We start from the raw sequence: 219,320 nt of genomic DNA, 5'->3' as shown, positions 1-219,320 counted from the left end.
GTTCATCGCCCTGCGTCACTTGCGGCGGCATATGTTCGGCATATTAGCGCTGGCCCTGGGCGCGGTGGTCTTCACCACAGCCGTGGTCGCGGCGGTCGCGCACTGGCTGGTGCCCGGCCTCCCCTGGGCGGCATGCGCAGCCCTGGGCGCCATCGTCTCGCCGCCCGACGCCGTATCGGCCCGCGCGGTGTTGCAGCATGTCCACCTGCCCCGTCGCCTCTCCATCCTGTTGGAGGGGGAAAGCCTGTTCAACGACGCCACGGGGCTGGTGCTCTTTCGCTTCGCCATAGCGGCCGGCGTCACCGGCGCGTTCAGCATGGTCGACGCCTTGCAGAGCTTTGCCCTGCTGGCCGTGGGCGGGGCGCTGGTCGGGGCGGTCATCGGCGCGCTCTGGGTGCTGACGGTCAAGCGGCTCGACGACAAATATCTGATGATCGCCTCCTCCCTGCTGGCGCCATGGGCGTCCTATCTGCTGGCGGAATCCATCCATGCCTCCGGCGTGATCGCGACCGTCACCACCGGCCTTATCTGCGGCTGGTACCAGCATGTCGTCTTCCCCGCGATGGTGCGGATGAACGGCACGGCCTTCTGGGCGGTGATGATCTTCCTGATGGAGGCGTTCGTCTTCCTGCTGATCGGTTCGTCGCTGCGCGGCGTGATCGATCGCGTCGGCGGTTTCGGCGTCGTGCTGGACGAAATGGCGCTGCCGATATTGGCGATACTGGCCGCGCTCACCGCCGCACGCTTCATTTGGGTTTTCGGTTCCGACGCGGTGATCGCGGGGCTCAGGGCGACGGGTCTTTGCGGCTATCGCCCGCTGGGATTCCGGGCGGCGGCCATATTGGGCTGGGCCGGGATGCGCGGCGTGGTGACGTTGGCGGTCGCGCTCAGCGTGCCGGCCGATTTCCCCGGACGCGACTTCATCTTGACGGCCGCCTTCGCGGTCATCATCGGCACCGTATTGCTGCAAGGGACGACCCTGGGCGCCGTGATCCGGCTGGTGAAGCTGGAGGAACCGGAAAGCGACCGTCCGCGCATGACGATGAGCGAGGCGGAAGCCGCCATGGCGCAGGCGCAGGTCCGCGTCGTGGAGGTGCACGCCTATGATGCGCAAGGCAGGCTGCTCCACCCCCGGCTGCTGGAGCGCTATCAGCGCCATGCCGAACTTTCCGCCAATTATGCCGGGCAGGAGGCGCAGTTTTCGGAGACGCTCCACGCCCATTTCGACCTGGTGCTGAAGGCCATAGCCGCCGGGCGGGCGGAACTGCTGCGCCTCCACCGCACAGGAGAGATCGATGAACATACGTTGCAGGAACTGGAACGCGACCTCGATCTGGAGGAACTGAGCGCCCTGTCCGCCAAGGCATGACCGACCGACGTCACCCCAGGCGCCATGCCATCCCCGCCGCGCTGCGGCTGATCGAGGCGGCCGAGGCGCTGTTCGCGGAGCGGGGCATCGACGCCGTTTCGATGCGGGAGATCGCGGCCGCCGCCCGTTGCGGCGACACCAATGCGGTGACCTATTATTTCGGATCGAAGGAAGGGCTGCTCTCCGCCATCTTCGCGAGCCGTGCCGAGAAGATGGAGGGCGTGCGGGGCGGGATGCTGGACAGGCTGGAACGGCAGGGCAGGCTGGACGATCCGATGGCGCTGCTCGGCATATTGTTCCTGCCGCAGCTCCATCTGGCCGATGGCCGGGGACGCCATCCCTATGCGGCGTTCATGCTGCATTTCGCGACGCGCTACTGGTCGCTGAACGCCGGCCTGCTTGCACAGGTGCGGGACAAGGCGCCGAACCTGATGCGCCTGATGGGGCATTTGACGGCGCTGGTCGGGCATGTGCACCCGGACATCGCCCGCAATCGCATCCTGCTCTGCAACATGATGCTGCAATGCGTGCTGGTCCGCTGGGACCATGGCGAGCCGCAGGATAGCGCGGTGCCGTTGCAGGCGCATGTGCGCGACGTGATGCGAGCCGCCTGCGCCAGCCTGCTGGCGGGGCCGGAGGACAAGGGCGTGCCCGCCTCCGTAGAGGAATGGTTCGACGGCCTCGGCTGATACGGCCCTTCGGTTCCGGACGCGCCGATGAAGCCGAATCCCACCGTTGAAACCGCGCTCCCGCTAGCCGCTCGTCTCGTTCGGGTCCCTTTGCGGAGGCGCGGCGCCCGGCAGCTTATCTGATCGTCACCTCGACCCGGTCCAGCGGCCCGTTGAACCGGCTCGCCGCGCTGTCATAGGCCGCCGGGTCGACGGGGCTCACCAGGTCCATGCCGATGTCGAAGTCTTCCGTATGCGAAACCACCTGCGCGAAGGTCCGTTCGACCCGCCCTTGCGCCACCGCCTTGCCATCGACGGTCAGCGTGACGGTGGCGCCGCTGGTCGGGGCTGCCCTGTCCATCGCGAAGTCCAGCCCGACGACATGCGCGCCGGCCGCCAATGGCGCAGGCGCCACGATCCGCGTCATATGCGCGGGCGTCAGATTATAGGTGAAGGCAATCCTCCCCCGGTCGAAGAACAGGCTGTAGCCGCCGAAGCGTCCGCCCTGCGCGACGATGACGCCCTTGCCGCCCTCCGCCGCTATGCCGAGCTTCGCCGTGATCGCGAAGGATCGCCCGATCAGGGCCGGCGCGGCGCTTTCCGGAATATGGCTGACGGGCGCGCTGTAGACGAAGTTCGTCCGCCCCTCATTGGGGTCTGGCCTGCCCTTCTGCCCGCCCTCGCTGCCGTGGATGGGCAGAATGTTGGACAGCGCGGCCTCCGCCCAGAACGACTCCTTCAGCGCCTCCAGCTTCCGCGGATTGGCGGCGGCGACGTCATGGGCCTCGCTGAAGTCGCTGCGGGTGTCGTAAAGCTGCCAGGTCCGTTGATCCAGCGGCACCGGCGGGGGCGGCGTCCGCTCCCAGGGGGTCGCCATGGGCGCGGTCGCGGCCACCCAGCCATCCTTGTAGATGCTGAGATTCTGCGCCATGGCCGACACCTGCACGGTGCGGCGGGAGGGCGCGTCCCTGGCCCTGAAGCTGTAGGCCATGCTGATCCCGGTGATCGGCTGTTGCGGTACGCCGTCCAGTATCTCCGGCGCTTTCACCCCCGCCGCCTCCAATATGGTGGGCATGATGTCGCTGACATGGTGGAACTGGCTGCGCAGGCCGCCGGCATCCTCGATATGCCCCGGCCAGGCGATCACCATGCCGTTGCGCGTGCCGCCGAAATGCGATCCATAGCGCTTGGCCCAGGGGAAGGGCGCGTTCATCGCCCAGCCCCAGCCGCCCGGCATCAGATTATAGGCGTCCTTCGTCCCGATCTCATCGATATGGGCGAGGGCGTAGGACGGGTCTTCCCGGACCCCGCTCAGCGCCGACTGCTCGAACAGCTTGCCGTCGAAGCTGCCTTCCGCGCTCGCGCCATTGTCGCCCTGGATGTAGATGATCAGCGTATTGTCCAGTTCGCCATTGTCGCGCAGCTTCTGGATGACCCGCCCGATCTGCTCGTCGGCATAGGCGAGCGAAGCGGCATAGGCCTCCATATAGCGGGCATAGAGCCGCTTCCTGTCTGGCGTCAGACTGTCCCAGCGCGGCAGCGTGCCCGGATGCGGCGCATCGTCGGTGCCGGGCGGAATGACGCCCAGCTTCTTCTGCCGCGCCACGGTTTCGGCGCGCAGCACGTCCCAGCCCGCGTCGAACCTGCCCCGGAATTTCTTCAGCCAGTCGGCGGGCGGCTGATTGGGCGCGTGGGCCGTGCCGGTGGCATAATAGAGCAGGAAGGGCTTGTCGGGGGCGGCCGCATGCTGGCTGTCGATCCAGCCTATCGCATGGTCGGCCAGATCGCGCTCCAGATGATAGCGGGGATCGGCGGGCGGTGTGACCGGATTGATATTCTCGACCAGATTGGGTTCCGCCATGCTGCTGTCGGCGCCCAGAAAGCCGTAGAAATATTCGAAGCCCAGACCGGTCGGCCAGCGGTCGAACGGCCCGGCCCGGCTCATTTCCCATTCCGGGGTCACATGCCCCTTGCCGATCATGGCGGTGTTATAGCCATTTTCCTTCAATATCTGCGCCATCGTCCCGGCGCTTTTGGGGATGACGCTGTTATAGCCGTCATAGCCCGTCGCCCAATTGGCGACATAGCCCATGCCCACCGCCTGCGGATTGCGCCCCGTCAGCAGCGAGGCGCGCGTGGGGGAGCAGATGGCGGTGGTGTTGAACTGATTGTAACGCAGCCCTGCCTTCGCCAGCGCGTCGAAGGTCGGCGTAGGCACCGGTCCGCCGAAGGTGCTGCTGGACCCGAAACCGACATCGTCGGTCATGATCAGCAGGATATTGGGCGCGCCCCTGGCGGCGCGCACCGGTTGAGGCCAGGCGGGCGGAGAGGATTCGGCGGGCGTGCGGCCATAGACCTTTTGCGCGGGCGCGTCCTGCGCCGTGGCCGGCGGCATGGCGAGCGCCAGCAGGGGGAGGGCTGGCAGGCATTGCCGGCCGAGCTTGGCGCGAAGGGAGGACATGGGCTCTCCTGCTGCAATATTATTATCCTATGGTGCAGATTTCATATTAACGCAGTTGATTGAAGTCAAGCCGGAACCGCATCCTCCCTCCTCTTGTCCCGCCGCCCTCGTCGTCCCATATTGTGATGAGGTTCATGCAGAACGAGGCGCGCCATGGAAAACCGGCTGCTCCAGATCGAGAAAGCGTGGGAACAGGCGCTGGGCGATATTTTCCAGCCTTATGTCGATCTGAAACGCGAACCGACCGCCAGCGCCATGGAGGCCTTTCGCACCGTGCTCGGATCGACCGATCATGACATCCGCCGCCACATCGCGCGAACGGCGGCGCGGCAGGGATCGACATTCCTCAGCCGCTATCTGGTCGAGGAAGACTGGCGGCGGCCCAGCCCCTGAAGCCACGGGCATCTCCACGCCCCGTTCGCCCTGAACCTGTCGAACGGCTTCACTTCTCTTCAAGAAAAGAGCGGGGTGGTATGCGACCCGCCGCCACCGCTCTATCGCGCCGCAACCACCTTCGGCTGCGGCAAAGGCGGCGCCCCCGTCCCCAAGGTCGCCAGATATTTGATCACCGCCGCCCGATCCTCCGGCTTGCGCAGCCCGGCAAAGCTCATCTTCGTTCCCGGCACCTCGCGCCCCGGAGAGGCGAGGAAAGCGAACAGCGACTCATAGCTCCAACTGCCCTTATGTCCCTGCATGGCGGGCGAATAGGCAAAGCCCGCATGGCTCGCCACCGGCCGCCCGACCACGCCCCACAGATTAGGCCCGATGCGGTTGGGTCCGCCCTGGGTGAAGTCGTGACAACTCATGCAAAGCTGCACCTTCTGCTTCCCCACCCCCGCATCCGCGCTGGCGAGCAGGGTGCCCAGATCGACCGGAGGAGCAGCCGCCGCCCCGCCGCCGCCCGTCCCGGGCATCGGCGCTTTCCCCCGCATGTCCCGATGATAGGCGATCACCCGGCTGCCTTCCCCCGCCTCGCTGAAACTGGCGGGCCAGTCGCGCTGGATCGACGCCATGTCGACTCGCGGCGGCATCTCGTCCATCGGCTTATAGGCCAGCTCCCCCGGCCGCACCCGCGTATAGAGCTTGTCGCTGAACCATCCCAGCCCCAGCGCCGTCACCGCCGCTCCCGCAACGCACAGTCCCACCGCCATCCCATGCATCCGGCCCATGGCTCACCCCCCTCCGCCCATGAAGATGGCGCGGGTCCAGAAGGCGTAATTCGCCTCGATCGTCATGATCCGCACCAGCACCAGCAGCACCAGCGGCGGCACCAATATCGCATAGATCAGCGACAGCCGCTCCCACGCCAGATGCATGAAGATGGACAGGATCAGCCCCGCCTTCAGCAACATGAAGGTCACGATCAGCACCCAGCGCACGATCCCCTGCACATGCATATAGTCGACCAGATAGGACATGGCGCTGAGCAGGAACAGCAGGCCCCAGACCTTCAGATACAGGCTGATCGGATGTTGCTGGCCCTTATGGGTCGCTGAAGGATCATGCTGCATGGAGCCCCTCACCAGAGATAGAAGAAGGCGAAGATGAACACCCAGACGAGATCGACGAAGTGCCAGTACAGCCCGGCGATCTCGACCGCCGAATAATCGCCCGCCTTGTCATAATGTCCCCGCGCCACCTTGGACGCGATGATCAGCAGCAATATGACCCCGCAGGTCACATGTAGCCCGTGAAAGCCGGTGATCATGAAGAAGGTCGCGCCAAATTGCGGCGCGCCCATCGGATTATACCAGGGCCGCACGCCCTCTTCGAAGATCAGCTTGCTCCATTCGAACGCCTGCATGCCAAGGAAGACAAGCCCGAACAGGGCGGTGATCAGCATCAGCGCCGTCGTTTTCCGCCGGTCGCGCTGATAGCCGAAGTTCACGGCCATCGCCATGGTGCCGCTGGAACTGATCAGCGCAAAGGTCATGATCGCGATCAGGACGAGCGGTAGTTCCTGCCCGCCGATATTCAGGGCGAACACTTCCGCCGTATTGGGCCAGGGCAGTACAGCCGACGCCCGCATCGTCATGTAACCGGTCAGGAAGCAGGAAAAGATGAAGGTGTCGCTCAGCAGGAAGATCCACATCATCGCCTTGCCCCAATGGGTATGGCGGAAGACTTCCTGATCGGCTGACCAGTCGGACGCGATCTCCCTCAACGTGGGAGCGATGACTTCTCTATCTGGGACAGCCTGAGCCATGGCGGAACATCCTCAAGTCGACAGCAGCAAAGCGGCGAGAACCAGCCAGACGATCAACAGAAAATGCCAGTAGAGCGCGCAAAGGGCGACATTGCGCATATTGGCCGCCGCCAGCGCCCGTCCGGCGGCAAACAGCCCGCCGATGATGTGCAGACCATGCAGCGCCGTCAGCAGATAGAAAAAGGCATTGGCCGGATTGCTCGACAGCGTATAGCCCGCCCCCTGATAATGCCGCCAGAGCAACAACTGCCCGCCAAGGAACAGCACCCCCAGCGCCGATCCGACGATTGCCGCCCGAACCGCCCGTTCCCTCCGCGCCACTTCCCAGGCGACGCTGCTCGCCGCCAGCACCAGCGTATTGATCCACAGCAGCGGCGGATCGGGCATGGGCTTCCAGTCATGGACATGTTCCGTGCCTGCATGCAGCCCCATGCGCATCAGATAGGCCGCCAGCAGCAGCGAGAACATCACCATGGCCACGCCGAAATAGGCGACCATCCCCACCGCCCCCGCCGACGGCCGATCCCGCTCCACCGGCTGCGGGCCCGGCTCCCAGCTCTTTTCGGTGAGGCGCGCGAGGATGGTCATGCCCGCTGTTCCACTTGGGGTTCCGTCTGGGGAATGAAGTCCCGCGCCGCCCCCGGCACGCTATAATCATAGGCCCAGCGATAGACGACCGGCAGATGCGGCCCCCAATTGCCATGCGCCGGCGGCGTGTCGGGCGTCAGCCATTCCAGGCTGGCCGCGCCCCAGGGATTGGGATCGGCGCGAGGCCCCCGGAACAGGCTCCAGATCATGTTGAAGAAGAACAGCCCCTGCGCGCAGAAGACGACCAGCGCCGCAATGCTGATCCACGCATTGGCGAGATGCACCGATTGCGGGATGAAGGCCGTCTCGCCCAGAGCGTAATAACGGCGCGGAACCCCCAAAATCCCCAGATAATGCATCGGCAGGAAGATCGCATAGACGCCCAGGAAAGTGATCCAGAAATGGAGCTTCCCCAAAGTTTCGTTCCACATCCTGCCGAATATCTTGGGATACCAGTGATAGATGGCGCCGAATATCACCAGAACCGGAGACACGCCCATCACCATATGGAAATGCGCGACGACAAAGAAAGTGTCGGACAACGGCACATCGACACTGACATTGCCCAGAAACAGCCCCGACAGCCCGCCGTGGATGAAGGTGAAGATGAAGGCGATGGCGAACAGCATCGGCACCCGCAAATGGATGTCGCCGCGCCACAGGGTCAGCAGCCAGTTATAGACCTTGATCGCCGTCGGAATGGCGATGATCAAAGTCGACGTGGCGAAGAAGAACCCGAAATAGGGATTCATGCCGCTCACATACATATGATGCGCCCATACCAGGAAGCTCAGCGCCCCGATGATCACGATCGCCCACACCATCATGCGATAACCGAAGATATTCCGCCGCGCATGGACGCTGATCAGGTCCGACACGATGCCGAAGGCGGGCAGGGCGACGATATAGACTTCGGGATGGCCGAAGAACCAGAAGAGATGCTGGAAGAGGAGGGGGCTGCCGCCCTGCGTCGGGGTGATCGCACCCATCGACTGCATGGTGGGCATGAAGAAGCTGGTGCCCGCCAGATGATCGAACAGCATCATGATCGCCGCGACGAACAAGGCCGGAAAGGCCAGCAGGCCCATCACCGAAGCGGTGAAGATGCCCCACACCGACAGCGGCATCCGCATCAGCGTCATGCCCCTGGTCCGCGCCTGCAACACCGTGGTCACATAATTCAACCCGCCCATGGTGAAGGCCGCGACGAAGATGGCGAGGCTGACCAGCATGGTCACGATGCCCCATTGATGCCCCGGCGTCCCCTCGCTGATCGCCTGCGGCGGATAGAGCGTCCATCCCGCCCCGGTCGGCCCGCCCGGCACGAAGAATCCCGCCACCAGCACGATCACCGACAGCAGATAGAACCAGAAGCTCAGCATGTTGACGAAGGGGAACACCATGTCCCGCGCCCCGATCATCAGCGGGATCAGATAATTGCCGAAGCCGCCCAGCAGCAGCGCCGTCAGCAGATAGACCACCATGATCATGCCGTGCATCGACACGAATTGCAGATAATTATCAGGCTGGATCGCCGGAAAAGCCCCCGGAAACCCAAGCTGCAACCGCATCAGCGCCGACAGCACCAGCGCCACCAGCCCGATCCCGATGGCGGTGCAGCTATATTGGATGGCGATGACCTTGTGATCCTGGCTCCAGACATATTTGGTGACCCAGCTATGCGGATGATGCAGCGGGCGCAGGTCGTCGGCCAGGGTGGTAGCCATCAGCGAATGCTCCAGGAGGCAGGGACGATACAGGCATTGGCCTTGATCAGCAGGATCGACATGGCGGCCGGCGGCGCCTCCGCCAGAATCTGTCCGAAGCTGCTCTGCTGCGCCTGCCATTGCGCGAAGGCCTGGGGCGTCTCCACCACCACCTTGCCGCGCATCGCATGGTGGCCGGTGCCGCACAGTTCGGCGCAGAGGATGTCGAACGTGCCCGTCTTGGTCGGGGTCAGCCAGAAATAGGTGACGATGCCGGGTACGAGGTCCATCTTGGCCCGGAATTCCGGCACATAGAAGTCGTGCAGCACGTCCTTGGAGCGCAGCACGATCTTCACCGGCTTGCCGACCGGCAGATGAAGGTCGCCGCTTTCCACCAATATGTCATCCCGGCCGAACGGGTCGAGCGGATCGAGGCCCAGCCCATTGTCGGGGGTGATATATTTGACCCCCGCCGCACCCAGCACGCCATCCGGACCGGGATAGCGGAAGGACCATTGCCATTGCTGGCCGACCGCCTCGATGACGGTGGCTTCTTTCGGCACCGAGACATATTTGCCCCAGGCCGCGAGCCCCGGCGCCAGCATGCCGGCGATGCCGATGGCGGTCCAGAATGTCAGCCGCCTTTCCAGCGAAGGGTTTTCCGGCTCATAATGGGCGCGATGGCCGGGGCGATGGCGATATTTGACCAGCGCCCAGGCAAGGAACAGGTTCAGCCCGACAAAGGCCGCCCCGCATATCCAGAGCGTCACGTCGAGCGCGGAATCGATCGATCCCCAATTGGATGCGATGGGCGTGCGCCACCATGGACTGAACAGGTGAAAGGCGACCGAACCGACCACGAGCATGGCGATGGCTACCGCAACCGGCACAAGCCCTCTCCCACATTGGCAGGCGCTCGCAGCCTTTCAGTCCGGCATTTCGAGTCGCCTCGGTAACACCCGCCGCGACAACTTACAGAAAAAGCGCTGACGGGGGAAGCGTTTGGGAAATTGTGGGGTGCGAGCGTCGCCAGCGCCTTTTCCGGCTCGGGCCTTCACGGTCGATTGACAGCGCCTGTCATTGCGGCGAAAAGAACAAACAGGGAACGAATATATGGCTGAGTCGGTGAAGACCCTCGCCGCCCTCAGGCGGCATATCGCATCGCTGGAGGGCGTTCCAGCCTCCCAGCCCCATGCGCGGGTGGAAACCGGCTATGCGCCGCTCGACCTGGCGCTGGACGGCGGTCTGGCGCGGGGTCGGGTGCATGAATTCTTCGCCGCGACAGAGGAAGGGGGGGCGGGGGCTGGGCTGGCCCTGATCCTCGCGCGGCTGGCGGCGGGGGAGGCGCCCCTGCTCTGGCTGCGCACGATGGCGGCGGGCCGGGCGGGGGGCATGCCCTATGGCCCCGGACTGGCCGCATTGGGCATCGATCCCGCCCGGTTGCTGATCGGCGCGATGGCCGATGACGCCATGCTGCTGCGAGCGGCGGTCGACGCGCTGCGATGCCCCGCTTTGGGCGCACTTGTGGTGGAATTGCGCGGGCCGGCGCCCTTGCTCGACCTGACAGCCAGCCGGCGGCTGGCGCTGGCGGCGGAGTCGTCCGGCGTCACGGCTTTCCTGTTGCGGGTGGGCGGCGATCCGGTGCCTAGCGCGGCGGACACGCGCTGGCGCGTTGCGGCGGCGCCCTCTCTGCCCTTGCCGGGAAACGGGCCGGGCAGAAGCGCCTTCGACCTTGGCCTGTTGCGACGGCGGGCGGGACGGGACGGGCTCGGCTGGCGGCTGGTCTGGGACAATGGCCGGGGCATGTTTGAAGGAAGTGGAGGTGGGCGCGATGAACGCCATGGCCTTGGACAGGATGGCAGCGGACGGGAGGGCGGAGGACGCGATGGGCAAGCGCCGCTATCTGGCGCTGTGGTTTCCGTTCCTGCCGATCGACCGGCTTCGGATCGCGCGGCCTGATCTCTGGGCGCAGGGCGAAGGTCCCGCAGCCGTCGTCGAACAGGTGCGCGGCGCGATGCGGCTGGCCACGCTCGACGCCGACGCTCTCGCGCTGGGCCTGACGCCGGGCATGACGCTGGCCGATGCGCGTGCGCGGGAACCGGACCTGCGCGTGTTCGATGCCGATCCCCATGGCGATCAGGACTGGCTGGAGCGGCTCTGCGACGGTTGTTCCCGCTACACGCCGGTTGCGGCGCTGGATTCACCCTTCGGTCTGATGCTCGACATTACCGGCTGCGCGCATCTCTGGGGCGGGGAGGAGATGCTGGCGCGCGAGGCGGCCGAACGGCTGGAGCGTCATGGCATGCGGGTGCGCCATGCCCTTGCCGGAACGGCGGAGGGTGCGCATGCGCTGTGCCGTTTTCCGGTGGGCGCGGCGGCGGACGAGGATGCGGCGCTGCGCCGCCTGCCGGTCGAGGCGTTGCGGCTGGAGGATGAAAGCGCGGTGGCGTTGCGCCGCTCGGGACTGCGGACCGTGGGCGATCTGGCGGCGCGGCCGGCGGCGGTCCTGGCGTCGCGCTTCGGTGAGGCGGCGGTGGACGCGCTGCACGCTTTGCTGGGATTGGGGAGGCGGCCTCTTGCACCCCGGCGGTCGCGTCCCGCGATCCGGATCGAGCGGCGTTTTGCCGAGCCGATGGGCAGCACCGCCTTTGCCCTCCGGACGCTGGAGGAGATGGCGGCCGAGGTGGGGGAGCGGCTCAGCGAACGCGGGCAAGGCGGTCGACGGTTCGAGGCGCTGTTCTTCCGCAGCGACGGCCTTGCCTTTCCCTTGCGGGTGGAAACCAGCCTGCCGGTGCGGGACGCGCCCGCTATCATGCGGCTGGTGCAGGAACGGATCGATGCGCTGTCCGATCCGCTCGATCCCGGTTTCGGCTTCGACATGCTGCGCCTCACCGTGCCGCAGGCGGAGCCGATGGCGCCGACGCAACTGGCGCTGGAAGGGGGAGAGGCGCGTCGCGAGGAAAGCGTCGCGGCTCTGGTCGACCGGCTGTCGATCCGGGCAGGCCGGGCTCGCATCCAGCGGCTTCACCCGAAGGACAGCCATATCCCCGAACAGGCCCAGCTTGCCCTGCCCGCCGTGGAAAGCCGCGCCCCCATGAACTGGCCGCAAGAGGGGCAGGAGGGGGAGCCGCCCATGCGCCCGCTGCATCTGTTCGATCCGCCGCAGCCGATCGACGTGGTGGCCGAGGTGCCCGATGGTCCGCCCCATCGCTTCCGCTGGCGCAAGGCATTGCATGAAGTGACGCGCTATGAAGGCCCCGAACGCATCGCGCCCGAATGGTGGACGGCCAGGGACGGCGCGCTGGAGGGCGAGAGCGTGGGGCTGACCCGCGACTATTACCGGGTCGAGGATGCGCGCGGGCGGCGCTACTGGATATTCCGCAACGGGCTTTACGGCGCCGAAGCGGAACATCCCGGCTGGTACATCCATGGCCTGTTCGCATGAAGCGCCACGCCAAGGGTCCAGACCCGTCCAGGCCCAAATCCATCGACCGGCGTGAACTGAATGCGCTGGAGGCTGCGCGGGAAAAGGGGCGGCGCGGGTCGCACGGCGAATCTCCGCCGATCGGGCCGGCAGAGGCGCCTCCCTTTGCCGAGTTGGTGGCGGCGACCAATTTCTCCTTCCTGCGCGGCGCATCCCATCCGCAGGACATGGTGACGCGCGCCATCGCCCTGGGGCTTGTGGGGCTGGGCATAGCCGACCGCAATAGCGTCGCCGGGGTGGTCCGCGCCCATGTCGCGCGCAAGCGCTGGCCCGAACGGATGCGCGCCGCTTTGCTGGAGGCGCGCAAGGAAGCGGGGCAGCCGCTGGAACTCAGCGAAGAGGAGGAGCGCGCCTGCCGGACCGACCTGCGGCTGGTCGTCGGCGCAAGGCTGGTCTTCGTGGATGGAACGCCGGACATCGTCGCCTATCCCGCGACGCGGCGGGGTTGGGGCGAACTCACCAAATTGCTGACCGTCGGCAATCTCCGTTCGGTGAAGGGCGACTGTATCCTGCGCTATGAGGATCTGACCGCCTATCTGGACGATCTGCTGCTGATCGTGATGCCTGGCTCCACCGCCACCCAACAGACCGCGCATCGCAAGCCGGTGGACTATGATTATGACGACCGGCCCCCGAAGGAAGCGATCAGGCAGGGCCATCTCAGTCTTGTGCCGCCGCCGGCTCCGTCCGATCTGAAGGGATTGCTGGCGCGCTTGTCGCGTCTTGCGCCGCGCCGGGTCTGGCTGGCGGCGGCATTGGGGCGGGATGGGCGGGATGCGCGGCGGCTGGCGCAGTTCAAGGCCTTGTCCGTGGCGGCGGGCGTGCCTTTGCTGGCGACCATGGACGCGCTCTACGCCAGTCCGGCGCAGCGTCCCCTGCAGGATGTGCTGAGCTGCATTCGCGAAGGCACCGGCATCGCCAGGGCAGGGCGCCTGCTGGAGGCGAATGCGGAAAGGCATATCCATGACCCTGCCGAAATCGCCCATTTGTTCCGCGATTGCCCGGAGGCAGTGGCGGAAAGCGGACATTTGCTGAGCCGGGTGCATTTCACGCTCGACCAGCTTGCCTATGAATATCCCCATGAACCGGTGCCGGAAGGATGGACGGCGCAGCAATGGCTGGAGGAACTGACCTGGTCCGCCGCCCATGCCCGCTATGGCGCGCGTCTTCCCCTGAAGGCCCGCGAGACACTGGAAAAAGAATTCGAACTGATCGCCAAGCGCAACTATGCCTATTATTTCCTGACCGTGCATGACATCGTCGCCTTTGCCCGGACCAAGGGCATCCTTTGCCAGGGACGCGGATCGGCGGCGAACAGCATGGTCTGCTTCCTGTTGGGCGTGACATCCATCGATCCGCTCAAGCACGACCTGCTCTTTTCCCGCTTCGTATCCGAAGATCGCAACGAACCGCCCGACATCGACGTCGATTTCGAACATGAGCGGCGCGAGGAGGTGATGCAATATATCTACGAACGCTATGGCCGTCATCGCGCCGGGATCGCCGCGACCGTCATCCATTACCGTTCGCGCAGCGCCGTGCGGGAAGTGGCGAAGGCGCTGGGCCTTAGCGAGGATGTGTCGGCCCGCCTCTCCAGCACGGTGTGGGGCAGTTATTCGAGCGACATGAACGATGCGCGGATCGTGGAGGCGGGCTTCGCGCTCGACAATCCGCAGATCGCGCAGTTGAAGGCGATTGTCGACCAGTTGCTGTCAGAGCCCTTTCCGCGCCATCTTTCGCAGCATGTGGGGGGCTTTGTGCTGACGCAGAACCGGCTGGACGAGACGGTGCCGCTGCATCATGCGGCGATGGAGGATCGCAGCTTCATCGAATGGGACAAGGATGACATCGACGCGCTCGGCCTGATGAAGGTCGACGTGCTGGCGCTGGGGATGCTGAGCTGCATCCGCCGGGCGTTCGACCTGATGCGGGAACAGGGGCTGGGCGATCACCAGCTGACGGTCGATATGGAGGCGGCGGACGAAACCGTTTACGACATGCTGTGCAAGGGTGACAGCATCGGCGTTTTCCAGGTGGAAAGCCGGGCGCAGATCAACATGCTGCCCCGTCTGAAGCCACGCTCCATCTATGACCTGACCGTGCAGGTGGCGATCGTTCGTCCCGGGCCGATCGAGGGCAATATGGTCCATCCCTATCTGCGGCGGCGATGCGGGGATGAGAAGGTCGAATATCCCCGGCCGTCCCCCCATCATGGACCAGCCGATGAACTGGAGAAATTGCTGGGCGAGACTTATGGCGTGCCGCTGTTCCAGGAACAGGCGATGAAGCTTGCGATCACGGCGGCGGACTTCAAGCCGACGGAAGCGGATGCCCTGCGCCGCGCCATGGCGACCTTCCGCAATGTCGGCACGATCCATCATTTTCGCGAGAAGATGATCAGGGGCATGGTGAAGCGCGGCTATGAGGCGGAGTTTGCCGAACGCTGCTTCAAGCAGATCGAGGGTTTCGGCAGCTACGGTTTTCCCGAAAGCCATGCCCTGTCCTTCGCGCGGCTGGTCTATGTGTCGGCCTGGATCAAATGCCATCAGCCGGCGGTGTTCGCCTGCGCGCTCCTCAATTCGCAGCCCATGGGTTTCTACGCCCCGGCCCAGATCGTGCGCGATGCGCGGGAGCATGGCGTCACCGTGCATGATGTCGATGTGAATATGAGCGGGTGGGACAATGCGCTCGAACCGCTGCTGCGGTCGCGGGATGACGGTCGGGGCGAGGGGGCGGGGCGGGCCCTGGCGCTGCGCCTTGGACTGCGGCAGGTGGATGGTTTTCGCGAGGATTGGGCGAAGCAACTGGTCGCGGCGCGAAAGGAAGGGCTGTTTTCCACCATGGAGGATCTGGCGCGGCGGGCGGGATTGCCGGCGCGGGCCTTGCGGTTGCTGGCGGACGCCGATGCCTGCCGCTCGCTGGGGAAGGACCGGCGGGCTGCCCTGTGGGAAGCGCGACGGACGCCTTCGGATGAATTGCCGCTGTTCGCCGCCGCCAAGGCCCAGGAACTGGGGGAGGAGCCTGATGCGATGCTGCCTGCCATGGCTTTGTCCGAGCATGTCGAGGCCGATTATCTGGTGACGCGCCTGTCGCTCAAAGGGCATCCGATGCAATTCCTGCGCCCGGTCTTCGCGGCGGAGGGCGTGCTGAGCTGCAACCAGATTTCGGCGGCGAAGAACGGAGCCCTGGTGAAGACGGCCGGCGTGGTGCTGGTGCGGCAACGGCCGGGCAAGGGCAATGCGGTCTTCATCACTATCGAGGATGAGACGGGAATCACCAATATTCTTCTATGGGCGCGATTGTTCGAAATGCAGCGGCGTCCGGTCATGGCGTCGCGGCTGATGCTGGTCGAAGGGGAAGTGCAGCGCAGCAAGGAAGGCGTCGTCCACCTGATGGCTTCCCGCGTGCATGACAGGACCGCGGAATTGTCACGGCTTTCGCAAACGGATGTGCAGGAGTCTTCCCGCACGCGCCAGAGGCACGCTTCAGGACATCCGCGCAATGTGCGGATATTGCCGCAATCGCGGGATTTTCATTGAGACTGAAGGGTGGTTGAGCTTGTCGTCCCAGAGAGGAGGCAGGCAAGAAAATCTCAGTTATTTTCAAAAATATGTAGAAATATTTCATATTATAATATATTTATCGGGTATTATTTAGAATATAGATGCGAAAATAAATCAATTAATTTATCTCAATATTGATATAACTAAAGTTATATACTATTCAATATAACTAATTTATGTTAGAAAATCATATTTCATTAACCCATAATATTTAAAACCCCGACTGTGATCTGGAGCGATGCTCCACGCAGGAAGGGAATGGGAATGTTCGGCAGAGCGGTGGGGCGGTTGCTGCGGGACAGGACGGGCAATGTCCTGATGATGGCCGCAGCCTCCATGCCAGTACTGGTCGGCGCGGCGGGCCTGGCGACAGACACGGTGCAATGGACCCTCTGGAAACGACAGATCCAGCGCCAGGCGGACAGCGCCGCGCTGGCTGGAGCCTATGCGGTCGCGCAGGGTTTCAGCGCGTCGGACAGCGCGACATCGGACATCAACCGCATGTCATTGGTCAACCTGACGCAAACCCCGACGATCGAAAATGCGCCGACGACAGGTTCCTATGCCGGCAACAGCAAGGCGGTGCGCGTGGTGCTGCAAACCTCGGCGGAGTTGCCCTTTTCGAAGATATTGGGAGTGAAAGCGCCGGTCATCTATGGCGAAGCGACCGCAGCCGTGGTGGGCAGCGGCGACTATTGCGTCGTTGCGCTTGAAAAGACGAGTGCGGTCGGCATCACGCTCCAGGGCAATGCCACGGTCAATCTGGGCTGCGGCATCGCCACCAATTCGCGGGCATCCAACGCCGTCTATGCAGGCGGCAGCAGCACGGTGACGGCGACGCCGGTGGCGGCGGTGGGCGGGCTGACGTCCAGTTCCAACTATGTCTCGCCGACCACGCTGCTGCCCTACAGCATCCCGGTGCTAGACCCCTATGCATCGCTGCCAACGCCCACTGCGTCGGATTTGTCGGGCTGTGGGGGCAACGCCAATGTTCAACCCAATAACAGCAAATCCATCTCGCCAGGCTGCTATAAAAATTTCAACGTCAAGGGCACGCTCAACATGGCGCCAGGTGTATATTTTATCGACAGCACGACCTTCGACATCGGGTCGCAGGCAGTGGTCAACGGCACCGGCGTCACCATCATCCTGACCAGCAGTAACGCAGCCAATAACCCCAGTTCCATCGCCAACGTCAATATCAATGGCGGTGCGACGCTCAACCTGAAGGCGCCGACGGACCTCAGTGACCCTTATCATGGCGTCCTCTTCTATCAGGACCGGCGCGCGCTGGATTCGGGAACCAACACGATCAACGGCAATGCGAGTTCCGTCCTGCAAGGCGCTTTCTATTTTCCGGGCCAGGCGCTGTCCTTCAGCGGCACATCGGGCATGACCACCGACTGCGTGAAGATGGTGGGCAAGCGCGTCACTTTCATCGGGAACAGCAATATCGTCAATCAATGCAAAGATACGGGAGTCGATAAATTCACGGCCACGCTGGTGAAGCTGGTGGGATGATGAAGCGGCTTCTCTCCGACCGATACGGCAACAGCACCGTCGAACTGGCGATCATCATGCCGGTCCTGGTCCTGCTGACCTGCATGGCGGGGGATGTCGCCATGGCGTTCAAGGCGAAGATCGGGCTCCAGCGCGCGGCGGAGCGCACGGCGCAACTGGCGGCCGCGGGCGGCTACACCAACGACACCACAGACACTTCGAAGGCCTATAATAATCTGGCGGCAGACGCCGCTGCAGCAGCCGGCGTTCCGACCGGCAACGTCACCGTCACGCCCACGCTGCTCTGCGACGCAACCGTGCAGACCGCCAGCCCGGAGGTTCCTTGCCCCGACGGCCAGCAGACGAAGCGCTATGTCGCGATCAGCATTTCAGGAACCTATACGCCGATGTTCGCGAAACTTGCCCCCGGCAGCAGATGGTCGTCCCAGGGCATCGCGCTCACCGGCTCGGCCTCGGTGCGCCTGCAATGACGCGCTTGATACGCGACCAGCGCGGCGCCGCGGCGATCGAATTCGTCCTCGCCGTGCCGCCTTTCATCATGCTGCTGATGGGCGCGCTGCAACTCGGCATCATCGCCTGCGCGCGCACCGGCCTGCAACATGCGGTCGACGAAGGCGCGCGCTATGCCAGCATCTTTCCCAAGCCCACCGACGCTGAGATCATCGCCAAGGTGAAGAGCCGTGAATTCGGCCTCGACCCGACCTACACCAACGATCCGACGGTCGTGCAGGGCACGCAATATGGCGTTTCCTACAGGGAAATCACCATGACCTATTCCCGGCCATTGAATTTCATCCTTTACCAGACCCCGGCCATATCGATCAGCTATACCCGGCGAGCCTATTAACGCCTCAACTGGCCCCGGATACCGGACGGGCTGTCGCACCCTGCTTCTGCTTGGAGAGGGGGCTGTGCAGGGGATGCCATCCCGCTTCCCCTGCACAGATTGTCCGCCATTCGCATGAAACTGCCGCGCTTCTTTTCCTCTTCCGCCTGCGACATGGCCATCGACCTCGGCACCGTCAACACGGTCATCTATGTGCGCGACCGGGGTATCGTCCTCAACGAACCCTCCGTCATCGCGATCGAGACGCGCGACGGCATCCGCAAGGTCAAGGTGGTCGGCAACGAAGCCAAGCTGATGATGGGCAAGACGCCGGCCGGCATCCAGGCGATCCGGCCGCTGCGCGACGGCGTGATCGCGGACATCGACGTGGCCGAGCAGATGATCAAGCATTTCATCGACAAGGCGCTGAACGGCGCCAACCGCTTCGGCCGCCGCCATGAAGTGGTGATCTGCGTACCGACAGGTTCCACCATGGTTGAACGCCGCGCTCTGCGCGACGCCGCCTCCAACGCGGGGGCCTATCGGGTCCAGCTGATCGAGGAACCCATGGCTGCCGCGATCGGCGCCGACCTGCCCGTCACCGAGCCGCGCGGGGCGATGGTGGTCGACATTGGCGGCGGGACGACGGAGGTCGCCGTCCTGTCCCTGCGGGGCATCGCCTATAGCAGCTCGGCACGGGTCGGTGGCGACAGGCTGGACGATGCCATCGCTTCCCACATTCGCCGCACGCATAATCTGATGATCGGTGAAGCGACGTCCGAACGTGTGAAATGCGAACTGGGCGCCGCGACCTCACCCGATGGCGAAGGCCGCCGGATGACGGTGAAGGGCCGGGATCTGGTGAACGGCCGCCCCGCCGAAATGTCGATCAGCGAGGCGGAAATCGCGGATGCCCTGTCCGAACCGGTCGGCCAGATCAAGATGGCGGTGATGACCGCGCTGGAACAGACCGCGCCGGAACTGTCCGCCGACATCATCGAGGAAGGGATCACCCTGACCGGCGGCGGTGCGCTGCTCCGGCGTCTGGACGAAGCGTTGTCCGACGCGACGGGGCTGCCCGTCACGGTCGCGGACAAGCCGCTGATCTGCGTGGCCATGGGCGCTGGCCGGGCGCTGGAAGACCGCGCCTATGACGGTGTGCTGACGGTTTCCTGACATCCGCCTGCCGTAAGTGACGGCGGGAATGGGGTGGAATCAGGACATTCCCCCTCCCGCAGGCGGGAGGGGGCTAGGGGGTGGGCTGGCGCGGCATCTGCGCTGTTTTGCAACGGCTAAGTCAGAAGCTCGCTACGCTCGCGCCCACCCCTAACCCCTCCCGTTTACGGGAGGGGAATGTCTTGGATTGGCCAAAACAGGACATTCCTCAAGGCCGCGCCTGTGCGTCGGGATTCTATTCCTCGCGCCCATAGGCGACCACGGTTTCCACCTCGGCCTTGTCGCCCAGCACGACGCCGACGCGCTGGTGCAGTCCGGTCGCCTTGACGTCCATGATCCGCTGATAGCCGTTGCTGGCCGCGCCGCCCGCCTGCTCGACTAGGAAGGACATGGGGTTCGCCTCATACATCAGCCGCAGCCGGGCCTTGTCGGCGTAGCGGTGATCGGCGGGATAGAGGAAGATGCCGCCCCGTTTCAGGATGCGATGCACATCCGCCACCATCGAAGCGGTCCAGCGCATGTTGTAATCCTTGCCCAGCGGCCCTTCGGTGCCCTGGATGCGTTCCTCTATGTAGCGTGCGATGCCGGGCGACCATTGCCGCCGACGCGCCATGTTGATGGCGAATTCGGCATTGCCCTGCGGCATCCGCATCGGTCCATCCGTCATCCGCCAGGAGCCGATTTCCCGGTCCAACGTGAATTCATAGACGCCGGTTCCGATGGTCAGCACCAGCAGCGTCTGCGGTCCGTAGATCGCATAGCCCGCCGCCACCTGCTGCGTGCCCGGCTGAAGGAAATCCTGTTCCGTCACCTCACGGCCCGAACATTCCTCCGGCGCCTTCAGCACGGAGAAGATGGTGCCCACGCTCAGGTCGACATCGATATTGCTGGACCCGTCGATCGGATCGAACAGCAGCAGATATTCGCCCTTGGGGTAGCGATTGGGGATGCGATGGATCGTTTCCATCTCCTCCGAAGCCATGGCGGCCAGATGTCCGCCCCATTCATTGGCGTCCAGCAGCAGTTCGTTGGCGATGACGTCCAGCTTCTTCTGGACCTCGCCCTGCACATTCTCGCTACCCAGGCTGCCCAGCACTTCGCCCAGCGCACCCTTGGACACGCTGTGGCTGATCGTCTTGCAGGTGCGCGCAACGGTTTCGATCAGCAGGCGCAATTGCGGCGGGATGGCATTGGCCTCGCGCTGCTGCTCGATCAGGAAGCGGGTGAGGGTGACGGACTGCATAGGCGGTTTACTCGCTCAAGAGAATATGGCGCGCCGAACGCACGCCATGCATGGAACCAGGGAATGCCGTAGCGGCCATACAGGCGTCGGAAAAGCGCCAATTCGTGACGCCCCTGTGACGAAGGACGACCCGTTCACGCTTCGAGACTGGCCGCGACCTCTGGCCCATGCGCGAATAGCGTGGCATCCCGCACCTGTTCCGGCGTCGGCCGGATGCCGGTATAGAGCGCGAATTGCTCGACGGCCTGCAGCACAATGACCTCCCCGCCGGAGATGATCGCTTTCCCCGCCGCCCGTGCGGCGCGGACGAACGGCGTCTCCACCGGCTGTGCCACGACGTCGAAGGCGATGTCGCAGGCGGCGATGAAGTCGGCCGGAAAGGCCAGCGCCTCGCTATCCGGCCCCTCCATTCCAAGGGGAGTCACATTGACGAGCAGGGGCGCGCCCGTATCGGGCAGGGCCGGCTGCCATGCATAGCCATATTGTTCCGCCAGCGCCCGGCCCGCCGCCTCATTGCGGGCGACGATGGTGCCCTTGTCGAAGCCCGCGTCCCGCAGCGCCGCCGCAACGGCCTTCGCCATGCCACCGCTGCCGCGCAGCAGAAAGGGCTGGGGGCTTGCGATCCGCCGCTCCAGAAGGTCGCGGACCGCCACGAAATCCGTATTGTAGCCGGTGAGGACGCCCACGTCATTGACGATGGTGTTCACGCTGTCGATGATCCGCGCCGATTCCTCCAGCCGGTCGACAAGCGGGATCACGGCTTCCTTGAAGGGCATGGAGATGGCGCATCCCCGGATGCGCAATGCCCTGATGCCGCCGATGGCCGCGGGCAGGTCCGTCGTGCTGAAAGACTTGTAAACATAGTCCAGTCCCAGCAGTTCGTAGAGCCGGTTGTGCAGGCGCGATCCCGCATTGCCGGGCCGTCCGGACAGGGACATGCACAAGCGGGTATCCCGCCCAATGGGTGGTTTCATAAGCTGATGGTCTCCTCGCGCATGGCCTAGACAGCCACCGGCATGGGATCAATGACGAGAGCGACCATCCATGCCCTTTGTCCGCCGGATCGGCGCAGGAGCGCTTATCCTCCCAGCACCGCCGGCACCAGCGCCGCGACGCAGATGCCCAGGCTCCATTGCAGGGCGCGCCGCACGCGGTACCGCTCCGGCAAGGCGGTGCTCAGGACCACCAGCACCGCCAGCGAAAGCCAGAAGATCGTCTTGAACGGCGCCGCATTGCCGATCCACAGCCGTGCCAGCAGCGTCAGGGCCAGGGCCAGTCCCGAACCCCAGACGATCGCGTTCCACCCGTTGCGCAAGCGCGGTTGCCGGTAGCCGCGCCGCTCCCGCTTGCCGAGCCAGATCGAAGTGCCCGTCGCGATCACCACGCAAAGCGCTCCACCCAGCAGCAGATAGGCGATCTTCACCGGCAGTCCGCCATAATTGCCGAAATGCAGATTATAGGCCGACGCCGCCACCTGCTGTCCCGTCGCGCCGTCCGCCAGGCCGACCGTCCCCAGAAAGCGCCCGGCCTGATCGAAATTATAGGTTTCGCCATAGACCAGCCGTCGCTGCGGCAGGGCAAGCACCTGTAGCTGCTGCCCCGCGGTTCCCGGTTCGTGCATGAAGACGTAGATCGGACGCACCTCCGGAAAGCGGGCGGTCATCGTCTGCAACGCGGCGGCCACGTCCGCCAACGGGGCGGGCTTGGCATTCGGCTTGCCCTCAGCGCCGAAGATCGGCGCATAGGCCGCCTCCATATCGCCCTTGTAGAAGCCTTGCGCCAGTCCATAGACGTTGATCGATCCCAGGCCGATCATCGCGCCGGTCAGAGCGATCGCCAGCGCGAAAGGCAGGGTCCACACTCCCAGCCTGTTATGCCAGTCCGCCAACCCGAGGCCACCCCGGTCCCGCGCCCGCAGGCGGAAGGCATCGCGGAAGATGCGGGGATGGGCGATCAGGCCGGTCAATGACAGGGCGATGGTCATCACCCCCAGCCCGCCTACGATCGTCAGGCCGACCATGCCGGGAATGTTCAGCGTATAGTGCAGGTTCAGCAGGAATTCGGACCATCCGTTCAACTCCTTCGCGACGACCCGTCCCTGATCGTCGACATGCACCGCCTGATGGTCGGTGGTGACGGTCGTGCGCGGCAGCGCGTCGGTCGGCAGATGGACGTAGAGATGCTCGGTCGCTTTCCGGTCCTTCTCGCTTGCCAGCACGGAAGCCACGGCGCGTTGCACCGCATCGGGCGCGATCCGCTGCATTTCCGGAGCATCGGGCCGCTCGGCGCGTTGCCATTCCTCGTAGAACACCGTCACCGTGCCGGTCAGGCAGACGATATAGAGCAATGCGCTTGCCAGCAGGCCGATGGCGGCATGGGCGGACAGGCCCCGTTGGACCAGCGTTTTGGACAGGCCAAGGTTCATGGCCGGGCCATCCACAGCATGGCCAGACCCAGCAGGGCAGGGGCCGCCAGCAGTCCCACTTGCCGCCGCCGTTGCGGCCAGAGCAGGATCAGCATGGCCAGCACCGCCCAGAGCAGCGGCATCAGGAACAGCATCAGCACATTGCCGTCCGCCTCATGCGCGCCCAGCGCTCCGGCCGCGCCCCGCGCCGCCAGTCCCAGGATCAGCGCCACCAGCATCGCACCCGGCACGCTGAGCAGAAAACTGACCATCCGCCCGCCGATGCGCAACGGCTCCTGTCCTTCCGGCAGCATATGGGCGCGGCGGTTGGAGGCGCCGGTCTTGCCGGGCGGCGCGGTCGCGGCGGCAAGGGCCAGGCAGGAGAAGGCCATTGCCAGTGCGGCCAGCGTCACCATGGCAACGCCCCAGGCGCCGGCTCCCGCCATTCCCATCGCCAGGGCAAAGGCGAGCAGCCCCCAGGCAGCAGCGTTGAGCGGAGCCGATCGTAGCGCCTTGCCCCATGAGAAGCGCAGCAGGCACACCGCCGCCGCCGCCAAAAGCGCGCTGGTCCAGAGCAGAAGGGAAGGCTGGTTCACCATCATCCTCAATAATCGAAGCGCAAGGTGCCCATCACGCTGCGGGGGGCCGCGTAAAAGGCCTGCCCCCACATCAGGCTGCCCAGATATTTGCTGTCGGTCACATTGCGCACATTGATGCTGGCGGTCAGCCTGTCGATGGGCTTGATGCTGGCCATCAGGTCCAACACCGCATAATCCTTCTGCCGGATGTCGCGGCCGACCGTGCTGTCGAGGGTGCTGATGTCGCTCTGCCACCGGAACTGTGCGCCCAGCTTCAGGTCGCGCCACTCGGGAATATGATAGGTGCTGGCAAGCTTCAGCGACTGACGCGGCAGGTAGGTGCGGGCGCGGTTCCCGGCCTGATCCTCGATCCTGAGGCCCGTATAGCCGCCGCTTACCGACCAGTGGTCCGTCACGCGGCCGGTCAGCTCAATCTCGAAACCCTTGGCCGTGGTGTCGACGCCCGCATAATAGACGTCGCCCACCTGCCCCGGATCGCCCGCGCCGAACACGCCGGCCTGCTCCGCGAGGTTCTTCTGCTTCGCGCGGAAGAGTGAGGCGCTGGCATAGAGCCGCTTGTCGAACCATTCGCTCTTGATGCCGCCCTCCATGCTGCTGCCCTTGGCAGGATCGAGCCGGCGGTTGGTGATGTCGACCTTGTCCTGCGGATTGAAGATGTCGGTGTAGCTGGCATAGAAGCTGATGTTGGACGTGGCGTCGAACACCAGGCCCAGATAGGGGCTGACCGCGCTGTTCTTGCGATACTGGTCCGTGCCGTAGGATGCGCCGGTGGTCTTGAGCCAGAAGGCGCTGGCGCCGACGACCGCCTTCAGCCTGTCGGCCAGATTGGCGTGCAGCGCGCCATAGGCCCGCGTCAGCCGGTCCGTCACCTCTTCCTCCAGGCTTTCCTGCGTGAAGTCGGGTTCGATCAGCGTGGTGCGGTTGAACGCCCATTGGGCAACAGCCGGGTAGGCGACGGCAGCCAGCCCGCTTTGCTCATATTCGCGGCCGTCGGTCCTGCCGGTGGAGAGGCCGAAGGCGAGTTGATGCTCGCGCCCGAACAGCGTCACTGGGCCGGAAGCGTAGAAATCGCCCAGATACTGGTCGGAGGGGGAGCGATATTTGCCCGCCATCCCCGTCACGCCGACGCCCGTCGCCGCATCGGGATAGCCATAGGCGTAAAGCAGTTCCGCCCCCGAACTGCGATGATTATAGGTGAAGCGGCCGCGGGCGTTCCAGCCATTGCCGAAAACATAGGCCAGTTCCGCCCATGCGCTTTCGTCGCTGACGTTCCAATAGGTCCAGTCGGCTGAAGTGCTGGCCGAATGCGGATAGGCGATCCGATCGCCATTATCGTCGAGCAGCGGCAGCGCGCCCCACAACACGCCGTCCGCGTCATTGTCCTGCCGGGTATAGCCGGCCGACGCCCTTAATTGCGGCGTGATCTCCCAATCCAGGATCGCGCCATAGACGTTGCGGTCGACATGATTGTAGCGGAGGTGGCTGTCCCTGTCTTCATGGGCGAAGATCAGCCGTGCCGACAGCGTGCCCGACTCATTCAACGGGCCCGAAATATCGGCTTCCACGCGGCGGTTGTCCCAGCTTCCCAGCATGGCGGAAAGGGAGGCCTGCAATTCCCTGGTCGGCTTCTTGCGGACATAGTTGATCGTGGCGGACGGATTGCCGACCCCGGTCATGATTGCATTGGCGCCGCGAACCGCCTCGACATTCTCGAACAGGATGGTGTCGAGGTCCCCGAACTGGATGCCCCAGCGCAAGGGCAGGCCGATGCCGTCGACCTGGAAATTGGTGATGTCGAACCCCCGCGAATTATAATAGGTCCGGTCGGTCTCCACCCGCTCCACATTGATGCCGACCATCTGGGTCAGCAGGTCGTTCACATTGGTCAGCGCGAAATCCTGGATCCGTTCGCGGTCGACGACGGTGATCGACTGGGGCGTTTCGCGCAGCGTCAGGGCAAGGCCGGTGGCCGATGCGTTCTCATCCGTGACCGTGCCCGTGACGACGATATTGTCTGCCTCCGCCAGCACGTCGGCCTGGGCGGGCGACGCCCAGCAAGCGGCAAGGACAGGGGTGAGCAGAACGGAACGGAAAGCGATGGACATGCGGACGGACCCTTTTTCTTGCCGGGCGCAACCGGCAGAAAGGGCCTTATTGCTCATAATAATGCAAGTCAATCGCAATAAATATATGAATATAAGTCGTGCGTCTCTTTTTCAGACGACGCTTTGGGTGGAATGCCGTGCCTTGCTGCACGGCATTCCACCCGCACGATTCACTTCGCCCTGGCGGCGGTCACGATGATCTCGACCTTGTAATCGGGGCTGGCGAGCTTCGCCTCGCCCGTGGCGCGGGCGGGTGCTTCGGCATCCGCGATCCACGCATCCCACACCGCGTTCATCTCGGCAAAGTCGTTCATGTCCGCCAGCCAGATCTGCGCCCTCAGCATATGGTTCCTGCTGCTGCCCGTGCGTTCCAGCAGGGCGTCGATCTCGGCCAGCACGGCCCGGGTCTGCGCCGTGACGCTCTCGCCGGGGGCGCCGATCTGCCCCGCCAGATAGATGGTGTCGCCATGAATGACGGCCTCGCTCATGCGCGGGCCGCGATCAATGCGGGTGATGGTCATGCGGAAAGGCTCCTTTTCGGTTATGAATAGCGGCTGATCGCAAGATCGGCGGTTTCGATCCGGGGCCTGCCCCCGCCGATGATGTCCGCGATCACATGCCCCGACCCACAGGCCATGGTCCACCCCAATGTGCCATGCCCGGTGTTGAGGAAGAGGTTCGGGACTTTCGTCGCCCCGATGACCGGCGTGCTGTCCGGCGTCATCGGCCGCAGCCCGGACCAGAAGCTGGCGCCGCCCAGATCGCCTGCGCCCGGAAAGAGCGAACCCACCGAATATTCCAGCGTATCACGCCGCGCCCTGGGCAGCCCTTTGGAATAGCCCGACAGTTCCGCCATGCCGCCCACACGAATACGGTCGCCCAGCCGCGTGATCGCAACCTTGTAGCTTTCGTCGAGCAGGGTCGACACCGGCGCCCTTGCCTCATCGACGATCGGAACGGTGATCGAATAGCCCTTCACCGGATAGACCGGCAGCCTGATCCCCAGCGGGGCCAGCAGCAGCGGGGAATAGCTGCCCGTCGCAACAAGATAGGCGTCGGCCACGACATGGCCCCTGTCGGTTTCGACATGGCTGACCTTTCCATTGTCGACGGCGATCCTTCCGATAGTCCGTCCGTTGAGGAAGGTCACGCCCTTCGCCTTCGCCATGTCGGCCAGCGCGTTGGTGAATTTGAAGCAGTCGCCGGTTTCGTCATTGGGAAGCCGCAGGCCCCCGGCCACAGGCGCGCCGCTGCCTGCCAGCCCCGGTTCCGCCGCGATGCAGCCTGCCGCATCCAGCACTTCGAAAGGCACTCCGTCCGCCTTCAGCACGGCGATGTCCTTCGCGATGCCGTCAAGCTGCTTCTGCTCGCGGAAAAGCTGCAAGGTGCCTCGCGACCGCTCGTCATAGGCGATGCCGGTTTCGCGCCGCAGGTCGATCAGCCGGTCACGGCTATATTCGGCCAGGCGCACCATCCGGCTCTTGTTGATGGCATAGGCGCGTTCGTTGCAATTGCCCAGCATCGCCACCATCCAGCGTAGCATGGCCATGTCCATCCGCGGCCGCAGGATCAGCGGGGCGTGCTTCATGAACAGCCAGCGCAGCGCCTTCATCGGTATCCCCGGCGCAGCCCAGGGGGAGGCATAGCCGGGCGAGATTTCTCCAGCGTTGGCGAAGCTGGTTTCCAGCGCCGGCCCGTCCTGCCGGTCGATCACCGTCACTTCATGCCCGGCCTGTGCCAGATACCAGGCGGATGTGACGCCGATGACGCCGCTGCCCAGAATGGCGACCCTCATATGGCGACTTTCATGGCGTGATGCTCCGCTTGTGCCGGATCGCGGCCACCCCGTACGGAGCGGTGATAGCGATGCCCGAGCTGTGTCAGTATTTCATAGGCGATGGTGCCGGCGTCGGCGGCGACCTGATCCACGGTCTGATGAGGCCCCAGAAGTTCCACCAGGGCGCCAGGATAGAGGAGCACATCGGGCACGTCGGTCACGTCCAGCGTGATGCTGTCCATCGAAACCCGTCCCGCTATCGGCGCGCGATGGCCGTCGATATAGGCGGAGCCGCCGTTGCTCAGGTGGCGAGGCCAGCCATCGGCATAGCCCAAGGCGATCGTCGCGATCTGCGTCGGCCGCTCGCAACGGTGGGTGAGGCCATAGCCGACGGCAGCGCCCGCCGGGATGTTCCGCAACTGGATGATCCGCGCGTCCAGCGAGACCACCGGCCGCATCTCCCGGCGCTCGCCCTGCGGCGCTCCGCCATACAGGGCGATCCCGGCGCGGACGATGTCGAAATGATCGGCGGGCAGGAAGCTTCCGCCGCTATTATCCAGCGAGCGCGGCACGCCGGGGAAATTCATGCTGAACGCATCGAATTTCCGGCGTTGCATCGCGTTGGAGGGGGCATCGGGATCGTCGGCGCAGGCGAGGTGGCTCATCAGCAGGCGAAGGTCCACGCCCTCCAATCTTTCCCGCTGGGCAAGCAGAATGGCGACCTCCTCGGGCGGAAGACCGAGCCTGGACATGCCGCTGTCCACCTGCAACGCAGCGGGCAGGGTCCGCTCCAGCGTGCGTGCCGTCCTGGCCCAGCGCCCAATCTGGTCGAGCGAGTTCAGGACCGGAATGGCGCCGATGGCTGCGCACTCGCCTTCCGCGCCTGGTTGCAGGCCGTTGAGGATGAACAGCGCCATTCCATCGCTCAGAATGGGTCGGAGCGCCATGGCTTCGCTGAGATGCGCGACGAAGAAGTGTCGGCACCCGGCGCCGATCAAGCTGCGCGCGACGAGGTTCGCGCCCAGGCCGTAACCGTCCGCCTTGACCACGCCGGCGACGGTGGCGGGGGCGACCTGCCGCTGAATCGTGCGGTAGTTTTCGACCAGTGCATCAAGGTCGATGCGAAGCACGGCTCCGGCGGTATCGATGGACTGCATATCTGCCCCCTTTTGCAGGGAGGGTAACGCGGCGTTCGGTGAAAATGCTCCCAAATGATCGCAGGATCGTCTAATGTGACGGGATAATTGAACGATCCTTCGCAAGGAATGGAAAAAATGGCAGAATCGCTGGATGCCGTGGACCGCTCGATCATCCGTCTGCTGCGGCTCAATGCGCGGCGTCCCAATTCGGAGATTGCGGCGGAGATCGGCCTGTCCCCCTCGGCCTGTCACCGGCGCATCCGGATGTTGGAGGATGCCGGCGTGATCCGCGGTTATACCATCGTGACCGCACCGATGGAAAAAGAGGGCCGCGCCGTCGATGTCCTTGTGCAGGTGACGCTCGACCGGCAGACGGAGGATTATCTCGCCCGTTTCGAACATGCCGTGCGGCAATGTCCTGAAATCCGCGAATGTTTCCTGATGACCGGTGGCGTTGATTACTGGCTGCGCGTCGAGACCGAGAGCGTGGCCGCCTATGAAGCGATCCACAGCGAAATCCTCTCCCGCATGCCGGGCGTCACGCGGATCAACAGCAGCATCGCCATGCGCGATGCGCTGCGGCCCAGGAAAGCGGCGCGACGCTAAACCCGCCTGGCGATTGCGCCTGCTGCCCATCCCATGCCAACGGCCAGCATCATCGCGACCAGACCATAGGCGAAGGGCCATTGTTCCGCCGCGACGGCCATGAAGCGTTCGAAGCCCGACTTGCGGACGGTGATGTCGCGCACGGCGGCGGCCACCACGCGGCCATCCTGCACGAGGAAGGTTTCCGCCGTATAGTCACCGACGATCACACGCGCCGAAAGCGGCAGCCGCGCCCGGTAGAGCACGCCGTCGGTGATCTCCACCGTTCCCGGCCGCTCGACATAGAGCCCGGCCCGTTCCCTGAGGTCGATCAGCCCCTTCTGGAACCGGTCCAGCTCCGCGCTGTCGTTGAGCGAGGAAGGGGAGAGCTGGAGCTTGTCCACGCCCATTTCATAGATCGCCGCCGTTCGCTCATCGACCACCTTGTCGACCGGTCGGGACGATGCGATGGCGTAGAAACTGGGCGCAGACCGGAAGCGCGCGCTGTCGGCATTGACCCAGATGCCGGCCACCTTCTGCTTTTCGCGCATCGTGATCGACTGGTCCGGACCCTTCAGCACGACCATGATGTCCGGCGGCTTGCTGGGCCGACGCCCATCGGGATAGACGATGGCGCCGAACAGCAGCAGGTCAGCGCCGGTGAAGCTATATTGTATTTCCACCTCGCGCTGGGACACGTCAGGCACCAGCATCGGTTCGTCCGCCGCCGTCAGCAGCAGCAGGGCCGGCGGCAGGGCCAGAAGCGCCCGCCGCCTCACCGGATCTCCACCGTGTATATTTCGTCGGGCCGAAAGCCCAGCCCCAGCGCCATGCGTGCCGCCACCAGCAGCACGATCGCGGCAAGCAGGATGCGCAGATATTCCGGCCGGATCGTCATCGAAAGGCGCGTTCCCACCTGCGCTCCGGTGACGCTGCCGATCAGCAGCAGCAGGGCGAGCACCAGGTCGACCGCATGCGTCGTCATGGCGTGCATCATCGTCGTCGCCATGGTGACGAACAATATCTGGAACAGCGACGTGCCGACGACGGACTGGGTCGTCATGCCCAGCAGGTAGAGCATCGCCGGAACCAGGATGAAGCCGCCGCCCACCCCCAGCAACATGGTGAGGATGCCCGTCGCCATGCCCAGCAGCAGCGGCGCCAGCGGGGAAATATACAGCCCGGACCGATAGAAGCGCCACCGCATCGGCATGGCCGCCACCAGCGGATGGTGCCGTCTTTTACGGGCCTGAATCTTCCTCCCGGTCTTGAGCGCGATCAGCGCCTGGATGGACTCCTTCGCCATCAGCGATCCGATGCCGCCCAACATCAGCACGTAGAGGATGCCGATCACCGTGTCGATCTGGCCGATGGCCTGAAGCAGTCGGAAGATCAGCACGCCGAGGCCGGCGCCCACCACGCCGCCGGCGATCAGCACGCCGCCCATGCGGAAATCGACCGTTCCGCGCGACATATGGGTGACGACCCCCGATACGCTGGCGCCCGTCACCTGGCTCGCCGCCGAAGCGGCCGCGACGGTCGGCGGAATGCCGTAGAAGATCAGCAACGGCGTCGTCAGAAATCCGCCGCCTACCCCGAACATGCCGGAAAGCAGGCCCACCACGCCGCCCAGGGCGATGATGACCAGCGCATTCACCGACAGGTTGGCGATGGGCAGATAGAGATCCATGCGCTTCCTGGGTTAAGCGCAATATGCGGAGAGATAAAGGCGCTCCCGCTTAAAAATCAGCGCCCAGCGTAACGGCCGGGCCGGACGGCGGTGCCGCGCGCCCCGCAATCCGTTCCCGCCATTCGATGCTCAGCCTTGCGCTCACCGGCCTGAGCGGCAGGCGGACCTGCAGTTCCGGCCCGATGTCCAGCCGCTCGACCTGCGGCTGCGCGCCGCCGGAAAGGCTCGCGCCGATCCGCATGGGCGAATGGCCTAGCGGCGACAGCAGCGACATCTTGCCATCGACGAACAGGTCGTGAGAGCGGAAGCCGACAATGCCGCCCTGGGCATAGGCTTCGACTTCCAGCGAGGGCGCCACCGGCGCCGGCCCGAAACCGCCTGCCGCCAGCACGGCATGGGCGTTGCGCCCGCCCTTGCCCAGTGCAATCCGTCGTTCCGCCGCGAAGCTGACCGGAATGGTGCGCGCCGGTTGCCATGCAATGCCGAGCGCGCCTTCCGGAGATGCCGGTTCGTTCAGCGCGGCACTGGCTCGCGCATAGGCGGCCGCCCGGCTCGATGAGCGCGGGGTCAGGTCGAAATCGAGGCGTAGGCCCGCCTGCGATCCGCCCAGCCTGCCGCCCGTCACGGCATCGGCGCGGGTCGTGCTTCCGTCGCGCCAGAGCAGCCAGGCGCTGCCATGCCAGCGCGCGTCGCTTGCGGATGGCGTGGAAGCGAGGGGTAAGGCTGGCGCAGGATTGTTCGATGGAACGACGCGACCGCCACTCTGGTCCTGTGCAGCCGGCGCCGCCTTCTCTTCGACGGATAGGAAGGGGGCCGCGCTTGTCCTTCTCCCAAGGCGTCGAGAGTCCTTGAATATAGGACCCAGGATGGCGGCAGGCTGGCGCTTTTGCGGCATTTCACCGAACCAGGCCGGTGCGTCATGCCCCGTCGCGGCTGCGGAGCCCTTCTTCTTCGAATAGGCGGTGGGGTGAAAACGCCTCTCGCCGTCAATTCCCCTCGCCATTTGGGGAAGATCACCCTCTGGGCCTGCCAGACGGATCGCGACCCAACCCGCCATCACGAGGACGAAGAAGCGGAGCGGGCGCCCGGTGGCGGCTTCGCTCACCCCGGAAAATCCAGCTCGGGAAAGCGGTGATGCGTCTTGTCCCAGGTCAGCGGCTTGCCGAACAGCGACTGAAGATACAGGAACATGGCGCGACGGGCAGCCATCATCGCGATGATGTTGGCGATCAGCGTGCGCGGTATCGCCCCCAGCCCGAAGGCCCAGCCATAAGCCATGCCCGAGAAAATCGCGCGCATCGCCATCCGCCAGCTCATGAAGCCGAAGTTGAGCCACAGCAGGGCTTCGACCACTGGCGTGGGTCTGGGCACGGGAAAGGCGCTGAACAGGCTCCCGGCAAGCAGCACGCCCCAGAGCAGCAGCGCCAGATAGGCGGTGAACAGGACGAAGGCGGAAAGCGCCGCACCCCGGTCCCGCATCCGCATCCACCATTCGGCGGGGCCGCCCTGCCAGCCCATGCGATCCCATCCGGCAAGCGAGATGCCGACCGTCCAGCGCGCCTTCTGCTTGACGGCATCCGTCAGATTGTCCGGGAAATATTCCTTGGTCGCGACAAGCTGGCCCTCACCGTCGCGCATGCGGACGAACACGCCGCGCCCGCCCATATTGCTGATACGCAGGCCGACCTCATAATCCTCGGTCAGCGATTCCGGATCGAACGGTCCGCCATTGGCCGGATTCACAAGCCTTTCCAGCATTTGCCGCTCGAATGCGCAGGCCACCCCGGCCGAGGGCATGGACGCACCCATGGCCTCGCGCACGGTCAGGAACTTTCCATGGCTTTCCGCGAACTCATCACAGTAATGATTGGCTATGGCCCTCGACCACCAGCCGCCCTGGCCGGGCAGGGGCAGGACCGGGAGCTGAACGAGCTGGAACCGATCCGTCATCAGGTCGAACAGCCTGATCTCGTCGCGATGGACGACATCTTCCGCATCGTGCAGGGCGATCGCCTTGAACCGGACCCCCGTGCGCTCTTCCTCCCGCAGCATGGCGCGCCAGACCACATTCAGGCAATCGGCTTTCGTAGTTGGCCCATTTCGTTCGTTGATGCACAGGATCAACCGCGTTTCCCGACCGGCCAAGGGCGTGAGAATATCCAATGTCGCCCGGTCATTGGGATAGGCGCCCACGAAGATCCGATAGTCCTGGTCCCTCCAGTGGCTGAGCGCGTTACGGAGCATCGGGCCGATCACATCGGCTTCCTGCCAGGCTGGGATGAAGATGGCGATGCGGCCGGGTTGCGGGGAGGCGGGCAGGGTGAGGGTCGTCATTCGTCGATGACGGGAATAGACAATCAGCTTGCGCCACAGCCTTCGGCACAGGAAGACCAGGTCTATGATGAAATCGTCCATGCCGCCGATCGCCAGCGCCACCACCGCGAACAGCAGAATTTCATGATGAACCCCCGCCAGATAAGCGAAGATCATTGCCTCCACGGATCGAGCTCCCCCTGTTCCCGACGAACGGCTATGACAGCAAAGACTTGATTCTCAAACAAATAATCATTTCATAACCGTAATAATTTTTATTGATACATAGCCTTCCCCAACAGTGGCTTTCAGGCCCTCGCTGCTCTTCGAGCAGGCGAAGACCGCCATTCTGGCTGGCTTGCTGCTGCTTTGACCATTGTGGATTGCCTCCTTTTGGAAGGCGGCCCGCTTTTGAGGAGGAGGGTAATATCCGGCAGGCTGCTCTCCGCATGCGCCGGATGGAATCGCATGACCATCGGGCCGATGCTATCGTAAGCACGCCGTAGAGCGACTCGCACAGGATGCGAACCCCAGCCAATCTCTTTCAGCGATCAGGTAGGAGGGTGAATATGAATGGGGAGATGGATGTCAACTATCTGCTGCACAGACAGCAAGTTGCATTGATCCGCGCGCAGATGAGCCGGTCGGTGAAGGGCCGGGAGGCCTATGAAGGCCTTGCGCGCGGCTATACCGATCAGATCGACGCCTATCGCCGTGAGAATGAAAGGCTGGTCGACTTGGCGCATTAGCGGCGTTCGATCAGCCGTTCTATCGACTCGCGGTGCGTTTCATTGTCGCCGCATTCCTTTTCCAGCACCGTCTTGATCTTCTCCAGTTCCGCTTCAGTCAGATGTTCGATGCCGATGAACTCGTTCCGCGCCGTCGATACGGCGCGGATCAGTTCGTCCATTTTCGCCTGTATGGCGGAGCCGTCGCGATTTTGCGCATTCTGGATCAGGAAGACCATCAGGAAGGTGACGATCGTCGTGCCTGTATTGATGATGAGCTGCCAGGTGTCGGAATAATGGAAGATCGGGCCGGTCACGATCCAGCCCAGGATCACCAGCGCGGCCAGGATGAAGGCGGCCGGCTGGCCCGACCAGCTTGCGATCCGGTGGGCAAAGGCCGTGAAAATCCTGTCCATCTCTCTTTTTCTCCCTTGGGCGCGGCCAGCATTTAGCCTCTGTTCAGACCATGCTTGCCATGAAGGAGGGATTACAACCATCCCCCTCCGTTCGCTGGCCTGCGGGCTGGGCGCTTCGCTCCTCCTCCTGTCCTGCGCGACGGTCTCGCCCGAATCGCGCCTTCGCACCGGGCTGATCGATGCGGGCATATCGCCCCGCATGGCCGGCTGCATGGCCGAAAGGATGGTCGATCGGCTGAGTCTGATGCAGCTCCGCAGGCTTCAGTCGCTGGCATCGCTCCGCAAGTCTCACATGGGAGACATGACGGTGGACCGGTTCCTCTTCAAGGTCCGCGCGCTGGAGGATCCGGAGATCTTTGACGTGACCAGCAAGGCGGCGATCGTCTGCGCCATCGACGGCTGATTTCGCAATAAACAAGGCTTGCGCTTCGCAAAGGTTTTGCAATTTTGCAAAGTCATTTTGCGAAATTTGCTGGTGTTGCCCTTTTGCCTGTGCTTAGCCGCTGGACACAAGAGTTTCAGCGGAAAGGACGGGCGAGCCCCATGAACATCCACGAATATCAGGCGAAGGAACTGCTGGCGAAGTACGGCGCGCCGATCGCCGCCGGTTACGCCGCTTTCTCCGTCGATGAAGCGGTCGAAGCCGCCAAGAAGCTGCCCGGGCCGCTCTATGTCGTGAAGTCGCAGATCCACGCCGGTGGCCGCGGCAAGGGCAAGTTCAAGGAACTCGGTCCCGACGCGAAGGGCGGCGTCCGTCTGGCCTTCAACCTGGACGAGGTTAAGGCTCACGCCACCGACATGCTCGGCAACACGCTGGTGACGGTGCAGACCGGCGAAGCAGGCAAGCAGGTCAATCGCCTCTACATCACCGACGGGGCTGATATTGCGAAGGAATTCTACCTCGCCCTGCTCGTGGACCGTGCGACCGGCCGTGTGGCCTTCGTCGTGTCGACCGAAGGCGGCATGGACATCGAGGAAGTCGCGCATTCGACCCCGGAGAAGATCCACACCTTCGCCGTCGACCCGGCCACCGGCTTCATGCCGCACCATGGCCGGGCCGTTGCCGCCGCGCTGGAATTGACCGGTGACTTGGCCAAGCAGGCCGCCAAGGTCGCTTCGTCGCTTTACGACGCTTTCCTGGCGACCGACGCGTCGCAGATCGAAATCAACCCGCTCGCCGTCACCGAGCAGGGCAATCTCCTCGTCCTCGACGCCAAGGTCGGCTTCGACGGTAACGCATTGTTCCGTCACAAGGACATCGTCGAACTGCGCGACCTGACCGAGGAAGATGCGGCGGAAGTCGAGGCTTCGGAATATGACCTCGCCTATATCAAGCTGGACGGCAATATCGGCTGCATGGTGAATGGTGCGGGCCTTGCCATGGCGACCATGGACATCATCAAGCTGAATGGCGAATTCCCGGCCAACTTCCTGGACGTCGGCGGCGGCGCTTCCAAGGAAAAGGTGACGGCGGCCTTCAAGATCATCCTGAAGGACCCGGCGGTGAAGGGCATTCTGGTCAACATCTTCGGCGGCATCATGAAGTGCGACATCATTGCCGACGGCATCGTCGCCGCCGCCAAGGATGTGAACCTGTCGGTTCCGCTGGTCGTCCGCCTGGAAGGCACGAACGTCCAGCAGGGCAAGGACATATTGGCCAAGTCGGGCCTGGCCATCGTCCCGGCGGACGATCTGGGCGACGCGGCCAAGAAGATCGTGGCGGAAGTGAGGAAGGCAGCCTGACGCAGCTTTTCGCCTGAACAAGACACCAAAGGGTGCGGGTGGTCCGGAGACGGGCTGCCCGCGCCCCTGCTTGCATTTGCGGGCTTGGCGTGAATGAAGGAAGGATGTTGGAGATGAAGATCCTTGTGCCCGTGAAGCGGGTGATTGACTATAATGTGAAGCCTCGGGTGAAGGCGGACGGGACGGGCGTCGATCTGGCGAACGTGAAGATGTCGATGAACCCGTTCGACGAGATCGCGGTCGAGGAAGCCATTCGCCTGAAGGAGAAGGGCGTGGCGACCGAGGTGGTGGCGGTGTCGATCGGCGTTGCCAAGGCGCAGGAGACGCTGCGCACGGCGTTGGCCATGGGTGCCGACCGGGCGATCCTGATCCAGACCGACGATGAGGTCGAACCGCTGGGCGTGGCCAAGCTGCTCGCCAAGGTGCAGGAAGAGGAAGGCGCTGGCCTGATCATCCTGGGCAAGCAGGCGATCGATGACGACAGCAACCAGACCGGCCAGATGCTGGCGGCCCTGCTGGGTCTGCCGCAGGGCACCTTCGCCAGCAAGGTGGAGGTCGAAGGCGACAAGGTCAGCGTGACCCGCGAAGTCGACGGCGGTCTGGAGACGGTGAAGCTCGACGTCCCGGCCATCGTCACCACCGACCTGCGTCTCAACGAGCCGCGCTATGCCTCGCTGCCCAACATCATGAAGGCGAAGAGCAAGCCGCTCGCGACCAAGGCGCCTGCCGATTACGGCGTGGACATTGCGCCGCGTCTGGAGACGATCAAGGTGTCCGAACCGGCCAAGCGTTCGGCCGGCGTGAAGGTGGCCGATGTCGATGAACTGGTCGCGAAGCTCAAGGCTCTGGGAGTTGCAGCATGACGAAGACGCTCGTTTGGGTTGAACATGAGGGCGGCGCGGTCAAGGACGCGACGCTTTCCGCCGTCACCGCTGCGTCGAAGCTGGGTGAAGTGCATCTGCTGGTTGCGGGGCAGGACGTCGGCGGCGTTGCTGCGGAAGCCGCCAGCATCGCGGGCGTGGGCAAGGTCCATGTCGCCGACGACGCCGCCTTCGGTCATGCGCTGGCCGAGAATGTCGCGCCGCTGGTCGTTGAGCTGATGAGCCATCATGATGCGTTCGTCGCGCCCGCCACCAGCAATGGCAAGAATATCGCGCCGCGCGTGGCGGCTCTGCTGGACGTCATGCAGATCAGCGACATTCTGTCGGTCGAGAGCGAGGATATGTTCACCCGGCCCATCTATGCCGGCAACGCCATCGCGACGGTGAAGTCGAAGGATGCCAAGAAGGTCATCACCGTTCGCGGCACCGCTTTCGAGAAGGCGGCCAAGGAAGGCGGCAACGGGACTGTCGAGGCGGTGGCTTCGACGGGTGACAAGGGCATTTCCTCCTTCGTCGGGGCCGAGATCGCCAAGCTGGAGCGTCCGGAGCTGACTTCGGCCAAGGTGATCGTGTCGGGGGGCCGTGCGCTCAAGGACGGCGAGACGTTCGAGGCGACGATCTTCCCGCTGGCGGACAAGCTGGGCGCGGCGGTCGGCGCGAGCCGCGCGGCGGTCGACGCGGGTTATGTGCCGAACGATTATCAGGTCGGGCAGACCGGCAAGATCGTGGCGCCGGAAGTCTATATTGCCGTGGGCATCTCCGGGGCAATCCAGCATCTGGCGGGGATGAAGGATTCCAAGACCATCGTCGCCATCAACAAGGATGAGGACGCGCCGATCTTCCAGGTGGCGGACATCGGGCTGGTCGGCGACCTGTTCAAGGTCGTGCCGGAGCTGGTCGAAAAGCTGTAAGCCCTGTCGGGGTTCAGAAGGAAGGCGCGGGCCTTTGGGTCCGCGCCCTTTTTCGTTCTATTCGCAGCGGACGTCGTTCTTGTCGATGGCGCGGCCGGCGAGCGCGCCGCCAGCGCCGCCCAGGATGGTGCCGAGCGTCTTGGAGCCGCCGGGGGCGATGATGTTGCCCAATACGCCGCCCGCGATCGCGCCGACTATGGTGCCGGTGGTGCCGTCGTCGCGCTTGCAATAGTAGCGGCCGTCATTGTCGCGGTAGATATAGTCGTTGTCGCCGATGGGCCGGCCGCCGGGGCGGTGGCCGTAGCCGGGGCGGTCGTAGCCGTAGCGGCCACCGTCACCGTCCGAAACGCAGGCCGTCAACGGCATTGCAAGCAGCGCCGCTGCCAATAGGGGGGTGCGCATTGTCCTTTTCTCCTGTGCTTTCCCTGCTGGGATGACAACCCTTGGGAAGGGAGGAAGTTGCGCGAAATAGTCTGCCCGCCGCGGCACCAAAAGGGGGGAAAGGCAGCCGGGCGGGCAGTGATGCCAGCGGGGAGAGGGTGTTCACCGCTGGAAAGGAAAGGGTCGGGCCGTCAGGGCGTCACGGGCGCGGCGCCGGTGGTGCTGGCGGCGGGCGTGGCGAGGTTGGGACTGGTCACCGTGCTGTCGCTGTCGCGGCGCTGGTCGAGGTCCGACTTGGCCTGGTTGTAGCGGGCGACGAGGTCGTCCTTGAACTCTGTCAGCTTGCCTTCGTCATAGAGTTTCTTGCCGACATAGCCTGCGATCGCGCCGAAGATCAGGGTGCGGATCATGGGTGGGGGCTCCTTGTTCCGTGGGGAATTTGCAAGGATAACATTGGCGGCGCGGATCGGTTCCGGCGCGGTGCGGCAGGGCGAGCGGGGCCGGCGATGCGAAGAGTGGCAGGGCCGGCCGGGGCCGTTCAGTTGGTGGCGGCGGCGCGGCGGGCGCGGCTTTCGTCGACATATTCCTGTCGTCGGGCCATGACCAGAAAGGCGGCTTCGGAACGCCGGCAGCGCTGGCGGACATTGTCCAGGGTGGCGGCGTCGGCTTCGTTCCGGGCCTGACGGGCGAGGGCGCGGAAATCGGGGTTGGCCATGGGACGCTCCTTTCAAGAGTGGCGGGCGCCGCGTGGGCGGCGCCCGGCCTGTCAGCGGCGCATCATTGCGCGTGCTGGATATTCACCGCCGCCATCTTGCCGCGCTTGTCCTGCTCCAGATCGTAGGAGACGCGGTCCTTTTCGCGCAGGGTGGCGAGACCGCCGCGCTCCACCGCGGAGATGTGGACGAAGGCGTCCGGGCTGCCGTCATCGGGAGCGATGAAGCCATAGCCCTTGTCGGCGTTGAAGAATTTGACGGTTCCGATGATGCTCATGGGGTATTTCCTTCTTTACGTGGGCGCGTCCCGTGTGGACGGGCCTTGCGCTAGAGGGGCAGGGAAAGAAGGAAGTTTGGTGCCGCAAAGCGCCGAAAGACCGTCGATTTGCGACTATAGCCTTCCCCATATAGGGGCATGGGGGCGGAATAGCAAATCGGCGGGTGCGATCATCCTGCTCCCGCCAGCGCGGCGAAGCCGAAAAAGGCGTCGCGGGCGCGGGCGGCGGCATGTTCATAGGGGCGGCGCTCCGCCTCCGCGCGCAGGGCCAGCGCCTGTTCCTCCGCCATCGTCAGGTCGCGCTCATAGGCGTCGATGTCGTAGAGGGCGTCGCTTTCTTCGCCGTCGAAGCCGGGCGGCGCGGGATAGTCGGTGCGCCAGCCGTCCCTTTCCTCATCCCACCAGATGCCGCGCGGCCGGGCGGCGGCTTCCTCCGGCGGGAAGCTGGCGCGGTCGACCGGCGGAGCGGCCGGAATGGGCCGAAGTTCACACCGTCCATCGAGGGCGAAGAGCGGGGCCTTGCCGCCCTCGCCCAGCGCCAGGCGCGCGGCGACGAACAGCGCGGCGGAGGCGCCGGGGGACAAGGCGGCGGCGGCCTGTTCGATGGCCGGCGCATCTTCGGGGGCGGCGTGGTCAGGCAGGGCGGCGTGGTCCGCATCGGCGGCCATGGGCGGGGGCGCGGCGTCGGGGCGGTCGGGCTGCGCCTGATCCTCCGGACAGAGCATGTCGAGATAGGCGGCGAAATCCTGCGCCACCACGCGGGCGAGGGCGGCGTCGCTGCCCTGCGGCGGGCTGTCGGCCATGCGGTCGAGGCAGGAGAGCATCGACATGGCGAGGCGGTTGTCGTGGCGGTGGCGGGTGATTTCGCCTGCGTCCATGTCCTTGCGGATCACCTCCTCATGGCCGGTGAGGGCGCGGGCGAGCAGATCGTCGGCGAGGCGGGCGCGGGCGATGAGGATGGCGGCGTCCCAGCCGAGGCGAAAGGCCGCGCCGTCGCGGCGGATGCGCAGGGCATAGGCCGAGCGCGGGCTGATGCGGGCGGCTTCGCAGGCGGAGAGAATGATGCCGGTGGCCGCGAGGGTTTCAAGGAAGGCGCGTTGGCGAGCGGGGCTCCAGCCGTCGGCGCGGATCTGCTGCGCGGTGGTGGGGAGGGGAGGGAATTGGCAGGTCATGGCAAGGCCCTTTTCCGTTAGGTGCTTTGCCGGGAGGATATGTGAGGGGAGGGCGTGTAGGACAGAACAAAATGGGAACGAAGTCAAGGATATTGTTGGCGGGTGTGGAGGATGGCCAGTATTTCGATGACGTCTGCGCCTGCGCGGTAAACGAGAATATAGTTGGGGGTAACGATGGCTTCCCGCGTATCCGGGACGCGACCGGCGCGATGCATATAGGGATGGTCGGCCAGTCGCTCAGCGGCATATTCGAACAGATCGGCAAGGCGGGCGGCAGCGGCGGGATTGCGGTCGGAGATATAGTCGATGATGCGGTCGGCATCTTCGAGCGCCTTCGGGCGCCAGATGACGTGCGGCATCAGGCCTGCTTGGCTTTCTTGGCCTCAATGATGGCGCGCAGTTTCGCCATGACCTGATCGTGCGGGATGCCGGGTCGGGGATCGGCCAAGGCGGCTTCGACCTTGGCGCGGAACCAAGCGTCATAGGCCTCGGCGTCCTCGGTGGTCGCGAACTCGGACTCGATGGGAGTGAGTTTTGTCATGGATTGGAAAATATCAGTAGCCGCGGTCTGTGCCAATCATGGAACGGCTGAATTGGTCCGATTAGATGAGTCGGATTTACCAGTTGCCGCCTGCGTCCCTGATCGCTTTCAGGAGGGCCTTTTTGCTGGCTGTGCGGCGGGTGCCGCTGTTGCGGGGTATATCGGCGTCGGTGATACCGAGTTCGGCGCGGCGGCGCGCGAGATCGGCCGCAAAGCTTTTGAAGGCGATGCGGCGGCCGGGCCAATTCTCAGTTTTGTCGGTCAAGGACATCATCTGCTCCGAAATCACCGCCAGTTTCATGGCGGACGCGGCGTTCAAGATAATCCATGTCGGCTTCCGGGTGAAGGCGTAGCAGCGTTTTTGCTTGCGCCAGCATCTCGCGGGCGGTGCCGGAGGCATATTGGCCCATGCGGTCGGCTATCAGATCTTCCACAGAGATAATCGCAAAGGGCGGACCATTTTCAAAATCCTCGACAAGGGCGATATGGTCGCGTGTGACAGCGCCGTCGAGCGGCATGTCGCCAACGACTTCGAAACCGAGGCCGAGATCGGGATGAACCCACCCGCGTGTAGCACGGCCTGGTCCTGAGGGGCGGACGAACCCGTAGCGCTGAAATTCTTCTTCGAGGGCATCCTGCGCCGGTGAGCAGAGATCGAAGTCGCCCGTAGTAATAAATCCCATGCTGTAAAATTCTACTGCCGCGCCTCCCACCAGCACAGGTCGAGTGAAGCCTCGTGCGGCCATTGCATCACAAATCTGTGCGAAGATTTCCAGCGCGGCGGTGAATTCTAAGCGATATTGAGGCATGGTATGATTAGCTGTCAGGCCCGCTTTCTAAAGCCGTGATACGCGCTACGATTAACTCCTCAAGTTTGTATATGTCGGTGAGGGACGAAACGGCATGCCGCGTCTCTACTTTGTCAACGAACGTGCCAACATATCGTGTCGTTGGGCTATTGAAGTGGAGCCGGGCTAGAGATTTCCTATTGTTGTCATCTAGCAATATGGCGCAATATGATTTTGAATCCCGGATGACCACGCGACTAGGATCTACATGTCGTGCAGCTATGGCTTGTACGATACGAAACCCGTTAATCTCATCATCCGTCGTGATGATGCCTGCCGCATCGGACATGTCATCAGACCCACCCTCCTCAATGATTTCGGAAGCCGGATTGGCAACATTCAGTGCCGATGTTAAACGATCGTTGACCCGGTCTCTGATGATCGAGGCGATAGATGCCGTAAGAACAGCATGGTATTGCTCTTTGAGGGATGCTGTTACACGCCCTCCTTGCACCCTTGCAGCCATCATTTTGATGAAGTCATCCGAAGGGTCGGCAAATTCCTTTTCCAATTCAATGCGCATTTGTGATTCAAGCTTCAATCGACCAGCGGCTGCGACAATTGAGTCGATATCAAAATGCTGACGTGTAAATTTCTCTAAGATAGGCGGATCGGTCCGCTTTATCCCATCCATGGAAAAGATGTAAAATGGTTTTTCGTCCATTTTATTGGGTTGTTCTATATCAGAATAAAACTGATATTGAACGCCATTCGTTAGGACCGCGACGCGAGCGTCTGTTGTTGAGAAATAGCGAAATAGTTGAGAAGCATGTTTGAGATCGAGGTCAACAGAGGAAGGTTTGCATTCCATCAAAATTTTTAGCTGACCGTCAATGCAGATTGCGTAATCAACTTTCTCACCTTTCTTTATCCCTACGTCTGCCGTGAACTCGGGTATGACTTCTGCCGGATTGAAGACATCATATCCCAATGATTGGATAAACGGCATCACTAGCGCCGTTTTGGCTGCTTCCTCGGTTAGCAATAGCTCGCGATGTTGGGCTGTTCGTTTTTCGAGTTCGACCAGTTTAGTAGCCAGTTCCATTTAACCCCCCAATTATACCTGCACACCATCTTGCTGAAAAATATTAAAATTTCCAGTTAAGATCGTTCAAGTCAATCACTCCGCCGCCACAGCCTCCATCCCCAACAACGGCGCGAGATAGCGTCCGGTGAAGCTCCGGGCGTTCTTTGCGACCTTTTCGGGCGTGCCTTCGGCGACCACTTCGCCGCCTTTGACGCCCCCCTCTGGTCCCATGTCGATGATCCAATCAGCGGTCTTGATGACATCCAAATTGTGTTCGATCACGACCACGCTGTTGCCCTGTTCGACGAGGGCGTGGAGGACTTCCAGTAGCTTGCGGACGTCCTCGAAATGGAGGCCGGTGGTGGGTTCGTCCAAGATATAGAGCGTGTTGCCGGTGGCGCGGCGGCTGAGTTCCTTGGCGAGTTTGACGCGCTGGGCTTCGCCGCCGGACAGGGTGGTCGCCTGCTGGCCGACCTTGACATAGCCCAGGCCCACTTCGGCCAGCATCGCCATCTTGTCGCGGATCGGGGGGACGGCCTTGAAGAATTCCACCGCGTCCTCGACCGTCATGTCGAGGACGTCGGCGATGGACTTGCCCTTGAACTTCACCTCCAGCGTCTCGCGATTGTAGCGGGCGCCGTGGCAGACGTCGCAGGTGACGTAGACGTCGGGGAGGAAGTGCATCTCTATCTTGAGCACGCCGTCGCCCTGGCAGGCTTCGCAGCGGCCGCCCTTGACGTTGAAGCTGAAGCGGCCGGGCTTGTAGCCGCGCGCCTGCGCTTCGGGGAGGCCGGCGAACCAGTCGCGGATGTTGGTGAAGGCGCCGGTGTAGGTCGCCGGGTTGGAGCGGGGGGTGCGGCCGATGGGCGACTGGTCGATGTCGATCACCTTGTCGCAATGTTCGAGGCCCGTCACCTTGTCATGCGGGCCGGCGACGATGCGCGCGCCGTTGAGGGTGCGGGCGGACGCCGCATAGAGGGTGTCGATGGTGAAGCTGGACTTGCCCGAGCCCGATACGCCGGTGATGCAGGTGAAGGTGCCGAGCGGGATGCTGGCGGTGACATTTTGCAGGTTGTTGGCGCGGGCGTTGTGGACGGTGAGTTTCTTGCCCGATCCCTTGCGGCGGCGGGGCGGGACTTCGATGCGGCGGGTGCCGTTCAGATAGTCGGCGGTCAGGCTGTCCTTGTGCGCGAGCAGTTCGTTCAGGGTGCCCTGCGCGACGATGGTGCCGCCGTGGACGCCCGCGCCCGGCCCCATGTCGACGATATAGTCGGCGGTGCGGATCGCGTCTTCGTCATGTTCCACGACGATGACGGTGTTGCCGAGGTCGCGCAGGCGCTTGAGCGTGATGAGCAGGCGGTCATTGTCGCGCTGGTGCAGGCCGATGGAGGGTTCGTCGAGGACGTAGAGGACGCCCGACAGGCCGCTGCCGATCTGCGAGGCGAGGCGGATGCGCTGGGACTCGCCGCCGGACAGGGTGCCGCTGGTGCGGTCCAGGTTCAGATAGTCGAGGCCGACATTGTTGAGGAAGCCGAGGCGCTCCACGATTTCCTTGAGGATGGCGCGGGCGATCTGGTTCTGCTGATCGTTGAGGCGGCTGGGGAGGGTGGAGAAGAAACCGAGCGCGTCCACCACCGAGCGGCGGGTGGACATGGAGATGTCTTCCCCCGCGATCTTCACCGCCAGCGCCTCCGGCTTGAGGCGGGCGCCGTGGCAGGTCTCGCACGGCATGGCGGTCTGGTATTTGCTGAGTTCCTCCCGCATCCAGGCGGATTCGGTCTGGAGGAGGCGGCGGTTGAGATTGCCGATGACGCCTTCGAAGGGCTTTTTCACCTCATAGCTTTTCTTGCCGTCGACGAAGCGCAGGGTGACGGGCCGGCCGGCGGTGCCGTGGAGGATGATGAGCTTCACCTCCCCCGGCAGGTCGGCCCAGGGGGTGTCGAGGGAGAAGCCGAACTCCTTCGCGAGGGAGCCGAGGACCTGCATATAATAGGGGCTGGGCGGGTTGGACTTGGCCCAGGGGACGACCGCGCCCTTCTTGAGGCTGAGGGCTTCGTTGGGGACGACGAGTTCGGGGTCGAACTCCTGCCGTTCGCCCAGGCCGTCGCAGGCGGGGCAGGCGCCCTGCGGGGCGTTGAAGGAGAAGAGGCGCGGTTCGATCTCCGCTATGGTGAAGCCGCTGACGGGGCAGGCGAACTTCTCGCTGAAGACGATGCGGTTGGCGGGGATGCCTGCGCCCTTGAGGTTGCCGGTGGATTCCGCTTCGACCTCGCGGCCGGGGACGGCGCCGTCCGCGAGGTCGACATAGGCGAGGCCGTCGGCGAGTTTCAGGGCTTGTTCGAAGCTGTCGGCGAGGCGGGTGGCCATGTCGTCGCTGACGGCGAGGCGGTCGACCACCACTTCGATGTCATGCTTGTATTTCTTGTCGAGGGCGGGGGCGTCCTCTATCGCGTAGAGTTCGCCGTCGATGCGGACGCGGGTGAAGCCGGCCTTCTGCCACTCCGCCAGTTCCTTGCGATATTCGCCCTTGCGGCCGCGGACCACGGGGGCGAGGAGGTAGAAGCGCGTCCCTTCGGGCAGCTGCATCACGCGGTCGACCATCTGGCTGACCGTCTGGGCGCTGATGGGGAGGCCCGTGGCGGGCGAATAGGGGATGCCGACGCGCGCCCAGAGGAGGCGCATATAGTCGTAGATCTCCGTCACGGTGGCGACCGTGGAGCGCGGGTTGCGGCTGGTCGTCTTCTGCTCGATGGAGATGGCGGGGGAGAGGCCGTCTATATGTTCGACGTCCGGCTTCTGCATCATCTCCAGGAACTGGCGCGCATAGGCGGAGAGGGATTCGACATAGCGGCGCTGACCCTCGGCATAGATAGTGTCGAAGGCGAGGGAGGACTTGCCCGAGCCGGAAAGGCCGGTGATGACGATCAGGCTGTCGCGCGGAAGGTCGACGTCGACGCCCTTGAGATTATGCTCGCGTGCGCCGCGGACGCTTATGGTGGTCAGCATTCGGCAGACCTCTGCTGAGAAATTTGCGTGAGACTCATGGGGGCGTGTTGTTCCAGATTTGTTCTTGGGAGGCAAGGGCCGGTCGGGCGCAAGATAGGGACTGTGCGGCGAAAGGAAAAGGCGGCGGCTTTGCCCCCGCGCCGGGCTGGGGTAAAGGGCGGGGATGAGCGGGACTTTTGTTCGGATGCGGTTCGGCGCGCTGGGCGTCGCGATGGCGCTGGCGGCCTGTGGCGGGGGGGTGCGCTATCGGCCCGTGAGCGACGTGCCGGTGCGGGTGGGAAAGCCCTATAGCGTCAGGGGCGTGACCTATGTGCCTGCCGCCGATCCGGGCTATGATTATCTGGGCTATGCGAGCTGGTATGGCGGGGAGAGCGGGAACCGGACGGCCAATGGCGAGCGCTTTCGGCCGAAGGCGGTGACGGCGGCGCACGCGACGCTGCCCCTGCCGAGCTATGTCGAGGTGACGGCGCTGGAGACGGGGCGGACGATCCTGGTGCGGATCAACGATCGCGGGCCCTTCGCCGGGCGGGGGCGGATCATCGACCTGTCGCGCGGGGCGGCGGAGCAGCTGGGGATCAGGGCGACGGGCCATGCGCCGGTCAGGGTGCGCGTCGTGGAGCCGCCGGAGAAGGACCGCAGCAAGCTGCGCGAAGGGAAGGAGGCGCCGGAGCGGCCGGTCGTCGATGCGCGGACGCTCGCCAATTTGCGGGCGCAGCTCGCCGCGCAGGGGCGGTGATGTCGTTCGTGGAAGAATGTCGTCCGTTCGTCCACGGCTGATGTTGCCGGGCGTGATGGATGGGCGGATCATCGAATGGGGAAAACGGTCGTTGCGCACCCGCGCTATGATGCGGTTCGACATGGCGACGATCTGGCTATGGATCGACCGGCCCCGGGCCGTATCGCCGCAAGATGATTGAAAGAGATCCCGGAGAGCCCGACAGCTTCCTGGATGCACCCCCGGCCTTTCCCTTGCGCCGGGGGTGTTTTTATGTGCGCGAATTGTTGAACGATTGTAATTTTACGCTACGGAACGGTTGTTTTTCTGTCGTAAAATTGTCGTTCGTCCCCGTGAGACTGTATTTGGTCGACGGGAGCGCCGTTGGCCGACAGGGACAGGCGCCGGTCGAAAGCGAAAAGCGATGCATTTGCAATGCGCCTAAACAAAATGGGCGAAGACAGAGACGATGATCTGTTGAGGCCTTCTCTTCTCTTCGCTTGAGGTCTGCACTGCGCGCCACGCGGCCAGGCCGACAAAAGCATAGCGTTGAGGAGACAATTGCCATGATCGCCATCAAGTTCACCGCTGCTCTCGCCGCCATGGCCGCCATGGGCGCCGCTGGCACGGCTTCCGCCATCGAATTCGAGTCCAACGGAAAGAGTGTCGAGGTCAGCTATCATGATCTGGACCTGTCGAAGACGAGCGACCAACGCGTCCTGAATGCCCGTATACGGCGTGCCGCGGCAAAGGTCTGCCCGCTCAACGATACCACGGCCGCGATCGAGAAGTGCCAGCAGGTTGCAGCCGCGCATGTTCGCGGCGCTGTGGACCTTGCCGTCGCCAAGGCTCAGAATGGGGAGCGCTTTGCCGATCTGGGCAAGTAAAAGCCAGTCAGCGCAGGCGCCTGAGTTATTCAATCGGTTTTTAGAAAAGGGCCCGGAATTCACCGGGCCTTTCCTTTTGTGGGCGCGGAGCGTTGCGGCTGCCCTTGCGGCGTCCCGCGGGCGTTGCCCTCCATCGTCTTTGGCGGTTTCCCTTCCCATCTGCGACGGGAGGACTGAAGGGGTCAGCGGCCTGCCATGGCGCGGGCGTTGGTGAGATAGGTGCGGCCGATGCGGATTTCCGTGCCGTCCGCGAGGCAGGCTGACCAGACGCCGCTGCCGTCGTGGCGCAGCCGGGAGATATGGTCGCGGCGCACGATGTGGGAGCGGTGCAGGCGGACGAACTGCTGCGGGTCCAGCCGGTTTTCCAGCGAACTGATCGTCTGGTGCAGCAGATAGCTGTTGGCCCCCACATGCAGCCGCATATAGTCGCGTTCCGCCTCGATCCGGTCGATCTGGACCGCGCCGATGCGGATCAGTTCGGAACGGTGCGGCACCCAGAATTCCTCCGCCCATTCGGGTTCGTCCTGCGTGCTGGTGGCGGGGGAGGGGACGGTGCGGTTGCCCAGCGCCTGTTCGACGCGGTCGATGGCGCGGGACAGGCGTTCATGGGCCACCGGCTTCAGCAGATAGTCCACGGCGGCAAGGTCGAAGGCCTCCACCGCGAAACCTTCGAAAGCGGTGACGAAGATCACTGCCGGGCAGATGCCCATGCGCGAGGTCGCCCGCGCCACCCCGATGCCGTCGAGCAGCGGCATGGCGATGTCGAGCATCACCAGGTCCGGTTCCAGCCCCTCGATCAGGCGCAGCGCCGCCTCCCCGTCGCTGGCGGTGCCGACCAGCGCGATGCGCGGTTCGCGGGCGCACAGCATCTGGAGGCGTTCGACCGCCAATGGTTCGTCGTCGACGATCAGCGTTCGGATGGGCATGGGTTCGACCTTTCACGGATTGCGCCAAGGATGGGGAAATTCCGTACCCTAGAGCAGATTCCGATCCGATTGCATCGGCTCGACTGCTCTAGGTTTTTGTTTTCTCGCGTTTTCCGAGTCGGCAGATGATTCCATCTGCTTGGAAAACGCTCCAGGCTGCGGCGACAGCATCCATTGTGCCTCTACCCACCTGCGGTTGCTGGGGAGAAATGGATGCTGAAGCAAGTTCAGCATGACGTCGCTTATATTTTCAAGTTGAATGTCGATACGGCCTAGCTCCGGCGGATGATGGGGAGGGTGAGGTCCACCGCGAAGCCGCCGCCGGGGCGCGGGCCATAGTCGATCCGGCCCTGTTCGCCGAAGCGGGCGGTCAGGCGGTCGCGCACATTGGCGAGGCCGATGCCGCTGCCCGCGTCCGCTTCGCTGGGCGGCTTGTCGCCATTGTCGGTGACGCTGATGTGGAGCATGCCCTCCTCCTCCCGCGCTTCGATGGCGATGGTCACCGGGCTGGAGGTGCGCGACACGCCATATTTGATCGCATTTTCCACCAGCGGTTGCAGGATCAGGCCGGGAACGCAGGCATTGAGCAGGGTGTCCGGGATGCGGATGCTGGTCGACAGGCGATCCGGGAAGCGCACCGCTTCGATGTCCAGATAGAGTTTCTGGAGATGCACTTCCTCCTCCAGCGAGACGTCCTCCAGCGGGTCGCCGGTCAGGCTGGTGCGGTAGAAATTGGAGAGGGAGAGGATCATCTGTTCCGCCTCGTCGCGCCGGTCCTTCATGACCAGCGAAGAGAGCGAGTTCAGCGTGTTGAACAGGAAATGGGGGTTCACCTGATAGCGCAGGGAGCGCAGTTCGGCCTGCTGGGCGGCGCGTTCCAGCCGGTCGGCGCGGCGTTCGACGCGATGCGCCTCGCTGGCGTAGGAGAGGGCGAGGTACAGGCCGGCCCAGGCGGCGAGGAAGAAATAGCGGCTGATCGCGTCCTCCACGATCTGCATCAGGGCGAAGCCCTGTTCGCTCGCATATTTCTGATAATCGGCGTCAGGAAACAGTGAGGCCGGGTCGTAGATGTTGAAGACGTAGAAATTGGCCGCCGCCGTCGCCAGCGCGAAGGGCGCGGCGAGCGAGAAGGCGGCGACGATGCGCGTCGTCAGCGGCTGGCGGTCGAAGCGGCGCAGGCAGAGATAGAGGACCCAGGTGACGACGATGCCGATCACCGTCACCACCGCGCGGCGCGCGGCCATGGCCCCCTGCGCCTCGAACCCCATGACGGAGGCGCGCAGCGTCACCAGCACCGCGTAGAAGAACCAGAAACCCAATATCGAATACAGTGCGACCGTCGGCGGCACGCCAGGCTCGCCGTCCTCGTTTTTTATGCTCATGGGCGAAAGTCTAGGACAAGGCGCGGCGTCTGTCGCCCCTTGGCGGCGAAGCTGGTCGAAGGGTTCCATGCGTTGGTCGATAGGGGCGGCGGGCGGAACCCGCCCTTGCCGCCGTCCGTTTCATGGTTCGAGGCGCCGGCGCGCCAAAAAAGGAGAGCATGATGAGCGACAAGACCGATATTCGGCCCAACAGCCGCGAGGAAGCCGACGACAGGCGGCCTACCGACGCGCAGGACCATGCGGTGACGACGGAGGAGAAGCTGGACGAGGGATTGATGGACAGCATGGATGCGTCCGATCCGCCATCGGCGACCGCGCCGGGCGATCATGGCGATCCGGTGCCGTCTTCCGGTTTTCCGGAAGGCAGGGATCGGCCGGACGGCGAGGATCGGAAGGACGGGCGATAGACGATAGGGGAAATCGTGATATGATCGGTCGGGAGGGCAGCCGCGCGTTGCCCTCCGCAGGTGAGAGGAGCCACTTCATATGCCGACTTCCGCCACTCCCGTGATCGAACGCATTGCCCGCGTGCTGGCCGGGCGCCAGCTCAGCCTGAACGGCGAGGGCAACGATCCGCATGCGGCGAGCGCAGTCGATGCCAGTTGGCAGGACCATGTCGACGATGCCTATGCGATCCTGCACACGCTGCGGGAGCCCGATGCGCAAATGGCGCAGGCGGGCGACGTGGCCGTTTGGCGCAGCATGATCGGCGCGGTGTTGGAGCGCAGGGCCGGGTAGGGCATCGCGCAGAAACGCCTGTCCTGAGCCGGTCGTGGGTGGGTGTTTTGCGCTGAAAAGGATGCGGCTGAAAACGATGCGACAGCGGAAAATTCGAGCGCGCGCCCTGCATCCGGTTTAACGCGGCGCTCCATGGCGGCGGCCGGGTTTGGGTTGCCCTTGCCGATCGGCCTGTCCTGCTTGCAGGGATCGGGAGCCGGGCCTCCGCCCTGGCGGATTATCGGGCAGCTTGGTTGTGCGCGCATGAGCCATTCGCCGCATTCGAGCGCCTCGCAGGAATGAAGCCCGTTTGGAGGAAAGCGGCTGCCGCCGGACAATGCCGGCGGCGGCTGGGCGGCGAACCGGCTGATGCTACTCGATTGGGCGCATTCATAAAAATTACATGTTGCGCTGCACAAGGAAAAATGATTCCCTGTGTCTGTCGGCAGAACCGGCGCTTAAGCTTGCAGTAACCATCGGGGGCGCATGTTCTGCTTACGACTTGAAGTCGGAGGGCAAAAGCATGGGCACGAGTGCAAGACCTGCGGACGGGGCGATTACCCTGGCGGAGTTGCGTGAATTCGCCAGTTTCCCGGCCGCCACGCAGCGTTACATCCGAAGATCGCTGGACATCGGACTTCATCGGCGCGACGCCATGAAGCTGTGGTCGCGCGATATGGTGGAGGAAGCCAGCATTCGCGCGCAGGCGCGGATCTACGGGCGGCTGGAGGAGATCAAGGCGCGGGTGCCCGATGACAGCGGCCTGGACCAGATGGAGCCCTTCATGGCGCCGCTGGTGACGGTTTCCGCCTTCGACCTGGGGCAGGACCGGTTGTGCAGCTTTTCCGCCTATCGCTTCCTGTACGAGCGGCTGTTGGGTGCGGGATCGCGGCCATGGCTGCCGGGGGCCTTCTGCGCGGCGGCCAGCCTGCCGCACCTCCACCCCGAAAAGCGCCGGGCGCTGCTCCAGTCGATCAGCGAAGCGGCGGCGACGGCGGTCGGATGGTCGAACCGGGAGCCGACCTTCTATCCCGAATGGGTCGAGAAGGTGGATCTGAGCAAGGCGAACTGAGCGAGCGGTCCGGGCCCGTCCGGGGGGAGGGGCGCGAGGGACGCGGCGATGACGGCGCGGCGGGCCGGACCCGGCGCGCCGTTGCCTTTTTCCGCCGTCATGACCCTCCATGCGCTTGATCCAGGTCTAGATTATCGCAATCGACTTCCCGGCGGAACTATGTCCTATTGCCGTCCGCAGGCATTGGCCTGTGTGCGACCCAACTGAAGCCCCGCCTTCCTTCGCAAGGGGCGGGGCTCCTTTGCCTTTGGCGGAGGGGGATCGGCTCAGCGGCGGGTTTCGAAGGCGGAACTGGCCCGTGGTTGCCGGAGCCGGACGGGGGTTCCCAGTTCGCGCCCCAGCATCGCCAGCATCCAGTTCCGGTGGCGGTCGATGAATTCGGGGAAAGCGTCGGGGCTGGCGGGGTCGAACCTGGGCACGTCCCAGTCCGACGCGATTTCCTGATAGGGCTGGATGGTCTGGCCGGCGCCATCGTCCGGCAGGTCGATATGGCTGCCGAAATAGCTGTTCCGCCGGAAGCGGATCGATTCGGCCGGGGCGAAGCCGGCCCGGATCAGATAGTCGGGGCCGCTGCGCCCGCTCTCGCTGCCGTAGCGGGCGGTGCCCGCCACCTTGAAGACATTGCGCGCGAAGCGGACTCCGCGCGCCCAGCCCTGCCATTCGGTGGCGACGATCATCTGCACGTCCATCGCCGGGCCGACATGGATGACGTTCCTTTCGATCCGGGCGTCCGACACATTGCCGGAAAGCTGGAAGATGCGGGCGCCGTCGTTGCGGCTGACGTTGAAGCGCGCCAGCGTGCCGCGATTGCCCAGATTGTCCTTGTCGTTGCGGCGGGGCGAGCAGATCAGCAGGAAGCCGCCGGCATTGTCGTGGCTGTAATTGTAGAGGAAGGTCGTCCGGCGCGAGTTGAAGTCGGAATCGAAGCCCTGGCCATCATAGCGGGTGCGGGTATGGGCCGCCTCGTTGAGCTGGATCAGGCTGTTGTCGGTGCTCCACTGCCAGATGCCGGCATTGTAGCCGGGCGCGCGGCTGCCGGCGTGGAGGACGATATTATGTTCGATCAGGGCGCCGTCCGTGCCGCGGGGGACGATGCCGTCGCCGCCGATGTCCTCCAGATAATTGTCGCGGATCACCACCTTCCTGCTGGGGAACCAGTCGAGGAAGGACACCCGGTCGCTGATCCCGGCGATGCCGGAGCGGTCGACGCGCCACAGGATGTTCCGCTCGATCGCCAGGTCCTGGAAGCGGGTGGCGACCTGCCGGCCGGTGGCGCGGAACAGGATGCCGCCATTGTCCTTGCGGTCGTTGGTGCCGCGGACATCGTGGACATAATTGTCGCTGATGCGGATGCCCCGCGTCACCCCCCGGTTTTCGGCGCGCACCAATATGCCGATGCGCGGGGCCGGCGAGGGGGCGGCGTTGGTGACTTCCAGCCCGCTGATCGTGACGTGATCGGCGTCGATCACGCCGACGGCATATTCCGAAACGCCGCCCGCATCGATGCGCGGGCGCGGGCCGGAGCCGGTCGCGCCGACCGTGATGGGCGATCCCGCCCTGCCCGAGCGGGCGATCGTCAGCGGTTCCCGCCAGACCGATCCGGCGGCCAGCAGGACACGGTCGCCGGGCCGGAGCGGCCAGCCATTGACCCGCGCAAGCGAGCGCCAGGCCCGGTTGCCGGCCGTGCCGTCCGCATTGTCGTCGCCCTGGCGGGAATCGACATAATAGGTTTCGGCGTGGGCGGCGGTGACGAGGGGGGCGGGAAACAGGAGCGTCGGAAGAAGAAACGCCCAATATGGCTTCGGCACCTGTCGGTCTTTCACGGCGTTGCGATCTGGCCGTGAGATTGATGGAGGGGCGCTGAACGGTCAATGAAGATGTGGCGATTGCGGGGACGATGGCGTGTCGCGGGGAAAGGAGGGCCGGCAAGCCCTTGAATTGCCGGATGGGAGCCCTAGATTGATGTGGTCACTCTTCCCCCTTGGAGTGACACCTCCCTGAACCTTGGCCCCGCCGTGGAGCTTGCTCCGGCGGGGTTTCTTTTTGGAGAGGGCCGGGGCGGCGATCAGTGGCGGCGGTAGCGGAAGTACCAGACTTCATGGCCCAGGCTGCGCGCTTTCGCTTCGTAGCGGGTTTCGGGCCAGCCGCCGGGGCGGCGCTGGAAATCCGTGGGAGAGCCCGCCAGCCATTCGAAATCGGGATGGCCGTTCATCACCATCAGCGCCCAGCGCAGATAGACGGGATGGTCCGTGCCGAAGCGGAATTCGCCGCCCGGCTTCAGCTTGCGCGCGATCATCGCGACCGGGCCGGGGTTCATCATGCGGCGCTTGGCGTGGCGGGCCTTGGGCCAGGGGTCGGGGTGGAGCAGATAGACGAAGCTGAGCGAGCCGTCCGGAATCCGGCTGAGCACGGAGAGGGCGTCGCCCATGTGGAGGCGGACATTGCCCAGCGCCCTGTCGCGGATATGGCCGAGCGCGGTGACGACGCCGTTCAGGAACGGTTCGCAGCCGATGAAGCCGTGATCGGGCAGCAGGTCGGCGCGATAGGCGAGATGTTCGCCGCCGCCGAAGCCGATTTCGAAATGCAGGGGACGGTCGTAGCCGAACAGGCCCGCGGCGGTGACATCCCCTTCCTCAGGCACGGAGAGGGCGGGCAGCAGGGAATCGACCAGTTCCTGTTGCCCCTTGCGGAGCTTGTGCCCGGACTGGCGGCCGTAGAGGCGGTTGAGCGTGGTGGGATCGCCGGATTTATGCGCTGTCATGCGCGGGCGGATAGAGCATTTTCGGTGCGAGTGAAATCACCTGCCGGATCGAAAAATGCGGGAAGGGGATGGTAAGGAGGGAAGCGTCATGGGGCGCCTCCTGTCCCCGTTGTTGAGGAGATGATGCCGGGGACAGGAGGCTCAGGCCCGACGCCGTGGGCGGCGTCGGGCTTGTTCCTTTGGGAGGCGGTGGGTCAGGGCCGATGCGAACCCGTCAGGTCATTTGCACTTGGCGAAGCGGCCCTTGGCGTCCTTGCACGGTCCCTTCTTGGCGACCGGCTTGGGCGGACATTTGACGAACTTGCCCTTGGCGTCCTTGCATGGCGCGGCCAACGCTGGGGCTACGCTGCCGGTCATGAGGGCTAGGCCGAGGAGGGCGGAAGTCAGTGGCCTGGTCATCGCATTCCCCTTGGAAAGAGGTTGCCGGACCCGACAGGGGTGCGGGTCCGACGCCCTGCTTATGGGCGTTTTGCGGGCGGCATGCCAATGAACTTTTCGTCATGTTGCCGCCATGCGGGGGGCCTGTCAGGCCGCCGATTGCCGGTCCGTCAGGCCGATCCGTTCCTGCTGCATCATGGCCGCGGCGCGTTCGGTGGCGATGCGGGTGTCGTCGGCCAGTTTCTTGACCTCGCCCGCGACGACGGCGAAGCCGCGGCCGGCCTCCCCGGCGCGGGCCGCCTCTATCCGGGCGTTGAGGGCGAGCATGTTGGTCTGGGCGGCGATGCCGCGGATGGTCGAGACGATGTCGGCCAATTGGGTCATCGTCTTTTCCAGCGCATTCTTCTGTCGCTCCAGATCGTGCTGGAGGCGATGGCTGTCGGCCAGGCGATGACGCGCCTCCCGTTCCTGCCGGACCTGGCGGGTGATGTCGGTGGCGATCTTCACGACCTTGCGCAATGTGCCGTCGGCTTCGAAGACGGGATTATAGGTGGCCTGCAACCAGATTTCGCGGCCGTTGCGGTCGCGGCGCTCATAGGCGCCGGCGTCGAAGGCGCCGGAACCCAGCTTCTGCCAGAAATCGGCATATTCCTGGGATGCGGCATGGTCCGGCGTGCAGAAGATCCGGTGGTGCTTGCCCGCAATCTCTTCCAGCCCATAGCCCATCAGGGCCAGGAAATTGGCGTTGGCCGTCAGGATCGTGCCGTCCAGCGCGAATTCGATCACCGCCTGGCTGCGGTTGAGGGCTGTCCACGCGGCTTCGGCGCCGTGGGTGCCGTAAGAGAGGGAAGAGGCCAAACCATGTCTCCTTGATCCATCCGGCGCTAGGCGGAGCATGGTTAAGGAAGGGTAAGGGGCCATGGAAAAGGGGCTGCCGGGCGACCGGCAACCCCTGATGCGATTTGCTTTCCCGACCCGGATCGGGTGTGTGGGATTCAGCCCATGGCGGCTGCAAATGGCGGCTTTCCGCGCTTCCGGCGCTTACCTGCCGAACTGCGCTTCGAGCTTTTTTTCGCCTTGCCCTGAACGGAATCCCAGCGCGCCTTAAAGGGCGGCCTTGAGCTTTTCCACCAGGTCGGTGCGTTCCCAGGGGAAGAAGTCGCCCTCCGCCTTGCGTCCGAAATGGCCATAGGCGGCCGAGGGCTGGTAGATCGGCTTGTTGAGGCCGAGATGGGTGCGGATGCCGCGCGGGGTGAGGCCGCCCAGTTCCTTGATGTTCTTGATCGCCTGTTCGATCCTGTCGTCCCCGACCGTCCCGGTGCCGTGGGTGTCGACATAGAGCGACAGCGGTTCGGAAACGCCGATGGCGTAGGCGAGCTGGATCGTGCAGCGGCGGGCGAGGCCGGCGGCGACGATGTTCTTGGCGAGATAGCGGGTGATATAGGCGGCCGAGCGGTCGACCTTGGTCGGGTCCTTGCCGCTGAACGCGCCGCCGCCATGGGGCGAGGCGCCGCCATAGGTGTCGACGATGATCTTGCGGCCGGTAAGGCCGGCGTCGCCGTCCGGGCCGCCGATTTCGAAGCTGCCGGTCGGGTTGATGTGATAGACGGTCTCGTCCGAGAGCAGTTCGCCGGGCAGGATTTCCGCGACGACGCCCTTCACGTAATTTTTGAGTTCGGCTTCCTTTTCGCCCGCGTCATAGCCCGGCGCGTGCTGGGTCGAGACGACGATGGCGGTGGCGGCGGCGGGCTTGCCGTTTTCGAAGCGCAGCGTCACCTGGCTCTTCGCGTCCGGCTCCAGGAAGGGGGCGCGGCCGCTGTGGCGGTCTGCGGCCATCTTCGCCAGGATCTTGTGGCTGTAGTCCAGCGTGGCGGGCATGAGGTCGGGCGTTTCGTCGCAGGCGAAGCCGAACATGATGCCCTGGTCGCCCGCGCCTTCATCCTTGTTCCCGGCGGCGTCGACGCCCTGCGCGATGTGCGCCGACTGGGCGTGGAGGTTGTTTTCGAAGCGGAAAGTTTCCCAGTGGAAGCCGTCCTGTTCGTAGCCGATGCGCTTTACCGTGTCGCGGACGGTGCGTTCGATCTCTTCCTGCGCGCCCGGCGCCCATTCGCCATTTTCATAGACGCCTTTGCAGCGGATTTCCCCGGCGAGGACGACGAGCTGCGTCGTGGTCAGCGTCTCGCAGGCGATGCGGGCTTCGGAGTCCTTCGACAGGAAGAGGTCGACGATGGCGTCGGAAATCTGGTCCGCGACCTTGTCGGGATGGCCTTCGGAAACGGATTCCGAGGTGAAGAGGTAGTTCGAACGCATGGTTGCTCCAGTCTGATGCTGTGTCTGCGTATAAAGAAATCTTTATGTGCAGTGGATGCCTTAGCGGCTGCCGCGCAACCGGGCAAGTGGGATGCAGGCGAGGACGAGCAGCGCTGCAAAGGCGAAGGGGAGAAGATTGCCGAATCGCGCGAAGATCGTCGGCGGCAGCGCGGGGGGGAGCGCGGTGTCGAGAAAACCGGCGCGGTGGTGGCCGATGCTGCCGAGGATATGGCCGCGGGCGTCGACCACCGCGGAGATTCCGGTGGGGGTGGAGCGGATGATGGGGATGCCCTCCTCCAGCGCGCGGAGGCGGGCCTGCGCCAGATGCTGGACCGGGCCCCAACTGCCGAACCAGGCGTCGTTGGAGGGGTTGAACAGGAAGTTGGGGCGGTTGGCTTCGTCCACAACCTGGCCGGAGAAGATGATCTCGTAGCAGATCTGCACGCCCATCCTGAGCGGCGGGCGGCCCAGCGTGGCGGGCAGGGCCAGGCTTTGCGGGCCGGGGCCGGGCCAGAAGTCGACGGCGCCGGGGACGAGGCGGGACAGGCCGAGCGGCTGGAGAATCTGGCGCATCGGCAGATATTCGCCATAGGGGACGAGATGGGACTTGTCGTAGCGGCCGAGCAGGCGGGCCTGTGCGTTCACGACGAACAGGCTGTTGTTCGCGCCGGCCAGCGCGTTTTCCGGGACGCCTTCTTTCCCGACCTGTTTGAAATAGACCTTGGTCGCGCCGGTCATGAGGAGGTCGCCGGGGCCCAGCAATGCAGCGAGGCGGGCGCGCCAGTCGGGCTCCATGTCGAGATAGGCGGGGATGGCGGCTTCGGGCCAGAAGATCAGGCGCGGGGCCGGGCGCCGCGTGCCGGAGAGGGCGGCGAGGGTCTGGAAATGGGCCTGTTCGAGTTCGGGAGAATATTTTTCGTCCTGGCCAATATTGGGCTGGACCACGCGGATTTTGGGGGCGCCTGTGGGAGTGGGCGGGGCGGGGGAGAGATTGCCCCACAGGGTCAGGGCGATGAGGGGTGTAATGAGGGCGGCGGCGGGGCGGAACTGGCGGCGGAGGGCGAGGAGGAGCGCGCCCGACGCCAGTATGGCGAGCGCGCCGAGGCCGTAGGTGCCGATCAGGGTGGAGGCGATCGCCATGCCGGTGGGGAGGAGGGTGACGCCCAGCGGGTTCCAGGCGAAGCCGGTGAAGACGGTGGCGCGGAGATATTCCGAGGCCAGCCAGCAGGCGGCGAAGAGGAGGGTGAAAGGAAGTGTGGCGTGCTCCTGCGGAGGCAGGAGTCCAGTTCTGACGGCGGGACTGGGCTGTCGCGAGTCGCTTGTCTCGTTCCAGTGCCTTCGCAGGAACACGTTGTTCTGTAGATGGTACAGCCACCGCGCCGCCAGCGTGGCCAGGCCGGGATAGACGGCGAGGTAGAGGGACAGGAGGACCACCGCGCCATAGCCGAACCAGTGGGGCATCGCGTCCTGAAAGGTGAAGGCGTGGGCGATCCAGTTGAGGCCGAGGGTGAAATGGCCGACGCCGAACAGCCAGCCGCGCAGGAAAGCGCTGCGGCGGTCGGGAGCCTGTTCGATCAGGAGGATGAGGAGCGCGAAGCAGGCCAGGGTGACAGGCCAGAGCTTCAGCGGTTCGAAGCCGGTGGCCGCCGCGAATCCGGCGAGCAGGGCGGTGAGCTTCGGGAAGCGGGCCGGAATGTCCTTCATGCCGGTGCGGATCAGTGCAGCGTGGCCATGGTGGCGTGGCTGCACTTGTCGCTCTTGTCCCCGCCGCCGGACAGGGCGGAGGCCGCGATGAAGCCGCCGACCAGCAGCACCAGGAAGGCGGCGGAGAGCAGGCCGAGATATTTCTCGATGAACGCCTTGATCGGGCGGCCGAACTTCCAGAACAGGAAACCCACCAGCATGAACTGGAAGGCGCGGCTGAGGACGCTCGCCCAGAGGAAGGTGAAGAGGGAGAGGCCGATGAAGCCCGCCGTGATGGTGATGAGCTTGAACGGGATCGGCGTCGCGCCCTTGATCAGGATGATCTCCGCCCCGTAATCGCGCAAATAGCAGGCGGCGACGGGGAATTTCGCGGCGAGGCCGAGGGCGTGCAATATCTGCTGCCCCACCGTTTCATAGAGGAAATGGCCGATGGCATAGCCGAACAGCCCGCCCAGCACCGAGGCGATGGTGCAGATCAGCCCGAAGCGGATCGCGCGTTCCGGGCGGGCGAGGCACATCAGGCCCAGCAGCGGGTGCGGCGGGATGGGGAAGAAGCTGCTTTCCATGAAGCTGATGGCGAAGAGCCAGCGTTCGGCGTGGGCGTGGGCGGCTTTCGCCAGCGTCCATTGGTAGAGCTTGGTGAGCATCGGGTCGAGGCCCTAGCCCAACTGCTTTCGGGCCGCCAGTGCTTTTGCCAGGACGACCATCTGCTGCGGCGGATCGAGCGGTACGGGATAGGGGCGCGTCTCTCCCGTCGGTCGGTAGCCGCGTCTTCGATAATATCGGATGAGATTGTCGTGGGTGGAGATGACGGTCATTTCCATCCGCCGGGTACCGAAGGCGGTCGCGGCGAGCTGTTCGGCGGCGGCGATGAGGCGGTGGCCGAGGCCCCCCGACTGGAGCGCGGGATCGACGCAGAGCAGGCCGAGACAGGCGCGGCCGTCGCCCCGGTCGGAGATCTGGACGCAGCCGATGGGGGCGTCGTCCGGGTCTGGCGCGACCAGCAGGCGTTCGGCGGGGTCGGCGAGGATCGCCTCCAGCGCCGCGATGCTGGTGCGGGGGGTGGCGGGCGGGGCGGTCTCTATGGCCCAGCTTTGCCGGGCGGTGTCGCCGCGATAGGCGCGCTCTATGATCGGGTGGAGACGGGGGAGGTCCGACGGGCGGGCGAGGCGTATGTCCATGGCCGGCCTGTAACGCCCTTGTGATGGAAGCGACAGGGGTCTTGATCGGTGCGGCGTCGCCACGCTAGCTTTGCCGTGTAGGAGACGCATATGCTTGGCATGGGAGAGGGCGCCTGTCCCTTTGAGTTCAATACCGATCCCGCGACGTTCAAGGTCGGGGATTCGGTCAGCTACCGGGTGACGGGCAGTCTGGAGGGCATGCCCTTTGCCGGCGTGCTGCTGGAGGTGCATGAGGATCATGTCGTGCTGACGTCGGACCCGGACGACAAGGCCAGCCGGATGCGGGCGACCCGGGAAAGCCGTCCTGTCGTCCGGGAGGAGGATATCTGTTGACGCCACGGCGTTGACGGCGCGGCGGCGTCTGGGCATGACCCCTTATGAGTCCGGCCCGGCGCATCCGAGTGAATTTGACCTTATCCCTTCCCTCCCAATGGCGCGAGCGCGGCGGCGGATTGCTGCTGGCGCTGCTGTTCAACGCGCTGCTGCTGGCGTTGCTGACGCTGGCGCCCGATCCGGTGATCCGGCTGCCCGACCTGCGCAATCCGGTGACGTTCGAGATGGCGCCCGCGCCCAAGGCGGAGAAGGCGCAGAGCAAGGCCGAGAAGAGCGAGAAGAAGAAGCAGGAGAAATCGGCGCGGCGGCAGGTGCAGCAGCCGGTGGTCAGGCGCGACCGTCCCGTGGTGAAGCCGACCGAGCAGCAGCCCTCGCCGCTGCCGTTCCTGGTGCTGGACAGCCAGCAGATGGCGTCCGCCGACATCGGCAAGATGGCGAAGAAGGGCGCGGCCGACGGCGCGACGGGGCAGGGCAACAGCGCGGCGGCGGCGGGGCCGGGCGAGGGGCCGGGGGGCGTGCAATTGTTCGATGCGGAATGGTACCGGCGGCCGAGCCATGCGGAACTGGCCGGCTATCTGCCCGCCGATGCGCCGACAAGCGGCTGGGGTCTGGTCGCGTGCAAGACGGTGGATCATTACCATGTCGAGAACTGCCAGGCGCTGGGGGAATCGCCCATGGGGTCCGGCTTTGCCAAGGCGGTTCGGCTGGCGGCGTGGCAATTTCTGGTGCTGCCGCCGCGGGTGAATGGCAAGGTGATGGTCGGAAGCTGGGTTCGGATCAGGATAGACTATACGCGCAGCGTGGCCGGCGGGGACGATGCGGGGCGGTGAACCGGGAGGAGTTTTTAACCCATATGGAACATTTTTGTTGACATCGTCACGCTGTTCTGGCACATAGGTCGACATTGGGAAAATGTGAGTCGCCGATGAGGCGGTGAAGGGCTGGTCCTCGTCAGGGCCGGCCCCTTTGCTTTGCATGCGGGGGATTGGCTGTGGCGGACGGAGAAGGGAAGAGGAGCCGGTTCGGCGGGCGGGCCGATGCGCCCGAGCGGGTGCTGGCGCTGGAGAATGGGCCGCAGGGGGCGTTGGGCGTCGCGCCGCAGATGCGCGCGGTCCGCCGGAATGGCTGGACGCCGGCGCTGCGGCAGAAGTTCCTGGAGACGCTGGCGCTGACCTGCAACGTCAGCGAGGCGGCGCGGGTCGTCGGGCGGAACTTGTCGACCGTCTATTATCTGAAGCGGCGCGATCCGGCATTTGCGCGGGCGTGGAAGCAGGCGCTGAGCATCGGGCATGAGGAATTGCGGGCGCTGATGCTGCGGCAGGCGCTGTTCGGCACGGAGGATGAGGAGATCGTGCTGGACGGGGAAGGGGCGGTCAAGAGCCGGAAGATCAGGCGGGGGCATCCGCACATGATCCAGGCGCTGCTGTTCAGGGCGCATGAGAAGGAGGTGGAGGAGATGCAGCGGCTGGAGAGCGTGGAGCGGCCCGATGGCGAGGATGCGGTGGAGCGGTTGCGGGTGGCGCTGGATGAGGTGCGGAAGCGGAGTGGGGGGTAGGGGATTTTGGGTGGTTGCGGACTGGCAACTGCTGGTTCGCGCATCGCGAAAGCTGACAAAGAGCAGGGACTGTCAGGAATTTCGTGTGCGGCGAGGCGGTTGACCATCAGGCCGTCATGGCCCTGATGAAGCGTTCGCCGAAGAGAACGGCAAATTGAGCCTTCGCCATGTTCCACTCGCGCGGCGGCATTTTCCACTCTTTTTCCGATCGGTTCAAGATCAGATAGAGCAGCTTGGTGGCGGCCTCATCGTTGGGGAAATGACCTCGCGCACGAACGGCGCGGCGGAGCTTTGAATTGAGGGCCTCTATCGAGTTTGTCGTGTAGACGATCCGCCTGACTTCTTCAGGAAACGCGAAAAATGGGATGACTTCGGGCCACGCCCTGCGCCAGCTCTGGCCGATAGCCGGATAGCGTTGCCCCCAGAAGCCCGCTTCGAAGGCCGTCAGCGCTTCCTCGGCGGCTACGGCATCGACGGCGCGGTAGATGGCCTTCAGAGCTGCCCCAAGCGCCTTACGGTCTTTCCATGCCACGAAATCCATCGAGTTCCGCAGCAGATGGACGATGCATGTTTGAACCATCGCTTCGGGGAAGACGGCGGTGATGGCGTCGGGAAAACCCTTCAGGCCATCGACGACGGCCAGCATGATATCCTCGACACCGCGGTTGCGCAGTTCGTTCATGACGCGCAGCCAGAACTTGGCGCCTTCATTCTGCTCCAGCCATAACCCCAGGACCACCTTGGTGCCGTCGGCCATGACGCCCAGGGCAATATGGATCGCCTTGTTGCGGACCATGCCTTCGTCGCGGATCTTGACCCGGATCGCATCGAAGAAAACCAGCGGATAGGCTGGGTCCAGCGGGCGTTGCTGCCAGGCTGTGACCTCCTCCAACACCGCGTCCGTGATCGTGCTGATCAGGTCGGGCGAGGCCTCGATGCCATACAGTTCGCGCAGATGCCCGGTGATCTCCCGGGTGCTCATGCCGCGCGCGTACATCGAAATGATTTTGTCGTCGAAGCCGGGGAAGCGTCGCTGGTATTTGGCAATCAACTGCGGATCGAAGCTGCCAGCCCGATCGCGTGGCACCTCGATCTCGATCCGTCCTCCGTCGGTCGTCACTGTCTTGCGGCCATAGCCGTTCCGGCTGTTGTTCCCTTGCTCCTCCTGGCCAAGATGGTGATCCATCTCCGCATTGAGCGCACGTTCGGCAAAAGCCTTCTTCAGGGAATCAAGCAGGCCGCCCTGGCTGAGCGCTGCCGCCGCGTCAGTGCCGGCAAGCAGCTGATCGAGAATGTCGTTCGGTATCGAGGGTTCTTTGCGTCGTGACATATTGGGTCTCCTTGTTACCCATTATGCCTCGCCACACACGAAATTCCTGACAGTCCCAAAGAGCACGATCATTTGCAGCAATAATTGTAGCATATAGCAAAAATTGCCGTATATCGCCGCCATGGAAATACTGCCTACGCTCGAACTCCAGTTCCAAGACGCCTCGCAAGTCGGAGCAAAAAAATCCCCGCTCGCCTGGCGCGGGTTCAGGGTCGAACATGTGCTCCTCACGACAGATGAAGGCTATGATTTCCGCGCAAAGGGCGACAGTTGCTATCTCGCCTATCATGAGCTGATGCTGACCGACGGTGAGCTGAAGATGGAGGGTTTGCCGACCTTGGCCAAGACGCAGCTTCGCGACACGCTCACCTTCGCGCCCGAAGGATGCGCCATTGAGGGGTGGGCAAAGCCTGCTCGCGGAGAAAACAGCTACACGGCTCTCTATTTCGAACCCGATATCGTTTCCGAAGAATTGGGAGAACGATATGCCTGCGCCAATGCGGCACCTTTTGCATATGTTCGCAATGCCGGCCTGGCATCGACGATGATCAAGCTGCGCGACCTGGCCGTACGTGGTGACGATGACCCCCTCTACGCCGAAGCTCTTTGCCTGAGCGCGACAATCGAATTGCTGGGAATGCGGCCGTCACGGGAGGCCGCGCCCTTGAGCAAGGCGCAACTTGCACGCATTCAGGATTTTATCTTCGCCAATCAGCATCGCGCCATCGGCCTTGATGAGCTTGCAGACGTGGTCGATCTCAGTCGCTCTCACTTCTCCCGCGCGTTCAAGGCGACGACGGGCGTCGGACCATATCGTTTCGTCAGCGACTGGCGCGTTCGCCGCGCGCAAGAGATGCTGCGCGCCGTTCCGGATCAATCGGTCGAATCCATTGCACAGGCGGTCGGCTTCGCGAGCGCCGGCGCATTTCGTCGTGTGTTTCAACAGTTTGCGGGCACGACGCCGAAACAATATCGCAGGCAGCAGCGCTGAAAATCGGCAATTAAATCTTCTCGTGGGGGCGGGATATATGAGCGACTTTGACAATGCATCGAACAGATTTCTGGGCTGGCTCGGTCGGCGCGGCGTTCGTGAACCGGCAGAGCAACAATATGCCAAGGGAAGCGGCGACTTGATCCAGGCGGTGCGGCGGCACCTGCTCGATGAAATTGCGACTTTCCTGGTCAGTCATCGCCTTGACGTGACATCGACCAATCTCGTCACCACGCATGGAATATTCTCCGGAGGCAATCCAGTCCTGGCCCGCAAAATTGCAAAGCGCCATGCGGCTGGCCTTGAGATCACGCAGGAGTGGCTGGATGAAGTGGCAGGGATCGATCAATCCGACAAGCAGCACAACGGCGTCGAGTTGCTGATCGGCCAGATGGAGAACAGCATCGAAATATTCTCCAGAAATACCAATGCGGCGCGCAGCGCCACCTCGGAATATTCCGTCGAGCTGGAGGGCCATGTCGCCGAACTCGCCGCCAGTTCGGAAACGGGGCAGATCATTTCGCACTTCACGAAAATGGCTACCGCCATGTTGGAGCGGACCCGGCAACTCGAAAGCGATATGCACCGCAGCGAGGAGGAAGCGGAATCATTGCGCCGGAGCCTGGAAAAGGCCAAGCGGGAGGCGGAGGTCGATCATCTGACCGGCCTCCCTAACAGGCGTGCCTTTGAAGCCGTGTTGGAACGCGAATATCGCGAAGCGCGCGGCGCGATGGAACCGCTGGCCGTCGCATTTTGCGACATCGATCATTTCAAGCGCGTCAATGACACGCACGGCCACGACACCGGCGACCGCGTTATCCGGTTGATAGCGGAGACACTCGCCAGGATCAGTGACGACAAGTGCCATGTCGCGCGCCATGGTGGCGAGGAATTCGTCATGCTCTTCCGAGGACTGCCAGTCTCCGAAGTGAAGAATCAGCTTGACGATGTGCGGGAAAGCATGGCCGACCGGCGCCTGATCAACCGGAAGACAGACCAGCCCGTCGGGCGGGTCACCTTTTCCGCCGGCATCGCCGACATATTCGATTATCCGGACCCGCGTGCTGCAATGAAAGCCGCTGACGAAGCCCTCTACGCCGCCAAGGAGGCTGGCAGGAACCAAATTCATGTAGCCCGGAATCTTTAATAGGCGCTTGCTATCAGGAAAGCGATGACCGCTTTTGAGACAAAAGATTTCATCTTAGACGGCAAAAACTGGTCGTTTCAGCTATCTCGTCAGGGGGCGTAGCGGAGGTGGATCAGGGGGTAGGGACGGCCCTGGCCGTCCTGGTCGGAGCGGCCGGTGCGGGCGAAGCGCATGGCTTCGTAGAAGCCGATCGCCTGCGCATTCTGTTCGTTGACGTCCGTGGTGAGCGTGGGGTGGAGCGACAGGGCGTGGTCGATCAGGCGGCGCCCGACCCCCTGGCCGCGCCATGCGGGGTCGATGAACAGCGCCTCCATATGCGTGCCGTCGATCAGCATGAAGCCGATGGCGTGGTCGTCCGGGTCGGTGGCGAGCCAGGCGGGCGCGTGGGGGAGGAAGGCGGCGACCTCCGCCTCTATCGCGGTGCGGTCTGCCGGCGTCAGGAAATCATGGGTCGCGTCGACGGCCTTGCGCCAGATGTCGAGCAGGCAGGCGCCGTCGGCGGCGCGGGCGGGGCGGATGGAACTCATGGCGGGCATATAGGGATGTGGGGCTGATCGGCCAAATCGGCCGCCGTGGAAAATCGATGAATGGAGGCGGGCGCATGGCCCTTTCGGATTTCGAACGGCTGGCGCATCTGCCGGAGGCGGCGCGCGAGCGGGTGCTGGCCGGGCTGGGCGCGGCGGCGGCCGATGCGCTGGCGCATGACTGGCGCTGGCTGGCGCGGCCGGAGCAACTGGCGCCCGAAGGGGACTGGCGCATCTGGCTGATGATGGCGGGGCGCGGGTTCGGCAAGACGCGGGCCGGGGCGGAGTGGGTGCGCTCGGTCGCGGAGAGCGATCCGGCGGCGCGCATCGCGCTGGTCGGCGCGACGCTGGGCGAGGCGCGGGCGGTGATGGTGGAGGGGGCGTCGGGCCTGTTGTCCATCGCGCCCTGGTGGAACCGGCCGGTCTTCGCGCCGGCGCTGCGCAAGCTGGTCTGGCCCAATGGCGCGATCGCCACGCTTTACGGCGCGGCGGAGGCGGAGGGGCTGCGCGGGCCGCAGTTCAGCCATGGCTGGGCCGACGAGATCGCCAAATGGGCGGGCGGCGAGGCGGTGTGGGACAATCTGATGATGGGGATGCGGCTGGGCGGCGCGCCGCGCGTGCTGGCGACGACGACGCCGCGGCCCGTCGCCCTGGTGCGGGGGCTGGTGGCGCGCAACGGCGGCGACGTGGTGGTGACGCGGGGGCGGACGGCGGACAATGTCGCGCATCTCGCGGAAGGGTTCCTGGCGGCGATGGAGCGGAGCTATGGCGGGACGCGGCTGGGGCGGCAGGAGCTGGAGGGCGAGCTGATCGAGGAAGTCGAGGGCGCGCTGTGGACCCGCGATCTGCTGGAGCGGTGCCGGGTGGCGCATGTACGCGGCGGGCTGGCGCGGGTGGTGGTGGCGGTCGATCCGCCCGCCTCCGCGCATGGCGACGCCTGCGGGATCGTGGTCGTCGGGCTGGGGGCGGATCGGCGCGCCTATGTGATTGCCGATGCGACGGTGGAGGGCGCGACGCCGGAGGGCTGGGCGCGGGCGGTGGCGGCGGCGGCGCTGGTGCATGGCGCGGACCGGGTGGTGGCCGAGGCGAATAATGGCGGGGCGATGGTCGAGAGCGTGCTGCGCGCCGCCGAGGCCGGGCTGCCCGTGCGGCTGGTGCATGCGAGCCGGGGGAAGGTGGCGCGGGCCGAGCCGGTGGCGGCCCTTTATGAGGCCGGGCGGGTGGCGCATCGGGGCGGCTTTCCCGCGCTGGAGGACCAGATGTGCGGGATGATGCTGGGCGGCGGCTATGAGGGGCCGGGGCGGTCGCCGGATCGGGCCGACGCCCTGGTGTGGGGGTTGACCGAGTTGATGCTGGGGCGGCGCGGGGATGCGCGGGTGCGGGGGATTTGGGGGGATGCCTGATCCTGCGCGGTCCTGCCTTCGCAGGAGCGCTATGGTCATGATCGACGGACATTGCCGGTTCGTAATGGGGGCCTGTTCGTAATGGAGGGCCTGTTCGTAATGGGGGAACAATGACCTGGTGTTTGCGTAGTCCTTTCGTCTGATTTGCAAGGAGATTGGTCATGAAACTGGCCGGATGGACGATGGCTGCGGCGGGGCTGGCTCTGGTGGGTTCGCCGGTGCTGGCGGCTTCGCTGAACGGCAAGGAGCGGGCGCGGGTGGCGCGGGCCGCGCCGCGCGATCGGGATGATGTGCGCTATTGCCTGCTCCAGGCGAAGAAGGGGCGGGACAAGGGCACGGTGATCGGTGCGGCGGGCGGGGCCGGCGTCGGCGCGCTGGCCGGCGGCAGTCTGGGCGAATCCCTGCTGGCCGGCGCGGCGGGCGCCGTGGCGGGGCGCGTGATCGGGAAGAGCGAGGGGACCAATTCCGCCTGCGATCGGGTTTTGGCCCGCAATCCCTGAGAGTTCGGGGACGGGGCAGACCCGTCCGGTTTTCGGTAGGCGGCTGAGCGCCGCAGACCTTCACGATCCTCCCTCCGTTCCCGGGGGGAGGATTTTTTGTCGGTGGGTGGGTCCATGAAATTGTTCGGGGTGAAGGCGGCGCGCGGCGGGGCGCGGCCGGTGTTGGCGCGTGCCTGGGGATCGGGCGGGGTCGCGCTGGGCGAGTGGCCGGCCAGCTATGAGCAGCAGGTGCGGGCCGGGGTGATCGGCAATCCGGTGGCGCAGAGGGCGCTGCGGCTGGTGTCGGAGGGGGCTGGCGGGACCGCGCTGGTCGTCGGGGGCGTCGCGGAGGAGGTTCGGGCGCGGGTGAAGGCGCTGGTGGCGCGCTGTTCGTCCGGACAGTCGCTGGTGGAGACGGTGGCCGGCCATCTGCTGCTGCATGGCAATGCCTATGTGCAGATCATCCTGGGGGCGGACGGGATGCCGGGCGAGCTGTATGCGCTGCGGCCCGAGCGGGTGAGCGTGGAGGCGGATGCGCGGGGATGGCCGGCGGCCTATCTCTATCGCGTCGGGGAAAGCGTGACGCGGCTGTCGCCCGAGGATGGCGCCGGAAGGACCGGGATCGTGCACCTGAAGGCGCTGCATCCGCTGGACGATCATTATGGGCTGGGCTGCGTCGGGGCGGCCGCCGGGGCGGTGGCGATCCACAATGCGGCGACGGTGTGGAACAAGGCGCTGCTGGACAATGCGGCGCGGCCTTCGGGCGCGATGGTCTACGATCCGGGCGACGGGTCGGTGATGAGCCCCGAGCAGTTCGAGCGGGTCAAGCGGGAGATGGAGGTCGCCTTTTCCGGCGCGGCCAATGCCGGGCGGCCGATGCTGCTGGAGGGCGGGCTGGACTGGAAGGCGATGAGCCTGACGCCCGCCGAGATGGATTTCGTGGGGCTGAAGGCGGCGGCGGCGCGGGAGATCGCGCTCGCCTTCGGCGTGCCGCCGATGCTGATGGGGCTGCCGGGGGACAATAGCTACGCCAATTATCGCGAGGCCAATCGGGCGTTGTGGCGGCAGACGATCCTGCCGCTGCTGGCGAAGATCTGGGGTGGGTTGGCGCAGGGTCTGCAGGGCTGGTGGCCGGCGCTGTGTCTGGGCGCCGACCTGGATGCGGTGCCCGCGCTGTTCGAGGAGAGGAGCGCGCTGTGGGACCGGGTGGCGGCCGCGGACTTCCTGTCGGCGGAGGAGAAGAAGGCGATGCTGGGCATGGGGTGAGGCGACGGGCGCGGAGGCAGGTGATGAAATATGATGGGGAGATGCTGGCGCGGCTGGTGGCGCAGGCCGAGGCGCAGCCGGCGGGGGCGGACATGCTGATGATCCGCGCGCTGGTCGAGGAGGCGAGCGAACTGGGCGCGGGGCGGGCGCTGGAGCGGCTGGGGCTGGCGGATCGCGGGGCGGAGGCGGATGTGCGGGAGCTGCGCGAACTGCTGGGCGGCTGGCGCGACGCGAAGAAGGCGGCGCGGGGCGCGGTCGTCGCCTGGGTCGTGCGGATCGTCACCGCGCTGATGCTGCTGGGGATGGCGGTGAAGCTGGGTCTGTTGGGGCTGGCGCATGAGTGACGTGCGGTTCGCCGGCTATGCGGCGGTGTTCGACCGGGTGGACCGGGGCGGCGATGTGGTGCGGGCGGGGGCCTTTGCCGGGGTGGCGGCGGGGGTGCCGCTGCTGTGGCAGCATCGGCCCGGCGAGGTGATCGGGACGGTCGAGAAGGTCGAGGAGGATGCGCGGGGCCTGCGCGTGATCGGGCGGGTTTCCGGGCGGACGGCGGCGGGGCGGGAGGCGGGTCGCGCGCTTCGGGAGAAGGCGGTGGACGGGTTGTCCTTTGGCTATCGGGTGCGGGAGGCGAGAGGGGTTTCGCCCCGGGAATTGCTGGAGCTGGAGGTGGTGGAGGTGAGCGTCGTCACGCATCCGATGCAGGATCTGGCTCGGGTGATTGCGGTGGAATAGGGGGCCTTACCCCTCATCCAACTTCGCCTGGGCGGCTTTGCCGCCAAGGCTTCGTATCCTTCTCCCACAAGGGGAGAAGGAGCTGTTCGGGCGGTCCGGTGGGCCGCCCTTTTTCGTGGGAGTGGTGGATGACGGATCAATTGGAAGCGAGCTTTGACGTGATGGCGCAGGGTGAGCGTATTGCCGGGCTGGAAAGTGAGGTCGCGGCGTTGAGGGGGGCGCTGCTGGTTCAGCAGAGGCCCGCGCTGGATGGCGTGAAGGGCGGGGCGGTCGATCCGCATCGGGCCGCCTTCGTCGAGCGCTATGTGCGGCAGGGGCTGGAGGCCGGGGTCGAGCTCAAGAGCTTTTCCGGCGCTTCGGGCGCGGCGGGCGGCTATGCGGTGCCGCGGGAGATCGACCAGATCATCGGCGCGACGCTGAAGGCGATTTCGCCCATCCGGTCGATCGCCAATGTCGTGCGGACGGGTACGGCGGGCTATCGCAAGCTGGTGACGTCGGGCGGCATCGTGTCCGGCTGGGCCAGCGAAACGGGCGCGCGGGCGGAGACGGCGACGCCGAGCTTCAACGAGATCGTGCCGCCTTCGGGCGAGCTCTACGCCAATCCGGCGGCGAGCCAGGCGATGCTGGACGATGCGCAGTTCGACGTCGAGGGCTGGCTGGCCGGGGAGATCGCCCGCGAGTTCGCGGCGGCGGAGGGCGCGGCCTTCGTCAACGGCAATGGGACGAACAAGCCCAAGGGCTTCCTGACCTATACGACGACCAATGAGGCGGACAGCGTGCGCGCCTTCGGGTCGCTGCAATATGTGGCGTCGGGGGCTTCGGGGGCCTTTGCCGCTTCGGGGCAGGACAGGCTGATCGACCTGGTGCAGGCGTTGCGCGCGCCCTATCGCCAGGGGGCCTGCTTCGTGATGAATTCGGCCACGCTGTCGGTCATCCGCAAGATGAAGACCAGCGACGGGGCGTTCATCTGGCAGCCTTCGCTGAGCGCGGGGCAGCCGGCGACGCTGCTGGGCTATCCGGTGGTCGAGGCCGAGGACATGCCGGACATTGCGGCGGGTTCGCTGTCGATCGCGTTCGGCAATTTCCAGGCGGGCTATGTGATTTCCGAACGCAGCGAGACCAGCATCCTGCGCGATCCGTTCAGCAACAAGCCGTTCGTGCATTTCTATGCGGTGAAGCGGATCGGCGGGGCCGTGGCCAATTCGGAGGCGATCAAGCTGATGAAGTTCGCGGCTTCCTGATCACCCCTCATCCAACTTCGCCTAAGCGGCCTTGCCGCTAAGGCTGCGCATCCTTCTCCCACAAGGGGAGAAGGAAAGACTGGGGGCGTCCTGCGGGGCGTCCCCTTTTTTGGTGGGAGGGGCCATGTTGGCGGATCTCAAGGCCTGGTTGCGGATCGGGTCGGATGATGAGGATGGCGTGCTGGAGCGGCTTTTGGGAAGCGCTTCGGGGCTTTGCGAGCAGTTTATCGGGCAGTGGCTGGTGGTGCGGGAGGCGTCGGAGACGGTCGTCGCGGACGGGAGCTGGCAGAGGCTGACGGCGCGGCCGGTGGTGGCGATCGAGGGGGTGGAGGCGGCCGGCGTGGCGCTGGCGCCGGAGGCCCATGCGATCGACATCGATGCTTCCGGCGATGGCTGGGTGCGGGCGCGGCCGGTCGATGGGCCGGGGGAGGTCGTGGTGCGCTATCGCGCGGGGCTGGCGGTCGATGAGGATGCGCTGCCCGAAGCGATCCGGCAGGGGATCGTGCGGCTGGCGGCGGAGCATTTCGCGGCGCGGGGCGGGGACGTGGCGACGCCGCCCGCCGTGGTGAGCGCGCTGTGGCGGCCATGGCGGCGGATGCGGCTGGCATGAGCATGAGGGGGCGGTGGGCATGAGGGGATGGCTGGGCGCGCTGGTCGAGGCGCGGATGGAGGCGCGGCGGCGGGGGATTGCCGCGGCTCTGGCGGCGACCGGCGTGGAGGCGCAGGTCGAGGGTGAGGCGGTGCGGCTGTCCGGGCGCGGGCTCAAGGCGCGGTGGATGGGCGATCTGGCGCTGCGGGAAGCGGTGCGGCATTCGGGAAAGGGGCGGCGATGAGCGCGGAGGTGGCGGTGCGTGGAGCCGTGGTTGCGGCCCTGCGTGGGGATGCCGTCTTGATGGCGGGGGTGAACGGGCTGTTCGACGGCGCGCCGGGACGGGCCAGCGCGCCCTATGGGGTGGTGGGGGACTGCATCGCGCTGGATTGGGGCGCGAAGGATGTGGAGGGGTGGGAACTGACCGTGGCGGTCAGCCTGTTCGACGTGGGGGAAGCGCCTGCGCGGCTGGGCGGCCTGCTGGAGCGCGTGGATGCGGCGATGCGGGCGATGGGGCCGGTGGAGGGCTGGCGGGTCGTTGGCGCGGGGCTGGTGCGGTCCCGCGTGGCGCGGACGGCGGCGCGGGACGGGTGGCAGGCCCTGGTGGATTATCGGGTGCGGGTGGTGCGGGCTTAGCTGCCCGGCTTCGAATAGTCTTCATATTCTCCGACGATCTTGTCCCGATATTCGCTGATCTGGTCGTCGGCGTCCGATTGCGCGTCCTTGTCCGACATGCCGCTCGACTTGTCGTCGGCGACGATGGCGGCGCGGAAGGCGGCTTCCTTGGCGCCGCATTCGCTCTTCAGCGCGGACTGGAAATCGCCGAGCGACAGTTTCTTGTCGATGGCGGGCTGAATCTGTTTCGACAGGCACTGCGAATAGTCCTTGCGGCCAGTGCCGACATCGACGCCGCCCTGCGGAGCGGCGGCCAGCAACAGCATCAGGGGGGCGGTGACGAACATAGGGGGCCTCTCTCCAAATCCCGAATCTTGCACGGTTTATCGTAGAGGAGAATGCGCCATGGGCGTGGAAAAAGGAAGCGCGTTTCTGTTGAAAATAGGCGATGGCGGGGCGCCTGCGGCCTATGCGACCGTGGCCGGGATGCGGACCACGCAACTGTCCGTCAACGGCGAGGCGGTGAACGTCACGCACAAGGGATCGGGCGGCTGGCGCGAGCTGCTGTCGGGTGCGGGCGTGCGATCCGTCAGCGTGTCGGCGGCGGGCATATTCACCGGATCGGCGGCGGAGGTGCGGCTGCGCAACCATGCGCTGGCCGGGACCATCGAGGATTATGAGCTGAGCTTCGAAAGCGGCGAGAAGATGCGCGGGCGCTTTCTGGTGACGCGGCTGGACTATGCCGGGGATTATAATGGCGAGCGCAACTATGCGCTGAGCCTGGAAAGTTCCGGGCCGGTGGTGTCGCTGTGAGCGGGGGCAATGGCGCCCCGGCTAACGGTGCCCGGGGGGAGGCTGCGCTGGAACTGGGTGGGGAGCGCCTTGTGCTGCGGCCCAGTTTCGCGGCTTTGGTGGCGGCTGAGGAGGAATTGGGACCGTTGTTCGCGCTGGTGGAGCGGGCGGCGGACGGGAAGCTGTCGCTGGGCGAGATGGCCGGGCTGTTCTGGCATTGCCTGGCGGAGCCGCCGGCGGGATTGACGCGAGAGGCTTTGGGCGAGGCGATCGTGGCGGCGGGGCTGGCGAAGCTGACGCCGGTTCTGCGCGGGATACTCGGGCAGATTTTGGGGGGACGATGAGCTTTTTCAAAGCGGCGGCGCGGCTGGCAGGGGTCGCGGGGTGGTTGCTGGGGTGGCGGCCGGAGGAGTTCTGGCGGTCGACGCCCGCGGAACTGGAGAGCGTGTTGCGGGCGGCTCATGGGGATGAGGACGAGGCGCGCGTGGGGATGGATCGCGGGGAGTTGGAGAGGTTGCGGGCTGGGATGCCGGATTGAGGTTGGAATGTGGGGCTTTCCCCTCCCCCAAACCCCTCCCTGAAGGGAGGGGCTTTTTCTTTTCGGTTGCGAGGTGAGAGGGATGGACGAGGAGATCGACAATCTGGTCGTGCGGGTGCGGGCGGACAGGCAGGGTTTTGCGCGGGATGTCGAGGCGATGCGGGGGGAGCTGGAAGGGCCTCTTGCGACGGGAGCGGAGCGGGCCGGGCGGCGGATCGAGCAGGGGTTGTTGCGGGCAGTGCGGACCGGGCGGTTCGGTTTCGAGGAGCTGAAGGCCATTGCGCTGCGGGTGCTGGACGACATTGCGGCCAGCGCCTTGCGGGCCGGGATGAACGGCATCGGCGGCGATGGCGGGCTGATCGGGCTGGCGGCGTCCGCCTTGGGCTTGCCGGGGCGGGCAACCGGCGGGCCGGTGGCGCCGGGGCGGGCCTATGTCGTGGGAGAGCGGGGGCCCGAGGTCTTTGTGCCCACCGCGAGCGGGCAGGTTGTTCCCCATGGCGGTGGTGGCGCGCGGGATGTGCGGGTGAGCATCGCGGTGCAGGGGCAGGGGGCGGATAGCGCCCGATTGCTGGCGCGCAGCGCGCGGCAGGTGGCCCGGGCGGTCAGGGGGGCGATAAGCGGATGAGCAGACTGGCTTACTGGCTGGCCGATGCGCGGCGGGGGCAGGAGGCGCGGTTCATGAAGCGGTTCGCGCCGACGCACTGGACCGTCAATTTTCCCCGGCCGATGATGGCGAGTGTCGTCACCACCGCGCCGGACGCGCTTCGGGTGGATGCCGTCTTTTACGGGTCCGGGGATCTGGCGGGGCTGATCTGGGAGGCGGAGGACAAGTGGAGCCATGCCCTGCTGGCCTATGAGACGGATCGGGATTTTCGCGATTGCGTGCTGCGCTTCCGCTGGCGGAGCGGAGGGCTGCGGCGGCTGGACCAGACGCATGGGCCGACGCTGACCATCGAGGGGAGGGACGCGGCGGGGCATGCGCGGGCCTGGTATGTGCGCTTGTGGAACTATGCGAGCGGCGGGCCGGAAGATGCTGTGATCACACTGGATTTTTCCGCGATCAGGAGCGGATTCCTGTTGAGCGAAGGGGAAGAGGTCTGGGCAGGCGATGTGGACCGGATGTTCATCTCCCTCGCCGCGCCCGGTTACGATGCGGGGAGCGCCGCCTTTGCCGGCGGGGTCGAGGGGTGGTGCGAGCTTTCCGACATGGGCTGCGACGGGGCCGGGTCGGTGCTGCGCGTGGGCGATGCGGTGCTGCCCGAACATGGGCTGTCGATGGCGACCGGCTATGACGACTGCTTCAACCAGACGCCGGAGCGGATCGTCGCGTCGATCCATGCGCTGGGCTATCGCGGGGACATCAACCATTATGTCGGGATGAGCCATTATTTCCGGCTGGAACCGCTGGGCGGCGGATTTTACATCAGCCTGGCCGGCGGGGTGCTGAACGCGCCCTGCGCCGCCTGGCATGCCGATTTCGCGCGGCGGGCGAAGGCGCTGGGGCTGGGGGTGATCTGGTCGCTTTCCTATGAATTGTTCGACGAGCACTGCTGGAACGACTGGAAGCAGCGGGCGGAGGATGGTTCTCCCGCGCTGACGGGCTGGTCGCCGCCCTCCACCCTGCTTTCCCCTGCGCATGACGGGGCGATGAGCTATTTGCGGCTGGTGGCAGGGGCCTTTGTTTTCATCGGGTTGGCGGCTGGACTGGAGATCGGATTTCAGGTGGGCGAGCCCTGGTGGTGGGTGATGCCTGCCGACGGGCGCATCTGCCTGTATGACGATGCGGCGCGGGCGGCGTTCGGGACGGCGCTGGTGTCGATCCCGGATGTGCGGGGGACGCTGAGCGCCGGGCAGAAGGCGTTGCTGAACCGGGCGGGCGAAGTGCTGGCGGCATCGACGGCGGCGCTCTGCGCCTGGGTGAAGGGGGTGGCGCCGGGGGCGGTGACGCATCTGCTCGCCTATCTGCCCACGGTGCTCGATCCGCTGGCGCCGGAAGCCAAGCGGGCGAACATGCCGTTGGGATGGGCGTCGCCCGCCTTCGATGTGCTGCAACTGGAAGATTATGACTGGGTGACGCAGGGACGCGAGCGGCTGACGGCGCGGGGCGTCGAACTGGCGGTGGAGCGGCTCGGCTATCCGGTCGAGGCGCAGCATTATCTTTCGGGCTTCGTGCTGCGCGGGGAGGATGCCGCGCAATGGCGGGAGATCGCGGCGGCGGCGGATGCGGCGGTGCGGCGGGGGACGGCCGCGACCTTCATCTGGGCGCTGCCGCAGGTGGCGCGGGACGGCTTCACCTGCTTCAGATTGAATGGGGAGGAAGATGTGCAAGCCTTTGACGATGTGTCCTTTCCTTTGGGCGTCGGACGGGAGGCGAGTGTCGCGCCGGCCTTTTCGACGCAGGTCGTGGAGAGCGTTTCGGGGCATGAGCGGCGCAGCAGCGACTGGGCGAATGCGCGCCTGTCCTTCGATGCCGGGCCGGGCGTGCGGTCGGAGGCGGACATGGCGGCGCTGATCGCCTTCTTCCGGGCGCGGCGGGGCGCGGCGCGGGGGTTCCGGTTCAGCGATCCCTTCGATGACCGCAGTTGCGGCATGGGGGAGGCGCCGGGGCCGCTGGACCAGCGGCTGGGGCTGGGCGACGGGGTGCGGGCGGAGTTTCCCTTGCAGCGCTTCTACGGCGCGGGCGAGGAGGCGCAGGCGCGGCGGATCACGCGGCCGGTGGCGGGGACCATCCGGGTGGCCGTGGACGGCGTGGAGATGGTGGGCGGCTGGAGCCATGCCGGGCTGGGCATGATCGCCTTCGATGTCGCGCCCGCCGAGGGAGCGGTGCTGACGGCCGGTTTCCGCTTCGACGTGCCGGTGCGCTTTGCCGAGGACCGGCTGGACATCAACCGGGCGACCTTCGCGGCGGGCGAGGCGCCGTCGGTGCCATTGGTGGAGATCAGGGAATGAGCGGGCTGGAAGCGTTGGAGAAGCCGCTGGCGACGCTGGCCTTTTGCTGGCGGATCGAGCGGCGGGACGGGGTGACGATCGGGCTGACGAGCCATGATCGCGATCTGGAGATCGGCCATCTGCTCTATCGCGCGGCGCCGGGGATGACGCCTTCCGCCGTGCGCAGCGGCATCGGGGTGGAGGGCGCGGACAGCGATGTCGAAGGCGCGCTGGTGGCGGATGCGATCAGCGAGGCGGACCTGATAGCGGGGCGCTGGGACGGGGCCGGGCTGGAGTTGCGGCTGACCGAGTGGGAGGCGCCGGGCGATCTGTGGCTGCTGCTGGCGCGGGGGGAGATCGGGGCCGTGACGCGCAAGGCGGGGGCTTTTTCAGCAGAGCTGGTGGGCGCGATGGCGGCGCTGAAGGCTTCTGTCGCGCCGTCCACTTCGCCGGACTGCCGGGCTGCGCTGGGGGACAGGCAGTGCCGGGTCGATCTGGCCGGGCGGCGGCGCGTGGTGGCCGTCGGCGCGGTGGAGGATGCGGTGGCGAGCGTGGCCGGGCTGGAGCCGGGGGCCTACGCCTTCGGGACGCTGCGCTGGCTGACCGGGGCCAATGGCGGGATAGTGCAGGGGGTGATCGACAATGGCGCCGAGGATGTCGGCCTGGCCGATCCGCCGCCCTTTGCGGTGGAGGCGGGCGCGCTGGCGCTGCTGACCGAGGGGTGCGACCGGCGGTTGGCGACGTGCGTCGGCCGGTTCGGCAATGCGGTGAATTTTCGGGGGGAGCCCTATCTGCCGGGGACGGATTTGCTGACGCGCTATCCGGGGGCGGCGTGAGCGGGGTCGTGGCGGCGGCCCGCGCCTTGGTGGACGTGCGGTTCCGCCTGCACGGGCGGCTGCCCGAGCGGGGGTTGGATTGCGTCGGGCTGGCGGCGCTGGTGCTGGGGCGGGCGGCGCCGGAGGGATATGGGCTGCGGTCCGGGGATGAGGGCCGGGCGGCGGACTGGCTGCGCGCGGCGGGGCTGCGGCGGGTCGATGCGGCGCGCGAGGGCGATCTGGCGCTGGTGCGGCCGGGGCCGTTGCAACTGCACCTGATGATCGTCGTGCCGGGCGGACATGTCCATGCCCATGCGGGCGTGGGGCGCGTCGTGGAGATGCCGGGGCCTTCGCCCTGGCCGGTGCTGGGTTACTGGCGGGCGGAATAGGAGAATCTATGGCGACGATCGTGTTGACCGCCCTTGGCACGGCCATTGGCGGGCCGCTGGGGGGCGCCATCGGCGGGCTGATCGGCAACGCCTTCGACCATGCGGTGCTGTTCAGGCCCAAGGGCGTGGAGGGGCGGCGGCTGAACGAGGTTCAGGTCCAGACGTCGACCTATGGGTCGCAGGTGCCGAGGCTGTTCGGTACGCTGCGGGTGGCGGGAACCGTGATCTGGGCGACGGACCTCAAGGAGACGAGGCACAGGAGCGGCGGAGGCAAGGGGCGGCCCAGCGTCACCAGCTACAGCTATTCGGCGAGCTTTGCCGTGGCGCTGTCGGCGCGGGCCGTGCGGTCGGTGCGGCGCATCTGGGCGGACGGCAACCTGCTGCGCGGGGCGGCGGGGGACTTCAAGACCGAGCTGGGGGCGTTCAGGCTGCATGGCGGAGGCGAGGATCAGGCGGTCGATCCGCTGATCGCGGCAGCGGAGGGCGTGGGAGCGACGCCGGCGCATCGGGGGATCGCCTATGCCGTGTTCGAGGATCTGGCGCTGGCGGATTATGGCAACCGCATTCCTTCACTGACCTTCGAGGTGGAGGCGGACGAGGGGCCGGTCGCGATTGCCGGTCTGGCGGCGGCGTTGAGCGGGGGGATGTTGACCGGCGATGGGCTGGGCGCGGTCGCCGGCATGGCGGCGGGCGGCGCCGATGTGGGCGATGCGCTGGCGCCGCTGGTGGAGGCGTTCGGCCTGGCCTTCGTGGCGGAAGAAGCGGGGTTGCGCCTGCGGGCCGCGGAGGGGGAAGGGACGGCGGGGATCGCGGCGGGGGCGCTGTGCCGGTCGGTCAATGGGCGGGCGCTGGACGGGTTCGAGCATGCGGGCGGCGCGGCGGACAGCGTGCCGGCGGCCTTGTCGGTCCGTTATCATGATCCGGCGCGCGACTATCAGGCGGGTGTGCAGCGTATCGGACGGCCGGGGCCGGGACGGCTGGAGCAGGGGGTGGACCTGCCGATGGTGCTGTCGGGCGAGGAGGCGCGGTCGCTGGCGGCGCGGAAGCTGGGGATGGCCTGGGCGGGGCGATCGACCATGACGCTGCGCTGCGGGTGGGATGCGCTGCGCCATGCGCCGGGCGATGTCGTCGCGGTGGAAGGCGTGCCGGGCCGGTGGCGGATAGAGGAGCGCGAATGGGAGGCGATGGCCGTGCGCCTCGCCTTGAGGCGCTTGCCGGGGGCGGGCGCCGCGATGCCGCCGGGGGCGTCCTCCGGCGCGATGGTGCGGCAGGCCGACACGCCGCATGGCCCGACCACGCTGATGCTGGCCGATTTGCCCATGATCAGGGAAGGGGCGGCGGCCGCTCCCCTGATCGTGGCGGCGGCGAGCGGTGGCGAGGCGTGGCGCGGCGCGGCGCTTTTCGTGGTCGGTGCGACGGGGGAGGCTTCGCCTGCCGGGCGGACGGCCGGCCGCGCCGTGATGGGGCGAACGGACAATGGACTGGCCGCGGGGAGCGTGACGATGATCGACCGGATCAATGCCCTCCATGTCACTCTGCTGTCGGCGGACATGGAATTGGCGGGGGCGGACGAGGCGGCGCTGGGGCTGGGGCGCAATCTGTGCCTTGTCGGGCGGGAACTGGTCCAGTTCAGCCATGTGGTGCAGACCGGGGCCGCCAGTTTCCGGCTGGAAGGGCTGCGGCGGGGATTGTTCGGAACCGAATGGGCGATGGATTCCCATGGCGAGGGCGAGGCCTTCCTGTTGCTGGAGGAGGACCGGCTGGTCGAGCTTGCCGCTTATGGCGGGGTGGAGATTGGCGGCAGCCTCCATGTCTCCGCGATCGGGGTCGGCGACAGCGAGCCGGCCGATGCGCTGTTGACGATAAGGGGGGAGGCCCTGGCGCCGCCTTCCCCGGTGCATGTCACGGCGCGTGCGGACGGGGATGGCGGCTGGATCGTCGGCTGGACCAGGCGCAGCAGGAGCGGGTGGCGCTGGACCGGCGGGGCCGACGTGCCCCTGGGCGAGGATCGGGAGAGCTATGAACTGCGCCTGTGGGCCGGGTCGACGGAACTGCGCAGGATCGTCACCGACCGATCGCCCTGGACCTATGACGCGGCCGCGGTGGCGGAGGATATGGGCCATTCGGGCGGGCTGGCGGTCGAGATCCGTCAGATCGGCACCTATGCGCTGGGGCGTGCGGCGCGGATCGTTCTGGTCGGCTGATGGGCATTTTCTGAAGAAAAGGACAATCGAATCATGGTGATGGACTCGACGCTCCGTTGGGCCTTGCCCCAGCTTTTCGCCGGGCAGGCGCAGAAGGAGCTGTTTCACAACGAGGCGCTGGCGCGGATCGACATGCTGCTGCATGGCGCGGTGGAAAGCGCCGACCGGGATGAGCCGCCCGCGTCGCCGACGGCTGGCGCCTGCTGGATCGTGGCCGCCGGGGCAGGTGGCGCCTGGGAAGGGCAGGATGGGGCCCTGGCCTGCTGGACGGAAGGGGGATGGCGTTTCGCCGCGCCCCGTGCGGGCCTTTCGCTATGGGTCGCGGACCGGGGGCATGTCATGCGGCATGACGGCGCGCGCTGGGAGGATTCCGCCGTGCGGGCAGATGGCTTCTATGTCGGTGGGCAGCGGGTCGTGGGCGCGGCCGTGGCGGCCGTCGCCAATCCGGCGGGCGGCGCCATAGTCGACGTGGAGGCGCGTTCGGCCCTTGCCGCAATTCTGGGCGCGCTGCGGACACATGGACTGATCGCAAGCTGATCCTGCTGTGACTTTCGCTGTGTCCGCCTTTTACCAGAATTGCCCTTTCGAATTAGGAGCCAACGGAAGGCGACAGGGTTAACTGCGTTATTTTTGCAACAGTTTTGCCAATTGTGGACTTGCCATGAAACTTTCTACCCGATACAGGGTTTCAGCAGTCCTTCGTGACACTTTTGAAAGGGGAATTCAGATGCGGAAGCTTGCCCTCGCGGCTGTGCTTGCGACCAGCGCCCTGGCCACCCCGGCCCTGGCGCGTGACAATAGCTGGTATATCGGTATCGATTCCGGCGTTGTTCTCGTCGAAGATCAGGACATCACCTTCACCCCCGGCAATGGCGGCGCTGCCAGCAACACGGTTGCCGGCGTGGACTACCACAAGGGCTTCGACGGTGACGCCAATATCGGTTATGACTTCGGCGGTTTCCGTCTGGAGGCCGAGGCCGCTTACAAGCGCGCCAAGGTGGATCTGGACAAGAGCGGCTTCGGCGGTTCGGCTTCGGCTCTGTCGTTCATGCTGAACGGCTTGCTGGACTTCGGTCCCGATGACGGCCTGCAGGGCTTCGTCGGCGGCGGTGTCGGCGTTTCGCGCGGCAAGCTGGCCAACGATCTGGTGAACGATTCCGACACCGGCTTCGCCTGGCAGGCGCTGGCTGGCGTTCGCTATCCGCTGACCAACAATGTCGACGTCTCGCTGAAGTATCGCTTCTTCAACCAGGACGACATCAAGCTGATCCCGGCCTACACCACCATCGGTGGCCCCGCCGGCTCGTCGGTCGACACCAAGCTGCGCACCCACAGCCTGCTGCTGGGCCTGACCTACAACTTCGGTGGTGAACCGGCTGCTCCGCCGCCGCCCCCGCCGCCTCCGCCGCCCCCGCCGCCTCCGCCCCCGCCGCCTCCGCCGCCGGTGGCTGAGTGCAGCCCTGGGCCGTACATCGTCTTCTTCGAATGGGACAAGTCGGACATCACGCCTGACGCCGCCACCATTCTGGACAATGCGGTTTCGGCCTACAGCAACTGCGGCAGCGCGCAGGTCATGCTGGCGGGTTATGCGGACCGTTCGGGTTCGGCCTCGTACAACGTCGGCCTGTCCCAGCGTCGCGCCGATGCCGTCAAGGCATATATCTCGTCGAAGGGCATTCCTGACGGCGTGATCACGACCCAGGCGTTCGGTGAATCGAACCCTCGCGTCGAAACCGCCGACGGCGTCCGCGAACTGCAGAACCGTCGCGTGGAAATCACCTACGGTCCGGGTTCGGGTCAGTAAGATTTTCCATCCTTCGGGATGGGAAGGGATTGAGGGGCTGGTCGAAAGACCGGCCCCTTTTTCCATGCGGTTTGTACAGGGAGGGCTGCGAACTCGCCTGTAGCGGGCTTCGGACCAAATCGGGGAAGATGCTGTTCAGGCCCGGCCAGCCTCTGGTGCTGCCAATGGCAATGCGGAAGTTGCGTGCAATGGATTGGCCCCTGGCGAACCCCTGTCTTGCTCGAGCGCCCTTGGAGGAGCGGCTTGTGCCCTCCGGCCCAAAGCATGATCGGGATGAAAAGCGGTGACATTTCGGATCGCTTAGGCAACAAAGACCGTCATGTTGCGTTCGCCTAGCAGCGTTCTTCTCGGAGTTGGTTCATCATGAAAATTGCCGCAATTCTTCTGGCATTGCCGATGGCTGCCCTGGCATCGGCCTGTGCGACCGGGTCGTCGGGGACGGCCCCTGCAAGCGACGCCGCCGCGCCCGTGGCCCATGCGAAGCTGCTGGCCGCGGACGGATCGCCGCGCGGAGATGCGACGGTGACGCAGGCGACCGATGGCCTGCATGTGCTGGTGCGCGCGCAAGGGCTGACGCCGGGCATGCATGCCGTGCATATCCACGGCACCGGAACCTGTACGCCGCCCGATTTCACGAGCGCTGGCGGACACTGGAATCCCACGGGTCACAAGCATGGCAAGGATAATCCTGCGGGCATGCACATGGGCGATATGCCGAACATGATCGCCGGCGCCGACGGTTCGGGCGAAATGGAATATGTCATCCCCGGCGGGACCATCAGCGGAGGCGCGACGCCGCTGCTGGACGGCGACGGCGCGGCGTTGGTGATCCATGCGCAGGCGGACGACAACAAGACCGATCCTGCCGGCAATGCGGGTGGACGGGTGGCCTGCGGCGCGCTGTCGACCTGAATTCGCCAGGAACGCTTGCGGCAATCGCGTCTTATTCGGGCTCGTCCCTGTCCGCCCTATAGCGTTCGATCAAATGATAGGTCGAGCCGTTCTGGCTGAGATGGCTTTCATAGAGGGCGAACTCATCGACGGTGAATGGGGCGCTTGCCAGGCCGGCATGAAGGGCGATGAAGGCGTCCATCGGGCCGGCCGTGCGTCCGAAGCGGGCGAGGGTGATGTGCGGCAGATAGCTGCGATCGTCCGGTGACAGGCCCGCGGCGATGCAGGCGCGGTCCACTTTCCGATGAAGCCGGGCGAGGGGTGCGCGTGGCTCCATGCCTGCCCAGAGCGCGTTGACATGGCCCTTGCGGTCGAAGCAGCCCACGCCGGACAGTGCGGTCCGGAAGGGCGAAAAGCGGATATTCGCCAGTGCGTCGGCGATGTCATTGGCCTGGTGGCGGTCGACCTCTCCAATGAAGCGCAGGGTGATGTGCAACTGGTCGTCGTCCTGCCAGCGCGCTCCATTGATCCCGTTCATCAGGGCGATGAGGCCGGCGCGGATGTCGGCGGGCGGGCGTATGGCGACGAACAGGCGGTGCATCGCCTTCCTATAGCTGTTTCGCGGCGATAAGTCAGATTGCGCTCGCGGCTTGAATTGGAAGCGCGATAAGCCGATAATGAGGGAACCGGCCGCATGGATGCCGGTGAAGGAGAATATCTCATGGCCAATTGGTCCGATCCGCGTTCCGACGTTGCGGGTTTTGGCGGCACGACCGTTGCGCGCGGGGAGGCGTATGACGCTGGCCTGCGCAGCTATATGCTGTCGGTTTACAATTATATGGCGAGCGGCGTGCTGCTGACGGGCGTCGTCGCCATGCTGTTCGCCTCCAGCGGGTTTGCTTACCAGATCCTGGCCGGACCCGGCATATTGAAATATGTCATCATGTTCGCGCCGCTGCTGTTCGTGATGACGATGAGCTTTGGCATCAACCGTCTGTCGACCTTCGCGATGCAGGCGATGTTCTGGGCCTATGCCGCGGTGATGGGCCTGTCGCTCTCGTCCATCCTGCTCGTCTATACCGGCACGTCCGTTGCCCAGACCTTCTTCGCGACGGCGGCTGCCTTTGCGGGGCTTAGCCTCTGGGGCTATACGACGAAGCGCGACCTTTCGGGTTTCGGCACCTTCCTCATCATGGGTGTTGTCGGTCTGCTGGTCGCCAGCCTCATCAACCTGTTCCTGCGGTCGAGCGCCATGAATCTGGTGATCAGCTTCGTCGGCGTGCTGCTGTTTGCGGGTCTGACCGCTTATGACACGCAGAAGATCAAGAGCATCTATGCCTATGTCGCCGGCACGGACATGATGGGCAAGTCGGTGGTGATGGGGGCGCTGAACCTCTATCTCGACTTCATCAACATGTTCCTGTTCCTGCTGCGCTTCATGGGCAATCAGCGCAACTGAAGACGGCTTTAGCTGAAATAAGGGAAGGCCCGGCGAAGTGGTTCGCCGGGCCTTTTGCTTTGGGGGTGCTTCAGGCGGGCTTCTGCATCTTTGCGATCAGGGCGTTGTCCAGTTCCTTTTGCCGCTTATAGGCCGGGCGCTCGCGCAGGCGCGCCGCATAGGCTTCGAAGACGGGGCGGCTGGGGATCGAACCGAAGCTGAGGCCCCAATCGACCTGCGCTCCCACATAGACGTCGGCGGCGGTGAACCGGTCGCCGCAAATCCAGGCTGGTCCGGAGACGGCGCGTTCCAGGGCATCGATCGCATGGTCGAACGTGCCATAGCCGGCCAGACGCTCGCGGCCTTCGGGAACGGCAAAACCGAGCGCCTTGTTGGTGATGGCGGCCTCCACCGGGCCGGCGGCGAAGAAGAGCCAGCGATAATAGTCGGCGCGACCATCGGTGGCGGGCGCCAGGCCGGCGGCGGGAAAGGCATCGGCCAGATAGGCGCAGATGGCGGCGCATTCGGTCACCACCTTGCCTGCGTGGACGATGGCGGGAACCTTGCCCATCGGGTTGATCGCGAGGTAATCGGCCGACTTCATGCCGACGTCATAATCCAGCACGACCATGTCGTAGGGCTCTCCCACTTCCTCCAGCATCCAGCGGGCGATCTGCCCGCGCGACATCGGATTGGTGTAGAGGGTGATTTCGTTCGACATCGCGACTCTCCCGCATCTGGCTTGAGCCATCCTTGTGCCCGATGGAGAGCAATCCGCAAGTTCTCGCTTCGGCAGGCGGTCCAGCGGTTCGGGAGGCTTGATGCCGGAGGGAGGATCGGCCGTGCTGATCCGTGGCCGGTTTCTTCGGCGCGCCCGAATGATCAAGGGCGACCCCGAGGGGCAGCCCTTGTCATGATTGCCGATGATGGCGCTGTCTTATTTCGCCCGTTCCGCAGGCTTCGACTTGCCACCCTTCTTCCCCTTCTTGGGGGCGGCGGGGGTGATTTCGAAGGCGAGGGCGTCGTCCTTCAGCCGGACATGGACTTCGCCGCCATGCACCAGCTTGCCGAACAGCAGTTCCTCGGCCAGCGGCTGCTTGATCTTCTCCTGCATCAGGCGGCCCATCGGGCGGGCGCCATAGAGCTTGTCATAGCCGCGCTTGGTGAGCCAGGCCTTCGCCTCGTCGTCCAGGGTGATGTGGACGTCGCGGTCGGCCAGTTGCAGTTCCAGTTGCAGCACGAACTTGTCGATGACCCGCGCCACGATCTCCGGCGGCAGATAGCCGAAGGGTACGATGGCATCGAGGCGATTGCGGAATTCGGGGGTGAAGAGCTTCTTCACCGCGTCCTCCTGCGCATCCTCGCGGGTCAGTTCGCCAAAGCCGATGCTTTCCTTCGCCATGTCCGACGCACCGGCATTGGTGGTCATGATGAGGATGGTGTTGCGGAAATCCACCGTCTTGCCGTGGTGATCGGTGAGGCGGCCATTGTCCATCACCTGGAGCAGGATGTTGAACAGGTCCGGATGGGCCTTCTCGATCTCGTCCAGCAGCAGCACGCTATGCGGATTCTGGTCCACTGCATCGGTCAGCAGGCCGCCCTGGTCATAGCCGACATAGCCCGGAGGAGCGCCGATCAGGCGGCTGACCGAATGGCGTTCCATATATTCGGACATGTCGAACCGCTGGAGCGGAATGCCGAGCAGATGGGCGAGTTGCCGGGCGACCTCCGTCTTGCCGACGCCGGTGGGGCCGGAGAAGAGATAGTTGCCGATCGGCTTGTCGGGATCGCGCAGGCCCGCCCGCGACAGCTTGATCGCGGAGGACAGCACCTCGATCGCCCGGTTCTGGCCGAAGACGACGCGCTTGAGGTCGGTGTCGAGCGTTTCGAGAACCGACTTGTCGTCCGCCGAGACGGTCTTGGGAGGGATGCGGGCCATGGTTGCGATGACCTGCTCGATCTCCCTGGGGGTGATCGTCTTCTTGCGCTTGGACGGCACGACCAGCATCTGCATCGCGCCGACCTCATCGATCACGTCGATCGCCTTGTCCGGCAGCTTGCGGTCGTTGATGTAGCGCGCCGACAGCTCCACCGCCGCCTTGATCGCGTCGGGGGTGTATTTGACGTTGTGATGCTCCTCAAAGGCGCTGCGCAGCCCGGCGAGAATCTTGATCGTGTCCTCGACCGTGGGTTCGTTGACGTCGATCTTCTGGAACCGGCGCAGCAGGGCGCGGTCCTTCTCGAAATGGTTGCGGAACTCCTTGTAGGTGGTGGAGCCGATGCAGCGGATCGTGCCGCCCGACAGGGCAGGCTTCAGCAGGTTGGACGCATCCATCGCGCCGCCGCTGGTCGCGCCCGCGCCGATCACCGTGTGGATCTCGTCGATGAAGAGGACCGCGTGCGGCATCTTCTCCAGCTCGGTGACGACCGCCTTCAGCCGCTCCTCGAAATCGCCGCGATAGCGGGTTCCGGCAAGCAGCGCGCCCATGTCGAGCGAGTAGATCACCGCTTCCTTGAGGACGTCGGGAACCTCGCCCTCCACGATCTTGCGCGCCAAGCCTTCCGCGATGGCGGTCTTGCCCACGCCCGGGTCGCCCACATAGAGCGGGTTGTTCTTCGACCGCCGGCACAGGATCTGGATGGTCCGGTCGACTTCGGAAGCGCGGCCGATCAGCGGGTCAACCTTGCCCCGCGCCGCCTTCTCGTTGAGGTTGACGGTGAACTGCTCCAAGGCACTGTCCTTCTTGCCCTTGCTGTCCTGCGCCTTCTTCTCCTCCTCCTGAGCGCCCTTGGTTTCGCGCGGTTCAGGGGCGGCCGTGCCCTTGCCGACGCCGTGGCTGATGTAGCTGACGGCATCCAGGCGGCTCATATCCTGCTGCTGGAGGAAGTAGACGGCATAACTTTCCCGCTCGGAGAAAAGCGCGACGAGCACATTGGCTCCCGTCACTTCATCCTTTCCGGAGGATTGGACATGCAGGATCGCGCGCTGGACCACCCGCTGGAAGCCGCTGGTGGGGGAGGGGTCGCTTGCCCCCTCCACCTTCAGGCTGTCGAGTTCGGTATCCAGATATTGCGTCACCGCGTCGGACAATTCGCCAAGCTCCACGCCGCAGGCCTGCATCACCTTCGACGCATGTTCGTCGTCGATCAGCGCGAGCAGCAGATGCTCCAGCGTCGCATATTCGTGACGACGCTCCGATGCGTGGGTCAGCGCATTATGCAGGGTGGTTTCAAGGGCGGGTGCGAAAGATGGCATGTCTCTTATACTCCTGACCCCCAATGAGGGGCTGTCTTGAACCATATGTCGGCATTGCTCGACGGCGGATCAAGATGGGCATCCTGACCGCCGGAATTGCCAGACTGCCCATGCCCGGTGAGACCCTTGTCGGAGTCGCGTGGGGCGGGGCGCGGGTTCATCGCTTGAATAACGCCTCGGCGCTTGCTTTGTGGTTAACGGCGTTTTCAATCCTGGATCGGGTGCGGGCGATTTCGCCCTGCAGCGCCGCGATGCGCGCTTCGAGATCGGCAACGGACAGCGGACCCAGATCCTGCCGGATCAGCTGGGCCAGAGGATCATCGGCCTTTCGGGGCAGATCGTCTTCCATGTCCATGAATCGCAATGTTGACCCTGCGGGCCAGTCTGTCAATAAGGCCTGCATTCCGCCCGTCGATTTAGGTGCGGTGCAACATCTGCCGCGAGGGGCCGCAATGGCGATAGAGGGCGTGAAGCCGAACGACCTGCCGACGGAAATGACGGTGATCGGCATAGCGGTTCCCGGTGGGCCTGAGGCCCTGGTGCCGCAGCGGCGGCCGGTTCCCGTGCCGGGGCCGGACGAGGTGCTGATCAAGGTGGCGGCGGCCGGCGTCAACCGGCCCGACATGATGCAGCGGCAGGGGAAATATCCGCCGCCGCCCGGTGCGCCGGACATTCCGGGGCTGGAGGTTTCCGGCATCATCGTCGCCGCGGGCGGTAGCGCGGAACTGTTGATCGGCCGGCGCGTCTGCGCGCTTCTGCCCGGCGGGGGCTATGCCGAATATGCGGTGGCGCCCGCCGGCCAGTGCCTGCCGGTGCCGGACGATTATGATCTGGTCGAGGCGGCGGCCCTGCCGGAAACCCTGTTCACCGTGTGGAGCAACCTGTTCGAGCGCGCCTATGTGGTGGAGGGCGATGTGGTGCTGGTCCATGGCGGCACGAGCGGCATCGGCACCATGGCGATCTCGCTCTGCAAGCTGTTCGACATCGGCGTCATCGTGACCTGTGGCAGCGATGAGAAATGCGAGCAGGCGAAGGCCTGGGGCGCCGATCATGCGATCAATTATCGCAGCCAGGATTTCGTCGAGGAAGTGAAGCGGATCACCGGCGGGCGGGGCGTGCAGGCGGTGCTGGACATGGTCGGCGGGGATTATCTGCCGCGCAACATCCAGTGCCTGGCGGAGGACGGGCGCCATGTGTCCATCGCGGTCATGGGCGGGCCCAAGGCGGAGGTCTTCATTCCCGCGATCATGGGCAAGCGGCTGACGCTGACCGGATCGACGCTGCGCCCGCGCTCTGTGGCCTTCAAGAGTCTGGTGGCGGACGAGTTGATGCGGGTGGTGTGGGCTTTCATCGAGCAGGGCAGGCTGCGGCCGGCGATGGACATGCGCTTTCCGCTGGCGGAGGCGGCCGCCGCGCATGCGCGCATGGATGCGGGGGAGCATTTCGGGAAGATCGTGCTGACGGTTTGACGAGGGGGTGGGTCTGATTGGGGGGTAATCGAACACCCGCTTTATCCCTCTCCCTGAGGGAGAGGGCTGCGCAGACTTGGCAGCTTGCTGCCTAGTCGCAGCTGGGTGAGGGGGTTGCGATCCATGGGATCGCGCGGGCCGCAGGCCCGCTTCCCCCTCATCCAAATCAGCCTAGGCTCCTTCGTCGCCAAGGCTTCCTATCCTTCTCCCTCGAGGGAGAAGGAATGTCCTGCACTGGCAAAGACCGTAGCATTTCCGTCATATTCGCTGCGGAGTTGTAACATAGGGCGGCTATGGATTCGCTCCTGAGGGAAACAGCTCAGGGGTCGCATCATGAACGCCATCACTCGCCTGCCTTTCCTGGCGGAGTTGGACGATGGCGCCGACGACAAGTTCGCCATTCCCGAACGGGAAGGGAAGCGTCGCCGCTATCGCACGATCTGGATTTCGGACATTCACCTCGGCACGCGCGGCTGCAATGCGAGCATGCTGATCGACTTCCTCGACAGCGTCGACAGCGACACCATGTATCTGGTGGGCGACATTATCGACGGCTGGCGGCTGAAGAAGCGCTTCTATTGGCCCGCCGCGCATAACGATGTGGTCTGGCGGGTGATGAAGCGGGCCAAGCGCGGCACCCGCGTCGTCTACATCCCCGGCAATCATGACGAGATGTTCCGCCAGTTCACCGGCCTCAGCTTCGGCGGCGTCGAGATCCGGCGCAAGGCGATCCATGAGACCGCCGACGGCCGCAAGCTGCTGGTGCTGCACGGCGACGAGTTCGACACGATCATGCTCGCGCACCGCTGGCTGGCCTTTGTGGGCGACGCCGCCTATACCATGCTGATGCGCGTCAATGTCGTGGTGAACGCGGTGCGGCAACGCATGGGGCTGCCCTATTGGTCGCTCAGCAAGATGGCGAAGCACAAGGTCAAGAACGCCGTCGAGTTCATCTCCCGCTTCGAGGAGGTGGTGGCGCATGAGGCCGGTTCCCGCGGCGTCGACGGGGTCGTTTGCGGGCATATCCACAATGCGGAAATCCGCGAGATCGCGGGCGTCGAATATTATAATGACGGCGATTGGGTGGAGGGATGCACGGCGCTGGTCGAGCATTTCGACGGGCGCATGGAGGTGCTGCACTGGGCCGACGAGATCGCCGGGCGCGCCGCCGAAGAACCTTCCCGGATCGCGGCCTGACGGGAGGGCGAACGATGCGTGTCGCCATAGTCACCGACGCCTGGAGCCCGCAGGTGAACGGCGTCGTCCGCACGCTCCAGACCATGCAGGCGGAACTGGAGAAGATGGGGCATGAGGTGAAGCTGGTCTCGCCCGATCTCTTCGGCTCCATCCCCTGTCCGACCTATCCGGAAATCCGGCTGGCCTTCGCCCGTTCGAGCGTTGTGGGGCAGATGATCGCGGCTTTCCGTCCCGACGCGATCCATCTGGCGACGGAGGGGCCGCTTTGCCTGGCCGCACGGCGCTGGTGCCTGCGCAGCGGCATCCGCTTCACCACTGCCTATCATACGCATTTTCCGGATTATGTGGCGCAGCGCACCGGGCTGCCGGCGGCGTGGTTCTGGCGCTATATCCGCTGGTTCCATGGACCGGCCGAGGCGGTGCTGGTGTCGACCCGGTCCGTGCGGCGGCAATTGCGCGCCCATGGGCTGGCGCAGGTGCGTGCCTGGGGCAGGGGAGTGGACCTGGCCGCCTTCACGCCCATGGCGACGCCGCCCATCCTCTTTGCCGATCTGCCGCGTCCGATCCAGCTCTATGTCGGCCGTGTCGCGGTCGAGAAGAATCTGGAAGCCTTCCTGGCCAGCGGCCATCCGGGCACGAAGGTCGTCGTCGGGGACGGTCCCGCCCGCGCCATGCTGGAAAGAACCTATCCGCAGGCGCATTTCCTGGGCCCCATGTTCGGGGCGGAACTGGCCGGCGCCTATGCCGGCGCCGACGTCTTCGTCTTTCCCAGCCGCACCGACACCTTCGGCCTGGTCATGATAGAGGCGCTGGCCTGCGGCACGCCGGTGGCGGCCTATCCCGTCACCGGCCCGGTCGACATCGTCACCCCGGAAAGCGGCGCCTTGTCGGACCGGCTGGAGGATGCCATCGCCGCAGCGCTCCTCTGCGACCGTCAGGCATGCGCCGCCTATGGCAAGAGCTTCAGTTGGGAACGCAGCGCGCGGGAATTCCTCACCGGCCTGCACAATATCGATCCCCAGGCGCTCGGCAGCGCGGCCTGACGCTTTTCCTTGCCCGGCGCGGCCGGATGCACTATCTCGGGTCGGGCGTGGCCGCCCTGCTTGGGCGGCCCTTGTCGTTTTTAAGCGCCGTTTCTATGCCGGAGAATTCCCGTGTCCCAGCCTCTCATGCCCCATGCGACAGCCAGTTGGCTGGTCGACAATACCGCGCTGAGCTTCGACCAGATTGCGGAGTTTTGCGGGCTGCATATCCTGGAAGTGCAGGCGATTGCCGACGATACCGCCGGCACCAAATATACCGGCCGCGATCCGGTGCGCGCCCATGAAATCACGATGGAGGAAATCCACAAGGGCGAGGCCAATCCGGACTATCGCCTGAAGATGCTGAAGGGCCCCGAGCCGGTCCGCCGCACCAAGGGACCGCGTTATACGCCGGTCAGCAAGCGTCAGGACAAGCCCGACGGCATCGCCTGGATCCTGCGCAACCATCCGGAAATTTCGGACGGCGCCATCGGCAAGCTGATCGGCACCACGCGCACCACCATCGCCGCGATCCGCGACCGCACGCACTGGAATATCTCCAACATCGTGCCCAAGGACCCGGTGACGCTGGGCCTCTGCTCGCAGCGGGAACTGGACGCGCTGGTGACGAAGGCGGCGAAGAAGGCGGGCATCGAGGCCCCCACCGATTCGCGCCTGGACGGCGATCGCGAGGCGCTGATCAACGAGCTGCGCCGGGAGCGCGAGGACGCCACCCGCCGCGCGGAAGAAGCGCTGAAGAGCGAGTCCGACCTGATTTCGGGCGCCGCGAAAATCCTCGATCCGTTCAGCGACAACAAGGGTCACGTCTGATGCCGTAACGTCAATCCGCCCCGTGCGGAGCGACGACGGCAGAGACCGGGAAAAGGGCCGCGCCTTGCCAAGGGCCGCGGCCCTTTTGCCGTGCTTTACGCTTGCGTAAAGGGAAGGCGTAACTTACACCTGTACAAATGGAGAGCAGCGAAAAAATCTGGAAAACCCGCTATAATCATCCCTCTGCCTGGGAGCAGACATTCCCGCCCCTGTCGATGGTGGAGATGGTGGCGAACAGCGCCGCGGCCAATCCGCAAGCGGTGATGATCGACTTCATGGGCCGCAAGACGAGCTATGGCGAAATGCTCCACAGCATCCGGCGGGTCGCCAGGGGATTGCAGGACATGGGCATAGAAAAGGGGGACCGGGTCGGTCTTTTCCTGCCCAATGTCCCTCATTATGTCGCGGCCTATTATGGCGCGATGATGGCCGGGGCGACGGTCGTCAACTATTCCCCCCTCTACACGGCCGCCGAACTGGAACATCAGGTCGAGGATAGCGGGACGAAGATCCTCTTCACCCTGTCGGCCAAGGCATTGCTGCCCACCGCGCTGGAAGTGCTGGACAACAGCAGCCTGGAACGGCTGGTCGTCGGCTGCGTCGCGGAAGTCCTGCCGCCTGCCAAGTCGGTGCTGTTCCGGCTGTTCAAGCGCAAGGAGACGGTCGCGGTACCGCACGATCCGCGCCTTACCCATTATGCGGACCTGCTGCGCCATGGCGAAGACCCCGTGCCGGTCGCCATCGATCCGGAGCAGGACATCGCCCTACTGCAATATACCGGCGGCACCACCGGCCGGCCCAAGGGCGCAATGCTGACCCATCAGAACCTGACCGCCAATGCGCGGCAGGTCCGCCTGATCGATCCGCATCCCGAAGCGCCCGACCGCATATTGGCGGTGCTGCCCTTCTTCCATGTCTTCGCCAATACATGCGTGCTCAACCGGACGGTGCTGAACGGCGGCGAGATGGTGATGCTGCCCCGTTTCGACGGCACGCAGGTTCTGGCCGCGTTGCAGCGGACCAGGGCGACCTCGCTGCCCGGCGTGCCCACCATGTACCAGGCGCTGCTGGATCATCCCGCGACGCCCAATATCGACTTCTCCTCCCTGCGCCTCTGCATTTCCGGCGGCGCGCCGCTGCCGCTGGAGGTCAAGCAGCGGTTCGAGGCGATGACGGGCTCCAAGCTGGTCGAGGGCTATGGCCTCACCGAAAGCAGCCCGGTCGTCTGCTCCAACCCCTATGAGGGCCTCAACAAGTCCGGCACGGTGGGGCAGCCGGTGCCCGGCACCCGCGTCAAGCTGGTCGACCGCGAGGACCCGACCCGTCCGCCGCCCGAGGGCGAACCGGGCGAACTGGTCTTTTCCGGGCCGCAGATCATGAAGGGCTATTGGCAGCGGCCGGACGCCGACGAGGAGGTTTTCGTCGACGGCTGGCTGCGCACAGGCGATGTCGGGCTGATCGACGAGGACGGCTATGTGAAGATCGTCGACCGGCTGAAGGACATGATCGCCGTCGGCGGGTTCAAGGTCTTCCCCAGCGAGGTCGAGAAGGTCCTCTACCACCATCCGGCGGTCAAGGAAGCGCTGGTGATCGGCATTCCCGACCATTATCGCGGCGAATGCCCGAAGGCCTTCGTCACTCTTCAGGAGGGCTCCGGGATCGACGGGGCCGCGCTCAAGGACTGGCTGAACCCGCAACTGGGCAAGCATGAGAAGGTGTGCGAGGTGGAGGTGCGCCTCAACCTGCCCAAGACGCTGGTCGGCAAGCTGTCCCGCAAGGAACTGGTGGCCGAGGAACGCGCCAAGGCGGAGGCGGCGATGCGGCAGACTGGAACCGCGGGCTGATCCTTCCTATCTCGGCGGCCAATTCAGGATAAGGACTCCCTATATGGCCGAAGAGATCGCAACCCTGGCTGGCGGCTGCTTCTGGTGCACGGAAGCGGTGTATCAGAATCTGAAGGGCGTGAAGGCCGTGGAAAGCGGCTATATCGGCGGCACGCTGCCGAACCCCAGCTATGAGCAGGTCTGCTCCGGCGCGACCGGCCATGCCGAGGCTATCCGCATCACCTATGATCCGGCGGCGATCGGCTATGGCGACCTGCTGGACATTTTCTTCGCCACCCATGATCCGACGACGCTCAACCGGCAGGGCAACGACATCGGCACCCAGTATCGGTCGGCCATCTTCCCCCATTCGCCCGAACAGGCGGCGGAGGCGAAGGCCGGGATCGAGCGCGCTCAGGCGGATCAGGCGAACCCGATCGTCACCGCCATAGAGCCCGACGCGCCCTGGTATCCGGCGGAGGATTATCACCAGAAATATTGGGAGCGGGTGGGGGACCGGAACCCCTATTGCATGGCGGTGATCCCGCCCAAGCTCGCCAAGCTGCGCAAGGGCTTTGCCGAGCGGATCGAAGCGCCCTAACGGTTCGTCGCCCACGGCTTGCCCTGGCCGCCAGCGTCTTTAAGCTGGCGGACATGACAAGCCGGGGAAGAGATATGAACAAGATCGCATGGGTGGCCGCGCCGGCTTTGTTGCTGTTCCTGCCGGGCTGCATCGCGCGGACGGCGGCGAATATCGTGACGGCGCCGGTGCGCGCTGGCAGCCAGGTGGTCGACTGGAGCACCACCAGCCAGGAAGAGGCCGACCGCAATTACGGCCGCAAGATGCGCAAGCAGGAGGCGCGCGAAGCCCGCGAGCGGAAGAAGGAGGAAGAACGCCGTCGCCGCGAATGCCGCGATGCGGGTTATGATAATTGCGGGTGAGTGATTTCTCGCCCTTTTATCCGGCCCATCCCCACGCGTCATGCTGAAATAAGTTCAGCATGACCATATTCATAGGCGGTCCGCATGAATGCGAATGTTAAGCCGCCGCCCGCCGCAACCGGTCATTGATGGCTACACCGATCCCTTCATTGGGTATCGGCGCCACCGCGATCCGCTCCGCCGCGCTGGCATCCGCGATGTGCAGGGCCGCGAACAGATGCGCCGCCGCTTCCCGCATCTCGGCGTCGGGGCTGAGATTCACATGACACGGCATCAGGCCGAAGCCGATCAGATATTCGTCCTTCTCCGCCTTCAGCGCGTTCAGCCGCACCGGCTTGGACGGCGCATAATGGCTTTCCAACTGCCCCGGCGCCTCGATCTTCGCATTGTCAGCGCCCGTCACCACCGGCAGCCTGCTTGCCTCCTCCAGCATGGCCGCCGTGATCGGGCCCGGTCGCAGCAGGCGGATGCAGTCGCTTTCCGGCGCGACGATGGTCGATTCCAGCCCTTCGCTGGTCGGCCCCTCATCCAGGATCATGCGGATCTTGCCGTTGAGGCTCGCCAGCACATGTTCGGCGCGCGTCGGGCTGATCGCGCCGCTGCGATTGGCCGAAGGCGCGGCGAGCGGACGCCCGCTTTCCCGGATCAGCGCCCGCATCGCCGGATGGGCGGGCAGGCGCAGCGCCACGGTCGGCAGTCCCGCCATGACCAGCGGGGACAGCCCACTATCCGGGCGCACCGGCAGGACCATGGTCAGCGCGCCGGGCCAGAACCGCTCCGCCAGCTTGTCGGCCACGGGCGAAAAATCGGCCAGACGCCCGGCCATCTCCCGATCGGCGACATGGACGATCAGCGGATTGAAGCTTGGCCGTCCCTTGGCGGTGTAGATCGCCGCCACCGCGTTGGAGTCCGTGGCGTCCGCCGCCAGGCCATAGACCGTCTCCGTCGGCACGGCGACCGGTTCGCCCGCACGGATCAGCAGCGCCGCCTCGCGCAGCGCTTCGCTGCCATAGCGGCTTATTCGGGTGGAAAAGACTGGATTTGGGATGGTCACGACCCCAGCGATATAAGCCCCGATTTCCGGGAGTAAAAGGCCATTGCTACAGAAGAATGACATGGGCGCCGCGCTTGCCCGTCATGCGGATGCGGGCTAAGCGAGGGCGCCATGAACGATGCCCTGCTGACCCGCATTGCCGAAGCGCTGGAACGGATCGCTCCGCCGCCCGCTTCTTCCGCCGATCTGGCCGCCGCGCCCGCCTATGTGTGGAACGGCGCCACGATCCGGGCTGTGGAGGCCTTCGCGCCGGTGGATTACGCCCTGTTGACCGGCATTGATGCGCAGAAGCAGGCGCTGCTTGAAAACAGCCGCCGCCATGCTGCCGGACATGCGGCGCATGACGTGCTGCTGTGGGGCGCACGCGGAACCGGAAAGTCCGCCGTCGTTGCCGCCGTCATCGGCAAGCTTCAGGCGGAGGGGCAGGACATCGCCCTGCTGCAATGCGCGATCGATGAACTGGCCAGCCTGCCGCAACTCTTCACCCTGTTGCGCGACACGCGCCGGCCCTTCATCCTGTTCCTCGACGATCTTGGCTTCGATGAAAATGGGGTGGGCGACGCCCGTGCGCTTCGATCGCTGCTCCAGGGCGGAACCGCCGCCCGCCCGGCCAATGTTCGCCTCTATGTGACGTCCAACCGCCGTCACATCGTGCCCCGCCACCTGTCGGAGCAGGACGACCCCGTCAATCCCCGCGACGTGGTGGACGACAAGATGGCGCTTTCGGACCGCTTCGGGCTGTCCCTGGGTTTCCACGCGATCGACCAGGATGCCTATGTCGCTATTGTCAGCGGCTATGCGGCCAGCCTCGGCCTCAGCTTCCAGCCGCTGGACGCGATCCAGTGGGCGACGCAGCGGGGTAGCCGCTCAGGCCGCGTGGCCTGGCAATATGTGGTGGAACTGGCCGGGCGGCATGGCCTCAATATCTAGGCCGTAAACCCATCCGGGCGTCCTGCGGTTCGACCAGAAAGGCCCATCACGGCGTCGGCAGGGCTTGAAACATATTCCCGCGCCCTCTCTCCTTGTGCCGGGCCCTTTGCCTCAAATCCTGAGCGCGCCATTCATGGGTTTGCGGCCGGGGCATTTTGGGGAGTGTCCCTCTCTGCCGGCCCTCGACGGGAGAGGATCAAGGGCACACCCCGGCAAGAACCCATCACCTCACTTCGCCGCCGTCACCCGCCAGACGACACCGCCGACATCGTCGCTGACCAGCAACGCGCCCCTGGCGTCCGCCGTCACATCGACCGGGCGCCCATGCGCCTCGCCCTTGCTTCCCAGGAAGCCCGTCAGCACATCGACCGGCTTGGCCTTGCCCGCCTCCCCATTGTCGCCAAAGGGCACGAACACGACCTTGTAGCCCGCGGCAGGCTTGCGATTCCAGCTGCCGTGCAGCCCGACAAAGGCGCCGTTGGCATAGGGCGCGCCCAGCGTCACCTTGTCGGCGAAGCTGAGGCCCAGCGGCGCCACATGATTGCCCAGCGCATAGTCCGGCCGCTTGGTATATTCGCGAACCTCCGGCCGTTGCGGCTGGACACGGCGATCCTCATAACCGCCCCAATAATTCCACGGCCAGCCATAGAAGGCGCCGAATTCCACCCGCGTCAGATAATCGGGCACCAGATCGCTGCCCAGCATGTCGCGCTCGTTCACCACGCCCCACAAGGCGCCGCTCCTGGGCTCGAAAGCCAGCCCCACGGGGTTGCGCAGGCCCGAAGCGTAGATGCGATAGGCGCCCGTATCGGGATTGACCTCCAGCACGGCGGCGCGATTGGCCTCCGTCTCCAGGTCATTTTCCCCGATATTGCTGTTGGAGCCGACGCCCACATAAAGCAGCCCCTGCGGGCTTGCGGCCAGGCTGCGCGTCCAGTGCATGTTGGGCGCCTGCGCGGGAAGGTTCAGGATCTTGCGCCCCCTGGCCGTGATCCTGCTGTCCCCTTCCTTGTAGGGAAAGGCCATCAAGGCATCCGTATTGGCGACGTAGAGCGTGTTCCCCACCAGCGCCATGCCATAGGGGGAGTTGAGCCCGCTGAGGAAAGCGGTCTTGGTTTCCGCCCGCCCGTCGCCATCGGCGTCGCGCAGCAGGGTGATGCGGTTGGCGGACGGCACGCCGGCGCCTGCCTTGTTCATCAGATAGTTCATCACCCGGTTGACGATGCCGCCCGTCGGGCGTGTCGGACTGTTGGTTTCGGCCACCAGCACATCGCCATTGGGCAGGCGCAGCAGCGAGCGGGGATGGTCCAGCCCATCCGCGAAGCGATCGACGTTCAGCCCCTTTGCGGGAACCGGCTTTTCCCCACCCTTCCACGGCACGGCATCCGCGACGTTCATCGTCGGGATCATTTCGCTGCGGGGGCTGGTGAAAACCGGCTCCTTGCCCACATCCGCGCCGGCCGGAAGCCGCGCCGTATCTCCCCGCGCGAAATAGAAGAAAAGGCCGATGAGAACGGCCAGCGTGAGGAGGGTGAGCGCGATCAGATGCTTCTTCATGGCTATCCGTTTATGCTGGCCCACAGATGGTGGCAAGGCGCGCAAGTGCCGGGTGCGGAGCTATTTTCCCCGATCCCGCACCCATAGCAGCACCGCGATCACGATGCCCAGCGCGGTGCCGCCCAGCAGGCCTGCACTTGGCTGGCCCATCAGGCCGCCGACGATTGTTCCGCCCAAAATGGTGAGCGCCAAAATGGCGCCTGCGCCGATCGGTTCTTTTCTGGCATTGGTCATTTCCCGGTCCTTGCCACGCGCGGGGATGCATGGCCAGCGCTTTCCCGCCTGCGCCTTTTCAGGACAGGTCTGTGCCGCAACGGGATGTTTGTGCCATGGCGGGACTTGGCTAACCGGCCGTTCACCCTTCCAGGCCGCGCTGCTCCGTCGATGACCATGGTTGGCATGGGGATTGAACCATGATCCTTACCGTCAGGGTGGGGACTTTGGGGGGCTTCGTCATGAACATGCCATATCTTTCCAATCGAAAGAGCTATGAGGACGCAGCTGAGCTGATGTCGCTGTTTGGCGACAATGCAGGCTATGAAGCCGCGGCGCGCGCCGACCGAAGCCGCGATCTGGGCAACCATATCCGCTTCTGCCATTGGCGGCAGATCGAGCGGCTGATCGTGCTGCTGACCCATGAAGGGCCGCTGGGCACGATCCATTGATCCAGCGCATCTCCGAAGCTTCGCTCGCCCCGACTTCCCATCCGTCATGCTGAAACGAGTCCGGCATGACGGATGGAGCAGATCGAATGTCGGCCTATAGCCGCAGGCCAGCCGTTTCCGGCAGTCCCGCCAATATGTTGAGGTTCTGCACGGCGGCTCCGGCCGCGCCCTTGCCGAGATTGTCGAGCGCCGCCACCAGCCGCGCCTGACCGGCCGCCTCATTGCCGAAGACGAACAGCGCCAGCCGGTCGGTCGCGCCGACATGCTCCAGCCGGACCTGAGTCATCGCCGCGCTGTCCTCCAGCGCTTCCACGCTGACGATGGGCGATCCCGCATAGGCGGCGGCCAACACGCCATGCACATCGGCCACCGAAGGCGCCCCGGGCAGGGCGCGCAACTGCAACGGCACCTCCACGATCATGCCGCGATAGGCATTGGCGACGGCCGGGGCGAACAGGGGCGGGTGCTGCAAGCCGGAATAGCGCAGCATTTCCGGCACATGCTTGTGGGCCAGCCCCAGTCCATAGGGCCGGAACGCGCTCGGCGCGCCCTCCGCGCCTTCATATTCCGCGATCATCGACTTGCCGCCGCCCGAATAGCCGGATGCGCCGGATACCGTCACCGGCCAGTCGCCCGGCAGCAGACCGGCGAGCACCAGCGGTCTCACCAGCGCCAGGAAGCCTGTCGGCCAGCAGCCCGGATTGGCGACGAACCGCGAATTTGCAAGCCTGTCCCGATGCCCCGGTTCCAGTTCGGCAAAGCCATAGGTCCAGCCGTCCGCCACCCGATGGGCCGTCGACGCGTCGATCACCCGCGTCCGGCCATTGTCGATCAGGGCCACCGCCTCCCGCGCTGCATCGTCGGGCAGGCAGAGGATGACGATGTCCGCCGCGTTCAGCGCCTCCCTGCGCGCCGACGCGTCCTTGCGCCTGTCCTCGTCGAGCGTGATGATCGACAGTTCGGGACGACCCGCCAGCCGCTCGTTGATTTCCAGACCCGTGGTGCCGACGCCGCCGTCGATGAATATCCGATGTGTCATGTGCCGATTCTCCGCCTCGCCGTCACGGGTTCCGCATGGTCCGCCGCCAACCGTCCGACGACGTCGGCCAGTGGCTCGATCACCACGCTCATCCAATGGGCGTTGGCATGTATCATGTTGCGCTCGTCGGTCATGATGCCGACATGGCCGGGGAAGAAGACAAAGTCCCCTCGTCGGAGCGGCGCATCCGGCGCGATGAGGGAACCGATCCCCTCCCGCTGCAGATCGGTGTCGCGGGGCGCCTTGATCCCGCACTGGCCGAGCGATACCTGCACCAGGCCGGAACAGTCGACGCCGCGATGCCCGCGCCCGCCCCAGACATAGGGCTGGCCCAGATAACGCTCCGCCACCGAAACCCAGTCGCTTTCCAGCGCGTCGATCTCCGCGACATGGCGCCGATGCACGAAGCCTTCCGCACAGGCGAAGAAATCGCCCCGCGCCTCTGCCGCGAACTGCGCGCCGCGCGGCCAGTAATCGGCAATGGGCGACTTGATGTCGGCGGCGCTGAAGAGCGGCGCCGTGCCGGTGATCACGCGGCTGTTCACCACCTCCCGCACGTCCAGCGCTTCCCGCCGGACATAGCCGACATAGCCGTCATGCCCGCAAAAGCCCCAGGCCCAGTCCGCCGTCACGTCCAGCGCGTGGAAGCTCTCGCCGCGCAGCAATTCGCTGACCGCCTGCGCCTTGGGCGTGTCGGATGCCAGCACCGGCGCGCCGGCGGCGACGCAGGTCAGTTCGACGGCGCGGGCATAATGGGCGGAAAACAGCACGCCGGCCAGCGCCAGGTCGGCCAGGTCGCCGCGCGCCGCGTGGACGCGCGTGTCGAGCCTGACCGATCGGCCGTCCAGCTTGAATCGGATGCGTTCAGGCGGTGCGTTCCGCAGGGGAGAAGTTGAGGCGTTCATCGCGGCCGGTTCCTGCGATGAAATGGTGAAAGGCGTCAAGAAATTCCGCCCCTTTTGGGGTTCGGGTGATGAAAATATTGCGTCGGTCGGTGGAGTCCCGTTCCCGCCGCAGATAGCCGAGCGCCGATAATTTGTTGAGTGCGCGGGTGATGACCGGCTTGGAGACGTTCAGCGCCTCCGCGAGTCCCCGCACCGTATGCGGCCCCGCGCCGATGTAGACGGTCAGCATCAGCGCCATCTGCCGGTTGGTGAGGTCGGGTTTGCCGGACCGCACATAATCGACCAATGTGCGCATCCATTGGCTGAGCGGCTTCAGGCCGGGACGGTTCAGCTCTGCGGCTTCAGTCTGTGCGGAATGGGCATCCATGACCCCGTAACGCACGATAGCCAATCCGGTTGCGTAACGGCCTCGGACAATCGCTTTCTTTTTACTTTTTACGGCCGTAGCGCGCTTGCAGCATATGGAAGACGGCGCGCAGTCCCAGCGCCTCGCCCCCCTTGGGCCGCCCCGGCCGGGAGGCGGGACGCCAGGCAAAGGTGTCGAGATGCAGCCAGGGCACGGCGTCGGGCACGAACCGCCTGAGGAACAGCGCGGCGGTGATCGCCCCGGCAAAGCCGCCTTCGCCCGCATTGTTGATGTCGGCCACATCGGACTTCAGCATTTCCGCATAGCCGTCCCACAGGGGCAGGCGCCAGGTCGGATCGTCGACGGCGGTCCCGGCCGCATCCATGTCTGCGGCGAGCGCCTCGTCATTGGCGAACAGGGCGGGGAGGTCCGGCCCCACGGCCACCCGCGCCGCGCCGGTGAGCGTAGCATAGTCGATGATCAGGTCCGGCTTGTCCTCTCCCGCCAGCGTCAGCGCGTCGCCCAGCACCAGCCGCCCCTCGGCATCGGTATTGCCGATCTCGACCGTCAGCCCCTTGCGCGACCGCAATATGTCGCCGGGCCGGAAGGCATTGCCGGACACCGCATTCTCCGCCGCCGGGATCAGCAGGTGAAGCCTAACCGGCAGGCCCGCGTCCATGACAAGCTGCGCCAGCGCCAGGGCATGGGCCGCGCCGCCCATGTCCTTCTTCATCAGGCGCATGGCGGAAGACGGCTTGATGTCCAGGCCGCCGCTGTCGAAGCAAATGCCCTTGCCGACGACCGCGACCTTCGGGTGCCCGGGATCGCCCCAGCGCAATTCGATGAGGCGCGGCGCGAAGCCCTTGTCCGCGGCCTTGCCCACGGCATGGATCATCGGGAAGCCATGTTCCAGCGCATCCCCCTTCGTCACCTTGCAGTCGGCGCCGAAGCGTTCCGCCACCTTGCGGGTTGCAGCTTCCAGTTCGGCCGGCCCCATGTCGGCGGCGGGCGTGTTGACCAGATCGCGCACCAGCGCCACCGCCTCCGCCAGGCGCGTGGCCGCATCGATCTGCGCCACTTCCGCGGTCAGCAGGACGCGCGCTCCCGATCCATTTTCTTCGCTGCGATAGCGGTCAAAGCGATATTGCGCGGTCAGCCATCCCAGCATCGCCGCGCCGGCCGCGCCTTCGACCAACCGATAAGTCCCCTCGGGCAAGGCCTCGGCCAGCCTGGCAAGGCACCATGGTCCCAGCTTCGTGGCGGAAGCGACGCCCGCCACTACCGACCAGTCCGCCGGATCTTCGCCAGGCAGAATGGCGAATTCATGCGCCTTGCCCTTGAATTTCTGCGCGGCGGCCAGCGCGCGCACACGCTCCGGCTGGCTTCCCAGCCAGCTTTCCAGCCCTGGCGCCTCCACGATCAGGATCGAACGGGCAGGTTGATTGTTGTCGGCTTTCAGCAGGTCGGAAAAATCGCTCATGCCCTATGTTCTGGAGAAAGGCGGCGGGTAAGAAAAGCCCAATCTTTCGTCGTCCGCGCGCCTCCTTCGACCGCGCTATCATTTGCGTCGGGCGGAGCGCAGGCATAGATTGAACGAAGTTAAAAGAAGGAGAGACATGATGATGCACAGCGACGATGGCCGCCTTCAGGCCCTGCGCGCCCGTGCCTATGCGCTGGCGGAAAGCGGGCGTTTCGACGGAGCGCATGCGGTGGAGCAGGCATTGATCGCGGAAGGCTGGCCCAATGCCGGCGCGGCGCTCCAGAGCAGCTATGCGCGCAAGGCGATCAGCGAACGGTGCATGGCGGCAGCCAAGGCCCATTGATGCGCCGGATAAAGGGGAGGGGACTGGCGGGACTGCCCCTGGGGGCGGTCCTGCTGCTTTGCGCCTGTTCGCCGTCGAAAGATGCCCGGAATGCGGGCGAAGCGGCTCTGCCGGGCAACGATGTCGCGGCCAGCAATTTCGCGAACCGCATGTCCGGCCAGCCGGAGCCGCCGCCGCCCGCCCAACCCTTCGAGCAGAAGGAGAAGACCGATCTGCTCGAATTCGCCTATGGCTACCCTGCCCAGGCCGCGCAGATACCCGCCCTGGCGGAGAAGTTCGGCAACGCGCTGAAGGTCGGCAAGGCGGATGCGTTGAAAATGGCGCGCGAAGACCAGAAGGCCGCCAGCGCGTCCGGCTATCCCTTCCGCGCCCATGCGCTTGACGTCCATTGGACGGTCGCCGCCGATACGCCACGCTTCCTTGCGCTCCAATCGGAAAGCTATGTCTATACCGGCGGGGCGCATGGCATGACCGGCTATGACGCATTGCTGTGGGACAAGGCGCGCAAGCGGGAGACGGCGGTCACGGCGTTGATGACTTCGCCTGCCGCCTTCGCGGCCGCCATCCATGACCGCTTCTGCGACGCACTGGACAAGGCTCGCGCCGAAAAGCGCGGCGAGCCGGTGAAGCGGAGCGATGACGACGACTTCACCAAATGCATCGATCCGATGCAGCAGGTGCTGGTGCCGACGTCGAAGGACGGCAAGCTGATCGACGGCGTCACCGTGGTCGTCGGTCCCTACAGCGCCGGGCCCTATGCCGAGGGAAGCTATGAGATCGCGCTGCCTGTGGACGGGGCCATGCGCAAGGCGATCAGGACGGAATATCAGGACGCCTTTGCGGCGGCAGAATGACGCTGCCCCCCCCACAATGCGCCGTGCCCCTGCGAAGGCGGGCGTTCCGTTCTGACGTCGGAACTGGGTTCATGCCCTCGCAGGAACATGGTGCCCTAAACCGACGGCACTCCGTAAAGGTCATGCTCGTCGGCATCCTCGATCAGCACGTTCAGGATGCTGCCCGGCTGCAAGCCTTCGCCCACGTCGCGCAGGAAGACATTGCCGTCGATTTCCGGTGCGTCGGCTTGGCTGCGCGCGGTCGCGCCGATGGAGCCGTCCTCGTCCGCTTCGCCCACCTCGTCGATGATGACGGGCAGCACGCGGCCGACCTTCGCCTGTAACCGTGCGGCGGAAATGGCGGCGGTCTTCTCCATGATCCGCTGATAGCGTTCTTCCTTGACCTCTTCCGGCACGGCGCCGGGCAGGTCGTTGGCCGCCGCGCCCTCCACAGGTTCGAAGCGGAAGGCTCCCACGCGGTCGAGCTGCGCCTCGTCCAGCCACTGGAGAAGATAGTCGAAATCCGCCTCCGTCTCGCCGGGAAAGCCGACGACGAAGGAGGAACGGATCGCGATGTCCGGGCAGATGTCCCGCCATTTGCGGATGCGGTCCAGCACCTTCGCTTCGTTCGCCGGGCGCTTCATGGCCTTGAGGACAGAAGGCGCGGCGTGCTGGAAGGGATTGTCGAGATAGGGGGTCAGCAGCCCATCGGCCATCAGCGGGATCACCTGATCCACATGGGGATAGGGATAGACATAGTGCAGACGGACCCAGGGCGGCGTGCCATCGGCGGTGCGAAGCTGCCCCAGTTCGCGCGCCAGATCGGTCATGTGCGCGCGAACCTCGCGCCCCTTCCACTGGCGCGCCTCATGCCGGGTGTCGACCCCGTAAGCGGAGGTGTCCTGGCTGATGATCAGCAGTTCCCGGGTTCCGGCATGCACCAGCTTTTCCGCCTCGCGCAGCACAGCGTCTATGCGCCGGCTGACCAGATCGCCGCGCAGCGAGGGGATGATGCAGAAGGAGCAGCGATGGTTGCAGCCCTCCGAAATCTTCAGATAGCTGTAGTGGCGCGGGGTCAGCTTGAGCCCACCCTCCGGCACCAGATCGACGAAGGCGTTGGGGATGGGCGGCGACGCCTCATGCACCGCGTTCACCACCGCCTCATATTGATGCGCGCCGGTGACGGCCAGCACCTGCGGGAATTTCTGACGGATCAGTTCCGCTTCATTGCCCATGCAGCCGGTGACGATGACCCGGCCATTCTCCGCAATCGCCTCTCCAATGGCTTCCAGCGATTCTTCCTTGGCCGAATCGAGGAAACCGCAGGTGTTGACCAGCACGACGTCGGCGCCGGCATAGTCGGCGGACATCTGATAGCCGTCGGAACGCAGCTTGGTCAGGATGCGCTCGCTGTCGACCAGCGCCTTGGGACAGCCCAGCGACACCATGCCGACCTTCGGCGCTTCGGGAATTTTGGTTGCCATGATCGGCGCGCACATAGGGATTTTTGCGCGCAATGTCACGGGGGCAGGAAATCAGGGCAGGGACCGGGCTTCCCCGGCGGCCGCGCCCTGCACGATCTCTATGATCAGGTCGCCGGTCTGGAGCCGGGCCGCGCCCTCTTCCCAGAAGCCGATGGCCCGCCCGTCGCGGTAGATGCGTACCCCCAGACCAGTGGCGATGGCGGAAAGCGGTTGCCCGATCTCCTCCGGCAGAACGAAGCGTTCGTTCAGCTTCACCTGACCGCCCGAAGCGGCAAGGTCCGACATATAGTCGGCAATATGCTGGCCGCTGGTGCTGCCCGCCAGCAGCAGCCCGGCGAAGCTGACCGGGTTGATCACGGTGGTCGCGCCCGCCTGCCGCGCGGGCAGTTCGTTATCCTCGTTGCGCACGACGATGCTGATGGGCAGGCGAGGGGCCAGATGCCGCGCCGTCAGGGTGATGAGGATCGAGGTGTCGTCCCGCCCCGCCGACACGATCAGCGTCCGCGCCCGGTGGATCGCGACATCGTTCAGCGTCCGGTCCCGCGTCGAATCGCCGCACAATATGTTGCAGCCCAGCGCTTCGGCCTCGGCCAGCGCCTTCTCTACCGGGTCGACCACCACGATCTCGCGCGGATCGACGCCCCGCGCCAGTAGCTCGCGCACCGCCTCGGCCCCGCTGGTGCCGAAGCCGGTCACGACGATATGATTGTGCAGATCGGCCTGAATGCGAGCCATGCGCCACCTGTAGAGGATGTTGCGGAAAAAGAGATTATAGGCCGTGCCGAGGAAGATCAGCCAGACGAACAGGCGGATCGGCGTCACCAGCAATGCCTCGAACAGCCGGGCTTCCGGGCTGACCGGCACGATGTCGCCATAGCCGACCGTCGTCACGGTGACGGTGGTGAAATAGAGCACGTCGACGAAGCTGATCCTGTCGTCGAGATTGTCCTTCAATCCATCCCGGCCGACCCAGTGGATCAGCAACACCAGCCCGATCAGGCCGAACACCAGTCCCACGCGCCAGGTGAGATCGGCCCAGATCGGCAGCGAAGACCGCCGCCGCAGAAAGCCCGCCGCGCTGGACGGCGGCCTTACCGGAACGATCCTCATCGGACCTTTTCTTCGATGATACGGACGGGAAGCATCGTGGGAATGGTGAAGGCAGGAAGAAGGAATGCGCGCGACATCGCCATGTCTTTAACGCTCTGGCCGCGCCATGGCCAGATTCCGTTCCGGCCGACTGCAAAACCATATCCCCGCCTGGGCAGGAACATGCCGTCAGCCGACCTGCCCTCCGAAGGCCTGCGCCGTCGCCGCGATCGCGCTGTCCTGCGTCAGGTCGTAATGCAGCGGCGTCACCGTCACATAGCCTTCGGCAATGGCGGCCAGATCGCTGCCCTCCGGCACGGAGTCGCTCTTGCCCAGGCCGAACCAGTAATAATCATAGCCGCGCGGATCGGTGCCATGGATGATCTTCGTCCGGTCCACATCGTGAAAGCCCTGCCGCACCACGCTGATGCCCTTGACGGCTTCGGGTTCGACGGCCGGGAAGTTCACGTTGAACAGCAGCCGGGGGCTGGCCGGCATGGCGATCAGCGGGCGCAGCACCCGCTCGCCCCAGGCCCGCGCCGCCGCGAAGGGCACGGCGTCGCCCATCCCCTCCCGCACATAGACCTGGCTGAGCGCGATCGATCTGATGCCCGAGATCGCGCCCTCCATCGCGGCCGATACCGTGCCCGAATAGGTCACGTCCTCCGCCAGGTTGGCGCCGCGATTGACGCCTGACAGCACCAGATCGGGCTTCGCATCCTTCATCAGATGGCCGACCGCCATCATCACCGCGTCGGTCGGCGTTCCCGATACGCTGAAATGCTTCTCGCCATGCTGCCGGACGCGCAACGGCCGCGTCAGCGTCAGGCTGTGGCCGGCGCCGGACTGCTCCTCGCTCGGCGCGACGATCCAGATGTCGTCCGACAGCGTCCGGGCGATCTCCTCCAGCACGGTCAGGCCCGGCGCATGGACCCCGTCGTCATTGGTGAGCAGGATGCGCATATATCTGGAATCCCTTCGCTTGGGGGTCGGCAGCCTATCGGGGCCGCAACCGCGTCACCCCGCCCATATAGGGGGCCAGCACTTCCGGCACGATCACGCTGCCGTCCTCCTGCTGGTAATTTTCCAGAACCGCCACCAGCGTCCGTCCCACGGCCAGTCCCGACCCGTTCAGCGTATGGAGGAAGCGCGTCTGCTTCTCCCCCTCCGGCTTGTAGCGCGCGTTCATCCGCCGCGCCTGGAAATCGCCGCAATTGGAGACGGAACTGATCTCGCGATAGGTCTGCTGGCTAGGCAGCCAGACTTCCAGATCCCATGTCTTCCGCGCGCCAAAGCCCATGTCGCCGGTGCACAGCAGCACCTTCCGATAGGGCAGGCCAAGCGCCTGCAAAACCCCCTCAGCCGCGGCGCACATGCGCTCATGCTCGGCCTCGGATTCCTCGGGCCTGCAGATCGCCACCAGTTCGACCTTCTCGAACTGGTGCTGGCGGATGAAGCCGCGCGTGTCGCGCCCGGCCGATCCGGCTTCCGACCGGAAACAAGGTGTCAGCGCCGTCAGCCGCAGCGGCAGGCTTTCCACCGCCACGATCTGTTCGCGCACCAGATTAGTGAGGGAAACCTCCGCCGTGGGAATCAGCCAGCGCCCATCGGTGGTCCTGAACAGGTCCTCCGCGAATTTCGGCAACTGTCCCGTGCCGAACAGGGCCTCATCCTTCACCAGCAGCGGCGGGTTGACCTCCTCATAGCCGTTTTCGCCCGACTGGCGGTCCAGCATGAACTGCGCCAGCGCGCGGTGCAGCCGCGCCATCTGCCCGCGCAGCGCGGTAAAGCGCGCCCCGGAAAGCGCCGCGCCGCCTTCGAAATCCAGCCCCAGCGCCGGGCCGAAATCGGCATGATCCTTCGGCGTGAAGGGGAAGCTCCGCGGTTCGCCCCACCGTGCCACCTCGACATTCTGGACCTCGTCCTCCCCCGTCGGCACGTCGTCCGCCGGCAGGTTGGGGATCGCCGCCAGCCGCGCCGCCAATGCTTCGCCAATCTCGCGATCCTCCGCCTCCAGGGCGGGCAGACTCTCCTTGAGCGCCGCGACTTCGGTCTTCAGCGCGTCGGCCGTCGCCATGTCCTTCTGCGCCATCGCCTGGCCGATGGCCTTGCTCGCTTCATTGCGGCGCGCCTGACCCTGTTGCAGCGCGGTCTTGATCGCGCGGCTCCGTTCGTCCAGCGCCAGCAACTCCGCGCTTAGCGGTTCAAGCCCGCGCCGGGCCAGCCCCGCGTCGAAAGCGGCGGGATTTTCGCGAATGAAACGAATGTCGTGCATGGGTCAGCCCTATGCCGTTCTGCGACCAGCCGCGCAACCCTGCACACCGCCGTCCGTTGGTGGTAAAATCAGGCGTTGAGAAAAGAGGAACGGGACGATGCAGATAGACCATGACGCGATGGTGCTGGTGGCCGATGGGCGCAAGATGCTGTTCTTTCGCAACAAGGGCAGCCCGGCCTTTCCCAATCTGGAAACGGAGGAGGTGAAGGAGCAGGATAATCCCCCCGATCGCGAGCAGGCCTCCGACGGCACGGGACGCGGGCCCAATTCGGTCGCGAGCCATCGCGGCTCCGTCGAGCAGACCAATTTCCACGATCTGGAGGAAGCGCGCTTCGCCGCGGAAGCGGCAGAATTGCTGAAGCGCCGCGCGCTCGCCAATGATTTCGAAAAGCTGATCGTCGTCGCGCCGCCCGCCGCTCTGGGCGAAATGCGCAAACATTATCACAAGGAAGTGCAGAGCCGGCTGGTGGGTGAGATCGCCAAGGACCTGTCGAACCACCCGGTGCCGGAAATCGAGCGGATCATCGCGACGAGTTGAGACCCGACCCGGCCGGCGCTCCCCCCGGATGCGCCGGCCGGGTCGCCCCGCGGTTAACCCTCGGTGCCCGCCTTGGCGCGCGCGAAACGCTTGCGCGCCAGCAGGGCCGCCGCGCCCGCCCCGAACAGCAGCACCATCGGCGGCGCCGGCACGTCGGTCGGCGGCGGCGGATGATGATGGTCGCCGCCCGACGAACTGGATGAAGAGGACGTCGAGGACGAAGACGACGTCGAGCTGCTGGTCGAGGAACTGGTCGAAGAGGAGCTGGACGTGGAGCTCGACGTCGAGGAGCTGCTGGTCACATTGCCGCTGGAGGTCGAGACGTTGCCCGAAGAGGTCGACACATTACCGGAGGATGTCGACACATTGCCGGATGAGGTGGAAACCCCGCCCGTGGACGTCGAAACCCCGCCGGTCGAGGTGGACACGCCGCCCGTGGTCGAACTGGTGGAACTGGTGATGCCGCCGGTCGAGCTGCTGGTGGAGGAGATCACTACCGATCCGCCCGAACCGCCGCTGCTGCCGCCGAAGAAGCCGCCGAAAAACCCGCCGCCGCCAAAGCCGGGGCCACCCGCCAGCACCACCGGCGCGCCGCCGCCACCGCCGGACATGACCGGCATTTCCGCGGCCGCGACCGGCGCCGGCAGGGGGATGGGCGCCGCCTGGGTGGTCACCGTCACCGTCTGCGGGGCGCAGGAAACCGTCTTCACCACGCGCTGCACCTTGCGCACCGCATAATGCTTGCGGGGCGCCGCCTTGACGCTCTTCGTGCTCTGAACCCCTGCCGGACGCGCGCTTTCCGCGACATGGACGGCGCCGCCGCCGATGATCGCGCCGCCGGCGGCGCAAGCGCATAATTTAGCCAATGCCATCCGTACCGACATAGGTTCCACTCTTGTTTGTCTTCGGCCTGACGATCTCGTCACCGCGTTGCGCAGTAACGGATGCGGGGCCGTTCCCTATTGCTAACAACGCAAAACAAAGCGTTAACTTCAATGGCGTTAACTCTGAATATCGGGGTCAAGTCGAGGAAAAAACTAACAAATTATGAACTCATATGGTTAACGTCCCATTGTGATACGGCGGCCGGCCGCTTGGGCGATACGGCTGGTCTATTTTCTTTTATGATCTGCCGATGGCCGGGAATCGCGAATTTTCTGGGGATAAGCGCGCCGCAATGCGCGGCCGGCGCGCCGGACGACCGATTGCCCGCTTGTCTCAGGCCTTGGCGCTGGCTATTAGGCGCCGTCAACCACAAGTCACGGATACCCCGGCACTTTCAGCATCGGGGGTCCCGCGAGTCGGAGAGCCAGATGGCATCGGTCCTGAATTCCGATAAAGACGGCCAAAATCCGCCGAAATCGGCTGTAACACTCCCACCCGACTATCGTCCTTCCGCAGACGAAGAGTTCATGAACCCGCTCCAGTTGGAATATTTCCGGCAGCGCCTGTGGGACTGGAAGAAGCAGATCCTGGCCGAAGCGGAAGGGACATTGGCCGTCCTGCAGAACGAACCGCTCCGCGAACCCGACCTCAACGACCGCGCATCGAGCGAGACCGACTGGTCGATCGAGCTGCGCACCCGCGACCGCCAGCGCAAGCTCATCTCCAAGATCGACGCCGCGCTCCGCCGCATCGACGAGGGCGAATATGGCTATTGCGAAGTGACTGGCGAACCGATTTCGCTGGGCCGCCTGGAAGCCCGCCCGATCGCGACCATGACGGTCGAAGCGCAGGAACGGCACGAGCGGCAGGAAAAAGTCTCTCGCGACGATTAACCTTTTATCCATGCCGCCATGGCAGGGTCGCCGGGAAATTCCAGTGATCTTGCAGGGCGTTGTCGATGGATAGCAATCAGGATGATGGTGATCGTGGTCCGGCGCGTTCCGGCCCGCGCGACAGCCTTTTCCTGCTCACCAATCTAAGCTCGGCCGACGGGGTTCCGCTCGGCCGCGCCCGCGTCCGCAATCTTTCCGCCACCGGCCTCATGGCCGATTGTGAGCGCGCCGTGCCCAACGGCATCCGCATTCGCTTCGACCTGCGCGGCATCGGTCAGGTCCACGGTTCGGTCGTCTGGTCACGGGAGGATCGCATCGGCATCGCGTTCGACGTGCCGATCGATCCCCAACTCGCGCGCCGCCGGGTTTCCGCGCCGGAAGGACAGCTTGCGGTGCCCGATTATCTGCGCCAGCGCCGCTTCATGCGCTGAGCATCCAAAGCGGATTACAGGGTGGCTCGGATTGCCGCCGCCAACAAAAAAGCCCCGCAAGGCATGGCCCCGGAGCTTCTCCCGGAAGGGCAGGATCAGCGGCAAGGGACCGCCGATCCATGCCTTTCACACAGGCGTCACCGCTGTCAGTGTTGCGCCTCCATTTCCTCCTTCAGCCGAAGCTTCTGCTTCTTGAGCGAGGCCACCAGGATCGCGTCAGGCATGGGACGACTCGTCTCCGCCTTGATTCGAGCCTCAAGCCCGGCATGCTTGGCCGAAAGAGCTGAAATGTGGCTGTTTTCCATGACATTCTCCTTACGAGGGCAATGGATGAACGAGTAGATCACGATTCGCTGGCCGTGTCTTCGGGCGATTCGCGCTTTGCGACGGGCCGCTTTGAAATTTGCGATGGTTCGTGCCGGCCCGCCGGGCTATCAAGGGGCGATGGGACGGCAATGGGTGCGAAAGTAGGTGTATGGTGAGCCGCGAAGACATCATGCGTCGGCTGGAATTGTTGCGAATCGAGCATCGCGACCTGGACAGCGCCATCAGCGCGCTGGTGGACTCCGGTTCGGGCGACCAGATGCAGGTCGCGCGCCTCAAGAAGCGGAAATTGCGCCTGCGCGACGAAATGGCCCTGCTGGAGGATCAGCTCGTCCCCGACATCATCGCTTGAACGGTTGAACGGATTATGGCCAGTGCGGTCCCGACTGATCCCGAATGACACAATTCGGGGTTAACGGGCCCGCATCGGGACTGACAAGGCGCCCGCTCTATGGCACATATCGGCCATGAAACTCGCCGCTTCTCTTGAACAGGGCCTGCATCGCCGCCTTGTCGACGGTCTCTATGTCGAAGCCATGGTGATGGCGGATGAAGCGCGCGCCTATTTCGACGTGCGGGAGGGAGGCGATCCGGAGACGGACGATCCGCTTCGCCGCGTCGCCTTCGCCTGCGAATCGCTCAAGGTCACGACGCGCCTCATGCACATCATCGCCTGGTTGCTGAGCCAGCGCGCCTGGCAACGGGGGGAACTCAGCGATGCGGAAATGCTGGACGAGAAATACCGCCTCGGCCATGCCGCGACCACCGATCCTTCGGTGGCCGGCAACTTCCCCTTCGCCGCCCGCGCATTGATAGAGGCAAGCCAGGACCTTTACGAAAGGGTCGCGCGCCTTCAGGATCGCATGGCGCGTCCGCGGGCGCAGGCGGAACCCAATCCGGCCCGGGCATTGATGGATCGGCTCAACGCCGCCTTCTGACAGGCGGGTTCGCTGGGGCATGTCGGCAGGAGCGGGGTTACACATCTCCACGCCATCCAGCCTTTCAGCCCAAATCCCCGCACAGCCTGTCCCGCCATCATCTTGGGGGCTGGCCATCCGCCCGATTTCTGGTCTAGATCAGCGCTATGAATACCGGTTTGCGGACCTGCCGCCGCATTTCAGGCCTGCCGCAAGCTGCTCTTCTCGTGCCGCTGCTTCTGCTCGCGCCTGTCGCTCATGCGCAGGCGGCGGCGCAGGCCGGCGCCCAGCCGGTTCCCGATCAGCCCGATCTGGATCCCAATCTGGCCCCCATGCCCGACATCGGCGTCGACTGGCCGGACATGGGACAGCCCGACATCGTCACGCCCATGGTCGAACTGCCGCCCCAGTCTTCCGACGTGCCGCAGCAGGCGGTCGCGCCCGAAGCGGCCGAGGAACAGGCTGAGGAGGCCGTCACCTTTGCGGACACGGGCGCGGATACGGGTGAGGAGCGCCGCTACACCGTCGCGCTGACCGGCGTGGAGGAGATTGCCGACGCCCAGTTCACCACCCGCTTCAACGAACTGTCGGTGCTGCATCAGGGCGAGGGGAAGCCCGCAAATCTCGCCCAGATCAACCGCCGGATCAAGGAGGACAGCGACCTGCTCGACCGGTTGCTGCGCGCCAAGGGCTATTATGCCGCGCGCATTCGCGGCGCCGTGACGCCGCCGCCGGCGGGCAGCGACAGGCTGGCGGTCACCTTCCGGATCGTGCCGGGCGCGCGCTATCTGCTGTCGTCCGTCGACCTGAAGGGCCTGGAGAACACCGGCGAGCGCGAACCGGAATTACGGTCCGCCTTTCCGCCCAGGGCGGGCGATCCGGTCGATTCCGACGCCATCCTCGCCGGCCAGCAGTCCCTGGCCGTCGCGCTGCTCGAGAACGGATTTCCCTTCGGCAAGGTCGAGGAACCGGAAGTCCGCATCGACCATGAGGAGCGCAAGGGCGATCTGGACATCGTCGTCAATCCCGGCGCCTACCGCACCTTCGGCAGGATCGTCATGGCCAATGATGCGCTGTTCAGCGCCCGCCATGTCCAGCGCATCGCCCGCTTCCGTCCCGGCGACACCTATATGGCATCCGATGTCGAAGACCTGCGGCAGGCGCTGATCGCCACCGGGCTCGTTTCATCGCTGACCATGACCCCCAGGGATGCGGGAGACGGCGAGCATGTCGACCTGGCCATCGACGCCCGGCCGGCGCCGCTGCGCACCATAGCGGGCGAACTGGGCTATGGCACCGGGGAGGGTTATCGCGCAGAGGTGAGCTGGGCGCACCGCAATTTCTTCCCGCCGGAAGGGGCGGTGACTGTGCGCGGGGTGATCGGCACGCAGGAGCAGACGGCGTCCTTCACCTATCGCCGCAACAATTTCCGCCGTCGCGACAATGTGCTGACGGGCCTGCTCTCCGTCAGCAACATCAAGCGGGACGCCTATGACGCGCGCACCATAACCCTGTCGGGCGCGCTGGAGCGGCAGACCAACATATTGTTCCAGAAGAAATGGGTCTGGCGCATCGGCGGCGAACTGATCGCGTCGGACGAAGCGGATGCGTTCAGCAACGGCAGCCGGCGCACCTTCCTGATCGGCGCCATTCCATTGAGCCTCACCTATGACGGCAGCGACGACCTGCTGAACCCCAGCCGGGGGTTCCGCCTGGGCGGCCGGCTCAGCCCCGAACTGTCCTTCCAGAACAGCACCTTCGGCTATGCCCGCGTGCAGCTTGACGGCAGCGTCTATCAGCCGATGAACGACCGGATCGTGCTCGCGGCCCGTGCGCGTTTCGGCACCATATTGGGGTCCACGGTCGACCGGATCGCGCCCTCGCGGCGCTTCTATGCCGGCGGCGGCGCTTCGGTGCGCGGCTATGGCTATCAGGCGATCGGCCCGCGCTACGGCCCGAACGACGATCCGGTCGGCGGCAAGAGCCTGGCGGAATTCTCGCTGGAATCCCGCATCCGCTTCGGCAATTTCGGCGTCGTGCCCTTTGTCGACGCCGGCAACATCTCGACCAGTTTCCTGCCGCGCTTCCGCGACCTGCGCATTGGTGCGGGGCTGGGCGTGCGCTATTACAGCAGCTTCGGCCCGATCCGCATCGATGTCGGCACGCCGCTCAATCCGCAGTCGGGCGATCCGAAGATCGCCGTCTATGTCTCGCTGGGGCAGGCCTTCTGATGGCCGGGGAGACGCCCGCCGCGCCGCCGCCGCCGCGCCGCCGCCGCGCCTGGGACGGTCGCTGGCAGCGTTGGGTCGCCGGCATTCTCGCCACGCTGCTGCTGATCGCCGCCGGCGCGCTGGCCTGGCTCGACACCGTGCCGGGCCATCGCTTCCTCGTGTCCCGCATTGCGAAGATCAGCCCGCCTTCGGGCCTGCGCATCCATGTCGACCGGATCGATGGCAGCATCTACCGCAAGGCCGTTCTCCATGGCCTGACCCTGTCCGATCCCAAGGGCGCGTTCCTTGACGCCCCGCGCGTGGAACTGGACTGGTGGCCCTTCGCCTGGCTCTCCAACCGGCTTGATATAGACCGCCTGGTCATTCCGCAGGCGACTCTGCACAAGCTGCCCAAGCTCAACCCCAGCGAGCGGGAGGGGCCGATCCTTCCCGGCTTCGACATCCGGCTGATGCAATTTTCGGTCGGGCGCCTCATCATGGAGCGGGGCATCACGGGCAAGGTGCAGCAGGCGACGCTTTCCGGCGATGCGGACATTCGCGGCGGCCGCGCCATTATCGATCTTTCCGCCCGGGTGTTGAACGGAGAGGATGCGCTCAACATCGCGCTCGACAGCCGGCCCGACGATGACAAGTTCGACCTCGACGTCACGGTGAACGCACCCAGGGGCGGCGTCCTGGGAATCATGGCCGGGTTGAAGCAGGACGCCAATCTCCGCATCCAGGGGCAGGGAAGCTGGACAGGCTGGAACGGTCGCCTGGCGGGCACGCTGGACAGCGAACCCGCCATAGACCTGAAGCTGGCGGCCCGCAGCGGCACCTATACGGCCGCCGGCACCGTCGAGGGAGCCGCCATGGCGGGACAGGGCCTTGTCCAGCGCCTTTCCGCGCCGCGCCTCGCCATCCAGGCGAGCGGATCGATGGCCGACCGGGTGGTCGACGGCAAGCTGTCGCTTCGCTCCGCCGCGATCGACCTCAACGCGGACGGCGCCATCGACCTGCGCAACAATGCGCTCGACAATCTGCTGGTCGATGTGAAGCTCGCCCGCCCGCAGGCTTTGCTCAAGTCGATGGGCGGCCGGGATATTGCGGCGCGCATCCGGCTGGATGGCTCGCTCTCGGGCTTCGGCTATGAATATCTGCTCACTGCCAGGCAACTCGCCTTCGGCAAGACCGTGATCCACGATGTGCGCGCCGACGGCAAGGGACGCAGGGCGAAAGGCGGCCCGGCGCTGATCCCCGTCCATCTGCGCGCCCGGCGTCTCGACGGCCAGGGCCCGCTGGTAGAGGGGATCATCCGCAATTTCGACCTGAACGGCGTGTTGCAGCTCAGGAACCAGCAGGTCGTCAGCAATCCGATGACGGTGCGGTCCGACAAGCTGCGCGGCAGGCTGCTTTTCCTCGCCGACCTGAAATCGGGGCGTTACGACATCGGCCTGGACGGCCAGATCAGCGGCTTGGCCATTCGCGGCCTCGGCATCGTCGACCTGACGTCGAAGCTGCGCGCCGTGCCCGGCCCCCGTGGCGCCTTCACCTTGAGCGGCAATGCGATGGCGCGGATGCGGCGGCTGGACAACAGCTTCCTGCGGTCCCTGGGCGGCGGCCTTCCGGTGTTGCGCAGCGGTCTGTCGCTCGGACCGGACGGGCAGCTTCAGTTCACCGGCCTCCGCCTGGAGGCGCCGCTGCTGACGCTGTCGGCCAAGGGCTATCGCCGCCGCGACGGCACGTTCCATTTCGAAGGCAATGGCCAGCATGGAAGCTATGGTCCGCTGCGCCTGATCCTGGATGGCAGGATCGACCGTCCGACCGTCGATGTCGTGCTGCAAAGCCCGCTGAAGGCGCTTGGCGTCACGGACATGCACGCCCATCTGGTCCCCGATGCGGCGGGTTACGCCTTCACGGCGGAGGGGGGATCGACGCTCGGTCCCTTCACCGGCAACGGCGCGATCCTGCTGCCGCCCGGCGGCCAGGCGATCGTCCGCATTGCCCGCGTGGCCGCATCGGGCGTCAGCGCCAGCGGCGACCTGCGCCCGGTGACCGGCGGGCTGGACGGCGTGCTGAACGTCAGCGGCCCTGTGACCGGCACCGTCGCCTTTGCCCCTGTAAACGGCGTTCAGCAGCTGAAGCTCGCCCTCACCGCCACCGACGCCAGTTTCGACGGCCCGACCAGCATCGCCGTGCGCCGGGGCAGGCTGGATGCCACGATCCTGCTCGACCCTTCCGGCACGACGATCGGCGCCACGGCGCAGGCGCGGGGCCTGCGCATCGGTGCGATCCAGATCGGCCGCCTTGCGGCCAATGCCGATCTGGTCGACGGCAGCGGCAAGGTGACGGCCAGCCTCTCCGGCCAGCGCGGCCGCCTCTTCGACCTCAGCGGCGAGGCGCAGGTCACGCCCGACCGCATCCAGCTTCAGGCGGGCGGCACCATCGACAAGCGGCCGATCAAGCTCAATCGCCCCGCCATATTCACCCGCACCCAGGACGGCTGGCGCCTGGACCCCGCATCTATAGGCTTTGCGGGCGGATCGCTCCAGCTTGGCGGCGAACTCAGCGGCCAGACCACCAGCATAGAGGCGCGGCTGCAGAAACTGCCGCTTTCGCTGCTGGACATCGCCTATGACGATCTGGGCCTTGGCGGCACGGCGACCGGCTCGCTCAGCTATGTGCATACGCGCGGCGGCATGCCGACGGGGAAGGCCGAACTGCGCGTGCGCGGCCTTTCCCGCTCCGGCCTGTCGCTGAGTTCCCGTCCCGTGGATGCGGGCGTCAACGCGGTCCTCAGCCATGACCGTCTGGCCACCCGCATGATCTTCGTCGCGAACGGCCAGACCATCGGCCGGGCGCAGGCGCTGCTCATGCCGCTCGGCACCGAAGGCACTCTGGTGGAGCGGCTCAACCGCGCGTCCCTGTTCGCGCAGCTTCGCTACAATGGCACCGCCGACACGCTCTGGCGCCTGACGGGGGTGGAGATCGTGGACATATCCGGCCCGGTCAACGTCACCGCCGACGCGCGCGGCACGCTGGGCGACCCCGTCATCGCGGGGTCTCTCGCGACGGACAATGCCGCGATCAACAGCCCCGTCACGGGCATGCGGCTGCACGGCGTCAAGGCGCGGGGCCGCTTCTCCGGCGCGCAACTCGTCATGACCGGCTTCAGCGCCGCCGCGCAAAATGGCGGCACGGTCACCGGGACGGGCAGCTTCACCTTCAACGGCATAGCGGGGGTCGGCATGGACCTGCGTCTCCAGGCGGAGAATGCCGCGCTCCTCGAACGGGACGACATCGCCGCCACCGTCACCGGCCCGATCACCATCGCCTCCACCGGCAAAGGCGGCACCATCGGCGGCGACCTGATCCTCAACCGCAGCCGCTTCACCATGGGGCGCGCCGCCGCCGTGGCGCAGATTCCCGAACTGCGCGTGATCGAGATCAACCGTCGCGGCGACGAGATAGAGCGGCCCCGCACCAGCATTCCCTGGGACCTTGCGATCAAGGCGCGCGCCCGCAACCGCCTGACCGTCACGGGCCTTGGCCTTGAGAGCGAGTGGCGCGCCAATCTGGACATCGGCGGCACGGTCACGAGCCCGGCCATTGCGGGCACCGCCGATCTCGTCCGCGGCACCTATGACTTTGCCGGCCGCCGCTTCGACCTCAAGGAAGGCAAGATCCAGTTCGACGGCCGCACCCCCGTCAACCCGACGCTCGACATCGATGCGGAGGCGGATGTCAGCGACCTCACCGCCACCATTCATGTCGGCGGCACGGGCCTCAAGCCCGTGATCAGCTTCACCAGCGTGCCCGCGCTGCCGCAGGACGAACTGCTGTCCCGCATCCTCTTCGGCACGTCGATCACCAACCTGTCCGCGCCCGAAGCGCTGCAACTCGCCTCGGCCGTGGGTTCGCTTCAGGGGCAGGGCGGCCTCGACCCGATCAACGCCGTGCGCAAGGCGGCTGGGCTCGACCGGCTGCGCATCATCGCCGCCGATCCGACGCAGGGGCAGGGCACCTCCATCGCGGCGGGCAAATATCTGACCCGCAAGACCTATGTGGAACTGATCACCGACGGGCAGGGCTATTCCGCGACCCGCATCGAATATCAGGTCACGCGCTGGCTCTCGCTGCTCGGCGCTATCTCCACCCTTGGCCGCGAAAGCGCCAACGTCCGTGTCTCAAAGGATTATTGAACGTGACCAAATCCCGCATCAATGCGGCCGCCGCGATCAGCGTGATGGACCTGTTCACCATCGGCATCGGGCCGTCCAGTTCGCACACGGTCGGGCCGATGCGCGCCGCGCTGATGTTCATGGACTCGCTGCCCGCCATCCCGGCCCGCGTGCAATGCGAACTCTATGGATCGCTCGCCCTCACGGGCAGGGGCCACGCTACCGACATGGCGATCCTGCTCGGCCTGTCCGGCCAGCGTCCCGACAGCGTCGATCCCGACGCCATTGCCGACATCCTCGCCACCATCCGCAGCGAGCGCCGCATCCGTGCGGGCAGCGTGGAGGACCGCTTCGTTCCCTTCGAAGAAACGACCGACCTCCTCTTCCGCATGGGAGAGTTTCTGGAGGCGCATAGCAACGGCATGCGCTTTTCAGCCTGGTTAGACGGGCAGGAGGAGCCGCTGGTCCGCGATTATTATTCGGTCGGCGGCGGCGCGGTCCTGCCGGGCGCGGAGGCGATCGCCGCCGACGCGCCGCTCGGCCATAATGTCGTCCAGCCCTATCCCTTCTCCTCCGGCGCGGAAATGCTGGCGCTGGGGGAGAGTACCGGCCTCAGCATCGCCACGCTGGTCCTGCGCAACGAGGGGGCCTGGCGCGCGCCGCGGGAAACCGAAGCCTTCCTCGACAGCGTGATCGACGCGATGAGCGCATCCATCGATCGCGGCCTGAAGGAAGAGGGGTTGCTGCCCGGCGGGCTGAAGGTCCGGCGCCGCGCCCGCGCCATCCATAACCGGCTGGTGCTCCAGCAAAATGCCCTCGGCCCGGCGCAGATCTTCGAATGGGTCAGCCTCTTCGCGCTGGCGGTGAATGAGGAAAATGCCGCCGGCGGGCGCGTCGTCACCGCTCCGACCAACGGGGCGGCGGGCGTCATCCCCGCCGTATTGCATTATTATCGCCGCTTCGTCCCCGGCGCCGACCGGGAGGGGGAGCGCCGCTTCCTGTTGACCGCGGCGGCCATGGGCTTCCTCTACAAGAAGCGCGCCTCCATCTCAGCCGCCGAAATGGGCTGCCAGGGGGAGGTGGGCGTCGCCTGCTCCATGGCTGCCGCAGGTCTTGCCGCCGTGTTGGGCGGCACCAACCAGCAGGTCGAAAATGCCGCGGAGATCGGCATGGAGCATAATCTCGGCCTCACCTGCGATCCCATCGGCGGACTGGTGCAGATCCCTTGTATCGAGCGCAACACCATGGGCGCCGTGAAGGCGATCAACGCGGCCTATCTCGCGCTCCAGGGCGATGGCCGCCACATCGTCAGCCTGGACGCGGTCATAGAAACCATGCGGCAGACCGGCGAGGACATGGCGAGCCGCTACAAGGAAACGAGCCTTGGCGGACTGGCCGTCAATGTCGTGGAATGTTGATCAACTCACCGCCTGCACGCCTCAGCTACGCGGCGAACCGAGCTGGTTTTGTGGCATAAAGGACACAAATTCAGTTGTTTATCTGAGGTTCATGCAACCTCCAGGGACTTCCATGACTTCACCGTCTCCCCGGCTGACAGGGGATTGAGAAGATAAAGTGGAGTACCCGAATATGCGTAAGATCCTGGCCGCAACCCTCCTGACCGGCGCAGCGGTCGCAAGCCCCGCTCTGGCGCAGGACGTCAATCCTACCTTCACCGGCCCGCGCGTCGAGGCGATACTGGGCTACGACCATACTGGCGCCGGCAGCAGCGTGGACAATGACAATGGCCGCGACGACCAGTCGATCGACGGCCTGCTCTACGGCGTGGGCGCCGGCTATGACGTGAACCTTGGCAGCGCGGTGGTCGGCGTCGAGGGCGAATATACCGACTCCACCTCGAAGAGCGGCCGATCGGACCCCACCGACCAGTTCGGCTTCGGCCGCGTCAAGCAGGGCCGCGACCTCTATATCGGTGCGCGGGCGGGCATATTGGCCAGCCCGAACACGCTGGTCTATGTGAAGGGCGGCTACACCAACACGAAGCTGGACGTGCTGGCCGGCAACACCAATGTCGAAACCGACACCAATTTCAAGCTGGACGGCTGGCGCATCGGTGCGGGCGTGGAGCGCGCCATCAACGCCAATACCTTCGCCAAGCTCGAATATCGCTATTCCAAATATGAGGATGCGCATATCGACTTCGCCAACGGCACGACGACGGACGAATTCGGCATCGACACCGACCGGCACCAGATCGTCGCGAGCCTGGGCTGGCGCTTCTGACGGGAGGGAGGGGCCGGTCGTTCCGGCCCCTTCGCCCCAAGGCATGCCGCGCCGTCCTGTCGCCCTGCCTTCGAACCTGCTATGACGCTGCCCGTGCACAACGCCATTCCCCATCTTTATCCCGTCGGCATAGAGCCGGACGACATCGACTTCATGGGTCATGTCAACAATGCGAGCTATCTGAAATGGGTTCAGGCGGCCGTACTCGACCATTGGCGGGCGCTCGCTCCCACCGAGGCGGTTGCCCAGCATCTATGGGTCGCGCTCAAGCATGAGATCACCTATCGCAAGCCGACCTTCCTCAACGACGACGTCATCGCGACCGTCCTGCTGGAAAAGGTGCAGGGCGCGCGCGCCTTCTACGAAACGGTGATCCGCCCTGGCGAGGAAGTGCTGGCGGAGGTGAAGTCGAGCTGGTGCTGCCTCGACGCCTCCACGCTGCGTCCGGCGCGCCTGGCGCGGGAGGTGATCCAGCATTTCTTCGCGCCGGACGGAACGTGACGTTTCGACCCTGAACGGGCCGCCTAAAGCGTCGCCTCTATCTCCCGCGCTGCAATATCCGGCTTTTCCGCCAGGCTGATCGGCCGTCCGACCACCAGGATCGAGGCGCCCCGGTCCAGCGCCTCGCGCGGCGTCACCGCGCGCTTCTGGTCGCCCATCGCGCCGCCTGCCGGCCGCACGCCCGGAACCACGAAGAACCCGTCAGGCCACGCCTTCTTCGCCAGCGCGACCTCCTCGCCGGAGCAGACGATCCCGTCCAGCCCCGCGCTGCGCGCCAGATCGGCCAGTCGCGCCACCTGATCCTCGGCCTTGCCGCCCACGCCGATGTCGAGCAGGTCTCCATCGTCCAGGCTGGTCAGCACGGTCACGGCGACCACCCGGGTCTTGGCCCCTGCCGCCGCCTTCGCGTCCTCCAGCATGGCGCGCCCGCCGGCGGCATGGACGGTCAGGATCGCAGGCTCCAGCACATGCAGCGCCTGCACCGCCTTGGCGACCGTGTTGGGAATGTCGTGCAGCTTCAGATCGAGGAAGACCGGCAGCCCGAACTTCATCATCTCATGCACGCCATGATGGCCGTGGGCGCAGAAGAATTCGAGGCCCAGCTTCAGCCCGCCCACATGATGACGCACCTGCTGCGCAAGGTCCTGGGCCTTGCGCAGGTCGGGCGTATCGATGGCGACATAGATGGGGCTGGTCATGCTGGTCCTGTGGTGGAGAGGGTAGGGGTCGCGGCCTTGTTGTCCGCGACGGCGAGGGATGGAGGGGTGGAAGACGAGGGGGCGGCGGTCGCCGCGACGAGCGCGCGCTCGGTACTCTCCAGCTTGCGCTTCATGCGCCAGCGGGTTGCCCGCGCCATGATCCAGAAGGGCAGCGCACCCAGCAAATAGGCGCCGATCAGCAGGACCGGCAGTTTCGTTTCCATGACCAGGTCGCCCCAGAGATTCACTTCTACGCGCGTGTAATTGGCGACGCAGAATAGCGCGAGGGCGACGGCGATGACGACCCAGAAGGCAGTCCGCAGAAATTGCATCAACGCTCCTATAGCTGCTGAGCGGGCAGCTTAGGCGATTTTGTCGCGCTGCGGAAGCGCTTCGTCGGACGGAGGGAAGGCGATGCGAAGGGAAAGCGTCTTTTCCGCGCCTGGTTCGATGCTGTCCATGCCCCCCGGACGATTGACGGCATCGGGCATGTGGGTGACAGGTTCCAGGCAGAAATCCGGGGAAAGGGGCGGGCGATAGACATGGAACCATGACGCGCCCACGGCGCTGAGCACGACCCGCGTCCCATCCCCTCGCCGGACGGTGGCGCTGCCGTCCCAGCCGCCATAGGCATTGTCGATCAGGCTGTTTCCCCGCACCCGCGCGCCCGCCGACCAGTCGCCCAGCGCGTCCGCCGCCACCTGCCGCACGGGCAGCATGTCGGCTGTCGCAAGCCACAGCCGGTCCGCCCGGAACTGGAGCGACGTGTCTTCGTCCGCCTGGAAATAGGGGTGGAAGCCAAGGCCCGCCGGCATGGCCTCATCGCTGATGTTGCGCAGCGTCAGCCTCATTTCGATGGCATGGTCGGACAGGGTGAAATGCTGCTGCGCTTCATAGGCCCATGGCCAGCCGCCATCGCCGTCATATCGGTGCGTGAGGTGCGCGCTGTCCTGCGCCGCCGCCGCGACGCTCCATGCCGAGGTCCAGCCGATGCCGTGGAGGCTGTGCGGATGGTCCCCGAAGTTGAGCGGCATCCGCACGTCGCGCCCGGCGAAACGAAAGCGGCCATGGGCGATCCGGTTGGTATAGGGCACCAACGGGAAGCTCGCCATCTGCAACGGATCGCTGCTGTCGACCGGAGCGGTCCGCAATATGTCCGTCCCCGCGAAGCGAAGCGCCGCCAGCGATCCGCCGACGGCGGGGGCGAGCACGGCCTCCACCGCGCCCGCCTTCAGGGCGATCAGGCCGCTCAGCCGACCATGTCCTCAAGCTCGCGGCCTTTCGTCTCATGCACAAGGGCGCGAACGAAGAAGAAGGAGACGGCGGCGAAGAAGGCATAGCCGGTATAGGTGATCGCCAGGCCGGGCGAGACCGCCAGCGCCGGGAAGCTGACGGAGATCAGCGCATTGGCGATCCACTGCGCGAAGCCGGACACGGCAAGCCCCGATCCCCGGATCTGGTTCGGGAACATCTCGCCCAGCATCACCCACATGATCGGACCCCAGCTCATGTTGAAGAAGATCACGTAGAGATTGGCGGCCACCAGCGCGATCACGCCGTTATTGCCGGGCAGCGATACGGCGCCGTCGGCCGCCGTGACCGCCGTGGAGAAGGCATAGGCGACGGTCGCCAGCGTCACCGCCATGCCCGCCGATCCGATCAGCAGCAGCGGTTTGCGCCCGATCCGGTCGACCAGCGCGATGGTGGCAAGGCAGGCGCCGATCGACAGCACGCCCGACAGGATGTTGGTCTGGAGCGCATAATCCTCCGAAAAGCCGACCGCTTCCCACAGGGTAGCGCCATAATAGAAGACGACGTTGATGCCGACCAGCTGCTGGAATACGGCCAGGCCGATGCCGGTCCAGACGATGGGCCGGATCTTGCCGCTGGCCTTGTCGATCAGGTCGCTGAGCTTGGGCCGGTGATGATCGGCGGCCAGACTGTTGCGGATTTCGACCACCTTGCGCGATGCGGCTTCGGCGCCGAACAGGCGGGTGAGCACGGCCTGGGCGCGCTCCTCCTGCCCGCGCGCCACCAGATAGCGGGGGCTTTCCGGGATCACCAGCAGCGCCAGGAAGTAGATCGCGGCCGGAATGGCCTGGAGCCAGAACATCCAGCGCCAGGCGGGAAAGCCCAGCCACAGCTGCGCCGTCGATCCGCCGGCATAGCGCGCCAGCACGAAATTGGCGACGAACGCGCCGGTCAGGCCGGAGATGATCATCACCTGCTGTACGCTGGAGAGACGGCCGCGCACCGCCGCCGGAGTGACTTCGGAAATATAGACCGGGGAGATCACGCTCGCCGCGCCGACCCCCAGGCCGCCGACGATGCGCGCGACGATGAAGATGACGGACGATCCCGCCGCCCCCGCCAATATCGCGCTGACGAGGAACAGCGCAGCCGACAGCATCATCACCCCGCGCCGTCCGATCAGGTCGGCCATGCGCCCGGCCAGGAACGCGCCGATGGAGGAGCCCACCAGGATGGCGCCGACATTGACGCCGATGCCCAGCTTGCCGAGGTCGAAGGCGCTTTCCAGCCCCTTTTGCGTGCCGTTGATGACGCCGCTGTCATAACCGAACATGAACCCGCCGATGGTCGCCACGGCGACGATGGCGGCGATGAAGGCCATATTGACCTTATCGGCACTCCCTTCGGACATTCCTGCTCCTCCGATTTATATTCTAGATGGCTGCAATATAGGATGTTTGCCCGCGCGCGCCGGGATCGAAAGCGAAAAGATCACCGGCACAGGGCTGCGCGAGAAGCTGGTCCCTCGTCAAGCCCTTGCGTGCGGTGGTGGCATAGGCGGTCGACAGGTCCGGTCCGCCAAAGGCGATCTTGGTGACATTGGCGACGGGAAAGCGGACCTCCGCCATCAGCCCGCCCGCCGGATCGTACCGCCGCACGGCCCAGCCGGCGAACAGCCCGGTCCACAGGCAGCCTTCCGCATCGACGGTCGGTCCATCGGGATAGCCGGCGCCATCCTCGATCTCCGCGAACAGCGCCGTATCGTGCAGCGTGCCGTCCGCCGCGATCCGCGTCCGCCAGATCCGCCTGCCCAGCGTGTCGGTGTGATAGAGCAGCGTGCCGTCCGGCGAGACAGCAGGACCATTGGTGATCGAGACCGGAGGCAGACCGCTTTCAGTCAGCCGGCCCTGGTGCAGCCTGTAGAAGCGCCCGCTATCGGCCTCCTCCCCATCGTCCATCGATCCGAACCAGAGACCGCCCGCCGGATCGACCGTGGCGTCGTTCAACCGGTTGCCGGGCCGGTCGGCCTCCGGCGCGTGCAGCAGCGTGAAGCCGGCGGCATCGGGATCGAAGCGGTGCACGCCGGACTGGAGCCCGACGGCGAACGATCCGTCCTGCGCCGGAACGATCCAGCCGACCTGGCCCGGCGCGTCCCAACTGCGCGCGACGCCCAGATCGGGGTCGAAGCGGTGGATGCGCTTCTCCTTGATGTCGACGAACCAGAGCGCTGCATCCCGCGCCACCCAGACGGGCCCTTCGCCCAGGGTCGCGCCGACGCTGAGGACGCTTTCCGGAACCGGGGCCATAGCCTCAGCGCCAGCCCGCATCGATGAAATAATCATGCCCCGTGCACATGCGCGCGTCGTCGGACGCCAGGAACATGGCCAGCGCGGCCACGTCCGCCGGCATGATCCGCCCGTCCAGGCATTGCGCGGCGACGATCTCCGCCTCGCCTTCGGGCGTGTACCATTTCATCTGGCGCGGCGTCTTCACATTGCCGGGAATGATGGTGTTGACGCGGATATTGTCGCGCCCCAGATCGCGGGCCAGACTGCGCGTCAGCCCCTCGATCGCCGCCTTGGCGGTCTGGTACAGCACCAGATCGGGCAGGGCGAGGTGCCAGCTTATCGACCCGAAGTTCAGGATCACCCCGCCGCCCGCGCGCTTCATCGCCGGGGCCACCGCCTGCGCCGCGAAGAAGAGGTGGCGCAGGTTCACCGCCATGCGCTCGTCCCAATAGGCGGGCGTGACATCCTCGATGCCGTGGCGGTCGTCATTGGCCGCATTGTTGATCAATATGTCGACGCCGCCAAGCTGCGCTTCCACCGTGGCGATCATGGCCTGCACGGCTTCGATGTCCCTTAGGTCGCAGGGGTGGAAGACGGGCGCGAAATCCGCGTCCTTCAGCCGTTCCGCGACGGCCCGGCCTTCTTCCTGCGCAATGTCGCAAAAGGCGACCCTGGCTCCCTGCGCGGCAAAGGCTTCGACCAGCCCTTCACCGATTCCGCTGCCGCCGCCGCTGATGAAGACGCGCTTGCCCTTCAGGCTGGGATAGATGGCGCCGCTCATGCGAGCAGGCCCCGCTTGGCGAGATTGGCCATCAGCGCGGCAAGTCCGAATTTCCACGGCGCCGCCTGCTTCGACGTCACGACCCGGTTCACCAGCCGTCCCAGGCGCGGGGTGGAGATGGCGACGATGTCGCCCACCTTGTGGGTGAAGCCGCGTCCCGGTTCGTCGCGATCCTGGACGGGTGCGAACAGCGTGCCCAGGAACAGGGCCAGACCGTCGGGATATTGATGCTCGGAAAGCGTCTGACGCACCAGTTCCAGCGGATCGCGGCTGATCTGGTTCATGCTGCTGGTGCCTTCCAGCCTGTAGCCTTCCGGGCCGTCGATGGTGAGTTCGACCACAGCGTTGCGCACGTCATCGATGGTGAAATCATTGTCGAACAGCCGGACGAGCGGCCCCAGCGAACAGGATGCATTATTGTCCTTGGCCTTGCCCAGCAGCAGGGCGGAACGACCCTCCAGATCGCGCAGATTGACGTCGTTGCCCAACGTCGCGCCGACGGTCCGGCCGCCGGCATCGACGATCAGCACGATCTCCGGCTCCGGATTGTTCCAGTTGGAATCGGAACGGATGCCGATCTCCGCGCCCGCGCCCACCGTCGAGAGCACCGGCGCCTTGGTGAACACCTCCGCATCCGGGCCAATGGCGACCTCCAGATATTGCGACCAGAGCCCGTCTTCGATCAGCGCCTGCTTGAGCGCCGCCGCCTCGGCCGAACCCGGCACGACGGCGCGGATCGACCCGCCGACCCGCTCCTCAAGCCGCGCCCGGATTTCCGCCGCCGCGCCTGCTTCGCCGCGCGCCTGTTCCTCGATCACCCGTTCGATGGCGGAAAAGGCGAAGGTCACGCCGCAGGCCTTGACGCATTGCAGGTCGACCGGGCTCAGCAGCGGCAGGTTCAGCCTATTCAGCGCGCCCAGCGCTACACCATTGGCTGTCCTGGCGGCAGGCAGCATTTCGACCAGTTGCGCGACAGTGGGGGCGACGCGGCTCATGTCATAGGCGACGCCGCCTTCGACCAATATGGGGGTTGGGCCCTCCGCCGTTTCCATGCGGCCAAGGAACAGGCCAGACCGCCAGTCGGCGGGAAGGCAATCGAGCAAAGTGGAGACCCCCGGCATCATCGACTCCTAAGAACGTCCGTTATTGATAGCGCTACCACCACGACTGGCGGTCGAAGTCAAGGGTGCTGGGAGTCGTAGCCGCGGAACCGCCCCATCGCCCGCGCATTTCCTCCTGAAAAAGGAGGCAGCACGCTCATGGCCGCTCGCGCATATTGGCAGGGGCAGATTCGTCTGGCGCTGGTATCCATTCCGGTGGAGATCTATGCCGCCACCAAGTCCGGCGCGCAGATCGCCTTCCACCAGATACACCAGCCCAGCGGCAAGCGCGTCCGTTATGAAAAGACCGTTCCCGGCCTGGGCCCGGTCGATCCGGAGGACATCGTCAAGGGCTATGAGCTGTCCAAGGGCGACTATGTGCTGCTCCAGCCCGACGAGATCGACGCGGTGAAGCTGGAGAGCAAGAAGACGCTCGAACTCACCCAGTTCGTCGACGCCAGCGAGATCGATGTCCTCTATTATGAGCGGCCCTATTATGTCGTGCCCGCCGACGATCTGGCGGAGGAAGCCTTCATCGTCCTGCGGGAGGCGCTGCGGCGGACGAAGAAGGTCGGGCTGGGCCAGCTTGCCATGCGGGGCCGGGAATATATCGTCTCGCTGAAGCCTTGCGGCCGGGGCATGGTTCTGGAAACGCTGCGCTATGCCGATGAGGTGAACCGCGCCCAGAGCTATTTCCGCGACATAGAGGATGCGAAGCCCGATGCGGAGCTGCTCGACCTTGCCGAGACGCTGATCGAGAAGAAGACCGCGCCCTTCAAGCCCGACAGCTTCCACGACCGCTATGTGGACGCGCTGGAAAGGCTGATCGAAAAGAAGAAGAAGTCGAAGGGCCGCCGCGTCATAGAGGAGGAAGAGGAGGGCGCGGCTCCGCGCGGCAGCAATGTGATCGACCTGATGGCGGCGCTCAAGAAGTCGGTCGGTTCCGGCGCGGCTTCTTCCGCCGCGAAACCGGCGGCGAAGAAGGCGCCTGCCGCCAAGGCGCCCGCCAAGGCCACGACGCGAAAGACCCCCGCCAAGCCGGCCAGCCGAAAACGGGCCTGACCCATGGCCGATGCCGATCCGCTCAGCACCTATAACCGCAAGCGCGATTTCACCCGCACCCGCGAGCCGGCGGGCAAGCGCGGACGCAGCCACGGCAATGGCAACGGCTTCATCGTGCAGAAGCACGATGCGACCCGCCTGCATTACGACTTCCGCCTGGAAATGGATGGCGTGCTCAAGAGCTGGGCAGTGACGCGCGGCCCCAGCATCGATCCCGCGGACAAGCGGCTGGCCGTCCGCACGGAGGATCATCCGCTGTCCTATGCGACGTTCGAGGGGACCATTCCCAAGGGGGAATATGGCGGCGGCACCGTGATGCTCTGGGACGAGGGCACATGGGAACCCGTTCCGGGCAAGAGCGCGAGCGACATCGAAAAAGGGCATCTCCATTTCATCCTGCACGGGCAGCGGATGCGGGGCGAATGGCTGCTGATCCGACTGAAGCCGCGGGGCAGGGAAAAGGGAGAAAACTGGCTGCTGCGCAAGATCGAGGATGCCCATGCCGGCAGCGCGGACGAACTGACCGCGCGCGAGCTGACGAGCATCAGGAGCGGTCGCACCATGGCGGAAATCGCCGCCGGCACGCCGCCCATGTCGCTGAAGGGGAAGAGGGGAAAAGCCTTTGACGCGGCGATGGCGCAGGCCGACCGCGCCGTCCCGGCGAAAAGGCGCGCCAAGGCAGGGACGGGCCGCATGCCGGCCTTCCGGCCGCCGCAACTGGCGACGCTGGTCGATGCCGTGCCCACGGGCAATGGCTGGATGCACGAGATCAAATATGACGGGTATCGCTGTCTGGTTTCCGTATCGGGCGGGAAGGTCAAGATCTTTACGCGGTCGGGCCTCGACTGGACGGATCGGTTTGCGCCGTTGCCGGCGGAAATCGGGGCGATGAACCTGCCCGCCGCCCTGATCGATGGCGAAATCGTCGCCCCCGGCAGCGATGGGAATCCGGATTTCTCCACGCTTCAACAGGTGTTGAAGGGAGAGGGAAAGGCGGCGCTGCACCTGTTCGCCTTCGACCTGCTGCATCTGGACGGGCAGGATCTGACCGCCATGCCCAATATCGGCCGCAAGGAAAAGCTGGCCGGCCTGTTGGGGGAGGGTTCCGCCCATGTCCATGTCGGCGATCATGTCGTCGGCGCCGGGGAAAAGCTGTTCCACGCCATGTGCGGCGCCGGGCAGGAGGGGATTATTTCCAAGCGCGCCGACGCCGCCTATCGCGGCGCGCGCACGAAGAACTGGCTGAAGGTCAAATGCACCCGCCGTCAGGAATTCGTCATCGTCGGCTGGACTCCCAGCAGCGCCAGCGGCCGGTCCATCCGCAACCTGCTGCTTGGCCAACGGGAAGGGGATGGCCTGGTCTATGCGGGAAAGGTCGGCACGGGCTTCAACGCGGCCAACAGCGCCGGACTGATCGCCGCCCTGGGCAAGCGCGGGCGCAAGGCCGCCGCGCTCAGCGTGCCGCGCAGCGAAAGCAAAGGCGCCCAATGGGTCCGCCCCGATCTGGTCGCTGAAATCGCCTTTGCCGAATTCACGGCGGAGCATATCGTCCGCCATGCCAGCTTCCTTGGCCTGCGCGAGGACAAGGCAGCCGGCGACGTTCGACGCGAGGAAGCCATGCCGACGCCCGAAGCCCATAGCTCGATCCGGATCAGCAATCCCGACCGGCTGATCTTTCCGGAGGCGAAGATCACCAAGGGCGAGCTGGCCGATTATTACGCCCGCATGGGCGCGGCGATGCTGCCCTGGATCGTCCGCCGGCCGATCAGCCTGGTCCGCTGTCCGCAGGGCCGGGCGAAAAAATGCTTCTTCCAGAAGCATGACAGCGGCAGCTTCGGCGATCATGTCAAACATGTCCCGATCCGCGAGAAGGAAGGGAATGAGGAGGATTATCTCTATATCGAGGATAGCGAGGGATTGTTGGCCTGCGTCCAGATGGGCGCGATCGAATTTCATGGCTGGGGGTCCAGTGTCGCGGATGTGGAGCGGCCGGATCGCATGATCTTCGACCTCGATCCCGACGAGGGGCTGGACTTTGAGGATGTGAAGAAGGCCGCGCGGGACATCCGGCGGGCGCTGGAGGATCTGGGCCTCACCAGCTTCGCCATGCTGTCCGGCGGCAAGGGCATCCACGTCGTCGTGCCGCTGACGCCGCAGGCGCAATGGCCGGAGGTCAAGGATTTCGCGGACCGCTTCGCCCGCGCCCTCGCCACCCAGGAACCGGACCGCTTCACCGCGACGATGAGCAAGGCGAAGCGCAAGGGCCGCATCTTCATCGACTGGCTGCGCAACCAGCGCGGCGCGACGGCTGTGCTGCCCTATGTGGTGCGCGCCCGCGAGCCGGCTTCCGTCGCCGCCCCCGTCACCTGGGAAGAGCTGGACGGGATCGACAGCGCCGCGCACTTCACGGTGAAGGATGCCGCCGTCCTGCTGGACCGCGCCTCTTCGCGGGACCTGCGCGGCTGGGGCGAGGCGCATCAGCCGCTGCCGGCGCATTAGGGCGGCCTGCGTCATCCGACGGGGGCCGCACGCTCCGGATTTTTGCTGTCGCATCGGTGCGAAGGGAGAGTCGGTTCCCGCGTCCCACACGGCGCTTGGGCGGATTTTTGCCGCATTCGCCTTTTCTGCGCCTGTGCTTTGTTGCATATCGGGAATCACCATGACGAAGCCGACCGAAGAAGCGCCCGATAGCGCCGCCGCCGCCCCTGCCTCCACCGCCGAGACGTCCGACATGGCCTCCGCAGCGCGTAAATCGGCGGGCAAGGCGGTCTGGATGGGAACGGCCGTCGGCATAGGATCGGCCGCCATCGTCGCGGCGCTGCTCTACGCGAACAAGAAACGGGGCTGAAGCTCCCTCCGGCAAAGCGGAAAAAAAGGAGGCGGCATGGCCTTCGCTCCATGCCGCCTCATGATGCGACCCTTCCAGGGCTCTGTCCCCGCTCGGACGGGGAATTATCCTATGCCGCGCTGCCGCTCAGATAGGCGATCAGTTCCGGCTTGCTGACCGACATGCTCTTGTCCGCGTCGGCGGTGACGAAGGCGCCGTCGGCCCAGGCGGTCACTTCGGCGGGCGGAAGGGACTGGCCCGTCGCCTTCAGCTCCTGATCCTTGAGCGCCACCATCCAGCGCGAAAATTCCGCCTTGTCGAGCTGCCCGTCATGATTCTGGTCATAGGCCGGAAATTCCGTATCGACGATGGATGCGACCGCATCGCCCGGCGTCGCGGGCTGGGCCTCATTCCCCTGCGGCGAGGCCGGAGCGGCTTCCTGCGGCGCGGCTGCCCCCGCCTGCGCAAGGGCGGGCGTTGCGGCCAGGAGGGCGCCCGTCAGAAGAAATGCGCGGATCATCATCTGCTCCAGAACCGATCGTCCGTATTTCACATGGAGTAATAGCCAGATAAAACATGTGGTTCCTGACTTTTTGTTCATGCCGCTCCACTCATCTTCCGATTCGCGTCGTTTCGCCGCCCGATCCTGCCATTAATGGGATGAAGTACGGGAAAGCGGTGCTTCCTGCCCTGTCCTTGCGGTCGATTTGCCCCGGAAAGGCGGTGCTGCTAGGCGGCGCAGCGACATTCAACTCATGCACGCAGGATTCGCCCGATGGTCCCCCGTTACGCCCGCCCGCAAATGACCGCCCTTTGGGAGCCGGAAGCCCGCTTCAAAATCTGGTTCGAGATTGAGGCGCATGCGACCGAAAAGCTGGGCGAACTGGGCGTCGTGCCGGCATCCGCGGCCAAGGCGCTCTGGGACTGGTGGGCGACCAACCCCGCGATCGACGTGCCGGCCATCGACGCGATCGAGGCCGTGACCAAGCATGACGTCATCGCCTTCCTGACCTGGGTTGCGGAGCAGGTGGGCGACGAAGCCCGCTTCATGCACCAGGGCATGACGTCCAGCGATGTGCTCGATACCTGCCTGGCCGTGCAGTTGAGCCGCGCCGCCGACCTGTTGATCGAGGATCTCGACAAGCTGCTGGAGGTCATCAAGCGCCGGGCCTATGAGCATAAGCTGACCCCGACCATCGGCCGCAGCCATGGCATCCATGCGGAGCCGGTGACCTTCGGCCTTAAAATGGCAGAGGCCTATGCGGAGTTCAGCCGCTGCAAGGCGCGCCTGATCGCCGCCCGTGCCGAAGTCGCGACCTGCGCCATTTCCGGCGCGGTCGGCACCTTCGCCAATATCGACCCCCGCGTCGAGGAACATGTCGCGGAAAAGCTGGGCCTTGCCATCGAGCCGGTGTCGACGCAGGTCATCCCGCGCGACCGCCATGCGATGTTCTTCGCCACGCTGGGCGTGATCGCCTCCTCCATCGAGCGGCTCGCCGTCGAGGTCCGCCACCTTCAGCGCACCGAGGTGCTGGAGGCGGAGGAATATTTCTCGCCCGGCCAGAAGGGCAGTTCCGCCATGCCGCACAAGCGCAATCCGGTGCTGACCGAGAATTTGACCGGCCTTGCCCGCATGGTGCGCAGCTATGCCTTGCCGGCGATGGAGAATGTGGCGCTATGGCATGAGCGCGACATTTCGCACTCGTCGGTCGAGCGCTATATCGGTCCCGACGCCACCATCACGCTCGACTTCGCGCTGGGCCGGCTGACGGGCGTCATCGACAAGCTGCTCGTCTACCCTGAGCGGATGATGAAGAATCTCGACAAGATGGGCGGCCTGGTCCACTCGCAGCGGGTGCTGCTGGCGCTGACGCAGGCGGGCGTCTCGCGGGAGGACAGCTACCGCTATGTCCAGCGCAACGCGATGAAGGTCTGGGAATCGGACGGCCAGCTATCGCTGATGGAATTGCTGAAGGCCGACCCCGACGTCGCGGCCGCCCTCACGGCGGAGCAGATCGAAGAGAAGTTCAACCTCGACTATCACTTCCGCCAGGTCGACACGATCTTCCGCCGGGTATTCGGGGAATAGGATCGAACAGGCCCGGCAAGCCGTGCCGGGCCTGCCGGTTCCGTGATCCTGTGAAAGCAGGAGCACGGTGCAGCCCTGGTGGATCGCTGCCGCGCTAGAACCCGGCCCTCATGACGGAAAAGCCGTCAATGCGGAACGGCGTCCGACTGCCGCCGGATCAGCTCATAATCGAGCAGCAGATGCGAAGGCTTTTCCCCCGACTTGCCCTTGCGCGCCTTGATCTGCCGCACCAGCAATTCGACGGCGGCACGTGACATGGCGCTGATCGGCTGGCGGATCGTCGTCAGTTCAGGCCAGATCGTGGTCGCCAGCGACGTATCGTCGAAGCCGCAGACGGTCAGGTCGCCCGGCACGTCCAGTCCGCTGCGATGGGCGATGGCGACGGCCGCCGCCGCCATGTCGTCATTGCTGGCGAATATCGCGGTCGGCGGCTCGGGCAGCGCCAGAATGCGTTCCGCCGCATCCAGTCCGGAGCGATAGGTGAAATAACCCTGCTCGACCAGCGTCTCGTCCGGCTCGATACCCGCCTCCGCCAGCGCATCGCCATAGCCTTCGAACCGGCGTTGGCTGGCGCTCTGGTTCGGGTGGCCCTTGATGAAGCCGATGCGGCGGTGGCCCAGCGCGATCAGATGGCGCGTCATCGCCAGCGCCGCGGCATGGTCGTCGATGCTGACGGCCGACATGTCTGCGGGCGCTTCCCCGGTGGCGACCGCGACCGCGACGATGTCCGCCGCCTTCAGCGCATCCTTCATGGCCTGATGATCGCACAATGGGGGCGGAAGGATGACTCCGTTGATCCGGCCGCGCAACAGATGGTCGACCACCGTGTCGATGGCGGTTTCCTCATCCCATTTCTCCACCACCAGATCGACCCCGCTGCGGCTCGCCTGGTCCAGGCTGCCGACCAGGAATTCGCTCAGATAGGAGGCCGACGGGTTGCTGTAGAGCAGGCCGATACGGGTTTCGTCCCCGCCCGCCAGACTGCGCGCGGCGGCGCTGGGCGAATAGTTGAGCGCGGCGATGGCCGCTTCCACCTTTTCCTTGGTGGCGCTTCTCACGATCTGTTCGCCGTTGATGACGCGGGACACCGTCATGGGCGACACACCCGCATGTTTCGCAACATCATTGATGGTAGGGGCGTTGCGCTGCCGCCTAGAGCTTCTCGGTTCCATGGGCGTAATGGTAACGGGAAGCTCGCCCGATACTAAGCAAAATCCTCCAACCCGCTTCCGGACCGGTCAGGCGCGGCCCCTGTTCCGGGGATGGCCGCCCGCATCCAGCACGGTTTCCATCGCGACATAGGTGGAGGTGCTGGCGACATGGGGCAGGCTGGAGATCTTCTCGCCCAGCACGGCGCGGTAACGGCGGATGTCGGCGGTCCTCACCTTCAGCAGATAATCGAAGCTGCTGGCGATCATATGGCATTCCTCGACCTCGGGAATGCGGCGGACGGCGGCATTGAACTCATCCAGCGCCTTTTCGCGCGTGTCGGACAGCTTCACCTCCGCAAAGGCGACATGGTCCATGCCCAGCTTCGCGGGATCGACGATGGCGCGAAACCCGCGGATCACCCCGGTGTCGATGAGGCGACGCAGGCGAACCTGACAGGGCGTCTTGGACAGGCCCACCGTCTGGGCAAGATCGGTGACTGTCATGCGGCCATCCTCGACCAGGGCGGCGACGATCTTCCGATCGAACTCGTCCATTTCGATCGTCGTCGGCTGATTTTTCATGGATTGCGCCGTGGGAGCAGGTTGTCGCGAAAAGCCACGCATTTTCCGACAAGGATGATGGTCGGGGAGAGAGGATTCGAACCTCCGGCCCCTGCCTCCCGAAGACAGTGCTCTACCAGGCTGAGCTACTCCCCGACCGATAGCGGGTCCGTTTCGAGGCGATCCCGCTGGGCAGGCCGCAGCCTATAGAGGCGGCTTTTCCGGCTGGCAAGCGGCCGATGCGGTTTTTTTTGGGCAGCCTATAAAAGCCCCGCCTGGCGGAAGCTGAAACGGCCTTTTCCGGTGTGGATCACATGGTCCGCCAGCGCGATCTCGATCGGCCGCAGGCGTTTCGACAGGGTCCGGGTCAGCCGGATGTCGGCCCAGCGGGGAAGGGGGCTGCCCGGCCGTTGCTGTTCGATCGCCAGCCAATGGCTTTCCCATCGCAGCAGCGCGCCCACGGTGCAGTGCCAGTCCTGATCGGCGCGCAGCCGGTGGAGTGGGCGCCATTCCTCGTCCAGGACGAGGAGGTTTAGGGAAACGCATTCACACATGCGCGGCAGAATGGGCTTGCGCCGCGTGAGCGGTAGGGGAAGGCTGATCCCTTTCCGACCGGATGGCGGACAATTTGATCCGTTTCGCAGCATTTGGCGTCGGCGGGCCGCTTCGCTACAGGAGGGGACATTCGCCAGAATCATGAAAGTGTCCGCATGGCATCCTTCCCGCCCCATTATGAGCAGCAATATCTGGACTTGATGCGGCAGATCTGGCGGCATGGGGATGAGCGGATCGACCGGACGGGCGTGGGCACGCGGTCGATATTGGGCGCGACGATGCGCTTCTCCCTGGCCGACGATGCGGTGCCGCTGCTCACCACCAAGCGGGTCTACTGGAAAGTCGCGGCGCGGGAGATGCTCTGGTTCCTGACCGGCGACACCAACATTCGCGAACTGGTGCGGCAGGGCGTGCATATCTGGACCGACTGGCCGCTCGACAGCTATCGCCGGGCCACGGGCGAGGAGATCGACCGCGATGCGTTCGAGGCGCGGATCGTCGAGGATGAGGCCTTCGCGGCGCGTTGGGGCGATCTGGGGCCGGTCTATGGCGCGCAATGGGTGAATTGGCCGCGCTATGAGGAGGTCGGGGACGGGCTCTACCGCCGGGCCGCGCAGGGACATAACCAGATTGCCGATCTGGTCGAGGCGATCCGGACCAGTCCCGGATCGCGGCGTTTGCTGTTCACTGGCTGGAACGTGGCGGAAGTATCGCGCATGGCGCTGCCGCCCTGCCATATGACCTATCAGTTCCAGGTGGCGAACGGGCGCCTGAACGGGCTGCTGTTCCAGCGGAGCTGCGATCTGGGGCTGGGATTCGCCTTCAATATCTTCGGCCTGTCGATGATCACCCGGATGCTGGCGCAGCAATGCGATCTGGAGGCAGGCGAGATCGTCTGGCAGGGCGGGGACGTGCATCTCTACCTCAACCATGCCGCGCTGGTGGAGGAGCAGATCGAGCGAATTCCAGCGGGCAGCCCCAAATTGCGGATCAACCGTCGGCCTTCGAGCATTTTCGACTATCGGATCGAGGATTTCGAAGTGGTCGATTATGCGCCGCAAAGGCATATCGCCGCCCCCGTCGCCGTCTAGCGGAGGACGAGGCGCGGCCAAATGGGTCAGTAAGGCTTGCCTTTGCGGGTGTTGTAATATAATAATTGCACTGAGCAATATTATTGCAATGCACAAAAGGAGGCAGGATGAGCGACCGGATCGATTCGGACGCCGGAATGGAAGGGGCGGGGCGTAATCTGCCGCCGCTTCGGCTGCATGTGCCGGAGCCGAAATTCAGGCCGGGCGACACCGCCGATTTCAGCGATTTCGACATTCCGCCCGCGGGTGCGCAGCCAAGGCCGGACGAGACCGCGCAGCCGGGCGACATGCGCGACCTTGCCTATGGACTGGTCCGGGTGCTGGACGAGGAAGGGGCGGCGGTCGGCCCCTGGGATCCGAAGCTGCCGCCCGAAACGCTGCTGAAGATGCTGCGGGCCATGGCGCTGACCCGGGCGTTCGACGCGCGCATGTTCCGCGCGCAGCGGCAGGGCAAGACCAGCTTCTACATGAAGTCGACGGGTGAGGAAGCCGTGTCGATCGGCGCCGCGGCTGCGCTGGCCAGCGACGACATGTGCTTCCCCAGCTATCGCCAGCAGGGCATATTGATCGCGCGTGGCTGGCCCATCGTCGACATGATGAACCAGATCTATTCGAACAAGGGCGACAGGCTGAAGGGGCGCCAGCTTCCCATCATGTATTCGGCGCGGGAGGCGGGGTTCTTCTCCATTTCCGGCAACCTCACGACCCAATATCCGCAGGCGGTGGGCTGGGCCATGGCCAGCGCGGCGCGGGGCGACACGCGGATCGCGGCGACCTGGTGCGGGGAAGGGTCCACGGCGGAGGGCGACTTCCATTCCGCCTGCACCTTTGCCAGCGTCTATCGCGCGCCTGTGATCATGAATGTCGTGAACAACCAGTGGGCGATCAGCAGCTTTTCGGGCTTTGCGGGCGCCGAAGCGACGACCTTCGCGGCGCGGGCCATCGGCTATGGCATTGCCGGCCTCAGGGTCGACGGCAACGATGCGCTGGCGGTCTATGCTGCGACGCGCTGGGCCGCCGACAGGGCACGGGCCAATGCGGGCCCGACCCTGATCGAACATTTCACCTATCGCGTCGAGGGGCACAGCACGTCGGACGATCCCAGCGCCTATCGTTCCGCCGACGAGGCGAGCCACTGGCCGCTGGGCGACCCCATCGCACGGCTGCGGAAACATTGCATCGCGCTCGGCATCTGGGACGAGGAGCAGCATGCGGCGATGGACAGGGAACTGGCCGAAACGGTCCGCGACGCGGCGCGGGAGGCAGAGAAGAACGGCATCCTCGGCCACGGCCTGCACCACCCGATGGAATCGATGTTCGAGGATGTGTTCGAGGAAATGCCCTGGCACCTGCGCGAGCAGCAGCAGCAGATGCTCGACGAATGGAAGGCAGCCGGCCTGTGAGCGACATGATGAGCGAAGCGGTTACGGAAACCCACGGTGATACGGTCCAGATGAACATGATCCAGGCGATCAACAGCGCTCTGGACGTGATGATGGAGCGCGACCCCGACGTGGTCGTGATGGGCGAGGATGTCGGCTATTTCGGCGGCGTCTTCCGCGCAACGGCGGGCTTGCAGCAGAAATATGGCAAGAATCGCGTGTTCGATACGCCGATCACCGAATGCGGCATTATCGGCGTCGCGGTGGGCATGGGCGCCTATGGCCTGAGGCCAGTGCCGGAGATCCAGTTTGCCGACTATATCTATCCCGCGCTGGACCAGCTTGTGTCGGAAGCGGCGCGGCTCCGCTACCGCTCGGCGGGGGAGTTCATCTCGCCCATGACGGTGCGCTCGCCCTTTGGCGGCGGCATATTCGGCGGGCAGACGCACAGCCAGTCGCCCGAAGGCATCTTCACCCATGTGTCGGGCGTGAAGACGGTGATCCCGTCGACGCCCTATGACGCCAAGGGCCTGTTGATCGCGGCCATAGAGGATAACGATCCCACGATCTTCTTCGAACCCAAACGCATCTACAACGGGCCGTTCAACGGGCATTACGACGCGCCGGCCAAGAGCTGGGCGGGACATGCGCAGGCGCAGGTGCCGACGGGCTATTATCGCATAAGCCTGGGCGAGGCGCGGGTGGCGCGGGCGGGCGAGGCGCTGACCATAATCTGCTATGGCACGATGGTTCATGTGGTCGAGAATATGGTTGCCGAAATGGGCGTGGATGCTGAAATCCTCGACCTGCGCACGCTGGTGCCGCTGGACATCCAGGCGATCGAGCGGTCGGTGCGGAAAACCGGGCGTTGCCTGATCGTGCATGAAGCCACGCGGACAAGCGGCTTTGGCGCGGAATTGATGGCGCAGGTGCAGGAGCGGTGCTTCTACCACCTCGAAGCGCCGATCGAGCGCGTCACCGGCTTCGACACGCCTTATCCGCACAGTCTGGAATGGGCCTATTTCCCCGGCCCGGTGCGAATTCGCGAGGCCATCAACAAGATTTTGAAGGATTGAGGGGCTGTCATGGCGCTTTTTACGTTCAGGTTGCCGGACATCGGTGAAGGCATTGCGGAAGCGGAGATCGTCGGCTGGCATGTGAAGGTCGGCGACCGGGTCGAGGAAGACCAGCCGATCGCCGACATGATGACCGACAAGGCGACGGTGGAAATGGAATCGCCGGTTGCCGGCACGGTGGTCCGGCTGGCCGGGGAGCCGGGACAGCAGATCGCCATCGGTTCCATGCTGGTGGAGATCGAGACGGAAGGAGAGGGCGAAGCCTCTGCTCCCAACGTCGAGGCAGCTCCGCCGCCCGCGATCACGGCGCCCCTGCCTGAAGCGGCGGGGGAGGGCGGCGAGCGGGGCGATCCTGCCCCAGCCGTTGCTGAGGAAAGGCCGGCCGCGCCCATGCCCTCCGCTAACGTCTCCCAGCAGGGGAGGACGGCTGCGAAGGCCGATGTGCTGGCTTCGCCCGCCGTTCGGGCCCGCGCCAGGGAACTGGGCATCGACCTTTCCCAGGTGAAGCCGGGCGGCGATCATATCCGCCATTCCGATCTCGACGCCTTTCTCCTTTACGGATCGGGGCAGGGCTATCGGCCGGCCGGGCGCTCAGGAAGGCGCGCCGACGAGGAGGTCAAGGTCATCGGCCTGCGCCGCCGCATCGCGGAGAACATGGCCGCCTCCAAACGCGCCATCCCGCATTTCTCCTATGTCGAGGAGATCGACGTCACTGCGCTGGAGGAAACCCGCGAGCAACTGAATGCCCATCGCGGCGACAAGCCGAAGCTCACTCTGCTGCCGCTGCTGATCGTGGCGATCTGCCGTGCTCTGCCCGAATTTCCCATGCTGAACGCGCGCTATGACGATGAGGCGGGCGTGGTGACGCGCTATGGCGCCGTGCATATGGGGATTGCGACCCAGACCGACGCTGGACTGATGGTGCCGGTGATCCGCGATGCGCAGGACCGCAATGTCTGGCAGCTCGCGGCGGAGATAAAAAGGCTGGCCGACGCGGCCCGCACGGGCAAGGCGAAGTCGGAGGAACTGTCCGGCTCGACGCTGACCCTCACCTCGCTGGGGCCGCTGGGCGGGGTGGCGACGACGCCGGTCATCAACCGGCCGGAAGTGGCGATCATCGGACCGAATCGCATTATCGAGCGGCCGGTCTTCCGGGGCCGTGAAGTGGTGCCTGCCAAGCTCATGAACCTGTCGATCAGTTGCGACCATCGGGTGGTCGACGGTTGGGACGCGGCGAGCTTCGTCCAGGCGGTGCGGAAGTTGCTGGAAACGCCTGTCCTGCTGTTCGCGGATTAGGCTATTGGTGGTGGTGAGGGATGGCGGAACGCGGCCTTCTCCGGGCTGCCGGCCCCCTTATCGGCCGTTGTCCGCCAGCACGTCCACGCTGGTCGTGCCGTCGGCCGCTTGCGCGAACAGGAGCAGGAAGGCGCTGCCGTCATCCTTGCGCGAGCCGCCCAGTACATGGTCGCCGCCCATAACCTTGTGTTCGGCATCGAAACCCGCGCGGCGCGCCTGGGTATAGTAGAAGTCCATCACGCTCTGCCATGGGACAGGGGTCACGAATGTCGCCGCGCGCAGCGTGCATCCGTCCTTTTCCGCACCCGCCGCTTCCGTCAGCTGCGCGCCCGGATAGACGGTGAATGGTTCCGGCAGACGGCTGGCCCATTGCGCACCATGGATGAGCCGCTCGCGGCAGAAGGCGTTGCCGCCCGGCTTCTTCTGCTCGCTGGCGACGGCGGCGAGCGACGATTCGGATTCCTTGGCCTCCCCCTCGTCCGGCGCAGGCGTGGCGAGCAGCGTGCCGCCGGCGAGCTTGACGGATGCCGCCAGCGCAGCGGCGGCCTCGCCCTTCAGCGCAGGGAGTTTGGCGGTACGCTGCGGCTGGCCGGCGAGCTGCGGATCGACCACGATCTGATTGGCGAGCGCGTCCACCGCATTATTGGTGAGCTGGGCGTCGAGCGCGTTCAGATCATCCTCCTTCTTGCCGCAACCCGCCAGCGGCAGGGCGACAAGTATCGCCAGAACATAGAAAGACCGAACAGGCGGCATGGCTTCACTCCTTCGTAAACAGGGGATGAAGAGCAAAGGTTAATTTTCCGTTAGGGATATTGGTGAATCCGGAAATTCAATCCTGGGGCGGGCCAGTCTCTGCCAACTGGCCCGGCTGTCCGCCTTGCCCTGGGCCTGCCGACACGCCATTTGTGCAACCATGCTCAATATCCTGGCAGCTCTGATCGGCCTCGTCACCCTGATCCTGATGATCCCAGCGGTCTTTCCGCTGCTGGGGGCGCTCAACTGGCTGCTGGTGCCGGTCGCGCTGCTGGGCGCTTTTGTCGGCATGTTCTCGACCAAAAATGGCGGGCGCAATTTCTGTCTGGTCGTGGCGGCCTTCGGTGCGCTGCGGCTGTTCCTGGGCGGAGGCATCCTCTGAATTCCTCCCCGCCATCGGAACAGGCGGCTCGCCGCGGCCTCATCGCGGCGGTGGCCGCCTACTGCGCTTGGGGGCTGCTGCCGATCTATTTCAAGCTGCTGCATCATGTGAATGCAGTGGAGATCGTCAGCCAGCGCGTGCTCTGGTCGCTGCTGTTGATCCTGGCGCTATTGCTGATGCGGCGCAACCTTGTCGAGTTGGTTACGATATTGCGCGACCGGCGGCTTCTTTCGGCCCTCGCCGCATCGGCCGTCCTGATCGGCATGAACTGGCTGACCTATGTCTGGGCGGTGAACGCCGGGCATGTGCTCGCCGCCAGCCTGGGCTATTTCCTCAATCCGCTGGTCACCGTCGGGCTGGGCGTGCTGCTGCTCCACGAAAGACTGCGGCGAGGGCAGTTGGCGGCGGTGGGAATAGCCGCGGTCGGCGTCGCCATCATGGCGGCGACCGCCCTCACGACGCTTTGGATCAGCGTGGCGCTGGCGCTGACCTTCGCCTTTTACGCGCTGATCCGGAAATTGACGCCGGTGGCGCCGATGGTGGGGCTGGGTGTCGAGACATTGCTGTTGATGCCGCCGGCCATGGCCTATCTGTTCTGGCTGTCGGGGCATGGCGGCGTCGGCTTCGGGCAGGACATGCCGACCACCATCCTGCTGATTGCCGCCGGCGCGGTAACGACAGCGCCGCTGCTGCTGTTCGCGACCGCCGCCCACCGGCTGCCCATGGCGACGCTCGGCCTGCTGCAATATCTGGCGCCTTCCCTGCAGTTCCTGTGCGGCATATTGCTGTTCGGGGAAAAGCTGACGGCGGGCCAGATGGCGAGCTTTGCGCTGATCTGGCTCAGCCTCATCCTGTTCGCGGCGGACGGCCTGACCGCTGCCCGCCGCAATCGCCTGGCTACGGTTTAGGCGAACTCGGTCGCTTCGAACCGGACAGGCTCGCCCACCGCCTGGTTGGCCAGTGCGTCCTCCCACATCACGCGATGCCCGCGGATGATGGTGCCGATGGCCTTGCCCGTCAGTTCCATGCCCTCGAAGGGCGACCAGCCGCAGCGCGAAGCCAGCCAGTCGCTGCCGATGGTCCAGCGCTTCTTCAGGTCCACCACGGTGAAGTCGGCATCATAGCCCAGGGCGATGCGGCCCTTGCCCACCAGGCCGAAGACGCGCTGGGGACCGGAGGAGGTCAGTTCGATGAAGCGGCGCAGCGACAGCCGTCCCTCCGCCACATGGTTGAGCAGCAGCGGGACCAGCGTCTGGACGCCGGGCATGCCGCTGGGCGAGCCGGGATAGGGTTTCGCCTTCTCCTCGATCGTGTGGGGGGCATGGTCGCTGCCCAGCACGTCGGGCACGCCCTGGTTCAGCCAGTGCCACAGACCGTCGCGATGCGCGCCGGACCGGATCGGCGGGTTCATCTGCGCATAGGTGCCAAGGCGGGGATAGGCGTCCTCCGCCGCCAGGGTCAGATGCTGGGGCGTCACCTCGCAGGTCGCTATGTCCTTGTGACGGGCGATATATTCCAGTTCGGCGGGCGTCGTCACATGCAGGATATGGATGCGGCGGCGGGCCTTGCGGGCAAGGTCGATGATCCGCTTCGTCGCGATCATCGCGCTTTCATCGTCGCGCCAGACGGGGTGGGAGGACGGGTCGCCCTCCACGCGATGATCCTTGCGGGCGTTCATCCGCGCCTCATCCTCGGCATGGATGGCGACGCGGCGGGTGCCGCTGGCCAGCACGCGCGACAGGGCGTCGTCATCGTCGACCAGCAGGCTGCCGGTCGAGGCGCCCATGAAGATCTTGACCCCCGATGTGCCGGGAATCCGCTCCAGCTCCTTCAACCGCTCGGCATTGTCGGCGGTGGCGCCGACATAGAAGGCATGGTCGCACCACATGCGGTGATGGGCGCGCTTCAGCTTGTCGTGCACGCGATCGGCGGTGTCGGTATTGGGGTTGGTGTTCGGCATTTCGAACACGGCGGTGACGCCGCCCAGCACCGCGGCGCGGCTGCCCGATTCCAGGTCTTCCTTATGCTCCAGCCCCGGTTCGCGAAAATGGACCTGGCTGTCGATGCAGCCGGGCAGCACGTCCAGGCCGGTGCAGTCGATCGCCTCTCCCGCGTCGCCCAGCGCCGTGCCGATGGCGACGATCCTGCCGCCGCGCACGCCCACATCCACGCTTTCCGCCCCGCCGGGGGTGTGCACGGTGCCGTTCTTGAGGAGAAGGTCGAAAGTCATGTCGGTCTCGCCAGCTTGGGGGTGGGCTTGGATATGATGGGCGATTGTCCTACCTAAAGCCGATGACCGGCACCACCCTTACCGACCGCGCTCTCCTCAGAATTTCCGGCGAGGAGGCGAAAAGCTTCCTTCAGGGCCTGCTCACCCGCGATGTGCTGGGGCTGAAGGAGGGCGAACCGCGCTGGACCGCGCTGCTGACGCCACAGGGCAAGGCGCTGTTCGACTTCATCCTGTGGGCGGATGGCGAGGATGTGCTGATCGATTGCGAGGCGAGTCAGGCGGAAGCCTTGGCGAAGCGTCTGACGATTTACCGGCTGCGGCGCAAGGTCGCCATTGCGCGGGCCGATGAACTGGCGGTGCATTGGGCGCTGGAGGCTTCTGGCAAGCCTTTCGACCCACGTCTGTCGCAACTCGGCCATCGCTGGATCGCGCCGCCGGATGAGGGCGATGCTTCGGCGGCATTTCGGGCGCACCGGCTGTCGCTCGGCATATTCGAGGGGGTGGGCGAACTGGGACAGGACCAGATCCTATGGCTGGAAACCAATGCCGGCGAACTGGGCGGGGTCGATTATGACAAGGGATGCTATGTCGGGCAGGAAAACACCGCCCGCATGCATTATCGCAACAAGGTGAACCGGCGCCTGGTCGCGGTGCCGCTGGCCCAGGCCGACGAGAAACGGCAGAAGGCCGCGCTGGCCGATCTTGGCCTCTCCATCGAATTGCGGCGGGTGGAGGATGTCGATCCCGCGTTCCTGCCCGGCTGGCTCGCTGGGGCCGTGGCGGACCAGGCCGCCGGATGAAGCGCGCGCTTTTCGCGCTGCTGGGCGCGTGGCTGCTGATCGTTCCCGCTCAGGCGGAAACGCGCTGGACGCTCGTCCGAAGCTATCCGCACGATCCCGGCGCCTTTACCGAGGGGCTCTTCTACCATGACGGCGCCCTGTACGAGAGCACGGGTCTGGAAGGCGAGTCGGAGATTCGGAAGGTCGATCCCAAAAGCGGCAAGGTGCTGAACCGCCGGATCGTTCCCCGCCCTTATTTCGGGGAAGGCATCGTCAACTGGAAGGATCGGCTGATCAGCCTGACCTGGCGGCATCGGCAGGGTTTCGTCTGGAAGCTCGATGATTTTTCGCCGGTTTCCCAGTTCCGTTATGAAGGGGAAGGCTGGGGGCTGACGCAGGATGGGCGCAGCCTCATCATGAGTGACGGCACCGCGCAATTGCGGTTCCTGGACCCCGAAGGGCTGACCGAAGAGCGCCGGATCACGGTGACATGGAACGGCCGCCCGGTGGAGCGGCTCAATGAACTGGAATATGTGAAGGGCGAGATCTGGGCCAATATCTGGTACGACACCCATATCGTCCGGATCGATCCGCGCACGGGCGCGGTGATCGGCTGGCTCGACATCGCGCCGCTCCTGAAGGCGAGCGGCGCGAAGGACAGCGAGGCGGTGGCGAACGGCATCGCCTATGACGCGAAGGCCGACCGGCTGTTCGTGACAGGCAAGAACTGGGCCAGGCTTTTCGAGATCAGGATCGGGAAATGAATTGGGTGGCGGGCGTATTGGGAGCGGGGCGGTAAGGGCGCCTATTGGCCAATTACACCCGGATCGCCGTACCGCTTAACGAACAGTAGCCCGATAGCTCAGCCGGCCGCTCTCCCCCGGTGAAATCTCGTCCAGCACGGTCCAGCGGACATGGGTGATGTCGGCAGGCACGGCCCGACGGGTTCCGCCCAGCGGAGTTGGCAGCCAGAGGTCGGCAAGGCGCCCCCAATGAGCACCCCCATCCACCGAAACCTGCATGGCCGGATCGCTGAGGTCGAGTTGCGTACCGCGCGGCACGGCATTGGTGACGGCCAGGCCGCGCACCGGACGGTTGCCCTCATTGCGCCAGTTGACGACGAAGATAAGCTGGTCGCCCGATCCTGCACGGTCGGCGCTTTCCAGCACGCGGCGGGCGCGGCCGTTGACGTCGGTGCTGACCCGCTCCACGAACATCTGCCGCTCCAAACGGATCTCCTGCCGTGCCGACGCAAGCTGCGGCGCCGCCGTGCAGGCGAGAGCGACGAGCCAAGCCCCCAATTTCATCCCAGTCCCCCATGCTGTTTCCCGGCCGAATGTGGCAGCAGGTGCCGAAGATTTGGTTAAGACCTTGTTTCCCTTGCTATCCGCCTGTTTCGCTGATGTAAATCGTCGGGCCTAAATTGACGGACCGGTGCCGCCGGTGCAGAAAAAGGGCGGCGGGCAAGGACATTTCAGGCGTGACACCCCAGGAACAGCAGGAGATCAACCGGCGGCGGGACCGCCTGCTGGCGTCGATCGCGCTGACGACCGGGATCGGGCTCGTCCTGGCGCTACCCTTCGCCTTGAGGGAGGGGGCGGAGTTCTTCCTGCCGCTGACCGCCGCGCTGGTGATCGCCATTGCGCTGGTTCCGTTCCTGGAATGGATGGAGCGGCGGCGCGTCCCTTCCGCACTGGCGGCGCTGATGGCGGTGATCGCCTTCCTGCTGGTGGCGAATACCGCCCTCGTGCTGATCGTCGTCCCGGCGGCCGACTGGTTCCGGCTGTTGCCCGAGCGCCTTCCCCAGATACAGAATAATCTCGCCCCGTTGATCGATTTCTATTCGCAGCTTCAGCGCTTCGTCGACGAAACGGTGCAGATGCTGGCGACCGGGCCGGTGGCGGCGGCGCAGACGGCGGCGGTGGATGCGCCCCGATCGCTCCTGCAGTTCGCGGCTACCTCCGCCCCCGCGGCGATCATCCAGATGGTGTTCGCGTTGCTCATCATCTATTTCTTCCTTGCCGGCTGGACGCGACTGCGGCGGCGGACGATCAACAGCCGGGGCAGTTTCGATGGCGCAATGGCGGTGGCGCGGGTGATCCAGAATGTGGTCGACGCGACATCCGCCTATGTCCTCACCATCGCGACGATCAACCTGTGCCTTGGCTTGGCGGTGGCGTTGGCGTTGTGGCTGATCGGCATGCCTTCGCCGCTGATGTGGGGCGGAATTGTCGCGCTGCTGAATTTCGTTCCCTATTTCGGGCCGATGCTGGCGGCCGCCTTGCTGGCGCTCGGCGGGCTCATGGTGTTCGACGATGTGTGGAAGGCGCTGCTGCCCGCGGCCTTGCAGGTCGGATTCCATCTGGTGGAGGCCAATGTCATCACGCCGACGATATTGGGACGGCGGCTCACCATGAACCCCCTGCTGATTCTGGTGTCGCTGACCTTCTGGGGGTGGGTGTGGGGAACCCCGGGCGCCTTGCTGGGCGTGCCGTTGCTGATCATCATCCAGACAGTCGTGTCGGCGGCCGGAACACCGGATATCGCCGGTTTCCTGTTCGAGCGCGGCACGCTGACGGTCGACCCGCGCAAAGAAAATGACGAAAGCCGTGAAACTGATGTTGCAGGCAGTTGACAGGGGGAACGGGGCCGCATAGATGCCCGCCCACACCGAACGCGGGTGTAGCTCAGTTGGTTAGAGCGCCGGCCTGTCACGCCGGAGGTCGCGGGTTCGAGCCCCGTCACTCGCGCCACTTTCCTCAAGGGGGAAGTGGAAGGTTTTCCAGATCAGCATCGTCTGGTGGCCATTGAGGTCATGCCAAGATGCCGCCCTGCGCGGGTGTAGCTCAGTTGGTTAGAGCGCCGGCCTGTCACGCCGGAGGTCGCGGGTTCGAGCCCCGTCACTCGCGCCACTTTCCTTTATAATGGATATGGCTGGAAATGGCCGATTCAGGACATTCCCCTCCCGTAAACGGGAGGGGTTAGGGGTGGGCGCGAGCGTAGCGAGCTTCTGACTTAGCCGTTGCAAAACAGCGCAGATGCCGCGCCAGCCCACCCCCTAACCCCCTCCCGCCTGCGGGAGGGGGAATGTCCGCAATCCATCCATCCCGCCTTCAAAATCCCCGCCAGCGTCCCGTCTCCATCCAGGCAAGCAGGCGCTTCAACGGGAGCACCCAGATCCATATCAGGCCCAGAAAGACATAGACCGGCACCTGCACCATCATCGGCAGCCGTCCGATCAGCGCCGACAGGCTGCCCACAAGCACGGCCCAGAGCGCGATCAGGCCCAGGATCACGAACATGCCCACCGGCTTGCGCCAGCTCGGCTTGTAGGCTGGCCGGGGGTCCGTGCTCATGCTTCATATCCTTCGATCAGTTCGACTTCGGTCAGGATCAGGTGCAGCGGCAGATCCCATGGGTCCGCGGGCAGATCGTCATGTTCCTGCACCGACCAGCCGAGGCCGATCCTCAAGGCATCCGGATAGCGTGCGAACACCCGGTCATAATAGCCGCCCCCTTGCCCCAGCCGGTTCATCGCCCGGTCGAAGCCGATCAGCGGCGCGATGATGACGTCGGGGGTAGCCGGATCGCCCACCGGTTCGGGATGGCTGGTGCCGAACAGGCCGGGGAAAAGCTGTTCCTCCGGGTTCCAGCGCACGAAATCCATGCTGCCAAGCCGATCCAGTACGCGGGGCAGGGCCAGTGTCTTGCCCATGGCCTGCAAGGGCGCGGCCAGCCTTTGCGCGGGGGCTTCATCGTCCAGGCCCATATAGAGAGCCACCACCTCAGCGTCCGCCAGCCGATGCGCAAGGGGGGAAGGGACCACCTTGAACGCCAGCCGGTGCGCCAGCGGATCGAGCGAAGCCACGAAGGCGCGTCGCCTCTGCCGGGCGATGGCACGCAGGGTCGCCTTGTCAGTGTCGTCGCTCATCGGGGGCCTTGAATTGCGGGAGGGGGTGACGGGACCGCCTCGGCCGTGTGCTGGAAAATCCTCTGACGCCTCAACGTCAGGTGGGAACCATGTAGATCGGGCCAGAGCCCGCCCAGGGACAGTCCCCGTGGATGTGATTATCGCCTCAGGGATGTTCGCTAAAGCTCGATACCGCGCAGTGCCCGTCGCCTCTCTATTTAGGCCTGAGGAGCGGCGGCGACAAGTCTCTCGCGCAGCTTTTCTATGCGGGTGGCAAGGGATTCGAGCGCGCGGATGGCAGGCTCGTCCTCCGGCTCCAGCGCCAGGGTCTGTTGCCGCCCTATCGCCTCGCGCTTCAGGTCGTTGAGTTCGTCGGCCAGGAACAGCGCGGCGAACAGCAGCGTGCGCACCTCGGTCAGGCCCGGGGTGTTCTGCTGCGCCAGTCGCGCCTTGCGCTCGATCAGGTTGGCGAGATGCGCCAGATGGGCCTCCTCCCCGTCGCGGCAACGCAGGTCATAGACGCGCCCGGCAATGTGCAATGTGGTTTCAGCCACCGGCCTGTTCCTTCACATCCTGCCCCTTCAATTCGGTGATGAGACTGTCCAGCGACCGCAGCGCCGTGCGGGCGGCGGCGGCGTCGATGCCTGGGGAGGGGCCGGAGGCGGCCGACGCAAGGCCTTCCACATCCTGTTCGAGCCGGTCGATCGCGCGTTCCAGAGCGCGGATCGCCTGCATCATTCGGTCACTTGCCATGCTCCACGCATAGACAAAGTTTTCACCGCGCAAAAGCCGTCATTCGGCGGCTTGGCGCACCCTGGGGGCCACCCGTAGTTGACGCCTTGTCCCTGAGGCGACAAAGGGGGCGCAATTTCGATTCGCTGGCCTTAACAGGGGGCCATAGACAAGCCAGGAAAGACGCCGCTTCGATGACCGTTTCCGAAAAGTCCCTCGCCAATGCCATCCGGGCGCTTTCCATGGACGCGGTGCAGGCCGCTAACAGCGGCCATCCAGGCATGCCGATGGGCATGGCCGACGTCGCCACCGTGCTGTTCAAGGATTATCTGAAGTTCGATCCCAAGGCGCCGAAATGGGCGGACCGCGACCGCTTCGTGCTGTCCGCGGGCCATGGATCGATGCTGATCTACTCGCTGCTGCACCTGACCGGCTATGCGCGTCCGACCATCGAAGACATCGCGAATTTCCGCCAGCTGGGCAGCCCCTGCGCCGGCCATCCGGAGAATTTCGAGCTGGCGGGGGTGGAGGCGACCACCGGGCCCCTGGGTTCCGGCCTTGCCACCGCGGTGGGCATGGCGATTGCCGAGCGGCATCTGAATGCGCAGTTCGGCGACGATCTGGTCGATCACCGCACCTGGGTGCTGGCCGGCGACGGCTGCCTGATGGAGGGCATCAACCATGAGGCCATCGGCCTTGCCGGGCATCTGAACCTGGGCCGCCTGATCGTGCTGTGGGACGATAACAAGATCACCATCGACGGCGCGGTCGACCTTTCGAGCAGCGAGGATGTGCGCGCCCGCTATGCCGCGACCGGCTGGCATGTCGTGTCCTGCGACGGTCATGACATGGCCGATGTGCGCCGCGCCATCGACGAGGCGCTGGCCGATCCGCGCCCCTCGCTGATCGCCTGCGCCACCAAGATCGGTTATGGCGCACCCAACAAGGCGGGCACTTCGGGCGTCCACGGCTCCGCCCTTGGTGAAGCCGAAGTCGCTGCCGCTCGTGAATTCCTTGGCTGGTCGGCCGAACCTTTCGTGATCCCGGAAGACATTGCCGCCGCCTGGCACGCCATCGGCGCAAAGGGCGGCGACGCCCATGTGGCCTGGGCGGATCGTCTTGGTTCCAACGCGCAAAGGGCCGAATTCGAGCGCCGCATGGCCGGCGACCTGCCCGCCGGTTTCTCGCTTGACGCCTATATCGACACGCTGATCGCCAATCCGCAGAAGGTCGCCACCCGCAAGGCGAGCGAACTGACGCTGGGCGCGATCAACGACCTGCTGCCGGAGACGCTGGGCGGCTCGGCGGACCTCACCGGCTCCAACAACACCAAGACCAAGTCGACCGGGCCGCTCACCAAAGACGATTATTCGGGCCGTTACGTCTATTACGGCATTCGCGAGTTCGGCATGGCCTGCGCCATGAACGGCATGGCGCTTCATGGCGGCGTCATTCCCTATGGCGGCACCTTCCTGGTCTTTTCCGACTATATGCGCGCGGGCATCCGTCTGGCGGCGCTCCAGCAGATCCGCGCCATCCATGTGCTGACCCATGACTCCATCGGTCTGGGCGAGGACGGCCCGACCCACCAGCCGATCGAGCATGTCATGTCGCTGCGCATGATCCCGAACCTGGACGTCTATCGCCCGGCCGACATTGTCGAGACGGCTGAGTGCTGGGAACTGGCGCTGAAGGATGCCGACGGCCCGTCGGTGCTGGCGCTGACCCGCCAGAACCTGCCGCAGCTTCGCACCGAGAAGGCGGGTGAAAACCTGTCGGCCAAGGGCGCCTATCGCCTGAAGGCGGCCACGGCCGAGCGCAAGGTGGTGCTGGTCGCCACCGGGTCCGAGGTCGAGATCGCCGTCGCTACCGCCGCGCTGCTGGAAGAGCAGGGCATCGGCGCGGACGTCGTCTCCATGCCGAGCTGGGCGCATTTCGATGCGCAGCCGCAGGCGTATAAGGATGATCTCCTTCCGCACCATGTCCTGCGCGCCTCGATTGAGGCAGGCACCACTTTCGGGTGGGAGCGTTATGTCGGCATCGCCGGCCTGCGTTTCGGCATCGATACGTTCGGCGCCTCGGCTCCGGCGGAAGTGCTCTACGATCATTTCGGCCTGACCGCCGCCAAGATCGCGCCGCAGATCGTGGCCGCGCTCGACTGAAATTCAAACCAACCGGGAGACAAGTGCAGTGGCAACGAAGGTAGCAATCAACGGTTTCGGCCGCATCGGTCGTCTGGTCGCCCGTGCGATTCTCTCGCGCACCGACCATGATCTGGAACTGGTGAGCATCAACGACCTGGGCGACGCCAAGTCGAATGCCCTGCTGTTCAAGCGTGATTCCGTGCACGGCAACTGGGCCGGCGAAGTGAGCGTCGACGGCAATTTCCTGGTCATCGACGGCAAGCGTATCGCCGTGACCGCCGAACGCGACCCCGCCAAGCTGCCCCATGCCGCCCAGGGCGTGGACGTCGCGCTGGAGTGCACCGGCATTTTCGCGGACAAGGAAAAGGCCAGCGCGCACCTGACCGCGGGCGCCAAGCGCGTCGTCATCTCCGCTCCCGCCACCGGCGTCGACAAGACCGTGGTTTTCGGCGTCAATCATGAGACGCTGAGCGCCGGCGACGTCGTCATCTCGAATGCGAGCTGCACCACCAACTGCCTCGCGCCGCTGGCGAAGGTCCTGCATGACGCCATCGGCATCGAAAAGGGCTTCATGACCACGATCCACAGCTACACCAACGACCAGAACACGCTGGATCAGCTTCACAAGGACATGCGCCGCGCCCGCGCCGCCGCCCTGTCGATGATCCCGACCACCACCGGCGCCGCTCGCGCTGTCGGGGAGGTGATGCCGGAACTGAAGGGCAAGCTGGACGGTTCGTCGGTGCGCGTGCCGACCCCGAACGTTTCGGTCGTCGACCTGAAGTTCATCGCCAAGCGCGCCACCACCGTCCAGGAAGTCAACGAACTGCTGAAGGCCGCTTCGGAATCCGGCCCGCTGAAGGGCATTCTTGGCTATTCGGAGGAGCCGCTGGTGTCCATCGACTATAATGGCGATCCGCGCAGCTCGACCGTCGACAGCCTGGAAACGGCGGTGATCGACGGCACGCTGGTCCGCGTGCTGAGCTGGTACGACAATGAATGGGGCTTCTCGAACCGCATGATCGACACCACCGGGGTCGTGGCGAAGTTCCTCTAAAAGACCATCAGCCCCGCCGGACCGTCCGGCGGGGTTTTTCATCACCATCCTTATTTTCGCAGCAGGGAGCGATCATGGCAAAGCCGTTCAAGACACTCGACGACATGGAAGACATCACGGGCAAGGTGGTGCTGGTGCGCGAGGATCTGAACGTGCCGATGCAGGATGGTTCCGTCTCCGACGACACCCGCCTGCGCGCGGCGATGCCCACCGTGCTGGAACTGGCCGATCGGGGCGCCAAGGTTCTGATCCTTGCCCATTTCGGCCGTCCCAAGGGCCAGAAGAACCCCGAATTCTCGCTCTCCAAGATCACTCGCCCGCTGACCGCCGTGCTGGGCCGCGACGTGCAGTTCATCCCCGACTGTCAGGGCGAGGCGGCTGTCGACGGCATCAAGGTGATGCGCAACGGCGACATCGCGATCCTGGAGAACACCCGCTTCCATGCCGGCGAGGAAAAGAACGATCCCGCGCTGGTGGAGGCGATGGCGGCGATTGGCGACCTGTATGTCAACGACGCCTTTTCCGCCGCGCATCGCGCCCATGCCTCGACCGAGGGGCTGGCGCACAAGCTGCCCGCCTTTGCCGGCCGATCGATGGAGAAGGAACTGGACGCGCTGCAGGCCGCGCTGGGCGAACCGGTGAAGCCGGTCGCGGCGGTCGTCGGCGGGGCGAAGGTGTCGACCAAGCTCGACGTGCTCAACAACCTCGTCGCCAAGGTCGATCATCTGATCATCGGCGGCGGCATGGCCAATACCTTCCTGTTCGCGCGCGGCGTGGATGTCGGCAAGTCGCTGTGCGAGAAGGATCTGGCGGAGACCGCGGAGGCGATCTTCGACAAGGCGGAAGCGGCGGGCTGCACCATCCATCTGCCCTATGACGTCGTCGTGGCGAAGGAATTTGCCGCCAACCCGCCCTCCTTGCGCACATGCAACGTGCATGAGGTGGCAGAGGATGAGATGATCCTCGACGTCGGCCCAGCGGCGGTCGAGGCGTTGGGCGATGCGCTGAAGAATTGCCGGACTTTGGTATGGAACGGCCCGCTGGGCGCATTCGAGATCGCGCCCTTCGACAAGGCGACCGTGGCGCTGGCCAAGACCGCGGCGGCGCTCACCAAGGAAGGCGGGCTGACGTCCGTCGCGGGTGGCGGCGATACCGTCGCGGCGCTCAACCATGCGGGCGTGGCGGGCGATTTCAGCTTCGTCTCCACCGCTGGCGGCGCGTTCCTGGAGTGGATGGAAGGCAAGGAGCTGCCCGGCGTCAAGGCGCTGATGGCCTGATTCAGATTGCGGCGCGCGCCTTGGAGAGTGGCGCGCTCCGCTCGACCATGGACGCCGTGCAATGGCGTCCGCCCCCTAGACGCGCTGCCGGGAGGGCGGCGCATCCAACCAAGAGGTATGTGCAGATGCAGTTCGAGGACATGAAGGCGAAGATCGAGGGCGGCAACGGCTTCATCGCGGCGCTCGACCAGAGCGGCGGTTCGACGCCCAAGGCGCTGAAGGGCTATGGCATCGAGGAAGACGCCTGGTCCACCGAAGAGGAAATGTTCGCGCTGATCCACGATATGCGCAGCCGCATCATCACCTCGCCTGTCTTTTCGGGCGAGAAGGTGCTGGGCGCGATCCTGTTCGAGCGCACCATGGACGGCGAAGCGGGCGGCAAATCGGTTCCGCAGGCGCTGATCGAGCGCGGCGTCGTGCCCTTCATCAAGATCGACAAGGGGCTGGAGGATGAAGCGAACGGCGTTCAGTTGATGAAGCCGAACCCCGGCCTCGACACCTTGCTGCACCGCGCCAAGGCGCTGGGCGTGTTCGGCACCAAGGAGCGTTCGGTCATCAACCTCGCCAATCGCGAGGGCATCGCCGCCGTCGTCAGGCAGCAGTTCGAGGTCGGTCGGCAGGTGCTGGCCGCAGGGCTCGTTCCGATCATCGAGCCGGAAGTCAACATCAAGAGCCCGGAACGCGCAGAGGCCGACCAGATCCTGCTGGAGGAAATCCTCAAGAATCTCGACGCGCTGCCGGGAGACGACAAGGTGATGCTGAAGCTGTCGCTGCCGACCAAGGCCGGTCTGTTCGATCCGCTGGTCGACCATCCCCGCGTGCTGCGCGTCGTCGCCTTGTCCGGCGGTTTCTCGCGTTCCGAAGCCTGCGTCGAGCTGGCCAGGAATCGCGGCATCATCGCCAGCTTCAGCCGCGCGCTGCTGAACGACCTGCGCCACCAGATGAGCGACGAGGAGTTCAACGCCTCGCTGGGCGAAGCGATCGACGAGATTCACGGCGCTTCCACCAGCAAGGCGGCCTGATCTGCGGTGACGGTCGTGAGCGCCCGGAAGGCGCTCGCGGCCGGTCCGCCGTGCTCCCGCCTTCGCAGGAGCACGGTTCGGTTCTGACGGGGTGAAACTAGGCCGTAGTGACGATTTAATCATTTGAGCCATAGCATGATGCTGGCGAGTTTGACGAAGCCGAGGAAGTTTGCGGCGAGTTTGTCATAGCGTGTTGCGATACGGCGCCACTGCTTGAGCTTGGCGAAGAAGCCCTCGATGCCCCAACGCTGTTTGTAGGCGATGCGATCATAGTGGTGCTGATATTTGCGATGGCGGCGAGGTGGGATGACCGGCTCGCCGCCTTGCTCGTAGATGAGATCGTGCAAACTGTCGGCGTCATAGGCACGATCAGCCAGCACCTTGCCAGCCGGGATGCCGCGGATCAGATCGCAGGCGGGCGCCATGTCGTTTTGCTGTCCGGGGCCGAGGATGAAGCGGATCGGCAAGCCCAAGGCATCGACTACGGCATGGATCTTGGTGCCGAACCCGCCTCTCGATCGTCCGAGAGCCTGGGCTTGAGCGCCCCCCTTTTTACCCGTGCCCCAGCCGCCTGGGCCTGGGCGCGGATCACCGTCGCATCGATCGCCAGCCATTCGATGTCGGGATCATCCGACACAGCCTCGAAGATCCGGTCGATCACGCCTTGCTCGACCCAGCGATAATAACGCCGCTTGGCGGTCTGATAGGGACCGAACTTCTCCGGTAGATCGCGCCAGCGTCCCCCTGAACGCGCCAGCCAGAGCAAGGCGTCAAGAAACAACCGTCCGTCACTGCGAGGACCGCGCTTGCCCTTGCGCCCGCCCGGAACGAACTCCCGCAGCCGCTCCCACTGATCATCCCGCAGCACTTCGCCTTCCACGCCAGCCTCCAAAAGCCAGCCTTGAATCACAAATCCAAACCGTCGTGAATCCCTAAAATGTCACTACTGCCTAGCCTTTCTCCGTCAGCGCCTTCAATATCCGGGCGTCGGCAATTGCCTGCGCGTCATAGTCATTGTTGAAATAGGCCCAGACGGTCCGGCCGTCGCTGCTCTGCGCCTTCATCCATTCGGCCCAGTCCGCCAGCCTTTCACGCGAATAGCCGCCGCGATATTTCCCCGTCGTGCCGTGGAAGCGGACATAGGCGGTCGAGCCGACACCCAGCCGGGGACTGGCCGAGCCGGGCATGTCATGCACGCAGAGAGCCGCTCCGTACCGCTCCAGCAGCGCAAAAAGTTCATCCACATACCAGCTTGAATGGCGGAATTCGAAGACCGGCACGGGATCGCGCGGCGCGATGCGGAGGAATGCCTCCAGCCTTGGCAGGTCGAGCGAGAAATGCGGCGGGAGTTGATAGAGGACCGGCCCCAGCGTCGGGCCGAAATGCGCGAAGGACTCCATCATCCTTGCCAGCGGTTCCTCGCAATCCTTGAGCTTCTTCATCTGCGTCAGATAGCGGTTCGCCTTGGCCGCATAGCAAAAGGCCCCGGGCGCCTGTTCGCGCCATTTGTCGACGGTTTCCGGCCGGGGCAGGCGATAGAAGCTGTTGTTGATCTCTACCGTGTCGAACTGCTGGGCATAGTAAGCGAACCAGTTTTTCGCCGCCAGCTTCTCCGGATAGAAGCGCCCGCGCCAATCCCGGTAATTCCATCCCGAACATCCGATCCTGATCATGCAGGGAGAACGCGGGTGAGGGCCGATCGGCTCCGCCCTTTTCCAACGCCATCAAAAGCGGCTAAGGCGGGACACATGACCGAATTTACCGATGAAGAATTGGCTCTCGACCCGAATTTCGCAGCCCGGTTCGACAGCGATGACCGGCGGCCGCCCTGTCAGCTCTACCTGATCTCCCCGCCGGCGATCGATGCGGGCTTTGTCGACAGTCTCGCCGCCGCCTTCGATGGGGGCGATGTCGCGGCGTTCCAATTGCGGTTGAAGGGCGTGGGTGACGACGCCATCGCCCAAGCCGCCGCGCCGCTGCAAAAGCTCTGCGCGGAACGGGATGTCGCGTTCATCATCAACGACAGCATGAGCCTGGCGAAGCGCCTGGGGGCCGACGGCGTTCATCTGGGGCAGGGCGACGGCGACCCTCGCGAGGCGCGCAAGCTGCTCGGTCCTTCGGTGCAGATCGGCGTCACCTGCCATGACAGCCGCCATCTGGCGATGGAAGCCGGGGAAGCAGGGGCGGACTATGTCGCGTTCGGGGCCTTCTATCCTACGACCACCAAGGAAACGATTCATCGCCCCGACCCATCGATCCTGGGCTGGTGGACGGCATTGTTCGAACTGCCCTGCGTGGCGATTGGCGGGATAACGCCCGGCAATGCCGCGCCGCTGGTGAAGGCCGGGGCGGATTTCCTGGCGGTGAGCGGGGCGGTATGGGGCCATTCGGATGGGCCGCAAGCCGGCGTGGCGGCATTCCGGGCGGTGTTGGCGCAGGAATAACGGTATAAGGCGGCAGGCAGCTTTCCTGCACTTCAGGCGTTTTCCCTTCCACAAATGGGAGAGTATCGCCTTGAAAACCAATCCGCTGATCCTGACGCTGCTCTGTGCGGCCTGCAACATGACGGTGACGGAAGCCAATGAGAGCGCACCGTCGAACCAGGCGACCGGCCAGGCTGCGCGGCCTGCCGGCGATCCCTACGCCTTCACCGTGGTGCCCGAGCCGACAGGCGCGCCTGCGCGGGTGGAATCGGTGCTGCAGGCGCAGGTGGCGCTGGACCGGGCCGGCTTCTCGCCCGGCGTATTGGACGGGAAGGAAGGCATGTCCTTCACCACCGCGCTCAGGGGTTTCCAGGAGGCGAAGGGCCTGCCGACCACCGGGGAATATGATGAGGCGACGGCCAAGGCGCTGCTGGGCGACCGGCCGCAGCCCGCGACCTGGCTGGTGAAGATACCGGCGGATTTCGCCAGGGGACCGTTCTTTGCGGTGCCCAGGGAACTCAACGATCAGGCGAAGCTGCCCGCCCTTGGTTATCGCAACCTGCTGGAGAAGCTGGCCGAACGTTTCCACACCCGGCCGGAGGCGCTGCTCGCGCTCAACCCTCCGAACACGAAGCTCGGCGCGGGAGCCACGATCCGCGTACCTGCCATCGCCAACCAGCCGGTTGCCCGGATCGAAGGCGACGAGCGCGGCTGGGGCGAGACGCTTGCCGGCCTGGGCGTGGCCAAGGAACAGCCGCAGGCCGACCATATCGTCGTGGACAAGTCGGACGGGGTGCTCCGGGCCTATGACGCGCAGAACCGGCTGATCGCGCAATTTCCAGCCACCATGGGGTCGCAGCATGATCCCCTGCCGATCGGAACGTGGGAAATCAAGGGGTTGAGCCGCAATCCCGACTTCCACTATAATCCGGACCTGTTCTGGGATGCGTCCTCCACCGACCAGAAGGCGGTGCTGAAGCCCGGTCCCAACGGCCCGGTCGGCGTGGTGTGGATCGACCTGTCGAAGCCGCATTACGGCATTCACGGCACGCCGGAGCCGCAGACCATTGGCCGGACGGAAAGCCATGGTTGCATCCGGCTCACCAATTGGGACGCGGCGCGGCTCGCCCAGATGGTGAAGTCCGGCGTGAAGGCGGTGTTCCAGCCATGAGGGCGCGCGGTTGGGCCGGCATCGGCCTGGCCGTCCTGATCGGCGCGGCCCTCCTGCGCACCTTCGTGCGGATCGTGCCGGCGGACGCGCCTGAGCCTTCCCGGCCTGCGGCGGCGGAAGCCGGTGCCCTGCTGATCCCGGTCGAGGGCGTGCCGCCCTCCGCGCTGAGCGATACATTCGCCCAGGCGCGGGCGAGCGGCGCGCGCGCCCATGACGCCATCGACATCATGGCGGCGCGGGGCAGGGCGGTGCTGGCGGCGGCGGACGGACGGATCGAAAAGCTGTTCTGGAGCGAGGAAGGCGGGCGCACGATCTATGAACGCTCGCCCGACGGACGGCGCATCTATTATTATGCGCATCTGGACGGCTATGCGCCGGGCCTTGCGGAAGGGCAGGCGGTTCGGCGCGGACAGCGCATCGCGACCGTCGGCAGCACCGGCAATGCCGATCCGGCAGCGCCGCACCTGCACTTCGCGGTGCATGAACTGCGTCCGGGAGAGCCCTGGCATGGCGGGCGGGCGATCAATCCCTATCCTTTGCTGGCGAAACCGCGATAGGCGCCGCCTCTTGCCCTTTCGCCCTCATCCATGTAAGGGCGCGGCCAGCCTCCAGAGGCCGGCTCTTTTCACCTTCAGACATATAGGCAGGCTCTTCCCATGAAGATCAGCGGCGTCGAGATTCGTCCCGGCAACAACATCGAATATGACGGCAGCCTGTGGCGCGCCGTGAAGATCCAGCATACCCAGCCCGGCAAGGGCGGCGCCTATATGCAGGTGGAACTGAAGAACCTGATCGACGGGCGCAAGAACAACGTCCGCTTCCGGTCGGCCGAGACGGTGGAGCGCATCCGCCTCGACACCAAGGATTTCCAATATCTCTATGCAGAGGGCGACATGCTCGTCTTCATGGACACGGAAACCTATGAGCAGATCAATCTGCCGCAGGATCTGGTGGGCGATGCGTCGGCCTTCCTGCAGGACGGCATGATGGTCATGCTGGAAATGTATGAGGAACGCCCGATCTCCGTGCAGCTTCCCGAAACGGTCGAGGCGACCGTGGTGGAAGCCGACGCCGTGGTGAAGGGCCAGACCGCTTCGGCGAGCTACAAGCCCGCCATCCTCGACAATGGCGTGCGCGTCATGGTGCCGCCGCACATCGTCACCGGCACGCGCATCGTCGTCGACGTGTATGAGCGCGAATATGTGAAGCGCGCGGATTGATATTCGATACCCCCTCCCGCAGGCGGAAGGGGGTCAGGGGGTGGGTGGCGAGCATGAGCGAGCTTCCTGCCCTTTCCCTTTTTAGAGTGCCGCTATTGCGGCATGCCCACCCCCGGTCCCTCCCGTTTGCGGGAGGGGGGAGACAAGAAAAATGGTATCGCACTCGGGCCTTTTGACCGTCATGGAACGCGCCGCGCGCAAGGCTGGCTCCAAGCTGCGCCGCGACTTTGGCGAGGTCGAACATCTGCAGGTGTCCCGAAAGGGGCCGGCGGACTTCGTGTCCAAGGCCGACCAGCAGGCGGAAAAGACGCTGGTCGAGGAATTGCAGAAGGCGCGGCCCGATTGGGGTTTCCTGCTGGAGGAAGGCGGCGAGATCGCGGGCGATCCGGGCAAGCCGCGCTGGATCATCGATCCGCTCGACGGCACCAGCAATTTCCTGCACGGCATCCCGCACTTCGCGATCTCCATCGCGGTCGAGGAGCCACTCTACGGCGGCAAGCGGGAGGTGACGACCGGCCTCATCTACCAGCCGGTGACCGACGAAAGCTATTGGGCGGAAAAGAGCCGGGGCGCCTGGCGGCATGACCAGCGGCTGCGCGTTTCGGCGCGGCGCGATCTGGGCGACTGCCTGATCGCCACGGGCATCCCCTTCCTGGGGCATGGCGATTTCGCGCAATGGACGCGCATCTTCGGGGCCGTAGGGCCCTCGGTGGCCGGAATCCGGCGCTTCGGCGCGGCCTCGCTGGACCTCGCCCATGTCGCCTCCGGCCGCTATGACGGCTTTTGGGAAAGCGGCCTGCAACCCTGGGACGTGGCGGCGGGCCTGCTGATGGTGCGGGAAGCGGGCGGCTTCGTGTCGGATTTCCGCGGCGGCGACCAGCCGATCGAGCGCAAGGAAGTCATCGCGGGCAATGATGCGATCCACAGCAAATTACATAAGTTGGTGGCAGGAGCGCTGCGCTGACGGCTTGCTTTTGGTAGCGTGATCAGGTCGCCGCCATTGTTGCGAATCATTCTCATGCCTCCGGGCCTTGCTTCGCATATGCAGCGGGCCTAAAGCGCGCCCGTAAATCATTTTCGCCCAGGGGATTCCGTTGGTCGATCTAGCCCAATATCTGCCGATCCTGATCTTTCTCGGGATCGCCTTGCTGCTTTCGAGCGCATTCGTGTTCCTGCCGATGCTGGTGGGGCGCCTGACCGGCGCGCATCAGCCCGATCCGGCCAAGCTCAGCGAATATGAATGCGGCTTTCCTGCGTTCGAAGAACCGCGCAGCCAGTTCGACGTGCGATTCTACCTCGTCGCGATCCTGTTCATCATCTTCGACCTGGAAGCGGCGTTCCTCTACCCTTGGGCGGTCAGCCTCGACCAGATCGGCTGGGCCGGCTGGGCGACGATGATGATCTTCATAGCGGAGCTGGTGCTCGGCCTCGTCTATGCGTGGAAGAAGGGAGCACTCGATTGGGAGTAGAACTTGAGCGGCCCGCGCCCGGCACCTTGTTGCCCGCGGGGACCCAGCCCGACCAGGATTTCTTCAACGCGCTGAACAGCGAGGTCAGTGACAAGGGCTTCCTCGTCACCTCGACGGAGGAACTGTTCCAGTGGGCCCGCACCGGCTCGCTCTGGTGGATGACCTTCGGCCTGGCCTGCTGCGCGGTGGAGATGATCCACGTCAACATGCCCCGTTACGACATGGAACGCTTCGGCGCCGCGCCGCGCGCCTCGCCGCGCCAGTCCGACGTGATGATCGTCGCGGGGACGCTGTGCAACAAGATGGCTCCGGCGTTGCGCAAGGTTTACGACCAGATGTCCAATCCGAAATATGTGATTTCTATGGGCAGCTGCGCGAATGGCGGTGGCTATTATCACTACAGCTATTCGGTCGTGCGTGGCTGCGACCGCATCGTGCCGGTCGACATCTATGTGCCGGGTTGCCCGCCGACAGCGGAAGCCCTGCTTTATGGCGTGATGCAGTTGCAGCGGAAGATCCGCCGCATCGGAACGGTTGAGCGCTGATATGGGTCATTCTGCTCCTAGGATCGCGGCCATCGATGGGATCGCGCAGGAAATCGCCGGTCTGCTGGGACCGATGCTGGTCGAAACCGTCGACCATGCCGATGAACTGAGCTTCACCGTCGTCCGGGAAAAGCTGGCCGACGCGATGGTGCTGCTGCGGGATCGCGCGCAATATCAGCAGCTCATGGAAATTGCAGGCGTCGATTATCCGGATCGTCCGGAGCGCTTCGAGGTCTGCTACCATCTGCTCAGCGTCACGCGGAACCACCGCGTCCGCGTGAAGGTGCAGACCGACGAGGACATGCCCGTTCCCACCGTCACGCACATCTGGCCGGTCGCCGGTTGGCTGGAGCGGGAGGTGTTCGACATGTACGGCGTCATCTTCGAGGGGAACGCCGATCTGCGCCGCATCCTGACCGACTATGGTTTCAAGGGCCATCCGCAGCGCAAGGACTTCCCGCTGACCGGCTATGTCGAGATGTGGTATTCCGAAGAGGACAAGCGCGTCGTCTACAAGCCGGTGAAGCTGGCGCAGGATTTCCGGCAGTTCGACTTCATGAGCCCGTGGGAAGGCGCGCAATATGTGCTGCCGGGCGACGAAAAGGCGCCGCAGGCGCCGGGAGCGCCGACACCTGTCACAGCCCCGTTGCCGGCCGCTGCGGCTCCCAAGGGCGAACCGGCCGGTGCCACGCCCAAGGTCACCGAAAAGTCCGAGGATACCGGTGCAGGTGAACCCGCCAACAGCAAGGGTGCGGAAAAGTCGCCCAACGCTCCGGTAAAGCCCGAAGAGCACACAGATGAAGGCAAAGGCGCTGCCAAGCCTGAGGATAAGGCCTGATGTCCGACTATCTGGAAAAGCTGGACCATGTGACCGACGCGGCGGACCCGTCCTACGGCGACACGGAAATCCAGAACTACACGATCAACTTCGGTCCGCAGCACCCTGCCGCGCACGGCGTTCTGCGCCTGGTCATGGAACTGGACGGCGAGATCGTCGAGCGCTGCGACCCGCATGTCGGCCTGCTGCATCGCGGCACCGAGAAGCTGATCGAGCACAAGACCTATTTGCAGGCGCTGCCCTATTTCGACCGGCTGGACTATTGCTCGCCGCTCGGCATGGAGCACAGCTATGTCCTCGCCATCGAGAAGCTGCTGAACCTGGAAGTGCCGTTGCGCGCGCAATATCTGCGGGTGTTCTTTGCGGAACTGACGCGCATCTGCAATCACATGCTGAATCTCGGCTCGCACGTGATGGACGTGGGTGCGATGACGCCGAACCTGTGGCTGTTCGAAATCCGGGAGGATTGCCTCAACTTCTTCGAACGGGCATCGGGCGCCCGCATGCATGCGGCCTGGTTCCGGCCGGGCGGCGTGCATCAGGATGTGCCGCTGAAGCTGTTGACCGACATTGGCGACTGGCTCGACACCCGTTTGCCGCGCCTGTTCGAGGACGCGATGAGCCTGGTGGTCGACAACCGCATCTTCAAGCAGCGCAATGTGGACATCGCGGTCGTCAGCAAGGAAGACGCGCTGAAATGGGGCTTCTCCGGCCCCATGATCCGGGGATCGGGCATCCCCTGGGACATCCGCAAGGCGCAGCCCTATGACGTCTATGACCGGATGGAATTCGACGTTCCGGTGGGCACCAATTTCGACTGCTATGACCGCTTCATGGTCCGGGTCGAGGAAGTCCGCCAGTCCGCGCGGATCATGAAGCAGTGCCTCAGCGAAATGCCGGAAGGCCCGGTGGCGAGCTTCGACCGCAAGGTGGTGCCGCCCAAGCGCGGCGAGATGAAGCGCTCGATGGAAGCGCTGATCCACCACTTCAAGCTTTATACCGAGGGCTTCCATGTCCCGGCGGGCGAAGTCTATGTCGCGACCGAAAGCCCCAAGGGCGAATTCGGCGTCTATCTGGTCGCGGACGGCTCCAACAAGCCTTACCGCTGCAAGATTCGCCCGACCGCCTTTAGCCACCTTCAGGCGATGGATTTCATGATGAAAGGCCACATGCTGGCCGACACCACCGCTGTCCTGGGCGCCATGGACATCGTGTTTGGAGAATGTGACCGCTAATGGCTGACGCAGTTCATATCCCGGACGAGGCCGAAACGCGCGCGCGCTGGGGCGCGTTCGCCTGGACGGCCGAAAATGCCGAGCAGGCGAAGAAGGTCATTGCCCGTTATCCCGCCGGGCGTCAGCAGTCGGCGGTGATGCCGCTGCTGGACCTCGCCCAGCGCCAGGTCGGTGCGGAAACGCAGACCCAGGGCTGGCTGCCGGTGCCGGTGATGGAATATATCGCCGACCAACTGGAAATGCCGTATATGCGCGTGTACGAGGTCGCGACCTTCTACACCATGTACAACCTCGCGCCCGTGGGCCGCTATCATGTGCAGGTCTGCGGCACGACGCCCTGCATGCTGCGCGGCTCCGACGATGTGTTCTCCGCCTGCAAGAACAAGGGGCTGGTGAAGGGCGGGACGACGCCCGACGGCCTGTTCACGCTGACCGAGGTCGAGTGTCTGGGCGCCTGCGCCAACGCGCCGATGGTCCAGATCAACGACGATAATTTCGAAGACCTGACCTATGACAGCATGAGCGCGATCCTCGACGATCTCGCCGCTGGCAAGCAGCCCAAGATCGGGCCGCAGATCGATCGTCAGACCAGCTGTCCGGAGGGTGGTCCGACCACGCTCAAGGATATGGTCAACGAAAATCACGACTATCGGGGCGAATGGGCATGAGCGACGTGATCGCGCCTCTCAGCGACAAGGATCGCATCTTCACCAACGTCTATGGCTTCCAGGATTGGGGCATCGACGCGGCGATGAAACGCGGCGATTGGGACAATACCAAGGCCCTGCTGGAAATCGGCCAGGACGACATCATAGAGCGCATCAAGGCCAGCGGCCTGCGCGGCCGTGGCGGCGCCGGCTTCCCGACCGGCATGAAGTGGAGCTTCATGCCCAAGGAGAGCAGGGACGGCCGTCCGAGCTTCCTCGTCATCAACGCCGATGAATCCGAGCCGGGCTCGTGCAAGGACCGCGAGATCATCCGCCACGATCCGCACAAGCTGATCGAGGGCGCGCTGGTCGCCGGTTTCGCGATGCGGGCGCGCGCCGCCTACATCTATATTCGCGGCGAGTTCATCTATGAGGCGAAGGTGCTCTTCGCCGCCGTCGAGCAGGCCTATGAAAAGGGCTTCCTCGGCAAGAATGCCTGCGGGTCCGGCTATGATTTCGACGTCTTCGTCCATCGCGGCGCGGGCGCCTATATCTGCGGAGAGGAAACCGCCCAGATCGAAAGCCTGGAGGGCAAGAAGGGCCAGCCGCGCCTGAAGCCGCCTTTCCCGGCGGGCGCGGGCCTTTATGGCTGCCCCACCACGGTGAACAATGTGGAATCGATCGCGGTCGCGCCGACGATCCTGCGGCGCGGGTCCGAATGGTTCTCCAGCTTCGGCCGGGAGAACAACAAGGGCACGAAGCTCTTCCAGATCAGCGGCCATGTGAACAAGCCCTGCGTCGTCGAAGAATCGATGGGCATCAGCTTCAAGGAACTGATCGACCGGCATTGCGGCGGCATTCGCGGCGGCTGGGACAATCTGTTGGCGGTCATCCCCGGCGGTTCGTCGGTGCCTTTGGTCCCGGCGAAGGAGATCATGGACGCGCCCATGGATTTCGATGGGCTGCGTGCGCTCGGCTCGGGCCTTGGCACCGCCGCCGTCATCGTCATGGACAAGTCGACCGACATCGTCCGCGCCATTTCGCGGCTCAGCTATTTCTACAAGCATGAGAGCTGCGGCCAGTGCACGCCCTGCCGCGAAGGCACCGGCTGGATGTGGCGCGTAATGGAGCGGCTGCGCACCGGCGATGCCGACCAGAGCGAGATCGACATGCTGTTCCAGGTGACCAAGCAGGTCGAAGGCCACACCATCTGCGCGCTTGGCGACGCGGCGGCTTGGCCGATCCAGGGCCTGATCCGGCACTTCCGTCCGGAAATCGAGCGCCGGATCAACGAAAACAAGGGTAGCGCCCCGGTCATGGAGGCAGCGGAGTAACCATGCCGAAGGTCAAAGTAGACGGCGTAGAACTCGAAGTCCCGGCGGGCGCCACGGTCCTCCAGGCCTGCGAACTGGCGGGGAAGGAAATCCCGCGTTTCTGCTATCATGAGCGCCTCAGCATCGCGGGCAATTGCCGCATGTGCCTGGTCGAGGTGAAGCCCGGACCGCCCAAGCCGCAGGCTTCCTGTGCGCTGCCGGCCGCGGAGAATCAGGAAATCTTCACCCAGACCGAGATGGTCAAGAAGGCGCGCGAAGGAGTGATGGAGTTCCTGCTCATCAACCACCCGCTCGACTGCCCGATCTGCGACCAGGGCGGCGAATGCGACCTTCAGGACCAGTCGGTCGCCTACGGCAAGGGCAGCAGCCGCTTCGACGAGAATAAGCGCGCCGTCACCGAGAAATATATGGGCCCGATCGTCAAGACGGTCATGACCCGCTGCATCCAGTGCACCCGCTGCGTGCGCTTTGCCGAGGAAGTCGCGGGCGTGCCGGAAATCGGCGCCATCTATCGCGGCGAGAACATGCAGATCACCACCTATCTCGAACATGCCGCCAAGAGCGAGCTTTCGGGCAATGTGGTCGATCTTTGCCCGGTCGGCGCGCTGACGTCCAAGCCCTATGCGTTCGAAGCGCGTCCCTGGGAACTCAAGAAGACCCACGCGATCGACGTGATGGACGCGGTCGGCACCAACATCCGCCTCGACAGCCGCGGCCGTCAGGTGCTGCGCGCCGTGCCGCGCATCAATGACGACGTGAATGAGGAATGGGCCAGCGACAAGACCCGGCACAATGTCGATGGTCTGGTCCGCAAGCGGCTCGACAAACCTTATGTCCGCAAGGACGGCAAGCTGGTTCCGGCAACCTGGAACGAGGCGTTCGCGACGATTGCCGCCGTCAAGCATGGCGGGTCGGTGGCTGCGCTGGCCGGTGATCTGCTCGATTGCGAGACGATGTTCGCGGGCAAGGTGCTGGTCGAGAGGCTGGGTGGCTCGCTGCTCGAAGGCCGTCAGACCGGGCTCGCCTATGACGTGTCGAGCCTGAGCGCGGTCAACTTCAACACCACGCTCAACGGTCTTGAAACCGCTGACGTGATCCTGCTGGTGGGCACCAATCTGCGCTGGGAAGCGCCGCTGGTGAACACCCGCATCCGCAAGGCGATCAAGAAGGGCGCGAAGGTCTTTGCGCTCGGTCCGCAGGTCGACCTCACCTACAAGGTCGAGTGGCTGGGCAATGACGCGTCGCTGCTTGGCCGTCTGCCCGAAGCGGTGGTGGAAGCCTTCGGCAAGGCCGCGCGTCCGGCGATGATCGTCGGCGGCGGCGTGCTGGCGAAGGACGGCGCCCATGGCGATACGCTGGCGCTGGTCGAGACGCTGGGCCTCGTGAAAGAAGGCTGGAACGGCTATAATGTCCTGCATTTCGCGGCGGCGCGCATGGGCGGGCTGATGCTCGGCTATGCGGCGCAGGGCGGCATCAAGGCGGTGGCTGCGGCGAAGCCCAAGCTGCTCTTCTCGCTGGGCGCGGACGAGGTCGATTATTCGGCCTTCCAGGATAGCTTCAAGGTCTATGTCGGCCACCATGGCGACAAGGGCGCGCATGCGGCGGACGTGATCCTGCCGGGCGCGAGCTATGCCGAGAAGGCCGGCACCTACGTCAATCTGGAAGGCCGGGTGCAGCGCGGCGAAAAGGCCGTATTCGCGCCGGGCGACGCCCGCGAGGATTGGTCGATCCTGCGCGCCCTGTCGGAAGTGCTGGGCGCGACGCTCCCCTTCGACAGCTTCGAGCAGCTTCGCGCCGAAATGGCCAGGGCGGTTCCGGCGCTGGGCGTTGAGGGTCTGGCCGATTATGGCTGGTCCGTTCCGTCGCTGCCGACCGGCGCCAGCGGTGAGTTCGGCTTTCCGATCAAGGATTTCTACCTGACCAACGCCATCTGCCGCGCCAGTCCGACGATGCAGCAATGTTCGGCCGAACTGATCCACGGCGAGACGTATGCGGAGGCCGCAGAGTGACCGCTTTCTTCCAAAATCTCGGCCTGCCGTTCGAGGGCGCCTGGCTGCTTTCGACGATCATCGGCATTCTGGTGATTGCGTTGCCGCTGATGCTGGCGGTGGCGATGATCATCTACGCCGACCGCAAGATCTGGGCGGCGATGGCGCTGCGCCGCGGCCCGAACGTCGTCGGTCCCTTCGGTCTGCTCCAGTCCTTCGCGGACGGCGCCAAGGTCTTCCTGCAGGAAACCATCATCCCTTCGGCGGCCAACCGCACGCTTTTCCTGATCGCCCCGATCATCACCTTCACCGTCGCTCTGATGGCCTGGGCGGTGATTCCGTTCCAGGTGGGCGTGGTGCTGGCCAACATCAATGTCGGCCTGCTCTACATCCTCGCCATCTCGTCGCTCGGCGTCTATGGCGTGGTGCTGTCGGGCTGGGCGTCCAATTCCAAATATCCCTTCTATTCGGCGATCCGCGCCAGCGCGCAGATGATCAGCTATGAAGTCTCCATCGGCTTCATCCTGATCACCGTCGTGCTTTGGGCCGGCAGCTTCAATATCTCGGCCATCGTCGAGAGCCAGAAGGGCTATTATGGCTTCCTGAACGGCAACGGCTTCAACCCGCTGCTCTTCCCGATGGCGATCATGTTCCTGATCTCGGCCATGGCGGAAACGGCGCGTGCGCCCTTCGACCTGACCGAAGCGGAATCGGAACTGGTCGCGGGATATCAGACCGAATATTCGTCCATGGCCTTCGCGCTGTTCTGGCTAGGCGAATATGCGAACGTGATCCTGATGTGCGCCCTGAACGCCATCCTGTTCTGGGGCGGCTATCTGCCGCCGATCGACTGGGCGCCGCTTTATTATGTGCCCGGCATCATCTGGCTGTTCGCCAAGATATTCTTCTTCTTCTTCGTCTTTTCCTGGGTGAAGGCGACGGTGCCCCGTTACCGCTATGACCAGCTTATGCGGCTGGGCTGGAAGATATTCCTGCCGACCTCGCTGCTGTTCGTCTTCCTGGTGTCGGGCTTCCTCATGTTCACGCGTTACGGAGGCGCTCAATGAGCCTCGGCTATTATGTCAAATCCTTCACCCTCTGGGAGTTTGTGAAGGCGCACGCCCTGACCTTGAAATATTTCTTCAAGCCCAAGGCGACGATCAACTACCCCTATGAGAAGAACCCGATTTCGCCGCGGTTCCGGGGGGAGCATGCGTTGCGCCGCTATCCCAATGGGGAAGAACGCTGCATCGCGTGCAAGCTGTGCGAGGCGATCTGCCCCGCCCAGGCGATCACCATCGAAGCGCAGCCGCGCGATGACGGCAGCCGCCGCACGACGCGCTACGACATCGACATGACGAAGTGCATCTATTGCGGCTTCTGCCAGGAAGCGTGCCCGGTGGACGCCATCGTCGAGGGCCCGAATTTCGAGTTCTCCACCGAAACGCGCGAGGAGCTGATCTACGACAAGGCCAAGCTCCTTGAAAATGGGGACAAGTGGGAGCGGGCGATTGCCGCGAACCTTGCCGCCGATGCGCCCTACCGTTAAGCCGCAGCCGCCGAAGGGGAACATGATCCTGTGATTCACGTGCTTGCCTTTTACCTGTTCGCCGCGATCGTGGTGTGCAGCGGCGCGCTTACGATCCTGTCGCGCAATCCGGTTCATTCGGTGCTGTGGCTGATCCTTGCCTTTTTCAACGCGGCGGGGCTGATGGTCCTGCTGGGCGCCGAATTCATCGCGATGCTCCTTGTCATCGTCTATGTCGGCGCCGTTGCCGTGCTGTTCCTGTTCGTCGTGATGATGCTCGACATCGATTTCGCCGAACTGCGCGCCGGTTTCGTCGATTACCTTCCCTTCGGGCTGCTGATTGCGCTGGTGCTGCTGGCGGAGATCGTGCTGGGCATCGGCCTGTGGAGCGCGGGCCCCATAGAACTGGCGCAACGCGCGGCTCCGGTGAACCCGGAACTCAGCAATATCCAGGCGATCGGCGCGCTGCTCTACACCCGCTACATCTTCCTGTTCGAAGCGGCGGGCATCGTCCTGCTGGTCGCGATGATCGGCGCCATCGTGCTGACCCATCGCGCCCGTAGCGGCGTGCGCGGCCAGAACATCGCCCGCCAGAACCGCCGCCGTCCCGAAGACGCGGTGCGCAACGTCAATCAGCCCGTCGGGCAGGGGGTGGAGCTGTGATCGGCCTTCAGCATTATATGGTGGTCAGCGCGATCCTCTTCGTGATGGGCGTGCTGGGCATCTTCATCAATCGCAAGAACGTCATCATCATCCTGATGGCGATCGAGCTGATCCTGCTCAGCGTGAACATCAACCTTGTCGCCTTCAGCGCCTTCCTGGGCGATCTGGTGGGACAGGTGTTCAGCATGTTCGTGCTGACCGTCGCGGCGGGTGAGGCGGCCATCGGCCTTGCCATCCTCGTCATCTACTTCCGCGGTCGCGGCACCATCGCCGTCGACGATGTCAACCGGATGAAGGGCTAAAGCTCGATGATCCAGCTTATCGTCCTTCTCCCGTTGCTGGCTGCTGCCATCGCCGGTCTTGGCAACAAGGCCCTTGGCAAGCTGCCCGCGAAGATCGTCACCACCGGCGCGCTGTTCGCATCCTGTGCGATGAGCTGGCCGATCTTCATCGGCTTCCTGACCGGCCATGCCGAGCCCTATGTGGTCCCGGCCTTCACCTGGATCCAGTCGGGCAGCTTCGATGCGCAATGGGCGCTGCGCGTCGACACCATGACGGCGGTCATGCTGGTGGTCATCACCAGCGTGTCGAGCCTCGTCCATCTCTATAGCTGGGGCTATATGGAGGAGGAGCCGGACCAGCCGCGCTTCTTCGCCTATCTGTCGCTCTTCACCTTCGCGATGCTGATGCTCGTGACGGCGAACAACCTGCTGCAGATGTTCTTCGGCTGGGAAGGCGTCGGCCTTGCTTCCTATCTGCTGATCGGCTTCTGGTTCCGTAAACCCTCCGCAAATGCGGCCGCGATCAAGGCCTTCGTCGTCAACCGCGTCGGCGACCTCGGTTTCATGATGGGCATTTTCGGCACCTATCTGGTGTTCAACACCATCTCGATCCCGGAAATCCTGGCGGCCGCGCCATCGATGGCCGGTTCGACCATCGGCTTCCTGGGCCATCGTTTCGACACCATGACCGTGCTCTGCCTGCTGCTGTTCATCGGCGCGATGGGCAAGTCGGCGCAGCTTGGCCTCCACACCTGGCTGCCGGACGCGATGGAGGGCCCGACCCCGGTGTCGGCGCTGATCCACGCGGCGACCATGGTGACCGCGGGCGTGTTCATGGTGTGCCGCCTGTCGCCGATGTTCGAAACCTCGCCGACGGCGCTTGGCTTCGTGACCTTCACCGGCGCGGCCACCTGCCTTTTCGCGGCGACCGTGGGCACGGTGCAGAACGACATCAAGCGCGTCATCGCCTATTCGACCTGCTCGCAGCTCGGCTACATGTTCTTCGCGGCGGGCGTCGGCGCCTATGGCGCGGCGATGTTCCACCTCTTCACCCACGCCTTCTTCAAGGCGCTGCTGTTCCTTGGCGCGGGCTCGGTCATCCACGCGATGCACCATGAACAGGACATGCGCTACTATGGCGCGCTCCGGAAGGAGATCCCGATCACCTTCTGGACGATGACGCTGGGCACGCTGGCGATCACCGGCGTCGGCATTCCGCTGGTCGGCTATGGCTTTGCAGGCTTCTATTCGAAGGACGGCATTCTCGAAGCAGCCTATGCGTCTGGCGGTGCGGGCGTCGGCGCCTATCTGGTCGGCGTGTTTGCGGCGCTGCTCACCAGCTTCTACAGCTGGCGCCTGGTGTTCCTGACCTTCTTCGGCAAGCCCCGCTGGGCCGCATCGGAGCATATCCAGCATGCCGTCCACGACGCACATGGCCATGGTCATGACGAACATGCCACCCACGGTCATGGCGCGGAGGACGACAACGCACCGGCGCAGGAGCATGCGGGTCACGATCCGCACGGGCATGAAACCGATGCCCATGCCCTGCCGACCGGCACCGGCGGCTATCATCCGCATGAAAGCGGCTGGGTGATGCTGATCCCGCTGGTGGTGCTGAGCCTGGGTGCGGTGTTTGCGGGCTTCCTCTTCCATGACCAGTTCATCGGGCCGGAAGGCGGCATAGAGTTCTGGAAGGGCGCGCTGGCGTTCGACAGTCATCTGATGCACGCCGCGCATGAAGTGCCGACCTGGGTCAAGTTCGGACCGTTCACGGTGATGCTGACCGGCTTGGTCATAGCCCGGCTGGCCTATATCAAGCACACCGACTGGCCGCGGCGCTTCGTCGCCACCTTCGGCGTGCTGTACCAGTTCCTGCTCAACAAATGGTATTTCGACGAGCTGTATCATTTCATCTTCGTCAAGCCTGCCTTCGCCATCGGCCGCTTCTTCTGGAAGTTCGGTGACGTGGGCTTGATCGACCGCTTCGGGCCTAACGGCCTGGCTGCGCTGGTCGTGCAGGGCAACAAAGTCACCCGTCGGCTTCAGTCCGGCTACCTCTACACTTACGCGCTGGTGATGCTGATCGGCCTCGCCGCGGCTGCAACCTGGGCGATGACACGATAATGAGCGGCTTCCCCATCCTTTCCCTGATGATGGCAGTGCCGATGGCGGGGGCCATCGCCTGTCTGTTCGCAGGCGCCAATCAGGCCCGCTGGATCGCGTTGGTCGCAACGCTGGTCGATCTCGTGCTGGGCGTCATCCTCTGGATGAATTTCGACCAGTCGGGGACCGCCGCCCAATGGCAGTTCCAGGAATATGCGCCGATCTTCGGCCGTTTCGCCTGGGCGCTCGGGATCGACGGCATCGCGCTGCTGCTGATCGCGCTCACCGTATTCCTGATGCCGATCTGCATCGGCGCGAGTTGGATCGCGATCGAGAAGCGCGTGCCGGAATATATGGCGGCCTTCCTGTTCATGGAGGTGCTGATGATCGGCGTCTTCACGGCGCAGGATCTCTACCTCTTCTACATCATGTTCGAAGCCGGCCTGATCCCGATGTACCTGATCATCGGCATCTGGGGCGGCGCGGATCGCATCTACGCTTCGTACAAATTCTTCCTCTACACGCTGCTCGGCTCGGTGCTGATGCTGATCGCGATGATGTGGATGGTGCATGAAGCGGGCACGACCGACATCCCGACATTGATGGCCTATCATTTCGATCCGCATATCCAGACATGGCTGTGGCTTGCCTTCTTCGCCAGCTTTGCCGTCAAGATGCCGATGTGGCCGGTCCACACCTGGCTTCCCGACGCGCACGTTCAGGCGCCGACCGCCGGTTCGGTCATCCTGGCGGGCGTGCTGCTGAAAATGGGCGGCTACGGCTTCATCCGCTTCTCGCTGCCGATGTTCCCGGAGGCGTCCGCGCAACTGGCGCCGCTGGTCTGGGGCCTGTCGATGGTCGCGGTGGTCTATACCAGCCTCGTCGCGCTGGTTCAGTCGGACATGAAGAAGCTGATCGCCTATTCATCAGTGGCGCACATGGCCATCGTCACCGTCGGCCTGTTCGCCTTCAACCAGGCGGGCATCGAAGGCGCGATGATGGTGATGCTGGGCCATGGCCTGGTGTCGGGCGCTCTCTTCCTCTGCGTCGGCGTCATCTATGATCGGCTCCATACCCGCGAGATCAGCCGTTATGGCGGCCTCAGCATCAACATGCCGAAATATGCGGTGCTGTTCATGCTGTTCACCATGGCGTCGGTCGGCCTGCCGGGCACCAGCAACTTCGTGGGTGAATTCCTGTCGCTGATGGGCATCTACCAGGCGTCGAGCTGGGTGGCGCTGGTCTGCACCACCGGCATCATCCTGGGCGCGGCCTATATGCTCTATCTCTACCGCCGGATCGCCTATGGCGAGCAGAAGAATGCCGATGCGGCCGCGATGCCGGACCTGTCCGCGCGCGAAATCTGGCTGCTGGCGCCGATCGCGGCGGCGGTGCTGTGGATGGGCGTCTATCCGGAGAGCTTCCTGGCGCCCATGCGTTCCGATATCCGCGCGCTCGAAGCGCGCGTCGCCTCCGCCAGGCCGGCGGGCGATTCCCAGATCAAGATGGGGGCGGCCGTTCCGGCTGCCGAGGCTGCCCATCATGAAGAAGCCCCTGCGCACGGGGAGGCGCACTGATGATTGATTCCGCTTCCCTTCTGGCGGTCTTGCCGGAACTGATCCTGACGGCCGGCGGCCTGATCCTGATGCTGATCGCAGCTTATGGCGGCGATGCGACGGCGCGGCTGGTGAACTGGCTGTCGGTGCTGACGCTGGCTATCGCAGGCCTGGCGCTGTCCACTTCGCTGGCGCATGGGCCCGATGCCTTTGACGGGCTGGTGCGCGCCGATGCCTTCTCCGTCTTCGCCAAGGCGCTAATTTATGGCGCGGGGGCGGCGGCCATCCTGCTTGCGCCGCGCTACTTCCTGGTGGGTGGCGCGCTGCGGGCCGAATATCCGGTGCTGATCCTCTTCTCCTCGATCGGCATGGGCATGATGGTGTCGGCGGGCGACCTGCTGACGCTCTATGTCGGCCTCGAAATGCAGAGCCTTGCCGCCTATGTGCTGGCGAGCTTCATGCGGCAGGACGAGCGGTCGTCCGAAGCGGGCCTTAAATATTTCGTCCTGGGTTCGCTGGCGAGCGGCATCCTGCTCTATGGTTCGGCGCTGCTCTATGGCTTTACCGGCGGCACCAGCTTCGACGGCATCGCGGTCGCGCTGAGCGACGGTGTGTCGAAGGGCGAGCTTTTCGGCCTGGTGTTCGTGCTTGCCGGTCTCGCCTTCAAGATCAGCGCCGTGCCGTTCCACATGTGGACGCCGGACGTCTATGAAGGTGCGCCCACCCCGGTCACGACTTTCTTCGCCAGCGCGCCCAAGGTGGCGGCCATCGGCCTTACCGTCCGCGTCGCGATAGAGGCGCTGGGGCCGGCGGGCCTCGACTGGCAGCAGGTCGTGATCTTCGTTGCGCTCGCCTCGATCCTCTTCGGTGCGGTGGCGGCCATCGGCCAGACCAACATCAAGCGGCTGATGGCCTATTCGTCGATCAACAATGTCGGCTTCGCGTTGATCGGCCTTGCCACCGGCACGCCCGCGGGCGCGGCGGCGACGATGAGCTACATGGCGATCTATGTCGTCATGACCATCGGCGGTTTCGCCTGCATCCTGCAGATGCGCGATGCGGAGGGGCGTCCGGTCGAGACCATCGCCAGCCTTGCGGGCCTTTCGCGCTCGCGCCAGGGTCTGGCGGCGGCGCTGGCGATCTTCATGTTCTCCATGGCCGGCATTCCGCCGCTCTTCGGCTTCTGGGCGAAGTTCCTGGTGTTCGACGCGGCCGTCGCGGCGGGCCTGACGGCGCTGGCGGCCTTCGGTATCGCCATGTCGGTGATCGGCGCCTTCTATTATCTGAAGATCATCAAGACGATGTATTTCGACGAGCCGGCGGCGCCCTATGAAGCGCGTGGCGGTGCGGTTGAGAATATCATCCTGACGGCCTGCGCCGTGGTGATCGTCTTCGGCTATTTCCTCAATCCCGTCCTCGACAAGGCGAGCGCGGCGGCCGCGGCGTCGCTGTTCTGACCGAGCTTCGCTTCGTCGAGGAGACTGGCTCCACCAATGCCGACATGCTGGCGTTGGTGGAGCAAGGCGTTTCTGAAGGCTGCTGGTTGCGCGCGGGGCGGCAGACCGGCGGACGCGGGCGCATGGGGCGCAGCTGGGAAAGTCCCGACGGCAATCTCTATTGTTCGACGCTGATCCGGTTGCGGGGGGGCGACCCGTTGCCGCATACGCTGGCGCTGGTCGCGGGCAACGCCGTGCATGCGTTGGTGGCGCCGCTTTGCAAGGGGCAGGCGCGGATCAAATGGCCCAATGACGTGCTGGTGGACGGCGCGAAGATCGCCGGCATCCTCCTGGAGCGGGCGGGCGATGCCATTGTTGCGGGGATCGGCGTCAACGTGGCCGGGCATCCGACCGGGTTCGACCGGCCGGTGACGAGCCTATTCGCGCAGGGCGCGCCAGAGGCCGACGCGGCTGCTCTGCAGGTGCGGCTTGCGGAATTGTTCGCCCATTGGCTGGCGATCTGGCGCGCGCAGGGGCTGGAGCCGGTGCGGACGCATTGGCTGCTCAATGCCCATCCTGCCGGCACGCCGATGCGCGTGGTGCAGCCCGATGGCGACACGGTGGAAGGCACATTCGACACGCTCGACCGCCATGGGATGCTGATCCTGCGCTTGGCGAATGGCGAGAGCCGTGCCATTCATGCCGGCGACATCCTTCTCATCTGACATCGGGGATCGGCCATGCTTCTCGCGATCGACGCGGGTAACACCAATGTGGTTTTTGCGCTGCTCGAAGGGCGGGAGATTCGCGCCCGCTGGCGGATCGCGACCGATCCGCGGCGCACCGCCGACGAATATGCGGTATGGCTGAACCAGCTCCTGATGCTGGAGGGCTATAAGATTGCCGATGTGGAGGCGGTCATCATCGCGACCGTCGTGCCGCGCGCGCTGCACAATCTTCAGGTGCTGGCCGATAAATATTTCAGGACGACCGCGCTCATCGCCGGTCAGGCGCCGGTGGAGTGGGGCATCGAACTCGACGTGGCCGAACCGGCCTCGGTCGGAGCGGACCGGGTTGTAAACGCCATCGGCGCGCACCATCTCTATCGCGAGGATTTGATCGTCATCGATTTTGGTACGGCGACGACCTTCGACGTCATCGACTATCACGGCGCTTACAAGGGCGGCATCATCGCGCCGGGCATCAACCTGTCGCTGGATGCGCTGGTCGCGGCGGCGGCGAAGCTGCCCAAGATCGCGATTGCGCCGCCGGAGAACCGGTCGGTTATCGGCCGCACCACCGAAGCGCAGATGCATATCGGCGTCTTCTGGGGCTATGTGGCGATGATGGAGGGGCTGGTCGCCCGCATACGTGCGGAAATCGGCCGTCCCGCCAAGGTGATTGCAACGGGGGGCCTGGCGGTCCTCTTCGACGACAATAGCGATATTTTCGATGCGATCGCGCCCGATCTCACGATCCAGGGCCTCGCATTGCTGTATGAACGGAGTTTGAAAACAGAATGATACCCGGAAATGAGCTGATCTTCCTGGCCCTTGGCGGCTCGGGGGAGATCGGCATGAATGTCAATCTCTACGGTTGCCAGGGCAAATGGGTGATGGTCGACTTGGGCCTGACCTTTGCCGATCCCGCCTATCCCGGCGTGGAGCTGGTGCTGCCGGACCTGAGCTTCATCGAGGATCGCAAGGACGATCTGCTGGGCATCGTGCTGACCCACGGGCATGAGGACCATATCGGCGCCATTCCCTATCTCGCGGCCGATCTGGGCGTGCCGCTCTATGCGACGCCCTTCACCGCGGGGCTGATCCGGCTGAAGCTGGAGGAAGAGGGGCTGACCCAGGATGTCGAGCTCAACGTGATCGACAATGAGGGCAGCTTCGCCCTGGGGCCCTTCGGTTTCCGCTATGTGCCGCTGGCGCATTCGATTCCCGAAGGCAATGCGGTGCTGATCGACACGCCCTATGGCAAAATCTTCCATACCGGCGACTGGAAGCTGGACGAAACGCCGCTGCTGGGCCAGCCCTCCACGCCCGAGGAACTGGCGGCCATTGGCGACGAGGGGGTGCTGGCGCTGGTGTGCGACAGCACCAACGTCTTCAATCCCGAAGCCAGCGGCTCCGAAGGCGATGTGCGCGTGGGGCTTATGCAGACCATCGAGGGCGCTAAAGGGCGCGTGCTGGTCACGACCTTCGCGTCCAATGCCGCGCGGTTGCAGACCTTGGGGGAGGTTGCCAATGCCATGGGGCGCAAGCTCTGCGTGGCGGGGCGGTCGCTCGACCGGATCATCTCGACGGCGCGGACGGCGGGTTATCTCAGGGATTTCCCGCCGACCGTCGATTGGGACGATGCGATGGCCTTGCCGCATAATGAGGTGATGATCATCGCCACTGGCGGGCAGGGGGAGGCGCGGGCCGCCTTGTCGCGCATCGCCTTCGACAGCCACCCCATCAAGTTGGACGAGGGCGATCTGGTCGTCTTCTCCTCGAAGCAGATTCCGGGCAATGAGATCGCCATCGGCCGCATCCAGAACGCACTGGCGGCCAAGGGCGTGCTGATGGTGACGGATCGTCAGGCGGAGGTGCATGTTTCCGGCCATCCGGGTCGTCCCGAGTTGGAAGCCATGTATCGCTGGGTACGGCCGCAAATCCTGCTGCCGGTCCATGGCGAGCGGCGGCATATGGCCGAGCAGGCGCGGCTGGGTCTGGCGAGCGGCGTTCCCCATGCGGTGGTGCAGTCCAATGGCGATGTGCTGCGGCTGGCGCCCAACGGGCCGGAGGTCATCGGCAACGAAACGACGGGACGGCTGGTGCTGGATGGCGACGTCATCCTGCCCGCTGACGGAGCGACGATGAACGAGCGGCGCAAGGTTGCGCTGCATGGCCAGATCAGCGTCGCGGTGGCGCTGGACGGCAAGGGCAGGGTGATCGGTTCCCCCGCCTTGCGCACCCAGGGCGTGCCGGTGGAAGAGGACAAGGCCGCCTTTCTGGAGGAGGCGGCCGAGGAGGCTGCGGGCGCTGTACCCAAAGGATCGCAGGAGGAAGAGGCGCTGCGTGAACGGGTCAGGCTGGCGGTACGGCGCACGGCCACCCGCTGGACGGGCAAGAAGCCGGTGGTGGACGTGCTGCTCATTCGCGCCTAAGCCCTTTGCGCATGAATTGGTATGCGATCTTTGCCATTTACGTGCTGTTCTGGGTGATCAGCGCCTTCATCGTGCTGCCCTTCGGCATTCGCACGCCCGATGAAACGGGCGAGGCGCTGCGGCCGGGGCAGGCGGACAGCGCGCCCAGCAATTTTCGTCCGGGCGTCGTTGCCCTTCGGGCGACGGTCCTGTCGGCGGTTCTGTTCGGCCTCTATTATGCCAATTATGTGGAAGGCTGGATCACGCTGGAGCGGTTGACGCATATCGGCTGAGTGTCTGGCCGGAACCGACGGGCAACGCTGTTGCGTAAGCTTGAGTAGGGGCTTCACGACAGAGTTTTGACGTTCGCCCCAGGCCGCATCATGCTCCTGCGAAGGCACTCGAACGAGGCGCGCGACTCGTTTCGACGCAGCGTACTTCAATATGTGGGCACCGGAGGCGCAGAAAGCCGCCATTTGCAGCCCGTCATGGGCCGAATCCCCGCATATTCTGGGCGGGCGAGCCCTCGGGCAGGCTCCGCAGCGAGATGGCTCAGATCCGGGCGACCACCATCATGTGCATCCGCGCCCTTATCCGAAAGCCGAGCGTTTCGTAGAGCGCCACCGTCGCCTCATGTGCGGCATAGGCATGCAGGAACGGCATTTCTCCGCGTTCCAGCATGGCCCTGGCAACGATCTGCATCAGACCCTTCGCATAGCCCCGCCCGCGATGGTCGGGATGAGTGCAGACGCCGCTGACCTCGGCAAAGCCCGGCATACGCATCCGCTCTCCCGCCATGGCGATCAGCCTGCCCCGCTCCTTGATGCCGATGAAGCGACCGAGCCGATGGGTCAGCGGCAGGAAGGGACCAGGCTTCGTCATCAATGCAAGAGCACGCATTTCCGTCGCATCATCATCTGTCAGCACGACGGGTTCCAAGGACGGCGCATCGCCCGGAATCTCCTCCGCCACCATCTGCGCCAGCATCGCTTCGCGGACCAGGCGCGTGCCGGCCGGCGGCGTTTGCGCATCGGGTTCGACGATCCACAGCTCCCCCTGTTCGGGCACAAGCGCAGCCAACGCCGATCGCGCCGCCGGACTGCCGTCCGCCGCAGCGGCAAAGGGCCCGTAGCGAGGATCGATCCGCAGCGCGAGCGCATCCCCTTCGGCCAAGGGCTTCCAGCCGCTGTTGAGGGCGTTCCAGACCGGGCGATGCAGAGGATGATATGACACGATGACGCTATTTTCCGGCTACGATCGGGGAAAGCAAGCCCCTCTTGCCCTGCCTTGCGAGCATAGGTCGCGATGGCCGGTCGATTCCGTAACAATCCGCTAATTCCCGCTTCTTTTGGACGGCGCGATTTACCAAATGGAAATCATGTTTCGGCAATGGTGGCGATGACGTGTCACGCCCTGAACGAAACTTGCTCGCATCCCTGCGAGGGCGCATGACGCCGGACACCCAGCAAAGCGCTGAAGTGCAGGCGAATCTCGTCAAATCCCTTTATGCCTCTCCCGCCTCGCTGATGATCGGTGCGGTTGCCGGCGGCGCGCTGGGGCTGGTGATCGCATGGCATGCGCGGCTACCCGCCATCACCGCGATTGCGGTCCTGATCTGTCTCGTCGGGCTCAGCCGGTCGATCTCGGCCGTTTATTTCGAGCGGCAGCTTGCCCATCAGAACGGTGTAACCCAGCCTATTTGGGGACTGGCTTATGAATTGGGTGCCTGGGCCTATGCCGCGCTCCTCGGAATATTGACCTTCGCGACTCTCCTGCTTTCGGAGGACGCGACGCTCCACGTATTGGCCGTTTGCCTGGTGGCGTCCTATTCCGGCGGTATTTCAGGTCGTAATGCTGGCCGCATTCACGTCGCGGTGGGACAGACATGTCTATCCCTGCTGCCTACCTCGCTGGGCCTCGTCCTCGCGGGTGGACTGAGTTATACGGTTCTGGGAATTCTCTGCTTCCTGATGATCTTCGCCATGGCGGACATTACCAAGACGACGCATCGCATCGTTCTGGAGGCATTGCAGGGCAAATATGAAAAGACGCAGCTCGCCACCAAGTTTGAGCGTTTGGCCCGCTTCGACAGCCTGACGGGTGTCGAAAACCGCATGGCGATGCAGATGCGGCTGCGCGAGATGTTCGATGGACGACGATCCGATCAGGATCCGATGGCGGTGTTCTGGATGGATCTGGACCGCTTCAAGGAAATCAACGACTCCCTGGGACATATGATCGGCGACCAGCTTCTATGCAGGGTCGCTGAAAGGCTGTCTCGCGCGCTGGATGGGCGCGGCCATGTCGCGCGATTCGGAGGAGATGAGTTCGTGCTGATCTGCCCCGGCGCCAGCCGGGCCGAAGCGGAGCGGATCGCGGACGATGTAATGGCCGAATTCACGCATGATTTCGACGTCGGCGGCTATAGTCTCGGCGTGACCGCGTCCATGGGGATCGCGGTTGCGCCGGGGGACGGACAGGACAGCGACGAACTGCTCCAGCATGCCGACATGGCGCTGTATCAGGCGAAGCATGCGGGCCGAAACCGCCATGCGCAATTCGCCTGGTCGATGAAGGAGCGGCAGAACCGCACCTACGATCTGGAAATGGGCCTGCGCGGCGCCATGGCGAATAATGAGCTGGTGCTGCACTACCAGCCGATCTTCGACACGAAAACCGGCAAGATCACGATTTGCGAGGCCCTGATGCGATGGGATCATCCGACGCTCGGCCGCATTTCCCCTGCGGAGTTCATCCCCATCGCGGAGAGCTGCTCGATGATCGAACCGATCACGGCCTGGGCGCTGGAGCAGGCCTGCCAGGATGCGATGGAATGGGATGAGAATGTCCGCGTCGCGGTCAATATCTCCCCGGTGTTGATCAAGAGCGACAGCCTTCCCCGCGCGGTCATCGCGGCGCTGATGCAATCAGGACTGAGGGCGCGTCGGCTGGAACTGGAGGTGACCGAGTCGATCTTCCTGGAGGATAGCGGCCGGACCAACCTGATCCTGTCCGATCTCCAGCGGATCGGCCTGCGACTGGCGCTGGACGATTTCGGGACCGGCTATTCCTCGCTGGGTTATCTGCGCGACTATGCCTTCGACACGATCAAGGTCGACCAGAGCTTCATGCGTGGCGTCGAGGAGAATTCACGCCACAGGGCGATTGCCCAGTCGGTCGCCTATCTGGCCCACGCCCTGGATGTCGAAACCGTGGCGGAGGGGATTGAAACCGACGATCAACTGCGTTGCGCCCGCGAAATGGGCTTCACCAATGTGCAGGGTTTCGTGCTTAGCCGGCCAGTCCCTGCGGTGCAGGTGTTGGAGATGATGCGGCAGATGGATGACGATAGCGGCAGCGTCGCCATGCTCCAGGACCGGCGGCGCGCCTGATCCTATCTATGCAGGCGGGTTTGGGCCGAGGCCAGGCGGCGCATCATCCGCACGTCCTTCAGATCGAGCTTGAGTGCAGTGGCCGCCCAATTCTCGACGATGTCCTTCAGTTCCTCATACTCCAGCGGATCGACGCGTCGGCCTGCCTGGAACACCCCGACATGACCGGCATGATGGGGCAGGCTGGCCGCGATATAGTCGCGGACGGCCTGCTCACCCTCGCCATCCTCCACCAGCGTGTGGATAATGCCCATGTCGTGCATCTCCTGCGCGGTATAGACCTTGCCGGACAGGATCATCCGTTCGGCCGCCAGCCGACCCAGCTTGCGCGCGAGGATGGAATAAGCCCCCATGCCGGGGAAAAGGCCGAACAGCATTTCGGGCAGACCGAAGCGCGCACTGCGTTCGGCAATCACGACATCGAAGCAGAGCAAGGCTTCGAAGCCGCCACCCAACGCATCGCCCTGTGCCAGCGCAATGGAAATAACGGGAAGGTCGCCATTGCGCCAGGTGCGATGAACCACGTCGATACAGGCATGGCCATAGTCGACAAGACCGGGCAGGTCGCCACGCTCGATGCAGCCGGCGAACAGTTCCAGATCGCCGCCCAGGTTGAAAACGCCGGGAAAACGCGATCCGGCCACCATATATTTGACCGGCAGCTTGCCCGCATCGAACAGTCGCTTGGTCTCCACATACCAATAGCGGACGTCACGCAACATGGCGGGGCTGAAATTCGGTCGATTCGATGGCGTCATGAACGCCCAGAGCGTAGCGGCATCCGCCTCCCAGCTTATGTCGATCTGGCCGAGGTCGAACATGGTCGAGGTGCCGACGTCCGGCGTCGAGGCCATGCTTTCCGTAACGGCAGCCACGACATCCTCCTCCGCCGGAAGAGGGGCGGGAGTCAGATCGTCCATATGTTCACGGCCGGAATTAAATCGTCCGGAATCAACCATCTGAGCCCCCAAACTGCAACAGATGTTAAGCAGAACAGGGTTGCCGCGCTTATGCAATCGCGCCGAAAGCTATTGCCCCGCAATTAACCATTTTTAACAGCAACTGTTGCAGGGATGTCGCCTAAAAACTGGCCAATCGCGGAGTTTTGTTGTATTTATGCAACAAATAGCTTCTTTGAAAACTTGTCGCAAATCGGGCGCAGGCCTTTGTTAACCTTTATTAATTACGATCATCGCCATGAACACGCCCCGAACCGACAGGCAGCTTGTGACCCTGCTGCTGCACGACCTGCAAGGTGAGTCATGGCAGCTCAGCCTGGCTGCGGATTGCCTTTGTTTCATCGGCAATTACCGCCGGGTCGAAGGGTTCGATGTCGACGCGATCGTTGCGCTTGACGGGCTGCGCAAGAAGGGCTGAAGCGCGGCTTTGCGGCCTTGTCTGGCGCCTCTTTCGACCGTACAGCGCGCGCTGTGACAAATCCCCGCTTCTCCTTTTCGATCGCCGCGACCGACGGCAAGGCCCGCACGGGCGCCATCCAGATGCGCCGGGGCGAGATTCGCACGCCTGCCTTCATGCCGGTCGGCACCGCCGCCACGGTGAAGGCGATGCGTCCGGCCGAAGTGCGTGCAGCCGGCGCAGACATCATTCTTGGCAACACCTATCATCTGATGCTTCGTCCGGGGGCGGAGCGCGTCGCGCGACTGGGCGGCCTGCACGCCTTCATGGGCTGGGACAGGCCGATCCTGACCGATAGCGGCGGTTATCAGGTGATGAGCCTCAGCGCGCTGACGAAGATGAGCGAGGAGGGGGTCGCCTTTTCCAGCCATATCGACGGCTCCAGGCATATGCTGACGCCCGAGCGTTCGATGGAGATCCAGCGGTTGCTGGACAGCGACATCGTCATGGCTTTCGACGAGTGCACCAGGAACGGCTGCACCCATGACGAGGCGGCGAAGTCCATGGAGCGTTCCATGCGCTGGGCGAAACGCTCCAGAGACGGGTTCGATGCAGGGGCGGAACATGCGGAGCGGGCGGCGCTGTTCGGTATCCAACAGGGATCGCTGGACGAGGGCCTGCGGCGGATTTCGGCGGAAAAGCTGATCGACATCGGCTTCGACGGCTATGCCGTCGGCGGGCTGGCCGTGGGCGAGGGGCAGGAGGCGATGTTCGCCACGCTCGATTTCGCGCCCGGCATGCTGCCGGCCGACAAGCCGCGCTACCTGATGGGAGTGGGCAAGCCGGACGACATTGTCGGCGCGGTGGAACGGGGGATCGACATGTTCGACTGCGTATTGCCCACCCGCAGCGGGCGCAACGGTCAGGCCTTCACCTGGGCCGGGCCGCTCAATATCCGCAATGCGCGCTTTGCGGAGGACAAGGGGCCGCTCGATCCGCGCTGCGGTTGCCCGGTCTGCACGACCTGGAGCCGCGCCTATCTGCACCATCTGGTCAAGGCCGGCGAGATGCTGGGCGCGATGCTGATGACGCAGCATAATATCCATTTCTACCAGGCGCTGATGCAGGGGATTCGGGACAGCATCGCCATCGGGCGCTTTCAAGGTTTCGCAGCGGATTTCCGGCGGGATTATCAGCGGGCCTGAGGGGGTAAGCTCCCCGAACGCCTATTCCAGCACCGTAATGACGATCGCATAGTCGCCCGTCTCCGGATCATGGTCCAGCGGTGCGCGCAACTGGCGTGACAGGCCGGTGAGCACCCGTCCGTAGCGCTCCTCCAGCCGGGCAGTCATGTCCGGCGATCCGCGCAGCGCCGGCGAGAGGATGTGGAGCACCGCCCGGTCGGTGCGGCCCGGTTCCAGTTGCACGGAGATCCGCATCGCCGTGCGCGGATTGGACAGCATGGCAAGTTCCACCAGCTCGGTCAGCAGGAAGGCGATGGGCACGGCGACGTCCTGGCTGATGTGCAGATTGTCGCTGTCGATCTGAATGCCGAAGCGGCGCGCCTCGGCCGGGGCGGTGCCGCGCAGGCTGGCCGACAGTTCGCTGATCAGCGACCGCACGCCGACGCCGCGATGTTCCTCCAACTCGGCATAATGGTTGCGGTGGACGACCGACAGCGCATCGACCCGCCGCTGGATAGTCGCATAGGCCTCGACCGCTTCGGCGTCATGGGCGGATCGCGCGTGCAGGTTGATCAGGCTCGCAATGATCTGGAGGTTGTTCTTGACCCGGTGATGGACCTCCCGCGTCAGCTTTCGCTGGGTTTCCAGGCCCTCCGCCATCTCCGCTTCATGGGTGGCGACATCCTCGCTGATTTCGCGGAAGGTGTCGCCCAGCGCCACGATCTCCTGCGCCGGGGTGCGGATGCGGCGCATCGGTTCCAGCACCTGACCGGGTTCATAGGCCGCCACCGTGCGGCGCAGCAGCACCAGCGGCCGGATCAGAAGGCGGTTGACGACGAACCAGCCAATGGCCGCCGCGGCGAACCACATGACCAGCGGCAGGAACAGCGACAACATGCGCGCGATCGTGACCGGGGGATCGCGCACCGTCATGGTGAGGACGATGTCAGGCGGGTCGAGCCGGGCGGAAAGCGTGGTGCTATGCCCGCCCGAAAGGCCGGCCGGACGGGTGATGAGCAGGCTGCGGCCGCCCTCATTCAAGGTGATCTGCCGGTTCTGCAACGTGCCCGCCGGGTTGGTCATCGCCTCCAGATAGCCGCGCGGATAATAAGCGATGGCGACCACCGCGCCGTTGGCGCTCCGCGCCCGGCTGATGAGATAGGGCGAATCCGTCAACAACTGCGCGGCGGCATCGCCGAAACGTTCCGACCGGGGAAGGCCCGGCGGTTCAGGCAGGGTGGAACCGCAAAGCCGCCGGCCCGAGCGGTCGTAGATATAATAGCGGCCGCCGCCACGGTCGTGAGAGGTCAGGAAGGCCGAAAGGCGCGCGCACATCGCCGGATCGGGGCCGGATGTCGCAAAGGCATTGGCCGTCAGCATCAGCGCCGTTCGGTCGGACGCGAGATCGGCGGACAATTTGCGCGCACTTTGCGTTACCGCCACGCGCAGCAGCGCTTCCTTTTCCAGGTCGGTGGTGCGGATCGCCTGAAGCGAAGCGACCAAGGCGATCAGGCCTAGCGGCAGCAGGGCCAGCGTCAGGATGAGGAACATCTTGACGCCGGTGGAATGGGAAACCGCGTTCAATCTCTGAATGAAGGAAGCGGCCGGGGGAGGCATGCCTTCGGCCGGCGGCGGTGGGGATATTCTGTCCATTTACCTGACGCTGAACATCGAACGCCGATTCTTCGGGGAGAGCGTCGCTCGCCGGCCGGATTTTACCAGATGCGCCATGTCCCCTCCGCTTGTTTCCGGCTCCCCCCGGTCCGGCCGATCAGGGAGAGTCAGTCGAGCTTGCTGAGAAGGTCAAGCATTTCCGCGGGAATATCCTCGTCAACCGCGCGCTGATAGACGGATCGCAGGGCATTAGCGACCTGGCCGTCGTCCTTCGCGGCCGATGTGCGTTTCTTGCGGGCGACACTGCCCTTCACGCCAGAATCCGGAGTGTTGGTGCCGACATCTTTCTTGTCCCCTCCCGTCACATCCCGTTCCGTCGTTGAAGCAACCAAAACACGCCCCTCTGCAGCCATCAATGTCATGCCAGCCTGCTCTTTTTGCGGCTTTCCCCTATGACGTCAATTCGGCGTCAGGGAAATCAAAACACAAAATTCCAAAGATTTTCGAAAAAACCGAACGGCAGTGAAACAAATCCGTTGGTCGTTGGTTCCCTTGGCGAAGCATTTTTTGCCCGCCGCACGAGGTCGGTGGCGAGAATGGAAGGCGACGCGGGCGGTCATGCCCGAAGCATTTCCATTCTGAAAGGGGGTAAGGGGGCTTGCCACATCGGCATCGTCCATCCATCCTCCCATTCCGGCGAATGTTTCGGCATTTTGGTTAAGGCGTGGCTTTAACATAGGACAAGGCGCCCGATGGGCTGGGAGAATTTTTACAGATGTCGCTTGGTCAGCAACTGCACCCCCACCTTCCTTTCCTGCGGCGCTACGCGCGTGCGTTGACGGGCAGCCAGGCGCACGGCGATGCCTATGTGCGCGCCACGCTGGAGGCGATCGTGGCGGCGCCCGACGAATTCCCGTCGAATGTCGATCCGCGCCTTGGCCTCTACAAGACTTTCCATGCGATCTGGTCCTCGTCCCATCTGGAAGACGGGCCGGTGCTGACCGGCGCCGACGGGCAGGAGGCGATCGCGCAGGCACGACTCGCCCGCCTGACGCCGCTGCCGCGCCAGGCGCTGCTGCTGACGGCGCTGGAGGGATTTACCGTCGATGACGTCGGCTATCTGATCGGCCTGGACAGCGACGACGTGGAAGCGCTGGTCAAGGAAGCGCTGAGCGAGATCGAGGCGCAGACCCGCGCCAAGGTGCTGATCATCGAGGATGAGCCGATCATCGCGATGGATATAGAGACCATCGTTCGCGACCTGGGGCATGAAGTCACCGCCATCGCCGTCACGCGCGAGGATGCGGTGCGCGAAGCCATGGCGGAACGGCCCGGGCTGGTGCTGGCGGACATCCAGCTTGCCGACGATTCGAGCGGCATCGATGCGGTGAAGGACATCCTCGCCGAATTCTCCGTTCCGGTGATCTTCATCACCGCCTTCCCCGAACGCCTGCTGACGGGCGAACGGCCGGAGCCGACCTTCCTCATCACCAAGCCTTTCCAGCGTTCGACCGTCAAGGCCGCGATTTCTCAGGCGCTGTTCTTCGACGAAGCGACCGCGCCGGCCTGACGTCGCGCGCGGCTTTCTGAAATTAGGCTGGAAAGAAGGGGAACCCCGGTCCACGACCCGCGTTATTGATGCGTAACGATCGGGAGCGACCCATGGTCGAACAGGAGCAGCATATTGCGACGGAAGAAGCCAGGGCGGGCTCGACGCCGCATATCGTGCGTTACGTGCTCGGCGTTTCACTGACACTCGCGATCATCGTGATGATTGTGATATTGTGGGGCCATTGAACGCGGTTGCGGCAATTGGTCCTTGAGAAGAAAAAGATTGGGATGCGGACGCACATATGGCTTTGACGACTTCCGTTCATGCAGCGAGGGCGACAGCCGGTGAAGGGGTTGTTACCATGAGCGACGGCGTGGGCCAGGATGTTGAGCGCGAAACGCTTTCAGACACCGATTTCAAGCGGGAACTGGCGGCGGTCATCCCCCATCTGCGCGCCTTTGGACGGTCCCTGTCCGGCAATCGCGATGTCGCGGACGATCTGGTGCAGGAAACGCTGCTGAAGGCCTGGGCCGCGCGCAGCCGCTTCCAGGCGGGCACCAACATGCGTGCCTGGACCTTCATCATCCTGCGCAATCATTATCTGTCGCAGATGCGCCGTTCCCGCTTCCGGGGCGATTGGGACGATCTGGCGGCCGACCGCCTGCTTGCCGCGCCCGCCGGGCAGGACAAGCATGTCGAACTGTCCGACATGCAGCGCGCCTTGCTGCAATTGCCGCAGCCCCAGCGAGAGGCGCTGATCCTGGTCGGCGCGGGCGGCTTCGCCTATGAGGAAGCCGCCGAAATCTGCGGCGTCGCCGTGGGCACCATCAAGAGCCGCGTCGCCCGCGGCCGCGCCGCGCTGGAGCAGATATTGGAAAATGGCGAACTGCCATCCCGCCGCAGCCAGGAAAGCAGCGACGCCGCGGTGCTGGACGAGATCATGGACGATGTCGACCGGTTGAGCCGGGGCCGGGAATCCCGGGAAACAGGTGAAGATACCGACTCCGACGTGGAGTGATCTGTGCTATACTCTCCGCCTCGGTATGCGAGGATCGGGAGAAGGAGAATGGACGAAGGTCGTAAGGACGAACCCTTCGAACCGGCTTCCTTGCCGGGCCGGTCGCGGGGAAGCCTGATCATATTCCTTCTGGTCGCCCTGGCGCTGGTGCTGGCGATCGGCTTTTTCTACATGACGAAGGAACGCGACGATAGCCGTGCCGACGCCCTTATGAAGGCAGCCGGTTCCGTCGACAGCGCCGCCCATGTGGTGGGGCACGCGGCGAAGAACGCCGCGGATGCGCTTCGCAACCAGAATTGATCGCCCCTGCCGCTTCGTCGGCATGGTCGGTGGTCCCGTTCAGAAAATCTTTGTGATTGTCGTGCATTGTCCCTGACAGTGTCGGATTTCCTTACAGCGCCTGTAAGCTGATCCGGCTGTCACCTGCCCGCCGGGCGCAGCGGGAACGCGCGACGAATGATAAGATTGTTCAAACATTATGTGCCGCATGCGGTCCTGCTGCTCGGCCTTCTGGACTTCATGCTGCTGATGGCGGCGGCTGAAGGCGGGTGGATTCTGCGCGCCCGCCAGATCGGCATGGAGGTCGATCATGTGTCGACCCGCATCGCGCCGCTGCTCAGCTTCGGCCTGGCCATACAGACAGCGATGATCGCGGTCGGCGTCTATGGGCCGGAGGCGCTGCAATCGATCCGCTACGCGCTGGCGCGGCTGCTGGTCGCGATTTCGCTGGGCGTGCTGTTCCTGTCGGTCATGCATTTCCTGCTGCCGGACATCACGCTCTGGCGGTCCAATTCGCTTTACGCCATGGGACTCGCCATTGCCCTGCTGCTGGCGATCCGCGTCCTTTTGGGATCGATGCTCGGCGGCGAAGCGTTCAAGCGGCGGCTGGTCGTGCTGGGCGCGGGCAATCGCGCCGACCGCATCCGGGAGATCGAGCAGCGCAAGGGATCGGGCTTCCTCGTCGTCGGCTACATCGCGATGAATGACGGCGCGCAGGTGATCCCGGAGGCGATCAACCGCAGCGCCATCTACAATCTCGCCGATTTCGTCGTCCGCCTGGCCGCGAGCGAGGTGGTGCTGGCGCTGGAGGAACGGCGCAACGCCTTGCCGCTGAGCGACCTGCTGCGCATCAAGACCACCGGCGTCCATGTGAACGAGATCTCCACCTTCCTGGAGCGGGAAACCGGCCGTGTCGACCTGGACAGCGTGAATCCGAGCTGGCTGATCTTCTCCGACGGCTTTTCGGCGGGCCGCCGCCTGTCCAGCATCGCCAAGCGGCTGTTCGACGTCCTCGCCAGTTCGATCCTGCTGCTGCTGACCGGCCCCATCATCCTGCTGGCCGCCCTGTTGGTGAAGCTCGACAGCAAGGGCCCCGCATTCTACCGCCAGCAGCGCGTCGGCCTTTATGGCGAGGAATTCTGGATCGTGAAGCTGCGCACCATGCGGCAGGACGCGGAACTGTCCGGCCAGGCGGTCTGGGCGGAAAAGGACGATCCGCGCATCACCCGCCTTGGCTACTGGCTGCGCAAGCTGCGCATCGACGAACTGCCGCAGACATGGACGGTGCTGAAGGGCGAGATGAGCTTCGTCGGCCCGCGCCCCGAACGCCGTCAGTTCGTCGAGGATCTGGAACAGCATCTGCGCTATTATGCGGAGCGGCACATGGTGAAGCCCGGCATCACCGGCTGGGCGCAGATCAACTATCCCTATGGCGCGTCGATAGAGGATGCCCGGAACAAGCTGGAATATGATCTTTATTACGCCAAGAACTACACGCCTTTCCTCGATCTGCTGATCCTCATCCAGACGCTGCGCGTCATCCTCTGGCCGGAGGGGGCGCGGTGAGCGGCCTGCTGCAATTCGTCGGGGACTGGGGCCATGCGCTGGCCGCCGTGCTGTTCGCGGCGCTCGGCATTTTCGTCCTGCGCCGCCGGGAAGAAGCCGCCGAACAGCGCCTGCTGGCCGCGGCGCTGCTGCTGACCGCCTGCTGGTCGCTCTATGTCTCCTTCGGCGGGGTGGGCAAGCCGCTGACCGGCATCGGAGAAAATATCCGAAACGCGGCCTGGCTGCTGCTGCTGTTCGCGATGCTGCGGCGGAACGGCGCGGTGCGGGGAGAATCCCTGCTGGCGATCGGATCGGTCTATGCCGCCGTGGCGGGAATCATCCTGCTTCAGACCTTCACCGACCTCATCTGGCGGCAATTGCCGGAGCCTAGCGACCTGCACCGCGCGCTTCTTCATGCCTCGCTGGTGCTGCACCTGATGACCGCCATCGGCAGCCTGATGCTGGTCCATCATCTCTATATCAGTTGGCCGGTGCGGGAACGGGAGCGGGTGGCGCTGCTGCTGGGGGCGCTGGCGGCGATGTGGACATATGACCTCAATCTCTATGCCATCGCCACCTTCGCCATCGACCGGGCAAGCGATCTCTACGCGCTGCGCGGGCCGATGATGGCGCTGCTGGCCCCGGTGATCGCGGCGGGAATGCGCGCCGACATGGCCGGACGGCTGCAACTGTCCCGCGCCCTGACATTCCAGTCGCTCTCCCTCGCGGCCATCGCGCTCTACATCGTGGTGCTGGCGGCGGCGGCGGTGCTGGTGGAACTGGTCGCCGGGCCCTATGCCCGCGCGGTCGAGATCGGCTGCGTCTTCTTCCTGGCGGTAAGCGCGCTCGTGCTGCTGCCTTCCCGCCGGCTCCGCGCCTTCTGGAAGGTGCAGGTGGCCAAGCATTTCTTCCAGCACCGCTATGACTATCGCACCGAATGGATGCGCTTCGGCGACACCATAGGCCGCCCCGGCGACAATGCCCTGCCTTTGGGGGAGCGCGTGGCGAAGGCGGTGGCCGACATCACCGATTCTCCCGCCGCCCTGCTGATGCTGCGTGCGGACGACGGCGCGCTGGCGTTCGAAACGCACTGGAACTGGCAGGGGGACAGGCCGGACGGATCGGTCGTGCCCGCCCCGCTCGCCGCCCTCATCGAACAGAGCGGCTGGATCATCGACATCGACCGCCCGCCTTCCGGGGCCGGGGAAATCAGTGCGCCGGGCTGGATGAGCCTGGACCGCCGCGCCTGGGCGCTGGTGCCGCTGATCCATTTCGGCCGGCTGATCGGCGCGATCCTGCTTGCCCGCCCGCCGATCGACCGCCGGCTCGACTGGGAGGATTTCGACATGCTGCGCGCCGCCGGACGGCAGGCGGCCAGCTATCTGAGCGAGGCGCAGGGCCAGCAGGCGCTGGACGACGCCCAGCGCTTCGAGGAGTTCAACCGCCGCTTCGCCTTCATCATCCATGACGTCAAGAATCTGGTGAGCCAGCTTTCGCTGCTCGCCCGCAATGCGGAGCGGCACGCCGACAATCCGGATTTCCGCACCGACATGGTGCTGACGCTGAAGGAATCGGTGGGCAAGATGAACGACATGCTCGCCCGCCTGTCGCAGCATAACAAGGGCCGGGCGGAGGAACCCCGGCCCATGGCGCTGCGCGAAGTGGCGGAGCAGGTCGCGCGCACCCGCTCGCGCCAGCACGAAATAGGCGTGACCGGCGACGCGCCGCCCGTGCTGGCCGATCCCGCCAGGGTCGAGCAGATCGTCACCCACCTGCTCCAGAACGCCATCGACGCCAGCCGGCCGGACAGCCCCGTGGAATTGCGCTTGTCCGCCGATGGTGGCTGCGCCCTGCTGGATGTCGTCGATCAGGGCCGGGGGATGACCGCGGAATTCATCCGCCGCGAATTGTTCAAGCCCTTCTCCTCCAGCAAGGCGGGGGGCTTTGGCATCGGTGCGTTCGAGGCGCGGGCCCTGGCCCAGGCGATGGGCGGGCGGATCGATGTGGAAAGCAAGCCCGGCGTGGGGAGCCGGTTCACGCTGCGCCTGCCTTTGGCGCAACAGGATCTTAGGGGGAAGGCCGCCTGATGAGCGACATGCGACCGAAACTGCTGATCGTCGAGGACGATCCGGGCCTGCAACGGCAATTGCGCTGGGCCTATGAGGAATATCAGCTCTTCATCGCGGGCGACCGGGAGGAAGCGATAGAGATGCTGCGCGAGCAGGCGCCCGATGTGGTGACGCTGGACCTGGGCCTGCCGCCCGATCCCGACGGCACCAGCGAAGGGTTCGCGACGCTGGCGGAAATGCTGCGGATCAAGCCGGACACGAAGGTCATCGTCGCGTCCGGCCATGGGGCGCGGGAAAGCGCGCTGCAGGCCATTTCCGGCGGCGCCTATGATTTCTACCAGAAGCCGGTCGACATCGATGAGCTGGGGCTGATCGTCCGCCGCGCCTTCCACGTTCATGCGCTGGAGCGGGAAAATGCCCGGCTGGCCGAAACCGCGCCGGAGGGCGGGCGCGTGCTGGGCCGGCTGATCACCGCCGCGCCGGAAATGATGAAGGTCGCCCGCACCATAGAACGGGTGGCGGCCGCGGACGTCTCCGTCCTGCTGCTGGGCGCAAGCGGCACCGGCAAGGAATTGCTGGCGCAGGGCCTGCACGATGCCAGCCCGCGCCGGGACGGGGCCTTCGTCGCGATCAACTGCGCGGCGATTCCCGAAACATTGCTGGAGGCCGAACTGTTCGGCCATGAGAAGGGCGCCTTCACCGGGGCGATCAAGACCACGCCCGGCAAGATCGAGCAGGCGCAGGGCGGCACGCTCTTCCTGGACGAAGTGGGCGACATACCGCTGGCCTTGCAGGTGAAGCTGCTGCGCTTCCTGCAGGAGCGGGTGATCGAACGGATCGGCGGACGCCAGCCCATATCGGTCAACACGCGGATCGTCTGCGCCACGCATCAGGATCTGGAAGCCATGATCGCGGCGGGCACTTTCCGGGAGGACCTCTATTATCGCCTGGCGGAGATCGTCGTGCGCATTCCCGCTCTCCGGGAGCGGCCGGGCGATCCGGCGCTGCTGGCGCGGCATTTCCTCCACCGCTTCGCCAAGGAGATGAATCCGCAGGTCAAGGGGCTCGCGCCCGATGCGCTGGCGGCGCTCGACGCCTGGGGCTGGCCGGGCAATGTGCGAGAGCTGGAAAACCGCATGAAGCGCGCCGTCATCATGGCCGACGGCAAGCATGTGACCGCGGCCGATCTCGATCTGGACGGAGATCGCGCCGAAGGCGGTGATGTGGTGAACCTGAAGGCGGCGCGGGAAATGGCCGACCGCCGCGCGATCCGCCGGGCGATTGCGCGGACGGACGGGAATATCTCCGGCGCGGCGAAGATGCTGGGGATCAGCCGGCCGACGCTCTACGATCTGCTGAAGCAATATCGGATGCAGAATTGAAGGCCCTGATTGTACCAAAGCGCGCCGCGTCCATTGGAGTGCGGGGAAATGGCCAATCCAAGACATTCCCCTCCCGCAGGCGGGAGGGGTTAGGGGTGGGTGCGAGCGCAGCGAGCTTCCAGCTTAGCCGTTGCAAATTCCCGCTGATGTCGCGCCAGCCCACCCCCTAGCCCCCTCCCGCTTGCGGGAGGGGGGATGGCAGGAAACCACCCAAATCAGCCAGCCCGGCGGCTCACGAACTTATCACGTCACCCGCACCCACTGCACTCATGGAAAAACGCAGCGCGATCCTAGGCTCGTTGCAAATCCAGATCCGCCGCGCTGATTCCCAGCCTCCTGATCTGCTCCGCCACAGGCGGCCATACGGTCTCCATGAAGCGCGCCCGTTCCATTTCCCGCAACCGCCGCGTCGCGCCGTCGGCGACGAACATGCCGACGCCGCGCTTCACCACGATCAGCCCATCGTCCTGAAAGCATTGATAGGCCTTCGCTACCGTCAGCGGATTGGCGCCCTGCTGCGCGGCCAGGGCACGCACCGAAGGCAGCATGTCCCCATCGCGAAACTCCCCGTCCAGAATAGAAGCGGCGATGATCTCCCGAAGGCGGAGATAGACGGGTTTTGAGTCGTCGGCCATGGTGCATCAGTGCCATAATACAGCGTGGCAGGTCAAGCGACGCCCTTGCGCCATATCCGGCTGAACATGTAACTATCTGTCCCAGACAGAAACTATATTGTCATATTCTGGCCGAGGACGCTCTTCCTGTTCCCGTCCCGCAGTGCCGATGAAGACGAAGCCCGCGATCCGCTCCCCGGCCTTCGCAAAGGCGGCGCGCACATCCTCATTATAGCTGGCCCAGCCCGTCAGCCAGCCCGCCGCAAAGCCCAGCGCATGCGCTGCATGGAGCAGATTCATGATCGCCGCGCCCGCCGACAGTTCCTGTTCCCACACAGGGATCTTGCTACCCTCTACCGGCGCGGACAGCGCGACGACCAGCGTGGGCGCCTGATGCGCGAACTGGCGCATTGACTCCATCTCCAGCCGCCCGGCATCGGGCTTTTCGGCGCGATACGCCGTCTCGAGCAATGCCGCGAGAGCGTCCCGCTTCTCCAGCGGCACGATCACGAAGCGCCAGGGCGCCAGCTTGCCATGATCGGGCGTGCGCTGCGCCACCTCCAATATCTTGCGGAGCTGGCCTTCGTCCGGTCCCGGCGCGATCAGGTCGCGCGGCTTGCCCGATCGGCGGGTCTGGAGAAGCGAGAGCGGAGAACTGCGGTCGTTGAACATGGCCGTCCAGATGGCCCGGCGGCGGGCAGGACGCAAGGGCAGGGCCGCTCTTTGACAGACGAATAATTTCGGTTCTAGGCTGGCGGCGACAAGGGATGCGTTTCGCAGGGCCCGCAACAAGATAGGATAAGGGGCCGGATGGCGACCTCCATTTCAACGCCCGCCGGGGCAGGAGCGGGCAGGACCTGGCTCGGCCATCCGCGTGGGCTGTTCCTGCTGTTCTTCGTGGAGATGTGGGAACGCTTCTCCTTCTACGGCATGCGTGCGCTGCTGATCTTCTATCTGACGCAGCATTTCCTCTTTTCCGATCGCGACGCCAGCTACGCCTATGGCGCCTATATGTCGCTGATCTACATCTCGCCGCTGATGGGCGGCTATCTGGCGGACCGCTATCTCGGCCAGCGCAAGGCCGTGCTGTTCGGCGGTGTCGTCATCGCCGCCGGGCACATCATCCTGGGCATGGAAAGCGACGATGCGGGGGCCATGGGCCTTGGCCTGTTCTGGCTCGGCCTGGCGACGGTGATCACGGGTACGGGCTTCCTCAAATCCAGCGTTTCGGCACTGGTGGGGCAGCTCTATCCGCGCGACGACATGCGACGCGACCCGGCCTATACGATCTTCTACATGGGCATCAACCTGGGTGCGACAATAGGCCCGGTCATCTGCGGCTATCTGGGCCAGACATGGGGCTGGCACTGGGGCTTCGGCGCGGCGTCGGTCGGCATGATCGCGGGCGTGATCGGCTTCATGCTGTGCAGGCCGCTGCTTCAGGGCAAGGGCGAGCCGCGCGATCCCGAGCGCCTCAGGCAGCGTGTCGGCGGCATCCTCAGCCGCGAATGGCTGGTCTATCTCTCCAGCCTGGCGTTCATCGCGCTGTGCTGGTTCCTGATCCAGAATCATGTGATCGTCGGCTGGATGCTGGCGGCGGCAAGCGTCGCCGTCGTGCTGTACATCCTCTGGGAAGCGTTCGGCCGGATGGAGCGGATCGGCCGCGACCGGATGCTGGCGGCGCTGTTCCTGCTGGTCATCAACCCGCTCTTCTGGGGCCTGTACGAACAGACGGGATCGTCGCTCAGCCTGTTCACGGATCGCTATACGGACCGGAACATCTGGGGCTTCAACGTGCCTGCCTCGATGTTCCAGTCCGTCAACGCCGCCTATATATTGATGTTCGGACCGGTGATGGCGGGCTTGTGGATCTGGCTGGCGAAGCGGGGGTGGGAACCCTCCACTCCTGCCAAGTTCGGCATTGCGCTGGCGCTGGTGGGCGCGGGCTTCCTGATCCTGGTGGCGGGGACCGGCGCGCCCGGCACGCTGACGCCGGTGCTGTTCATCTTCCTGCTCTATCTTTGCCACACGCTGGGCGAACTCTGCCTGTCCCCTGTCGGCCTGTCCGCCATGTCGAAACTGGCGCCGTCGCGGATGATCGGCCTGATGATGGGCATCTGGTTCCTGGCCATGGCGCTGGGCGAATATGCCGCCGGGCTGATTGCGGCGGCGACGGGCGGAGAGGGCGGCGCGGCCTCCCGCGGCGATGTGCTGGCGGTCTATGGCAGGATCGGCTGGTGGTCGGTCGGTGCGGGGCTGGTCGTCATGGCGCTGGCGCCGCTGGTGAAGCGGCTGATGCACGCCGACCGGTTCGACGAAGAGGGCGAGTGAGCGGCGCTACCCCGTCGCGCCCCATATGTCGCTGGCGCGGATGAAGCCCTTCTGCCCCCCTACGTCGAAGGCGCACCAGCCCTTGCCGCAGGAGGAAAGCCGCCCCACCACGCCCTTCTGCGCGCGGAACAGGGCGCGGGCGTCCTCGCTGGGGGAATCGCGCATCGGAGCGATGTCCGCCGTGACGATGGCGGTGGGGGTGTCGCTCAGCAGGCGGACATGCATCCACCCCTGCGTGCCGGTCGAATCCTCCACCTTGCGCCACAGGCCCAGCACCTGCACCACCTTCACCGGCAGGTCGCGGCGGCGATAGACCCAGTTGGACGGGTAATCGAGGCTGGGGCCCACGCGCATGCGCGCCTCGGCCTGGGTCAGCGACGCCCAATAGGGCACCGGCTTCGCAGGCGCGGCCCATGCCCCGCCCGCCCAGCACAGCGCCGCGATCATGCCCGCGCCCAGATAGCCCTTCATGCCCATATCGTCCCCGTTGCCTGACTGCCGGACCATAGCCGCTCGCAGCCATGACCGACAACCGCTCTCTTGCGGATATGGATAAGCGCTTGACCATCGTCCTCACGGGGAATAGCGGCCAGACATGGCCAAGAAACCGCGCCCCGCCACGCCGCGCGTCATCGTTACGCGCCGCCTGCCTCCCAATGTCGAGGCGCGCATGGCCGATCTGTTCGATACGGTCTTCAACATCGGTGACGTGCCGATGGATCGCGCCGCGCTGACCCGCGCCATGGCGCAATGCGACGTGCTGGTGCCGTCCGTCACCGACCAGATCGACGCCGCGCTGATCGAGGCCGCGCCGGAGAGGCTGCAACTCATCGCCAGCTTCGGCAGCGGCGTCGACCATATCGACCTCAATGCCGCGCGGCAGAAGGGGATCATCGTCACCAACACGCCCGGCGTGCTGACCGAAGACACCGCCGACATGACGATGGCGTTGATCCTGTCGGTGCCGCGCCGTCTGGCGGAGGGGGAGAAGCTGGTGCGCTCTGGCGCGTGGACCGGCTGGAGCCCGTCGGGCATGCTGGGGCACCGCATCGGCGGCAAGAAGCTGGGCATCATCGGCATGGGCCGCATCGGCCGTGCGGTCGCGCGCCGGGCGGCGGCCTTCGGCCTTTCCATCGCCTATCACAACCGCCACCGCCTTCCCTTCGAAGTGGAGCAGGAATTGCAGGCGCACTGGCATGGCGATCTGGAGTCTCTGCTGGCGGGCAGCGACATCGTGTCGATCCACTGCCCGCTCAACGCCGACAGCCGCGGGATGATCGACGCCCGGCGGATCGCGCTGATGCGGTCCGACGCCTATCTGATCAACACCTCGCGAGCCGAGATCACGGATGAACCGGCCTTGATCGGGGCGCTTGCGGAAGGACGGATCGCAGGGGCGGGGCTGGACGTCTATACGCATGAACCGGCGGTCGACGCCCGGTTGCTGGACCTCTCCAATGTGGTGCTGCTGCCGCATATGGGGTCCGCGACAATCGAAGGGCGCGACGCCACCGGGGCACGGGTGATCGCCAATATCCGCAGTTGGGTCGACGGCCACCGGCCGCCCAATCAGGTGCTGGAAGGTTGGGTCTGAAGCAACCGCCGGTGCGACGGGGAAATGGGTGGTAATCTGACGCCCACCTTATCCCTCTCCCTTGAGGGAGAGGGCTGCGCAGACTTGGCAGCTTGCTGCCTGGTCGTAGCTGGGTGAGGGGAGCGCGATCCAACGGATCGCGCGGACCGCAAGCCCGCTTCCCTCCTCTAAATCAGCCCAGGCTCCTTCGTCGCCAAGGCTTCCATCCTTCTCCCTCAAGGAGAAGGAAGGTCTTGAAATCGCCAATCCCAATCCTCCCCTCATCACCCACATTTCAAGCCAGTGGATCCAGGGTCCCAAGCGCCGCGACCAGTCCCAGGATGAGGACCGCCAGGCTGGTTTCCGCCAGCAGCGACAGGCGCAGATGGGCAACGCCTCCGTTCCTCTCCAGCATCGGCGTCAACCACCAGCGATTGGCGGCGGCGAGCAGCAGCATGCCGGCGAACAGCGCCAGCTTGGTGAGAAGCAGCCAGCCATAAAGGCCATGCAGAAGCGCGGGCAGTTGGGCTATACCGACGATCATCACTGCGTTGAATGCGCCGGTCAGGATCAGCGTCGCGACGAAGATCGTGCCGAACAGGGAGAAACGCTCCAGCATATGGGCGGTTCGTCCGCTCTCCCTTCCCGACAGCACGGCATGCAGCAAGGCCAGCAGCGCACCGAACCATCCGGCGGCGGCCAGCATATGCAGCGCGTCCGCGATGCGGTGGGCGCTGCCGGCAAGGCCTTCGCTGGCGGCGGCATGGCCCGACCAGGCCAGGGTTGCGGCGGCGATGGCGGCGGGCAGGGCCAGGGCGGCGTTCCATCCGGCGCCCTGCCGGAGCAGCAGCGGCAGGATCGACAGCAGCGCGACGGCCCGCACCGCCAGCACCATGCCAAGCGGCGTTTCCTTGAGCAATATCCCGACGACGCCCCAGTCGGGGGGCAGGAACGGGGTTCCCGCCATGGCCGCCGCGCTGGCGAGCAGCCACAGGGCGGAGAGCGCAAGCCCGGCCACCGCCAGCGCGCCGATCGCCCCGCGCCGCGCGCTTCCGCCCATGCTCCACCAGAACAGCGGCAGGCCGGCAAGCGCTGCAAGATCGGCGTACAGGGCGAAACGGGCAGTGACGAGAAGCCAGTCCATCGACCTTATTTGACCGAGAAGCTGTATTTGCCCGCGATCTTGTGCTGGTCGGCGCCGACGATGTGCCAGTTGAGGTCGTAGCTGCCGGCCGGCAGCGCCCGGGGCAGGGTGACGATCATGGTCTTCCCGTCCCCGTCGACCGCTGTCTTGAAGCCCTTGATCGGCATCGGCGCATGATCGGCCATGCCCGGCATGCCGGTCATGGTGAGGTCCACGCCGCTCAAGGGCGCGAGCAGCTTTTCGGAAAAGCTGAGCGTCAGCCGGGTGGGTTTGGAGACGGTGGCGTCCGCCGCCGGGCTGGAGGAAAGCAGCTTCGGATGCGCCAGCGCTGCGGAGGGGAGGGCGGCAAGGCCGAAGGCGGCGGCCAGCATGGCGGGGGTGAACAGGTTGCGACGCATGATGATAGGCTCCCGATAGATTGCGGTTACGGACCATTACGCATTGCGCTTTCCGACCCCTCGACCGGAGCGCAGGAATTTTTGCATGAGGGGTCGGTAAGCGCCCTGCGTATTGCAGGCGACAGGACATGGTGTTTGTGGTGATTTCCGGCGTGGCGGATGATGCCCGCCGGCTTGAAGCCGCTATGTGGAGTGAAAGTGATGAGCGACCTCGATCAGCTATTGGGCCAGGTGGCCGCCCAGATGCGGAACGCCCCCGCCGATCCGCGTCTGGAAAGGCTGGAGGACGCGGTGATGGCAGGCGTCGTCTCGCGCCGCGAACGGGCCGTGGCGCGGCGCAGCCTCGCGCTGGCGGGGATCGTCGCGGTCGGCATCGGGTGGATCGGCAGCGTGGTGCCCGGCAGCCCGGCGCAGGCGGCGTCCCGGCCCGCCATCATCGGCATGTCGGATTACGCACCCTCCCGCCTGCTGGGGCAGTGAGTCATGCGGGGGGTAAGGGCATGAGGGGAACCGCACGCTATGGGCTGGTCGCGCTGGTCGCCTTTGCAGCGGCGCTGGCGGCGGTGCTGGTGGCGCGGGCCTGGATCGCGCCGGAACCGCGCGTCGAAAGCGAGGTTCATGCCCTGATCCACCAGAAGCTGGAACTGGATGCGGCGCAGGAACGGCGCATTCACGCGCTGGAGGCTGATTTCGCGAGGCGGCGCGAGGCCATGGAGGCGGAGATGCGCGCCGACAATGCGCGACTGGCGCAGGCGATCGCGGCGGAGCATGGCTATGGCCCGAAAGTGGCCGAGGCCGTCGACCGGTCGCATCACGTCATGGGCATGCTTCAGAAGGAGACGCTGAAGCATATCTTCGCGATGCGCGCCGTGCTGCGGCCGGATCAGGCGGCGCAGTTCGACGCCGCCATCGTCAAGGCGCTGACCCGGCCAGCCCCCGTCCCGCCGGAGCGGTGAGCCCGTCGCTCACCGAACGCGGCGATGCAGAGCTGGCCGCGCTGGCGCTCGCCGGGCAGCAGAGCGCCTATGGCGAGCTGATGCGCCGCCATCGCGACGCCGTGTTCCGTCTGGCGCGGGGACATGCGGGCGATGCGACGGAGGCGCTCGACATCACGCAGGAGACGTTCATCTCCGCCTTCGCCGCGCTTGGCCGCTATGATGGCGCGCGGCCCTTCCGGCTGTGGATCGCGCGGATCGCGGTGAATAAATGCCGTGACTGGGCGCGGCGGCGGGCGGTGCGGCGCTTCTTCACCTTCGCCCGGCCGATCGAGGAAGCAGGCGCCGTGGCGGACGGCATGCCGACGCCGGAGGAGGCTGTCCAGTCCCGGGCGGAGCTGGCGCATATCCATGCAGCCATCGCCGCATTGCCCGGCAATCTCAAGGACGTGCTGGTTCTGCGCGCCATCGAGGGAATGAGCCAGGCGGAGGCGGCGCAGATATTGGGCATCAGCGAGAAAGCCGTCGAAACACGCCTCTACAGGGCGCGCAACAAATTGGCCGAAGGATTGAGGGATGGGGCGACGGGCCGCGTATAGGGGGAAACCGTCCTTATTGCAGAGCTGTCCATGGCCTTCACCCTTCCCGATGTCGATCGCCGCACCCTCGTCCGCAATCTTGGCGGACTGGGCGGCGCGCTGGCGCTGAGCCGGGTTTTCCCCGCCTGGGCGCGGAGCGGAACGGCCGGCCTGACCCCGGCCCCGGCCCCAGCCCCGGAAGTGCTGAGCGGCGAGGCCATCGCCCTGACCGTGGCGGAGGGGCATTTTTCGACCGGCGGGCGTTCGGCGCACGCGGTGATGATCAACGGCACGCTGCCCGCGCCGCTCATCCGCCTCAAGGAAGGGCAGAATGTCCGCCTGTCCGTCACCAACCGGCTGCGGGAGGATACGTCGATCCACTGGCACGGCCTGATCGTGCCCTTCCAGATGGACGGGGTGCCGGGGATCAGCTTTCCCGGCATCCGCCCCGGCGAGACCTTCACCTATGAATTCCCCATCCGGCAGTCCGGCACCTACTGGTATCACAGCCATTCCGGCATGCAGGAGGCCGTCGGCCATTATGGGCCGATCGTGATCGATCCGGCGGGAACCGATCCGGTGGAAGCCACGCGCGAGCATGTCCTCATCCTGTCCGACTGGAGCCCGGTCCACCCGCACGTCCTGCTGAAGCGCCTCAAACAGATGGGCGGCTATTTCAACATGCAGAAGCAGACCTTGGCGGGGCTGCTGGCCGGGAAGGACCAGAACGCGAAGGAGCGCATGGAATGGGGCGCCATGCGGATGGACCCGACCGACATATCCGACATCACCGGATCGACCTACAGCTTTCTGGTGAACGGCCATGGCACGGCGGAGAACTGGACCGGCCTCTTCACGCCGGGCGAGCGGGTGCGGCTGCGCATCATCAATGCGGCGGCCATGACCAACTTCAACCTGCGGCTGCCGGGCCTGCCGATGACGGTGGTGCAGTGCGACGGCCAGCATGTGCAGCCGGTCGAGACCGACGAGTTCCAGATCGGCATCGCGGAAACCTATGATGTGGTGGTGCAGCCCGGGGAAGCGAAGCCCTACGCCCTGATCGCGGAAGCGATAGACCGATCGGGCCTCGTTCGGGCGACCCTGGCGCCGCGCATGGGCCTTGCGGCGGAGGTGCCGCCGCTGCGCGCCCGACCGCTGCTGGGCATGAAGGACATGGGCATGGACATGTCCGGAATGGACATGGGGCAGGGCGGAGTCATCGATCTCAGCCAGCCCGCCAATGAAGGCATGGCCGGCCATTCGATGAAGATGCGCGACAGGTCGGTGGCGCCGCAGGTGAAGATGGGGCCCGGCGTCGCGACGCTCTCGCCCATGCCGGCCGACAGGACCGCCGACCGCCCGACGGGGCTGGAGACCGTCGACCATCGCGTGCTGACCTATGCCGATCTCAAATCGCTGACTCCCCATGCGGACAGGCGTCCGCCGACCCGGACGCTCGACATCCACCTGACCGCGAACATGGAGCGCTATATGTGGTCCTTCGACGGGGTGAAGCTGTCGGATGGGGCGGACCCCATTCCCTTCCGCCATGGGGAGCGGGTGCGCGTCAACCTGATCAACGACACGATGATGCCGCACCCGATCCATCTGCATGGCCATTTCTTCGAACTGGTGACTGGCGCGGGCGACCATAATCCGCTCAAGCACACGGTGAACGTGCTGCCGGGGGGAAAGGTGAGTTTCGACCTTACCGCCGACGCGCTGGGCGATTGGGCCTTTCACTGCCATATGCTGATGCACATGCACACGGGGATGATGCGCGTCGTGACCGTGCGGCACGCGGGGGACGCGGCATGAAGGCGCCGGTTTGCCTGGCCGCGCTGCTGCTCGCTTCCGGCGCCTTGCCGGCCTGGGCGCAGGATCATGGCGGGATGGACCACGGCGCCATGCAGCAGGAGGATCATTCCGACCATCCGCCTGCCGGGGACGCCCATGCCGGTCACGGCCAGCCCGCGCCCGATGACGGCGCGCCCGAGGGGGTAGCCCCTCCCATGCCGTCCGATCATGCCTCGGAAGCCTTTTACAACCCCGCCGAAATGGCGCGCGCCCGTGCCGCCATGCTCAAGGAAAGCGGCGGCATGACCTTCTCCCGGCTGATGCTCGACCGGCTCGAATATCGCATGGGCAGGGGCGCCGACGGCTATCATTGGGAAGGGGAGGGCTGGATAGGCGGCGACATCGACCGTTTCGCCTTCAAGACCGAAGGAGAGGGCGAATTCGGCGGCCCGCTGGAAAGCGCGGAGGTGCAGGCGCTTTACAGCCGCGCCATCGATCCCTGGTTCAACCTGGAAGCCGGCGTCCGCCACGACATTCGCCCCGATCCGCAGCGGACTTATGCGGTGGTGGGGATAGAGGGCCTCGCCCCCTATTGGTTCGAGGTCGGCGCGCAGGCCTTTCTGTCCGACAAGGGCGACGCGCATCTGCGGCTGGAGGGCAGCTACGACCAGCGCATTACCCAGCGCCTGATCCTGCAACCGGCGGTGGAGATCAACCTCGCGGCGCAGGACGTGCCGGAACTCGGCATCGGTTCGGGTCTTTCCGACATCGAGTTGGGATTGCGCCTGCGCTATGAATTCGCGCGTGAATTCGCGCCCTATGTCGGGGTCAACTGGGAACGCAAGCTGGGCGACACCGCCCGCTTCACCCGGCGGGATGGAGAGCGGGCTGCAACGACGAGCCTGGTGATGGGCGTGCGCTTCTGGTTCTGATCGCCTGACCGCGGTCAGGAACCGGCGGTCCCGCCATCCGTTGGAAGGAGCAGGTCTTTCACCGGAAGGAGTGTCGCATGATCCGTCTGGCCATTATTTCGCTCGTGATCGCCGCCGTGCTGGCCATATTGGGCTTCGGCGGCGCGGCGGGCGCCTTCGTGGGTATCGCGAAGTTCCTGTTCGTGCTGGCGATCGCACTGTTCGTCATCTTCCTCGTCCTTGGCCTGATGGCTGGCAAGGGGATCAAGAACGCGATAGACCGATGACCCATGACGGAGATCGGTGCTGGAGTGGATGAAACCGGGCGGCTGGTCCGCGACGAGGCGGGTTTTCTGCTCCAGCGCGATCTGGGCGGCAGTTTCCGCCTGGTGTTGCTGCGGGTGCCCGTCGACCATGTGGAAAAGCGGGTGCGGGTTCAGGGCTATTATGCCGGCGACGGCATAGTGGAGGTGGAGGGGGTGGCCGCGGCCTGACGGCGCGCAGCCCTCCTCCGATCAGGGATTGATCGAGTCGCGCGGATCGCCGGACGCCATGACGTCATGCGTGCTGACGAAACGGGCGCAGGCTCCGAAACCACGGTTGTTCTCCAGGGGCAGGGCGGTTTCGCAATAGGCGCATTCGGCCATCAGCCGGCCGACCATCCACTGGCTGCGGCCGCAACTGGGGCAGTGATTGGCTTCCCCCGGATGATAGTGGATGATGTAACCCCTTAAGGCCGGGTCGAAAGACTTGCCGGTCGCGAGGCTGGAAACTGGGCGCATCGTCTCTTCCTCCTCAGACATATATCTCGGCATCGACGTAAAATTCGGAAATTTCCCCCGAGCTTCACATCAGCATTGATGCAACGACGAACGTCAGAGCGAGCGACCCTTTATCATCTCTGCAAAGCCCGCTCCTTGCACCAGAACGCGGCTGCAACCCAATGTATCCCGCCCCGGAGGACCGCGTCTACAAGAAAGATTATCGAGGACCGTCCCATTTTCGCGCCTTCGCATTTGACTTGAGGCGCGCAGGCGCTATGGCGGCGCGCATCGGGACATATCCGCTTCGGCCGTGAGTTGGGGCGCATCCCGCCACCTTGCCGTCCGGTCTTTTTTCGCCGTCCGGCGAGCCTCTGGTGGAATAGCGTCATCCTGCCTGCTCCTGGCCGGGCAACTGCGAGGAGACGCACGACTCATGACCGCCATCGGACAGGACACACTCGGCACGCGCGACACTTTGAAGGTCGGCGGCAAGGACATCGCCTATTATTCGCTGAAGAAGGCGGCCGCGAAGCTTGGAGACGTTTCGCGCCTGCCCTTCTCGATGAAGGTGCTGCTGGAGAACCTGCTCCGTTTCGAGGACGGCGTCACCGTCACCACCGACGACATCCAGGCGATCGTCGACTGGCAGAATGACAAGGGCAAGGCGGAGCGGGAGATCCAGTATCGCCCCGCCCGCGTGCTGATGCAGGACTTCACTGGCGTCCCCTGCGTGGTCGACCTGGCCGCCATGCGCGACGCGATGACCGCGCTGGGCGCCGACGCCGGCAAGATCAACCCGCAGGTTCCCGTCCACCTCGTCATCGACCACTCGGTCATGGTCGATGAATTCGGCACGCCCAAGGCGTTCGAACAGAATGTGGAAATCGAATATCAGCGCAATATGGAGCGCTACGACTTCCTGAAATGGGGTTCGAAGTCGCTCGCCAACTTCTACGCCGTGCCGCCGGGCACCGGCATCTGCCATCAGGTGAACCTGGAAAATATCGCGCAGGCCGTCTGGTCGAGCGAAGGCCCCGACGGCGTCACCGTCGCCTATCCCGACACCTGCGTCGGCACCGACAGCCACACCACCATGATCAACGGCCTGGGCGTGCTGGGCTGGGGCGTGGGCGGCATCGAGGCTGAGGCCGCGATGCTGGGCCAGCCCGTCTCCATGCTCATTCCCGAAGTCGTCGGCTTCCGCTTCACCGGCGAACTGAAGGAAGGCGTCACCGCCACCGACCTTGTCCTCACCTGCACCCAGATGCTGCGCGCCCGTGGCGTGGTCGGCCGCTTCGTCGAATATTTCGGCCCCGGCCTTGCCACCCTGTCGCTGGCCGACCGTGCGACGCTGGCCAACATGGCGCCGGAATATGGCGCGACCTGCGGCTTTTTCGGCATTGACGACAAGACGCTCGACTATATGCGCCTGACCGGCCGCACCGAAGAGAATATCGCCCTGGTCGAAGCCTATGCCAAGGAGCAGGGCTTCTGGATCGATCCATCGGTCGAACCGGTCTTCACCGACACGCTGGAACTGGACCTCGGCACCGTCGTCCCCAGCCTCGCAGGGCCGAAGCGCCCGCAGGACCGCGTTTCTCTGCCGGAAGTGGACGATGTGTTCAACGCCGACATGGAAAAGGTCTACAAGAAGGCCCAGGCGCGCGTTCCGGTCGAGGGCAAGGATTTCGACATTGGCGACGGCGACGTCACCATCGCCGCGATCACCAGCTGCACCAACACCTCGAACCCCGGCGTCCTGGTCGCCGCGGGCCTCGTCGCCAAGAAGGCGAACGAACTGGGCCTGAAGCCCAAGCCCTGGGTCAAGACCTCGCTGGCGCCTGGCTCGCAGGTGGTCACCGACTATCTGGAAAAGGCAGGGCTCCAGTCGCATCTCGACGCCGTCGGCTTCAACCTCGTCGGCTATGGCTGCACCACCTGCATCGGCAACTCCGGCCCGCTGGCCGAGCCGATCAGCAAGGCGATCAACGAAAACGGCCTGGTCGCCGCCGCCGTCATCTCCGGTAACCGCAATTTCGAGGGCCGCGTGTCGCCCGACGTGCGCGCCAACTTCCTGGCCTCGCCGCCGCTGGTCGTCGCCTATGCGCTGAAGGGCACGGTGGTCGAAGACTTCATCACCACGCCGATCGGGACTGGCAAGGACGGTCAGCAGGTGTTCCTGAAGGACATCTGGCCGACCAACGACGAAGTGGCCTCGACCATGGCGGGCTGCATGGACCGCCAGATGTTCCAGGCGCGCTATGCCAATGTCTACAAGGGCGACGCCCACTGGCAGGCGATCGACGTCACCGGTTCGGACACCTATAGCTGGCGCGCCGGCTCTACCTATGTCGCCAACCCGCCCTATTTCGAGGGCCTGACCATGACCCCGAAGCCGGTCACCGACATCGTGGAGGCCAAGCCGCTGGCGATCTTCGGCGACTCGATCACCACCGACCACATCTCCCCGGCCGGTTCGATCAAGGCGACCAGCCCGGCGGGCAAGTGGCTGCAGGAGCGTCAGGTGGCGCAGGCCGACTTCAACAGCTACGGCGCGCGCCGCGGCCATCACGAGGTCATGATGCGCGGCACCTTCGCCAATATCCGCATCAAGAACCTGATGCTGGACGGCGTCGAGGGCGGCATGACCCGCTATGAAGGCGAAGTCATGCCGATCTACGACGCGGCGATGAAGCACAAGGCCGACGGCACCCCGCTGGTCGTCATCGGCGGCAAGGAATATGGCACCGGTTCGTCGCGCGACTGGGCGGCGAAGGGCACCAACCTGCTGGGCGTGCGCGCCGTCATCGTAGAGAGCTTCGAACGTATCCACCGTTCGAACCTGGTCGGCATGGGCGTGCTGCCGCTCCAGTTCAAGGACGGCCAGAACAAGGACACGTTCGGTCTGACCGGCGACGAAACCTTCACCATCCAGAATGTCGCCGGCCTGAAGCCGCGCCAGGATGTCGAAGTGATCGTGAAGCGCGCGGACGGTTCCACCTTCACCTTCACCGCGCTTTGCCGCATCGATACCGTCAACGAACTGGATTATTTCCTGAACGGCGGCATCCTCCAATATGTGCTGCGCAAGCTCGCCGCCTGACCGGCCAACGCATAAGGATGATGAAAAGGGCTCTCTCCATAAGGAGGGAGCCCTTTTCCTTTGGAGGCAAGGCCGAGATCGCAAGAGCCGCCGCATGGCCGCTTTCAGGTCAATCCCCATCATCGACCGTGTCGGGCTCCTGCGCGGGCAGGGCAGGGTGCGCCCCAGGAAGAGGGCGGCAGGCGGAACGCGCGCTACCCACCCTTCATCGTCATTCACCACCTGTTCAATGGCTCCCGGCTATGCCAAGGTCATGGAAATGAAGCGGTTCAGACTGATAGCAGGCCTGGGGGCCATGGCGGTGCTTTTCGCCGCGAATCCTTCCGCTTATGCCAGCAGCCAGCGCGATGAGCAGGATGCCGCGCGCCGCGCGATGCTGGACGGGCAGGTCATGCCATTTTCCGTCATCAAGCGCCGGGTGGATGCCGCCATGGGCGGCGCCACCTATCTGGGCAGCGAATTCAACCCGTCCACCAATCGATACCGCCTGAAATATGTGAAGGACGGCAAGGTGCTATGGGTTGATGCGGACGGTCGCACGGGCGATATAATCGGCTGGGCGCGCTGACAGGCGCGCGTCGGGCATAACAACAGAAACGGGGCCATATGCGTCTGCTGATCGTCGAAGATGAACCTAGCCTTGGGCAACAGCTCCGCAACACGCTGGAAGGCGCGGGCTATGCCGTGGATCTGGCCGACGATGGCGAGGACGGGCATTTTCTGGGTGCGACCGAAAGCTATGACGCGGTCGTCCTGGATCTCGGCCTGCCCACCATCGACGGCCTTACCGTGCTGGACCGCTGGCGCAAGGAGGGACGCAGCTTCCCGGTGCTGGTGCTGACGGCGCGCGACAGCTGGTCAGACAAGGTGGCCGGGCTGGACGCGGGCGCCGACGATTATCTTGCCAAGCCTTTCCAGAGCGAGGAACTGATCGCCCGCCTGCGCGCGCTGATCCGCCGCGCATCGGGCAATGCGTCGAGCGAACTGACGGCGGGCGACGTAAGGCTGGATACGCGCTCGGGCAAGGTGACGCTGAAGGGCGAGCCGGTGAAGCTCACCGCGCAGGAATATAAGCTGCTGTCCTACCTCCTCCACCACAAGGGCAAGGTGGTGAGCCGCACCGAATTGATCGAGCATATCTACGATCAGGATTTCGACCGCGATTCCAATACGATCGAAGTGTTCGTGACCCGCATCCGCAAGAAGCTGGGCGCGGACGTCATCACGACGATCCGGGGCCTGGGCTACAGCCTGGATGAACCGGGGCGGTAATCGCTCATCTTCCGTTCGGGCTTCGGGCGAACGGAAACAAAGGCTTTTGCGTCTTTGACTGACCAGCCGCAAGTTAGCTCGACCGGATCGCTCAGCCGCCGCATGATCGGCATCGCGGCGCTGTGGATCAGCCTGCTGCTGCTGGGCGGCGGGCTGGCACTGGATCGGGTGCTGTCCGACGCGATCACGCGCAATTTCGACGACGGCATGAACTATGTCCTGACCGCCATGATCGCGTCGGCCGAGATCGGGCCGGACGGAGAGGTGCTGTTCAACCGCGAGCCTGCCGACCAGCGTTTCCTGGAGCCCAATAGCGGCATCTATTACCAGATCAGCGGCAAGGGGCATGAGGATTGGCGGTCGCGTTCGCTGTGGGACCGGGCGCTGAAGGTCAATCCGGAGCATCATGACGACGCCCCGCACATCTATGACAGCAACCAGTTTCCGGGCGAAGACCTGCGCGTGATGGAACGCAGCATCATCCTGCCCGGATCGGACACGCGCTGGATGTTCATGGTGGCGCAGGCGCGCGAGGGACTGGACGCGCAGATCAAGACGCTGCGATCGACCCTGTTCGAGAGCTTTGCCCTGCTGGCGCTGGGGCTGATCGTGCTGGCGACGTTGCAGACCATTTACGGGCTGCGGCCGCTGCGCAAGGTGCGGCATGAAATCGTGCGGATGCGCGCGGGCGAGAAGAATCGCGTGACCGAGCCGATGCCCGCCGAGGTGCTGCCCATGGTCGAGGAACTGAATGCCCTGCTCGCTCATAATGAGCGGCAGGCGGAGGAAGCGCGGACCCATGCGGGCAATCTCGCCCATGCACTCAAGACGCCGCTGACCGTGATCATGAACGCCGCGACCGCGCAATCGCCCGATCTGGGCGATACGGTCATCCGGGAAGCGACGACGATGCGACGGCAGGTCGACCACCATCTGGCGCGGGCGCGCGCGGTCGGACGGCGCGGCGCGGCGCAGAGCCGGGCGGAAGTATGGGCCAGCCTGGATGCGGTGGAAAGGGCCGTCCAGCGGCTCTATCCCGAAGTCCGCATCGACATGGATGGCGACAAGGAAGCCGCCGTGCGGGTCGAACGGCAGGACCTGGACGAGATGCTGGGCAACCTGATCGAGAACGCCGCCAAATATGGCGGGGGCAGCGTGTTCGCGACCGTAGGGCGCAAGGGGGCGATGGTCGAAATCCTGGTGGAGGATGACGGCACGGGCATTCCGCAGGCAGACCGCACGCGCATTTTCGACCGGGGCGTAAGGCTGGATTCGGGGAAGCCGGGAACAGGCCTTGGCCTCGCCATCGTGCGGGACGTCGCGGAAATCTATGGCGGGTCCGTCGCGCTGGAGGAAAGCGACGATCTGGGCGGAGTGCTGGTCCGGCTGCGGCTGCCCGCGGCCTGATGCGGCGGCATCTCTATCTTGCCTGCGGTTTCCTGTCGCTTGGGGTAGGGGCGGTCGGAGCCTTCCTGCCGCTCCTGCCGACAGTGCCGTTCATGATCCTGGCGGCCTTCTGCTTCGCGCGGTCGAGCCCGGCGCTGGAGGCGCGCCTGCTGGAGCACCGCCATTTCGGCCCGCATATCCGGCATTGGCGGGAAAAGGGCGCGATCAGCCGGCGAGGAAAGAAGGCGGCGCTGGCGGCTTTTGCTTTCAGCATGGTGCTGGCGCTCATATTTTCGCCATTTCCGTGGTTCTTGGTCCCTGCGGCGGCCGCTGCGATCGGCGGGACATGGATATGGACGCGGCCCGAAGCTTGAAGCGCGACCTTATCCGCGCAGAAAGCGGGCAGGCCGTTTTTCTTCCCCCGTTCGCCCTGAGCCCGTCAAACCTGTCCTGAGCGCCGGCCTTGCACGCAGTCGAAGGGCGCTTCAGCTCTTCTTGAGAGAGGTCATTTCAGGAGAAAGGCGAAGGGCTTCGACAGGGCTCGCCCCGAACCGTGCTCTTATGTCCGTCCCTGGCCCTCATCCGCCAATCCCGCATTTTCTACAGCAGCGTATCGATGCTATGGATGGCAAGTCCCACCAGCCCGCCCACCAGCGTGCCGTTGACCCGGATATATTGCAGGTCGCGGCCGACCGCATGCTCAAGCCGGCTGGTGACGGTCCCCGCATCCCATCCGCGCACCGTCTCGCTGACCAGCTTGACGATGGCATCGCCATAGGCTGCCGTCGCCCCCACGGCGGCACGCCGCACGAAGCGGTTGATAAGGAACCGTAGCCGCGCGTCCTGTTGCAAGGTCGCGCCAAGCTGATGGAGCGCTTCGCCTAGACGCCCCGCCATCGCCTTGCCGGGATCGCGCACCGCGCGCAACAGCCCGCCGCGCGCCTGTTCCCACAGGCCATCGATCCAGCGCTGCATTGCCGGATTGTCGACAACCTCGTCACGGATGCGCGCCACGCGCGCCTGCATCTCCAGATCGAATTGCAGGTCGGCGGCGAGCTTCGTCAGGCCCTCCTCGGCCTTCAGGCGCAGGCTGTGGGCCGGGTCCTGCGCCATGTCGGCCAGCAGCTTGCGCAGCCCGTCGATGATCGCGTTGGACAGATTTTCGTCAAGGCCGGTCCAGCGCATTATCTTGCCCGACCGGTCATGCACCATCTGCCGGATCAAATGGTCGTTCGCCTCCAGCGTGCGATCCGCCCATAGGATGATGCCGTCCATCACCGGGGCGTGGCGCCCGTCCCGCATCGCGGCTTCCAGCGCTTGCCCGATCAGGGGGGCAAGGTTCATGGCGCGCAGGCGCTGGGCGATGGCGCCCTTCACCATGCCGCCCAGCCGTTCCTGGTCCAGCGCTTCCAATATATCGGCGGCGAGCCGGGACGCGCCCTCGCGCAGCCTGCCGTCGCCGCTGGAGGGACTCGACAGGAAGCGTCCCGCGGCGGCCGCCATGTCCAGCCGCTGCATCCGCCGCGCCACCACGGCGGGCGTAAGGAAATTGTCGCGCAGGAACAAAGCGAGCGTATCCCCGATTCGATCCTTGTTGCGCGGGATGATCGCGGTATGCGGGATCGGCAGGCCCAGCGGGTGGCGGAACAGGGCCGTGACGGCGAACCAGTCGGCCAGTCCGCCGACCATCGCCGCCTCGGCAAAGGCCTGGACGAAGCCGATGGCGGGGTGGAGGTGCGCCGTCGCCCGCGCCGCCAGGAACAGCGCCGCCATGACCAGCAGCATGCCCGTCGCCACCGTCCGCATGCGCCGCGCCGGATGGACAGGGCTGGCGACGGCGGGCCGGGGCGGAGCAAGCATCTTCATGACCAGCTAACGGTTACGCCGCCGTTTCGTTCAGGCAAGCGCTTCTTTTCCGGGGAAGGGGATGGACGGCCGGCAATTGGCCGAAGGGCGCCCCGCCACCTTATCTTTCCAGCGCATATTGCACCGTCAGCGTCACCGAGGACCCAACCTGTCCCGGCTCCACCGGCGTCGCAGGCGCTGAGTCCGCCTTGAACCGGGCCGCTGCCATCACCAGCATGGGCGGCTGCCCGCCGCTGTTGCTCTCCGCCAGCGAGACGAGCCTTGCCGAGCGATAACCTGCCGCCTGGGCATAGAAATCGGCCTGCGCCCTGGCGGTCTTCAACGCCGCCGCCCGGGCCTGCGCCAGCATCGGCGCGGGATCGCTGATCGAGAAGCTCGGCCCGTTCACATTGGTCGCTCCGGCCTCCACCATCGTGTCGAGCAGGGTTCCCACCTTCCTGATGTCGCGCAGCTTCACCGATAGCTGGTTCGAAGCCTCATAGCCGATGAAACGCGGCCCGGCGGGCTGGCCGTCGCGGTTGCTATAGTCATATTGCGCGCTCAGATTGATGCCGCTGGTCTGGATGTCCTTCTTCGGAATGCCCGCCTTCACCAGCGCGGCGACCAGCCTGTCCATCTGCACCGCATTGTCGCGCATCGCCTGCGCGGCGGTCTGGGCGCGCGTCTGGACCCCGGTACCCACCGTCGCCATATCGGGCGCCGCCTCCACGGTCTCGGTGACGTTCAACGTCACGACCGGCGCGGTTTCTGCGATGGTCACGCTGGTCTGCGCAGCGGCCGCGACGGGCAGGGCGGCGGCGGCAACGACAGCGGATGCCATCAGGGCGAACGTGGATTTCACAGGGCTTTCTCCTCAAGAAGCGATGCAGCGACATTGTGACGGCTGCGATGAATGGACGCTGACATGCGTTGAAAGCCGTCAGACAGCTTCCGGTTCCCCCCCTTGCCCCAGGCGCGCCAAAGCCCTAGCTGCACGGCCATGGCGGCTCCCATTCTCTCCTTCGAAAATCTTGGCCTGTCCCAGGGCACCCATTGGCTTTTCCGCAATCTCGACATTTTCGTCGGGGATCGGGATCGGCTGGCGCTGATCGGCCGCAACGGCGCGGGAAAGACCACGCTGCTGAAACTGATCGCCGGCCAGATCGAACCGGACGAGGGCACGCGCTCCGTCCGTCCGGGCGCCCGCGTCATCATGCTGGAGCAGGACCCTGACGTTTCCGGCTTCGCCACGCTGCGCGACTTCGCGCTGGCGGGCCAGTTCGCGCCGCCCGCGCATGAGGTGGACGCCATCGCCAGCCAGCTCGGTACGGACCTCAACCGAGAGGCCGCGACCGCTTCGGGAGGCGAACGCCGCCGCGCCGCCATCGCCCGCGCCCTCGCCAGCGAACCCGATCTGCTGCTGCTGGACGAACCGACCAACCATCTCGACATCGACGCCATCGACTGGCTGGAGGGCTGGCTCGGCCGCTATAATGGCGCGTTCATCGTCATCAGCCACGACCGCGCCTTCCTGACGCGCCTCACGCGCCAGACGCTGTGGCTGGACCGTGGCGGCATCCGCCGCAACGAGATCGGCTTCGGGGGTTTCGAGCAGTGGATGGAAGCGGTCTATGCCGAGGAAGCCCGCGCCGCAGAGAAGCTCGACGCCCGGCTCAAGATCGAGGCGCACTGGCTGGAACGCGGCGTCACCGCCCGGCGCAAGCGCAACCAGGGCCGCCTTGCCAAGCTCCACGAAATGCGGGCCCAGCGCGCCGCCATGGTGGGACCGCAGGGTGTCGCGAAAATCGCCGTCGCCAGCGACGACAACAAGACGAAAAGCGTCATCACCGCTGAGCATGTCACGAAGAATTTCGGCGACCGCACCGTCATCAGGGATTTCTCGCTGCGCATCCAGCGCGGCGACCGGATCGGCATCGTCGGCGGCAATGGCGCGGGCAAGACCACGCTCCTCAAACTGCTGACCGGTGAACTCGCGCCCGACAGCGGACAGGTCCGTCAGGCCAAATCGCTCGACATGATCTTCATCGACCAGCAGCGCAGCCTGATGCAGGCCGACAGGCGCGTGCGCGACGTTCTGGCCGAAGGCGGCGACTGGATCGACGTGCGCGGCACGCGCAAGCATGTCCATGGCTATCTGAAGGAATTCCTCTTCGACCCCTCGCTGGCGGAGGCGCGCGTCGGCACCCTGTCGGGCGGCGAGCGCTCACGGCTGCTGTTCGCCCGCGAATTCGCCCGCGAATCGAACCTGCTGGTGCTGGACGAACCGACCAACGACCTGGACCTCGAAACGCTCGACCTGCTTCAGGAAGTCATTGCCGATTATGAGGGCACCGTCCTGATCGTCAGCCACGACCGCGACTTCCTCGACCGCACGGTGACGGTCACGCTTGGCTTGGACGGCTCCGGCACCGTCGACGTGATCGTTGGCGGCTATGCGGACTGGGCCGCCAAGCGCCAGCCGAAGAACGCGCCCAGGCAAGAGAAGAAGGCTGCGGCGCCGCCCCCGCCGAAAAGCGCGTCGACCAAGCTCAGCTACAAGGACCAGCGCGATTTCGACCTGCTGCCCAAGCGGATAGAGGAGATGGAGGCGGCCATTGCCCGCGATGAGCAAGCGCTGGCCGATCCCGATCTCTACAGCCGCGATCCCGGCAGGTTCGACCTGCTCAGCAAGGCGATCGAAAAGGCTCGCGCCGAAAAGGAAGCCGCAGAGGAACGCTGGCTGGAACTGGCGGAAAAGGCGGAAGGGCTGGGTACCTAGAATGCCTTGCGCCATCCTCCTCATCTGGTAGCCAGATAGCGGAAAAAGGGGACAGGCGCATGGAACAATCCGCGACGATGCAGGACAATGACATGATCGACGGCCATCATGCGGTCCATTATGTCAACCGCGTCGGCTGGCTGCGCGCGGCCGTTCTCGGCGCCAATGACGGCATCGTCTCCACCGCCAGCCTGCTCACCGGCATCGCTGCGTCGGGGGCGTCGCGGGATACCATCCTTCTGTCGGGCATCGCCGCGCTGGTGGCGGGCGCCATGTCGATGGCCGCGGGCGAATATGTGTCCGTCAGCGCCCAGTCCGATACGGAACGCGCCGATCTGGCCAAGGAAAAGAAGGCGCTCGCCCAACAGCCCCATGTGGAATGGGAGGAATTGCGCGACATCTACGTCGATCGCGGCCTGACGGCTGACCTCGCGGGCCAGGTGGCGACGCAGTTGATGAATGTCGACGCGCTCGCCGCCCATGCGCGGGACGAACTGGGCATTTCCGACATCAGCACCGCGCGGCCCGTCCAGGCGGCGCTGACCTCCGCCGCGACCTTCTCCGCAGGCGCGGTCGCCCCTGTGCTGGCCGCCGTCGCCAATCCGTCGCACGCCATCGCGGCCGTCGCCGTCACGTCGCTGCTGTGCCTTGCGGTGCTTGGCTATGTCGGCGCCCGCCTGGGTGGCGGCGGGGTAGCGCGGGCGGTGGCTCGCGTCGTCTTCTGGGGCGTTTTCGCGATGCTTGCGACCTCCGGGGTAGGCAAGCTCTTCGGCGCCGCCATATGATGGGGGAAGCCGTCCATTCGCAAGGAGAGCATGCCATGATCCAGCAAATCCCGCTCAAGACCATCAAGGGTGCCGACGCCAGCCTGGCCGACTATGCGGGCAAGGTGGTTCTGGTGGTCAACGTCGCCTCCCGATGCGGCCTGACTCCGCAATATGAGGGGCTGGAAAAGCTCTATCGCGACTATAGGGACAAGGGGCTGGTCGTCGCCGGCTTCCCCGCCAATGACTTCGGTGCGCAGGAACCGGGCAGCAATGAAGAGATCGCGACCTTCTGCACGACCAATTTCGGCGTCGATTTCCCGATGTTCGAGAAGATCGTCGTCACCGGGCCGGAAAAGCACCCGCTCTACGCAGCGCTGACCGGCGCGCAGCCGAGTTCGCAGGGGGAGGGGGCCGAGTTCCGCGAAAAGCTGATCGGCTATGGCATCACGCCCAATCCCGAACCCGAAGTGCTCTGGAATTTCGAGAAGTTCCTGATCGCGAAGGATGGCAGCGTGGCCGCCCGCTTCGCGCCCTCGACCGCGCCCGACGATGCCGGGCTTATCGCGGCCATAGAGGCGGAACTGGCGAAATAGCGCCCAGCGCCGCCCCATGAACCAGACGCTGCTGCCGCAAATCGGCCCGGTGCTGGAGACGCTCGGCATCGTCGGCACCTTCGTCTTCGCCGCGTCCGGGGCGCTGGCGGCCGCGCGCCTGCGCCAGACGCTCGTCACCTTCGCCTTCTTCGCGCTGGTGACGGGGGTAGGGGGCGGGACTGTCCGAGACCTGCTGATCGGCGCGCCGGTCTTCTGGGTCCGCGACGCCGTGCCCGCCATCGCCTGCATGATGGCGGCGCTGCTCGTCTGGTTCACCCCGCGCCGTTTGTGGAGCGACAGCGCTCTCGACTGGCTGGATGCGGTGGGGCTCGCCGCCTTCGCCGTCTATGGCGCGGCCAAGGCGATGAGCTATGGCGTGCCGCCGCTGGTGGCGGCGATGATGGGCGTCGTCACCGGCTGCGTCGGCGGCATCATGCGCGACCTGCTGGCGGGGGAGCCGTCCATATTGTTGCGGCCGGAACTGTACGTGACGGCGGCGGCGCTCGCGGCGGGCCTGTTCGTCGTCCTGCGCTGGATCGGGCTGGACGTCCCCGTCGCGGGCGTCATCGCCGCGCTGCTCGGTTTCCTGCTGCGGGCCGTCGCGATGCGGAAAGGGCTCGGGCTGCCGCACTACCAGACGGAAGACTGAACCGGCGTCCGCGGATAGCGTCCGCCATCACCCATGCGCCTTTTTCCGCCGGGTTTCCCAACCCTTTCTGGCGGCGGCGGACCGATCGGCGGCCGGACGCCGGGCTGACGCCGCGCCGCCCTCCTTCCCGCCCTTGCGCGAGGAGGCATGGCTGTCCGGCTTGCCCCGGCCGGAGCCGGATTTGTTGCCGCCGCCCGATTCCTTGTTGACGGTCGCCCAGGCGCGCCGTTCCGCTTCCTTGCGGGACACGCCGCGATCCTCATAACCCTGCTCGATATGCTCCGCCTTGCGCTTCTGCTTGTCGGTGTAGCTGCTCTTGTCGCCCTGGGGCATGATCGTCTCCTTTTCCTTGCATTCCAGGCTAACGATCGAACTGGCGGGCCGTTCACATCGCTGCACAGGCGTTACGACGCGGGAACCGAACGACGGGGGAACAGGGCGGTCCGGCCCGCGTTCACCAGCGCATGGAGCAGCGCATTCTTCTCGAACGGCTGGCGCGGCATCTGGCCGCCGGCAATCCCGACCTGGGTCCGGATCGCTGGCAGGAACAGGTGGAAACCGCGGCAGGCCTGCTCGCCATCATCAAGGACCCTGACGATGCCATGCGGCAGGCGGGTGACGAACGGGTCTGGCAGGCGATGATCGACGCCGCGCTGCGCCAGCGCTGGGCCGTCGCCTCCGCGCCGTCCGTGGAACCGCCGGGCGGCACCGACGAGGAAGGCGACATCCCGCTGACGCCGGACACCGTCAGCGGCAACCGGGCCGAATGGGTCCATCTGCACCAAGCACAGGAGAAGCCGAAATGAAGGGGTTGTTGAAACTCGCATTCCTCACCGGACTGGGCGCCGTGGCGTGGAGGGGATGGAAGGAGTGGCAGGCGCAGCGCGACGCGGGCGACTATCGCGGGACCGGCTTCTCCTCCGGCCCGGTGCGCGATGCCGGGCCGGACGAGCAGCATATCGACGCGCGCGAATGGGACATGGTGGACGAGCAGGTCGATGAAAGCTTCCCTGCCAGCGACCCGCCGGGCAATTATCGCGGCCTGCATTGAGCCGCCGGCTCGCCCCCTTATCGATCCGATCGCTTCCCAATCCATTGCACCGCTTGCGCCCCGCCTCTATTGAGGCGGCTGCCGGTCCCATGCCGGGGCCAACAGGGGAATAATATCAATGCCTTCGGGTCTGATCGCGCTGCTCGACGACGTGGCGGGGATTGCCAAGCTTACCGCCAGTTCGCTGGACGATGTCGCCGCCGCCGCGGGCAAGGCGGGCTCGAAGGCGGCGGGCGTCGTGATCGACGACACCGCCGTCACGCCGCGCTATGTCATGGGCCTGACGCCGGACCGCGAACTCCCCATCATCTGGAAGATCGCCAAGGGATCGCTGCGCAACAAGCTGCTGTTCCTGCTCCCTGCCGCGCTGGTTCTGAGCGCCCTCGCACCCTGGCTTCTGCCCCCCTTGCTGATGCTGGGCGGCGCCTTTCTCTGTTTCGAAGCGGCCGAAAAGCTGCTGGAGGCAGTGCAGGGCGGCCATGATCTGGCGGAGGAGGCGCTGGAAACGCACAGTTCGAAGGAGCTGGAGGACCAGAAGGTCTCCGGCGCGATCCGCACCGACTTCATCCTCTCGGGCGAGATCATGGCGATCGCGCTCGGCACC

At 65.1% G+C, this 219,320-nt stretch carries 234 protein-coding genes and 3 tRNA genes (2 of these 237 running past the window's edge); 141 read left to right on the top strand and 96 right to left on the bottom strand.

Annotated elements, in window-relative coordinates:
* Positions 1-1,369, top strand: partial view of a Na+/H+ antiporter gene (locus TZ53_RS21425; RefSeq protein ID WP_044662644.1) — the 3' portion only. The gene continues 215 nt to the left of window position 1, outside the view; 1,369 of the gene's 1,584 nt are visible here — the last part of the coding sequence; its start codon lies beyond the left edge, outside the window; it ends in the stop codon at positions 1,367-1,369.
* Positions 1,366-2,058 carry a TetR/AcrR family transcriptional regulator gene (locus TZ53_RS21420; protein WP_044662643.1) on the top strand — a complete coding sequence of 231 codons (693 nt, stop codon included), beginning with the start codon at positions 1,366-1,368 and terminating at the stop codon, positions 2,056-2,058. Before TZ53_RS21425 ends, TZ53_RS21420 begins: the two co-directional genes overlap by 4 nt.
* A gap of 115 nt (positions 2,059-2,173) precedes the next feature.
* Here TZ53_RS21420 and TZ53_RS21415 read toward each other — a convergent pair whose 3' ends face one another.
* Complete coding sequence (locus tag TZ53_RS21415; protein ID WP_044662642.1) at positions 2,174-4,498, bottom strand: arylsulfatase; 2,325 nt, start codon at positions 4,496-4,498, stop codon at positions 2,174-2,176.
* 153 nt (positions 4,499-4,651) lie between these two features.
* Here TZ53_RS21415 and TZ53_RS21410 point away from each other — a divergent pair, with 153 nt between their 5' ends.
* The gene (locus TZ53_RS21410; protein ID WP_025547794.1) at positions 4,652-4,891 is read left to right on the top strand and encodes a hypothetical protein; all 240 of its coding nucleotides are present in this window, start codon (positions 4,652-4,654) and stop codon (positions 4,889-4,891) included.
* Positions 4,892-4,992: 101 nt separating this feature from the next.
* On the opposite strand, the gene TZ53_RS21405 is transcribed toward TZ53_RS21410, so the two are convergent.
* The 6 genes from TZ53_RS21405 to TZ53_RS21380 are packed head-to-tail and all read right to left on the bottom strand — an operon-like array spanning position 4,993 to position 9,888.
* Positions 4,993-5,667 carry a c-type cytochrome gene (locus TZ53_RS21405; protein ID WP_025547796.1) on the bottom strand — a complete coding sequence of 225 codons (675 nt, stop codon included), beginning with the start codon at positions 5,665-5,667 and terminating at the stop codon, positions 4,993-4,995.
* 3 nt (positions 5,668-5,670) lie between these two features.
* Positions 5,671-6,009: a cytochrome C oxidase subunit IV family protein gene (locus tag TZ53_RS21400; RefSeq protein WP_025547798.1), complete on the bottom strand. Its 339-nt coding sequence runs from the start codon at positions 6,007-6,009 to the stop codon at positions 5,671-5,673.
* An 8-nt stretch (positions 6,010-6,017) separates the two neighbouring features.
* A complete protein-coding gene (locus TZ53_RS21395; protein ID WP_044662641.1) occupies positions 6,018-6,704 on the bottom strand; it encodes a heme-copper oxidase subunit III family protein in 687 nt (228 codons plus the stop codon).
* 12 nt (positions 6,705-6,716) lie between these two features.
* Positions 6,717-7,292: a cytochrome c oxidase subunit 3 gene (locus tag TZ53_RS21390; protein WP_044662640.1), complete on the bottom strand. Its 576-nt coding sequence runs from the start codon at positions 7,290-7,292 to the stop codon at positions 6,717-6,719.
* Positions 7,289-9,019 (bottom strand): cytochrome c oxidase subunit I, encoded by a 1,731-nt coding sequence (locus TZ53_RS21385; RefSeq protein WP_044662639.1) that lies wholly within the window; start codon positions 9,017-9,019, stop codon positions 7,289-7,291. The genes TZ53_RS21390 and TZ53_RS21385 overlap by 4 nt, the downstream gene beginning before the upstream one ends.
* Positions 9,019-9,888, bottom strand: coding sequence for a cytochrome c oxidase subunit II (locus TZ53_RS21380; protein ID WP_044662638.1), 870 nt, complete (start codon positions 9,886-9,888; stop codon positions 9,019-9,021). Before TZ53_RS21380 ends, TZ53_RS21385 begins: the two co-directional genes overlap by 1 nt.
* Before the next feature lie 223 nt (positions 9,889-10,111).
* On the opposite strand from TZ53_RS21380, the gene TZ53_RS21375 reads away from it, so the two are divergent.
* From TZ53_RS21375 to TZ53_RS21345, 7 genes are all read left to right on the top strand, one after another.
* On the top strand, positions 10,112-10,957 hold the full coding sequence (locus TZ53_RS21375; RefSeq protein ID WP_044662637.1) for an ImuA family protein: 846 nt from the start codon (positions 10,112-10,114) through the stop codon (positions 10,955-10,957).
* Complete coding sequence (locus TZ53_RS21370) at positions 10,854-12,443, top strand: Y-family DNA polymerase (RefSeq protein ID WP_044662636.1); 1,590 nt, start codon at positions 10,854-10,856, stop codon at positions 12,441-12,443. Before TZ53_RS21375 ends, TZ53_RS21370 begins: the two co-directional genes overlap by 104 nt.
* Entirely contained in the window at positions 12,440-16,021 is a 3,582-nt protein-coding gene (locus TZ53_RS21365; protein WP_044662635.1) for an error-prone DNA polymerase, read from the top strand. Before TZ53_RS21370 ends, TZ53_RS21365 begins: the two co-directional genes overlap by 4 nt.
* Before the next feature lie 288 nt (positions 16,022-16,309).
* Positions 16,310-17,566: a pilus assembly protein TadG-related protein gene (locus TZ53_RS21360; RefSeq protein ID WP_044662634.1), complete on the top strand. Its 1,257-nt coding sequence runs from the start codon at positions 16,310-16,312 to the stop codon at positions 17,564-17,566.
* On the top strand, positions 17,563-18,036 hold the full coding sequence (locus TZ53_RS21355; protein ID WP_044662633.1) for a TadE/TadG family type IV pilus assembly protein: 474 nt from the start codon (positions 17,563-17,565) through the stop codon (positions 18,034-18,036). Before TZ53_RS21360 ends, TZ53_RS21355 begins: the two co-directional genes overlap by 4 nt.
* Positions 18,033-18,413 (top strand): TadE/TadG family type IV pilus assembly protein, encoded by a 381-nt coding sequence (locus TZ53_RS21350; RefSeq protein WP_044662632.1) that lies wholly within the window; start codon positions 18,033-18,035, stop codon positions 18,411-18,413. Before TZ53_RS21355 ends, TZ53_RS21350 begins: the two co-directional genes overlap by 4 nt.
* 114 nt (positions 18,414-18,527) lie before the next feature.
* Positions 18,528-19,568, top strand: coding sequence for a rod shape-determining protein (locus tag TZ53_RS21345; protein WP_025551712.1), 1,041 nt, complete (start codon positions 18,528-18,530; stop codon positions 19,566-19,568).
* 235 nt (positions 19,569-19,803) lie between these two features.
* Here the strand turns inward: TZ53_RS21345 and TZ53_RS21340 are convergent, their stop codons facing one another.
* The 8 genes from TZ53_RS21340 to alr all read right to left on the bottom strand — a co-directional run bounded on the left by TZ53_RS21340 (position 19,804) and on the right by alr (position 28,853).
* Positions 19,804-20,811 carry a class 1 fructose-bisphosphatase gene (locus TZ53_RS21340; protein ID WP_044662631.1) on the bottom strand — a complete coding sequence of 336 codons (1,008 nt, stop codon included), beginning with the start codon at positions 20,809-20,811 and terminating at the stop codon, positions 19,804-19,806.
* 134 nt (positions 20,812-20,945) lie between these two features.
* Positions 20,946-21,749 carry a shikimate 5-dehydrogenase gene (locus tag TZ53_RS21335; RefSeq protein ID WP_044662630.1) on the bottom strand — a complete coding sequence of 268 codons (804 nt, stop codon included), beginning with the start codon at positions 21,747-21,749 and terminating at the stop codon, positions 20,946-20,948.
* Between the two features lie 140 nt (positions 21,750-21,889).
* Positions 21,890-23,236 (bottom strand): PepSY-associated TM helix domain-containing protein, encoded by a 1,347-nt coding sequence (locus tag TZ53_RS21330; protein WP_044662629.1) that lies wholly within the window; start codon positions 23,234-23,236, stop codon positions 21,890-21,892.
* On the bottom strand, positions 23,233-23,817 hold the full coding sequence (locus TZ53_RS21325) for a hypothetical protein (RefSeq protein ID WP_052628236.1): 585 nt from the start codon (positions 23,815-23,817) through the stop codon (positions 23,233-23,235). Before TZ53_RS21325 ends, TZ53_RS21330 begins: the two co-directional genes overlap by 4 nt.
* A 2-nt stretch (positions 23,818-23,819) precedes the next feature.
* On the bottom strand, positions 23,820-25,919 hold the full coding sequence (locus tag TZ53_RS21320) for a TonB-dependent siderophore receptor (RefSeq protein ID WP_044662628.1): 2,100 nt from the start codon (positions 25,917-25,919) through the stop codon (positions 23,820-23,822).
* Between the two features lie 170 nt (positions 25,920-26,089).
* Positions 26,090-26,440: a RidA family protein gene (locus TZ53_RS21315; RefSeq protein WP_025550234.1), complete on the bottom strand. Its 351-nt coding sequence runs from the start codon at positions 26,438-26,440 to the stop codon at positions 26,090-26,092.
* Between the two features lie 20 nt (positions 26,441-26,460).
* Positions 26,461-27,714, bottom strand: a complete 1,254-nt coding sequence (locus tag TZ53_RS21310) for a D-amino acid dehydrogenase (protein WP_044662627.1) — start codon at positions 27,712-27,714, stop codon at positions 26,461-26,463.
* Positions 27,711-28,853 carry an alanine racemase gene (gene alr, locus TZ53_RS21305; RefSeq protein WP_044662626.1) on the bottom strand — a complete coding sequence of 381 codons (1,143 nt, stop codon included), beginning with the start codon at positions 28,851-28,853 and terminating at the stop codon, positions 27,711-27,713. Before alr ends, TZ53_RS21310 begins: the two co-directional genes overlap by 4 nt.
* Positions 28,854-28,970: 117 nt before the next feature.
* Between alr and TZ53_RS21300 the strand changes: the two genes are divergently transcribed.
* Entirely contained in the window at positions 28,971-29,441 is a 471-nt protein-coding gene (locus TZ53_RS21300) for an Lrp/AsnC family transcriptional regulator (RefSeq protein ID WP_025550230.1), read from the top strand.
* Here TZ53_RS21300 and TZ53_RS21295 read toward each other — a convergent pair.
* From TZ53_RS21295 to TZ53_RS21280, 4 genes are read right to left on the bottom strand one after another with little or no spacing between them, the layout of a single operon-like run.
* Positions 29,438-30,199 carry a TIGR02186 family protein gene (locus TZ53_RS21295; RefSeq protein WP_025550228.1) on the bottom strand — a complete coding sequence of 254 codons (762 nt, stop codon included), beginning with the start codon at positions 30,197-30,199 and terminating at the stop codon, positions 29,438-29,440. The genes TZ53_RS21300 and TZ53_RS21295 overlap by 4 nt on opposite strands.
* A complete protein-coding gene (locus TZ53_RS21290) occupies positions 30,196-31,110 on the bottom strand; it encodes a sulfite exporter TauE/SafE family protein (RefSeq protein ID WP_025550226.1) in 915 nt (304 codons plus the stop codon). The genes TZ53_RS21295 and TZ53_RS21290 overlap by 4 nt, the downstream gene beginning before the upstream one ends.
* Positions 31,111-31,159: 49 nt before the next feature.
* Positions 31,160-32,215, bottom strand: coding sequence for a hypothetical protein (locus TZ53_RS21285; RefSeq protein WP_044662625.1), 1,056 nt, complete (start codon positions 32,213-32,215; stop codon positions 31,160-31,162).
* A complete protein-coding gene (locus TZ53_RS21280) occupies positions 32,212-33,600 on the bottom strand; it encodes a glycosyl transferase family protein (protein WP_044662624.1) in 1,389 nt (462 codons plus the stop codon). Before TZ53_RS21280 ends, TZ53_RS21285 begins: the two co-directional genes overlap by 4 nt.
* A gap of 392 nt (positions 33,601-33,992) precedes the next feature.
* Between TZ53_RS21280 and TZ53_RS21275 the strand changes: the two genes are divergently transcribed.
* Positions 33,993-34,172, top strand: coding sequence for a hypothetical protein (locus TZ53_RS21275; protein ID WP_025550220.1), 180 nt, complete (start codon positions 33,993-33,995; stop codon positions 34,170-34,172).
* On the opposite strand, the gene TZ53_RS21270 is transcribed toward TZ53_RS21275, so the two are convergent.
* A complete protein-coding gene (locus tag TZ53_RS21270) occupies positions 34,169-34,567 on the bottom strand; it encodes a low affinity iron permease family protein (protein ID WP_044662623.1) in 399 nt (132 codons plus the stop codon). The genes TZ53_RS21275 and TZ53_RS21270 overlap by 4 nt on opposite strands.
* A 70-nt stretch (positions 34,568-34,637) precedes the next feature.
* On the opposite strand from TZ53_RS21270, the gene TZ53_RS21265 reads away from it, so the two are divergent.
* From TZ53_RS21265 to TZ53_RS21250, 4 genes are all read left to right on the top strand, one after another.
* Positions 34,638-34,970 carry a hypothetical protein gene (locus TZ53_RS21265; RefSeq protein WP_044663191.1) on the top strand — a complete coding sequence of 111 codons (333 nt, stop codon included), beginning with the start codon at positions 34,638-34,640 and terminating at the stop codon, positions 34,968-34,970.
* Between the two features lie 140 nt (positions 34,971-35,110).
* The gene (gene sucC, locus TZ53_RS21260; protein ID WP_044662622.1) at positions 35,111-36,310 is read left to right on the top strand and encodes an ADP-forming succinate--CoA ligase subunit beta; all 1,200 of its coding nucleotides are present in this window, start codon (positions 35,111-35,113) and stop codon (positions 36,308-36,310) included.
* Between the two features lie 113 nt (positions 36,311-36,423).
* Complete coding sequence (locus TZ53_RS21255; RefSeq protein ID WP_044663190.1) at positions 36,424-37,173, top strand: electron transfer flavoprotein subunit beta/FixA family protein; 750 nt, start codon at positions 36,424-36,426, stop codon at positions 37,171-37,173.
* Positions 37,170-38,102 (top strand): electron transfer flavoprotein subunit alpha/FixB family protein, encoded by a 933-nt coding sequence (locus TZ53_RS21250; protein WP_044662621.1) that lies wholly within the window; start codon positions 37,170-37,172, stop codon positions 38,100-38,102. The genes TZ53_RS21255 and TZ53_RS21250 overlap by 4 nt, the downstream gene beginning before the upstream one ends.
* Positions 38,103-38,159: 57 nt before the next feature.
* On the opposite strand, the gene TZ53_RS21245 is transcribed toward TZ53_RS21250, so the two are convergent.
* From TZ53_RS21245 to uvrA, 11 genes are all read right to left on the bottom strand, one after another.
* Positions 38,160-38,504, bottom strand: coding sequence for a glycine zipper 2TM domain-containing protein (locus TZ53_RS21245; protein ID WP_025550214.1), 345 nt, complete (start codon positions 38,502-38,504; stop codon positions 38,160-38,162).
* Positions 38,505-38,674: 170 nt separating this feature from the next.
* Positions 38,675-38,893, bottom strand: a complete 219-nt coding sequence (locus TZ53_RS21240; protein ID WP_025550213.1) for a hypothetical protein — start codon at positions 38,891-38,893, stop codon at positions 38,675-38,677.
* Between the two features lie 128 nt (positions 38,894-39,021).
* Positions 39,022-39,198: a hypothetical protein gene (locus TZ53_RS27245; RefSeq protein WP_171010079.1), complete on the bottom strand. Its 177-nt coding sequence runs from the start codon at positions 39,196-39,198 to the stop codon at positions 39,022-39,024.
* A 62-nt stretch (positions 39,199-39,260) separates the two neighbouring features.
* Positions 39,261-39,473 carry a cold-shock protein gene (locus tag TZ53_RS21235; protein WP_007684722.1) on the bottom strand — a complete coding sequence of 71 codons (213 nt, stop codon included), beginning with the start codon at positions 39,471-39,473 and terminating at the stop codon, positions 39,261-39,263.
* A gap of 170 nt (positions 39,474-39,643) precedes the next feature.
* Positions 39,644-40,645 (bottom strand): hypothetical protein, encoded by a 1,002-nt coding sequence (locus tag TZ53_RS21230; protein WP_044662620.1) that lies wholly within the window; start codon positions 40,643-40,645, stop codon positions 39,644-39,646.
* Positions 40,646-40,728: 83 nt separating this feature from the next.
* The gene (locus TZ53_RS21225; protein WP_044662619.1) at positions 40,729-41,004 is read right to left on the bottom strand and encodes a type II toxin-antitoxin system RelE/ParE family toxin; all 276 of its coding nucleotides are present in this window, start codon (positions 41,002-41,004) and stop codon (positions 40,729-40,731) included.
* Positions 41,004-41,186, bottom strand: a complete 183-nt coding sequence (relB, locus tag TZ53_RS21220) for a type II toxin-antitoxin system RelB family antitoxin (RefSeq protein ID WP_044662618.1) — start codon at positions 41,184-41,186, stop codon at positions 41,004-41,006. The genes TZ53_RS21225 and relB overlap by 1 nt, the downstream gene beginning before the upstream one ends.
* Positions 41,187-41,262: 76 nt before the next feature.
* The gene (locus TZ53_RS21215) at positions 41,263-41,487 is read right to left on the bottom strand and encodes a hypothetical protein (protein ID WP_238320079.1); all 225 of its coding nucleotides are present in this window, start codon (positions 41,485-41,487) and stop codon (positions 41,263-41,265) included.
* The gene (locus TZ53_RS26285) at positions 41,435-41,995 is read right to left on the bottom strand and encodes a hypothetical protein (protein WP_083199195.1); all 561 of its coding nucleotides are present in this window, start codon (positions 41,993-41,995) and stop codon (positions 41,435-41,437) included. Before TZ53_RS26285 ends, TZ53_RS21215 begins: the two co-directional genes overlap by 53 nt.
* Positions 41,996-42,002: 7 nt before the next feature.
* Positions 42,003-43,079 carry a type I restriction endonuclease gene (locus TZ53_RS21205; RefSeq protein WP_044662616.1) on the bottom strand — a complete coding sequence of 359 codons (1,077 nt, stop codon included), beginning with the start codon at positions 43,077-43,079 and terminating at the stop codon, positions 42,003-42,005.
* Positions 43,080-43,154: 75 nt separating this feature from the next.
* A complete protein-coding gene (gene uvrA, locus TZ53_RS21200) occupies positions 43,155-46,067 on the bottom strand; it encodes an excinuclease ABC subunit UvrA (RefSeq protein ID WP_044662615.1) in 2,913 nt (970 codons plus the stop codon).
* Positions 46,068-46,230: 163 nt separating this feature from the next.
* On the opposite strand from uvrA, the gene TZ53_RS21195 reads away from it, so the two are divergent.
* Together TZ53_RS21195 and TZ53_RS21190 are read left to right on the top strand one after the other, a co-directional pair.
* Positions 46,231-46,803, top strand: a complete 573-nt coding sequence (locus TZ53_RS21195; protein ID WP_044662614.1) for a septal ring lytic transglycosylase RlpA family protein — start codon at positions 46,231-46,233, stop codon at positions 46,801-46,803.
* 545 nt (positions 46,804-47,348) lie between these two features.
* On the top strand, positions 47,349-47,669 hold the full coding sequence (locus TZ53_RS21190) for a UrcA family protein (protein WP_044662613.1): 321 nt from the start codon (positions 47,349-47,351) through the stop codon (positions 47,667-47,669).
* A 182-nt stretch (positions 47,670-47,851) separates the two neighbouring features.
* Here the strand turns inward: TZ53_RS21190 and TZ53_RS21185 are convergent, their stop codons facing one another.
* Both TZ53_RS21185 and TZ53_RS21180 read right to left on the bottom strand, forming a co-directional pair.
* The gene (locus TZ53_RS21185) at positions 47,852-48,595 is read right to left on the bottom strand and encodes a LytR/AlgR family response regulator transcription factor (RefSeq protein WP_025552126.1); all 744 of its coding nucleotides are present in this window, start codon (positions 48,593-48,595) and stop codon (positions 47,852-47,854) included.
* Between the two features lie 272 nt (positions 48,596-48,867).
* Entirely contained in the window at positions 48,868-49,977 is a 1,110-nt protein-coding gene (locus tag TZ53_RS21180) for a sensor histidine kinase (RefSeq protein ID WP_044662612.1), read from the bottom strand.
* Positions 49,978-50,135: 158 nt separating this feature from the next.
* On the opposite strand from TZ53_RS21180, the gene TZ53_RS21175 reads away from it, so the two are divergent.
* The 3 genes from TZ53_RS21175 to TZ53_RS21165 all read left to right on the top strand — a co-directional run bounded on the left by TZ53_RS21175 (position 50,136) and on the right by TZ53_RS21165 (position 51,766).
* Positions 50,136-50,384, top strand: coding sequence for a hypothetical protein (locus tag TZ53_RS21175; protein ID WP_025551519.1), 249 nt, complete (start codon positions 50,136-50,138; stop codon positions 50,382-50,384).
* A gap of 79 nt (positions 50,385-50,463) precedes the next feature.
* Positions 50,464-50,715 carry a hypothetical protein gene (locus TZ53_RS21170; RefSeq protein WP_044662611.1) on the top strand — a complete coding sequence of 84 codons (252 nt, stop codon included), beginning with the start codon at positions 50,464-50,466 and terminating at the stop codon, positions 50,713-50,715.
* Positions 50,716-51,217: 502 nt separating this feature from the next.
* Positions 51,218-51,766: a hypothetical protein gene (locus tag TZ53_RS21165; RefSeq protein ID WP_025551523.1), complete on the top strand. Its 549-nt coding sequence runs from the start codon at positions 51,218-51,220 to the stop codon at positions 51,764-51,766.
* 266 nt (positions 51,767-52,032) lie between these two features.
* Here TZ53_RS21165 and TZ53_RS21160 read toward each other — a convergent pair whose 3' ends face one another.
* The 8 genes from TZ53_RS21160 to TZ53_RS21125 all read right to left on the bottom strand — a co-directional run bounded on the left by TZ53_RS21160 (position 52,033) and on the right by TZ53_RS21125 (position 60,100).
* On the bottom strand, positions 52,033-53,574 hold the full coding sequence (locus tag TZ53_RS21160) for a right-handed parallel beta-helix repeat-containing protein (RefSeq protein ID WP_229742426.1): 1,542 nt from the start codon (positions 53,572-53,574) through the stop codon (positions 52,033-52,035).
* Positions 53,575-53,831: 257 nt separating this feature from the next.
* On the bottom strand, positions 53,832-54,527 hold the full coding sequence (trmB, locus tag TZ53_RS21155) for a tRNA (guanine(46)-N(7))-methyltransferase TrmB (RefSeq protein WP_044662609.1): 696 nt from the start codon (positions 54,525-54,527) through the stop codon (positions 53,832-53,834).
* A gap of 219 nt (positions 54,528-54,746) precedes the next feature.
* Positions 54,747-54,926, bottom strand: coding sequence for a hypothetical protein (locus tag TZ53_RS21150; protein ID WP_025551528.1), 180 nt, complete (start codon positions 54,924-54,926; stop codon positions 54,747-54,749).
* 126 nt (positions 54,927-55,052) lie between these two features.
* Positions 55,053-55,763, bottom strand: coding sequence for a methyl-accepting chemotaxis protein (locus TZ53_RS21145; RefSeq protein WP_044662608.1), 711 nt, complete (start codon positions 55,761-55,763; stop codon positions 55,053-55,055).
* Between the two features lie 246 nt (positions 55,764-56,009).
* Positions 56,010-57,215, bottom strand: coding sequence for a methionine adenosyltransferase (metK, locus tag TZ53_RS21140; RefSeq protein ID WP_044662607.1), 1,206 nt, complete (start codon positions 57,213-57,215; stop codon positions 56,010-56,012).
* 60 nt (positions 57,216-57,275) lie between these two features.
* Complete coding sequence (gene lnt / locus TZ53_RS21135; RefSeq protein ID WP_044663188.1) at positions 57,276-58,919, bottom strand: apolipoprotein N-acyltransferase; 1,644 nt, start codon at positions 58,917-58,919, stop codon at positions 57,276-57,278.
* Positions 58,920-58,930: 11 nt separating this feature from the next.
* Positions 58,931-59,566, bottom strand: a complete 636-nt coding sequence (locus tag TZ53_RS21130; RefSeq protein WP_044662606.1) for a YqaA family protein — start codon at positions 59,564-59,566, stop codon at positions 58,931-58,933.
* A 12-nt stretch (positions 59,567-59,578) separates the two neighbouring features.
* Positions 59,579-60,100, bottom strand: a complete 522-nt coding sequence (locus tag TZ53_RS21125; RefSeq protein WP_044662605.1) for a GNAT family N-acetyltransferase — start codon at positions 60,098-60,100, stop codon at positions 59,579-59,581.
* 90 nt (positions 60,101-60,190) lie between these two features.
* Here TZ53_RS21125 and TZ53_RS21120 point away from each other — a divergent pair, with 90 nt between their 5' ends.
* The 3 genes from TZ53_RS21120 (at position 60,191) to TZ53_RS21110 (ending at position 61,988) form a co-directional block, all read left to right on the top strand.
* Positions 60,191-60,433: a hypothetical protein gene (locus TZ53_RS21120; RefSeq protein ID WP_025551538.1), complete on the top strand. Its 243-nt coding sequence runs from the start codon at positions 60,191-60,193 to the stop codon at positions 60,431-60,433.
* A gap of 44 nt (positions 60,434-60,477) precedes the next feature.
* Positions 60,478-61,263 (top strand): hypothetical protein, encoded by a 786-nt coding sequence (locus TZ53_RS21115; RefSeq protein WP_170825667.1) that lies wholly within the window; start codon positions 60,478-60,480, stop codon positions 61,261-61,263.
* 161 nt (positions 61,264-61,424) lie between these two features.
* Positions 61,425-61,988: a hypothetical protein gene (locus TZ53_RS21110; protein ID WP_044663186.1), complete on the top strand. Its 564-nt coding sequence runs from the start codon at positions 61,425-61,427 to the stop codon at positions 61,986-61,988.
* A 106-nt stretch (positions 61,989-62,094) separates the two neighbouring features.
* Here TZ53_RS21110 and TZ53_RS21105 read toward each other — a convergent pair whose 3' ends face one another.
* On the bottom strand, positions 62,095-63,318 hold the full coding sequence (locus tag TZ53_RS21105; protein WP_044660505.1) for an IS256 family transposase: 1,224 nt from the start codon (positions 63,316-63,318) through the stop codon (positions 62,095-62,097).
* A 121-nt stretch (positions 63,319-63,439) separates the two neighbouring features.
* On the opposite strand from TZ53_RS21105, the gene TZ53_RS21100 reads away from it, so the two are divergent.
* Positions 63,440-64,309: a helix-turn-helix domain-containing protein gene (locus tag TZ53_RS21100; RefSeq protein ID WP_044662604.1), complete on the top strand. Its 870-nt coding sequence runs from the start codon at positions 63,440-63,442 to the stop codon at positions 64,307-64,309.
* Positions 64,251-65,456 carry a GGDEF domain-containing protein gene (locus TZ53_RS21095; protein WP_238320078.1) on the top strand — a complete coding sequence of 402 codons (1,206 nt, stop codon included), beginning with the start codon at positions 64,251-64,253 and terminating at the stop codon, positions 65,454-65,456. Before TZ53_RS21100 ends, TZ53_RS21095 begins: the two co-directional genes overlap by 59 nt.
* Positions 65,457-65,545: 89 nt before the next feature.
* Here TZ53_RS21095 and TZ53_RS21090 read toward each other — a convergent pair whose 3' ends face one another.
* A complete protein-coding gene (locus TZ53_RS21090) occupies positions 65,546-65,992 on the bottom strand; it encodes an acetyltransferase (protein WP_044662603.1) in 447 nt (148 codons plus the stop codon).
* Positions 65,993-66,057: 65 nt separating this feature from the next.
* On the opposite strand from TZ53_RS21090, the gene TZ53_RS21085 reads away from it, so the two are divergent.
* The 9 genes from TZ53_RS21085 to gp17 all read left to right on the top strand — a co-directional run bounded on the left by TZ53_RS21085 (position 66,058) and on the right by gp17 (position 72,323).
* Positions 66,058-67,383, top strand: a complete 1,326-nt coding sequence (locus TZ53_RS21085; RefSeq protein WP_025552161.1) for a DNA-packaging protein — start codon at positions 66,058-66,060, stop codon at positions 67,381-67,383.
* 161 nt (positions 67,384-67,544) lie between these two features.
* The gene (locus TZ53_RS21080) at positions 67,545-67,883 is read left to right on the top strand and encodes a hypothetical protein (RefSeq protein WP_044662602.1); all 339 of its coding nucleotides are present in this window, start codon (positions 67,545-67,547) and stop codon (positions 67,881-67,883) included.
* A gap of 114 nt (positions 67,884-67,997) precedes the next feature.
* The gene (locus TZ53_RS21075; RefSeq protein WP_044662601.1) at positions 67,998-69,128 is read left to right on the top strand and encodes a phage portal protein; all 1,131 of its coding nucleotides are present in this window, start codon (positions 67,998-68,000) and stop codon (positions 69,126-69,128) included.
* A 23-nt stretch (positions 69,129-69,151) separates the two neighbouring features.
* Entirely contained in the window at positions 69,152-69,472 is a 321-nt protein-coding gene (locus TZ53_RS21070) for a DUF6127 family protein (RefSeq protein ID WP_025552246.1), read from the top strand.
* Positions 69,465-69,857 carry an HK97 family phage prohead protease gene (locus TZ53_RS21065; protein ID WP_044662600.1) on the top strand — a complete coding sequence of 131 codons (393 nt, stop codon included), beginning with the start codon at positions 69,465-69,467 and terminating at the stop codon, positions 69,855-69,857. Before TZ53_RS21070 ends, TZ53_RS21065 begins: the two co-directional genes overlap by 8 nt.
* 128 nt (positions 69,858-69,985) lie before the next feature.
* Positions 69,986-71,098, top strand: a complete 1,113-nt coding sequence (locus TZ53_RS21060; RefSeq protein WP_044662599.1) for a phage major capsid protein — start codon at positions 69,986-69,988, stop codon at positions 71,096-71,098.
* Between the two features lie 124 nt (positions 71,099-71,222).
* Positions 71,223-71,708, top strand: coding sequence for a head-tail connector protein (locus TZ53_RS21055; protein WP_044662598.1), 486 nt, complete (start codon positions 71,223-71,225; stop codon positions 71,706-71,708).
* A 19-nt stretch (positions 71,709-71,727) separates the two neighbouring features.
* Positions 71,728-71,931, top strand: a complete 204-nt coding sequence (locus TZ53_RS21050; protein WP_044662597.1) for a hypothetical protein — start codon at positions 71,728-71,730, stop codon at positions 71,929-71,931.
* Positions 71,928-72,323 (top strand): tail completion protein gp17, encoded by a 396-nt coding sequence (gene gp17 / locus TZ53_RS21045; protein ID WP_044662596.1) that lies wholly within the window; start codon positions 71,928-71,930, stop codon positions 72,321-72,323. Before TZ53_RS21050 ends, gp17 begins: the two co-directional genes overlap by 4 nt.
* On the opposite strand, the gene TZ53_RS21040 is transcribed toward gp17, so the two are convergent.
* Positions 72,320-72,649 (bottom strand): hypothetical protein, encoded by a 330-nt coding sequence (locus tag TZ53_RS21040; protein WP_025552306.1) that lies wholly within the window; start codon positions 72,647-72,649, stop codon positions 72,320-72,322. The genes gp17 and TZ53_RS21040 overlap by 4 nt on opposite strands.
* 58 nt (positions 72,650-72,707) lie before the next feature.
* Here TZ53_RS21040 and TZ53_RS21035 point away from each other — a divergent pair, with 58 nt between their 5' ends.
* The 11 genes from TZ53_RS21035 (at position 72,708) to TZ53_RS20985 (ending at position 82,684) form a co-directional block, all read left to right on the top strand.
* Complete coding sequence (locus TZ53_RS21035) at positions 72,708-73,115, top strand: phage tail tube protein (protein WP_025552304.1); 408 nt, start codon at positions 72,708-72,710, stop codon at positions 73,113-73,115.
* A complete protein-coding gene (locus TZ53_RS21030; RefSeq protein WP_229742428.1) occupies positions 73,112-73,438 on the top strand; it encodes a gene transfer agent family protein in 327 nt (108 codons plus the stop codon). Before TZ53_RS21035 ends, TZ53_RS21030 begins: the two co-directional genes overlap by 4 nt.
* On the top strand, positions 73,435-73,632 hold the full coding sequence (locus TZ53_RS21025; protein ID WP_044662595.1) for a phage tail assembly chaperone: 198 nt from the start codon (positions 73,435-73,437) through the stop codon (positions 73,630-73,632). The genes TZ53_RS21030 and TZ53_RS21025 overlap by 4 nt, the downstream gene beginning before the upstream one ends.
* An 82-nt stretch (positions 73,633-73,714) precedes the next feature.
* Positions 73,715-74,257, top strand: a complete 543-nt coding sequence (locus TZ53_RS21020) for a hypothetical protein (protein WP_044662594.1) — start codon at positions 73,715-73,717, stop codon at positions 74,255-74,257.
* Positions 74,254-76,581 (top strand): DUF2460 domain-containing protein, encoded by a 2,328-nt coding sequence (locus TZ53_RS21015; RefSeq protein ID WP_044662593.1) that lies wholly within the window; start codon positions 74,254-74,256, stop codon positions 76,579-76,581. Before TZ53_RS21020 ends, TZ53_RS21015 begins: the two co-directional genes overlap by 4 nt.
* Positions 76,578-77,396 (top strand): DUF2163 domain-containing protein, encoded by an 819-nt coding sequence (locus tag TZ53_RS21010; RefSeq protein WP_044662592.1) that lies wholly within the window; start codon positions 76,578-76,580, stop codon positions 77,394-77,396. The genes TZ53_RS21015 and TZ53_RS21010 overlap by 4 nt, the downstream gene beginning before the upstream one ends.
* Positions 77,397-77,404: 8 nt before the next feature.
* A complete protein-coding gene (locus TZ53_RS21005) occupies positions 77,405-77,764 on the top strand; it encodes a hypothetical protein (protein WP_044663184.1) in 360 nt (119 codons plus the stop codon).
* Positions 77,765-77,772: 8 nt separating this feature from the next.
* Positions 77,773-79,968, top strand: coding sequence for a phage tail protein (locus TZ53_RS21000; protein ID WP_044662591.1), 2,196 nt, complete (start codon positions 77,773-77,775; stop codon positions 79,966-79,968).
* Between the two features lie 33 nt (positions 79,969-80,001).
* Positions 80,002-80,505, top strand: a complete 504-nt coding sequence (locus TZ53_RS20995) for a DUF2793 domain-containing protein (RefSeq protein ID WP_044662590.1) — start codon at positions 80,002-80,004, stop codon at positions 80,503-80,505.
* A gap of 190 nt (positions 80,506-80,695) precedes the next feature.
* The gene (locus TZ53_RS20990; protein ID WP_044662589.1) at positions 80,696-81,772 is read left to right on the top strand and encodes an OmpA family protein; all 1,077 of its coding nucleotides are present in this window, start codon (positions 80,696-80,698) and stop codon (positions 81,770-81,772) included.
* Between the two features lie 363 nt (positions 81,773-82,135).
* Entirely contained in the window at positions 82,136-82,684 is a 549-nt protein-coding gene (locus tag TZ53_RS20985; protein ID WP_044662588.1) for a superoxide dismutase family protein, read from the top strand.
* 31 nt (positions 82,685-82,715) lie between these two features.
* On the opposite strand, the gene thpR is transcribed toward TZ53_RS20985, so the two are convergent.
* Positions 82,716-83,264 carry an RNA 2',3'-cyclic phosphodiesterase gene (gene thpR, locus TZ53_RS20980; protein ID WP_044662587.1) on the bottom strand — a complete coding sequence of 183 codons (549 nt, stop codon included), beginning with the start codon at positions 83,262-83,264 and terminating at the stop codon, positions 82,716-82,718.
* A gap of 120 nt (positions 83,265-83,384) precedes the next feature.
* Here thpR and TZ53_RS20975 point away from each other — a divergent pair, with 120 nt between their 5' ends.
* Positions 83,385-84,122 carry a Bax inhibitor-1/YccA family protein gene (locus TZ53_RS20975; protein ID WP_025548846.1) on the top strand — a complete coding sequence of 246 codons (738 nt, stop codon included), beginning with the start codon at positions 83,385-83,387 and terminating at the stop codon, positions 84,120-84,122.
* 70 nt (positions 84,123-84,192) lie between these two features.
* On the opposite strand, the gene TZ53_RS20970 is transcribed toward TZ53_RS20975, so the two are convergent.
* The 3 genes from TZ53_RS20970 to TZ53_RS20960 all read right to left on the bottom strand — a co-directional run bounded on the left by TZ53_RS20970 (position 84,193) and on the right by TZ53_RS20960 (position 87,712).
* On the bottom strand, positions 84,193-84,822 hold the full coding sequence (locus TZ53_RS20970; RefSeq protein WP_044662586.1) for a glutathione S-transferase family protein: 630 nt from the start codon (positions 84,820-84,822) through the stop codon (positions 84,193-84,195).
* A gap of 216 nt (positions 84,823-85,038) precedes the next feature.
* On the bottom strand, positions 85,039-87,357 hold the full coding sequence (clpA, locus tag TZ53_RS20965; RefSeq protein ID WP_044662585.1) for an ATP-dependent Clp protease ATP-binding subunit ClpA: 2,319 nt from the start codon (positions 87,355-87,357) through the stop codon (positions 85,039-85,041).
* A gap of 157 nt (positions 87,358-87,514) precedes the next feature.
* Positions 87,515-87,712: a DUF1192 domain-containing protein gene (locus TZ53_RS20960; RefSeq protein ID WP_044662584.1), complete on the bottom strand. Its 198-nt coding sequence runs from the start codon at positions 87,710-87,712 to the stop codon at positions 87,515-87,517.
* A gap of 97 nt (positions 87,713-87,809) precedes the next feature.
* Here TZ53_RS20960 and TZ53_RS20955 point away from each other — a divergent pair, with 97 nt between their 5' ends.
* The 7 genes from TZ53_RS20955 to TZ53_RS20925 all read left to right on the top strand — a co-directional run bounded on the left by TZ53_RS20955 (position 87,810) and on the right by TZ53_RS20925 (position 94,641).
* On the top strand, positions 87,810-88,826 hold the full coding sequence (locus TZ53_RS20955) for an NAD(P)H-quinone oxidoreductase (RefSeq protein WP_044663183.1): 1,017 nt from the start codon (positions 87,810-87,812) through the stop codon (positions 88,824-88,826).
* Between the two features lie 333 nt (positions 88,827-89,159).
* Positions 89,160-90,023, top strand: a complete 864-nt coding sequence (locus tag TZ53_RS20950) for a UDP-2,3-diacylglucosamine diphosphatase (protein ID WP_025548852.1) — start codon at positions 89,160-89,162, stop codon at positions 90,021-90,023.
* 14 nt (positions 90,024-90,037) lie between these two features.
* Positions 90,038-91,066 (top strand): glycosyltransferase family 4 protein, encoded by a 1,029-nt coding sequence (locus TZ53_RS20945; RefSeq protein ID WP_044662583.1) that lies wholly within the window; start codon positions 90,038-90,040, stop codon positions 91,064-91,066.
* 126 nt (positions 91,067-91,192) lie between these two features.
* Entirely contained in the window at positions 91,193-91,876 is a 684-nt protein-coding gene (locus TZ53_RS20940; RefSeq protein WP_025548854.1) for a DUF1013 domain-containing protein, read from the top strand.
* 137 nt (positions 91,877-92,013) lie between these two features.
* Positions 92,014-93,720, top strand: a complete 1,707-nt coding sequence (locus tag TZ53_RS20935) for a long-chain-fatty-acid--CoA ligase (RefSeq protein WP_044662582.1) — start codon at positions 92,014-92,016, stop codon at positions 93,718-93,720.
* A 43-nt stretch (positions 93,721-93,763) separates the two neighbouring features.
* Positions 93,764-94,300: a peptide-methionine (S)-S-oxide reductase MsrA gene (gene msrA / locus TZ53_RS20930; RefSeq protein WP_025548856.1), complete on the top strand. Its 537-nt coding sequence runs from the start codon at positions 93,764-93,766 to the stop codon at positions 94,298-94,300.
* A gap of 74 nt (positions 94,301-94,374) precedes the next feature.
* A complete protein-coding gene (locus TZ53_RS20925; protein ID WP_025548857.1) occupies positions 94,375-94,641 on the top strand; it encodes a hypothetical protein in 267 nt (88 codons plus the stop codon).
* Between the two features lie 97 nt (positions 94,642-94,738).
* Here the strand turns inward: TZ53_RS20925 and TZ53_RS20920 are convergent, their stop codons facing one another.
* A complete protein-coding gene (locus tag TZ53_RS20920) occupies positions 94,739-95,695 on the bottom strand; it encodes an L-threonylcarbamoyladenylate synthase (protein WP_044663182.1) in 957 nt (318 codons plus the stop codon).
* 111 nt (positions 95,696-95,806) lie between these two features.
* Here TZ53_RS20920 and TZ53_RS20915 point away from each other — a divergent pair, with 111 nt between their 5' ends.
* Complete coding sequence (locus TZ53_RS20915; RefSeq protein ID WP_025548859.1) at positions 95,807-96,625, top strand: ATP-binding protein; 819 nt, start codon at positions 95,807-95,809, stop codon at positions 96,623-96,625.
* A 228-nt stretch (positions 96,626-96,853) separates the two neighbouring features.
* Here the strand turns inward: TZ53_RS20915 and TZ53_RS20910 are convergent, their stop codons facing one another.
* Both TZ53_RS20910 and TZ53_RS27240 read right to left on the bottom strand, forming a co-directional pair.
* The gene (locus TZ53_RS20910) at positions 96,854-98,182 is read right to left on the bottom strand and encodes a PQQ-dependent sugar dehydrogenase (protein WP_044662581.1); all 1,329 of its coding nucleotides are present in this window, start codon (positions 98,180-98,182) and stop codon (positions 96,854-96,856) included.
* 60 nt (positions 98,183-98,242) lie between these two features.
* Positions 98,243-98,416: a hypothetical protein gene (locus TZ53_RS27240; protein WP_165363299.1), complete on the bottom strand. Its 174-nt coding sequence runs from the start codon at positions 98,414-98,416 to the stop codon at positions 98,243-98,245.
* Between the two features lie 227 nt (positions 98,417-98,643).
* Between TZ53_RS27240 and TZ53_RS20905 the strand changes: the two genes are divergently transcribed.
* Positions 98,644-98,847 carry a hypothetical protein gene (locus tag TZ53_RS20905; RefSeq protein WP_037482318.1) on the top strand — a complete coding sequence of 68 codons (204 nt, stop codon included), beginning with the start codon at positions 98,644-98,646 and terminating at the stop codon, positions 98,845-98,847.
* A gap of 94 nt (positions 98,848-98,941) precedes the next feature.
* Here TZ53_RS20905 and argC read toward each other — a convergent pair whose 3' ends face one another.
* From argC to TZ53_RS20885, 4 genes are all read right to left on the bottom strand, one after another.
* The gene (argC, locus tag TZ53_RS20900; RefSeq protein WP_025548862.1) at positions 98,942-99,886 is read right to left on the bottom strand and encodes an N-acetyl-gamma-glutamyl-phosphate reductase; all 945 of its coding nucleotides are present in this window, start codon (positions 99,884-99,886) and stop codon (positions 98,942-98,944) included.
* The gene (locus TZ53_RS20895; protein ID WP_044662580.1) at positions 99,883-100,791 is read right to left on the bottom strand and encodes a C40 family peptidase; all 909 of its coding nucleotides are present in this window, start codon (positions 100,789-100,791) and stop codon (positions 99,883-99,885) included. Before TZ53_RS20895 ends, argC begins: the two co-directional genes overlap by 4 nt.
* Positions 100,751-101,158 carry a MarR family winged helix-turn-helix transcriptional regulator gene (locus tag TZ53_RS20890; protein ID WP_025548865.1) on the bottom strand — a complete coding sequence of 136 codons (408 nt, stop codon included), beginning with the start codon at positions 101,156-101,158 and terminating at the stop codon, positions 100,751-100,753. Before TZ53_RS20890 ends, TZ53_RS20895 begins: the two co-directional genes overlap by 41 nt.
* Positions 101,159-101,219: 61 nt before the next feature.
* Complete coding sequence (locus TZ53_RS20885; RefSeq protein ID WP_044662579.1) at positions 101,220-102,617, bottom strand: leucyl aminopeptidase family protein; 1,398 nt, start codon at positions 102,615-102,617, stop codon at positions 101,220-101,222.
* Positions 102,618-102,756: 139 nt separating this feature from the next.
* Here TZ53_RS20885 and TZ53_RS20880 point away from each other — a divergent pair, with 139 nt between their 5' ends.
* Both TZ53_RS20880 and TZ53_RS20875 read left to right on the top strand, forming a co-directional pair.
* Positions 102,757-102,960: a hypothetical protein gene (locus tag TZ53_RS20880; RefSeq protein WP_007684028.1), complete on the top strand. Its 204-nt coding sequence runs from the start codon at positions 102,757-102,759 to the stop codon at positions 102,958-102,960.
* On the top strand, positions 102,960-103,814 hold the full coding sequence (locus tag TZ53_RS20875; protein ID WP_044662578.1) for a DUF4163 domain-containing protein: 855 nt from the start codon (positions 102,960-102,962) through the stop codon (positions 103,812-103,814). Before TZ53_RS20880 ends, TZ53_RS20875 begins: the two co-directional genes overlap by 1 nt.
* A 95-nt stretch (positions 103,815-103,909) precedes the next feature.
* Here the strand turns inward: TZ53_RS20875 and rimO are convergent, their stop codons facing one another.
* From rimO to serS, 4 genes are all read right to left on the bottom strand, one after another.
* Entirely contained in the window at positions 103,910-105,292 is a 1,383-nt protein-coding gene (gene rimO / locus TZ53_RS20870; RefSeq protein ID WP_171010080.1) for a 30S ribosomal protein S12 methylthiotransferase RimO, read from the bottom strand.
* Positions 105,293-105,328: 36 nt separating this feature from the next.
* Complete coding sequence (locus TZ53_RS20865) at positions 105,329-106,387, bottom strand: potassium channel family protein (RefSeq protein WP_044662577.1); 1,059 nt, start codon at positions 106,385-106,387, stop codon at positions 105,329-105,331.
* 168 nt (positions 106,388-106,555) lie between these two features.
* Positions 106,556-107,329, bottom strand: coding sequence for a 5'/3'-nucleotidase SurE (surE, locus tag TZ53_RS20860; protein ID WP_044662576.1), 774 nt, complete (start codon positions 107,327-107,329; stop codon positions 106,556-106,558).
* Positions 107,330-107,363: 34 nt separating this feature from the next.
* The gene (gene serS, locus TZ53_RS20855) at positions 107,364-108,641 is read right to left on the bottom strand and encodes a serine--tRNA ligase (RefSeq protein ID WP_044662575.1); all 1,278 of its coding nucleotides are present in this window, start codon (positions 108,639-108,641) and stop codon (positions 107,364-107,366) included.
* Between the two features lie 97 nt (positions 108,642-108,738).
* Here serS and TZ53_RS20850 point away from each other — a divergent pair, with 97 nt between their 5' ends.
* Positions 108,739-109,179 carry a host attachment family protein gene (locus tag TZ53_RS20850; RefSeq protein ID WP_025548877.1) on the top strand — a complete coding sequence of 147 codons (441 nt, stop codon included), beginning with the start codon at positions 108,739-108,741 and terminating at the stop codon, positions 109,177-109,179.
* Positions 109,180-109,232: 53 nt separating this feature from the next.
* Here the strand turns inward: TZ53_RS20850 and TZ53_RS27235 are convergent, their stop codons facing one another.
* Positions 109,233-110,063, bottom strand: coding sequence for a hypothetical protein (locus TZ53_RS27235; protein WP_044662574.1), 831 nt, complete (start codon positions 110,061-110,063; stop codon positions 109,233-109,235).
* 429 nt (positions 110,064-110,492) lie between these two features.
* Between TZ53_RS27235 and dksA the strand changes: the two genes are divergently transcribed.
* Both dksA and TZ53_RS20835 read left to right on the top strand, forming a co-directional pair.
* A complete protein-coding gene (dksA, locus tag TZ53_RS20840) occupies positions 110,493-110,957 on the top strand; it encodes an RNA polymerase-binding protein DksA (protein ID WP_025160963.1) in 465 nt (154 codons plus the stop codon).
* 65 nt (positions 110,958-111,022) lie between these two features.
* Entirely contained in the window at positions 111,023-111,388 is a 366-nt protein-coding gene (locus tag TZ53_RS20835) for a PilZ domain-containing protein (RefSeq protein ID WP_025548880.1), read from the top strand.
* A gap of 146 nt (positions 111,389-111,534) precedes the next feature.
* Here the strand turns inward: TZ53_RS20835 and TZ53_RS26275 are convergent, their stop codons facing one another.
* Complete coding sequence (locus TZ53_RS26275) at positions 111,535-111,693, bottom strand: YdcH family protein (RefSeq protein WP_007684009.1); 159 nt, start codon at positions 111,691-111,693, stop codon at positions 111,535-111,537.
* A 191-nt stretch (positions 111,694-111,884) separates the two neighbouring features.
* On the opposite strand from TZ53_RS26275, the gene TZ53_RS20830 reads away from it, so the two are divergent.
* The 7 genes from TZ53_RS20830 to TZ53_RS20800 all read left to right on the top strand — a co-directional run bounded on the left by TZ53_RS20830 (position 111,885) and on the right by TZ53_RS20800 (position 121,765).
* Positions 111,885-112,064, top strand: coding sequence for a YdcH family protein (locus TZ53_RS20830; protein ID WP_037482328.1), 180 nt, complete (start codon positions 111,885-111,887; stop codon positions 112,062-112,064).
* 115 nt (positions 112,065-112,179) lie between these two features.
* Positions 112,180-112,650, top strand: a complete 471-nt coding sequence (locus TZ53_RS20825; protein ID WP_025548883.1) for a DUF1465 family protein — start codon at positions 112,180-112,182, stop codon at positions 112,648-112,650.
* Between the two features lie 146 nt (positions 112,651-112,796).
* On the top strand, positions 112,797-114,860 hold the full coding sequence (locus tag TZ53_RS20820) for an autotransporter assembly complex protein TamA (RefSeq protein ID WP_083199128.1): 2,064 nt from the start codon (positions 112,797-112,799) through the stop codon (positions 114,858-114,860).
* A complete protein-coding gene (locus tag TZ53_RS20815) occupies positions 114,860-119,041 on the top strand; it encodes a translocation/assembly module TamB domain-containing protein (protein WP_044662573.1) in 4,182 nt (1,393 codons plus the stop codon). Before TZ53_RS20820 ends, TZ53_RS20815 begins: the two co-directional genes overlap by 1 nt.
* A gap of 2 nt (positions 119,042-119,043) precedes the next feature.
* On the top strand, positions 119,044-120,438 hold the full coding sequence (locus TZ53_RS20810; RefSeq protein ID WP_044662572.1) for an L-serine ammonia-lyase: 1,395 nt from the start codon (positions 119,044-119,046) through the stop codon (positions 120,436-120,438).
* Positions 120,439-120,610: 172 nt separating this feature from the next.
* Positions 120,611-121,264 carry an outer membrane protein gene (locus TZ53_RS20805; RefSeq protein ID WP_025548890.1) on the top strand — a complete coding sequence of 218 codons (654 nt, stop codon included), beginning with the start codon at positions 120,611-120,613 and terminating at the stop codon, positions 121,262-121,264.
* Between the two features lie 81 nt (positions 121,265-121,345).
* The gene (locus TZ53_RS20800; RefSeq protein WP_443216141.1) at positions 121,346-121,765 is read left to right on the top strand and encodes an acyl-CoA thioesterase; all 420 of its coding nucleotides are present in this window, start codon (positions 121,346-121,348) and stop codon (positions 121,763-121,765) included.
* 23 nt (positions 121,766-121,788) lie between these two features.
* Here the strand turns inward: TZ53_RS20800 and pyrF are convergent, their stop codons facing one another.
* From pyrF to TZ53_RS20765, 7 genes are read right to left on the bottom strand one after another with little or no spacing between them, the layout of a single operon-like run.
* Entirely contained in the window at positions 121,789-122,463 is a 675-nt protein-coding gene (gene pyrF, locus TZ53_RS20795; RefSeq protein WP_044662571.1) for an orotidine-5'-phosphate decarboxylase, read from the bottom strand.
* Positions 122,460-122,795: a lipopolysaccharide assembly protein LapA domain-containing protein gene (locus TZ53_RS20790; protein ID WP_044662570.1), complete on the bottom strand. Its 336-nt coding sequence runs from the start codon at positions 122,793-122,795 to the stop codon at positions 122,460-122,462. Before TZ53_RS20790 ends, pyrF begins: the two co-directional genes overlap by 4 nt.
* 30 nt (positions 122,796-122,825) lie before the next feature.
* Positions 122,826-123,683, bottom strand: coding sequence for an aldose 1-epimerase (locus tag TZ53_RS20785; protein WP_229742431.1), 858 nt, complete (start codon positions 123,681-123,683; stop codon positions 122,826-122,828).
* Positions 123,684-123,712: 29 nt separating this feature from the next.
* On the bottom strand, positions 123,713-125,125 hold the full coding sequence (locus tag TZ53_RS20780; protein WP_025548897.1) for a sugar porter family MFS transporter: 1,413 nt from the start codon (positions 125,123-125,125) through the stop codon (positions 123,713-123,715).
* A 22-nt stretch (positions 125,126-125,147) separates the two neighbouring features.
* Positions 125,148-126,020, bottom strand: coding sequence for an SMP-30/gluconolactonase/LRE family protein (locus tag TZ53_RS20775; protein ID WP_044662568.1), 873 nt, complete (start codon positions 126,018-126,020; stop codon positions 125,148-125,150).
* Positions 126,021-126,024: 4 nt separating this feature from the next.
* Positions 126,025-126,783, bottom strand: coding sequence for an SDR family NAD(P)-dependent oxidoreductase (locus TZ53_RS20770; protein ID WP_044662567.1), 759 nt, complete (start codon positions 126,781-126,783; stop codon positions 126,025-126,027).
* Positions 126,780-127,904 carry a fumarylacetoacetate hydrolase family protein gene (locus TZ53_RS20765; protein ID WP_044663178.1) on the bottom strand — a complete coding sequence of 375 codons (1,125 nt, stop codon included), beginning with the start codon at positions 127,902-127,904 and terminating at the stop codon, positions 126,780-126,782. Before TZ53_RS20765 ends, TZ53_RS20770 begins: the two co-directional genes overlap by 4 nt.
* A 138-nt stretch (positions 127,905-128,042) precedes the next feature.
* Between TZ53_RS20765 and ku the strand changes: the two genes are divergently transcribed.
* The 3 genes from ku (at position 128,043) to TZ53_RS20750 (ending at position 131,793) form a co-directional block, all read left to right on the top strand.
* Positions 128,043-128,945: a non-homologous end joining protein Ku gene (gene ku, locus TZ53_RS20760; RefSeq protein WP_025548903.1), complete on the top strand. Its 903-nt coding sequence runs from the start codon at positions 128,043-128,045 to the stop codon at positions 128,943-128,945.
* Positions 128,946-128,948: 3 nt separating this feature from the next.
* Positions 128,949-131,444: a DNA ligase D gene (gene ligD, locus TZ53_RS20755; protein ID WP_044662566.1), complete on the top strand. Its 2,496-nt coding sequence runs from the start codon at positions 128,949-128,951 to the stop codon at positions 131,442-131,444.
* A 160-nt stretch (positions 131,445-131,604) separates the two neighbouring features.
* Complete coding sequence (locus tag TZ53_RS20750) at positions 131,605-131,793, top strand: hypothetical protein (RefSeq protein ID WP_044662565.1); 189 nt, start codon at positions 131,605-131,607, stop codon at positions 131,791-131,793.
* A 109-nt stretch (positions 131,794-131,902) separates the two neighbouring features.
* Here the strand turns inward: TZ53_RS20750 and TZ53_RS20745 are convergent, their stop codons facing one another.
* Positions 131,903-132,292 (bottom strand): EF-hand domain-containing protein, encoded by a 390-nt coding sequence (locus tag TZ53_RS20745; protein ID WP_044663177.1) that lies wholly within the window; start codon positions 132,290-132,292, stop codon positions 131,903-131,905.
* A gap of 255 nt (positions 132,293-132,547) precedes the next feature.
* On the opposite strand from TZ53_RS20745, the gene purB reads away from it, so the two are divergent.
* A complete protein-coding gene (gene purB / locus TZ53_RS20740; protein WP_044662564.1) occupies positions 132,548-133,861 on the top strand; it encodes an adenylosuccinate lyase in 1,314 nt (437 codons plus the stop codon).
* A gap of 125 nt (positions 133,862-133,986) precedes the next feature.
* Here purB and TZ53_RS20735 read toward each other — a convergent pair whose 3' ends face one another.
* The 4 genes from TZ53_RS20735 to TZ53_RS20720 form a co-directional block, all read right to left on the bottom strand.
* Complete coding sequence (locus TZ53_RS20735; protein ID WP_025550940.1) at positions 133,987-135,033, bottom strand: LacI family DNA-binding transcriptional regulator; 1,047 nt, start codon at positions 135,031-135,033, stop codon at positions 133,987-133,989.
* Between the two features lie 66 nt (positions 135,034-135,099).
* Positions 135,100-135,594 (bottom strand): Lrp/AsnC family transcriptional regulator, encoded by a 495-nt coding sequence (locus TZ53_RS20730; RefSeq protein ID WP_025550938.1) that lies wholly within the window; start codon positions 135,592-135,594, stop codon positions 135,100-135,102.
* Positions 135,595-135,652: 58 nt separating this feature from the next.
* Positions 135,653-135,729, bottom strand: a tRNA-Pro gene (locus TZ53_RS20725).
* Positions 135,730-135,833: 104 nt separating this feature from the next.
* Positions 135,834-136,127: a JAB domain-containing protein gene (locus TZ53_RS20720; protein WP_044662563.1), complete on the bottom strand. Its 294-nt coding sequence runs from the start codon at positions 136,125-136,127 to the stop codon at positions 135,834-135,836.
* A 156-nt stretch (positions 136,128-136,283) separates the two neighbouring features.
* Between TZ53_RS20720 and thyA the strand changes: the two genes are divergently transcribed.
* From thyA to TZ53_RS20700, 4 genes are all read left to right on the top strand, one after another.
* A complete protein-coding gene (thyA, locus tag TZ53_RS20715; RefSeq protein ID WP_044662562.1) occupies positions 136,284-137,219 on the top strand; it encodes a thymidylate synthase in 936 nt (311 codons plus the stop codon).
* A 107-nt stretch (positions 137,220-137,326) separates the two neighbouring features.
* Positions 137,327-138,622: a 3-methyl-2-oxobutanoate dehydrogenase (2-methylpropanoyl-transferring) subunit alpha gene (locus TZ53_RS20710; protein WP_044662561.1), complete on the top strand. Its 1,296-nt coding sequence runs from the start codon at positions 137,327-137,329 to the stop codon at positions 138,620-138,622.
* 50 nt (positions 138,623-138,672) lie between these two features.
* Positions 138,673-139,677, top strand: coding sequence for an alpha-ketoacid dehydrogenase subunit beta (locus tag TZ53_RS20705; protein WP_025550931.1), 1,005 nt, complete (start codon positions 138,673-138,675; stop codon positions 139,675-139,677).
* Positions 139,678-139,686: 9 nt separating this feature from the next.
* Positions 139,687-140,973, top strand: coding sequence for a dihydrolipoamide acetyltransferase family protein (locus TZ53_RS20700; protein ID WP_044662560.1), 1,287 nt, complete (start codon positions 139,687-139,689; stop codon positions 140,971-140,973).
* 57 nt (positions 140,974-141,030) lie between these two features.
* Here TZ53_RS20700 and TZ53_RS20695 read toward each other — a convergent pair whose 3' ends face one another.
* A complete protein-coding gene (locus tag TZ53_RS20695; RefSeq protein WP_044662559.1) occupies positions 141,031-141,726 on the bottom strand; it encodes a hypothetical protein in 696 nt (231 codons plus the stop codon).
* A gap of 160 nt (positions 141,727-141,886) precedes the next feature.
* Here TZ53_RS20695 and TZ53_RS20690 point away from each other — a divergent pair, with 160 nt between their 5' ends.
* Together TZ53_RS20690 and rarD are read left to right on the top strand one after the other, a co-directional pair.
* The gene (locus TZ53_RS20690; protein WP_044662558.1) at positions 141,887-142,108 is read left to right on the top strand and encodes a hypothetical protein; all 222 of its coding nucleotides are present in this window, start codon (positions 141,887-141,889) and stop codon (positions 142,106-142,108) included.
* Between the two features lie 50 nt (positions 142,109-142,158).
* Complete coding sequence (gene rarD, locus TZ53_RS20685; protein WP_025550925.1) at positions 142,159-143,016, top strand: EamA family transporter RarD; 858 nt, start codon at positions 142,159-142,161, stop codon at positions 143,014-143,016.
* On the opposite strand, the gene TZ53_RS20680 is transcribed toward rarD, so the two are convergent.
* Complete coding sequence (locus tag TZ53_RS20680) at positions 143,013-144,338, bottom strand: dihydroorotase (protein ID WP_044662557.1); 1,326 nt, start codon at positions 144,336-144,338, stop codon at positions 143,013-143,015. The two genes, rarD and TZ53_RS20680, sit on opposite strands and share 4 nt — an antisense overlap.
* A gap of 62 nt (positions 144,339-144,400) precedes the next feature.
* Here TZ53_RS20680 and ygfZ point away from each other — a divergent pair, with 62 nt between their 5' ends.
* Both ygfZ and TZ53_RS20670 read left to right on the top strand, forming a co-directional pair.
* Positions 144,401-145,138 (top strand): CAF17-like 4Fe-4S cluster assembly/insertion protein YgfZ, encoded by a 738-nt coding sequence (ygfZ, locus tag TZ53_RS20675; RefSeq protein WP_044662556.1) that lies wholly within the window; start codon positions 144,401-144,403, stop codon positions 145,136-145,138.
* Positions 145,135-145,881, top strand: coding sequence for a glutaminyl-peptide cyclotransferase (locus TZ53_RS20670; protein ID WP_044662555.1), 747 nt, complete (start codon positions 145,135-145,137; stop codon positions 145,879-145,881). Before ygfZ ends, TZ53_RS20670 begins: the two co-directional genes overlap by 4 nt.
* A 75-nt stretch (positions 145,882-145,956) precedes the next feature.
* Here the strand turns inward: TZ53_RS20670 and TZ53_RS20665 are convergent, their stop codons facing one another.
* Positions 145,957-146,424 carry a hypothetical protein gene (locus tag TZ53_RS20665; RefSeq protein ID WP_044662554.1) on the bottom strand — a complete coding sequence of 156 codons (468 nt, stop codon included), beginning with the start codon at positions 146,422-146,424 and terminating at the stop codon, positions 145,957-145,959.
* A 173-nt stretch (positions 146,425-146,597) separates the two neighbouring features.
* On the opposite strand from TZ53_RS20665, the gene TZ53_RS20660 reads away from it, so the two are divergent.
* The 3 genes from TZ53_RS20660 to TZ53_RS20650 all read left to right on the top strand — a co-directional run bounded on the left by TZ53_RS20660 (position 146,598) and on the right by TZ53_RS20650 (position 148,029).
* Complete coding sequence (locus TZ53_RS20660; protein ID WP_044662553.1) at positions 146,598-147,752, top strand: AI-2E family transporter; 1,155 nt, start codon at positions 146,598-146,600, stop codon at positions 147,750-147,752.
* Positions 147,753-147,793: 41 nt separating this feature from the next.
* A tRNA-Asp gene (locus tag TZ53_RS20655) sits at positions 147,794-147,870 on the top strand.
* Between the two features lie 82 nt (positions 147,871-147,952).
* Positions 147,953-148,029: transfer RNA gene (locus TZ53_RS20650), tRNA-Asp, on the top strand.
* 201 nt (positions 148,030-148,230) lie between these two features.
* On the opposite strand, the gene TZ53_RS20645 is transcribed toward TZ53_RS20650, so the two are convergent.
* The 4 genes from TZ53_RS20645 to TZ53_RS20630 form a co-directional block, all read right to left on the bottom strand.
* Positions 148,231-148,473, bottom strand: a complete 243-nt coding sequence (locus TZ53_RS20645; protein WP_025552055.1) for a DUF2842 domain-containing protein — start codon at positions 148,471-148,473, stop codon at positions 148,231-148,233.
* Positions 148,470-149,048, bottom strand: coding sequence for a 5-formyltetrahydrofolate cyclo-ligase (locus tag TZ53_RS20640; RefSeq protein WP_025552056.1), 579 nt, complete (start codon positions 149,046-149,048; stop codon positions 148,470-148,472). Before TZ53_RS20640 ends, TZ53_RS20645 begins: the two co-directional genes overlap by 4 nt.
* 197 nt (positions 149,049-149,245) lie before the next feature.
* Positions 149,246-149,581: a cell division protein ZapA gene (locus TZ53_RS20635; RefSeq protein WP_044662552.1), complete on the bottom strand. Its 336-nt coding sequence runs from the start codon at positions 149,579-149,581 to the stop codon at positions 149,246-149,248.
* A complete protein-coding gene (locus tag TZ53_RS20630) occupies positions 149,574-149,780 on the bottom strand; it encodes a hypothetical protein (RefSeq protein WP_229742433.1) in 207 nt (68 codons plus the stop codon). The genes TZ53_RS20635 and TZ53_RS20630 overlap by 8 nt, the downstream gene beginning before the upstream one ends.
* 173 nt (positions 149,781-149,953) lie before the next feature.
* Here TZ53_RS20630 and tkt point away from each other — a divergent pair, with 173 nt between their 5' ends.
* From tkt to TZ53_RS20610, 4 genes are all read left to right on the top strand, one after another.
* The gene (tkt, locus tag TZ53_RS20625; protein WP_044662550.1) at positions 149,954-151,921 is read left to right on the top strand and encodes a transketolase; all 1,968 of its coding nucleotides are present in this window, start codon (positions 149,954-149,956) and stop codon (positions 151,919-151,921) included.
* A 28-nt stretch (positions 151,922-151,949) separates the two neighbouring features.
* Positions 151,950-152,960 (top strand): type I glyceraldehyde-3-phosphate dehydrogenase, encoded by a 1,011-nt coding sequence (gene gap, locus TZ53_RS20620; protein WP_025552063.1) that lies wholly within the window; start codon positions 151,950-151,952, stop codon positions 152,958-152,960.
* Positions 152,961-153,034: 74 nt separating this feature from the next.
* A complete protein-coding gene (locus TZ53_RS20615) occupies positions 153,035-154,237 on the top strand; it encodes a phosphoglycerate kinase (RefSeq protein WP_044662549.1) in 1,203 nt (400 codons plus the stop codon).
* Positions 154,238-154,362: 125 nt separating this feature from the next.
* A complete protein-coding gene (locus TZ53_RS20610) occupies positions 154,363-155,259 on the top strand; it encodes a fructose bisphosphate aldolase (protein ID WP_044662548.1) in 897 nt (298 codons plus the stop codon).
* A gap of 119 nt (positions 155,260-155,378) precedes the next feature.
* On the opposite strand, the gene TZ53_RS20605 is transcribed toward TZ53_RS20610, so the two are convergent.
* Both TZ53_RS20605 and TZ53_RS20600 read right to left on the bottom strand, forming a co-directional pair.
* Positions 155,379-156,139 (bottom strand): IS5 family transposase gene (locus tag TZ53_RS20605; RefSeq protein ID WP_099185988.1). Its coding sequence is split into 2 segments (ribosomal slippage): positions 155,379-155,815 and positions 155,815-156,139, totalling 762 coding nucleotides; the frame shifts between segments, so codons are not numbered across the junction.
* 70 nt (positions 156,140-156,209) lie between these two features.
* Positions 156,210-156,932: a DUF72 domain-containing protein gene (locus TZ53_RS20600; protein ID WP_044662547.1), complete on the bottom strand. Its 723-nt coding sequence runs from the start codon at positions 156,930-156,932 to the stop codon at positions 156,210-156,212.
* Positions 156,933-157,007: 75 nt separating this feature from the next.
* Here TZ53_RS20600 and thiE point away from each other — a divergent pair, with 75 nt between their 5' ends.
* The 23 genes from thiE (at position 157,008) to TZ53_RS20485 (ending at position 179,128) form a co-directional block, all read left to right on the top strand.
* A complete protein-coding gene (gene thiE / locus TZ53_RS20595) occupies positions 157,008-157,703 on the top strand; it encodes a thiamine phosphate synthase (protein ID WP_044662546.1) in 696 nt (231 codons plus the stop codon).
* A 70-nt stretch (positions 157,704-157,773) separates the two neighbouring features.
* Positions 157,774-158,853, top strand: a complete 1,080-nt coding sequence (locus TZ53_RS20590; RefSeq protein WP_044662545.1) for a L,D-transpeptidase family protein — start codon at positions 157,774-157,776, stop codon at positions 158,851-158,853.
* Positions 158,850-159,410 carry a M23 family metallopeptidase gene (locus TZ53_RS20585; protein ID WP_044662544.1) on the top strand — a complete coding sequence of 187 codons (561 nt, stop codon included), beginning with the start codon at positions 158,850-158,852 and terminating at the stop codon, positions 159,408-159,410. Before TZ53_RS20590 ends, TZ53_RS20585 begins: the two co-directional genes overlap by 4 nt.
* Positions 159,411-159,509: 99 nt before the next feature.
* Positions 159,510-160,073: an elongation factor P gene (efp, locus tag TZ53_RS20580; protein ID WP_025549544.1), complete on the top strand. Its 564-nt coding sequence runs from the start codon at positions 159,510-159,512 to the stop codon at positions 160,071-160,073.
* 151 nt (positions 160,074-160,224) lie between these two features.
* Positions 160,225-161,037, top strand: coding sequence for an inositol monophosphatase family protein (locus TZ53_RS20575; protein WP_025549543.1), 813 nt, complete (start codon positions 160,225-160,227; stop codon positions 161,035-161,037).
* Positions 161,038-161,167: 130 nt separating this feature from the next.
* Entirely contained in the window at positions 161,168-161,542 is a 375-nt protein-coding gene (locus TZ53_RS20570) for an NADH-quinone oxidoreductase subunit A (protein WP_025549542.1), read from the top strand.
* Positions 161,533-162,087 carry a NuoB/complex I 20 kDa subunit family protein gene (locus TZ53_RS20565; protein WP_013847137.1) on the top strand — a complete coding sequence of 185 codons (555 nt, stop codon included), beginning with the start codon at positions 161,533-161,535 and terminating at the stop codon, positions 162,085-162,087. The genes TZ53_RS20570 and TZ53_RS20565 overlap by 10 nt, the downstream gene beginning before the upstream one ends.
* 1 nt (position 162,088) lies before the next feature.
* Positions 162,089-162,925, top strand: coding sequence for an NADH-quinone oxidoreductase subunit C (locus tag TZ53_RS20560; protein ID WP_025549541.1), 837 nt, complete (start codon positions 162,089-162,091; stop codon positions 162,923-162,925).
* Positions 162,925-164,160 (top strand): NADH-quinone oxidoreductase subunit D, encoded by a 1,236-nt coding sequence (locus TZ53_RS20555; protein ID WP_025549540.1) that lies wholly within the window; start codon positions 162,925-162,927, stop codon positions 164,158-164,160. Before TZ53_RS20560 ends, TZ53_RS20555 begins: the two co-directional genes overlap by 1 nt.
* A complete protein-coding gene (gene nuoE / locus TZ53_RS20550; protein ID WP_025549539.1) occupies positions 164,160-164,828 on the top strand; it encodes an NADH-quinone oxidoreductase subunit NuoE in 669 nt (222 codons plus the stop codon). Before TZ53_RS20555 ends, nuoE begins: the two co-directional genes overlap by 1 nt.
* Positions 164,825-166,141 carry an NADH-quinone oxidoreductase subunit NuoF gene (gene nuoF, locus TZ53_RS20545; RefSeq protein ID WP_025549538.1) on the top strand — a complete coding sequence of 439 codons (1,317 nt, stop codon included), beginning with the start codon at positions 164,825-164,827 and terminating at the stop codon, positions 166,139-166,141. Before nuoE ends, nuoF begins: the two co-directional genes overlap by 4 nt.
* A 2-nt stretch (positions 166,142-166,143) precedes the next feature.
* Positions 166,144-168,150, top strand: a complete 2,007-nt coding sequence (gene nuoG, locus TZ53_RS20540; RefSeq protein WP_044662543.1) for an NADH-quinone oxidoreductase subunit NuoG — start codon at positions 166,144-166,146, stop codon at positions 168,148-168,150.
* Positions 168,147-169,196, top strand: a complete 1,050-nt coding sequence (nuoH, locus tag TZ53_RS20535; RefSeq protein ID WP_025549536.1) for an NADH-quinone oxidoreductase subunit NuoH — start codon at positions 168,147-168,149, stop codon at positions 169,194-169,196. Before nuoG ends, nuoH begins: the two co-directional genes overlap by 4 nt.
* Positions 169,193-169,678 (top strand): NADH-quinone oxidoreductase subunit NuoI, encoded by a 486-nt coding sequence (nuoI, locus tag TZ53_RS20530; RefSeq protein WP_007684868.1) that lies wholly within the window; start codon positions 169,193-169,195, stop codon positions 169,676-169,678. The genes nuoH and nuoI overlap by 4 nt, the downstream gene beginning before the upstream one ends.
* Before the next feature lie 30 nt (positions 169,679-169,708).
* Positions 169,709-170,320 (top strand): NADH-quinone oxidoreductase subunit J, encoded by a 612-nt coding sequence (locus TZ53_RS20525; RefSeq protein ID WP_044662542.1) that lies wholly within the window; start codon positions 169,709-169,711, stop codon positions 170,318-170,320.
* A gap of 17 nt (positions 170,321-170,337) precedes the next feature.
* Positions 170,338-170,622 carry an NADH-quinone oxidoreductase subunit NuoK gene (gene nuoK / locus TZ53_RS20520; protein WP_019053664.1) on the top strand — a complete coding sequence of 95 codons (285 nt, stop codon included), beginning with the start codon at positions 170,338-170,340 and terminating at the stop codon, positions 170,620-170,622.
* A gap of 6 nt (positions 170,623-170,628) precedes the next feature.
* Positions 170,629-172,728 carry an NADH-quinone oxidoreductase subunit L gene (nuoL, locus tag TZ53_RS20515; RefSeq protein ID WP_044662541.1) on the top strand — a complete coding sequence of 700 codons (2,100 nt, stop codon included), beginning with the start codon at positions 170,629-170,631 and terminating at the stop codon, positions 172,726-172,728.
* The gene (locus TZ53_RS20510) at positions 172,728-174,284 is read left to right on the top strand and encodes an NADH-quinone oxidoreductase subunit M (protein ID WP_044662540.1); all 1,557 of its coding nucleotides are present in this window, start codon (positions 172,728-172,730) and stop codon (positions 174,282-174,284) included. The genes nuoL and TZ53_RS20510 overlap by 1 nt, the downstream gene beginning before the upstream one ends.
* On the top strand, positions 174,284-175,720 hold the full coding sequence (gene nuoN, locus TZ53_RS20505; RefSeq protein ID WP_044662539.1) for an NADH-quinone oxidoreductase subunit NuoN: 1,437 nt from the start codon (positions 174,284-174,286) through the stop codon (positions 175,718-175,720). Before TZ53_RS20510 ends, nuoN begins: the two co-directional genes overlap by 1 nt.
* A 44-nt stretch (positions 175,721-175,764) precedes the next feature.
* Positions 175,765-176,424, top strand: coding sequence for a biotin--[acetyl-CoA-carboxylase] ligase (locus TZ53_RS20500; protein ID WP_044662538.1), 660 nt, complete (start codon positions 175,765-175,767; stop codon positions 176,422-176,424).
* A 15-nt stretch (positions 176,425-176,439) separates the two neighbouring features.
* A complete protein-coding gene (locus tag TZ53_RS20495; protein ID WP_044662537.1) occupies positions 176,440-177,222 on the top strand; it encodes a type III pantothenate kinase in 783 nt (260 codons plus the stop codon).
* Positions 177,219-178,856 (top strand): ribonuclease J, encoded by a 1,638-nt coding sequence (locus TZ53_RS20490; RefSeq protein WP_044662536.1) that lies wholly within the window; start codon positions 177,219-177,221, stop codon positions 178,854-178,856. The genes TZ53_RS20495 and TZ53_RS20490 overlap by 4 nt, the downstream gene beginning before the upstream one ends.
* A gap of 11 nt (positions 178,857-178,867) precedes the next feature.
* Positions 178,868-179,128: a DUF1467 family protein gene (locus tag TZ53_RS20485; protein WP_044662535.1), complete on the top strand. Its 261-nt coding sequence runs from the start codon at positions 178,868-178,870 to the stop codon at positions 179,126-179,128.
* Between the two features lie 259 nt (positions 179,129-179,387).
* On the opposite strand, the gene TZ53_RS20480 is transcribed toward TZ53_RS20485, so the two are convergent.
* Complete coding sequence (locus tag TZ53_RS20480; RefSeq protein WP_044662534.1) at positions 179,388-180,068, bottom strand: GNAT family N-acetyltransferase; 681 nt, start codon at positions 180,066-180,068, stop codon at positions 179,388-179,390.
* Positions 180,069-180,283: 215 nt separating this feature from the next.
* Here TZ53_RS20480 and TZ53_RS20475 point away from each other — a divergent pair, with 215 nt between their 5' ends.
* Positions 180,284-182,227 (top strand): putative bifunctional diguanylate cyclase/phosphodiesterase, encoded by a 1,944-nt coding sequence (locus tag TZ53_RS20475; protein WP_025549526.1) that lies wholly within the window; start codon positions 180,284-180,286, stop codon positions 182,225-182,227.
* 2 nt (positions 182,228-182,229) lie between these two features.
* Here the strand turns inward: TZ53_RS20475 and TZ53_RS20470 are convergent, their stop codons facing one another.
* Complete coding sequence (locus TZ53_RS20470) at positions 182,230-183,186, bottom strand: crotonase/enoyl-CoA hydratase family protein (protein WP_025549525.1); 957 nt, start codon at positions 183,184-183,186, stop codon at positions 182,230-182,232.
* A 238-nt stretch (positions 183,187-183,424) separates the two neighbouring features.
* On the opposite strand from TZ53_RS20470, the gene TZ53_RS20465 reads away from it, so the two are divergent.
* Together TZ53_RS20465 and tgt are read left to right on the top strand one after the other, a co-directional pair.
* Positions 183,425-183,604: a hypothetical protein gene (locus tag TZ53_RS20465; protein WP_025549524.1), complete on the top strand. Its 180-nt coding sequence runs from the start codon at positions 183,425-183,427 to the stop codon at positions 183,602-183,604.
* 53 nt (positions 183,605-183,657) lie between these two features.
* The gene (tgt, locus tag TZ53_RS20460; protein WP_025549523.1) at positions 183,658-184,788 is read left to right on the top strand and encodes a tRNA guanosine(34) transglycosylase Tgt; all 1,131 of its coding nucleotides are present in this window, start codon (positions 183,658-183,660) and stop codon (positions 184,786-184,788) included.
* 21 nt (positions 184,789-184,809) lie between these two features.
* Here tgt and TZ53_RS20455 read toward each other — a convergent pair whose 3' ends face one another.
* From TZ53_RS20455 to TZ53_RS26910, 3 genes are all read right to left on the bottom strand, one after another.
* Complete coding sequence (locus TZ53_RS20455) at positions 184,810-186,318, bottom strand: sensor histidine kinase (RefSeq protein WP_025549522.1); 1,509 nt, start codon at positions 186,316-186,318, stop codon at positions 184,810-184,812.
* A gap of 230 nt (positions 186,319-186,548) precedes the next feature.
* Positions 186,549-186,803, bottom strand: coding sequence for a NepR family anti-sigma factor (locus TZ53_RS27625; RefSeq protein ID WP_044662533.1), 255 nt, complete (start codon positions 186,801-186,803; stop codon positions 186,549-186,551).
* A 36-nt stretch (positions 186,804-186,839) separates the two neighbouring features.
* Positions 186,840-187,061 carry a hypothetical protein gene (locus TZ53_RS26910; protein ID WP_130030177.1) on the bottom strand — a complete coding sequence of 74 codons (222 nt, stop codon included), beginning with the start codon at positions 187,059-187,061 and terminating at the stop codon, positions 186,840-186,842.
* Between the two features lie 95 nt (positions 187,062-187,156).
* On the opposite strand from TZ53_RS26910, the gene TZ53_RS20445 reads away from it, so the two are divergent.
* The 7 genes from TZ53_RS20445 (at position 187,157) to prsR (ending at position 194,226) form a co-directional block, all read left to right on the top strand.
* The gene (locus TZ53_RS20445) at positions 187,157-187,951 is read left to right on the top strand and encodes a response regulator (RefSeq protein WP_025549521.1); all 795 of its coding nucleotides are present in this window, start codon (positions 187,157-187,159) and stop codon (positions 187,949-187,951) included.
* 92 nt (positions 187,952-188,043) lie between these two features.
* Positions 188,044-188,178 carry a hypothetical protein gene (locus TZ53_RS27805; RefSeq protein WP_025549520.1) on the top strand — a complete coding sequence of 45 codons (135 nt, stop codon included), beginning with the start codon at positions 188,044-188,046 and terminating at the stop codon, positions 188,176-188,178.
* A gap of 116 nt (positions 188,179-188,294) precedes the next feature.
* The gene (locus tag TZ53_RS20435) at positions 188,295-188,951 is read left to right on the top strand and encodes a sigma-70 family RNA polymerase sigma factor (RefSeq protein ID WP_025549519.1); all 657 of its coding nucleotides are present in this window, start codon (positions 188,295-188,297) and stop codon (positions 188,949-188,951) included.
* Between the two features lie 48 nt (positions 188,952-188,999).
* Positions 189,000-189,251: a hypothetical protein gene (locus TZ53_RS20430; RefSeq protein ID WP_044662532.1), complete on the top strand. Its 252-nt coding sequence runs from the start codon at positions 189,000-189,002 to the stop codon at positions 189,249-189,251.
* Between the two features lie 156 nt (positions 189,252-189,407).
* Entirely contained in the window at positions 189,408-190,796 is a 1,389-nt protein-coding gene (locus TZ53_RS20425) for a TIGR03013 family XrtA/PEP-CTERM system glycosyltransferase (RefSeq protein WP_044662531.1), read from the top strand.
* Positions 190,793-192,862 carry an XrtA/PEP-CTERM system histidine kinase PrsK gene (gene prsK / locus TZ53_RS20420; protein ID WP_044662530.1) on the top strand — a complete coding sequence of 690 codons (2,070 nt, stop codon included), beginning with the start codon at positions 190,793-190,795 and terminating at the stop codon, positions 192,860-192,862. The genes TZ53_RS20425 and prsK overlap by 4 nt, the downstream gene beginning before the upstream one ends.
* Positions 192,862-194,226: a PEP-CTERM-box response regulator transcription factor gene (gene prsR / locus TZ53_RS20415; protein ID WP_044662529.1), complete on the top strand. Its 1,365-nt coding sequence runs from the start codon at positions 192,862-192,864 to the stop codon at positions 194,224-194,226. The genes prsK and prsR overlap by 1 nt, the downstream gene beginning before the upstream one ends.
* A 290-nt stretch (positions 194,227-194,516) precedes the next feature.
* Here the strand turns inward: prsR and TZ53_RS20410 are convergent, their stop codons facing one another.
* Positions 194,517-194,861, bottom strand: a complete 345-nt coding sequence (locus tag TZ53_RS20410) for a GntR family transcriptional regulator (protein WP_044662528.1) — start codon at positions 194,859-194,861, stop codon at positions 194,517-194,519.
* A 72-nt stretch (positions 194,862-194,933) separates the two neighbouring features.
* Positions 194,934-195,512, bottom strand: coding sequence for a nitroreductase family protein (locus tag TZ53_RS20405; RefSeq protein ID WP_044663176.1), 579 nt, complete (start codon positions 195,510-195,512; stop codon positions 194,934-194,936).
* 138 nt (positions 195,513-195,650) lie between these two features.
* Here TZ53_RS20405 and TZ53_RS20400 point away from each other — a divergent pair, with 138 nt between their 5' ends.
* Positions 195,651-197,171: a peptide MFS transporter gene (locus TZ53_RS20400; protein WP_044662527.1), complete on the top strand. Its 1,521-nt coding sequence runs from the start codon at positions 195,651-195,653 to the stop codon at positions 197,169-197,171.
* Positions 197,172-197,177: 6 nt separating this feature from the next.
* On the opposite strand, the gene TZ53_RS20395 is transcribed toward TZ53_RS20400, so the two are convergent.
* Positions 197,178-197,648 (bottom strand): SH3 domain-containing protein, encoded by a 471-nt coding sequence (locus tag TZ53_RS20395; RefSeq protein WP_044663175.1) that lies wholly within the window; start codon positions 197,646-197,648, stop codon positions 197,178-197,180.
* Between the two features lie 118 nt (positions 197,649-197,766).
* On the opposite strand from TZ53_RS20395, the gene TZ53_RS20390 reads away from it, so the two are divergent.
* Positions 197,767-198,765, top strand: coding sequence for a 2-hydroxyacid dehydrogenase (locus tag TZ53_RS20390; RefSeq protein WP_044662526.1), 999 nt, complete (start codon positions 197,767-197,769; stop codon positions 198,763-198,765).
* A 274-nt stretch (positions 198,766-199,039) separates the two neighbouring features.
* Here the strand turns inward: TZ53_RS20390 and copD are convergent, their stop codons facing one another.
* Positions 199,040-199,888: a copper homeostasis membrane protein CopD gene (copD, locus tag TZ53_RS20385; protein WP_044662525.1), complete on the bottom strand. Its 849-nt coding sequence runs from the start codon at positions 199,886-199,888 to the stop codon at positions 199,040-199,042.
* A gap of 5 nt (positions 199,889-199,893) precedes the next feature.
* Positions 199,894-200,286: a copper homeostasis periplasmic binding protein CopC gene (copC, locus tag TZ53_RS20380; RefSeq protein ID WP_044662524.1), complete on the bottom strand. Its 393-nt coding sequence runs from the start codon at positions 200,284-200,286 to the stop codon at positions 199,894-199,896.
* 201 nt (positions 200,287-200,487) lie between these two features.
* Between copC and TZ53_RS20375 the strand changes: the two genes are divergently transcribed.
* The 7 genes from TZ53_RS20375 (at position 200,488) to TZ53_RS20345 (ending at position 205,001) form a co-directional block, all read left to right on the top strand.
* Complete coding sequence (locus tag TZ53_RS20375) at positions 200,488-200,766, top strand: hypothetical protein (protein ID WP_044663174.1); 279 nt, start codon at positions 200,488-200,490, stop codon at positions 200,764-200,766.
* Positions 200,767-200,786: 20 nt separating this feature from the next.
* Positions 200,787-201,242 carry a periplasmic heavy metal sensor gene (locus TZ53_RS20370; RefSeq protein WP_025551831.1) on the top strand — a complete coding sequence of 152 codons (456 nt, stop codon included), beginning with the start codon at positions 200,787-200,789 and terminating at the stop codon, positions 201,240-201,242.
* Entirely contained in the window at positions 201,239-201,820 is a 582-nt protein-coding gene (locus tag TZ53_RS20365; RefSeq protein WP_025551829.1) for an RNA polymerase sigma factor, read from the top strand. The genes TZ53_RS20370 and TZ53_RS20365 overlap by 4 nt, the downstream gene beginning before the upstream one ends.
* Before the next feature lie 30 nt (positions 201,821-201,850).
* Entirely contained in the window at positions 201,851-203,617 is a 1,767-nt protein-coding gene (locus TZ53_RS20360) for a copper resistance system multicopper oxidase (protein WP_044662523.1), read from the top strand.
* Complete coding sequence (locus tag TZ53_RS20355; RefSeq protein ID WP_044662522.1) at positions 203,614-204,528, top strand: copper resistance protein B; 915 nt, start codon at positions 203,614-203,616, stop codon at positions 204,526-204,528. Before TZ53_RS20360 ends, TZ53_RS20355 begins: the two co-directional genes overlap by 4 nt.
* Positions 204,529-204,605: 77 nt before the next feature.
* The gene (locus TZ53_RS20350) at positions 204,606-204,794 is read left to right on the top strand and encodes a DUF1328 domain-containing protein (RefSeq protein ID WP_025551823.1); all 189 of its coding nucleotides are present in this window, start codon (positions 204,606-204,608) and stop codon (positions 204,792-204,794) included.
* A 3-nt stretch (positions 204,795-204,797) separates the two neighbouring features.
* Positions 204,798-205,001 (top strand): DUF5818 domain-containing protein, encoded by a 204-nt coding sequence (locus TZ53_RS20345; protein WP_044662521.1) that lies wholly within the window; start codon positions 204,798-204,800, stop codon positions 204,999-205,001.
* A 21-nt stretch (positions 205,002-205,022) separates the two neighbouring features.
* Here the strand turns inward: TZ53_RS20345 and TZ53_RS20340 are convergent, their stop codons facing one another.
* Complete coding sequence (locus TZ53_RS20340) at positions 205,023-205,289, bottom strand: hypothetical protein (RefSeq protein WP_044662520.1); 267 nt, start codon at positions 205,287-205,289, stop codon at positions 205,023-205,025.
* Positions 205,290-205,704: 415 nt separating this feature from the next.
* On the opposite strand from TZ53_RS20340, the gene acnA reads away from it, so the two are divergent.
* The 5 genes from acnA (at position 205,705) to TZ53_RS20315 (ending at position 211,406) form a co-directional block, all read left to right on the top strand.
* On the top strand, positions 205,705-208,374 hold the full coding sequence (acnA, locus tag TZ53_RS20335; RefSeq protein ID WP_025551821.1) for an aconitate hydratase AcnA: 2,670 nt from the start codon (positions 205,705-205,707) through the stop codon (positions 208,372-208,374).
* Between the two features lie 229 nt (positions 208,375-208,603).
* Entirely contained in the window at positions 208,604-208,942 is a 339-nt protein-coding gene (locus TZ53_RS20330) for a hypothetical protein (protein WP_025551820.1), read from the top strand.
* Positions 208,943-208,980: 38 nt separating this feature from the next.
* Positions 208,981-209,646 (top strand): response regulator transcription factor, encoded by a 666-nt coding sequence (locus TZ53_RS20325; RefSeq protein WP_044662519.1) that lies wholly within the window; start codon positions 208,981-208,983, stop codon positions 209,644-209,646.
* 102 nt (positions 209,647-209,748) lie between these two features.
* Positions 209,749-211,053 carry a sensor histidine kinase gene (locus TZ53_RS20320; protein WP_044662518.1) on the top strand — a complete coding sequence of 435 codons (1,305 nt, stop codon included), beginning with the start codon at positions 209,749-209,751 and terminating at the stop codon, positions 211,051-211,053.
* Positions 211,053-211,406, top strand: coding sequence for a YbaN family protein (locus TZ53_RS20315; RefSeq protein WP_044662517.1), 354 nt, complete (start codon positions 211,053-211,055; stop codon positions 211,404-211,406). Before TZ53_RS20320 ends, TZ53_RS20315 begins: the two co-directional genes overlap by 1 nt.
* Positions 211,407-211,632: 226 nt before the next feature.
* Here TZ53_RS20315 and TZ53_RS20310 read toward each other — a convergent pair whose 3' ends face one another.
* The gene (locus TZ53_RS20310; protein WP_044662516.1) at positions 211,633-212,898 is read right to left on the bottom strand and encodes a DUF445 domain-containing protein; all 1,266 of its coding nucleotides are present in this window, start codon (positions 212,896-212,898) and stop codon (positions 211,633-211,635) included.
* Between the two features lie 100 nt (positions 212,899-212,998).
* Positions 212,999-213,739: an SIMPL domain-containing protein gene (locus TZ53_RS20305; RefSeq protein ID WP_044662515.1), complete on the bottom strand. Its 741-nt coding sequence runs from the start codon at positions 213,737-213,739 to the stop codon at positions 212,999-213,001.
* 138 nt (positions 213,740-213,877) lie between these two features.
* On the opposite strand from TZ53_RS20305, the gene TZ53_RS20300 reads away from it, so the two are divergent.
* Genes TZ53_RS20300 through TZ53_RS20285 form a run of 4 tightly spaced genes read left to right on the top strand, consistent with a single transcriptional unit; the run spans position 213,878 to position 217,665 of the window.
* Positions 213,878-215,656, top strand: coding sequence for an ABC-F family ATP-binding cassette domain-containing protein (locus tag TZ53_RS20300; protein ID WP_044662514.1), 1,779 nt, complete (start codon positions 213,878-213,880; stop codon positions 215,654-215,656).
* A 59-nt stretch (positions 215,657-215,715) separates the two neighbouring features.
* Positions 215,716-216,441, top strand: a complete 726-nt coding sequence (locus TZ53_RS20295) for a VIT1/CCC1 transporter family protein (protein WP_044662513.1) — start codon at positions 215,716-215,718, stop codon at positions 216,439-216,441.
* Between the two features lie 35 nt (positions 216,442-216,476).
* Positions 216,477-217,016 carry a glutathione peroxidase gene (locus TZ53_RS20290; protein ID WP_044662512.1) on the top strand — a complete coding sequence of 180 codons (540 nt, stop codon included), beginning with the start codon at positions 216,477-216,479 and terminating at the stop codon, positions 217,014-217,016.
* A 16-nt stretch (positions 217,017-217,032) separates the two neighbouring features.
* Entirely contained in the window at positions 217,033-217,665 is a 633-nt protein-coding gene (locus TZ53_RS20285) for a trimeric intracellular cation channel family protein (protein ID WP_044662511.1), read from the top strand.
* A gap of 27 nt (positions 217,666-217,692) precedes the next feature.
* Here the strand turns inward: TZ53_RS20285 and TZ53_RS20280 are convergent, their stop codons facing one another.
* Complete coding sequence (locus TZ53_RS20280; RefSeq protein ID WP_044662510.1) at positions 217,693-217,998, bottom strand: hypothetical protein; 306 nt, start codon at positions 217,996-217,998, stop codon at positions 217,693-217,695.
* Positions 217,999-218,129: 131 nt separating this feature from the next.
* Between TZ53_RS20280 and TZ53_RS20275 the strand changes: the two genes are divergently transcribed.
* From TZ53_RS20275 to TZ53_RS20265, 3 genes are all read left to right on the top strand, one after another.
* Positions 218,130-218,471 (top strand): hypothetical protein, encoded by a 342-nt coding sequence (locus TZ53_RS20275; RefSeq protein ID WP_025551401.1) that lies wholly within the window; start codon positions 218,130-218,132, stop codon positions 218,469-218,471.
* On the top strand, positions 218,468-218,716 hold the full coding sequence (locus tag TZ53_RS20270) for a hypothetical protein (protein ID WP_044662509.1): 249 nt from the start codon (positions 218,468-218,470) through the stop codon (positions 218,714-218,716). Before TZ53_RS20275 ends, TZ53_RS20270 begins: the two co-directional genes overlap by 4 nt.
* 118 nt (positions 218,717-218,834) lie before the next feature.
* Positions 218,835-219,320 carry the 5' portion of a DUF808 domain-containing protein gene (locus TZ53_RS20265; protein WP_025551398.1) on the top strand. It continues 444 nt past the right edge of the window, so 486 of the gene's 930 nt are visible here — the first part of the coding sequence; the start codon lies at positions 218,835-218,837; its stop codon lies off the right edge, out of view.

Origin of the sequence: Sphingobium sp. YBL2 (assembly GCF_000943805.1) — a bacterium.
Classification (GTDB): Bacteria; Pseudomonadota; Alphaproteobacteria; order Sphingomonadales; family Sphingomonadaceae; genus Sphingobium; species Sphingobium fuliginis.
Note: the sequence above shows the minus strand (reverse complement) of the source record. Positions and strands in the feature narration are given on the sequence as shown.

Excerpts from the sequence above, each read along its gene's own strand:
- nuoK (WP_019053664.1), top strand. The coding sequence starts at position 170,338 with ATGGTGGTCAGCGCGATCCTCTTCGTGATGGGCGTGCTGGGCATCTTC.
- TZ53_RS21010 (WP_044662592.1), top strand. The coding sequence starts at position 76,578 with ATGAGCGGGCTGGAAGCGTTGGAGAAGCCGCTGGCGACGCTGGCCTTT.
- uvrA (WP_044662615.1), bottom strand. The coding sequence starts at position 46,067 with ATGCTGACCACCATAAGCGTCCGCGGCGCACGCGAGCATAATCTCAAG.
- TZ53_RS20815 (WP_044662573.1), top strand. The coding sequence starts at position 114,860 with ATGGCCGGGGAGACGCCCGCCGCGCCGCCGCCGCCGCGCCGCCGCCGC.
- TZ53_RS20665 (WP_044662554.1), bottom strand. The coding sequence starts at position 146,424 with ATGAAATTGGGGGCTTGGCTCGTCGCTCTCGCCTGCACGGCGGCGCCG.
- TZ53_RS20735 (WP_025550940.1), bottom strand. The coding sequence starts at position 135,033 with ATGGAACCGAGAAGCTCTAGGCGGCAGCGCAACGCCCCTACCATCAAT.
- TZ53_RS21375 (WP_044662637.1), top strand. The coding sequence starts at position 10,112 with ATGGCTGAGTCGGTGAAGACCCTCGCCGCCCTCAGGCGGCATATCGCA.
- TZ53_RS20825 (WP_025548883.1), top strand. The coding sequence starts at position 112,180 with ATGAAACTCGCCGCTTCTCTTGAACAGGGCCTGCATCGCCGCCTTGTC.
- TZ53_RS21395 (WP_044662641.1), bottom strand. The coding sequence starts at position 6,704 with ATGGCTCAGGCTGTCCCAGATAGAGAAGTCATCGCTCCCACGTTGAGG.
- purB (WP_044662564.1), top strand. The coding sequence starts at position 132,548 with ATGGTCCCCCGTTACGCCCGCCCGCAAATGACCGCCCTTTGGGAGCCG.
- TZ53_RS20615 (WP_044662549.1), top strand. The coding sequence starts at position 153,035 with ATGGCAAAGCCGTTCAAGACACTCGACGACATGGAAGACATCACGGGC.
- TZ53_RS20360 (WP_044662523.1), top strand. The coding sequence starts at position 201,851 with ATGGCCTTCACCCTTCCCGATGTCGATCGCCGCACCCTCGTCCGCAAT.
- TZ53_RS21420 (WP_044662643.1), top strand. The coding sequence starts at position 1,366 with ATGACCGACCGACGTCACCCCAGGCGCCATGCCATCCCCGCCGCGCTG.
- TZ53_RS21355 (WP_044662633.1), top strand. The coding sequence starts at position 17,563 with ATGATGAAGCGGCTTCTCTCCGACCGATACGGCAACAGCACCGTCGAA.
- TZ53_RS21415 (WP_044662642.1), bottom strand. The coding sequence starts at position 4,498 with ATGTCCTCCCTTCGCGCCAAGCTCGGCCGGCAATGCCTGCCAGCCCTC.
- TZ53_RS20680 (WP_044662557.1), bottom strand. The coding sequence starts at position 144,338 with ATGACTTTCGACCTTCTCCTCAAGAACGGCACCGTGCACACCCCCGGC.
- TZ53_RS21090 (WP_044662603.1), bottom strand. The coding sequence starts at position 65,992 with ATGCCCGCCATGAGTTCCATCCGCCCCGCCCGCGCCGCCGACGGCGCC.
- TZ53_RS20280 (WP_044662510.1), bottom strand. The coding sequence starts at position 217,998 with ATGCCCCAGGGCGACAAGAGCAGCTACACCGACAAGCAGAAGCGCAAG.
- TZ53_RS21125 (WP_044662605.1), bottom strand. The coding sequence starts at position 60,100 with ATGGACATACGCCTCGCCCGCCCGTCGGACCTCCCCCGTCTCCACCCG.
- TZ53_RS20960 (WP_044662584.1), bottom strand. The coding sequence starts at position 87,712 with ATGGACATGGAAGACGATCTGCCCCGAAAGGCCGATGATCCTCTGGCC.
- TZ53_RS20310 (WP_044662516.1), bottom strand. The coding sequence starts at position 212,898 with ATGAAGATGCTTGCTCCGCCCCGGCCCGCCGTCGCCAGCCCTGTCCAT.
- TZ53_RS20490 (WP_044662536.1), top strand. The coding sequence starts at position 177,219 with ATGATACCCGGAAATGAGCTGATCTTCCTGGCCCTTGGCGGCTCGGGG.
- relB (WP_044662618.1), bottom strand. The coding sequence starts at position 41,186 with ATGACAAAACTCACTCCCATCGAGTCCGAGTTCGCGACCACCGAGGAC.
- TZ53_RS20295 (WP_044662513.1), top strand. The coding sequence starts at position 215,716 with ATGGAACAATCCGCGACGATGCAGGACAATGACATGATCGACGGCCAT.
- TZ53_RS20695 (WP_044662559.1), bottom strand. The coding sequence starts at position 141,726 with ATGCCGCCTGTTCGGTCTTTCTATGTTCTGGCGATACTTGTCGCCCTG.
- gp17 (WP_044662596.1), top strand. The coding sequence starts at position 71,928 with ATGAGCGCGGAGGTGGCGGTGCGTGGAGCCGTGGTTGCGGCCCTGCGT.
- TZ53_RS20835 (WP_025548880.1), top strand. The coding sequence starts at position 111,023 with ATGGATAGCAATCAGGATGATGGTGATCGTGGTCCGGCGCGTTCCGGC.
- TZ53_RS21215 (WP_238320079.1), bottom strand. The coding sequence starts at position 41,487 with ATGAAACTGGCGGTGATTTCGGAGCAGATGATGTCCTTGACCGACAAA.
- TZ53_RS21400 (WP_025547798.1), bottom strand. The coding sequence starts at position 6,009 with ATGCAGCATGATCCTTCAGCGACCCATAAGGGCCAGCAACATCCGATC.
- TZ53_RS20765 (WP_044663178.1), bottom strand. The coding sequence starts at position 127,904 with ATGCCGGGGGTCTCCACTTTGCTCGATTGCCTTCCCGCCGACTGGCGG.
- TZ53_RS21240 (WP_025550213.1), bottom strand. The coding sequence starts at position 38,893 with ATGATCCGCACCCTGATCTTCGGCGCGATCGCAGGCTATGTCGGCAAG.
- thpR (WP_044662587.1), bottom strand. The coding sequence starts at position 83,264 with ATGCACCGCCTGTTCGTCGCCATACGCCCGCCCGCCGACATCCGCGCC.
- thiE (WP_044662546.1), top strand. The coding sequence starts at position 157,008 with ATGACCGAATTTACCGATGAAGAATTGGCTCTCGACCCGAATTTCGCA.
- TZ53_RS21410 (WP_025547794.1), top strand. The coding sequence starts at position 4,652 with ATGGAAAACCGGCTGCTCCAGATCGAGAAAGCGTGGGAACAGGCGCTG.
- nuoE (WP_025549539.1), top strand. The coding sequence starts at position 164,160 with ATGGCTGACGCAGTTCATATCCCGGACGAGGCCGAAACGCGCGCGCGC.
- TZ53_RS20405 (WP_044663176.1), bottom strand. The coding sequence starts at position 195,512 with ATGTTCAACGACCGCAGTTCTCCGCTCTCGCTTCTCCAGACCCGCCGA.
- TZ53_RS20985 (WP_044662588.1), top strand. The coding sequence starts at position 82,136 with ATGAAAATTGCCGCAATTCTTCTGGCATTGCCGATGGCTGCCCTGGCA.
- TZ53_RS21185 (WP_025552126.1), bottom strand. The coding sequence starts at position 48,595 with ATGCCCATCCGAACGCTGATCGTCGACGACGAACCATTGGCGGTCGAA.
- TZ53_RS20730 (WP_025550938.1), bottom strand. The coding sequence starts at position 135,594 with ATGAAAAATCAGCCGACGACGATCGAAATGGACGAGTTCGATCGGAAG.
- acnA (WP_025551821.1), top strand. The coding sequence starts at position 205,705 with ATGACCGCCATCGGACAGGACACACTCGGCACGCGCGACACTTTGAAG.
- TZ53_RS20850 (WP_025548877.1), top strand. The coding sequence starts at position 108,739 with ATGCAGATAGACCATGACGCGATGGTGCTGGTGGCCGATGGGCGCAAG.
- TZ53_RS21075 (WP_044662601.1), top strand. The coding sequence starts at position 67,998 with ATGAAATTGTTCGGGGTGAAGGCGGCGCGCGGCGGGGCGCGGCCGGTG.
- TZ53_RS20700 (WP_044662560.1), top strand. The coding sequence starts at position 139,687 with ATGGCGCTTTTTACGTTCAGGTTGCCGGACATCGGTGAAGGCATTGCG.
- ku (WP_025548903.1), top strand. The coding sequence starts at position 128,043 with ATGGCCGCTCGCGCATATTGGCAGGGGCAGATTCGTCTGGCGCTGGTA.
- efp (WP_025549544.1), top strand. The coding sequence starts at position 159,510 with ATGAAGATCAGCGGCGTCGAGATTCGTCCCGGCAACAACATCGAATAT.
- TZ53_RS21370 (WP_044662636.1), top strand. The coding sequence starts at position 10,854 with ATGGCAGCGGACGGGAGGGCGGAGGACGCGATGGGCAAGCGCCGCTAT.
- copD (WP_044662525.1), bottom strand. The coding sequence starts at position 199,888 with ATGGACTGGCTTCTCGTCACTGCCCGTTTCGCCCTGTACGCCGATCTT.
- TZ53_RS20610 (WP_044662548.1), top strand. The coding sequence starts at position 154,363 with ATGCAGTTCGAGGACATGAAGGCGAAGATCGAGGGCGGCAACGGCTTC.
- TZ53_RS20325 (WP_044662519.1), top strand. The coding sequence starts at position 208,981 with ATGCGTCTGCTGATCGTCGAAGATGAACCTAGCCTTGGGCAACAGCTC.
- TZ53_RS20300 (WP_044662514.1), top strand. The coding sequence starts at position 213,878 with ATGGCGGCTCCCATTCTCTCCTTCGAAAATCTTGGCCTGTCCCAGGGC.
- TZ53_RS20995 (WP_044662590.1), top strand. The coding sequence starts at position 80,002 with ATGGTGATGGACTCGACGCTCCGTTGGGCCTTGCCCCAGCTTTTCGCC.
- TZ53_RS20950 (WP_025548852.1), top strand. The coding sequence starts at position 89,160 with ATGAACGCCATCACTCGCCTGCCTTTCCTGGCGGAGTTGGACGATGGC.
- TZ53_RS20470 (WP_025549525.1), bottom strand. The coding sequence starts at position 183,186 with ATGGTTGATTCCGGACGATTTAATTCCGGCCGTGAACATATGGACGAT.
- TZ53_RS20395 (WP_044663175.1), bottom strand. The coding sequence starts at position 197,648 with ATGGGCATGAAGGGCTATCTGGGCGCGGGCATGATCGCGGCGCTGTGC.
- argC (WP_025548862.1), bottom strand. The coding sequence starts at position 99,886 with ATGACACATCGGATATTCATCGACGGCGGCGTCGGCACCACGGGTCTG.
- TZ53_RS20375 (WP_044663174.1), top strand. The coding sequence starts at position 200,488 with ATGAGCGACCTCGATCAGCTATTGGGCCAGGTGGCCGCCCAGATGCGG.
- sucC (WP_044662622.1), top strand. The coding sequence starts at position 35,111 with ATGAACATCCACGAATATCAGGCGAAGGAACTGCTGGCGAAGTACGGC.
- trmB (WP_044662609.1), bottom strand. The coding sequence starts at position 54,527 with ATGACAGCGCATAAATCCGGCGATCCCACCACGCTCAACCGCCTCTAC.
- TZ53_RS21270 (WP_044662623.1), bottom strand. The coding sequence starts at position 34,567 with ATGGACAGGATTTTCACGGCCTTTGCCCACCGGATCGCAAGCTGGTCG.
- TZ53_RS20270 (WP_044662509.1), top strand. The coding sequence starts at position 218,468 with ATGAAGGGGTTGTTGAAACTCGCATTCCTCACCGGACTGGGCGCCGTG.
- TZ53_RS21040 (WP_025552306.1), bottom strand. The coding sequence starts at position 72,649 with ATGTTCGTCACCGCCCCCCTGATGCTGTTGCTGGCCGCCGCTCCGCAG.
- TZ53_RS20645 (WP_025552055.1), bottom strand. The coding sequence starts at position 148,473 with ATGAGCACGGACCCCCGGCCAGCCTACAAGCCGAGCTGGCGCAAGCCG.
- TZ53_RS27240 (WP_165363299.1), bottom strand. The coding sequence starts at position 98,416 with ATGACCAATGCCAGAAAAGAACCGATCGGCGCAGGCGCCATTTTGGCG.
- TZ53_RS20875 (WP_044662578.1), top strand. The coding sequence starts at position 102,960 with ATGCGCCGGATAAAGGGGAGGGGACTGGCGGGACTGCCCCTGGGGGCG.
- TZ53_RS27805 (WP_025549520.1), top strand. The coding sequence starts at position 188,044 with ATGGTCGAACAGGAGCAGCATATTGCGACGGAAGAAGCCAGGGCGGGC.
- TZ53_RS21100 (WP_044662604.1), top strand. The coding sequence starts at position 63,440 with ATGGAAATACTGCCTACGCTCGAACTCCAGTTCCAAGACGCCTCGCAA.
- prsR (WP_044662529.1), top strand. The coding sequence starts at position 192,862 with ATGAGCGACATGCGACCGAAACTGCTGATCGTCGAGGACGATCCGGGC.
- serS (WP_044662575.1), bottom strand. The coding sequence starts at position 108,641 with ATGCACGACATTCGTTTCATTCGCGAAAATCCCGCCGCTTTCGACGCG.
- TZ53_RS21195 (WP_044662614.1), top strand. The coding sequence starts at position 46,231 with ATGAGCGGGACTTTTGTTCGGATGCGGTTCGGCGCGCTGGGCGTCGCG.
- TZ53_RS20820 (WP_083199128.1), top strand. The coding sequence starts at position 112,797 with ATGAATACCGGTTTGCGGACCTGCCGCCGCATTTCAGGCCTGCCGCAA.
- TZ53_RS21275 (WP_025550220.1), top strand. The coding sequence starts at position 33,993 with ATGAATGGGGAGATGGATGTCAACTATCTGCTGCACAGACAGCAAGTT.
- TZ53_RS21405 (WP_025547796.1), bottom strand. The coding sequence starts at position 5,667 with ATGGGCCGGATGCATGGGATGGCGGTGGGACTGTGCGTTGCGGGAGCG.
- TZ53_RS21130 (WP_044662606.1), bottom strand. The coding sequence starts at position 59,566 with ATGCTCACCAAGCTCTACCAATGGACGCTGGCGAAAGCCGCCCACGCC.
- TZ53_RS20435 (WP_025549519.1), top strand. The coding sequence starts at position 188,295 with ATGAGCGACGGCGTGGGCCAGGATGTTGAGCGCGAAACGCTTTCAGAC.
- TZ53_RS21105 (WP_044660505.1), bottom strand. The coding sequence starts at position 63,318 with ATGTCACGACGCAAAGAACCCTCGATACCGAACGACATTCTCGATCAG.
- TZ53_RS20940 (WP_025548854.1), top strand. The coding sequence starts at position 91,193 with ATGCCCCATGCGACAGCCAGTTGGCTGGTCGACAATACCGCGCTGAGC.
- TZ53_RS21345 (WP_025551712.1), top strand. The coding sequence starts at position 18,528 with ATGAAACTGCCGCGCTTCTTTTCCTCTTCCGCCTGCGACATGGCCATC.
- TZ53_RS21115 (WP_170825667.1), top strand. The coding sequence starts at position 60,478 with ATGAGTCCGGCCCGGCGCATCCGAGTGAATTTGACCTTATCCCTTCCC.
- thyA (WP_044662562.1), top strand. The coding sequence starts at position 136,284 with ATGGCATCCTTCCCGCCCCATTATGAGCAGCAATATCTGGACTTGATG.
- TZ53_RS21280 (WP_044662624.1), bottom strand. The coding sequence starts at position 33,600 with ATGATCTTCGCTTATCTGGCGGGGGTTCATCATGAAATTCTGCTGTTC.
- TZ53_RS20355 (WP_044662522.1), top strand. The coding sequence starts at position 203,614 with ATGAAGGCGCCGGTTTGCCTGGCCGCGCTGCTGCTCGCTTCCGGCGCC.
- dksA (WP_025160963.1), top strand. The coding sequence starts at position 110,493 with ATGGCATCGGTCCTGAATTCCGATAAAGACGGCCAAAATCCGCCGAAA.
- TZ53_RS21085 (WP_025552161.1), top strand. The coding sequence starts at position 66,058 with ATGGCCCTTTCGGATTTCGAACGGCTGGCGCATCTGCCGGAGGCGGCG.
- TZ53_RS20885 (WP_044662579.1), bottom strand. The coding sequence starts at position 102,617 with ATGAGCGATTTTTCCGACCTGCTGAAAGCCGACAACAATCAACCTGCC.
- TZ53_RS26910 (WP_130030177.1), bottom strand. The coding sequence starts at position 187,061 with ATGGACGATGCCGATGTGGCAAGCCCCCTTACCCCCTTTCAGAATGGA.
- TZ53_RS20895 (WP_044662580.1), bottom strand. The coding sequence starts at position 100,791 with ATGAACGCCTCAACTTCTCCCCTGCGGAACGCACCGCCTGAACGCATC.
- TZ53_RS20445 (WP_025549521.1), top strand. The coding sequence starts at position 187,157 with ATGTCGCTTGGTCAGCAACTGCACCCCCACCTTCCTTTCCTGCGGCGC.
- alr (WP_044662626.1), bottom strand. The coding sequence starts at position 28,853 with ATGCAGTCCATCGATACCGCCGGAGCCGTGCTTCGCATCGACCTTGAT.
- msrA (WP_025548856.1), top strand. The coding sequence starts at position 93,764 with ATGGCCGAAGAGATCGCAACCCTGGCTGGCGGCTGCTTCTGGTGCACG.
- TZ53_RS21300 (WP_025550230.1), top strand. The coding sequence starts at position 28,971 with ATGGCAGAATCGCTGGATGCCGTGGACCGCTCGATCATCCGTCTGCTG.
- nuoL (WP_044662541.1), top strand. The coding sequence starts at position 170,629 with ATGATCCAGCTTATCGTCCTTCTCCCGTTGCTGGCTGCTGCCATCGCC.
- TZ53_RS21165 (WP_025551523.1), top strand. The coding sequence starts at position 51,218 with ATGGGCACGAGTGCAAGACCTGCGGACGGGGCGATTACCCTGGCGGAG.
- TZ53_RS20275 (WP_025551401.1), top strand. The coding sequence starts at position 218,130 with ATGGAGCAGCGCATTCTTCTCGAACGGCTGGCGCGGCATCTGGCCGCC.
- TZ53_RS20455 (WP_025549522.1), bottom strand. The coding sequence starts at position 186,318 with ATGTTCCTCATCCTGACGCTGGCCCTGCTGCCGCTAGGCCTGATCGCC.
- TZ53_RS20790 (WP_044662570.1), bottom strand. The coding sequence starts at position 122,795 with ATGCAATTTCTGCGGACTGCCTTCTGGGTCGTCATCGCCGTCGCCCTC.
- nuoN (WP_044662539.1), top strand. The coding sequence starts at position 174,284 with ATGATTGATTCCGCTTCCCTTCTGGCGGTCTTGCCGGAACTGATCCTG.
- rimO (WP_171010080.1), bottom strand. The coding sequence starts at position 105,292 with ATGTGCGCGCCGATCATGGCAACCAAAATTCCCGAAGCGCCGAAGGTC.
- TZ53_RS20510 (WP_044662540.1), top strand. The coding sequence starts at position 172,728 with ATGAGCGGCTTCCCCATCCTTTCCCTGATGATGGCAGTGCCGATGGCG.
- TZ53_RS20915 (WP_025548859.1), top strand. The coding sequence starts at position 95,807 with ATGAACGATGCCCTGCTGACCCGCATTGCCGAAGCGCTGGAACGGATC.
- TZ53_RS20925 (WP_025548857.1), top strand. The coding sequence starts at position 94,375 with ATGAACAAGATCGCATGGGTGGCCGCGCCGGCTTTGTTGCTGTTCCTG.
- TZ53_RS21080 (WP_044662602.1), top strand. The coding sequence starts at position 67,545 with ATGAAACTGGCCGGATGGACGATGGCTGCGGCGGGGCTGGCTCTGGTG.
- TZ53_RS20955 (WP_044663183.1), top strand. The coding sequence starts at position 87,810 with ATGGCGATAGAGGGCGTGAAGCCGAACGACCTGCCGACGGAAATGACG.
- pyrF (WP_044662571.1), bottom strand. The coding sequence starts at position 122,463 with ATGACCAGCCCCATCTATGTCGCCATCGATACGCCCGACCTGCGCAAG.
- TZ53_RS21205 (WP_044662616.1), bottom strand. The coding sequence starts at position 43,079 with ATGGAACTGGCTACTAAACTGGTCGAACTCGAAAAACGAACAGCCCAA.
- TZ53_RS27625 (WP_044662533.1), bottom strand. The coding sequence starts at position 186,803 with ATGACATTGATGGCTGCAGAGGGGCGTGTTTTGGTTGCTTCAACGACG.
- TZ53_RS21050 (WP_044662597.1), top strand. The coding sequence starts at position 71,728 with ATGAGGGGATGGCTGGGCGCGCTGGTCGAGGCGCGGATGGAGGCGCGG.
- TZ53_RS20780 (WP_025548897.1), bottom strand. The coding sequence starts at position 125,125 with ATGTCCGAAGGGAGTGCCGATAAGGTCAATATGGCCTTCATCGCCGCC.
- TZ53_RS20710 (WP_044662561.1), top strand. The coding sequence starts at position 137,327 with ATGAGCGACCGGATCGATTCGGACGCCGGAATGGAAGGGGCGGGGCGT.
- TZ53_RS20400 (WP_044662527.1), top strand. The coding sequence starts at position 195,651 with ATGGCGACCTCCATTTCAACGCCCGCCGGGGCAGGAGCGGGCAGGACC.
- TZ53_RS20410 (WP_044662528.1), bottom strand. The coding sequence starts at position 194,861 with ATGGCCGACGACTCAAAACCCGTCTATCTCCGCCTTCGGGAGATCATC.
- TZ53_RS20495 (WP_044662537.1), top strand. The coding sequence starts at position 176,440 with ATGCTTCTCGCGATCGACGCGGGTAACACCAATGTGGTTTTTGCGCTG.
- TZ53_RS21315 (WP_025550234.1), bottom strand. The coding sequence starts at position 26,440 with ATGACCATCACCCGCATTGATCGCGGCCCGCGCATGAGCGAGGCCGTC.
- TZ53_RS20975 (WP_025548846.1), top strand. The coding sequence starts at position 83,385 with ATGGCCAATTGGTCCGATCCGCGTTCCGACGTTGCGGGTTTTGGCGGC.
- TZ53_RS20750 (WP_044662565.1), top strand. The coding sequence starts at position 131,605 with ATGACGAAGCCGACCGAAGAAGCGCCCGATAGCGCCGCCGCCGCCCCT.
- TZ53_RS20910 (WP_044662581.1), bottom strand. The coding sequence starts at position 98,182 with ATGAAGAAGCATCTGATCGCGCTCACCCTCCTCACGCTGGCCGTTCTC.
- TZ53_RS26285 (WP_083199195.1), bottom strand. The coding sequence starts at position 41,995 with ATGCCTCAATATCGCTTAGAATTCACCGCCGCGCTGGAAATCTTCGCA.
- TZ53_RS21150 (WP_025551528.1), bottom strand. The coding sequence starts at position 54,926 with ATGACCAGGCCACTGACTTCCGCCCTCCTCGGCCTAGCCCTCATGACC.
- TZ53_RS21235 (WP_007684722.1), bottom strand. The coding sequence starts at position 39,473 with ATGAGCATCATCGGAACCGTCAAATTCTTCAACGCCGACAAGGGCTAT.
- TZ53_RS20745 (WP_044663177.1), bottom strand. The coding sequence starts at position 132,292 with ATGATCCGCGCATTTCTTCTGACGGGCGCCCTCCTGGCCGCAACGCCC.
- TZ53_RS21175 (WP_025551519.1), top strand. The coding sequence starts at position 50,136 with ATGATGAGCGACAAGACCGATATTCGGCCCAACAGCCGCGAGGAAGCC.
- TZ53_RS21170 (WP_044662611.1), top strand. The coding sequence starts at position 50,464 with ATGCCGACTTCCGCCACTCCCGTGATCGAACGCATTGCCCGCGTGCTG.
- TZ53_RS21230 (WP_044662620.1), bottom strand. The coding sequence starts at position 40,645 with ATGACCTGCCAATTCCCTCCCCTCCCCACCACCGCGCAGCAGATCCGC.
- TZ53_RS20430 (WP_044662532.1), top strand. The coding sequence starts at position 189,000 with ATGGACGAAGGTCGTAAGGACGAACCCTTCGAACCGGCTTCCTTGCCG.
- TZ53_RS20315 (WP_044662517.1), top strand. The coding sequence starts at position 211,053 with ATGCGGCGGCATCTCTATCTTGCCTGCGGTTTCCTGTCGCTTGGGGTA.
- TZ53_RS20340 (WP_044662520.1), bottom strand. The coding sequence starts at position 205,289 with ATGCGCCCAGTTTCCAGCCTCGCGACCGGCAAGTCTTTCGACCCGGCC.
- nuoF (WP_025549538.1), top strand. The coding sequence starts at position 164,825 with ATGAGCGACGTGATCGCGCCTCTCAGCGACAAGGATCGCATCTTCACC.
- TZ53_RS20555 (WP_025549540.1), top strand. The coding sequence starts at position 162,925 with ATGTCCGACTATCTGGAAAAGCTGGACCATGTGACCGACGCGGCGGAC.
- TZ53_RS21020 (WP_044662594.1), top strand. The coding sequence starts at position 73,715 with ATGGACGAGGAGATCGACAATCTGGTCGTGCGGGTGCGGGCGGACAGG.
- TZ53_RS21365 (WP_044662635.1), top strand. The coding sequence starts at position 12,440 with ATGAAGCGCCACGCCAAGGGTCCAGACCCGTCCAGGCCCAAATCCATC.
- TZ53_RS21120 (WP_025551538.1), top strand. The coding sequence starts at position 60,191 with ATGCTTGGCATGGGAGAGGGCGCCTGTCCCTTTGAGTTCAATACCGAT.
- TZ53_RS20425 (WP_044662531.1), top strand. The coding sequence starts at position 189,408 with ATGATAAGATTGTTCAAACATTATGTGCCGCATGCGGTCCTGCTGCTC.
- TZ53_RS20390 (WP_044662526.1), top strand. The coding sequence starts at position 197,767 with ATGGCCAAGAAACCGCGCCCCGCCACGCCGCGCGTCATCGTTACGCGC.
- TZ53_RS20905 (WP_037482318.1), top strand. The coding sequence starts at position 98,644 with ATGCCATATCTTTCCAATCGAAAGAGCTATGAGGACGCAGCTGAGCTG.
- TZ53_RS21025 (WP_044662595.1), top strand. The coding sequence starts at position 73,435 with ATGAGCTTTTTCAAAGCGGCGGCGCGGCTGGCAGGGGTCGCGGGGTGG.
- TZ53_RS20485 (WP_044662535.1), top strand. The coding sequence starts at position 178,868 with ATGAATTGGTATGCGATCTTTGCCATTTACGTGCTGTTCTGGGTGATC.
- TZ53_RS21330 (WP_044662629.1), bottom strand. The coding sequence starts at position 23,236 with ATGAACCTTGGCCTGTCCAAAACGCTGGTCCAACGGGGCCTGTCCGCC.
- TZ53_RS20330 (WP_025551820.1), top strand. The coding sequence starts at position 208,604 with ATGGCTCCCGGCTATGCCAAGGTCATGGAAATGAAGCGGTTCAGACTG.
- metK (WP_044662607.1), bottom strand. The coding sequence starts at position 57,215 with ATGCGTTCGAACTACCTCTTCACCTCGGAATCCGTTTCCGAAGGCCAT.
- tkt (WP_044662550.1), top strand. The coding sequence starts at position 149,954 with ATGACCGTTTCCGAAAAGTCCCTCGCCAATGCCATCCGGGCGCTTTCC.
- TZ53_RS21340 (WP_044662631.1), bottom strand. The coding sequence starts at position 20,811 with ATGCAGTCCGTCACCCTCACCCGCTTCCTGATCGAGCAGCAGCGCGAG.
- TZ53_RS21385 (WP_044662639.1), bottom strand. The coding sequence starts at position 9,019 with ATGGCTACCACCCTGGCCGACGACCTGCGCCCGCTGCATCATCCGCAT.
- TZ53_RS20600 (WP_044662547.1), bottom strand. The coding sequence starts at position 156,932 with ATGATCAGGATCGGATGTTCGGGATGGAATTACCGGGATTGGCGCGGG.
- TZ53_RS20830 (WP_037482328.1), top strand. The coding sequence starts at position 111,885 with ATGCGTCGGCTGGAATTGTTGCGAATCGAGCATCGCGACCTGGACAGC.
- TZ53_RS20630 (WP_229742433.1), bottom strand. The coding sequence starts at position 149,780 with ATGGCAAGTGACCGAATGATGCAGGCGATCCGCGCTCTGGAACGCGCG.
- TZ53_RS20990 (WP_044662589.1), top strand. The coding sequence starts at position 80,696 with ATGCGGAAGCTTGCCCTCGCGGCTGTGCTTGCGACCAGCGCCCTGGCC.
- TZ53_RS27245 (WP_171010079.1), bottom strand. The coding sequence starts at position 39,198 with ATGGCCAACCCCGATTTCCGCGCCCTCGCCCGTCAGGCCCGGAACGAA.
- TZ53_RS20585 (WP_044662544.1), top strand. The coding sequence starts at position 158,850 with ATGAGGGCGCGCGGTTGGGCCGGCATCGGCCTGGCCGTCCTGATCGGC.
- lnt (WP_044663188.1), bottom strand. The coding sequence starts at position 58,919 with ATGAAGGACATTCCGGCCCGCTTCCCGAAGCTCACCGCCCTGCTCGCC.
- TZ53_RS20465 (WP_025549524.1), top strand. The coding sequence starts at position 183,425 with ATGAACACGCCCCGAACCGACAGGCAGCTTGTGACCCTGCTGCTGCAC.
- TZ53_RS20770 (WP_044662567.1), bottom strand. The coding sequence starts at position 126,783 with ATGAGCGGCGCCATCTATCCCAGCCTGAAGGGCAAGCGCGTCTTCATC.
- TZ53_RS21035 (WP_025552304.1), top strand. The coding sequence starts at position 72,708 with ATGGGCGTGGAAAAAGGAAGCGCGTTTCTGTTGAAAATAGGCGATGGC.
- TZ53_RS21190 (WP_044662613.1), top strand. The coding sequence starts at position 47,349 with ATGATCGCCATCAAGTTCACCGCTGCTCTCGCCGCCATGGCCGCCATG.
- TZ53_RS21350 (WP_044662632.1), top strand. The coding sequence starts at position 18,033 with ATGACGCGCTTGATACGCGACCAGCGCGGCGCCGCGGCGATCGAATTC.
- TZ53_RS21055 (WP_044662598.1), top strand. The coding sequence starts at position 71,223 with ATGTTGGCGGATCTCAAGGCCTGGTTGCGGATCGGGTCGGATGATGAG.
- TZ53_RS21360 (WP_044662634.1), top strand. The coding sequence starts at position 16,310 with ATGTTCGGCAGAGCGGTGGGGCGGTTGCTGCGGGACAGGACGGGCAAT.
- TZ53_RS20370 (WP_025551831.1), top strand. The coding sequence starts at position 200,787 with ATGAGGGGAACCGCACGCTATGGGCTGGTCGCGCTGGTCGCCTTTGCA.
- TZ53_RS21245 (WP_025550214.1), bottom strand. The coding sequence starts at position 38,504 with ATGCGCACCCCCCTATTGGCAGCGGCGCTGCTTGCAATGCCGTTGACG.
- TZ53_RS21000 (WP_044662591.1), top strand. The coding sequence starts at position 77,773 with ATGGCGACGATCGTGTTGACCGCCCTTGGCACGGCCATTGGCGGGCCG.
- TZ53_RS20575 (WP_025549543.1), top strand. The coding sequence starts at position 160,225 with ATGGTATCGCACTCGGGCCTTTTGACCGTCATGGAACGCGCCGCGCGC.
- TZ53_RS21060 (WP_044662599.1), top strand. The coding sequence starts at position 69,986 with ATGACGGATCAATTGGAAGCGAGCTTTGACGTGATGGCGCAGGGTGAG.
- TZ53_RS20320 (WP_044662518.1), top strand. The coding sequence starts at position 209,749 with ATGATCGGCATCGCGGCGCTGTGGATCAGCCTGCTGCTGCTGGGCGGC.
- TZ53_RS20800 (WP_443216141.1), top strand. The coding sequence starts at position 121,346 with ATGACGCTGCCCGTGCACAACGCCATTCCCCATCTTTATCCCGTCGGC.
- nuoG (WP_044662543.1), top strand. The coding sequence starts at position 166,144 with ATGCCGAAGGTCAAAGTAGACGGCGTAGAACTCGAAGTCCCGGCGGGC.
- TZ53_RS20345 (WP_044662521.1), top strand. The coding sequence starts at position 204,798 with ATGACGGAGATCGGTGCTGGAGTGGATGAAACCGGGCGGCTGGTCCGC.
- TZ53_RS20720 (WP_044662563.1), bottom strand. The coding sequence starts at position 136,127 with ATGTGTGAATGCGTTTCCCTAAACCTCCTCGTCCTGGACGAGGAATGG.
- nuoI (WP_007684868.1), top strand. The coding sequence starts at position 169,193 with ATGAGCCTCGGCTATTATGTCAAATCCTTCACCCTCTGGGAGTTTGTG.
- TZ53_RS20670 (WP_044662555.1), top strand. The coding sequence starts at position 145,135 with ATGAAGCGCGCGCTTTTCGCGCTGCTGGGCGCGTGGCTGCTGATCGTT.
- TZ53_RS20970 (WP_044662586.1), bottom strand. The coding sequence starts at position 84,822 with ATGTCGAACGAAATCACCCTCTACACCAATCCGATGTCGCGCGGGCAG.
- TZ53_RS20500 (WP_044662538.1), top strand. The coding sequence starts at position 175,765 with ATGCTGGCGTTGGTGGAGCAAGGCGTTTCTGAAGGCTGCTGGTTGCGC.
- TZ53_RS21070 (WP_025552246.1), top strand. The coding sequence starts at position 69,152 with ATGAAATATGATGGGGAGATGCTGGCGCGGCTGGTGGCGCAGGCCGAG.
- TZ53_RS20640 (WP_025552056.1), bottom strand. The coding sequence starts at position 149,048 with ATGAGCGACGACACTGACAAGGCGACCCTGCGTGCCATCGCCCGGCAG.
- TZ53_RS21250 (WP_044662621.1), top strand. The coding sequence starts at position 37,170 with ATGACGAAGACGCTCGTTTGGGTTGAACATGAGGGCGGCGCGGTCAAG.
- TZ53_RS21320 (WP_044662628.1), bottom strand. The coding sequence starts at position 25,919 with ATGTCCATCGCTTTCCGTTCCGTTCTGCTCACCCCTGTCCTTGCCGCT.
- copC (WP_044662524.1), bottom strand. The coding sequence starts at position 200,286 with ATGCGTCGCAACCTGTTCACCCCCGCCATGCTGGCCGCCGCCTTCGGC.
- TZ53_RS20290 (WP_044662512.1), top strand. The coding sequence starts at position 216,477 with ATGATCCAGCAAATCCCGCTCAAGACCATCAAGGGTGCCGACGCCAGC.
- TZ53_RS20945 (WP_044662583.1), top strand. The coding sequence starts at position 90,038 with ATGCGTGTCGCCATAGTCACCGACGCCTGGAGCCCGCAGGTGAACGGC.
- TZ53_RS21065 (WP_044662600.1), top strand. The coding sequence starts at position 69,465 with ATGAGTGACGTGCGGTTCGCCGGCTATGCGGCGGTGTTCGACCGGGTG.
- TZ53_RS20865 (WP_044662577.1), bottom strand. The coding sequence starts at position 106,387 with ATGAGGATCGTTCCGGTAAGGCCGCCGTCCAGCGCGGCGGGCTTTCTG.
- TZ53_RS20890 (WP_025548865.1), bottom strand. The coding sequence starts at position 101,158 with ATGGATGCCCATTCCGCACAGACTGAAGCCGCAGAGCTGAACCGTCCC.
- TZ53_RS21310 (WP_044662627.1), bottom strand. The coding sequence starts at position 27,714 with ATGAGGGTCGCCATTCTGGGCAGCGGCGTCATCGGCGTCACATCCGCC.
- ygfZ (WP_044662556.1), top strand. The coding sequence starts at position 144,401 with ATGACCGGCACCACCCTTACCGACCGCGCTCTCCTCAGAATTTCCGGC.
- TZ53_RS27235 (WP_044662574.1), bottom strand. The coding sequence starts at position 110,063 with ATGTCGGTACGGATGGCATTGGCTAAATTATGCGCTTGCGCCGCCGGC.
- TZ53_RS20475 (WP_025549526.1), top strand. The coding sequence starts at position 180,284 with ATGACGCCGGACACCCAGCAAAGCGCTGAAGTGCAGGCGAATCTCGTC.
- TZ53_RS21335 (WP_044662630.1), bottom strand. The coding sequence starts at position 21,749 with ATGTCCCTGTCCGGACGGCCCGGCAATGCGGGATCGCGCCTGCACAAC.
- TZ53_RS21180 (WP_044662612.1), bottom strand. The coding sequence starts at position 49,977 with ATGAGCATAAAAAACGAGGACGGCGAGCCTGGCGTGCCGCCGACGGTC.
- surE (WP_044662576.1), bottom strand. The coding sequence starts at position 107,329 with ATGCGCATCCTGCTCACCAATGACGACGGGGTCCATGCGCCGGGCCTG.
- TZ53_RS21390 (WP_044662640.1), bottom strand. The coding sequence starts at position 7,292 with ATGACCATCCTCGCGCGCCTCACCGAAAAGAGCTGGGAGCCGGGCCCG.
- TZ53_RS21015 (WP_044662593.1), top strand. The coding sequence starts at position 74,254 with ATGAGCAGACTGGCTTACTGGCTGGCCGATGCGCGGCGGGGGCAGGAG.
- clpA (WP_044662585.1), bottom strand. The coding sequence starts at position 87,357 with ATGCCATCTTTCGCACCCGCCCTTGAAACCACCCTGCATAATGCGCTG.
- TZ53_RS21255 (WP_044663190.1), top strand. The coding sequence starts at position 36,424 with ATGAAGATCCTTGTGCCCGTGAAGCGGGTGATTGACTATAATGTGAAG.
- TZ53_RS20775 (WP_044662568.1), bottom strand. The coding sequence starts at position 126,020 with ATGGCCCCGGTTCCGGAAAGCGTCCTCAGCGTCGGCGCGACCCTGGGC.
- TZ53_RS21225 (WP_044662619.1), bottom strand. The coding sequence starts at position 41,004 with ATGCCGCACGTCATCTGGCGCCCGAAGGCGCTCGAAGATGCCGACCGC.
- TZ53_RS26275 (WP_007684009.1), bottom strand. The coding sequence starts at position 111,693 with ATGGAAAACAGCCACATTTCAGCTCTTTCGGCCAAGCATGCCGGGCTT.
- ligD (WP_044662566.1), top strand. The coding sequence starts at position 128,949 with ATGGCCGATGCCGATCCGCTCAGCACCTATAACCGCAAGCGCGATTTC.
- TZ53_RS20805 (WP_025548890.1), top strand. The coding sequence starts at position 120,611 with ATGCGTAAGATCCTGGCCGCAACCCTCCTGACCGGCGCAGCGGTCGCA.
- TZ53_RS20285 (WP_044662511.1), top strand. The coding sequence starts at position 217,033 with ATGAACCAGACGCTGCTGCCGCAAATCGGCCCGGTGCTGGAGACGCTC.
- TZ53_RS20350 (WP_025551823.1), top strand. The coding sequence starts at position 204,606 with ATGATCCGTCTGGCCATTATTTCGCTCGTGATCGCCGCCGTGCTGGCC.
- TZ53_RS20690 (WP_044662558.1), top strand. The coding sequence starts at position 141,887 with ATGCTCAATATCCTGGCAGCTCTGATCGGCCTCGTCACCCTGATCCTG.
- TZ53_RS20880 (WP_007684028.1), top strand. The coding sequence starts at position 102,757 with ATGATGCACAGCGACGATGGCCGCCTTCAGGCCCTGCGCGCCCGTGCC.
- TZ53_RS21290 (WP_025550226.1), bottom strand. The coding sequence starts at position 31,110 with ATGGATCTCTATCTGCCCATCGCCAACCTGTCGGTGAATGCGCTGGTC.
- TZ53_RS21325 (WP_052628236.1), bottom strand. The coding sequence starts at position 23,817 with ATGATGGTGAACCAGCCTTCCCTTCTGCTCTGGACCAGCGCGCTTTTG.
- TZ53_RS20935 (WP_044662582.1), top strand. The coding sequence starts at position 92,014 with ATGGAGAGCAGCGAAAAAATCTGGAAAACCCGCTATAATCATCCCTCT.
- TZ53_RS20560 (WP_025549541.1), top strand. The coding sequence starts at position 162,089 with ATGGGTCATTCTGCTCCTAGGATCGCGGCCATCGATGGGATCGCGCAG.
- TZ53_RS20705 (WP_025550931.1), top strand. The coding sequence starts at position 138,673 with ATGAACATGATCCAGGCGATCAACAGCGCTCTGGACGTGATGATGGAG.